The 204,161-nt window shown below is 61.1% G+C and carries 201 protein-coding genes, 4 tRNA genes and 3 pseudogenes; 101 read left to right on the top strand and 107 right to left on the bottom strand.

Annotation, left to right across the window (positions count from 1 at the left end; all coding sequences use genetic code 11):
• The 3 genes and pseudogenes from BLQ09_RS31700 to BLQ09_RS22390 form a co-directional block, all read left to right on the top strand.
• Positions 1-219, top strand: a pseudogene (locus BLQ09_RS31700) (hypothetical protein); the annotation flags it as partial.
• A 387-nt stretch (positions 220-606) separates the two neighbouring features.
• Positions 607-1,494 carry a threonine/homoserine exporter RhtA gene (rhtA, locus tag BLQ09_RS22395; RefSeq protein ID WP_027607139.1) on the top strand — a complete coding sequence of 296 codons (888 nt, stop codon included), beginning with the start codon at positions 607-609 and terminating at the stop codon, positions 1,492-1,494.
• Between the two features lie 165 nt (positions 1,495-1,659).
• Positions 1,660-1,941 carry a hypothetical protein gene (locus tag BLQ09_RS22390; RefSeq protein ID WP_027607138.1) on the top strand — a complete coding sequence of 94 codons (282 nt, stop codon included), beginning with the start codon at positions 1,660-1,662 and terminating at the stop codon, positions 1,939-1,941.
• Between the two features lie 107 nt (positions 1,942-2,048).
• Here the strand turns inward: BLQ09_RS22390 and BLQ09_RS22385 are convergent, their stop codons facing one another.
• From BLQ09_RS22385 to BLQ09_RS22375, 3 genes are all read right to left on the bottom strand, one after another.
• Entirely contained in the window at positions 2,049-3,857 is a 1,809-nt protein-coding gene (locus tag BLQ09_RS22385; protein WP_027607137.1) for an aminopeptidase P family protein, read from the bottom strand.
• A 39-nt stretch (positions 3,858-3,896) separates the two neighbouring features.
• Entirely contained in the window at positions 3,897-5,057 is a 1,161-nt protein-coding gene (locus BLQ09_RS22380; protein ID WP_027607136.1) for a cysteine desulfurase family protein, read from the bottom strand.
• 234 nt (positions 5,058-5,291) lie between these two features.
• Positions 5,292-5,561 carry a hypothetical protein gene (locus tag BLQ09_RS22375; protein WP_065924558.1) on the bottom strand — a complete coding sequence of 90 codons (270 nt, stop codon included), beginning with the start codon at positions 5,559-5,561 and terminating at the stop codon, positions 5,292-5,294.
• Between the two features lie 399 nt (positions 5,562-5,960).
• Here BLQ09_RS22375 and msuE point away from each other — a divergent pair, with 399 nt between their 5' ends.
• From msuE to BLQ09_RS22355, 4 genes are read left to right on the top strand one after another with little or no spacing between them, the layout of a single operon-like run.
• Positions 5,961-6,524, top strand: a complete 564-nt coding sequence (gene msuE, locus BLQ09_RS22370) for an FMN reductase (RefSeq protein WP_027607134.1) — start codon at positions 5,961-5,963, stop codon at positions 6,522-6,524.
• A 9-nt stretch (positions 6,525-6,533) separates the two neighbouring features.
• Positions 6,534-7,673 (top strand): FMNH2-dependent alkanesulfonate monooxygenase, encoded by a 1,140-nt coding sequence (gene ssuD / locus BLQ09_RS22365; protein ID WP_027607133.1) that lies wholly within the window; start codon positions 6,534-6,536, stop codon positions 7,671-7,673.
• A gap of 55 nt (positions 7,674-7,728) precedes the next feature.
• Entirely contained in the window at positions 7,729-8,916 is a 1,188-nt protein-coding gene (locus tag BLQ09_RS22360; protein ID WP_027607132.1) for an acyl-CoA dehydrogenase family protein, read from the top strand.
• 12 nt (positions 8,917-8,928) lie between these two features.
• The gene (locus BLQ09_RS22355; protein WP_092358583.1) at positions 8,929-10,032 is read left to right on the top strand and encodes a sigma-54 interaction domain-containing protein; all 1,104 of its coding nucleotides are present in this window, start codon (positions 8,929-8,931) and stop codon (positions 10,030-10,032) included.
• Here BLQ09_RS22355 and BLQ09_RS22350 read toward each other — a convergent pair.
• The gene (locus tag BLQ09_RS22350) at positions 10,021-10,386 is read right to left on the bottom strand and encodes an antibiotic biosynthesis monooxygenase (protein WP_027607130.1); all 366 of its coding nucleotides are present in this window, start codon (positions 10,384-10,386) and stop codon (positions 10,021-10,023) included. The genes BLQ09_RS22355 and BLQ09_RS22350 overlap by 12 nt on opposite strands.
• A gap of 99 nt (positions 10,387-10,485) precedes the next feature.
• On the opposite strand from BLQ09_RS22350, the gene soxR reads away from it, so the two are divergent.
• The 10 genes from soxR (at position 10,486) to BLQ09_RS22300 (ending at position 17,810) form a co-directional block, all read left to right on the top strand.
• Entirely contained in the window at positions 10,486-10,974 is a 489-nt protein-coding gene (gene soxR / locus BLQ09_RS22345; RefSeq protein ID WP_092358581.1) for a redox-sensitive transcriptional activator SoxR, read from the top strand.
• A gap of 42 nt (positions 10,975-11,016) precedes the next feature.
• A complete protein-coding gene (locus tag BLQ09_RS22340; protein ID WP_092358579.1) occupies positions 11,017-11,475 on the top strand; it encodes a VOC family protein in 459 nt (152 codons plus the stop codon).
• 220 nt (positions 11,476-11,695) lie between these two features.
• A complete protein-coding gene (locus tag BLQ09_RS22335) occupies positions 11,696-12,898 on the top strand; it encodes a PepSY-associated TM helix domain-containing protein (RefSeq protein ID WP_027607127.1) in 1,203 nt (400 codons plus the stop codon).
• A complete protein-coding gene (locus BLQ09_RS22330) occupies positions 12,895-13,434 on the top strand; it encodes a hypothetical protein (RefSeq protein WP_027607126.1) in 540 nt (179 codons plus the stop codon). Before BLQ09_RS22335 ends, BLQ09_RS22330 begins: the two co-directional genes overlap by 4 nt.
• Positions 13,431-13,754, top strand: a complete 324-nt coding sequence (locus BLQ09_RS22325; protein ID WP_027607125.1) for a hypothetical protein — start codon at positions 13,431-13,433, stop codon at positions 13,752-13,754. The genes BLQ09_RS22330 and BLQ09_RS22325 overlap by 4 nt, the downstream gene beginning before the upstream one ends.
• Positions 13,751-14,311: a DUF6162 family protein gene (locus BLQ09_RS22320; RefSeq protein ID WP_092358577.1), complete on the top strand. Its 561-nt coding sequence runs from the start codon at positions 13,751-13,753 to the stop codon at positions 14,309-14,311. The genes BLQ09_RS22325 and BLQ09_RS22320 overlap by 4 nt, the downstream gene beginning before the upstream one ends.
• A gap of 19 nt (positions 14,312-14,330) precedes the next feature.
• A complete protein-coding gene (locus BLQ09_RS22315; RefSeq protein WP_027607123.1) occupies positions 14,331-15,251 on the top strand; it encodes a metal ABC transporter substrate-binding protein in 921 nt (306 codons plus the stop codon).
• Positions 15,248-15,994, top strand: coding sequence for a metal ABC transporter ATP-binding protein (locus BLQ09_RS22310; RefSeq protein WP_027607122.1), 747 nt, complete (start codon positions 15,248-15,250; stop codon positions 15,992-15,994). The genes BLQ09_RS22315 and BLQ09_RS22310 overlap by 4 nt, the downstream gene beginning before the upstream one ends.
• On the top strand, positions 15,991-16,890 hold the full coding sequence (locus tag BLQ09_RS22305; protein WP_092358575.1) for a metal ABC transporter permease: 900 nt from the start codon (positions 15,991-15,993) through the stop codon (positions 16,888-16,890). The genes BLQ09_RS22310 and BLQ09_RS22305 overlap by 4 nt, the downstream gene beginning before the upstream one ends.
• The gene (locus tag BLQ09_RS22300) at positions 16,890-17,810 is read left to right on the top strand and encodes a metal ABC transporter solute-binding protein, Zn/Mn family (protein ID WP_092358573.1); all 921 of its coding nucleotides are present in this window, start codon (positions 16,890-16,892) and stop codon (positions 17,808-17,810) included. The genes BLQ09_RS22305 and BLQ09_RS22300 overlap by 1 nt, the downstream gene beginning before the upstream one ends.
• Positions 17,811-17,829: 19 nt before the next feature.
• Here BLQ09_RS22300 and BLQ09_RS22295 read toward each other — a convergent pair whose 3' ends face one another.
• A complete protein-coding gene (locus BLQ09_RS22295; RefSeq protein ID WP_092358571.1) occupies positions 17,830-18,543 on the bottom strand; it encodes a UTRA domain-containing protein in 714 nt (237 codons plus the stop codon).
• A gap of 347 nt (positions 18,544-18,890) precedes the next feature.
• Here BLQ09_RS22295 and BLQ09_RS22290 point away from each other — a divergent pair, with 347 nt between their 5' ends.
• From BLQ09_RS22290 to BLQ09_RS22265, 6 genes are all read left to right on the top strand, one after another.
• Positions 18,891-19,967 (top strand): ABC transporter substrate-binding protein, encoded by a 1,077-nt coding sequence (locus BLQ09_RS22290; RefSeq protein WP_027607118.1) that lies wholly within the window; start codon positions 18,891-18,893, stop codon positions 19,965-19,967.
• Between the two features lie 189 nt (positions 19,968-20,156).
• A complete protein-coding gene (locus BLQ09_RS22285; RefSeq protein ID WP_027607117.1) occupies positions 20,157-20,963 on the top strand; it encodes an alkaline phosphatase family protein in 807 nt (268 codons plus the stop codon).
• Positions 20,960-21,805: an ABC transporter permease gene (locus tag BLQ09_RS22280; RefSeq protein WP_027607116.1), complete on the top strand. Its 846-nt coding sequence runs from the start codon at positions 20,960-20,962 to the stop codon at positions 21,803-21,805. The genes BLQ09_RS22285 and BLQ09_RS22280 overlap by 4 nt, the downstream gene beginning before the upstream one ends.
• Complete coding sequence (locus BLQ09_RS22275; protein WP_027607115.1) at positions 21,792-22,592, top strand: ABC transporter permease; 801 nt, start codon at positions 21,792-21,794, stop codon at positions 22,590-22,592. The genes BLQ09_RS22280 and BLQ09_RS22275 overlap by 14 nt, the downstream gene beginning before the upstream one ends.
• Complete coding sequence (locus tag BLQ09_RS22270; RefSeq protein ID WP_092358569.1) at positions 22,589-23,578, top strand: ABC transporter ATP-binding protein; 990 nt, start codon at positions 22,589-22,591, stop codon at positions 23,576-23,578. Before BLQ09_RS22275 ends, BLQ09_RS22270 begins: the two co-directional genes overlap by 4 nt.
• 30 nt (positions 23,579-23,608) lie before the next feature.
• Complete coding sequence (locus BLQ09_RS22265) at positions 23,609-24,262, top strand: HAD family hydrolase (RefSeq protein WP_092358567.1); 654 nt, start codon at positions 23,609-23,611, stop codon at positions 24,260-24,262.
• Positions 24,263-24,340: 78 nt separating this feature from the next.
• On the opposite strand, the gene BLQ09_RS22260 is transcribed toward BLQ09_RS22265, so the two are convergent.
• Positions 24,341-25,303, bottom strand: coding sequence for a zinc-binding dehydrogenase (locus BLQ09_RS22260; protein ID WP_092358565.1), 963 nt, complete (start codon positions 25,301-25,303; stop codon positions 24,341-24,343).
• Between the two features lie 138 nt (positions 25,304-25,441).
• On the opposite strand from BLQ09_RS22260, the gene BLQ09_RS22255 reads away from it, so the two are divergent.
• Both BLQ09_RS22255 and BLQ09_RS22250 read left to right on the top strand, forming a co-directional pair.
• Entirely contained in the window at positions 25,442-27,523 is a 2,082-nt protein-coding gene (locus tag BLQ09_RS22255) for a carboxy terminal-processing peptidase (RefSeq protein ID WP_169898467.1), read from the top strand.
• Positions 27,524-27,641: 118 nt separating this feature from the next.
• Positions 27,642-29,411, top strand: coding sequence for a bifunctional diguanylate cyclase/phosphodiesterase (locus BLQ09_RS22250; protein WP_043293707.1), 1,770 nt, complete (start codon positions 27,642-27,644; stop codon positions 29,409-29,411).
• On the opposite strand, the gene BLQ09_RS22245 is transcribed toward BLQ09_RS22250, so the two are convergent.
• The 4 genes from BLQ09_RS22245 to BLQ09_RS22230 all read right to left on the bottom strand — a co-directional run bounded on the left by BLQ09_RS22245 (position 29,408) and on the right by BLQ09_RS22230 (position 31,710).
• The gene (locus BLQ09_RS22245) at positions 29,408-29,779 is read right to left on the bottom strand and encodes a hypothetical protein (RefSeq protein ID WP_005786715.1); all 372 of its coding nucleotides are present in this window, start codon (positions 29,777-29,779) and stop codon (positions 29,408-29,410) included. The genes BLQ09_RS22250 and BLQ09_RS22245 overlap by 4 nt on opposite strands.
• Positions 29,776-30,114, bottom strand: coding sequence for a helix-turn-helix domain-containing protein (locus BLQ09_RS22240; protein WP_027607109.1), 339 nt, complete (start codon positions 30,112-30,114; stop codon positions 29,776-29,778). Before BLQ09_RS22240 ends, BLQ09_RS22245 begins: the two co-directional genes overlap by 4 nt.
• A 93-nt stretch (positions 30,115-30,207) precedes the next feature.
• Positions 30,208-30,666: a YkvA family protein gene (locus tag BLQ09_RS22235; protein WP_027607108.1), complete on the bottom strand. Its 459-nt coding sequence runs from the start codon at positions 30,664-30,666 to the stop codon at positions 30,208-30,210.
• A 312-nt stretch (positions 30,667-30,978) separates the two neighbouring features.
• Positions 30,979-31,710 (bottom strand): BamJ family beta-barrel-assembly machinery protein, encoded by a 732-nt coding sequence (locus BLQ09_RS22230; protein WP_012723274.1) that lies wholly within the window; start codon positions 31,708-31,710, stop codon positions 30,979-30,981.
• A 258-nt stretch (positions 31,711-31,968) separates the two neighbouring features.
• Between BLQ09_RS22230 and BLQ09_RS22225 the strand changes: the two genes are divergently transcribed.
• The gene (locus BLQ09_RS22225) at positions 31,969-33,777 is read left to right on the top strand and encodes a di-heme-cytochrome C peroxidase (RefSeq protein WP_092358563.1); all 1,809 of its coding nucleotides are present in this window, start codon (positions 31,969-31,971) and stop codon (positions 33,775-33,777) included.
• The gene (locus tag BLQ09_RS22220) at positions 33,774-34,940 is read left to right on the top strand and encodes a catalase family protein (protein WP_092358561.1); all 1,167 of its coding nucleotides are present in this window, start codon (positions 33,774-33,776) and stop codon (positions 34,938-34,940) included. The genes BLQ09_RS22225 and BLQ09_RS22220 overlap by 4 nt, the downstream gene beginning before the upstream one ends.
• 338 nt (positions 34,941-35,278) lie before the next feature.
• Here the strand turns inward: BLQ09_RS22220 and BLQ09_RS22215 are convergent.
• Positions 35,279-35,355 (bottom strand) — tRNA-Asp (locus BLQ09_RS22215).
• Positions 35,356-35,374: 19 nt separating this feature from the next.
• Positions 35,375-35,450, bottom strand: a tRNA-Val gene (locus BLQ09_RS22210).
• A gap of 159 nt (positions 35,451-35,609) precedes the next feature.
• Here BLQ09_RS22210 and rdgC point away from each other — a divergent pair.
• From rdgC to sugE, 3 genes are all read left to right on the top strand, one after another.
• Positions 35,610-36,530, top strand: a complete 921-nt coding sequence (gene rdgC / locus BLQ09_RS22205) for a recombination-associated protein RdgC (protein WP_027607105.1) — start codon at positions 35,610-35,612, stop codon at positions 36,528-36,530.
• A gap of 86 nt (positions 36,531-36,616) precedes the next feature.
• Positions 36,617-37,582: a bile acid:sodium symporter family protein gene (locus tag BLQ09_RS22200; protein WP_092358559.1), complete on the top strand. Its 966-nt coding sequence runs from the start codon at positions 36,617-36,619 to the stop codon at positions 37,580-37,582.
• 107 nt (positions 37,583-37,689) lie between these two features.
• Positions 37,690-38,004 carry a quaternary ammonium compound efflux SMR transporter SugE gene (gene sugE / locus BLQ09_RS22195; protein ID WP_027607103.1) on the top strand — a complete coding sequence of 105 codons (315 nt, stop codon included), beginning with the start codon at positions 37,690-37,692 and terminating at the stop codon, positions 38,002-38,004.
• Between the two features lie 56 nt (positions 38,005-38,060).
• On the opposite strand, the gene BLQ09_RS22190 is transcribed toward sugE, so the two are convergent.
• The 3 genes from BLQ09_RS22190 to BLQ09_RS22180 all read right to left on the bottom strand — a co-directional run bounded on the left by BLQ09_RS22190 (position 38,061) and on the right by BLQ09_RS22180 (position 42,429).
• Positions 38,061-39,935 carry an MFS transporter gene (locus tag BLQ09_RS22190; RefSeq protein WP_092358557.1) on the bottom strand — a complete coding sequence of 625 codons (1,875 nt, stop codon included), beginning with the start codon at positions 39,933-39,935 and terminating at the stop codon, positions 38,061-38,063.
• A 57-nt stretch (positions 39,936-39,992) separates the two neighbouring features.
• Complete coding sequence (locus BLQ09_RS22185; protein ID WP_027607101.1) at positions 39,993-41,141, bottom strand: TDT family transporter; 1,149 nt, start codon at positions 41,139-41,141, stop codon at positions 39,993-39,995.
• Between the two features lie 88 nt (positions 41,142-41,229).
• Positions 41,230-42,429: an MFS transporter gene (locus BLQ09_RS22180; RefSeq protein WP_027607100.1), complete on the bottom strand. Its 1,200-nt coding sequence runs from the start codon at positions 42,427-42,429 to the stop codon at positions 41,230-41,232.
• A 91-nt stretch (positions 42,430-42,520) separates the two neighbouring features.
• Here BLQ09_RS22180 and BLQ09_RS22175 point away from each other — a divergent pair, with 91 nt between their 5' ends.
• On the top strand, positions 42,521-43,060 hold the full coding sequence (locus BLQ09_RS22175) for a TetR/AcrR family transcriptional regulator (RefSeq protein WP_027607099.1): 540 nt from the start codon (positions 42,521-42,523) through the stop codon (positions 43,058-43,060).
• 66 nt (positions 43,061-43,126) lie between these two features.
• Here BLQ09_RS22175 and BLQ09_RS22170 read toward each other — a convergent pair whose 3' ends face one another.
• The 4 genes from BLQ09_RS22170 to BLQ09_RS22155 form a co-directional block, all read right to left on the bottom strand.
• Positions 43,127-43,906, bottom strand: a complete 780-nt coding sequence (locus tag BLQ09_RS22170) for an ABC transporter permease (protein WP_012723134.1) — start codon at positions 43,904-43,906, stop codon at positions 43,127-43,129.
• The gene (locus BLQ09_RS22165; protein WP_027607098.1) at positions 43,903-44,835 is read right to left on the bottom strand and encodes an ABC transporter ATP-binding protein; all 933 of its coding nucleotides are present in this window, start codon (positions 44,833-44,835) and stop codon (positions 43,903-43,905) included. The genes BLQ09_RS22170 and BLQ09_RS22165 overlap by 4 nt, the downstream gene beginning before the upstream one ends.
• A gap of 134 nt (positions 44,836-44,969) precedes the next feature.
• Positions 44,970-45,587 carry a glutathione S-transferase family protein gene (locus BLQ09_RS22160; protein WP_027607097.1) on the bottom strand — a complete coding sequence of 206 codons (618 nt, stop codon included), beginning with the start codon at positions 45,585-45,587 and terminating at the stop codon, positions 44,970-44,972.
• A 56-nt stretch (positions 45,588-45,643) separates the two neighbouring features.
• On the bottom strand, positions 45,644-46,303 hold the full coding sequence (locus tag BLQ09_RS22155) for a transglutaminase-like domain-containing protein (protein ID WP_092358555.1): 660 nt from the start codon (positions 46,301-46,303) through the stop codon (positions 45,644-45,646).
• Positions 46,304-46,494: 191 nt separating this feature from the next.
• Here BLQ09_RS22155 and BLQ09_RS22150 point away from each other — a divergent pair, with 191 nt between their 5' ends.
• Positions 46,495-48,942 carry an acyl-CoA dehydrogenase gene (locus BLQ09_RS22150; protein WP_092358553.1) on the top strand — a complete coding sequence of 816 codons (2,448 nt, stop codon included), beginning with the start codon at positions 46,495-46,497 and terminating at the stop codon, positions 48,940-48,942.
• A 75-nt stretch (positions 48,943-49,017) separates the two neighbouring features.
• The gene (locus tag BLQ09_RS22145) at positions 49,018-49,425 is read left to right on the top strand and encodes a PA2817 family protein (RefSeq protein WP_010567536.1); all 408 of its coding nucleotides are present in this window, start codon (positions 49,018-49,020) and stop codon (positions 49,423-49,425) included.
• A gap of 67 nt (positions 49,426-49,492) precedes the next feature.
• On the opposite strand, the gene BLQ09_RS22140 is transcribed toward BLQ09_RS22145, so the two are convergent.
• Positions 49,493-50,425 (bottom strand): LysR family transcriptional regulator, encoded by a 933-nt coding sequence (locus BLQ09_RS22140; RefSeq protein ID WP_092358551.1) that lies wholly within the window; start codon positions 50,423-50,425, stop codon positions 49,493-49,495.
• A gap of 89 nt (positions 50,426-50,514) precedes the next feature.
• Here BLQ09_RS22140 and BLQ09_RS22135 point away from each other — a divergent pair, with 89 nt between their 5' ends.
• The 3 genes from BLQ09_RS22135 (at position 50,515) to BLQ09_RS22125 (ending at position 54,976) form a co-directional block, all read left to right on the top strand.
• Positions 50,515-51,141 carry a serine-tRNA(Ala) deacylase AlaX gene (locus BLQ09_RS22135; RefSeq protein WP_027607093.1) on the top strand — a complete coding sequence of 209 codons (627 nt, stop codon included), beginning with the start codon at positions 50,515-50,517 and terminating at the stop codon, positions 51,139-51,141.
• Positions 51,142-51,288: 147 nt separating this feature from the next.
• Positions 51,289-53,028, top strand: a complete 1,740-nt coding sequence (locus BLQ09_RS22130) for a dipeptidase (RefSeq protein ID WP_092358587.1) — start codon at positions 51,289-51,291, stop codon at positions 53,026-53,028.
• 208 nt (positions 53,029-53,236) lie between these two features.
• Positions 53,237-54,976 carry a dipeptidase gene (locus BLQ09_RS22125; RefSeq protein WP_092358549.1) on the top strand — a complete coding sequence of 580 codons (1,740 nt, stop codon included), beginning with the start codon at positions 53,237-53,239 and terminating at the stop codon, positions 54,974-54,976.
• 70 nt (positions 54,977-55,046) lie between these two features.
• Here the strand turns inward: BLQ09_RS22125 and BLQ09_RS22120 are convergent.
• Together BLQ09_RS22120 and BLQ09_RS22115 are read right to left on the bottom strand one after the other, a co-directional pair.
• A tRNA-Gly gene (locus BLQ09_RS22120) sits at positions 55,047-55,122 on the bottom strand.
• 3 nt (positions 55,123-55,125) lie between these two features.
• Positions 55,126-55,201: transfer RNA gene (locus BLQ09_RS22115), tRNA-Glu, on the bottom strand.
• Between the two features lie 359 nt (positions 55,202-55,560).
• Here BLQ09_RS22115 and BLQ09_RS22110 point away from each other — a divergent pair.
• Both BLQ09_RS22110 and BLQ09_RS22105 read left to right on the top strand, forming a co-directional pair.
• Positions 55,561-56,331: a hypothetical protein gene (locus tag BLQ09_RS22110; RefSeq protein ID WP_027607090.1), complete on the top strand. Its 771-nt coding sequence runs from the start codon at positions 55,561-55,563 to the stop codon at positions 56,329-56,331.
• Between the two features lie 126 nt (positions 56,332-56,457).
• Complete coding sequence (locus tag BLQ09_RS22105; RefSeq protein WP_092358547.1) at positions 56,458-57,270, top strand: alpha/beta fold hydrolase; 813 nt, start codon at positions 56,458-56,460, stop codon at positions 57,268-57,270.
• A 34-nt stretch (positions 57,271-57,304) separates the two neighbouring features.
• Here the strand turns inward: BLQ09_RS22105 and BLQ09_RS31995 are convergent, their stop codons facing one another.
• From BLQ09_RS31995 to BLQ09_RS22090, 4 genes and pseudogenes are all read right to left on the bottom strand, one after another.
• On the bottom strand, positions 57,305-58,147 hold the full coding sequence (locus BLQ09_RS31995; RefSeq protein WP_370671245.1) for a methyl-accepting chemotaxis protein: 843 nt from the start codon (positions 58,145-58,147) through the stop codon (positions 57,305-57,307).
• Positions 58,148-58,165: 18 nt separating this feature from the next.
• Positions 58,166-58,363 (bottom strand): annotated as a pseudogene (locus BLQ09_RS31990) (HAMP domain-containing protein); the annotation flags it as partial.
• 1,024 nt (positions 58,364-59,387) lie between these two features.
• The gene (locus BLQ09_RS22095) at positions 59,388-60,800 is read right to left on the bottom strand and encodes an aminotransferase-like domain-containing protein (protein ID WP_027607087.1); all 1,413 of its coding nucleotides are present in this window, start codon (positions 60,798-60,800) and stop codon (positions 59,388-59,390) included.
• A gap of 202 nt (positions 60,801-61,002) precedes the next feature.
• Positions 61,003-61,764, bottom strand: coding sequence for an SDR family oxidoreductase (locus tag BLQ09_RS22090; protein WP_027607086.1), 762 nt, complete (start codon positions 61,762-61,764; stop codon positions 61,003-61,005).
• A 228-nt stretch (positions 61,765-61,992) separates the two neighbouring features.
• Between BLQ09_RS22090 and BLQ09_RS22085 the strand changes: the two genes are divergently transcribed.
• Positions 61,993-63,000 carry an NADP-dependent oxidoreductase gene (locus BLQ09_RS22085; protein WP_027607085.1) on the top strand — a complete coding sequence of 336 codons (1,008 nt, stop codon included), beginning with the start codon at positions 61,993-61,995 and terminating at the stop codon, positions 62,998-63,000.
• A gap of 49 nt (positions 63,001-63,049) precedes the next feature.
• Here the strand turns inward: BLQ09_RS22085 and pyrF are convergent, their stop codons facing one another.
• On the bottom strand, positions 63,050-63,748 hold the full coding sequence (gene pyrF, locus BLQ09_RS22080) for an orotidine-5'-phosphate decarboxylase (protein ID WP_027607084.1): 699 nt from the start codon (positions 63,746-63,748) through the stop codon (positions 63,050-63,052).
• A 259-nt stretch (positions 63,749-64,007) separates the two neighbouring features.
• Between pyrF and BLQ09_RS22075 the strand changes: the two genes are divergently transcribed.
• Together BLQ09_RS22075 and BLQ09_RS22070 are read left to right on the top strand one after the other, a co-directional pair.
• The gene (locus tag BLQ09_RS22075; RefSeq protein ID WP_027607083.1) at positions 64,008-64,772 is read left to right on the top strand and encodes a response regulator; all 765 of its coding nucleotides are present in this window, start codon (positions 64,008-64,010) and stop codon (positions 64,770-64,772) included.
• On the top strand, positions 64,772-65,809 hold the full coding sequence (locus tag BLQ09_RS22070) for a sensor histidine kinase (protein WP_027607082.1): 1,038 nt from the start codon (positions 64,772-64,774) through the stop codon (positions 65,807-65,809). Before BLQ09_RS22075 ends, BLQ09_RS22070 begins: the two co-directional genes overlap by 1 nt.
• On the opposite strand, the gene BLQ09_RS22065 is transcribed toward BLQ09_RS22070, so the two are convergent.
• The 8 genes from BLQ09_RS22065 to BLQ09_RS22030 all read right to left on the bottom strand — a co-directional run bounded on the left by BLQ09_RS22065 (position 65,806) and on the right by BLQ09_RS22030 (position 72,003).
• A complete protein-coding gene (locus BLQ09_RS22065; protein ID WP_027607081.1) occupies positions 65,806-66,867 on the bottom strand; it encodes an AI-2E family transporter in 1,062 nt (353 codons plus the stop codon). The genes BLQ09_RS22070 and BLQ09_RS22065 overlap by 4 nt on opposite strands.
• Before the next feature lie 71 nt (positions 66,868-66,938).
• Positions 66,939-67,757 (bottom strand): DUF4892 domain-containing protein, encoded by an 819-nt coding sequence (locus BLQ09_RS22060; protein WP_027607080.1) that lies wholly within the window; start codon positions 67,755-67,757, stop codon positions 66,939-66,941.
• Positions 67,758-67,859: 102 nt separating this feature from the next.
• Complete coding sequence (locus BLQ09_RS22055; RefSeq protein ID WP_027607079.1) at positions 67,860-68,714, bottom strand: alpha/beta hydrolase; 855 nt, start codon at positions 68,712-68,714, stop codon at positions 67,860-67,862.
• The gene (locus BLQ09_RS22050; protein ID WP_027607078.1) at positions 68,711-69,514 is read right to left on the bottom strand and encodes an alpha/beta fold hydrolase; all 804 of its coding nucleotides are present in this window, start codon (positions 69,512-69,514) and stop codon (positions 68,711-68,713) included. Before BLQ09_RS22050 ends, BLQ09_RS22055 begins: the two co-directional genes overlap by 4 nt.
• 97 nt (positions 69,515-69,611) lie before the next feature.
• Positions 69,612-70,055, bottom strand: a complete 444-nt coding sequence (locus tag BLQ09_RS22045) for a hotdog fold thioesterase (RefSeq protein WP_027607077.1) — start codon at positions 70,053-70,055, stop codon at positions 69,612-69,614.
• A 118-nt stretch (positions 70,056-70,173) separates the two neighbouring features.
• The gene (sixA, locus tag BLQ09_RS22040; protein WP_027607076.1) at positions 70,174-70,623 is read right to left on the bottom strand and encodes a phosphohistidine phosphatase SixA; all 450 of its coding nucleotides are present in this window, start codon (positions 70,621-70,623) and stop codon (positions 70,174-70,176) included.
• Positions 70,620-70,967: a DUF4389 domain-containing protein gene (locus BLQ09_RS22035; protein WP_027607075.1), complete on the bottom strand. Its 348-nt coding sequence runs from the start codon at positions 70,965-70,967 to the stop codon at positions 70,620-70,622. Before BLQ09_RS22035 ends, sixA begins: the two co-directional genes overlap by 4 nt.
• A gap of 10 nt (positions 70,968-70,977) precedes the next feature.
• Positions 70,978-72,003: an NAD(P)H-dependent glycerol-3-phosphate dehydrogenase gene (locus BLQ09_RS22030; RefSeq protein ID WP_092358543.1), complete on the bottom strand. Its 1,026-nt coding sequence runs from the start codon at positions 72,001-72,003 to the stop codon at positions 70,978-70,980.
• Between the two features lie 195 nt (positions 72,004-72,198).
• Between BLQ09_RS22030 and BLQ09_RS22025 the strand changes: the two genes are divergently transcribed.
• The 5 genes from BLQ09_RS22025 (at position 72,199) to fabB (ending at position 79,145) form a co-directional block, all read left to right on the top strand.
• A complete protein-coding gene (locus BLQ09_RS22025) occupies positions 72,199-74,319 on the top strand; it encodes a TonB-dependent receptor plug domain-containing protein (protein WP_371914540.1) in 2,121 nt (706 codons plus the stop codon).
• Between the two features lies 1 nt (position 74,320).
• Positions 74,321-75,250 (top strand): ABC transporter substrate-binding protein, encoded by a 930-nt coding sequence (locus BLQ09_RS22020; RefSeq protein WP_092358539.1) that lies wholly within the window; start codon positions 74,321-74,323, stop codon positions 75,248-75,250.
• Entirely contained in the window at positions 75,247-77,148 is a 1,902-nt protein-coding gene (locus tag BLQ09_RS22015) for an ATP-binding protein (protein WP_027607071.1), read from the top strand. The genes BLQ09_RS22020 and BLQ09_RS22015 overlap by 4 nt, the downstream gene beginning before the upstream one ends.
• Positions 77,149-77,397: 249 nt before the next feature.
• On the top strand, positions 77,398-77,913 hold the full coding sequence (gene fabA, locus BLQ09_RS22010) for a 3-hydroxyacyl-[acyl-carrier-protein] dehydratase FabA (RefSeq protein ID WP_003210552.1): 516 nt from the start codon (positions 77,398-77,400) through the stop codon (positions 77,911-77,913).
• An 11-nt stretch (positions 77,914-77,924) separates the two neighbouring features.
• A complete protein-coding gene (gene fabB, locus BLQ09_RS22005; protein ID WP_027607070.1) occupies positions 77,925-79,145 on the top strand; it encodes a beta-ketoacyl-ACP synthase I in 1,221 nt (406 codons plus the stop codon).
• A 106-nt stretch (positions 79,146-79,251) separates the two neighbouring features.
• Here the strand turns inward: fabB and BLQ09_RS22000 are convergent, their stop codons facing one another.
• On the bottom strand, positions 79,252-80,274 hold the full coding sequence (locus BLQ09_RS22000; protein ID WP_092358537.1) for an amidohydrolase family protein: 1,023 nt from the start codon (positions 80,272-80,274) through the stop codon (positions 79,252-79,254).
• 140 nt (positions 80,275-80,414) lie between these two features.
• Between BLQ09_RS22000 and BLQ09_RS21995 the strand changes: the two genes are divergently transcribed.
• Both BLQ09_RS21995 and BLQ09_RS21990 read left to right on the top strand, forming a co-directional pair.
• Entirely contained in the window at positions 80,415-80,831 is a 417-nt protein-coding gene (locus BLQ09_RS21995) for an OsmC family protein (protein WP_092358535.1), read from the top strand.
• A 64-nt stretch (positions 80,832-80,895) separates the two neighbouring features.
• Entirely contained in the window at positions 80,896-81,762 is an 867-nt protein-coding gene (locus tag BLQ09_RS21990; RefSeq protein ID WP_092358533.1) for a pirin family protein, read from the top strand.
• A 46-nt stretch (positions 81,763-81,808) separates the two neighbouring features.
• On the opposite strand, the gene BLQ09_RS21985 is transcribed toward BLQ09_RS21990, so the two are convergent.
• From BLQ09_RS21985 to BLQ09_RS21970, 4 genes are all read right to left on the bottom strand, one after another.
• Positions 81,809-82,537: a dienelactone hydrolase family protein gene (locus BLQ09_RS21985; protein ID WP_027607066.1), complete on the bottom strand. Its 729-nt coding sequence runs from the start codon at positions 82,535-82,537 to the stop codon at positions 81,809-81,811.
• Between the two features lie 66 nt (positions 82,538-82,603).
• A complete protein-coding gene (gene htpG / locus BLQ09_RS21980; protein WP_027607065.1) occupies positions 82,604-84,508 on the bottom strand; it encodes a molecular chaperone HtpG in 1,905 nt (634 codons plus the stop codon).
• Positions 84,509-84,597: 89 nt separating this feature from the next.
• Entirely contained in the window at positions 84,598-85,050 is a 453-nt protein-coding gene (locus BLQ09_RS21975; protein ID WP_065939925.1) for a PaaI family thioesterase, read from the bottom strand.
• Positions 85,047-85,523 carry a PaaI family thioesterase gene (locus tag BLQ09_RS21970; RefSeq protein ID WP_027607063.1) on the bottom strand — a complete coding sequence of 159 codons (477 nt, stop codon included), beginning with the start codon at positions 85,521-85,523 and terminating at the stop codon, positions 85,047-85,049. The genes BLQ09_RS21975 and BLQ09_RS21970 overlap by 4 nt, the downstream gene beginning before the upstream one ends.
• Before the next feature lie 158 nt (positions 85,524-85,681).
• On the opposite strand from BLQ09_RS21970, the gene BLQ09_RS21965 reads away from it, so the two are divergent.
• Positions 85,682-85,933, top strand: coding sequence for a hypothetical protein (locus BLQ09_RS21965; protein ID WP_010211724.1), 252 nt, complete (start codon positions 85,682-85,684; stop codon positions 85,931-85,933).
• Between the two features lie 94 nt (positions 85,934-86,027).
• Here BLQ09_RS21965 and BLQ09_RS21960 read toward each other — a convergent pair whose 3' ends face one another.
• The 11 genes from BLQ09_RS21960 to sdhC form a co-directional block, all read right to left on the bottom strand.
• Positions 86,028-86,765: a DUF599 domain-containing protein gene (locus BLQ09_RS21960; protein ID WP_027607062.1), complete on the bottom strand. Its 738-nt coding sequence runs from the start codon at positions 86,763-86,765 to the stop codon at positions 86,028-86,030.
• A gap of 143 nt (positions 86,766-86,908) precedes the next feature.
• Positions 86,909-88,222: a branched-chain amino acid transport system II carrier protein gene (gene brnQ, locus BLQ09_RS21955; protein WP_027607061.1), complete on the bottom strand. Its 1,314-nt coding sequence runs from the start codon at positions 88,220-88,222 to the stop codon at positions 86,909-86,911.
• Positions 88,223-88,638: 416 nt separating this feature from the next.
• On the bottom strand, positions 88,639-89,520 hold the full coding sequence (sucD, locus tag BLQ09_RS21950) for a succinate--CoA ligase subunit alpha (RefSeq protein ID WP_003172813.1): 882 nt from the start codon (positions 89,518-89,520) through the stop codon (positions 88,639-88,641).
• Positions 89,520-90,686 (bottom strand): ADP-forming succinate--CoA ligase subunit beta, encoded by a 1,167-nt coding sequence (gene sucC / locus BLQ09_RS21945; protein ID WP_003233235.1) that lies wholly within the window; start codon positions 90,684-90,686, stop codon positions 89,520-89,522. The genes sucD and sucC overlap by 1 nt, the downstream gene beginning before the upstream one ends.
• A gap of 204 nt (positions 90,687-90,890) precedes the next feature.
• Positions 90,891-92,327 (bottom strand): dihydrolipoyl dehydrogenase, encoded by a 1,437-nt coding sequence (lpdA, locus tag BLQ09_RS21940; protein ID WP_027607060.1) that lies wholly within the window; start codon positions 92,325-92,327, stop codon positions 90,891-90,893.
• Between the two features lie 101 nt (positions 92,328-92,428).
• Complete coding sequence (odhB, locus tag BLQ09_RS21935) at positions 92,429-93,652, bottom strand: 2-oxoglutarate dehydrogenase complex dihydrolipoyllysine-residue succinyltransferase (protein WP_065924489.1); 1,224 nt, start codon at positions 93,650-93,652, stop codon at positions 92,429-92,431.
• A gap of 44 nt (positions 93,653-93,696) precedes the next feature.
• Positions 93,697-96,528, bottom strand: a complete 2,832-nt coding sequence (locus BLQ09_RS21930; protein WP_092358531.1) for a 2-oxoglutarate dehydrogenase E1 component — start codon at positions 96,526-96,528, stop codon at positions 93,697-93,699.
• Between the two features lie 261 nt (positions 96,529-96,789).
• Positions 96,790-97,494 carry a succinate dehydrogenase iron-sulfur subunit gene (locus tag BLQ09_RS21925; RefSeq protein WP_003172807.1) on the bottom strand — a complete coding sequence of 235 codons (705 nt, stop codon included), beginning with the start codon at positions 97,492-97,494 and terminating at the stop codon, positions 96,790-96,792.
• An 11-nt stretch (positions 97,495-97,505) separates the two neighbouring features.
• A complete protein-coding gene (sdhA, locus tag BLQ09_RS21920; RefSeq protein WP_027607057.1) occupies positions 97,506-99,278 on the bottom strand; it encodes a succinate dehydrogenase flavoprotein subunit in 1,773 nt (590 codons plus the stop codon).
• A 3-nt stretch (positions 99,279-99,281) separates the two neighbouring features.
• Entirely contained in the window at positions 99,282-99,650 is a 369-nt protein-coding gene (gene sdhD, locus BLQ09_RS21915) for a succinate dehydrogenase, hydrophobic membrane anchor protein (protein WP_003172805.1), read from the bottom strand.
• Positions 99,644-100,018, bottom strand: a complete 375-nt coding sequence (gene sdhC / locus BLQ09_RS21910; RefSeq protein WP_003172804.1) for a succinate dehydrogenase, cytochrome b556 subunit — start codon at positions 100,016-100,018, stop codon at positions 99,644-99,646. The genes sdhD and sdhC overlap by 7 nt, the downstream gene beginning before the upstream one ends.
• A 365-nt stretch (positions 100,019-100,383) precedes the next feature.
• Between sdhC and gltA the strand changes: the two genes are divergently transcribed.
• Positions 100,384-101,673 carry a citrate synthase gene (gene gltA / locus BLQ09_RS21905; RefSeq protein WP_003222994.1) on the top strand — a complete coding sequence of 430 codons (1,290 nt, stop codon included), beginning with the start codon at positions 100,384-100,386 and terminating at the stop codon, positions 101,671-101,673.
• Between the two features lie 230 nt (positions 101,674-101,903).
• Here gltA and BLQ09_RS21900 read toward each other — a convergent pair whose 3' ends face one another.
• The 3 genes from BLQ09_RS21900 to BLQ09_RS21890 all read right to left on the bottom strand — a co-directional run bounded on the left by BLQ09_RS21900 (position 101,904) and on the right by BLQ09_RS21890 (position 104,985).
• Complete coding sequence (locus tag BLQ09_RS21900) at positions 101,904-103,562, bottom strand: cation acetate symporter (protein WP_027607055.1); 1,659 nt, start codon at positions 103,560-103,562, stop codon at positions 101,904-101,906.
• Positions 103,559-103,870: a DUF485 domain-containing protein gene (locus tag BLQ09_RS21895; protein WP_027607054.1), complete on the bottom strand. Its 312-nt coding sequence runs from the start codon at positions 103,868-103,870 to the stop codon at positions 103,559-103,561. The genes BLQ09_RS21900 and BLQ09_RS21895 overlap by 4 nt, the downstream gene beginning before the upstream one ends.
• A 263-nt stretch (positions 103,871-104,133) precedes the next feature.
• Positions 104,134-104,985: a glycine betaine ABC transporter substrate-binding protein gene (locus BLQ09_RS21890; RefSeq protein WP_027607053.1), complete on the bottom strand. Its 852-nt coding sequence runs from the start codon at positions 104,983-104,985 to the stop codon at positions 104,134-104,136.
• Between the two features lie 332 nt (positions 104,986-105,317).
• Between BLQ09_RS21890 and BLQ09_RS21880 the strand changes: the two genes are divergently transcribed.
• Positions 105,318-106,871 carry a glycoside hydrolase family 17 protein gene (locus tag BLQ09_RS21880; protein ID WP_092358529.1) on the top strand — a complete coding sequence of 518 codons (1,554 nt, stop codon included), beginning with the start codon at positions 105,318-105,320 and terminating at the stop codon, positions 106,869-106,871.
• An 80-nt stretch (positions 106,872-106,951) separates the two neighbouring features.
• Here BLQ09_RS21880 and BLQ09_RS21875 read toward each other — a convergent pair whose 3' ends face one another.
• Positions 106,952-107,320, bottom strand: a complete 369-nt coding sequence (locus BLQ09_RS21875; protein ID WP_092358527.1) for a hypothetical protein — start codon at positions 107,318-107,320, stop codon at positions 106,952-106,954.
• Positions 107,321-107,556: 236 nt separating this feature from the next.
• Between BLQ09_RS21875 and BLQ09_RS21870 the strand changes: the two genes are divergently transcribed.
• Positions 107,557-108,855, top strand: coding sequence for a serine/threonine protein kinase (locus tag BLQ09_RS21870; RefSeq protein ID WP_065939932.1), 1,299 nt, complete (start codon positions 107,557-107,559; stop codon positions 108,853-108,855).
• The gene (locus BLQ09_RS21865) at positions 108,848-109,636 is read left to right on the top strand and encodes an MlaA family lipoprotein (protein WP_027607049.1); all 789 of its coding nucleotides are present in this window, start codon (positions 108,848-108,850) and stop codon (positions 109,634-109,636) included. Before BLQ09_RS21870 ends, BLQ09_RS21865 begins: the two co-directional genes overlap by 8 nt.
• Before the next feature lie 54 nt (positions 109,637-109,690).
• Here BLQ09_RS21865 and BLQ09_RS21860 read toward each other — a convergent pair whose 3' ends face one another.
• On the bottom strand, positions 109,691-110,605 hold the full coding sequence (locus BLQ09_RS21860; protein ID WP_027607048.1) for a DUF808 domain-containing protein: 915 nt from the start codon (positions 110,603-110,605) through the stop codon (positions 109,691-109,693).
• 291 nt (positions 110,606-110,896) lie between these two features.
• On the opposite strand from BLQ09_RS21860, the gene BLQ09_RS21855 reads away from it, so the two are divergent.
• Positions 110,897-111,502 carry a TetR/AcrR family transcriptional regulator gene (locus BLQ09_RS21855; RefSeq protein WP_027607047.1) on the top strand — a complete coding sequence of 202 codons (606 nt, stop codon included), beginning with the start codon at positions 110,897-110,899 and terminating at the stop codon, positions 111,500-111,502.
• Between the two features lie 118 nt (positions 111,503-111,620).
• Here the strand turns inward: BLQ09_RS21855 and BLQ09_RS21850 are convergent, their stop codons facing one another.
• Positions 111,621-112,061 (bottom strand): GlcG/HbpS family heme-binding protein, encoded by a 441-nt coding sequence (locus tag BLQ09_RS21850; protein ID WP_027607046.1) that lies wholly within the window; start codon positions 112,059-112,061, stop codon positions 111,621-111,623.
• Positions 112,062-112,317: 256 nt separating this feature from the next.
• Here BLQ09_RS21850 and gcl point away from each other — a divergent pair, with 256 nt between their 5' ends.
• The 8 genes from gcl (at position 112,318) to BLQ09_RS21810 (ending at position 121,678) form a co-directional block, all read left to right on the top strand.
• Complete coding sequence (gene gcl / locus BLQ09_RS21845; RefSeq protein ID WP_092358525.1) at positions 112,318-114,093, top strand: glyoxylate carboligase; 1,776 nt, start codon at positions 112,318-112,320, stop codon at positions 114,091-114,093.
• A gap of 10 nt (positions 114,094-114,103) precedes the next feature.
• Positions 114,104-114,886, top strand: coding sequence for a hydroxypyruvate isomerase (hyi, locus tag BLQ09_RS21840; protein WP_027607044.1), 783 nt, complete (start codon positions 114,104-114,106; stop codon positions 114,884-114,886).
• Positions 114,887-115,076: 190 nt separating this feature from the next.
• Complete coding sequence (locus BLQ09_RS21835; protein ID WP_092358523.1) at positions 115,077-115,967, top strand: 2-hydroxy-3-oxopropionate reductase; 891 nt, start codon at positions 115,077-115,079, stop codon at positions 115,965-115,967.
• Between the two features lie 54 nt (positions 115,968-116,021).
• Positions 116,022-117,302 carry a glycerate kinase type-2 family protein gene (locus BLQ09_RS21830; RefSeq protein ID WP_092358521.1) on the top strand — a complete coding sequence of 427 codons (1,281 nt, stop codon included), beginning with the start codon at positions 116,022-116,024 and terminating at the stop codon, positions 117,300-117,302.
• Complete coding sequence (gene pyk, locus BLQ09_RS21825) at positions 117,292-118,707, top strand: pyruvate kinase (protein ID WP_092358519.1); 1,416 nt, start codon at positions 117,292-117,294, stop codon at positions 118,705-118,707. Before BLQ09_RS21830 ends, pyk begins: the two co-directional genes overlap by 11 nt.
• Before the next feature lie 138 nt (positions 118,708-118,845).
• Positions 118,846-119,721 carry an urea transporter gene (locus BLQ09_RS21820; RefSeq protein ID WP_092358517.1) on the top strand — a complete coding sequence of 292 codons (876 nt, stop codon included), beginning with the start codon at positions 118,846-118,848 and terminating at the stop codon, positions 119,719-119,721.
• A 31-nt stretch (positions 119,722-119,752) separates the two neighbouring features.
• Complete coding sequence (locus tag BLQ09_RS21815; RefSeq protein ID WP_027607039.1) at positions 119,753-120,577, top strand: ion transporter; 825 nt, start codon at positions 119,753-119,755, stop codon at positions 120,575-120,577.
• A gap of 96 nt (positions 120,578-120,673) precedes the next feature.
• Positions 120,674-121,678, top strand: a complete 1,005-nt coding sequence (locus BLQ09_RS21810) for a sulfate ABC transporter substrate-binding protein (RefSeq protein ID WP_027607038.1) — start codon at positions 120,674-120,676, stop codon at positions 121,676-121,678.
• A gap of 56 nt (positions 121,679-121,734) precedes the next feature.
• Here the strand turns inward: BLQ09_RS21810 and BLQ09_RS21805 are convergent, their stop codons facing one another.
• Positions 121,735-122,349 carry a DUF5666 domain-containing protein gene (locus BLQ09_RS21805; protein WP_027607037.1) on the bottom strand — a complete coding sequence of 205 codons (615 nt, stop codon included), beginning with the start codon at positions 122,347-122,349 and terminating at the stop codon, positions 121,735-121,737.
• A gap of 141 nt (positions 122,350-122,490) precedes the next feature.
• On the opposite strand from BLQ09_RS21805, the gene BLQ09_RS21800 reads away from it, so the two are divergent.
• A complete protein-coding gene (locus tag BLQ09_RS21800) occupies positions 122,491-123,687 on the top strand; it encodes an MFS transporter (protein WP_081744462.1) in 1,197 nt (398 codons plus the stop codon).
• Here BLQ09_RS21800 and BLQ09_RS21795 read toward each other — a convergent pair.
• The 6 genes and pseudogenes from BLQ09_RS21795 to BLQ09_RS21775 all read right to left on the bottom strand — a co-directional run bounded on the left by BLQ09_RS21795 (position 123,684) and on the right by BLQ09_RS21775 (position 127,763).
• Positions 123,684-124,088, bottom strand: a complete 405-nt coding sequence (locus BLQ09_RS21795) for a type II toxin-antitoxin system HicB family antitoxin (RefSeq protein WP_027607035.1) — start codon at positions 124,086-124,088, stop codon at positions 123,684-123,686. The two genes, BLQ09_RS21800 and BLQ09_RS21795, sit on opposite strands and share 4 nt — an antisense overlap.
• An 11-nt stretch (positions 124,089-124,099) precedes the next feature.
• Positions 124,100-124,288 (bottom strand): type II toxin-antitoxin system HicA family toxin, encoded by a 189-nt coding sequence (locus BLQ09_RS21790; RefSeq protein WP_092358515.1) that lies wholly within the window; start codon positions 124,286-124,288, stop codon positions 124,100-124,102.
• Between the two features lie 202 nt (positions 124,289-124,490).
• Positions 124,491-125,987 carry a M10 family metallopeptidase C-terminal domain-containing protein gene (locus BLQ09_RS21785; protein ID WP_092358513.1) on the bottom strand — a complete coding sequence of 499 codons (1,497 nt, stop codon included), beginning with the start codon at positions 125,985-125,987 and terminating at the stop codon, positions 124,491-124,493.
• A 366-nt stretch (positions 125,988-126,353) separates the two neighbouring features.
• Entirely contained in the window at positions 126,354-126,926 is a 573-nt protein-coding gene (gene phnN / locus BLQ09_RS21780; protein WP_027607033.1) for a phosphonate metabolism protein/1,5-bisphosphokinase (PRPP-forming) PhnN, read from the bottom strand.
• A pseudogene (locus tag BLQ09_RS31985) lies at positions 126,926-127,030 on the bottom strand (PhnM protein); the annotation flags it as partial. The gene phnN and the pseudogene BLQ09_RS31985, both read right to left, overlap by 1 nt.
• A 142-nt stretch (positions 127,031-127,172) precedes the next feature.
• A complete protein-coding gene (locus tag BLQ09_RS21775; RefSeq protein ID WP_043293701.1) occupies positions 127,173-127,763 on the bottom strand; it encodes a histidine phosphatase family protein in 591 nt (196 codons plus the stop codon).
• Between the two features lie 396 nt (positions 127,764-128,159).
• On the opposite strand from BLQ09_RS21775, the gene BLQ09_RS21770 reads away from it, so the two are divergent.
• The gene (locus BLQ09_RS21770) at positions 128,160-128,435 is read left to right on the top strand and encodes a DUF6124 family protein (protein WP_027607032.1); all 276 of its coding nucleotides are present in this window, start codon (positions 128,160-128,162) and stop codon (positions 128,433-128,435) included.
• Positions 128,436-128,610: 175 nt separating this feature from the next.
• Here BLQ09_RS21770 and BLQ09_RS21765 read toward each other — a convergent pair whose 3' ends face one another.
• The 10 genes from BLQ09_RS21765 to ccmA form a co-directional block, all read right to left on the bottom strand.
• Positions 128,611-129,006 carry a hypothetical protein gene (locus BLQ09_RS21765; RefSeq protein ID WP_065939950.1) on the bottom strand — a complete coding sequence of 132 codons (396 nt, stop codon included), beginning with the start codon at positions 129,004-129,006 and terminating at the stop codon, positions 128,611-128,613.
• Positions 129,007-129,022: 16 nt separating this feature from the next.
• Complete coding sequence (gene ccmI, locus BLQ09_RS21760; RefSeq protein WP_092358511.1) at positions 129,023-130,207, bottom strand: c-type cytochrome biogenesis protein CcmI; 1,185 nt, start codon at positions 130,205-130,207, stop codon at positions 129,023-129,025.
• On the bottom strand, positions 130,200-130,673 hold the full coding sequence (locus tag BLQ09_RS21755; RefSeq protein ID WP_092358509.1) for a cytochrome c-type biogenesis protein: 474 nt from the start codon (positions 130,671-130,673) through the stop codon (positions 130,200-130,202). The genes ccmI and BLQ09_RS21755 overlap by 8 nt, the downstream gene beginning before the upstream one ends.
• Positions 130,670-131,206 (bottom strand): DsbE family thiol:disulfide interchange protein, encoded by a 537-nt coding sequence (locus tag BLQ09_RS21750; protein ID WP_092358507.1) that lies wholly within the window; start codon positions 131,204-131,206, stop codon positions 130,670-130,672. Before BLQ09_RS21750 ends, BLQ09_RS21755 begins: the two co-directional genes overlap by 4 nt.
• Entirely contained in the window at positions 131,203-133,191 is a 1,989-nt protein-coding gene (locus BLQ09_RS21745) for a heme lyase CcmF/NrfE family subunit (protein WP_027607027.1), read from the bottom strand. Before BLQ09_RS21745 ends, BLQ09_RS21750 begins: the two co-directional genes overlap by 4 nt.
• A 3-nt stretch (positions 133,192-133,194) precedes the next feature.
• A complete protein-coding gene (gene ccmE / locus BLQ09_RS21740) occupies positions 133,195-133,650 on the bottom strand; it encodes a cytochrome c maturation protein CcmE (RefSeq protein WP_027607026.1) in 456 nt (151 codons plus the stop codon).
• Positions 133,647-133,823, bottom strand: a complete 177-nt coding sequence (ccmD, locus tag BLQ09_RS21735) for a heme exporter protein CcmD (RefSeq protein WP_003172771.1) — start codon at positions 133,821-133,823, stop codon at positions 133,647-133,649. The genes ccmE and ccmD overlap by 4 nt, the downstream gene beginning before the upstream one ends.
• The gene (locus BLQ09_RS21730; protein WP_027607025.1) at positions 133,820-134,575 is read right to left on the bottom strand and encodes a heme ABC transporter permease; all 756 of its coding nucleotides are present in this window, start codon (positions 134,573-134,575) and stop codon (positions 133,820-133,822) included. The genes ccmD and BLQ09_RS21730 overlap by 4 nt, the downstream gene beginning before the upstream one ends.
• Positions 134,576-134,661: 86 nt before the next feature.
• Positions 134,662-135,330 carry a heme exporter protein CcmB gene (ccmB, locus tag BLQ09_RS21725; protein ID WP_027607024.1) on the bottom strand — a complete coding sequence of 223 codons (669 nt, stop codon included), beginning with the start codon at positions 135,328-135,330 and terminating at the stop codon, positions 134,662-134,664.
• Positions 135,327-135,962: a cytochrome c biogenesis heme-transporting ATPase CcmA gene (gene ccmA, locus BLQ09_RS21720; protein ID WP_027607023.1), complete on the bottom strand. Its 636-nt coding sequence runs from the start codon at positions 135,960-135,962 to the stop codon at positions 135,327-135,329. Before ccmA ends, ccmB begins: the two co-directional genes overlap by 4 nt.
• 200 nt (positions 135,963-136,162) lie before the next feature.
• Between ccmA and BLQ09_RS21715 the strand changes: the two genes are divergently transcribed.
• Together BLQ09_RS21715 and BLQ09_RS21710 are read left to right on the top strand one after the other, a co-directional pair.
• On the top strand, positions 136,163-137,740 hold the full coding sequence (locus BLQ09_RS21715) for a flagellar hook-length control protein FliK (RefSeq protein WP_027607022.1): 1,578 nt from the start codon (positions 136,163-136,165) through the stop codon (positions 137,738-137,740).
• A complete protein-coding gene (locus BLQ09_RS21710; RefSeq protein WP_027607021.1) occupies positions 137,737-138,066 on the top strand; it encodes an EscU/YscU/HrcU family type III secretion system export apparatus switch protein in 330 nt (109 codons plus the stop codon). Before BLQ09_RS21715 ends, BLQ09_RS21710 begins: the two co-directional genes overlap by 4 nt.
• 36 nt (positions 138,067-138,102) lie before the next feature.
• Here the strand turns inward: BLQ09_RS21710 and glp are convergent, their stop codons facing one another.
• Together glp and moaB are read right to left on the bottom strand one after the other, a co-directional pair.
• Positions 138,103-139,329: a molybdopterin molybdotransferase MoeA gene (gene glp / locus BLQ09_RS21705; RefSeq protein ID WP_027607020.1), complete on the bottom strand. Its 1,227-nt coding sequence runs from the start codon at positions 139,327-139,329 to the stop codon at positions 138,103-138,105.
• The gene (gene moaB / locus BLQ09_RS21700) at positions 139,313-139,852 is read right to left on the bottom strand and encodes a molybdenum cofactor biosynthesis protein B (protein WP_027607019.1); all 540 of its coding nucleotides are present in this window, start codon (positions 139,850-139,852) and stop codon (positions 139,313-139,315) included. The genes glp and moaB overlap by 17 nt, the downstream gene beginning before the upstream one ends.
• Before the next feature lie 76 nt (positions 139,853-139,928).
• Between moaB and mobA the strand changes: the two genes are divergently transcribed.
• Positions 139,929-140,531 (top strand): molybdenum cofactor guanylyltransferase MobA, encoded by a 603-nt coding sequence (gene mobA, locus BLQ09_RS21695; RefSeq protein WP_027607018.1) that lies wholly within the window; start codon positions 139,929-139,931, stop codon positions 140,529-140,531.
• An 81-nt stretch (positions 140,532-140,612) separates the two neighbouring features.
• Positions 140,613-140,834: a YgdI/YgdR family lipoprotein gene (locus BLQ09_RS21690; RefSeq protein WP_010211805.1), complete on the top strand. Its 222-nt coding sequence runs from the start codon at positions 140,613-140,615 to the stop codon at positions 140,832-140,834.
• 55 nt (positions 140,835-140,889) lie between these two features.
• On the opposite strand, the gene BLQ09_RS21685 is transcribed toward BLQ09_RS21690, so the two are convergent.
• From BLQ09_RS21685 to BLQ09_RS21675, 3 genes are all read right to left on the bottom strand, one after another.
• On the bottom strand, positions 140,890-141,780 hold the full coding sequence (locus BLQ09_RS21685) for a pseudouridine synthase (protein WP_027607017.1): 891 nt from the start codon (positions 141,778-141,780) through the stop codon (positions 140,890-140,892).
• Positions 141,781-141,847: 67 nt separating this feature from the next.
• Positions 141,848-142,183 (bottom strand): hypothetical protein, encoded by a 336-nt coding sequence (locus BLQ09_RS21680; protein ID WP_010565034.1) that lies wholly within the window; start codon positions 142,181-142,183, stop codon positions 141,848-141,850.
• Positions 142,184-142,257: 74 nt separating this feature from the next.
• Positions 142,258-142,494 (bottom strand): glutaredoxin family protein, encoded by a 237-nt coding sequence (locus BLQ09_RS21675; RefSeq protein WP_027607016.1) that lies wholly within the window; start codon positions 142,492-142,494, stop codon positions 142,258-142,260.
• 194 nt (positions 142,495-142,688) lie between these two features.
• On the opposite strand from BLQ09_RS21675, the gene BLQ09_RS21670 reads away from it, so the two are divergent.
• Positions 142,689-144,425, top strand: coding sequence for a cation:proton antiporter (locus BLQ09_RS21670; RefSeq protein WP_092358505.1), 1,737 nt, complete (start codon positions 142,689-142,691; stop codon positions 144,423-144,425).
• On the opposite strand, the gene BLQ09_RS21665 is transcribed toward BLQ09_RS21670, so the two are convergent.
• Complete coding sequence (locus BLQ09_RS21665; RefSeq protein WP_027607014.1) at positions 144,412-145,620, bottom strand: ammonium transporter; 1,209 nt, start codon at positions 145,618-145,620, stop codon at positions 144,412-144,414. The two genes, BLQ09_RS21670 and BLQ09_RS21665, sit on opposite strands and share 14 nt — an antisense overlap.
• 346 nt (positions 145,621-145,966) lie before the next feature.
• Between BLQ09_RS21665 and BLQ09_RS21660 the strand changes: the two genes are divergently transcribed.
• The 8 genes from BLQ09_RS21660 to BLQ09_RS21625 all read left to right on the top strand — a co-directional run bounded on the left by BLQ09_RS21660 (position 145,967) and on the right by BLQ09_RS21625 (position 154,747).
• Positions 145,967-146,281: an ElaB/YgaM/YqjD family protein gene (locus BLQ09_RS21660; RefSeq protein ID WP_012723021.1), complete on the top strand. Its 315-nt coding sequence runs from the start codon at positions 145,967-145,969 to the stop codon at positions 146,279-146,281.
• A 2-nt stretch (positions 146,282-146,283) separates the two neighbouring features.
• On the top strand, positions 146,284-146,667 hold the full coding sequence (locus tag BLQ09_RS21655; RefSeq protein ID WP_012723020.1) for a phage holin family protein: 384 nt from the start codon (positions 146,284-146,286) through the stop codon (positions 146,665-146,667).
• Positions 146,664-147,002 carry a hypothetical protein gene (locus tag BLQ09_RS21650; protein WP_027607013.1) on the top strand — a complete coding sequence of 113 codons (339 nt, stop codon included), beginning with the start codon at positions 146,664-146,666 and terminating at the stop codon, positions 147,000-147,002. Before BLQ09_RS21655 ends, BLQ09_RS21650 begins: the two co-directional genes overlap by 4 nt.
• A gap of 90 nt (positions 147,003-147,092) precedes the next feature.
• The gene (locus BLQ09_RS21645) at positions 147,093-148,256 is read left to right on the top strand and encodes an EAL domain-containing protein (protein ID WP_027607012.1); all 1,164 of its coding nucleotides are present in this window, start codon (positions 147,093-147,095) and stop codon (positions 148,254-148,256) included.
• 71 nt (positions 148,257-148,327) lie between these two features.
• Positions 148,328-149,659, top strand: coding sequence for a deoxyguanosinetriphosphate triphosphohydrolase (locus BLQ09_RS21640; RefSeq protein WP_027607011.1), 1,332 nt, complete (start codon positions 148,328-148,330; stop codon positions 149,657-149,659).
• A 171-nt stretch (positions 149,660-149,830) separates the two neighbouring features.
• Positions 149,831-150,226, top strand: a complete 396-nt coding sequence (locus tag BLQ09_RS21635; protein ID WP_027607010.1) for a response regulator — start codon at positions 149,831-149,833, stop codon at positions 150,224-150,226.
• 256 nt (positions 150,227-150,482) lie between these two features.
• Positions 150,483-151,103 carry a response regulator transcription factor gene (locus BLQ09_RS21630; RefSeq protein WP_027607009.1) on the top strand — a complete coding sequence of 207 codons (621 nt, stop codon included), beginning with the start codon at positions 150,483-150,485 and terminating at the stop codon, positions 151,101-151,103.
• Between the two features lie 8 nt (positions 151,104-151,111).
• Positions 151,112-154,747: a transporter substrate-binding domain-containing protein gene (locus BLQ09_RS21625; RefSeq protein WP_092358503.1), complete on the top strand. Its 3,636-nt coding sequence runs from the start codon at positions 151,112-151,114 to the stop codon at positions 154,745-154,747.
• A gap of 27 nt (positions 154,748-154,774) precedes the next feature.
• Here the strand turns inward: BLQ09_RS21625 and BLQ09_RS21620 are convergent, their stop codons facing one another.
• The gene (locus tag BLQ09_RS21620; protein ID WP_092358501.1) at positions 154,775-155,257 is read right to left on the bottom strand and encodes a GAF domain-containing protein; all 483 of its coding nucleotides are present in this window, start codon (positions 155,255-155,257) and stop codon (positions 154,775-154,777) included.
• The gene (locus BLQ09_RS21615; RefSeq protein ID WP_027607006.1) at positions 155,254-156,144 is read right to left on the bottom strand and encodes an ATP-binding protein; all 891 of its coding nucleotides are present in this window, start codon (positions 156,142-156,144) and stop codon (positions 155,254-155,256) included. Before BLQ09_RS21615 ends, BLQ09_RS21620 begins: the two co-directional genes overlap by 4 nt.
• Before the next feature lie 162 nt (positions 156,145-156,306).
• On the opposite strand from BLQ09_RS21615, the gene BLQ09_RS21610 reads away from it, so the two are divergent.
• Positions 156,307-158,616: a hybrid sensor histidine kinase/response regulator gene (locus tag BLQ09_RS21610; RefSeq protein WP_092358499.1), complete on the top strand. Its 2,310-nt coding sequence runs from the start codon at positions 156,307-156,309 to the stop codon at positions 158,614-158,616.
• On the opposite strand, the gene BLQ09_RS21605 is transcribed toward BLQ09_RS21610, so the two are convergent.
• The 3 genes from BLQ09_RS21605 to msrB form a co-directional block, all read right to left on the bottom strand.
• Positions 158,570-159,061: a MarR family winged helix-turn-helix transcriptional regulator gene (locus tag BLQ09_RS21605; protein WP_027607004.1), complete on the bottom strand. Its 492-nt coding sequence runs from the start codon at positions 159,059-159,061 to the stop codon at positions 158,570-158,572. The two genes, BLQ09_RS21610 and BLQ09_RS21605, sit on opposite strands and share 47 nt — an antisense overlap.
• Positions 159,058-159,543, bottom strand: coding sequence for a glutathione peroxidase (locus BLQ09_RS21600; RefSeq protein WP_027607003.1), 486 nt, complete (start codon positions 159,541-159,543; stop codon positions 159,058-159,060). The genes BLQ09_RS21605 and BLQ09_RS21600 overlap by 4 nt, the downstream gene beginning before the upstream one ends.
• A 218-nt stretch (positions 159,544-159,761) precedes the next feature.
• Complete coding sequence (gene msrB / locus BLQ09_RS21595; RefSeq protein WP_092358497.1) at positions 159,762-160,154, bottom strand: peptide-methionine (R)-S-oxide reductase MsrB; 393 nt, start codon at positions 160,152-160,154, stop codon at positions 159,762-159,764.
• A 202-nt stretch (positions 160,155-160,356) separates the two neighbouring features.
• Here msrB and BLQ09_RS21590 point away from each other — a divergent pair, with 202 nt between their 5' ends.
• The gene (locus BLQ09_RS21590; RefSeq protein ID WP_065924445.1) at positions 160,357-161,568 is read left to right on the top strand and encodes a pyridoxal phosphate-dependent aminotransferase; all 1,212 of its coding nucleotides are present in this window, start codon (positions 160,357-160,359) and stop codon (positions 161,566-161,568) included.
• A gap of 303 nt (positions 161,569-161,871) precedes the next feature.
• A complete protein-coding gene (htpX, locus tag BLQ09_RS21585; RefSeq protein ID WP_027607000.1) occupies positions 161,872-162,759 on the top strand; it encodes a protease HtpX in 888 nt (295 codons plus the stop codon).
• Positions 162,760-162,812: 53 nt separating this feature from the next.
• Here htpX and BLQ09_RS21580 read toward each other — a convergent pair whose 3' ends face one another.
• Positions 162,813-163,469 carry a thiopurine S-methyltransferase gene (locus BLQ09_RS21580; RefSeq protein WP_027606999.1) on the bottom strand — a complete coding sequence of 219 codons (657 nt, stop codon included), beginning with the start codon at positions 163,467-163,469 and terminating at the stop codon, positions 162,813-162,815.
• Between the two features lie 105 nt (positions 163,470-163,574).
• Here BLQ09_RS21580 and BLQ09_RS21575 point away from each other — a divergent pair, with 105 nt between their 5' ends.
• The gene (locus tag BLQ09_RS21575; protein ID WP_092358495.1) at positions 163,575-164,342 is read left to right on the top strand and encodes a DODA-type extradiol aromatic ring-opening family dioxygenase; all 768 of its coding nucleotides are present in this window, start codon (positions 163,575-163,577) and stop codon (positions 164,340-164,342) included.
• Between the two features lie 69 nt (positions 164,343-164,411).
• Here the strand turns inward: BLQ09_RS21575 and BLQ09_RS21570 are convergent, their stop codons facing one another.
• Positions 164,412-166,085, bottom strand: a complete 1,674-nt coding sequence (locus BLQ09_RS21570) for a DEAD/DEAH box helicase (protein ID WP_027606997.1) — start codon at positions 166,083-166,085, stop codon at positions 164,412-164,414.
• Between the two features lie 422 nt (positions 166,086-166,507).
• Between BLQ09_RS21570 and BLQ09_RS21560 the strand changes: the two genes are divergently transcribed.
• On the top strand, positions 166,508-167,299 hold the full coding sequence (locus BLQ09_RS21560) for a crotonase/enoyl-CoA hydratase family protein (protein ID WP_065924442.1): 792 nt from the start codon (positions 166,508-166,510) through the stop codon (positions 167,297-167,299).
• Position 167,300: 1 nt separating this feature from the next.
• Here the strand turns inward: BLQ09_RS21560 and BLQ09_RS21555 are convergent, their stop codons facing one another.
• Positions 167,301-168,056: a spermidine synthase gene (locus tag BLQ09_RS21555; protein ID WP_092358493.1), complete on the bottom strand. Its 756-nt coding sequence runs from the start codon at positions 168,054-168,056 to the stop codon at positions 167,301-167,303.
• A gap of 124 nt (positions 168,057-168,180) precedes the next feature.
• On the opposite strand from BLQ09_RS21555, the gene BLQ09_RS21550 reads away from it, so the two are divergent.
• Complete coding sequence (locus BLQ09_RS21550; protein ID WP_027606994.1) at positions 168,181-169,527, top strand: class II 3-deoxy-7-phosphoheptulonate synthase; 1,347 nt, start codon at positions 168,181-168,183, stop codon at positions 169,525-169,527.
• Positions 169,528-169,588: 61 nt separating this feature from the next.
• Here the strand turns inward: BLQ09_RS21550 and BLQ09_RS21545 are convergent, their stop codons facing one another.
• Together BLQ09_RS21545 and BLQ09_RS21540 are read right to left on the bottom strand one after the other, a co-directional pair.
• On the bottom strand, positions 169,589-170,809 hold the full coding sequence (locus BLQ09_RS21545) for a winged helix-turn-helix domain-containing protein (protein ID WP_092358491.1): 1,221 nt from the start codon (positions 170,807-170,809) through the stop codon (positions 169,589-169,591).
• A 45-nt stretch (positions 170,810-170,854) separates the two neighbouring features.
• On the bottom strand, positions 170,855-171,061 hold the full coding sequence (locus tag BLQ09_RS21540; RefSeq protein WP_186511919.1) for a DUF1127 domain-containing protein: 207 nt from the start codon (positions 171,059-171,061) through the stop codon (positions 170,855-170,857).
• Between the two features lie 70 nt (positions 171,062-171,131).
• On the opposite strand from BLQ09_RS21540, the gene BLQ09_RS21535 reads away from it, so the two are divergent.
• Complete coding sequence (locus tag BLQ09_RS21535) at positions 171,132-172,013, top strand: LysR family transcriptional regulator (protein ID WP_065924438.1); 882 nt, start codon at positions 171,132-171,134, stop codon at positions 172,011-172,013.
• Here BLQ09_RS21535 and BLQ09_RS21530 read toward each other — a convergent pair.
• The gene (locus BLQ09_RS21530; RefSeq protein WP_027606990.1) at positions 172,003-172,752 is read right to left on the bottom strand and encodes a sulfite exporter TauE/SafE family protein; all 750 of its coding nucleotides are present in this window, start codon (positions 172,750-172,752) and stop codon (positions 172,003-172,005) included. The genes BLQ09_RS21535 and BLQ09_RS21530 overlap by 11 nt on opposite strands.
• A 108-nt stretch (positions 172,753-172,860) precedes the next feature.
• Between BLQ09_RS21530 and BLQ09_RS21525 the strand changes: the two genes are divergently transcribed.
• The 4 genes from BLQ09_RS21525 to BLQ09_RS21510 all read left to right on the top strand — a co-directional run bounded on the left by BLQ09_RS21525 (position 172,861) and on the right by BLQ09_RS21510 (position 176,045).
• Positions 172,861-173,811: a LysR family transcriptional regulator gene (locus BLQ09_RS21525; protein WP_092358489.1), complete on the top strand. Its 951-nt coding sequence runs from the start codon at positions 172,861-172,863 to the stop codon at positions 173,809-173,811.
• A gap of 80 nt (positions 173,812-173,891) precedes the next feature.
• Positions 173,892-174,344, top strand: a complete 453-nt coding sequence (locus BLQ09_RS21520) for a MarR family winged helix-turn-helix transcriptional regulator (RefSeq protein WP_027606988.1) — start codon at positions 173,892-173,894, stop codon at positions 174,342-174,344.
• Between the two features lie 237 nt (positions 174,345-174,581).
• Positions 174,582-175,001, top strand: coding sequence for an organic hydroperoxide resistance protein (locus BLQ09_RS21515; protein ID WP_027606987.1), 420 nt, complete (start codon positions 174,582-174,584; stop codon positions 174,999-175,001).
• A 27-nt stretch (positions 175,002-175,028) separates the two neighbouring features.
• Positions 175,029-176,045 (top strand): alpha/beta hydrolase, encoded by a 1,017-nt coding sequence (locus BLQ09_RS21510; RefSeq protein WP_092358487.1) that lies wholly within the window; start codon positions 175,029-175,031, stop codon positions 176,043-176,045.
• Positions 176,046-176,110: 65 nt separating this feature from the next.
• Here BLQ09_RS21510 and BLQ09_RS21505 read toward each other — a convergent pair whose 3' ends face one another.
• Together BLQ09_RS21505 and earP are read right to left on the bottom strand one after the other, a co-directional pair.
• The gene (locus BLQ09_RS21505) at positions 176,111-176,683 is read right to left on the bottom strand and encodes an elongation factor P (protein ID WP_003172723.1); all 573 of its coding nucleotides are present in this window, start codon (positions 176,681-176,683) and stop codon (positions 176,111-176,113) included.
• Positions 176,684-176,731: 48 nt separating this feature from the next.
• A complete protein-coding gene (gene earP / locus BLQ09_RS21500; protein WP_092358485.1) occupies positions 176,732-177,865 on the bottom strand; it encodes an elongation factor P maturation arginine rhamnosyltransferase EarP in 1,134 nt (377 codons plus the stop codon).
• A 132-nt stretch (positions 177,866-177,997) separates the two neighbouring features.
• On the opposite strand from earP, the gene BLQ09_RS21495 reads away from it, so the two are divergent.
• On the top strand, positions 177,998-178,366 hold the full coding sequence (locus BLQ09_RS21495) for a hypothetical protein (protein ID WP_092358483.1): 369 nt from the start codon (positions 177,998-178,000) through the stop codon (positions 178,364-178,366).
• Positions 178,367-178,371: 5 nt separating this feature from the next.
• Positions 178,372-178,854, top strand: a complete 483-nt coding sequence (locus tag BLQ09_RS21490) for a GreA/GreB family elongation factor (RefSeq protein ID WP_027606983.1) — start codon at positions 178,372-178,374, stop codon at positions 178,852-178,854.
• 5 nt (positions 178,855-178,859) lie between these two features.
• Here BLQ09_RS21490 and cysB read toward each other — a convergent pair whose 3' ends face one another.
• The 5 genes from cysB to BLQ09_RS21465 all read right to left on the bottom strand — a co-directional run bounded on the left by cysB (position 178,860) and on the right by BLQ09_RS21465 (position 182,762).
• Positions 178,860-179,834: an HTH-type transcriptional regulator CysB gene (cysB, locus tag BLQ09_RS21485; protein WP_003189876.1), complete on the bottom strand. Its 975-nt coding sequence runs from the start codon at positions 179,832-179,834 to the stop codon at positions 178,860-178,862.
• A gap of 104 nt (positions 179,835-179,938) precedes the next feature.
• Positions 179,939-180,439, bottom strand: coding sequence for a universal stress protein (locus tag BLQ09_RS21480; protein WP_027606982.1), 501 nt, complete (start codon positions 180,437-180,439; stop codon positions 179,939-179,941).
• Positions 180,440-180,492: 53 nt separating this feature from the next.
• Positions 180,493-181,410: a 5'-nucleotidase gene (locus tag BLQ09_RS21475; protein WP_027606981.1), complete on the bottom strand. Its 918-nt coding sequence runs from the start codon at positions 181,408-181,410 to the stop codon at positions 180,493-180,495.
• Between the two features lie 15 nt (positions 181,411-181,425).
• A complete protein-coding gene (locus BLQ09_RS21470; protein ID WP_092358481.1) occupies positions 181,426-182,379 on the bottom strand; it encodes a putative 2-dehydropantoate 2-reductase in 954 nt (317 codons plus the stop codon).
• Entirely contained in the window at positions 182,376-182,762 is a 387-nt protein-coding gene (locus BLQ09_RS21465; RefSeq protein ID WP_027606979.1) for a thioredoxin family protein, read from the bottom strand. Before BLQ09_RS21465 ends, BLQ09_RS21470 begins: the two co-directional genes overlap by 4 nt.
• Here BLQ09_RS21465 and BLQ09_RS21460 point away from each other — a divergent pair.
• Complete coding sequence (locus BLQ09_RS21460) at positions 182,761-183,195, top strand: PilZ domain-containing protein (RefSeq protein ID WP_027606978.1); 435 nt, start codon at positions 182,761-182,763, stop codon at positions 183,193-183,195. The two genes, BLQ09_RS21465 and BLQ09_RS21460, sit on opposite strands and share 2 nt — an antisense overlap.
• Positions 183,196-183,325: 130 nt before the next feature.
• Positions 183,326-184,402, top strand: a complete 1,077-nt coding sequence (locus BLQ09_RS21455; protein WP_027606977.1) for a 3-deoxy-7-phosphoheptulonate synthase — start codon at positions 183,326-183,328, stop codon at positions 184,400-184,402.
• Between the two features lie 77 nt (positions 184,403-184,479).
• Here BLQ09_RS21455 and BLQ09_RS21450 read toward each other — a convergent pair whose 3' ends face one another.
• Entirely contained in the window at positions 184,480-184,761 is a 282-nt protein-coding gene (locus BLQ09_RS21450) for a GNAT family N-acetyltransferase (protein WP_027606976.1), read from the bottom strand.
• Between the two features lie 611 nt (positions 184,762-185,372).
• On the opposite strand from BLQ09_RS21450, the gene oprI reads away from it, so the two are divergent.
• Positions 185,373-185,624 (top strand): outer membrane lipoprotei OprI, encoded by a 252-nt coding sequence (oprI, locus tag BLQ09_RS21445; RefSeq protein ID WP_003172710.1) that lies wholly within the window; start codon positions 185,373-185,375, stop codon positions 185,622-185,624.
• A 137-nt stretch (positions 185,625-185,761) separates the two neighbouring features.
• Here oprI and BLQ09_RS21440 read toward each other — a convergent pair whose 3' ends face one another.
• The 3 genes from BLQ09_RS21440 to BLQ09_RS21430 all read right to left on the bottom strand — a co-directional run bounded on the left by BLQ09_RS21440 (position 185,762) and on the right by BLQ09_RS21430 (position 187,761).
• Entirely contained in the window at positions 185,762-186,730 is a 969-nt protein-coding gene (locus tag BLQ09_RS21440; protein WP_027606975.1) for a L,D-transpeptidase family protein, read from the bottom strand.
• A gap of 73 nt (positions 186,731-186,803) precedes the next feature.
• Complete coding sequence (locus BLQ09_RS21435; protein ID WP_003172705.1) at positions 186,804-187,097, bottom strand: hypothetical protein; 294 nt, start codon at positions 187,095-187,097, stop codon at positions 186,804-186,806.
• A gap of 58 nt (positions 187,098-187,155) precedes the next feature.
• The gene (locus BLQ09_RS21430; RefSeq protein ID WP_027606974.1) at positions 187,156-187,761 is read right to left on the bottom strand and encodes an arylesterase; all 606 of its coding nucleotides are present in this window, start codon (positions 187,759-187,761) and stop codon (positions 187,156-187,158) included.
• Positions 187,762-187,771: 10 nt separating this feature from the next.
• Here BLQ09_RS21430 and BLQ09_RS21425 point away from each other — a divergent pair, with 10 nt between their 5' ends.
• Together BLQ09_RS21425 and BLQ09_RS21420 are read left to right on the top strand one after the other, a co-directional pair.
• Positions 187,772-188,455 carry an ABC transporter ATP-binding protein gene (locus BLQ09_RS21425; RefSeq protein ID WP_005786391.1) on the top strand — a complete coding sequence of 228 codons (684 nt, stop codon included), beginning with the start codon at positions 187,772-187,774 and terminating at the stop codon, positions 188,453-188,455.
• On the top strand, positions 188,455-190,965 hold the full coding sequence (locus tag BLQ09_RS21420) for an ABC transporter permease (protein ID WP_092358479.1): 2,511 nt from the start codon (positions 188,455-188,457) through the stop codon (positions 190,963-190,965). Before BLQ09_RS21425 ends, BLQ09_RS21420 begins: the two co-directional genes overlap by 1 nt.
• Positions 190,966-191,010: 45 nt before the next feature.
• Here BLQ09_RS21420 and greB read toward each other — a convergent pair whose 3' ends face one another.
• Positions 191,011-191,484, bottom strand: coding sequence for a transcription elongation factor GreB (gene greB / locus BLQ09_RS21415; protein ID WP_027606972.1), 474 nt, complete (start codon positions 191,482-191,484; stop codon positions 191,011-191,013).
• A gap of 113 nt (positions 191,485-191,597) precedes the next feature.
• The gene (locus tag BLQ09_RS21410) at positions 191,598-192,581 is read right to left on the bottom strand and encodes a hypothetical protein (protein ID WP_074844642.1); all 984 of its coding nucleotides are present in this window, start codon (positions 192,579-192,581) and stop codon (positions 191,598-191,600) included.
• A gap of 210 nt (positions 192,582-192,791) precedes the next feature.
• Between BLQ09_RS21410 and BLQ09_RS21405 the strand changes: the two genes are divergently transcribed.
• Genes BLQ09_RS21405 through BLQ09_RS21395 form a run of 3 tightly spaced genes read left to right on the top strand, consistent with a single transcriptional unit; the run spans position 192,792 to position 196,201 of the window.
• The gene (locus BLQ09_RS21405; RefSeq protein ID WP_027606970.1) at positions 192,792-193,718 is read left to right on the top strand and encodes an ABC transporter ATP-binding protein; all 927 of its coding nucleotides are present in this window, start codon (positions 192,792-192,794) and stop codon (positions 193,716-193,718) included.
• Positions 193,715-194,440, top strand: a complete 726-nt coding sequence (locus BLQ09_RS21400) for an ABC-2 transporter permease (protein ID WP_027606969.1) — start codon at positions 193,715-193,717, stop codon at positions 194,438-194,440. Before BLQ09_RS21405 ends, BLQ09_RS21400 begins: the two co-directional genes overlap by 4 nt.
• A 15-nt stretch (positions 194,441-194,455) precedes the next feature.
• Entirely contained in the window at positions 194,456-196,201 is a 1,746-nt protein-coding gene (locus tag BLQ09_RS21395) for a Gldg family protein (RefSeq protein ID WP_027606968.1), read from the top strand.
• Positions 196,202-196,203: 2 nt separating this feature from the next.
• On the opposite strand, the gene BLQ09_RS21390 is transcribed toward BLQ09_RS21395, so the two are convergent.
• From BLQ09_RS21390 to BLQ09_RS21380, 3 genes are all read right to left on the bottom strand, one after another.
• Entirely contained in the window at positions 196,204-196,512 is a 309-nt protein-coding gene (locus BLQ09_RS21390; RefSeq protein WP_065924423.1) for a hypothetical protein, read from the bottom strand.
• Positions 196,513-196,773: 261 nt separating this feature from the next.
• Entirely contained in the window at positions 196,774-197,208 is a 435-nt protein-coding gene (locus BLQ09_RS21385; protein ID WP_027606966.1) for a DoxX family protein, read from the bottom strand.
• Between the two features lie 103 nt (positions 197,209-197,311).
• On the bottom strand, positions 197,312-198,733 hold the full coding sequence (locus BLQ09_RS21380; protein ID WP_027606965.1) for an MltF family protein: 1,422 nt from the start codon (positions 198,731-198,733) through the stop codon (positions 197,312-197,314).
• Between the two features lie 236 nt (positions 198,734-198,969).
• Here BLQ09_RS21380 and BLQ09_RS21375 point away from each other — a divergent pair, with 236 nt between their 5' ends.
• The 3 genes from BLQ09_RS21375 to BLQ09_RS21365 all read left to right on the top strand — a co-directional run.
• A complete protein-coding gene (locus BLQ09_RS21375; protein WP_092358477.1) occupies positions 198,970-199,776 on the top strand; it encodes a TatD family hydrolase in 807 nt (268 codons plus the stop codon).
• 96 nt (positions 199,777-199,872) lie between these two features.
• Positions 199,873-201,354: a methyl-accepting chemotaxis protein gene (locus BLQ09_RS21370; protein WP_092358475.1), complete on the top strand. Its 1,482-nt coding sequence runs from the start codon at positions 199,873-199,875 to the stop codon at positions 201,352-201,354.
• A gap of 198 nt (positions 201,355-201,552) precedes the next feature.
• Positions 201,553-204,161 (top strand): DUF6531 domain-containing protein (locus tag BLQ09_RS21365; RefSeq protein WP_256568972.1); only part of this gene is annotated, 2,609 nt, incomplete at its 3' end.

Below are 204,161 nucleotides of genomic sequence, written 5' to 3'. Positions count from 1 at the left end.
AATCTTGTTGACTATCAGTCTGACTCCACAAGCACCCACACGAATTGCTTGATTCAGTTGTTAAAGAGCGGTTGGTTAAGAGCTTTCGTCTCAACCGAGGCGCGCATTCTACAGCAGCCTCATTTGCTGTCAAGTGATTATTTTCAGAAGCTTTCGAAGATTTCTTCAACAACTTCAACCACTTGCGCTTCCGATCTCTCGTCAGCGGGAGGCGAATAATACAGCGTTACACGCTGCTGTCAACACCTCTTTTTCTCCGCTTTCGACCGAGAAGATCGAATCGTTAATAGCGTCAAACAACACGACCCTACCAACGCCTTCTGGGCTTCGATGAACTGAAGCAATCCGCTGTCTTATTCTGCATAACTCGTTGTTTACCAAGGAGTTTTACGTTTCGACTGCGCCGGAAGTGGGGCGAATTATAGACTTCCAGGATCTGCCGTCAACACTTAATTTGGTTTTTCTATCAAAGTGCCTGCCAACCTTCAAATCCCTCTATATAGAGAAGGTCTCGCTGTCGAATTGAGCAATATATTGCTCAAAGCCGAACGATTAAGCATCATAGCAGCCCCTGATTCTCGAATATGACCTCGGACGAACGCCCCAATGACCACCTCCCCCCGCAGCTTGGCCTCGGCATTGTTTCCTGTCGGCCTGCTGTTGATCGCCATGGCCTCCATCCAGTCCGGAGCCTCACTGGCCAAGAGCATGTTCCCGATTGTCGGCGCCCAGGGCACCACAACCCTGCGCCTGATCTTCGCCAGCGTAATCATGTTGCTCATCCTGCGACCATGGCGCGCCAGGCTGACCGCAAAATCCCTGCGTACAGTGGTTGTTTACGGCATGGCCTTGGGCGGCATGAATTTCCTCTTCTATATGTCCTTGCGCAGCGTTCCCTTGGGCATTGCCGTAGCCCTTGAATTCACCGGACCACTCGCCGTCGCGATCTACGCGTCGCGCCGAGCGGTAGACTTCCTGTGGATAGCACTCGCGATCATCGGCCTGCTCCTATTGATTCCCATGGGGGAAGCCAGCAGCGGAATCGACCTGGTCGGCGCGACCTATGCTTTGGGGGCGGGGGCTTGCTGGGCACTCTACATTCTGTTCGGACAGAAAGCAGGCAACGACAACGGCGTCCAGACCGCCGCCCTCGGCGTAATGATCGCAGCCCTTTTTGTGGCGCCCATCGGTATCGTCCATGCCGGCACCGCATTACTGACCCCGGCATTGATTCCGGTCGCCATCGGTGTCGCGATCCTGTCAACGGCACTTCCCTACACCCTGGAGATGGTAGCGCTGACACGCCTCCCCGCCCGCACCTTCGGAACACTGATGAGCATCGAGCCTGCTTTCGGTGCACTCTCAGGACTTTTCTTCCTGCAGGAGCACCTATCCCTACCGCAATGGCTGGCCATAAGTTGCATTATCATGGCCTCGGTAGGCGCGACACTGACGATGCGCAATGACTCCAAGCCGCTGGTTCCGGCGGATTGAATCATCAGTGAAAGTTGCTCTGGTATTTGCTGCGTATTTAGGCCATGTTTAAACTGCAAACGAATGTCATTCATGGAGTTTTTCGACAAGGACAGCACGAACGCTACACTCGAGAGCGAGTAGAGCCGACTTCGAGCATTGTGAAGTGGCTATATAAGGATGGGAATGAAGCGAATTTTGATACTGTTAATGGTCGTGGCTATTGCTGGCTGTGCCGCGACTACCAAGACAGAAGTAAAACGCGGCAAAAAAGGGCTGCATATCAACTGTTCCGGCCTGTCTTCTTCCTGGGACCAGTGCTACACCAGTGCAACCAACTCTTGTGGCGCCAAAGGCTACCGGGTTATCGCCAAGTCCGGTGACAATTCCGAGGAACCAGGGGACTATCCCTTCGGCCTAAACCCTGCCGGCTATACCAGCCGCAGCATGATCGTCATCTGCAAGTGATCTCCTCCGAGCAGTCACCAGCGACTGCTCATACACATGCCTGATATAACGCCGTCCCTTCGCGGCGCTGCAACTGAATTATTGCAGCTCCTGATTTTTGCACCCGGTCAAATAGCCGTCGTGCGCACCTGCAACCACTCCAACGCAGCACCGCTGAGCAGCGGGCTCAGGCGTTCACGCACCTCGGCATGGTACGCATTGAACCACTCGCGCTCATCCGCGGTGAGCAGCGACGGCTCCAGGCAACGGGTGTCGATCGGGCACAAGGTCAGGGTTTCAAACGAGAGGAACTCACCAAACTCGGTCTTGCCTGCCTCGCGGTTCAATACCAGGTTCTCGATACGCACACCCCAGCGGCCAGGGCGGTAGGTGCCCGGCTCGATGGAGGTGATCATCCCTGGCTGCATCGCGGTTTGCGGCGCAGTGGCGGCCTGGTAGGCGATCACTTGTGGGCCTTCATGCACATTGAGGAAATACCCTACGCCGTGCCCGGTACCGTGGCCGTAGTCCACGCCTTCGGCCCAGATCGGCGCACGGGCAATGGAATCCAGCAGCGGCGATAGAATGCCTTTGGGGAAATGCGCACGTGACAGTGCAATCACGCCCTTCAGCACACGGGTGCAGTCACGTTTCTGTTCGTCGCTCGGCGTACCGATAGGCACCATCCGCGTGATATCCGTAGTGCCGCCCAAATACTGGCCACCCGAGTCGATCAGCAGCAAGCCATCGCCTTCGATCACCGCATGCTCTTCTTCGGTGGCGTGGTAATGCGGCATGGCCCCATTGGCATTGAACGCTGCGATGGTATTGAAACTCAGCGACACATAATCGGGGCGACGGGTGCGCGCAGCCGTCAGGTGTTCATCGATGGTCAATTCAGTGATGCGTTCACGTCCGAGTGCACTGTCCAGCCAGGCGAAGAATTCGCACAGCGCCGCGCCGTCCTGTTCCATGGCGCGGCGGATGTGCTCCGCGTCCGCCAGGCTTTTGCGGGATTTGGCCAGCGTGGTCGGGTTCAGCCCTTCGATCAGCTTGACGCCGGCATTCAGGTTTTCCAGCAGACCGGCAGTAACGCGGGCCGGGTCAACCTGCATGCTGGCGCCCGATGGCACCGCATGCAGTGCATCCGCCACGTCGCTGTAGTCGCGCAACGTCACACCATCCTGCGCAAGCACCGCGCGCAGGTCCGCGTCGACTTTACTCAGCGCCACAAACAACGTGGCCTGTTGTTGATTGATCAACGCAAACGACACAAACACCGGATTAAACGAAACATCGCCGCCACGCAGGTTGAACAGCCAGGCGATGTCATCCAGGGTGGCGATGAAGTGCCAGTCGGCGCCCTTCTCCTTCAAACTGGCGCGCAGCGCAGCAAGTTTATCGCCACGGCTCACGGTCGCTTGCGGTGGCAGATGCTGATAGATCGGCTGGCTCGGCAGGCTCGGACGGTCTTTCCAAACCACATCGAGTACGTCGATATCAGTCCGCAGGCGCGCGCCGCGCTCTGCCAGCCTCGCGCCCAAGGTGCGCGACGACGCGACAGCCATCACCGCACCGTCCACCGCCACCACACCGCCTTCCGGCGTCTGCTCAGCCAGCCACTCCAGCGGCCCGGGTTGGCCCGGTTGCAGCTTGACCAATTCAATGCCACTGCCCTTGAGCTCCTTGGTCGCCTGTTCCCAGTAACGGCTGTCGGCCCAGACACCGGCGAAATCCGCAGTGACAATCAGCGTGCCTACCGAACCATGGAACCCCGACAACCATTGGCGCCCCTGCCAGTAACCCGGCAGGTATTCGGACAAATGCGGATCAGCCGACGGCACCAGCAGGGCGTGAATGCCCTCGCGGCGCATCAGTTCGCGGGTGTGCGCCAGGCGCTGGGGAACCGTTCCATGGGTCAAGGGCTGCGTACTCATTGTGTCTCCTGCTAACCACTAATAATTGTTATGTGAAAATCAGACGGCCCAGAACGCCGGTGCACTGGCCAGTGCGGCCTTGATCAATTGCACGGCCTGGTCGATGTCCTGCTCGGTGGTAAACCGGCCCAGGCTCAAACGTATGGTGCGGCCGGCAGAACGTGCGTCAAGGCCCAACGCAAGCAGCACGTGGGAAGGCGCGTTGCTGGCGGAGTTGCATGCCGAGGTCGCCGAAAAGGCGATGCCCGCGCTCAACGCAGCAGCGTCGAATTCACCTTCGCTGAACGTAAGGCTGAGGGTGTGAGGAATGCGCTGCGCAGGGCTGCCATTGAGGCGCACGCCACCGAGCGTATCCAACTGCTCCAGCAGGCGCTGACGCAAGGTCATAATGACAGCCTTCTCCTGCGCAAAAGACGCCGCCGCCAGAGCGAACGCCGCGCCCATGCCCGCAATCTGATGGGTAGCCAGGGTACCGGAGCGCAAGCCCCCCTCGTGGCCGCCACCATGAATCTGTGCCGACACTTTCTGTTGCGCCCGAGGGCCGACATACAGCGCGCCAATCCCCTTGGGGCCATACAGCTTGTGCGCGGAAAACGACATCAAATCCACCGGCCACTGCGCCAGGTCGATCGCCACCTTGCCCGCGCCCTGCGCCGCGTCGACATGCAACAACGCGCCATGCTCACGCACACGTGCGCCGATGGCGGGGATGTCATTGAGGGTGCCCAGTTCGTTATTCACCAGCATCAGCGATACCAGAAAGGTATCTTCACGCAATGCTTCGCTGACGGCCTCGGCGCTGATCAATCCGTCGGCGTCCGGCACCAGGTAAGTCACGGCCACACCGGCTTCCTGAAGCTGTCGCGCGGTGTCCAGCGTGGCCTTGTGTTCAATCTGGCTGGTGATGATATGCCCGCCCGCCACGCCACGCGCCTGGGCAACGCCCTTGATCGCGAGGTTATTGGACTCAGTAGCGCCGGAGGTCCAGACGATCTGTTCAGGCTCTGCGCCGACCAGTTCGGCCACCTGGCGACGCGCCTGCTCAACCGTTTGCCGGGCCGCCTGGCCGAACGCATGGGAACTGGACGCGGGGTTACCGAAATTGGCATTGAAGCCCAGACACTCGACCATCACCTGGATGACGCGTTCGTCCACCGGGGTGGTAGCGGCGTAGTCGAAATACAGCGGACGTTTATTCATGACAGTCAAGACTCGCAGAGCAGGTTCCCGAGAGCAGCGTCTCAGGGGCATCGGCCGGAACAGAGGTCGTCAGGTTTACCGGATCGAATACCATTAAAGAAGGACAACTTTAAGTAAATGTGCGTAGGAACGCTCCTGAAATTCAGCTTAACAGGCTGAAGTCGTGCCATGGCAAACAAAAAGCCCGAGGTTCCTTCAAGGGAAGCCTCGGGCTTTTTGCTGCGCAGTGCCAATTCAACTGGGACGACCATGCAAAACCACGTTGCGCTCGGCGTTCATTTCGCCCTGGCGATCAAATCCGAACGGCTTCTGTGGCTGGCCGGTCAGTGCGGCGCGCTGCTGTTGATATTCATCAAACGACAAGCCACGACGGCTCAGCGCTTCCAGCGCCAGTTGCTTGCTCTCTTCGGCCGTGTAGGGACGCAATTCCGGCGATGGATGGCTCGCACACCCGGCGAGTACGGCGCTGACAATCACTAAGCAAACAGCAAGAAATCGGTTCATGGAGGTAGCCCTGGAAAGAAGGTTTCGAGTCAATGAACACAGGCTACTCCCGAGCTCACAGAGGGAAAAATCACCGTCCGTGATAGTCGCTATCAACCGCCAACGCCCCCTCGATAGCCACCCCCTTATATTTCTTTATGATCTATAAATATGGAAATACGTTCATTTACGGAATAAATGCAACGTTCTATAAAGGGCTTGCACCGCAACTGCACTGTTCGCCACGCAACTGTCTGCCAGGCAACAGCCATTCAACAAATCACCAGTCAGACAACAGCAGCATTTTTCAGCAGTGAACCTGCAACCCACGCCAATCAAGGCCTGCACCCGTTGGTACAGCTCTTGCTCAACAGGTTGCACTCCACCTGCTATGAACCACTGTTGATAAAGGAACTGTTCATGACCCGTCCCCTGAATGTCGTTGCCCTCTCCGGCGGAACCTGGCGCCCGTCCCGTACCCTCGTGCTGACCCAAGCCGTACTGGCTGAATTGGCGACCTTGCTGCCGATCCAGACCACCCTGATCGAACTGGGCGACATTGCCCGGCCACTCGGTGGTGCGCTGTCACGGGATGAGTTGCCCGCCGAGGTCGAAGCCCAACTGGTGGCCATCGAACAGGCCGACCTGCTGATCGTCGCCGCACCGGTCTATCGCGGTTCCTACCCTGGCCTGCTCAAGCATCTGTTTGACCTGGTTGGCCTCAACGCCCTGATCGACACACCGGTATTACTCGCAGCCACCGGCGGCAGCGAGCGCCACGCGCTGGTTCTCGATCACCAACTGCGGCCGCTGTTCAGCTTCTTCCAGGCCCTGACCCTGCCGATCGGGGTGTACGCCACCGAGGCCGACTTCACCGATTACCAAATAACCAGTGAGCCCTTGAAGGGCCGTATACGCCTTGCGGCAGAACGCGCAGCGCCGTTGTTTGCAGCGCACTCCCCCTCTCTGCTGAAAATCGCTTAAGGATTGGTCATGGATGTTTTCTGGTTTCTGCCAACACATGGCGACGGTCATTACCTGGGCACCACCCAAGGTGCACGGCCGGTCACCCTCAATTATCTGAAGCAAGTCGCGCAGGCGGCTGACAGCCTGGGTTACCACGGCGTGTTGATTCCTACCGGCCGCTCGTGCGAAGACTCCTGGGTCATCGCCTCGGCACTGGTGCCGCTGACCGAGCGCCTGCGTTACCTGGTGGCGATTCGCCCGGGCATCATCTCGCCGACCGTTTCTGCGCGCATGGCGGCGACCCTGGATCGCCTGTCCAACGGTCGCTTGCTGATCAATGTGGTCACCGGCGGTGATCCCGACGAGAACCGCGGCGACGGCAGCTTCCTCGACCACAGCGAACGCTACGAAGTCTCCGACGAATTCCTGCAAATTTGGCGCCGCGTATTGCAGGGCGAATCAGTGGACTTCGAAGGCAAACACCTGCGCGTACAGAACGCCAAGGCGCTTTACCCACCGGTGCAAAAGCCTTATCCACCGTTGTATTTCGGCGGTTCCTCGGATGCCGCCCACGACCTCGCCGCCGAACAGGTGGATGTGTACCTGACCTGGGGCGAACCGCCCGCCGCCGTCGCCGAAAAACTCGCGGATGTGCGTGAACGCGCTGCCCGCCACGGGCGTACGGTGAAGTTCGGCATTCGTCTGCACGTGATCGTGCGCGAGACCGAAGAGGACGCGTGGAAAGCCGCCGACAAGCTGATCGAGCACATCAGCGACGAAACCATTGCCGCCGCACAAAAATCCTTCTCGCGCTTCGACTCCGAAGGCCAGCGCCGCATGGCCGCCCTGCATGACGGGCGCCGCGACAACCTGGAAATCGCCCCCAACCTGTGGGCCGGTGTCGGCCTGGTACGCGGCGGTGCCGGTACCGCGCTGGTGGGCAACCCCCGGCAAGTGGCCGAGCGCATCAAGGAATACGCCGACCTGGGCATCGAAAGCTTCATATTCTCCGGCTACCCGCACCTGGAAGAAGCCTATCGCTTTGCCGAGCTGGTGTTCCCGCTGCTGCCGGAACCCTATGCCAGCCTGGCCGGACGCGGCATCACCAACCTCACTGGCCCGTTCGGCGAAATGATTGCCAACGATGTTCTGCCAGCCAAGGCCTGATCGGCGCAGCGGCGGGAGCGGCATTGGTCGTTCCCGCTTATAAAGAGGAAACCCTGTGACAGCCAAACCCCATAGCGTCCTGCCATCACCGTTGCAGACCGCCAGACTGCTGGCCGCCGAATTCGCCCTCACTGCCGTCGAGCGCGACGAGCGCGGTGGCACCCCCAAGACCGAACGTGACGCCCTGCGCCAAAGCGGCCTGCTGGCCCTGAGCATTCCCACCCAATACGGCGGCCTCGGCGCCCGCTGGAGTGACACCCTGGCCATCGTGCGCGAGTTCGCCAAGGTCGACAGCTCCATTGCCCACGTCTTCGGCTTCCACCACCTGATGCTGGCCACCGTGCGCCTGTTCTCGCGGCCGGACCAATGGCAACCCTGGTTCGAACAGACCGCGCGCAAAAACTGGTTCTGGGGCAACGCCCTCAACCCATTGGACACACGCACCGTGGTCAAGGACTTCGGCGGCTGGCGCGAGTTCTCCGGCAAGAAGAGCTTCTGCTCCGGCGCCAGCGACTCGGAAATGCTGATTGCCTCGGCGGTGGATGAAAGCGCCGGCGGCAAGCTGCTGATCGCCGCCATCCCCAGCGGGCGCAGTGGCATCACCCTGCACAACGACTGGAACAATATCGGCCAGCGCCAGACCGACAGCGGCAGCGCCAGCTTCGAACGGGTGCGCGTCGAGGAGTCGGAATTGCTGCTCGACCCGGGCCCGCTGAGCACGCCTTTTGCCTGCCTGCGCCCGCTGATCGCCCAGTTGACCTTCACCCATATGTTCCTCGGCATCGCCGAAGGCGCCTTCGAAGAAGCGCGCAACTACACGCTCACCGAAACCCGTTCCTGGCACAAGTCCTCGGCCGAAGACGTGCGCCAGGACCCTTACGTGCTGCATCACTACGGCGAATTCTGGGTGGCCCTGGAGGGTGTGCGCCTGTTGGTGGAACGCGCTGCCGAGCTGCTCGACCAGGCGTGGGCAAAAGGCCCCAACCTCAGCGAAAACGAACGCGGTCAACTGGCGATTGCCATTGCGACCGCCAAGGTCGCCGCCACCCGCCAAGGCCTGGACCTGTGCAGCCGCCTGTTTGAAGTCACCGGTGCACGCTCCACCCACGCGTCACTGCGCCTGGACCGCCATTGGCGCAACCTGCGCACGCAAACCCTGCACGACCCGGTCGACTACAAACTCCACGAGCTGGGGGACTGGGCGTTGAACCAATCCCTGCCGATTCCGACGTTCTACTCATAAAAAGAGGTGCCCATGCAGCTTCTAACCTTACCGCCCTCGCCCGCCCTTGCGACGTCGATCCGCGCCACGGCCCAGGTCTTCGAAGACCCGAAATCCAAGGCGCTGCTCGACCATATCCAGCAAGTGGCGCCCAGCGAAGCCAGCGTGCTGATCATCGGCGAGACCGGAACCGGTAAAGAGCTGGTGGCGCGCCACATCCACAACCTCAGCGCGCGGCGCAACCGGCCGTTCGTGGCGGTGAACTGCGGGGCGTTCTCCGAATCCCTGGTGGAAGCCGAGTTGTTCGGCCATGAAAAAGGCGCGTTTACCGGCGCCCTCAGCGCCAAGGCCGGCTGGTTCGAAGAGGCCGATGGTGGCACCTTGTTCCTCGATGAAATCGGCGATTTGCCGATGCCCATCCAGGTCAAGCTGCTGCGCGTCCTACAGGAGCGCGAAGTGGTGCGCCTGGGCTCGCGCAAGAGCATTCCGATCGATGTGCGGGTACTGGCTGCGACCAACGTGCAACTGGAAAAGGCCATCAACGCCGGGCATTTCCGCGAAGACCTCTACTACCGCCTCGACGTCGTCAGCCTCGAGCTCAGCCCGCTGCGCGAGCGCCCCGGCGATATCCTGCCGCTGACCCGGCATTTTATCGAAGCCTACAGCCAGCGCCTGGGCTACGGCCCGATCACCATCAGCCGCGAGGCCGAACACAAGCTGAAGAGCTACAGCTGGCCGGGCAACATCCGCGAATTGGAAAACGTGATTCACCACACCCTGCTGATCTGCCGTAACGGCGTGATCGAACGCGACGACCTGCGCCTGTCGAACATGCGCATCGAGCGCCAGGACGACAGCCAGCACGGCACCGACAACAGCGCCGAAGCCTTGCTGGAGCGCGCGTTTCAAAAGCTCTTCGAAGAACAGGCCGGTGCCCTGCACGAAAAGGTTGAAGACGCGCTATTGCGCGCCGCCTACCGCTTCAGCCATTACAACCAGGTGCACACCGCCAACTTGCTGGGCCTGAGCCGCAACGTCACGCGCACGCGCCTGATCAAGATCGGCGAGTTGGCGGTGAACAAGCGTCGCCCTGGAGAAAACGTGCAGGGCGAGCGCATGCTGCACCTATCCATTTAGGCGACAGTGCAACGCGTTGTCATGGCTGCGTTCGAAACTGCGCAGTACCTGGAACGAACCAAAGGTCACGGCCGTGGCCTGATGGGCGCGAATCAGCGTCCAGAAATCTTCCTCGCCGTGCTCAAAGCATTGGAACGCCGCTTCGCCGTCCTCGCGGGAGCGCCATTGCAGGTAATTGAGCACCCGCCGCCCGTCTTCGCTGACCTGCACACTCGCGTTGATAAAGCCGCCATGGCCCTGTGCCAGGCGTTCACTTTGGGTGGACAAGGCCGCCACCAGCGCCACTTGTTGCTGGGGCTCGATGTGAAACTCGATCAGTTGAGTGAAACTGCGATTCTTCTCTGATACCGGCATGAACACTCTCCTTTCTCTGTAGGCAGAATCTTGTGATTCGATACCACGCAGGGTAAAACCTCTAGTTAAGTCAAGGTCAAGCGCTTAATTGGAGTATTCATGGTTACCAAAGAGCTCACCGTCGGCCAACTGGCAGCCCGTAGCGGTGTAGCTGTTACGGCCCTGCACTTCTACGAAACCAAGGGGCTGATCAAGAGTCATCGCAATGCCGGCAATCAACGACGCTATCCACGGGATGTACTGCGCCGGGTGGTGGTGATCAAGATCGCCCAACGCCTGGGAATTCCACTGGCAACGATTGGCGAGGCGTTGCAGACGTTGCCGGAAGGACGCACGCCCAACGCTCAGGATTGGGAGCGGTTGTCCGCGCTGTGGCGGGAAGACCTCGATGAGCGCATCCGTAAGCTGATGCTGCTGCGGGACAAACTCACCGGCTGTATTGGGTGTGGATGCTTGTCGCTGGACGCGTGCCCGTTGCGCAACCCGGATGACCAGCTCGGTGGGCGCGGGCCGGGGGCTCAATTGCTGGAGCCCGGCTGCCCCCCCCTCGTCGGGGCCCTCGGAGCCCTTGATGGGCGTGGCCTATAGTGAAGAGGCCGTGCCTCCACAACCACAATCAAGGAGAACGAAATGAGCGTTAAACCCATTCCCAAGGGTTATCACAGTGTCACGCCCTATATGGGCATCGACAAAGCCTCAGAGGCTATCGAGTTTTACAAAAAGGCCTTCGGCGCCACCCAGATCATGCGCCTGGACATGCCCGATGGCAGGGTCGGCCATGCCGAGCTGCGCATTGGTGACTCGGCGATCATGCTGGGCACGCCCTGCGATCAGATGTCCCTGAGCAATCCGGCTGAAAGCACCAGTGTCGCCTTGCATCTGTACGTGAACGACGTAGACGCACAGTTCAAACAAGCCGTCGCAGCGGGCGCCAGCGTGGTGTCCGAACCGGAGGACCGATTCTATGGCGACCGTTCGGGCAGCGTGAAGGATCCATACGGTCACCTTTGGTACCTCGCCACCCGCAAGGAAGACCTCAGCGAAGAACAGATCCGTCAGCGCGCCATGGAAATGTTCAAGCAAGGCTGAGCACCGGGGCCGGTTCTCCGGCTCCTACCCCACTTCATGAATACCCCCACGCCGTAAAAACCCGCTGGATATGAACCTGAAACATTTTCTTTCATATCCACCTTGGGGATTTCTCATTCTCATCCGTCTTAACTTAGATACAGCCGGTCGCGTCAGCAAAAGCTACGACTGGCCTTTTCCGGGCCTCCCTCGCCCTCTCCTGATCAAGACCCTCTTTCACATGTCGAAGAAGTCACGCTCAAAACTCTGGTTTCTCGTCCATAGCTGGCTGGCCTTGCCCATCTGGTTCTTTGTACTGATTGTCTGCGTCACCGGCACCCTGGCGGTGGTCAGCCAGGAAATCGTGTGGCTGGCCAATCCGGACATCCGTGCGAGCAAGCCGTCGGATGATGCCGAGCCGCTGAGCTACGACCAGGTGATCAGCGCCATCAAGCGGGCCGAACCCCAGGTCATCGTGCAGTCTCTCAGTCGTCCGGATGAATCGCACTTTGCCCTGAGTGTCGACCTCAGCTACCCGGACGGGCGCTCGGTAGAGGTCTACGTCAATCCGTACACCGGGGCGATCCAAGGCATCAGCCCGTCGTTCAACTTCCGTCAGTTCACCCGCGCCCTGCACGGCTGGTGGCTGGTGCCGTTTACCAATGGCTTCAGCTGGGGCTGGTACCTGGTGTCGCTGCTCGGCTTGCCGTTGCTGGCCTCACTGGTCACCGGCCTGGTGGTGTACAAGCGCTTCTGGAAAGGCTTTTTCAAGCCGACCCTGCGTATCCGCCACGGCGCGCGGATTTTCTGGGGCGACTTCCACCGCCTGAGCGGTATCTGGTCGATCTGGTTTATTGCGGTGATTTCCATCACTGGCACTTGGTTCCTGATCCAGGCAATCCTGGGTGACAACCAGATCTCCATCTCCAGCGAGCCCATCGTCCCGGTGATCGCCCGCGAAAAAGTCCCAACCTCAGCCCCCGGCGTGCCTGCGCCGATGATTCCGGTGGATGAGGCGATCGCGATCGCCACCCAACGTATCCCGGGGCTGGAGGCGAGTTTCGTGAGCCTGCCGCTCAATGCCTACAGCCACCTGCAAATCGGCGGGCGGGGTTGGTACCCGCTGATGTTCCAGACAGCTCAGATCAACCCGTATGACGGCGAAATCGCCTCGTCGCACCTGCTGTCCGACCGCACCAAGCTGGAGTTCGTCACCGAATCCATGCGCCCCCTGCATACCGGCGACTTCGGTGGCCTCTGGATCAAGCTGATCTGGGCGTTCTTCGGCCTGGTGCTGAGCATGATGGTCTTGAGCGGCCTGTTGATCTGGACCAAGCGCACGGCCCTGGCCACCCTCAACGCTCTCAAGCGCGAAGCCAAGACACAACGTGCGCCGGCACCCACTCCGGCCATGCAGGCTGAAACCTCGGAGGCCAACCCATGAGCAAGTCCGCCAACGCTACCCCGCCTTCACCGTTGCGGGCCTTCTGGCTGAAATGGCGTTTCCACATCAATGTCCTGCTGTTGCTGGTACCGCTGGGCTTCATGCCCAAGTACTTCGCCGATGCCGCGCTGTTTCGCGGCGACACCGGCATCGGCGAGCGGGTGGCCGGCGACGTACAGGTCGGACCCTGGAGCCTCACGCTGGCCGAATTCCGCAACGAAGGCCCACGCCCCGACCCGGCCGGCCCGATGAAGTTCTTCAACGCCGCCCTCTGCGCCACCTGCGCCGACCAGGTCAAGGCCACCTACCTGCGCATCGGCAAGCCGCGCAGCCTGCGCGCCGCCGGGGTGATCTTCTTCGGCACCCCGTACCGCATGGGTGCCGGCCTGCCCGTGCCGGAACGTACCCCCGTCGATGCCGAACTGTGGGTCACCATGGAAGGCTGGGACGGCACCATGCACCAGGGTTCCATCCCGCTGAGCCAGGCCTCGCCTGCCACCATTGCCTGGCTGAACAAGCAAGGAGTCAAACCATGACGTTCAAGCGCCTGTCCCGCGCCGCGCTGTTGCTGTGCGCCGCTTTCAGTACCACCGTCCTTGCCCACAACCCGATGTGCGAATGCAAGGAAATCCCCGGCGAGCAGATCCAGTGCAAAGGCGGTTTCTCCGACGGCAGCGGTGCCCCCGGCGTGACACTGGATGTGATCGGCTATGACGAAACCATCCTGGTGCCCGGCAAGCTCGGCCAGGACTCCACCCTGACCTTCAAGAAGCCGTCCGCCGAGTTCTACGTGCTGTTTGATGCAGGCCCCGGTCACGTGGTGGAAATCGACCAAGCGGATATCCAGCCTCAATGAGTACGACACAGGTTGTTCGCCCCGCCGGTGCCGGCCACGAAACCCTCTACGTCCTGCTGCTGTGCCTGATCATCCTCGCGGTGGCGGGAACCGTGGTGGCGCTGCACGGTGAAACCCAAGCAGTCGCGGCGCTGCCCCGCCATCAACTGGATGCCCGTCGCGACCTGAGCGCCGCCGAACAAGGCATCTACGCCGACCTGCGGGTCACGCTGGATGAAATCCACTTGCTGCAGCAGGAGCAAAGCGCCCTGCCCACCCCCGAGCAACTGGCCGAAGAAGGCTTCGCGCCGTTTGCCCAGGACGCCAGTTCGGTCAGCCGCGGCGACCATCGCTGGCAGTTGTTGGCGAATTCGGCCTACTTGGGACTGAGCCAGACCCCGACCACCAGCGGTTCACTGCTGATGCGCGTGCAGGGCAGCGAGCCGGATATCTGGCTCAACCGCAGCACACACCTGGCCGCCCCCTCCGACCTCACTGACCAGGCGCTGATCGCAGCCGGCTGGCAGCAGGTGGTCGCGCAATTCGATGCCGGCGTCACCCGCCAGCACCGTCACTGAACGAGAAGACCGATTGCCCATGTCTATTTCATCGCCCTTGTTGCGCGTGTTTCTGGTTGGCCTGTTCAGCCTGATACTCGCTCCCCTCGCGAATGCCGAAGCGGCCAAACGCCTGCGTATCGGCATCACCCTGCACCCTTATTACAGCTACGTGGCCAATATCGTCGGCGACAAGGCCGACGTCGTGCCGCTGATCCCGGCCGGCTTCAATCCCCACGCCTACGAGCCACGTGCCGAAGACATCAAGCGCATCGGCACCCTGGATGTGATCGTGCTCAACGGCGTCGGCCATGACGATTTCGCCGACCGCATGATCGCCACCAGCGAGCGCCCGGACATCCCGGTGATCGAAGCCAACGCCAACGTGCCGCTGCTGGCGGCCACCGGCAACGCCGCGCGCGGTGCCGGCAAGGTGGTCAACCCGCACACCTTCCTGTCGATCAGTGCGTCGATTGCCCAGGTCAACAACATCGCCCGCGAACTGGGCAAGCTCGACCCGGACAACGCCAAGACCTACACCCAGAACGCCCGCGCCTACGGCAAACGCCTGCGGCAGATGCGTGCCGATGCCCTGGCCAAGTTGACCGGCGCCCCCAACCCGGACCTGCGTGTCGCCACCGTGCACGCGGCCTACGATTACCTGCTGCGCGAGTTCGGCCTGGAAGTCACGGCCGTGGTCGAGCCGGCCCACGGGATCGAGCCGAGCCCCAGCCAGCTGAAGAAGACCATCGACGAACTGCGCGCCCTGGACGTCAAGGTGATCTTCTCGGAGATGGATTTCCCGTCCACTTACGTCGACACCATCCAGCGTGAATCCGGGGTCAAGCTGTACCCGCTGTCGCATATTTCCTACGGCGAATACAGCGCTGAAAAATACGAAGTGGAAATGACCGGCAACCTCAACACCGTGGTACGGGCGATTCAGGAGTCGGGGGCATGACCGCAGCGCAGCAACTTAAGGTCGCGAGCGTCGGCCCGACCCTCGACTTCGACCAGGTGTCCCTCACCCTGGGCCGCACCGTGATCCTCGACGGCGTGAGCTTCCAGGTGCAGCCGGGCAGCATCCATGCGCTGGTGGGGCCGAATGGCGGCGGCAAAAGCTCGCTGATCAAGACCCTGCTGGGGCAAACACCGCACCAGGGGCAACTGAGCCTGCAGTGGCCGGGCACGCCCGGCACCATCGGTTATGTGCCCCAGGCGCTGGAGTTCGACCGGGGCCTGCCGATGACGGTCGACGATTTCATGGCCGCCATGTGCCAGCGGCGCCCGGCGTTCCTGGGGTTGTCCAAACATTACGCCGCCGCGATTGGCGAGGCGCTGGAACGGGTCGGCATGCAGGACAAGCGCAAGCGGCGAATGGGCGCGCTGTCCGGCGGTGAGCGCCAGCGGGTGTTGTTGGCCCAGGGACTGATCCCGGCGCCGCAGTTGCTGGTACTGGATGAACCGATGTCGGCCCTCGATGAAGCGGGTATCCAGGTGTTCGAACGCCTGCTCAATGACTGGCGCCTGGCCGGGATCACCGTGCTGTGGATCGAGCACGACCTGGAAGCCGTGGGCCGCCTGGCCGACCGCGTCACCGGCCTGAACCGCCGCCTGCTGTTTGACGCCACGCCGAAAGAGGCGCTGACCCCGGAGCGCCTGCTGACCCTGTTCTCTACCCACCCTCGGAGCCCGGCGCCATGAGTTATGAAGCGTTTCGCCTGATGGTCCAGGGCTGGGCCTCATCCGGTTACCTGCCGGAGGCACTGGCCTATGGTTTTGTGGTCAACGCCCTGCTCGCCGGTCTGCTGATCGGCCCGGTACTGGGCGGGCTGGGCACGCTGGTGGTGGTCAAGCGCTTTGCGTTTTTCTCCGAAGCGGTCGGCCATGCCGCACTGACCGGCGTGGCCGTGGGCATCCTGCTGGGTGAGCCCTACACCGGGCCCTATGGCAGCCTGTTCGGTTACTGCCTGTTGTTCGGCATCCTGCTCAACTACCTGCGCAACAGTACGGGCCTGGCGCCGGATACCTTGATCGGCGTGTTCCTGTCGGTGTCCCTGGCATTGGGCGCCAGCCTGCTGCTGATCCTGGCGGGCAAGATCAACGTGCACATCCTCGAAAACGTGCTGTTCGGTTCGGTGCTCACGGTCAACGGCAACGACCTGCTGGTACTGGCGATTGTCGGCGCCCTGGTGATGGCCCTGGCGCTGCCGCTGTACAACCGCATCATGCTCGCCAGCTTCAACCCGCAATTGGCGGCAGTGCGTGGTGTGGCGGTGAAGACCCTGGACTACCTGTTCGTGATCCTGGTGACGCTGATCACCGTGGCGGCAGTCAAGGTCATCGGCGCCATCCTGGTGGGCGCGCTGCTGGTGATTCCGGCGGCGGCGGCACGCTTGCTGAGCCAGTCGCTCAAAGGCTTCTTCTGGATCTCGGTGGTGATCGCCACCGTCAGCACCCTGTGCGGGATCCTGTTGCCGATCATCTTCGACCTGCCCATCCCCTCCGGTGCCGCGATCATCCTGATGGCCGGTATCGCTTTCGCCCTTGCCGCCGTCGCGCGGGGCACCGTGCCCAGCCTTAAAGGGAACCTTGGATAATGCGCTCCGTTCTTCAACCTCTGGCCCTGGCCATCGCTTGCCTGATCACCACGCCGCTGATGGCGGCCGACGTGGGCAAACCTGCTGCTCACGCGGCCAAACCGGTGAAAGTCCTGGCCTCGCTGCCGATCACCTATGGCCTGGCGCAGGTGCTGCTCAAGGGCACCGATGTGCAGCTCGAGCGCGCGGCGCCGGCCAACCTGCCGGGCTCGCGGCAGGTGTCGTACTTCACCGGCCGTGGCGCGCCGGCACTGAACACCCTGGCCCAGGACGCCGACGCCGCCATCGGCGTGCGCTCGCTGTGGGCCGATGACCCGCTCTACCCCGTGGCACGGCGCAGCAATATCCGCATCGTCGAAATCGATGCGGCACGCCCGGTGGATGGCGGCCTGCCGGGCATCGCCGTGCAACCTGGCGTCGCCGATGGCTTGAACAGCCAGCCGTGGCAATCGAGCAACAACCTGGGGCGCATGGCCGATGTCCTGGCCGCCGACCTGAGCCGCCTGGCACCGGGCGCCAAGGCGAAGATCGACGCCAACCTGGCCGCCCTCAAGCAACGCCTGCTCAAGCTCAGCGCCGACAGCGAGGCGCGACTGGCCAAGGCGGACAACCTGAGTGTGGTCAGTTTGAGCGATCACTTTGCCTATCTGATCAGCAGTTTGAATCTGGAACTGCTCAGCACCGATGCCCGGCCCGACGCCGATTGGACACCTGAGGCGTTACAGAAGCTCAGTGCCGAGCTGAAGGACAACGACGTGGCCGTGGTGCTGCATCATCGCCAGCCGAGTGACGCAGTGAAAGCCGCCATCACGGCAGGCGGTTCAACGCTGCTGGTGTTGAACGTCGACGGCGCGGACCCGGTATCGGAGCTGGAGAGTAATGTGGACCAGGTGATCAAGGCACTCACGCCGGATAGCTGAGTGACAGAGCCTTGGTGGGTTAAACCACATCCACGCCGACATGAATCGCATCATGCCGCCAGAATTCCAGGTCGCAGTCGATCAAGCGCTGGTGCTGGTCATAATTGACCCGGGCGATCCGCAAGCCCGGGCTGCCCACCGACACGCGCAATGCCGCCGCCGCTTCCACCGGCAATGAGGTCGGCACGATCTCGAAGCGCACCCGCCCGTAGTGCAAGTCGTACTTGCGCGCATACAACTCGGTCATCGACTGATTCAGGTCGCACTCGAGAATCCCCGGGAAATACTGCGGGTTCAGGTAGTGCTCCACATACAACACCAGCCGCCCGTCAATCCGCCGCCCCCGACAGATCTGGATCACCCTGGACAACGCCGGCAGCTGCAACCACGCACACACTGCAGCCGAAGCCGGCTGCAGCCGCGCACTGATCACTTCGGTGGATGCCACCCGCCCCTGGTCGTTGACCATCGCGTGAAAGTGGCTGCGCTGCATCAGGTTGTAGGCCAGCCGAGGCGGCGAGACAAACCAGCCACGACGCTCCTCGCGATAAATCTGCCCTTGGGCCTCCAGTTGTAACAAGGCTTCCCGCACGGTAATTCGAGTGGTACCAAACAACTCGCTGAGCTTGCGCTCGGCGGGCAGCTTGCTTGCAGGCGCCAACAGGCCGTGGTCGATCTGCTCTTGCAGCGCCAGGCCGATGGATGTCACCGCCTTGATTGCCTCATCACGCATCAACGTTACCTATCTGGACTAGACCAGCACTGTTCAGGTGCACAAACCGCTGCATAAATGGGCTTGCACGACTGCTTGCCAGCCTAGGCACTCCTGATGACCGACAGATGACAGTCCCTGCCGCGTCCCTGCACCACACCCTGCAATACATCGGCCAAGTCCAGTCTCTGCGGGCACTTGAGCATGGTCTACGCTAAGTCTGCGCCGAGCGACATCAAGGCTATGAAAACGACATCGACATGAAACTGTCATCCATCGCGCCTAGATTGGCTCAGGTATTGCTCTGACCTAGACCAACAACACCGTAGAAAACACCGCCGCGTTGAAAACGCCCAAAGGAGCTTCGGATGAAACAGCTTTTCCTGGCATCACTGTTAGGCTCGACCATTGCCATGTGCACCGCCGCCATGGCCGCTGATACCGATCTAAAAACCTTGGAGGCCGCCGCGAAGGCGGAAGGTGCCGTCAACAGCGTCGGCATGCCCGATGACTGGGCCAACTGGAAAGGCACCTGGGAAGACCTGGCCAAGACCTACGGCCTCAAGCACATCGACACCGACATGAGCTCGGCCCAGGAAATCGCCAAGTTCAAGGCCGAAAAAGACAACGCCAGCGCCGACATCGGCGACGTAGGCGCCGCCTTCGGCCCGATCGCGGTGAAGCAGGAAGTCACCCAGCCGTACAAGCCGTCCAACTGGGCTTCGGTGCCGGATTGGGCGAAAGACAAGGACGGTCACTGGGCCCTGGCCTACACCGGCACCATCGCGTTCATCGTCAACAAGAAGCTGCTGCACGGCTCCGAAGTCCCTACCAGTTGGGCTGACCTGCAAACCGGCAAATACAAAGTCTCGGTGGGTGACGTGAGCACTGCGGCCCAGGCCTCCAACGCCGTACTCGCCGCCGCCATCGCCAATAAAGGCGATGAAAAGAACATCGCCCCGGGCCTGCAATTCTTCACCAAGATCGCCCAGCAAGGTCGCCTCGGCCTGTCCAACCCGACCATCGCCACCATGGAAAAAGGCGAAGTCGAAGTGGGTATCGTCTGGGATTTCAACGGCCTGAGCTACAAAGCCAAGATGGCCAACCCGGATGACTACGTGGTGCTGATCCCATCGGACGGTTCGGTGAAATCCGGCTACACCACCATCATCAACAAATACGCCAAGCACCCGAACGCCGCCAAGCTGACCCGCGAATACATCTTCAGCGACGCCGGCCAACTCAACCTGGCGCGTGGCAACGCACGTCCGATCCGTGCCGAAACCGACCTGAAGCTGCCGGCCGACATCGCCAAGAACCTGATCCCGGGCGAGCAATACACCAAGGCCAACCCGCAGCCGATCAAGGATGCCGATGCCTGGGAAGCGACTTCCAAGAAGCTGCCGCAACTGTGGAACGAGCAGGTCATCGTAGAGATGAAGTAAGGGTTTATCCCACATTGGAGCTCCAGTGGAGATCCAATGTGGGAGGGGGCTTGCCCCCGATGACGGTGGATCAGCTAACAAATTCGTTGAATGACACACCGCTATCGGGGGCAAGCCCCTTCCCACATTTTTGACCCCGTTCCTCCAGAGGAATTGAGCCAAGTCAATCATTGCGGAGCGTCGCCCCCCATGAAGCACCCCGTCATCCTTGTCGTGCTCGACGGCCTTAACTTCGAGGTTGCCCGGCACGCCATGGGACACTTGCAGGCCTATGTCGGCGCAGGACGCGCAGCCCTCTACAAGCTGGAATGTGAACTGCCCGCCCTGTCCCGCCCGCTGTACGAATGCATCCTTACCGGTGTGCCACCGATCCACAGCGGCATTGTCCACAACAACGTCTCGCGCCTGTCCAACCAGCGCAGCATTTTCCATTACGCCACCGACGCCGGCCTTACCACCGCAGCGGCGGCTTACCATTGGGTCAGCGAGTTGTATAACCGCACGCCCTTTCTCGCCGCACGGGATCGTCATACCGACGACAAGACGCTGGCGATCCAGCACGGGCATTTCTACTGGAATGACCACTACCCCGATTCCCACCTGTTCGCCGACGCCGACAGCCTGCGGCTCAAGCACGCGCCGGACTTTATGGTGGTGCACCCGATGAACATCGACGACGCCGGCCACAAGCACGGCCTCGACACACCGCAGTACCGCAACAGTGCACGCTCGGCCGACATCATCCTGGCCGACTACCTGCAAGCCTGGCTGGATGCGGGTTACCAGGTGCTGGTGACCGCCGACCACGGCATGAACAACGACCGCTCCCATAACGGTCTGCTGCCGGAAGAACGGGAAGTGCCGCTGTTCGTCCTCGGCGATGCCTTCAGCCTGGACACCCACGCCGCACCGAAACAGACCGAGCTGTGCGGCACCGTCTGCGAACTGCTGGGCGTACCCCACGACAAACCTGTGTGCCGGGAGTTACTGAAGTGAGTTCAATATCCCGCGGAAAATGGCTGGCCCTCCTGTGCCTGGTGCCTTTCGCGCTGTTCTTTATCGTGTTCGAAATCGCCCCGCTGGTATGGGTGCTGATCAATAGCCTGCAGACCGAAGACACCGGCTGGGGGCTGGACAACTTCACGCGCATCTTCAGTTCGAAGTTCTACCTGCAGGCCATCCAGTTCAGCCTGGAGATCAGCTTCTACTCGAGCATCTTCGGCATCATTATCGCCACGCTGGGCAGTTACTCCCTGCGCCGGGTGGATTCGCCGCTGCGCAACTTCGTCACCGCCTTCGCCAACATGACCAGCAACTTTGCCGGCGTGCCCCTGGCCTTCGCGTTCATCATCCTGCTGGGGTTCAACGGCAGCATCACCATCATGCTCAAGCAAGCCGGGATCATTCAGGACTTCAACCTGTACTCCAAGACCGGCCTGATCATCCTCTATACCTACTTCCAGATCCCCCTCGGCGTGCTGCTGCTCTACCCAGCCTTCGACGCACTGCGTGAAGACTGGCGTGAGTCGGCGGCCCTGCTCGGCGCCAATGGCTGGCAGTTCTGGCGGCACATCGGCCTGCCGGTGCTCACGCCGGCGCTGCTGGGCACGTTCGTGATCCTGCTGGCCAATGCCCTGGGTGCCTACGCGACGGTCTACGCCCTGACCACCGGGAACTTCAACGTGCTGCCGATTCGTATCGCCGGCCTGGTGTCGGGGGATGTGTCCCTCGATCCAAACATGGCCAGCGCCCTGGCCGTGGTGCTGGTGGCGCTGATGACCGTGGTCACCGTGGTCCATCAACTGCTGCTCAAGAGGAGCTACCATGTCTCGCGCTGAAGCCGGCCCGGCCTCCCTCTACCACCGCGTGGTGGTGTACCTGTTGTTCGCGATCCTGGTGCTGCCGCTGATTGGCACCTTCGTATACTCCATTGCCAGCAGTTGGTCGGCAACCATTCTGCCGGCGGGCTTCACGGTGAAGTGGTATGTGCAGCTGTGGAGCGACCCACGCTTCCTGATGGCCTTCGGGCAATCCTTGCTGGTGTGCGTGGGTGCGTTGATCCTGTCGGTGGTGTTGATTCTGCCGCTGTTGTTCGTGGTGCATTACCACTTTCCCAGGCTCGACGCCTTGATGAACATCCTGATCCTGCTGCCCTTCGCGGTACCGCCGGTGGTGTCGTCGGTGGGCCTGCTGCAACTGTACGGCTCCGGGCCGTTGGCGATGGTGGGCACGCCGTGGATCCTGATCGGCTGCTATTTCACCGTGGCGCTGCCATTCATGTACCGGGCGATCACCAACAACCTGCAAGCCATCAACCTGCGCGACTTGATGGACGCCTCGCAACTGCTTGGCGCCAGCACCTGGCAGGCCGCGATCTTCGTGGTGCTGCCCAACCTGCGCAAAGGCCTGATGGTGGCGCTGCTGCTGTCGTTCTCGTTCCTGTTCGGTGAGTTCGTGTTCGCCAATATCCTCGTGGGCACCCGCTACGAAACCCTGCAGGTGTACCTGAACAACATGCGCAACAGCAGCGGCCACTTCACCAGCGCCGTCGTGATTTCCTATTTCTTCTTTGTGCTGGTGCTGACCTGGGCCGCCAATATCTTGAACAAGGACAAAAGCCAATGAGCTTCGTCAGCGTCCAACACCTGCAAAAAGGCTACGCCGGCACCCCGGTGTTCAGTGATATCAACTGCGAAATCGCCAAGGGTGAGTTCGTCACCCTGCTCGGCCCATCCGGTTGCGGCAAGTCCACCCTGCTGCGCTGCATCGCCGGCCTGACCGCGGTGGACAGTGGGAAAATCCTGCTGGACGGCCAGGACATCGTTCCGCTGAGCCCACAGAAACGCAACATCGGCATGGTGTTCCAGAGCTATGCGCTGTTCCCCAACATGACCGTGGAACAGAACGTCGCCTTCGGCCTGCGCATGCAAAAGGTCAACGCCGATGACAGCCACAAGCGCGTGCAGGAAGTGCTGCAACTGGTGGAACTCAAGGACCTGGCCGGCCGCTACCCGCACCAGATGTCCGGCGGCCAGTGCCAACGTGTAGCCCTGGCCCGCTCCCTGGTCACCCGCCCGCGCCTGTTGCTGCTGGATGAGCCGCTGTCGGCGCTGGATGCACGGATTCGCAAGCACCTGCGCGAACAGATTCGCCAGATCCAGCGCGAACTGGGGTTGACCACGATTTTCGTAACCCATGACCAGGAAGAAGCCCTGACCATGTCGGACCGGATCTTCCTGATGAACCAGGGCAAGATCGTGCAAAGCGGCGATGCCGAGACCCTCTACACCGCACCGGTGGATGTATTCGCTGCCGGTTTCATCGGCAACTACAACCTGCTGGACGCCGACAAGGCCAGCCAACTGCTGCAACGTCCGATCAGCGGGCGCATCGCGATTCGCCCGGAGGCCATCGAGCTGAGCCGCCACGGCGAACTCGACGCGCTGGTGCGCAGCCACAGCCTGCTGGGCAACGTGATTCGCTACCGCATCGAAGCCCGTGGCGTGGAATTGATGGTGGACGTGCTCAACCGCTCGGCGGACGATCTGCACCCGGACGGCCAGCGCCTGGCACTTTCCATCGACCCCAGTGCGCTGTGTGAAGTAGCCTGAGCAGCAGTGAATCTTGAGAGAGCGTAACGGATGGCATTGGTAATTTTTGATTTGGACGACACCCTGATCCATGGCGACTGCGCCACCCTCTGGAGTGAGCAGATGGGGCGCCTGGGCTGGGTCGACCCGGCGTCGTTCATGGGCAGGAACAACGAGCTGATGGACGCCTACAGCCGGGGCGAGCTGGCCATGGAAGACTTCATGGACTTCAGCCTGGAACCGATGATCGGCCGCACCCCGGAGGAAATCGAGCATTTGGTGGAGCCCTGGGTCGAGGATGTGATTGAGCCGCTGATCTACAGCGACGCCACCAAGACCATCGCCCGCCATCGGGCGAATGGCGACCGGATACTGGTGATCTCCGCCTCGGGGACTCATCTGGTGAAACCGATTGCGGCGCGTATCGGCATTGATGAGGTGCTGGGGATTGAACTGGAAGTGAGTCATGGCGTGTACAGCGGCCGTACCGTCGGTGTACTGACCTACCGCGAAGGCAAGATCACGCGTTTGCTGGAATGGTTGGAGCAGGAAGGTGAGACGCTGGACGGCGCGTATTTCTATTCGGATTCGCGCAATGACTTGCCGTTGTTGCTGAAGGTGGAGCACCCGCAGGTGGTGAACCCGGATCCGGTATTGCGCGAGCATGCCGAGAAGGCCGGCTGGCCAATCCACCACTGGGTCTGACACCGCCTATCCCGACTTGAAATCCAATCAAATGTGGGAGCAAGCCCCCTCCCACATTGAACCTATTCCAATCCGGGATCAGGTCAGGCTTTCGTCAATCACCAACACCAGCTTCCCGGCAATCTGGTTAGTCGCCAACTCGGCAAACGCCGCCTCGGCATCCTTGATCGGGAACGTCCTGGCCAATTGCGGGCTCAGGCGACCTTCGGCAAACAACGGCCATACATGCTGGCTCAGCTCGCTGAACAGGTCGGCCTTGAACTGATCGTCACGGCTGCGCAGGGTCGAACCCAGCAGTTGCACACGCTTAGCCAGCACCTGGGCCAGGTCCAGTTGCGCCTCGCGGCCGCCCATCAAGCCGATCAACACCCAGCGACCGTCCAGCGCCAGCAGCTTGAGGTCCAGCGCGACGTAGTTGCCGCCGACCGGATCGAGGATCACATCGAATGGCCCGAAATCCCGCAGCCCTTCGATACCGTCAGTGCGTACTACGCCGCCCTGGGCGCCCAGGTCTTCACAGTAGGCCAGGCGCTGCGCCGAGCCGACGCTGACCCAGCACGGGCTGCCAAATGCCTTGCACAGCTGGATGGCCGCCGAGCCCACGCCACTGGCGCCGGCGTGCAGCAACACTTTCTCACCGGGCTTGAGGCCCGCCAGTTGGAACAGATTGAGCCACGCGGTGCTGTACACCTCCGGCAGCGCCGCCGCTTCGACCAGCGACAGACCTTCCGGTACCGGCAGCACATGACGTGCATCCACCACCACTTCTTCGGCCATGCCGCCACCGGCCAGCAGTGCACAGACGCGATCGCCCACCTGCCAGGACGAACCCGGGCCCACTTCGCTGATCACCCCGGAACACTCCAGGCCCAGCACAGCACTGGCGCCAGGCGGTGGCGGATAGAGCCCTGCACGCTGCAATAAATCGGCGCGATTAAGGCCCGCAGCCGCCACGCGAATGCGAACTTGGCCTACATCACATGTAGGACTGGGTTCGTCCAACCACGCCACATGACCTTCAACGCCTTGCAATGCTTTCACAGTGCCTCCATAGTGAGTCTGGACTGAGCCCGTAGCAGTAGCGCCGGGCTTTTTGCATTATGCGACCGGCCCCTATGGAACCGGCAACTTCAAAGACGGCCTAATATGCGTTATCAATTGCCCCCGCGTCGAATCAGCATGAAGCATCTGTTCCCCAGCACCGCCCTCGCTCTTTTCATTGGTATCGGCTTCGCGTCGATGTCGACCAATACGCTCGCAGCCAACAGCTGGGACAACCTTCAGCCGGACCGCGATGAGGTGATTGCCAGCCTTAACGTCGTCGAGTTGCTCAAGCGTCATCACTACAGCAAGCCGCCGCTGGACGACGCGCGCTCGGTGATCATCTACGACAGCTACCTCAAGCTGCTGGATCCGTCGCGCAGCTACTTCCTGGCCAGCGATATCGCTGAGTTCGACAAGTGGAAGACGCAGTTCGACGACTTCCTCAAGAGCGGCGACCTGCAGCCCGGCTTCACCATCTACAAGCGCTATCTGGATCGCGTGAAAGCGCGTCTGGACTTCGCCTTGGGTGAGTTGGACAAGGGTGTCGACAAGCTCGACTTCACCCAGAAGGAAACCCTTCTGGTGGACCGCAAGGACGCGCCTTGGCTGACCAGCACCGCCGCCCTCGACGACCTCTGGCGCAAACGCGTCAAGGACGAAGTGCTGCGCCTGAAGATCGCCGGCAAAGAGCCCAAGGCCATCCAGGAGCTGTTGACCAAGCGCTACAAGAATCAACTGGCGCGCCTGGACCAGACCCGTGCCGAAGATATCTTCCAGGCCTACATCAACACCTTTGCGATGTCCTACGATCCGCACACCAATTATCTGTCTCCAGATAACGCGGAAAATTTCGATATCAACATGAGTCTGTCCCTGGAAGGCATCGGTGCCGTCCTGCAAAGCGACAATGACCAGGTGAAGATCGTGCGTCTGGTGCCGGCCGGTCCGGCAGACAAGACCAAGCAGGTGGCGCCTGCCGACAAGATCATCGGTGTGGCCCAGGCCGACAAAGAGATGGTCGATGTGGTCGGCTGGCGCCTGGACGAAGTGGTCAAGCTGATCCGCGGGCCGAAAGGCAGCGTGGTGCGCCTGGAAGTGATTCCGCACACCAATGCACCGAACGACCAGACCAGCAAGATCGTGTCCATCACCCGTGAAGCGGTGAAGCTCGAAGACCAGGCCGTGCAGAAGAAAGTCCTCAACCTCAAGCAGGATGGCAAGGACTACAAGCTGGGCGTGATTGAAATCCCGGCCTTCTACCTGGACTTCAAGGCCTTCCGTGCCGGTGACCCGGACTACAAGTCCACCACCCGCGACGTGAAGAAAATCCTTACCGAGCTGCAGAAGGAAAAAGTCGACGGCGTGGTCATCGACCTGCGCAACAACGGCGGCGGTTCCCTGCAGGAAGCCACCGAGCTGACCAGCCTGTTTATCGACAAGGGCCCGACCGTGTTGGTACGCAACGCTGACGGCCGTGTCGACGTGCTCGAAGACGAGAACCCGGGTGCCTTCTACAAAGGCCCGATGGCGTTGCTGGTCAACCGCCTGTCGGCTTCGGCTTCGGAGATTTTCGCCGGCGCCATGCAGGACTATCACCGTGCATTGATCATCGGCGGCCAGACCTTCGGCAAAGGCACCGTGCAGACCATCCAGCCGCTGAACCATGGCGAGCTCAAGCTGACGCTGGCCAAGTTCTACCGGGTGTCCGGGCAAAGCACCCAGCATCAGGGCGTACTGCCGGACATCGATTTCCCGTCGATCATCGACACCAAGGAAATCGGCGAAAGCGCCCTGCCGGAAGCCATGCCGTGGGACACCATCCGTCCTGCAATCAAGCCGGCCTCGGACCCGTTCAAGCCATTCCTCGCGCAGTTGAAGGCTGACCACGATACCCGCTCCGCCAAGGATGCCGAGTTTGTGTTCATCCGCGACAAGCTGGCCCTGGCCAAGAAGTTGATGGAAGAAAAAACCGTCAGCCTCAATGAAGTGGACCGTCGTGCACAGCACTCCGACATCGAAAACAAGCAACTCGCCTTGGAAAACATCCGCCGCAAGGCCAAGGGCGAAGAACCCCTCAAGGAGCTGAAGAAAGAAGACGAGGATGCGCTGCCGACCGAAGCGGATAAAACCAAGCCGGAAGACGACGCTTACCTGGCCGAGAGCGGCCGGATCCTGCTGGACTACCTGAAAATCACCAAACAGGTGGCCAAGCAGTAAATGATGGCGATTTAATGTGATCGCTCCCTGGAGTGTCATCATATAGACATCATTCTGTCGTGAAATGAAGGACCGTCGGCGTAACGCCCACGGTCCTTTTTTTTCGATCGAGATCGCCATGACCATGACCGAACAGCTGAGTGCATTGGGCTCTATCCTGGCTCAAGGCAGTTTGCACAGCCTGTTCCAACCGATCATCTGTCTGTCGGAACGGCGCATCCTCGGCTACGAGGCCCTCAGCCGCGGCCCGTCGAACAGCCCGCTGCACTCCCCCATCGCGCTGTTCTCGGTGGCGCGCCATGCCGGACGCCTCAGCGAACTGGAAATGGCCTGCCGCGAAAGCGCATGCCGCCGCTTCAGCGAGCAAAAGCTGCCGGGCAAGCTGTTCCTGAATGTCTCGCCCGAATCCTTGATGGAGACCGCTCATCAACCGGGCCGCACCCTGCAATTGCTGCGCGACTTCGGCATTCCGCCGAGCCAGGTGGTGATCGAACTCACCGAGCAGACCCCCACCGACGATTTCGACCTGCTGCAAACCGCCCTGCACCATTACCGCAACATGGGCTTTTCGATTGCCTTGGATGACTTGGGTGCCGGCTATTCCAGCCTGCGCTTGTGGTCGGAGCTGCGCCCGGATTACGTGAAGATCGACCGGCACTTTATCGACGGTATCCATCAGGATGCGCTCAAGCGTGAGTTTGTCGGCTCTATCCTGCAGATCGCCAGGGCCTCACGGGCCCAGGTGATCGCCGAGGGCATCGAATTGCCGGAAGAGCTGGCGGTATTGACCGAGATGGGCGTCGACCTGGTCCAGGGTTACCTGCTCTGCCGTCCACAGGAGCAGCCGCCACAGGAAGCGCGCCAGATGCTGCCCAAGCCCGACCAGGCCAATGTGGCCCTCAGCGAAGAAGCCGGCGACCTCAGCGCCCTGCTCAGCGAACAACCGGCGGTCGATCAGGACACCGCCACCGCCCAGGTGTTGGAGGCGTTCCGCCGCCAGGCTAACCTTAACTCCCTGGCGGTGCTGGATGGACGCGGCCACCCGGTAGGGATCGTGCACCGGCATTCACTCTCCGATGCGCTGCTCAAGCCGTTTGCCACCGACCTGTTTGCGCGCAAGCCCATCAGCCGGCTGATGAGTACGGATTTTCTGGCGGTGGAGTTGAGCCAGTCGCTGCAACAGGTCAGCCGCCTGCTGACCAGCCGCGCACGGCAACGTATCGAAGAAGATTTCATTATCACCCTCAATGGCGATTACCTCGGCCTGGGCCGGGTAATCGATGTACTCAAGCTGATCACCGAACTGAAAATCCAGCAGGCGCGCTATGCCAACCCGCTGACCCTGCTGCCCGGCAACGTGCCGATCCAGCAGTGCCTGACGCGACTGTTGCAGCAACAGCGGGAATCGGTGATCTGCTACGTGGATATCGACAGCTTCAAGCCGTTCAACGACATCTACGGCTACGGACGTGGGGATGAGGTGTTGCTGTGCCTGGCGCAGTGCCTGAACGACCGGGTCGACCCCAGCCGCGACTTTGTCGGGCACATCGGTGGCGATGACTTTCTGCTGGTATTGGGGCCACAGGATTGGCGCAAGCGGCTCAACCAGCTGCTGGACGATTTCCATACCCAGTGCCGGCGCTTCTACCGCGCCGAGCACCTCGACGCCGGCTGCTTCGTGGCGCTGAACCGCCAGGGCGTACGCCAGGAGTTTGCGTTGCTGTCATTGTCGATCGGGGTGGTGCATTTGTATCCACAGGCCTGTGGACAACTCGATGCCAGCCAGTTGGCGGAACTGGCCTCGCAGGCCAAGCACCATGCCAAGGATATGACCGGCTACAGTATCCACGTGATCGACAGCATGGACATGTTGCCCCAGGCACTTTAAGCCTCGGCAGACTCCGGATACTCGTATTCGAACACCCGCACCACTTCCGAGGCATGCCAGGAGGCGGCGGCCACACCATCGGACGGCCCGCTGAAACGCCCCAGGCGCTCCACACATTCAAAGAACCCGGTACGCGGCAGGCGACTGGCGCCCTGACTGATCACCAGGGAGCTGCGCAACGGTTGCTCGGCCTTGGCGTCCAGCGCCGCCAGGTGCTCCAGGGCAGCGGCCAGGGTTTGCATCGCCGGCGTCGGAAACTGCAGGCGCTCCAACAGTGCCCGGTAGGTCAGCAGATGGCGCTGGCGGCGCGCCTGGTCCAGTTCGTTAAGTAACCCATCCCAATGTTGACGACTGATACGTAGGCTCAAGATTCATCCCTCCACCCTGTAACGCCCAATTCCCAGGCCAGGCTGCGGCGGATTGCGGCATCCGGCTGACGTTCACCACTTTCGATCAATCCGAGATACGAGGGGCTGATGCCCACGGTGCGGGCCAACGCTTCAATCGCCAGGCCCTTGGCTTCACGCAAGCCGCGCAGGTCTGCGAGCGGGCGCAAATCCTGGTCAGGTGCGGCGTGTGCAGTAGGAGAAGGCGTCGGTGAAGGCTGTTGCTGACCGGCGGCTTTTAGCAGCGCCTGGTACTGATCCCATGGCAACACCGCGTACTCGGGTTCGCCATTGCGTGAAATTATCTGAATATCCATGACCGCCCCGTAGGATAACTGCACTTACTGAGTAAGCTCTTTCCTTAGGAGTGTAATCCTAACAGCCACAAAGGTCGCAGGGGGATAGCCACGTCATCCGTTTTTTTGCGGGTTTTCCTTGGCCAGCAAGGCCGGGGTGGCAGGCAAACGCTCAACCACCGCGAGTTTTTCCGGGCGCTGTGCGTCACGCCAGGCGCGAAACGCGCTCAGTTCGCCTTCCAGGGTCTTCATGACCCACGCCAGTACCGCGATGTCGTCGAGCATGCCGAACATGGGGATAAAGTCCGGGATCGCATCAATCGGGCTGAGGAAATACATCAACCCCGCCACCACAGAGATCAGTGCCTTGGGGCTGATGGCCCGGTACTCGCCACGCCAGTAGGCCAGGCACAGGGATTGAAGCAACTTGAGATCATCCTTGAGCTTACCCAGGCGGTTGCCCTGGCTGGAGCCTTTGGCGGCGACAGCGAACAGCAGGGTCGGCAAACGTCCACGGCCCAGCAAGCGTGCAGCCATGGGCAGGAAACGGGTGAAATTGAAGGGTGGTTTCATCTGTCACTCCAGTTCCATCAAACAGAAAGGTTATCCACACAAATTGTGGATAACCTTGTGAACAGAGCCTGTTTTACCGGCTGAAAGCCACGTCCTACAAGGCTTCCAGTCAGATCGGGCGTTTTTTGCGCACATCAAAAAAACCCAAGAATTCATTGACTTGGCGCAGATGTGCCGATACCCGTACTCGAGTCTTACATCAGACTGCTACAGCGTACGGGCGTTCGATCGGATGTCTACAGGTACTGATTTTGAAAACCCCGAAAACAACAACGCCCCGTCAAGACGGGGCGTTGTGTGTTCAAGCGCCGATTACTTCTTGGCGGCAGGTGCAGCAGGGGCTTCAGCCTTGGCTGGGTCCTTGATGGCCAGCAGTTCCAGGTCGAATACCAGCACGGAGTTGGCCGGGATTGCCGGGCTCGGGCTCTGGGCGCCGTAGGCCAGGTCGGACGGGATGTACAACTCGACCTTCTCGCCAACGTGCATCAGTTGCAGGCCTTCGACCCAACCAGGAATCACGCCGCTGACCGGCAGGTCAATCGGGCTGCCGCGATCCACGGAGCTGTCAAAGGTGGTGCCGTTGGTGAGCTTGCCGGTGTAGTGAACAGTCACCACGTCAGTCGGCTTAGGCTGTGGGCCGTCGGCTTTCTTGGTGATCTTGTACTGCAGGCCGGAAGCCGTGGTGACTACGCCGTCTTTCTTGGCGTTGTCTTCGAGGAATTTCTTGCCGGCGGCTGCCGACTCTTCGCTCATTTTGGTCATGCGTTCTTCAGCACGCTTCTGCAGTGCGGCAAACGCTTCAACCAGTTCGTCGTCTTTGAGCTTCTGCTCTTTCTTGCCGACGGCATCTTCGATGCCCTGGGCTACCGCTTTGGAATCCAGGTCATCCATGCCTTCCTGAGCAAGGCTTTTGCCCATGTTCAGGCCGATGCCGTAGGAAGCTTTCTGCGCCGGGGTTTTCAGCTCTACGCTGGTCTGCGAATCACAACCCGCAAGTACCAGGCTAACCAGGGCCACCGCCGCCGCCAACCGATGCTGTTTCATGCTATTTCCTTGTTCATGCGCCAAAAGGGCATTCGAATAAAGTCGCGAGCTTATCAGGCGGCCACGACCAATGGCTACCGGCATGTGAGCAGGAAACTTCCGATAAGTTCACGTGTTTAAAAGCATTTTCATTCATTATGGGAGCCCGCGACGGATCGCGGGACCGCCTCTCATCTGACTCATGGCCACTTGCCGCACCCGTGGCGTAGTGGGATAACAACGCGACCACTCGACAAGGCCGAGACAAGGATAGCCATCTTGCGCATTTTTTCCCGTGTTTTACTGCTGATACTCATCGCGCTGGGCCTGATCCTGGCCGTGGTGCTGTACTACACCGTCAACCCCAGGCTGCCCGACTACGTGCCGGTGGAACAGGTGCACTACCAGGACCAATGGAGCGCCGCCGACCGCCAGACCTATTACTTCACGCCCCAGGGCACCCAAGTAAAAGGCCTGCACTACAACTGGTTCACCGCCCTGGAACTGCCGTTCTCCGAGCGGCGTTTTGCCACGCCGGAGTACCTGGCGCGCTTCGGTTTCCTGGTGGACCCCAAGCAGGTGCCCACTACGCAAAACCCCGGCAACCTGCCCGTGGGCTTCGCCCGGCACAAAAACGCCGACAGCAACGTCGAGTACCTGGATATTACCTGTGCCGCCTGCCATACCGGCGAATTGCACTTCAAGGGCCAGGCCCTGCGTATCGACGGCGGCTCGGCCCAACACGTACTGCCTTCCAGCGTACCCACCTTGCGTGGTGGCAGTTTCGGCCAGGCCCTGGTCGCCAGCCTCGCCGCCACCTACTACAACCCCTGGAAATTCGAGCGGTTTGCCCGCCAGGTGCTGGGGGATCGCTACGACGCAGAGCACAGCCAGTTGCGCGAGGACTTCAAACAGTCGCTGAACCAGTTCCTCAAGGTCGCCTGGAACGACACCCACCGCGGCCTCTACCCCACCGAAGAAGGCCCGGGCCGCACCGACGCCTTTGGCCGGATCGCCAATGCCAGCTTTGGCGATGCCATTTCGCCAGACAACTACCGCGTCGCCAATGCGCCGGTGGACTACCCGCAGCTGTGGGACATCTGGACCTTCGACTGGGTGCAATGGAACGGCTCGGCCCAGCAACCCATGGCGCGTAATATCGGTGAAGCCCTCGGTGTAGGCGCGACGTTGAGCTTTTTCGACGCCGCCGGCCAACCGCTTCAGGGCGATGCGCGCTACCCGTCGAGCGTCAGGGTGCGTGACCTCAACCGGATCGAAGAAACCCTGCAACGCCTCAAACCACCGACCTGGCCCGAGGACTTGTTCGGCCCCGTCGACAAGCCCCTCGCCGCCCAGGGCCGCGCGCTGTTCGCCGAGAACTGCGCCGGCTGCCATGTGCCGGCCGTCACCGAGGAACATGGCCGCCCGGTGCAGCAGCTGAAAATGCTGCCGGTGGCGTACATCGGCACCGACCCCGGTACCGCCAGCAACATTGCCGACCAGCGCTATGACCTCAGCGCCCTGCAGTGGGACCCGGCGGAACTGGCCAAGCTCAATGTCGAACTGCACCCCACCCCCACCGAGCCGCTGGACCTGAAGAAAATCTCCGTGGCCAAGGGCCTGGCCTACGTCACCGCCTTCGTCGAAGACCACGCCTACCGCGCCGCCGGCGTCACCCCGGCCGAGCGCACGGGCCTGGATGGCTACGGCCTGCCCATTGGCGTGCGCGAGTTGCGTGCCTACAAGGCCCGCCCGCTGGCCGGTGTGTGGGCGACCCCGCCGTTCCTGCACAACGGCTCGGTGCCGACGATCTACCAGTTGCTCTCGCCTCAGGATGAACGCAGCACCACCTTCTATAAAGGCACCTTCAACTACGACCCGCGTCACCTGGGCTTTGAGACCGCAGCGTTCAAGAATGCCTTCCTGTTCGATACCAAACTCACCGGCAACCACAACAGCGGCCACGAATTCCGTGCAGGCAAGCGTGGCAATGGCGTTATCGGCCGCAGCTTGCTGCCGCAGGAACGCTGGGCACTGCTGGAATACCTCAAAGTGCTGGGCGGCCCGCTGGAGCAACAACTGCCATGATGATCCGATCTCGATACGACCAACCTTCCCTGCTCGCCCGCCTGTGGCTGCGCCTTGGCCGGTTTCTCGGCAAGACCCTGTTGTGGCTGGTGGGCCTGGGCCTGCTCGGCTGGCTGGCGAGCACGGCGTGGTTTGCCTGGCAGCACAGCGGACCGGTGTCGCCGGACGAGCAGATCCCTGCGGGTGAAGCGGCAATGACCCAGGGCATTATCCAGACCGCCGTGCGCATCGTTGACCAGCATCGCGAAGGCACGCGCTACCTGCGCGATGCCCACGCCAAGGCCCATGGTTGCGTGAAAGCCGAAGTCAGTGTGCTGGCCGATCTCGACCCGGCGTTGCGCCAGGGTGTATTTGCCGAACCAGGCAAGACCTGGCAGGCCATGATGCGCTTGTCCAACGGCAACGCCTACCCGCAGTTCGACAGCATCCGCGATGCCCGGGGCATGGCGCTCAAGTTGCTGGACGTGCCGGGCAAACAATTGCTCGCCGACCAGCAGGCCCGCACGGAACAGGACTTCGTGATGTTCAGCCACCCGAATTTCTTTGTCAGCGATGTGGCGGAGTACGCTCAGAACATCGGCGCCCAGGCGGATGGCAAGAAAGTCCTGGCGTTCTTCCCCAAGGCCGACCCGCGCAGCTGGCAGGTGCGTCACCTGTTTATCGCCCTGGCAACCCTGGCACCCGCACCGGCCAGCCCGACGCAGACCACCTATTTTTCGGTATCGCCCTACAAGTTCGGCGCGGCCAATGCCAAGTTCCGTGTGGCGCCCGACCCACAGAGCTGCCCGGAATACGCCTTGCCCAAGCAGAACCAGGACCTGCCGAACTTCCTGCGCAGCGCCTTGAGCCAGCAGCTGTCCACCGACCGCGTGCCGGCATGTTTCGTGTTGCAGATCCAGCGGCAGAACCCGCAGAAATTCATGCCGATCGAAGACACCAGCATCGAGTGGAAGGAGAGCGATGCGCCCTACGAGAGCGTAGCCAAGGTGCGGATCCCGGCCCAGGATTTCGATACGCCCGAGCAGAACCTGGCGTGCGACAACCAGTCGTTCAACCCATGGTTTGGCGTAGCCGAGCATCGGCCCATCGGTGGCATCAATCGCTTGCGCAAGGCGGTGTATGAAGCGGTCAGCGATTACCGCCACAGCCGCAACGCCCCGTAAAGACTGCGTAACAATGGGCCCGGCGTCGTAAGGATTGCGTCGGGTCTATTGAGGCGCTTTCGTCGTAACTCTACCGTGGACGCCTACTCCATCACGTAGGAAGCCCATCGTGGAAAGCTCAACCCTAGGCATGATCGTCCTGACCATAATCGCCGTGTTCGGCACTGCGTCTTTTTGCTTCGAGCACTTGGCCACGCGCCAGCCACGCAAGAAAAAGGTCAGGTAGCGTCAGCGCAAAGGCAAGGCGTAGAAAGATCAAATCGCAGGCCAAAAAAAGCCCGCTCAATGAGCGGGCTTTCTGTGGTGACCTGGCGTTCAGCGTTCCAGGCTACCGAATATGGCGCAGCGGACGGGACTCGAACCCGCGACCCCCGGCGTGACAGGCCGGTATTCTAACCGACTGAACTACCGCTGCGCGTAACACATGAAGCGAATGGTGGGTGATGACGGGATCGAACCGCCGACCCTCTGCTTGTAAGGCAGATGCTCTCCCAGCTGAGCTAATCACCCTTCGTCTCGGTGTGGCGCGCATTCTACGGAGCGACCTTATGTCTGGCAAGCACTTTCTTAAATCTTTTTTTTGAGGCCTTCCAATGGCTTAGGCAGGGTTGGCCTGGGGCGCTATCAAGAGAATAATGCCCCCCTTTGTATAAAGGAGAGACTCACCCCATGTGGTTCAAGAACCTGCTTATCTATCGCCTGACCCAAGATCTGCCTGTTGATGCCGAGGCGTTGGAAGCGGCCATGGCCACCAAACTGGCGCGCCCTTGTGCCAGCCAGGAGTTGACCACCTACGGTTTCGTCGCACCGTTCGGTAAAGGTGAAGACGCTCCCCTGGTTCACGTCAGCGGTGACTTCCTGCTGATCGCCGCCCGCAAGGAAGAACGCATCCTGCCGGGCAGCGTGGTGCGTGACGCACTGAAAGAGAAAGTCGAAGAGATCGAGGCCGAGCAAATGCGCAAGGTCTATAAAAAGGAACGCGACCAGATCAAGGATGAAATCATCCAGGCCTTCCTGCCCCGCGCTTTTATTCGCCGCTCGTCGACCTTTGCCGCCATCGCGCCGAAGCAAGGCCTGATCCTGGTGAACTCGGCCAGCCCGAAACGCGCCGAAGACCTGCTCTCCACCCTGCGTGAAGTGATCGGCACCCTGCCGGTGCGCCCACTCACCGTGAAAACCGCGCCCACCGCCATCATGACCGACTGGGTCACCACCCAGAAACCGGCCGATGACTTCTTCGTCCTCGACGAATGCGAACTGCGCGACACCCACGAAGACGGCGGCATCGTACGTTGCAAGCGTCAGGACCTGACCGGCGAAGAAATCCAGCTGCACCTGACCACCGGCAAAGTCGTGACCCAACTGTCCCTGGCCTGGCAGGACAAGCTGTCCTTCATGCTTGACGACAAGATGACCGTCAAGCGCCTGAAGTTCGAAGACCTGCTGCAAGACCAGGCGGAACAGGACGGTGGCGAAGAGGCCCTGGGTCAGCTGGACGCCAGCTTCACGCTGATGATGCTGACCTTCGGCGACTTCCTGCCGGCGTTGATCGAAGCCCTCGGCGGCGAAGAAACCCCGCAAGGTATCTAAGCCGTTTGAAGATCAAATTGTGGGAGGGGCCCCTCCCACAGTTGATCGCAGTTGCACTTCAAGCATCTAACAACAAGGACACCCCCATGCGCGCACTCGCCGCCTTGAGCCGCTTCGTCGGCAATACCTTCGCCTACTGGGTGCTGATCTTCGCCGTTGTCGCGTTCCTCGAGCCCAGCTGGTTCATCGGCCTGAAAAGCGCCATCGTCCCGCTGCTGGGCCTGGTGATGTTCGGCATGGGGCTGACCCTCAAACTTGAAGACTTCGCCGAAGTCGCTCGCCACCCGTGGCGCGTGGCCCTGGGCGTGGTCGCGCATTTCGTGATCATGCCGGGGGTGGCGTGGCTGCTGTGCCAGGCCTTTCACCTGCCGCCGGAAATTGCCGTCGGCGTGATCCTGGTCGGTTGCTGCCCAAGCGGCACCTCGTCCAACGTGATGACCTGGCTGGCCCGTGGCGACCTGGCGCTGTCGGTGGCCATCGCTGCCGTCACCACCCTCCTCGCCCCGCTGCTCACCCCGGCGCTGATCTGGCTGTTGGCCTCGGCCTGGTTGCCGGTGTCGTTCATGGAGTTGTTCTGGTCGATCCTGCAAGTGGTGCTGCTGCCGATCGTGCTCGGCGTGGTCGCGCAACGCGTGCTCGGCGAGCGGGTCCGCCATGCAGTGGACGTGCTGCCCCTGGTGTCGGTGGTCAGCATTGTGATCATCGTCGCCGCGGTAGTGGCTGCCAGCCAGGCGAAAATTGCCGAATCGGGCCTGCTGATCATGGCTGTGGTGATGCTGCACAACAGCTTCGGCTACGTGCTGGGCTACTTCACCGGCCGTGTGTTCAAACTACCATTGGCCCAACGCAAGTCGTTGGCACTGGAAGTGGGCATGCAGAACTCAGGGCTGGGCGCCGCCTTGGCCAGCGCGCACTTTTCGCCGTTGGCGGCAGTGCCCAGTGCGTTGTTCAGTGTCTGGCACAATATTTCCGGGGCATTGCTGTCGACGTATTTCCGCCGCATGAGCGAGAAGGAAGACCGCCGCGTACTGGAGAACACGCCGCAAACTTGATCGCATGATCAATTTTCGGCACTCTACCGGGCTTCGCGGGGACGACCTCGCGACGCTGTCGAGGCGCACAATCCGGGGACGACCCCGCCTATGGAAGCGAGGTCATCATGTCCTGGATCATTCTGTTTTTTGCCGGTCTGTTCGAAGTCGGCTGGGCCGTCGGCCTGAAGTACACCGACGGTTTCAGCAAGCCACTGCCCACCGCCCTGACGATTGCCGCCATGGCCATCAGCCTCGGCCTGCTGGGGCTGGCCATGAAAGAACTGCCCCTGGGCACCGCCTATGCCATCTGGACCGGTGTGGGCGCGGTGGGCACCGTGATTGCCGGGATTGTCCTGTTCGGGGAGTCCATGGCGTTGTTTCGATTGGCCAGTGTGGCGTTGATCATTTGCGGGCTTGTTGGGCTTAAGATCAGCGCTTAGGCCGCTACCGCCATCGGGGGCAAGCCCCCGATGAGTCCGGTACATCCAGCACAGAACTACCTGACACTCCCCCGCAAAACACCCACCACCGCCTGCAACTGCGCAGGCGTAGCCGCCTCCACGGCAACAGGCTCACCCGCCACCAATACCACCCGCGACCAGATCCGATGAAAGAAGCCCTTGTGCGGATCGCGGCTGAAGAAACTCCCCCACAGCCCCTGCAACGCCATCGGAATCACTGGCACCGGTGTCTCTTCCAGGATGCGCGTCACCCCACCACGGAACTCATTCATCTCGCCATCCGCCGTCAATTTGCCTTCCGGGAAGATACACACCAACTCCCCGTCCTTCAGGTACTGGGCAATGCGCGTAAAGGCCTTTTCGTAGATCTGGATGTCTTCATTGCGCCCGGCAATCGGAATCGCCCCGGCGGTGCGGAAGATAAAGTTCAGCACCGGCAAACGGTAGATCTTGTAGTACATGACAAAGCGAATCGGCCGACGCACCGCGCCACCGATCAACAACGCATCGACAAACGACACGTGATTGCACACCAGCAACGCCGCGCCTTCGTCCGGGATCAGGTCGAGGTTGCGATGCTCCACGCGGTACATGGAGTGGCTGAGCAGCCAGATCATGAAGCGCATGGTGAACTCGGGGACGATCTTGAAGATGTAGGCATTGACCGCGATGTTGAGCAGCGACACCACCAGGAACAACTCCGGGATCGACAGCTTGGCCACGCTCAGCAGCAGGATCGACACGATCGCCGAGACCACCATGAACAGCGCATTGAGAATGTTGTTGGCGGCGATCACCCGCGCCCGCTCGTTCTCGGCGGTACGCGACTGGATCAGCGCGTACAGCGGCACGATATAGAAGCCGCCGAACACACCCAGGCCAAGGATATCGAACAACACCCACCAGGCCTGGCCGTAGCTGAGCACCGCGAGCCAATCGTTGGCCTGGACGTTCTGCGGGAAACCGCCGGAATGCCACCAGAGCAGCAGGCCGAACACCGTCAGGCCGAACGAGCCAAACGGCACCAGGCCGATTTCCACCTTACGCCCGGAGAGTTTTTCGCAGAGCATCGAGCCCAGGGCGATGCCCACCGAGAACACCGTGAGGATCAGGGTGACCACGGTTTCATCGCCGTACAACCATTCCTTGGCGTAGGCCGGGATCTGCGTCAGGTAGATCGCGCCGACAAACCAGAACCACGAGTTACCGACAATCGAGCGCGACACCGCGGGCGTCTGCCCCAGGCCCATGCGCAGCGTGGCCCAGGACTGGGTGAAGATATTCCAGTCCAGGCGCAGTTGCGGCGTGGATGCGGCCGCCCGTGGAATGCTGCGGCTGGCCAGGTAACCCAGCACCGCCACGCCGACAATCGCCACCGCCACGATCGGCGCGTAATGGGTGGACGACATCATGATCCCGGCGCCAATGGTGCCGGCCAGGATGGCCAGGAACGTGCCCATCTCCACCAGGCCGTTGCCACCTACCAGCTCATCTTCGTGCAGGGCCTGGGGCATGATCGAGTACTTCACCGGACCGAACAGCGCCGAGTGGGTACCCATGGCAAACAACGCCAGCAGCATCAATTCCAAATGGTTGAACAGGAAGCCTGTGGCACCGACGGCCATGATCACGATCTCGCCGATCTTGATCGCACGGATCAACGCATCCTTGTTGAATTTCTCGCCAAACTGCCCGGCCAGCGCCGAAAACAGGAAGAACGGCAGGATAAACAGCAAGGCGCACAGGTTGACCCAAATGCTGCGGTCACCGTCGATGGTGAGCTTGTAGAGAATCGCCAGGATCAGCGATTGCTTGAAGATGTTGTCGTTGAAAGCGCCCAGCAACTGGGTGATGAAAAACGGCAGGAAGCGCCGTGTGCGCAGCAAGGTGAATTGTGAGGGGTGGCTCATCGTCCGTGTTCCTGCGTGGCCTAATAGTTATCAGGCCACGACTTTACCTAACTCCGCTTACTTATTCCCTAGTCCTGCAATGCACGGCGAAACAAAAAGCTCGCCTTTGTAGGCGCCCTGCACAGTGCGCTTGGCCACGATCAGCCACATCAGCGCCAACGCCGCCACCAGCAGGCTACCGAAGGCGCTGAAGAAGCCCAGGTGCAGCAGGTTCGCCAGCTTCAGCGTGGCCAGGGCGTACACCCCCAACGGGAAGGTGAAGCCCCACCAACCGAGGTTGAATGGGATACCGCCGCGCAGGTAACGCAGGGTGATCAATACTGCGATCAGCATCCACCACAAGCCGAAGCCCCACAGGGTGATGCCTGCGACCAGGCCGAGCCCATTGGCTATTTCACCCACGCCGGGCAAGCCATTGGCGGCAAAGATCGCCGGAGCATCGCCGCCCAGCAACAACATGCCCAGGGCACCGGTACCGATCGGGCCCAACGCCAGCCAGCTCGACGCCGCCATGTTGGCGTGGGGCAGTTTGTGCAGGGCCATGCGCAACATCAGGATGGTCAGGATGCTGAACGCCACCGGCAGGGAAAACGCCCACAACACGTAGCTGGTCACCAGCATCACCAGTTGCGAATGAGCGTCCGCCAGGTGCGGCGCGAGCAAGCCGCCGCTGGCTGCGGCGACTTCGGCCGCCACCACCGGCAGCAGCCAGACCGCAGTCATCTGGTCGATGCTGTGTTCCTGGCGGGTGAACATCATGAAGGGAATCAGCACACCGCAGGCCAGGGCCATCGCCACATCCAGCCACCACAGGGCTTCGGCCAGCGGGATCACATCGGCGCCCCAACGCGGCAGGCCAAACAGCAGCAAGCCATTGAGAATGGTCGCCAGGCCCATGGGGATGGTGCCGAAGAACATCGAGACCGTGGAGTGCCCGAAAATCCGCCGCGCCTCGTGGAAAAACATCACCCAGCGCGCGGTATACAAGGCACTGAACAGAATGAACAGGCCAATGGTGAACCACCACAGTGCTTCGGCAATGGCCTGCACACCTGGCAGGTTGACCGGCCATTGCGCCAGGGCCAGCGCCAGCACCCCGGTGCCCATGGTCGCGGCGAACCAGTTGGGGGTGAATTGGCGAATCACTTCCCGAGGCCGGGTCAGGTGACTGAAGGGTTTGTAGCTGATGGTCGTCGAGCAGTTCATGATGGCAATCCTCTTCCTCGCATGAGGTTGAGGCCATGGTAGAACCTGATCGAATATCTATATAACGGGTAATATCTCTAACTGTTATCTACTTTACAGATATGCAGGCCGCCTTGGATTTTGCCGAATCCTGCAGCAGCAAGGCGACCAACGCCCCGAGGGCCAGCAGGATCAGTACGGCGCCGTAACCGTCGGTGGTGACGATCAGGCCAAAGCGGCGAATCAGGTTGCCCGCCAGCAGCGAAGGCAAGCAAAACGCCAAATAACTCAGCACATAGAATGCCGACATCAAGCCTGCCCGTTCATGGGGCAAAGCCAGCGGCACCACACTGCGCAATGCGCCGAGAAAGCCGGCGCCAAAGCCGCTGCCGGCGATCAATGTGGCGATAAAAAACAGCAGCAGGCTGGCGCTGTGCACCGCCGTAAGGATCAGCGCCACCCCCACCGCCAGCAGCGTCGCGCCCAGGCGCAGCACCTTGCTGGCCGGGCGATTGCGCAGGGTGAAGATCATCAGCGCCCCGCTCAACGTCAGCACCGCCACCAGGCCGCCACCGATAAGGTTCGATGTAGAGCCTGTCGCCGCCCGTACCAGCGACGGCGCCAGGGACAGGTAAAAGCCCCCCATCGCCCACACCGCCACGTCCACCGGCAATGACAGCCACAACGCGCGACGCGCCTGGGGCGGCACATGCAGCGTGGGGCGCAGCGAGGCCAGTGCACCGGGAATACGATCAACGGTTTCCGGCAGGCGCCACACATACAGCGCCTGCATCAGCATCAGCGCCAGCAGCGTCCAGTAGATCAACTGCGTCGGCAGTGGCGCGAACTCCGCCAGCACACTGCTGCCCATCGCACCGCACGCCATGCCCAGCAGAGGTGCCACGCTGTTGACCAGCGGGCCCTGCTGGCGGTCGGTGTCGAGCAAGGCCGCGCCCAGCACCGCCGTGGCCATGCCGGTGGCAAACCCCTGTACGGTACGCGCTGCGATCAGCCAGGCCACGCTGTCTTCATTGATAAACAGCAGCATCGCCAACATATTCAGGACCAATGCCGTAAAAATCACGGGCCTGCGTCCCAGGTGGTCCGACAGCGAGCCCACGGTCAACAGCGCCGCCAACAGGCTCAAGGCGTACACGCCAAAGATCAGCGTGAGCGTGCCCGCCGAAAAATGCAGGCCCTCCTGATACAGGTGGTACAACGGTGTCGGCGCACTGGAAGCGGCGAGAAACGTCAGCAACGTGACCGCGAGGAACACCAGGCTGGAACGATGAGAAGTGAGGCTGGACATGGGCACGCTCCGCTAAAGCTAATTTTTTGCTTTTGCGGAGTGTGCTACTCGCCGGCGCTTAAAGCAAATTCTTTGTGTTAAGGTCACAAGCATGGCGATAAAAGAAGGCCTCCGCCCGGGGGGCCGCAGTGCCCGGGTACAGGAATCGGTCCACTCGGCCGTGCGTGAATTGCTCGAAACCCATGAGCGCTCCAGTGTCACGGTGCCGATGATTGCCGCGCGCGCAGGCGTAACGCCCTCGACTATCTACCGGCGCTGGGGCGACCTCTCGGTGCTGCTCGCGGATGTGGCCCTGGCGCGCATGCGCCCCGACAGCGAGCCCGCCAACACCGGCAGCCTGCGTGGCGACTTGCGGGCGTGGGCCGAGCAATACCTGGATGAGATGAGTTCAGAGCCGGGCCGCAACATGATGCGCGACCTGCAATGCAGGGGGACGCCGGGCTACTGCGTGAGCATCTTGAGTGGGCAGCTTCAGGCGATTGTCGACCGTTATCCGCACCAGTCGCCACCAAGCGTGGACCACTTGATCAATCTGCTGGCAGCGCCGACGGTGTTCCGTATTCTGTTCTCAAGCGCGCCGCTGACGGTTGAAGAGCTGCACGCGCTGATCGAGCTGGCTCTGCAGGCCTGAAGACCTGAAACAAAACCAAATGTGGGAGGGGGCAAGCCCCCTCCCACATTTTTTGACCGCGCTTTATCAGGTACGCATCCCGCGCCCGCTCACCAGCAGCTTCGCGCAACCGATATACAACACCACCGTCGCCACCAGCATGAAGGTGATCGCCACGCTGATCTTGATATCCGACACGCCCAGGATGCCGTAGCGGAAGGCGTTGACCATGTGCAGCACCGGGTTGGCCAGCGACACGGTCTGCCAGAACGGCGGTAGCAAGGTGATGGAGTAGAACACCCCGCCCAGGTAGGTCAGCGGCGTCAGCACGAAGGTCGGGATGATCGAGATGTCATCGAAATTGCGTGCAAATACGGCGTTGATAAACCCCAGCAGCGAGAAGATCGTCGCCGTCAACACCACCACCAGAATGGTGACGCCGAGGTGATGCACCTGCAGGTGGGTGAAGAACAGCGACAGCAGCGTCACGATCACACCCACCATCAAGCCGCGCAGTACGCCACCCAAGGTGTAGCCGATCAGGATGGTGTGGGGCGACACCGGCGAGACCATCAGCTCTTCGATGGAGCGCTGGAACTTGCTGCCGAAGAAACTGGAGACCACGTTGCCATAGGAGTTGGTGATCACCGACATCATGATCAGGCCCGGCACGATGTACTCCATATAGGTGAAACCACCCATGTCGCCGATCTGCCGACCGATCAGGTTACCGAAGATCACAAAGTACAACACCATGGTGATCGCCGGCGGCAGCAGGGTCTGCGGCCAGATCCGGGTAAAGCGCTTCACTTCGCGGTAGACGATGGTCTGCAGTGCGACAAGGTTGGGCTGCAGCTCAGAACTCATACCGCCACCTTCGTCAGATTTTTCTCCACCAAGGACACGAACAACTCCTCAAGGCGATTGGTTTTATTACGCAGGCTCAGCACGTCGATGTTCTGCGCCGCCAACTGGGTGAACAACGCAGTGATGCCCATGGCTTTATCCACCTGGACTTCCAGGGTATGGCTGTCCACCAGGCGGCTGGGGTAGCCGAGCAGTTGCGGTGGTGCCGACAGGTTGTTCTTCAGGTCGAGCAGGAAGGTTTCCACATGCAGTTGGCCCAGCAGGTTACGCATGCTGGTGTTCTCGACGATGGTGCCGTGGTCGATGATGCCGATGTTGCGGCACAGCTGCTCAGCCTCTTCCAGGTAATGGGTGGTGAGGATGATGGTGATGCCCTTCTCGTTCAGCTCGGTGAGGAAGGTCCACATCGAGCGACGCAGTTCGATATCCACGCCGGCGGTGGGCTCATCGAGGATCAACAGGCGCGGTTCATGCACCAGTGCGCGGGCAATCATCAGGCGACGCTTCATGCCGCCGGACAGCGACCGGGACGGCACGTCGCGCTTGTCCCACAGGCCCAACTGGGTCAGGTATTGCTCGGCGCGCTCCTTGGCAACTTTCGCCGGGATGCCGTAGTAACCAGCCTGGGTCACGACAATGTCGAAAGTCTTTTCAAACTGGTTGAAGTTGAATTCCTGGGGCACCACGCCGATGGAACGCTTGAGAGCCGCCGGGGATTTGTCCAGGTCGTGGCCGAAGATATTCACCGTGCCGCTGGTCTTGTTGACCAGAGTGGAGAGGATACCGATGGTGGTGGATTTGCCGGCGCCGTTGGGGCCGAGCAAGGCGAAGAAGTCACCTTCAGCAACGTCCAGATCGATACCACTCAGGGCCTGGAAACCGTTGCCGTAGGTTTTGGTTAGCTGCCGGATGGACAGAGCGGAACTCATATCGGAATACGCACCAAAGAAGGGAATAGAAAGAGTAGATGAGGGCGCAGCGCACGTAGTTCAACGGCGGCGCATGACAGGCATGGTGCTTGCCCGAGCCGCACAAGTACAGTCACCTGTATTAATAGTCAGTATTAAGTCAACGCGGTCATGACCGCCTTGCGGTAGGCCGGGCGCTGTTGCAGGCGCTGGTACCAGGCCTCCAGATGGGGCATCGCAGGGCGCTCGATGGGCATCTCGAACCAGGCGTAGATAAAGCAGCCGAGGGGAATATCACCCATGCCGAAGGTCTCGCCCGACAGGTAAGGCTGCTCGGCCAATGCATCGTCAACGGTACTCAGTGCATCGATACAGGCCTGACGCCCGGCGTTGATACTGCCCCAGTCCTGCTTCTCCGCCGGGGTGCGCACAACGCCCCAGAACACGGCCTTGAACGGCTCGGCGAGGGTCGAGGTGGTCCAGTCCATCCATTTCTCGGCGCTGGCACGCGCCTGCAGGTCGCTCGGGTATAACCCCGACGCGTGTTTGGCGCAGAGGTAGCGCACGATGGTGTTGGACTCCCACAGCACAAAGTCGCCATCCTCGATCATCGGCACCCGGCCATTCGGGTTCAATGCCCGGTATTGCGGCGTGTCCACCACGCCAAAAGCCCCGCCCGCATCAATTGCCTCATAGTCCAGGCCGAGCTCCTCGGCGCACCACAGTGCTTTCCTGACGTTTGATGAATTTTTACGACCCCAGATCTTCAGCATGACCGCGCCTTTTTGTTGATGAACATGGCTGGATGAACGCAGCAGCATACGCCGGTTCACTCGCGGCTCAAATCGCTCTGCATGTCGCCCAGCAAGGTCGGCATCTGTTCGGCAAACAGGTGTGGGTAACATTTCTCCAGATGAGCGAAGAAGAAATCCTCGGGCACATCGGGAAACTGCCCATGGTCCACCACGTACTCCAACGAGCGCTGCCCCTGGCGGTTGAATGCATGGAACACGCTGTCGTTGATCCCGTCGAAGTCCAGCGGTGGTACGTCGAACACCTCACACAGTTGTCGGTTGAACGCCGGCGTCGCCTTGACCCAACGGCCGTCCAGGTAAAACTCGGTGTAGCCATGCATGGCGAACACATCGCTTTTGAGCAACGCGATCAGGCGCGGTGTCGACAGATGATTGCGCACATCCGCAAGACCGATGCGCGCCGGGATGCCGCAGTGGCGAGCGCAGGCGGCGAGCAAGGTGGCCTTGGGCACGCAATAGCTTTCGCCGGCGGCCAGGGCAAAGCTGGCGCTGAGGCTGCCGGGGTCGCGGCTGAAGGTGTAGGGGTTGTAGCGAATCGCCTCACGCACGGCGTAATAGAGACTGACCGCCTGGTCACGTAAATTCGCGCTGGAGCCGCGGTGTTTTTCGGCGAACTCCACCACCGCAGGGTGGTCACTATCGATGAAGCGGCTGGGGCTCAGGTACGTATCCATGAGTTTGATCTCCGAAGGAAGCCTGGAGTTTAACGACAGGTCCGCCACGGAGATAACGACGATCCGGCCAAATGTCGGCGCCTGATGCCAGGTGTTCCCAGTACAACTTGTAACACCCTGATCACCCCGCTTGTTCGGATGCCGACTAAGCTCCCTGGTGGTTTCGCCCCTGGTTTCACGGAGGATTGAATATGCTGTTGTTGTGGATACTGGTTCTGGTGGTCGGCATTGCCTACCTGGCACATCGCCGCGTCGCCCCCCTGCCCGCCCTGGGCGTGATCGCCGTTTACCTGCTGGCGATGGGCGCCTGGAGCCATGCACCGGGTTGGCTGCTGCTGATTTTCTGGGTATTGATCGCTGTGGTGGCCGCGCCCTTGCTGCTGCCGGACCTGCGCCGCCAATACTTCACCAAGCCGCTGTTCAGCTGGTTCCAGAAAGTCCTGCCGCCGATGTCCGAGACCGAGCGCGACGCCATCGACGCCGGCACCGTGTGGTGGGACGGCGAACTGTTCAGCGGTCGTCCCGACTGGGACAAATTGCTGGCCTACCCCAAGGTGCAACTGACCGAGGAAGAACAGGCCTTTATCGACGGCCCCACCGAAGAACTCTGCGCCATGGTCAGCGACTGGGAAATCGGCCAGGCCATGGACCTGCCGCCGGCCGCGTGGGAGCACATCAAGACCCACGGTTTCTTCGCCCTGATCATTCCCAAGGAATATGGCGGCAAGGGCTTCTCCGCTTATGCCCACTCCCAGGTCGCGATGAAACTCGCCACCCGCAGCGGCGACCTGGCCTCCACCGTGATGGTGCCCAACTCCCTCGGCCCGGCCGAATTGCTGTTGCATTACGGCACCGACGAACAACGCAACCACTACCTGCCGCGCCTGGCGCGTGGCGATGACATCCCCTGCTTCGCCCTCACCGGCCCGCTGGCCGGTTCCGATGCCGGCGCCATGCCTGACACGGGGGTGATCTGCAAAGGCGAATGGGAAGGCAAGGAAACCCTCGGCCTGCGCCTGAACTGGGAAAAACGCTACATCACCCTTGGCCCGGTCGCGACCCTGCTGGGCCTGGCCTTCAAGGCCCACGATCCAGACCACCTGCTGGGTGAAGAAGAAGACCTGGGTATCAGCCTGGCGCTGATCCCTACCGACACCCCCGGCGTGGAAATCGGCCGTCGCCACCTGCCCCTCGGCGCCGCGTTCATGAACGGCCCCAACTCCGGCAAGGACGTGTTCATCCCCTTGGAATACCTCATCGGCGGCCAGGAAATGCTCGGCAAAGGCTGGATGATGCTGATGAACTGCCTGTCGGTCGGCCGTTCGATCTCCCTGCCCGCCGTGGGCACCGGCGCCGCCAAGTTCACCAGCCTGGTCACCGGCCAGTACGCCCAGGTGCGCGAGCAGTTCAACGTACCGCTGTCAGCCTTCGAAGGTATCCAGGAAGCCCTGGCGCGCATCGGCGGCAACGCCTGGCTGATGGACAGCGCACGCATGCTCACCGCCAATGCCGTGGACCTTGGGGAAAAACCCTCGGTGCTGTCGGCGATCCTCAAGTACCACCTGACCGAACGCGGCCGCGAGTGCATCAGCCACGCCATGGACGTACACGGCGGCAAGGGCATCATCATGGGCCCGAACAACTATCTGGGCCGCAGCTGGCAGGGCGCGCCGATCTTCATCACCGTGGAAGGCGCGAATATCCTCTCGCGCAACCTGATGATCTTCGGCCAGGGTGCCATCCGCTGCCACCCGTTCGTGCTCAAGGAAATGGCGTTGGCCGGTCGTGAGGACCACGATCAGGCGCTGAAGGAGTTCGACGGGCTGCTGATGCAACACATTGGCTTTGCCGTGAGCAATGCCGCCAGCACCCTGGTGCTGAACCTCGGCGTGGGGTACTTCGAGAAAGCCCCGGGCAACCGTTTGAGCCAGGGTTATTTCCGCGCATTGAACCGCCAGGCTGCCGCGTTCGCGCTGCTGGCAGACCTGAGCATGATGCTGCTGGGTGGCGAGTTGAAACGCCGCGAACGCCTGTCGGCACGCCTCGGTGACGTGCTGAGCCATATGTACCTGGCGTCGGCGGCACTCAAGCGTTACCACGACCTGGATTCGCCGGATCACCTGGAACCGCTGTTCGCCTGGGCCATGGAAGAAAGCCTCGGCGAGTCCGAGCGTGCGTTGGATGAGCTGCTGAGCAACTTCCCGAATAAAGTGCTGGGCTGCCTGCTGCGGGTGATTGTGTTCCCGTTCGGGCGTCGCCATACCGGTCCGTCCGATGCGCTGGATGCGGAAGTGGCCGCGGTGATTGGCCGCGCCAAAGGCGATCCGACCCTGGAAGAATTGCTGGCCGGCTGCTACCGCCCGCAATCGGCAGACGATCCGGTGGGCGCGCTGCAACACGCCTACGACCTGCTGGGTGCCAGCCACCCGCTGCAGAAAAAACTGCATGCCGCGCTCAAAAGCGGCCAGGTCAAACCGACTGCCGGCGAGCATGCCATCGATGCCGCGCTGCACGCCGGTGTGCTGCAACCGGCGGAAGCGCAGAGCTTGCGCGACGCCGAAGCGGCACGGCGCAAGGTGATCGACGTGGATGATTTCAGCAAGGAAGAGCTGGTACACGCTGAAGGTAAAGTCCGCTGAGTCCGGCGGTCATATAAAAACGGGCGCGAGAGGCATATACTCTCGCGCCCGTTTTTGCTTTAGAGGACTTATCTCGTGTCCAACGTCGTTGCCGATCATCTCGTCTTGCTCGACCACCTGCGCAGCATCCTGGTTGCCGTCGGCGAAGCCGAACAGGTGCCCGAGGAAAGCCACACCCTGTTCCTGGAGCGCTTCGACGAACTGCGCGCACTGCTGCCGATCGACCCGATCGAAAGCCAGTACCTGGGCCAGGACCTGATGAGCCAGGTCATCCTGCGCTACCCGCAGATCGCCCACCTGGTCCCGCGCGACCTGCTGTGGTTCTTCGGCGGCGATTGCCTGCACTTCATGCCCGACGAAGAACTGGACCTGTACCAGGCCCTGGAAGAGCGTCGCTTTGAAGCCGAACAAAACGACGAACCGTTCGACTGGAACCAGGAAAAGCAACTGCTGGCCATGCCGCAGGACCAAAGCAAACACTGATTGTTCAAGACACTGCACAACTGAATGCGGGAGGGAGCAAGCCCTCCTCCCACATTTTCGACCGCGCCTATCGCCGGCGCAATGTCGGCTCCCTCGCCATGCACTCCACCAGATAATCGATAAACACCCGCAGCTTCGGCGGCAGGTAACGCGTGGGCGAATGCAACAACCACGCCTCGCCATGGTAGGACGCAATAAAGTCCCACCCGGGCAGCACCTGTACCAAACGCCCCTCCTCCAACGCATGACGCGCGGTGAAATACGGCAAGCTGCCAATTCCCACGTGCTGCAACACCGCATCCAGCCGAACGCCGGTGTGGTTCGCCGCATAACGTCCACGCACGCCAACCGTCACCGCCTTGCCGCCCTGGCGGAATTTCCAGCGCGAGTCACCCGGTGTTTCCCCCAGGTAGATACAACTGTGCTCCAGCAAATCATGGGGATGACTCGGCGTGCCATGCTCGGCCAGGTACTGCGGTGTCGCGCACAGCAAGTGCTCGATGGGCAATAGTTGTCGCCCGACCAGCCCCGGTGGCGGACTGTCGGTGATGCGAATGCTCAGGTCGACATTGTCGTCGATCAGGTCTACATGCCGGTCTTCAAGGATCAGTTGCACATCCACCTTGGGATAACGCCGCAGGAACTCCGGCATATGCGGGTGCACCACAAACCGCCCGACCGCCTTCGGCACACTGACCCGCACCAGGCCCTCGGCCTCGTGGGCGAACTGGCCGCTGATTTCCATCACTGAGCGCGCCGCGCTGACCATCTCCTGGCAGCGTTTGAAGACCTCCTCACCGGCTTCACTCAGGCGCAATTTGCGCGTGGTGCGTTGCAACAAGCGGGTTGCCAGGGCCTTCTCCAGACGCGAGATGCTACGGCTCACTGCCGACGGCGAAACACTCAACTGCCGCGCCGCTTCGGAGAAGCTGCCGGTCTCCACTACCTTGACGAAAATCGCCATTTCGCCCAGCAGCGGCAAAGGAAGATTGATGCTCATGACGCACAGGTCCATTGATAATTGAGTGGATTATCACCTATCCACGCACTATTTATACTCCCCGCAGAACCCTGATGCGGATGTAGAAAATGACCGAGCGCCTGTTTTTCACCCATGACCACCTGACCGCCGAGCTTGAAGTACTCAGTTGCACCCCCTGCGAGGGCCAGTTTGCGGTCGTTTTGCAATCGACGATTTTTCATCCCCAAGGCGGTGGCCAGCCGTTCGATACCGGCTGGCTGGGCGACAGCCAGGTGCTGCGAGTCACCCAGGAAACCGATCGCGTGGTGCACTATGTCAACCAACCGGTGGAACCGGGCCCCATCACCGCGCGAGTCGACGAACCGCGCCGAACCCTGCACACCCGCCTGCACTCCGCCGGGCATTTGATCGGCAACGCCGGCGAAACCCTGGGTTGGATGCCGATCAAGGCGCACCACTGGCCAGGTGAAGGCAAGATCACTTTTATCCGTGGCGAAACCGCGCAAGCCATGGACGCCGAGATCATTCAACAGCAGATCAACCAATGGATCGCCGCCGACTATCCGCGCCATATGGCCCTGGACGACGGCACCCGCGAAGTGGGCTTCGGTGATCTGCCCACCTACGCTTGCGGCGGTACCCATGTGCAAACGCTGGGCGAGTTGGGTCAGGTAACGATCCTGGCGCTTTCGGAGAAAAAGGGCGCGTTGTCGGTGCGTTACAGCCTGGACTAAAGCACGGAGTCGAGGGTGATATCGAGTTTTTAGATAAGCCTCCCAGTGGCCTCCCGGGCACACCTTGGCAGTGGTAGTGTGTCGAAATATTTCTGACACGTTGATCAGGAATCCCCTATTTCCCTTTGCAAAGGAATGCCCCTGACCATGCACTTTCGACTCAAGCAATTGGCGGCTGCCACCCTGTTCGCGACCGGCCTTTCGGTGATGACCACGCCTGCCTTTGCCAACATCACCCCAGAGCAAAGCACGGCGATCCTGAAGAGCTTCAGCGAAACGTCGGTCACGGATTTCCGTGGTTTCCTCGGCACCCTGGCCAAAGGCGACCTGGGCAAGGCCGACGACGTAGGCCCGGCGATCGGTGCCTTCCTCGATAACAAAACCCTGAGTGCCGACCAGCAGAACGAGATCCACCGCCTGCTGGGTATTTACACCCGAGTGAAATACGGCAAGGCCGCCTTAGATACCCTGCGCGAACTGGTAGAAATCCCGACCTTCAACGTGGACGGCGTGCCGCAGTACAAAAATCCGGAATTCATCCGGATTGCCGACAAGATCCAGGCCCTGGCCAAGACCTTCAACCTGAACTTCCGTAACATCGACAACCGCGTGTACGAGATTTCCCTGGCAGGCAGCGGCGACGAAGTGGTGGGTATCCACGCCCACGCCGACGTGGTGCCGGTGACGCCGGAGAACTGGGTCTTGAAAGACGGCACCAGGCTCGACCCGTTCAAGGTCACGCTGATCGGCGACCGCATGTATGGGCGTGGCACCGAGGATGACAAAAACGGCATCGTGGTGGCGATGTACGCCATGAAGGTGATCAAGGAAGAAAAGTTGCCGCTGGCACGAAACTTCAAGCTGCTGGTGGACACCACCGAAGAAACCTCCGGCGACGCGATCCCCTATTACTTTGAACGCAACCCGACGCCGCAGTACAACCTGGCGCTGGATGGCGGCTACCCGGTGGTGATTGCCGAAAAAGGTTATGGCACTGTCATGGCCACCTTCCCGCGCCGCAAAGGGGAAGGCAAAGGCGCGGAAATCATTGCGATGACCGGCGGCATGGCCACCAACCAGATTCCCTCGGCCTCGGTTGCCACGTTGATCAGCGACACGCCGGCCGAACTGGCCGCCAGCCTGCAAAAAGCCGGTACGGAGTATGCCAAACGCAACGGCGGTGACTTCGAAGTGACAGCCAAGGTGGTTGGCAAAGAGGTCAAGCTGACAGTGACCGGGGTTTCCGCGCACTCCTCCGAGCCCGAATCCGGCATCAACCCGGTGTCGCGCATGCTGGAGCTGATCCACAGCATCGACGGCACGATCGCCCTCAAGCACAACCACATCACCGACGCGGCCCGTTATGCCTCGGACAACTGGGGCCTGGATTATCTGGGCGGCAAATTGGGCGTGGGTTTCTCCGATGATTTCATGGGGCCGCTGACCACCTCGCTGACCTTTGTCGGCCTGGATGACAAAGCCTTCAAGCTGGCGGTGAACCTGCGTGTACCAAAGGGCAAATCGCCGGATAAACTGAAAGCCGAGATTTCGGACAAGTTGAGCGCCTGGGACAAGCAAACCAAGGTCAATGTGGACTTCACTTACTCGGTCGCCGAACCGATGTACCGCAACCCGGAAGGTGAGTGGGTGAAGGCCTTGTTGGCCGTGGCCAGCGAAAACCTGGGCATGGAGCACAAATTCGGCACCTCGGCCGGCGCGACGTCCGTGCATGAACTGCCCAATGGCGTGCAATTCGGCCTGGCGCGGCCGGAAGTGAAATACACCGGGCACACCGACAATGAGTTCAAGACGGTCGACCAGTTTTTGCTGGATCTGCAGATCGTCACCGAAATGATGGGGCGTGTCGGGCAGTTGCCGAAACTCTGAAACCTCTGCTCTCACCCATATGAAAACGCCGCTCCCCCTCAGAGCGGCGTTCTTGTCTGGGCAGAACATGCGTAGGAAACCTCCTGTTTTGCTCGACCTCAGCCCCTATGAGTCTTTCAGGCTGCTGTTCGACACCACTTTCCATGGCATTGGGTGCTAGTTTCGACAGGCCTCTCCAACTACCTACGCAGATAGGAGTGCCATAATAATGAACAACCCACTCAAAGCACTGCTCGCCGCCACCGCGCTCACCGGCAGCCTTTCAACATTCTCCCTGCCCACATACGCCAACATTACCCAGCAGCAGAGTTCAGTCATTCTCTCGACTTTCAGTGAGGCATCGTTCACCGATTTTCGTGAGTTCCTGAGACGCCTGGGCACCAGCAGCCTCGCCGTCAGCCAAACACTCGCACCGGCAATCAATGCCTTCCTCGATGCCAAGGACCTTACCAACGAGCAGCAAAACCAGCTTCATCGACTGCTTGGCTTGTATGCACGACTCAAATACCGTGATGCAGCCATCGATACCCTGGGTGAACTGGTGGCCATCCCAACCTTCCGCGTGGAGGGCGTCGCTCAGCATGAAAATCCCGAGTTCCTTCGGTTCGCCTACACCCTCGAACGCATCGCCCGATCGTTCAACCTGACATTTCGCAACGTCGACAACCGCGTATATGAAATATCCCTGGGCGATAGCGGCAACGAGGTCGTGGGAATCCATGCGCATGCCGACGTGGTACCAGCCAATCCAGAGGACTGGGTGCTTGAAGACGGCACACGCCTCGATCCATTCCAGGTTACTCAGGTAGGTAACCGCCTGTATGGCCGAGGCACGGAGGATGACAAAAACGGGATCGTCGTGGCGCTATATGCAATGAAAGTCATCAAGGAAGAACAACTGCCGCAGGTACGCAGTTTCAAACTACTGGTGGATACCACCGAGGAGATCGCCGGCGACGCGATCGCCTACTACTTTTCACGCAACCCAACCCCCGACTACAACATCGCACTCGATGGCGGCTATCCCGTGGTGATCGCCGAGAAGGGCTACGGCACGCTAGTTACCCATTTCTCCCGGCGCGACGCACAGGGCAAGGGCGCCGAAGTCACCTCCGTGACGGGAGGACTTGCCGCGAACCAGATCCCGCGGACGGCCGTCGCGACTTTTGCCGATGACAATCCGGCACAATTGGCGGCCGTCCTGCAAAAGACTGGAGCCGACTATGCCAAGGGCAATGGCGGCGACTTCGAGGTGACCGCCGAGGTCGTCGGCAAGGACGTCAAGCTAACGGTTACGGGGGTTGCGGCCCATTCCTCGGAGCCCGAGTCAGGTGTAAACCCCGTCGCCAGGATATTGGGCCTGATCCACGAGCTGGCGGGGAAAATCGCTCTCAAGCGCAACCACATCACTGACGCAGCGCGCTACGCCACTGACAACTGGGGCCTGGATTATCTGGGCAACAAACTGGGGATTGGCTTTACCGATACATTCATGGGGCCACTGACCACCTCCTTGACCTATATCGGTATGGACGAAAGAGCTTTCACCGTGACGGTCAATCTGCGAGTGCCGAAGGGCAGGGCCACAGAAGTACTCAAAACCGATATCGATGAAAAGCTGCGAGCTTGGAGCCAACAGACCGGGGTGGCGATGACCATCGATTGCTCGATTGCCGAGCCGATGCACCGCAACCCCGAGGGTGAATGGGTCAAAGCATTGCTGGCCGTGGCCACCGAGAACCTTGGCATGGAGCCCAAGTTCGGCGCGTCCGCAGCCGCTACATCGGTCCATGACCTGCCCAACGGCGTGCAATTCGGCCTTGCCAGACTCGATACCAAATATACCGGCCACACCAACGGTGAATTCAAGACAGTCGACCAGTTCCTCCTGGATTTGCAGAACGTGACCGAGATGATGGGGCGAATCGGGCAAATGCCCAAGCTCTGACGACGAGGTCTTTATAAATCAAGCACAAACAAAAACGCCGATCATCACTGATCGGCGTTTTTGTTGAATATGGAGCGGGAAACGAGACTCGAACTCGCGACCCCGACCTTGGCAAGGTCGTGCTCTACCAACTGAGCTATTCCCGCATATGGCGTCCCCTAGGGGACTCGAACCCCTGTTACCGCCGTGAAAGGGCGGTGTCCTAGGCCACTAGACGAAGGGGACACACGTACAACATTCACTCCCTACCGCGTTTCGCTGTGTGCTTTACGCTGTAAGTGGCGCGCATTCTATGGATGGATTGAAAGGTCGTCAACCCCCAAGGATAAATTTATTTAAATCAATGACTTCGCCCGCGTTTACCGGCCCGCGCAGGGCATTCTGCCCGTCCAGGCCTTGACGCCTATATTCTGGCGTCCGACAAGGCGCTATAGTTCGTTCCAGCAAGTGATGGCAATGTGCATCTACGCAGGGAGCGGCTACTTATATAGAAGAACTACCTGGGTAACTGGTCGATCAGTCCTATCCGTCGACAAGCCCAGTCACTACACTCCACTGTAAACCCTATCAAAGAGGTCACACCGGTGACACCACTCATGATCACCCTGCTGGTAATAGCCGGGATCGTAATACTGATCGCCATTGGCTACATGAACCACGTGGTGGAAAACAACAAGCTGGAAAAGAAGCGCACGGAGATCGAGCTTAATGATCGCCTGCGCCGTTGCGGTGAGATCACCGAGACCTTCCCTGGCCAACTGATGACCCCGGCGCTCAAGCTGTTACTGGCCCGCCTGGAGCTCAACGTCAATCAGCGCCTGTTGAACCTCAACAAGACCAGTGCACCGCTCAAGGCCCGTATCACCGAGCTGAACACGCTGGTGGCCCAGGGCGAGTCCATCCCGGTGAACAACCCGCCGGCGCCGATCCAGACCGAAGCCAAGGCCAAGGACGTGCGCTTCCTGCTGGAAGCCCTGCATGGCCAGGTCACCCGCGCAGCCCAGGACGGGTTCCTGCCGACCAACGAAGCCAAGCACTGGATCAAGGAAATCCGCCATATCCTGGTGCTGTTGCACATCGAGTTCTTCAACAACCTCGGCCAGCACGCCTTGCAGCAGGGCCAACCGGGCCAGGCGCGCCTGGCCTTCGAGCGTGGCGTGCAGTACCTGCGTAAACAGCCGGAGCCGGTGCTCTACAGTGCACAGCTGCAATTGCTGGAAGGTCAACTGGCCCGCGCCAACTCGACCGTGCTGGCTAACAGCAAACAGGCGGCGGAGGAAGTCAACGAATTGACCGAAGGCATGAAAGAGGTCGACGCCGATGCCGAGTGGAAAAAGAAAGTCATCTACGACTGATCTGCCCACTCCCCTGGGGTGAGCGGGCTGCCCGCTCGCCCCAACATGCCATCAATTTGCATCTATCGCCCCGCCCCCGACTAGCGTAAAAAAGTGCCCCTCACTCCGTGAAGTCAGAGGCCCGCTATGCCTATCGCCGTCATTGATGGACAACCGCTGCATTACGTCGACCAGGGCACCGGCCCTGTCGTCCTGCTCGGTTCAAGCTACCTGTGGGACCGCGACATGTGGGCCCCGCAGATCGAAGCCCTGTCGCAACAGTACCGGGTCATCGTGCCCGAACTGTGGGACCACGGCGAATCGGGCCAACTCCCCACCCCCACCCACACCCTCGACGACCTTGCGCGCCAGGCCCTGGCCCTGCTTGACCATTTGGAGATCGCACAGATCAACCTGGCAGGCCTGTCGGTGGGCGGCATGTGGGGCGCACGCCTGGCGTTGCAGGCCCCCGAGCGGATCAACAGCCTGGTGCTGATGGACACCTACCTCGGTGCCGAGCCAGAGGCCACGCGCCAGTATTACTTCTCGTTGTTCAAGATGATTGAAGACGCCGGCGCCATTCCTGAGCCGTTGCTGGATGTGATCGCGCCGATCTTCTTTCGCCCCGACATCGACCGCGAATCGGCGCTCTACCAGGATTTTCGCAAGTCACTGCAGGACTTTCCCCGGGAACGCCTGCTGCACAGCATCGTCCCCCTGGGTCGATTGATCTTCAGCCGCGAAGATGTGTTGGAACAACTACCGCAGCTGGACGCCGATACCACCTTGGTGATGTGTGGCGAACAGGACAAGCCTCGGCCACCCGCCGAATCCGAGGAAATGGCCGAGCTGATTGGCTGTGCCCTGATCCTGATTCCAGACGCCGGGCATATCTCCAGCCGGGAGAACCCGGATTTCGTCAACGAAGCGCTGCTGACCTTCCTCGCCAACCACGCCTGATCGCCCCCCTTCGATCGCCGCCTCGGGGCGGCGATCAAAGGCGGAAGTGCCCCACCATCCCCTTGAGCTCCGCCCCCAACTGCGCCAGTTGGATGCTCGACGCCGCATTGCCCTGCATGCTCAACGCCGATTGATCGGCACTCGCACGAATACTGGTGACGCTACGGTTGATCTCTTCGGCCACCGAGCTCTGCTCCTCAGCCGCAGCGGCAATCTGCTGATTCATCTGCTGGATCAACGACACCGCTACCGCAATGCTGCCCAGGGCACTTTCAGTTTCCAACGCATCGCTGACCGCCAGCTTGACCAGTTCGCCACTTTGCTGGATCTGCTGCACCGATGATTGCGCCGCGCTGCGCAAGGTACTGACGAGCCGCTCGATTTCTTCGGTCGATTGCTGGGTGCGCTTGGCCAGTGCCCGTACTTCATCGGCCACCACCGCAAAACCCCGGCCCTGTTCGCCCGCGCGAGCGGCTTCGATGGCCGCGTTCAGGGCCAGCAGGTTGGTCTGTTCGGCGACGCTTTTGATCACGCTCAGCACGGTGCCGATATTCTGGATTTCAGCACTGAGGCTCTCGATGCTGGTGCTCGCACGGGTACTGGACGTGGCCAGCAACTCGATGCGCTGCAAACTCTGGCGCACCACCTGCTGGCCGCTGTCGACTTTTTCATCCGCCGTCTGCGCAGCTTGCGCGGCCTGTTCGGCGTTGCGCGCCACATCGTGCACGGTGGCAGTCATCTGGTTCATCGCGGTAGCGACCTGCTCGGTTTCTTCCTTCTGGCTGCTGACCTCGACGTTGGTCTGTTCGGTCACGCTGGACAGCGACTGCGCCGAGCTGGCCAATTGTTCGATACCGGCCTGCAGGCCGCTGACCATCTGGCTAAGGCCGCCGCCCATCTGTTGCATCGCCTGCATCAACTGGCCGATTTCATCACGACGACTGACCTCCATGCGCCCGCTCAGATCCCCGGCGGCAATCTGTCGGGCTACCGCGATCACACTGCGCAGCGGCGCGACGATCAAGCGGGTAATCACCCAGGCCGCAATCAACCCCACCAGCAAGGCCAGGGCCGACGAGCCAATGATCAACATCGCGCTTTTCTTCAGTTGCGCCTGCATCGACAGGTCTTCAGCGTCATAGGCCTGGTTGACCCGGCTGACGACCTGGTCAGCTCGATCATGCAGTTGTTTGTAGACGACTTTTTCCTGGGCCAGCAGGCCGGTGTATTCCCCCAGCTTTTCGCTGAAGGCGGCGATATGCCCGGAAACTTCGTTGAGCACCGTCTGATAACCAGGGTCCTTGACCGACGTTTTCAGTTGCTCGACCTGGGCCAGGGCCTGGTCGGCCTGCTCGATCTTGCCTTGCTCGGCGTCGTCTGCATCCGCCTTGCGGCTCTGGTCCAGGCGCACATGGGCTTCGTTCATGGCCTGCAACATCAAGCGGGAAACCTGACTGATCTGGCCTGCCTGCTCGATAAACTCGGCGCCCTCCTTACCTTGGCTTTCCTTGAGGCCATAGGCGCCGTCGTCCGCCAGCCCGGCCTGCAATACATCCAGGTTATTCGCCACGCTGGACACCGACCAACTGGCCATTTCCAGCGCCAGGTCCTTGGTCTGCGTCAGCTCGACAAACTCATCGAACGCCTTCCGGTAGGCTGCCAGAGCCTGCTCGACCTCGGTCATCACCGGCACATTCGCCGCAGACTGGGCCTTGAGGCCGGCCGCCTGGGCCGCCAGGGCATCAAGACTTTCATGCAAGGCGTCGACGGCCTTGGGGTCGGCGTGCAGCGCGTAGTCCTGCTCGATCAGGCGCACCTTGAGCAAGCCGCTGTTAAGCGACGACATGGCCTTGAGGCCTTCAAAACGCTGGCCAACGGTTTGCAGGGACCACACGCCGATAGCCGCGACCAACGCCGTCAGCAGCAGCACCAGGGTGAAGCCCAAGCCCAGTTTTTTCGCCATACCCAGGTTGGCGAAACGTCGTTGCACGCCTGAAATCATTGCACTTGAATCCTCTTGCAATGGCGGACGCCATCAAGTCCGATGGACAAGCAACGAGATTCGCAACCAAAAGGCACTGAGCACAAGGCACTGGCGCCACAATAATGGCAAAAAGCTACACGCTCGTCGTTTTCAGAATGGTCGAGGTCGATCTGGCGGGCCCCATCGCACGGAACAACGCCAAGGCACGTTGATCAGTAGCATAGGCGACATTAAGGCGTAGCCACTCACTGTGCCCGCCGGTGGGACTGAACAACGCCCCGGGCGACAACAACACCCCCAACTGCCGGGCGCACGCCTGCAACCGCGAAGGCTGCGCCGTCCCCGGGCGTGCCCACAGGAACATACCGCCGGTGGGTACGGCGAACACCTCCCACTCTTCGTCCTCCAGCACTTGCAGGGTCACGGCCATTTCACTGCTCAACCGCTTGCGCAGGCGCTGCACCCACTTGCGATACGTGCCATTGGCCAGCAACGTCGCGACCACCGCTTCAGCAAACCGGGAGGTGCCGAAACCGGTCAAAGTCTTAAGGCTGGCCAGTTGCGCGATGATTGCACTGCTGGCGCAGAGGTAGCCCACACGCAAGGCGCTGCTCAGGGTCTTGGAAAAACTCGCGACGTAGATCACCCGATCATCATGGGGCAATGCCGAAAGCCGCGTGCAACTGGCCTGTTGCAGGTCGCCGTAGACATCTTCCTCGATGATCAGGAAGTTCTTGCGGTGTGCCAGTTCCAGCAAGCGCTCGGCCACCAGCCGGCACAGGCTGGTGCCCGTGGGGTTGTGATAAAGGCTGTGGATGAACAGGCACTTGGGATGATGGTGCTGCAGCAGCGCTTCAAGTGCCGGGAGGTCGGGGCCGCCTCGGGTACGCGGTACTTCCAGCAGTTTCACGCCCTGGAACGCCAGCTGCCGGTAGAGATTGGCATACCCGGGGGTTTCGACCACCACGCTGTCGCCGGCCTTGAGCAGCGTACGTATCAGCAGGTCCTGGGCATGGCTGGCACCTGCGGTGGTCAGGATGCGCTCCAGGCTGGTGGCGATGTGAATCTGGGTCAGGCGCTTGAGCAGTTGCTCGCGCAGCGCAGGCAGACCCAGAGGGGTGCTGTAGTTGAACAGGCCGGCCGTGTCGGTGCGGGTGACTTCGCGAATCGCGTAACTGATGTCATCGCTTTCGCGCCAGGCATCGGGCAACCAGCCGCAGCCCAGTTTCAACTCGCCCAACGGATTGTCGGCAAAGGCGCCCCACTCGCGCTCCGCCCCCTCATACCAGTTGCCTTCGTGGCAGGCAGCCGGCTGGGCCACCACAAATCCCGAGCCCTGCCGGGGCGCCAGCACCCCTTGGGCGACCATCCGTTCGAATGCTTCGATCACACTGGATTGGCTGAGCAGGTTGTCCAGGGCCAACTGGCGGACGGATGGCAAGCGTGTTCCGGGACTCACGCCGTCCTTGCGAATCCATTGCACCACGGCACTGACGATTTGCTGCACTACCGGTACAAGGGCCTGTCGATCGATCCCTAAATCCATGAGCCACTCACTTCAACTGTCTGTTATCAACCCGGAGAGTTAAGCACAGAAGCAGCAGGTTGCCGGCCGCATAAATTTATTAAATTATTGATTTTATTGACTTATTTACCTACTGACACATATTCGGTCACAGCGTTTTGCCAGCTTTGGAAAAGCCCCACGCGCCCCCAGACGTTTTCGAACAAGGGGCCGGCGCCAGGTCCTAGATAGCCGTCGCGCCACCGTCCACGGCCAAGGCGTGGCCGGTGGTGAACGCCGCTCCGTCGCTGCACAGGTACAGCACTGCGCTGGCAATTTCCTCCACCTTGCCGATACGCCCGACCGGGTGCATGGCGGCGGCGAATTCGGCCTTGCGCGGGTCGGCTTCATAGGCGCGCCGGAACATATCGGTATCGATCACCGCCGGGCAGACGGCATTGACGCGGATTTTCTTCTTCGCGTACTCGATCGCCGCCGATTTGGTCAGGCCGATCACCGCATGTTTGGAGGCTGCATAGATACTCATCTTCGGCGCCGCGCCCAACCCCGCCACCGACGCGGTGTTGACGATCGCCCCGCCGCCCTGAGCCAGCAGCAGCGGCAACTGGTACTTCATGCACAACCACACACCCTTGACGTTGACGCCCATGATCGCGTCGAACTCATCCAGGCTGCCGTCCGCCAGCTTGCCCTTCTCGATCTCGATGCCGGCGTTATTGAACGCATAGTCCAGGCGACCATAGGCGCCGATGGTCTGTGCCATCAACTGCTGCACATCCGCCTCCTGGGTGACGTTGCAGCGCACGAACAGCGCCTCGCCCCCGGCCTGGTGGATCAGCGCGACCGTACCCTCGCCGCCCGCTACGTCCAGGTCGGCGACCACGACCTTCAAGCCTTCGGCGGCGAACGCCAGCGCAGTGGCGCGACCAATACCGGCGGCGGCGCCAGTCACCAGGGCGACCTGGCCGGAAAACGTCATGCTCATGGAGGATGTCCTATTGGGATTAATGGCAGTGGCACGAGTCTAGCCAACGCCGAGACGCACACGTCAGCACTATCAGAAGGCCGGTTAGCGCCGTATGAGTCATGGTGATAAAGCAACCGGGCTCACTATCAATGGCACCTATCAATGAGCATTCGCACCCTCGGCTGACCTTGCCCCCAGGCCGTCCAAGGTCTATCAATCATGCTTCACTTCTAAAGAGTCCTTGCCATGACCGCCCAGACCAACCGCCAATTCCTGCTCGCCAAACGCCCGGTCGGCGCGGCCACGCGGGAAACCTTCACTTACCAGGTCGTGCCGGTGGGCACCCCCGGGGACGGGCAGGTGCTGGTGCGCAACGAATACCTGTCCCTCGACCCGGCCATGCGTGGCTGGATGAATGAAGGCAAGTCCTACATTCCGCCCGTAGGCCTCGGCGAGGTCATGCGCGCGCTGGGTGTGGGCAAGGTGATTGCCTCGAATAACCCGAAATTCGCCGTCGGCGACTACGTGAATGGCGCCCTGGGCGTGCAGGATTACTTCCTGGGCGAGCCGCGCGGCTTCTACAAGGTCGACCCCAAGCTGGCGCCCCTGCCCCGTTACCTGTCTGCGCTGGGCATGACCGGCATGACCGCCTACTTCGCGCTGTTGGACACCGGCGCGCCCAAGGCCGGTGAAACCGTGGTGATCTCCGGCGCGGCCGGTGCCGTGGGCAGCATTGCCGGGCAGATCGCCAAGCTCAAAGGCTGCCGCGTGGTCGGCATTGCCGGCGGTGCCGACAAGTGCAAGTTCCTGGTGGATGAACTGGGCTTCGACGCCGCCATCGACTACAAGAACGAAGACGTGCCCGCCGCCCTCAAGCGCGAGTGCCCTAAAGGTGTGGATGTGTATTTCGATAACGTCGGCGGCGACATTCTTGACGCGGTGCTCAGCCGGCTGGCGTTGAAAGCCCGCGTGGTGATTTGCGGGGCCATCAGCCAGTACAACAACAAGGAAGCGGTGAAAGGCCCGGCCAACTACCTCTCACTGCTGGTCAACCGCGCACGGATGGAAGGCTTTGTGGTGATGGATCACGCGGCGAACTTTGCCGCCGCCGGGCAGGAAATGGCCGGCTGGATGGCCCAGGGCAAGCTCAAGAGCAAGGAGGATATCGTCGAGGGGTTGGAGACGTTCCCGGAGACGCTGATGAAGCTGTTCAACGGCGAAAACTTTGGCAAATTGGTGCTCAAGGTCAGCTGATACACGGCAGATCCGCGCGTCCCCACGCGAACGTGGGAACGCGCATCGATCAGGCGATCTCGGCGACTACCGCCGCCAACGCCTTGGCCGGATCCGCCGCCTGGCTGATCGGACGGCCGATCACCAGGTAGTCGGAACCCGCGTCCAGTGCCTGGCGCGGGGTCAGGATGCGGCGCTGGTCGTCCTGGGCACTGCCCGCCGGACGAATCCCCGGGGTCACCAGTTGCAACGACGGATGGGCAGTCTTCAAGGCCTGGGCTTCCAGCGCCGAGCACACCAGGCCATCAAGGCCGGCTTTCTGCGCCAGGGCGGCCAGGCGCAGTACCTGCTCCTGAGGCTCGATGTCCAGGCCGATGCCAGCCAGGTCCTCGCGCTCCATGCTGGTCAGCACGGTCACGCCGATCAGCAACGGCTTGGGGCCGTTGCGCTGTTCCAGCACTTCGCGGCAGGCGGTCATCATGCGCAGGCCGCCGGAGCAGTGTACGTTGACCATCCACACGCCCATCTCGGCCGCAGCCTTGACCGCCATGGCGGTGGTGTTGGGGATGTCGTGGAATTTCAGGTCGAGGAACACCTCGAAGCCTTTGTCACGCAGGGTGCCGACGATTTCCGCGGCGCAGCTGGTGAACAGTTCCTTGCCGACCTTGACCCGGCAAAGCCTGGGGTCCAACTGGTCAGCCAGCTTCAGTGCGGCGTCACGGGTGGGGTAATCCAGGGCGACGATGATAGGAGTCTGGCAGACGGACATTGGAATGGGCTCTCAGGCAAGTCGAAATCGGCGCGGATTGTAGCGCAAGCAGCGCCGTTGCGGGATCCGATGATCGGTAAATACTGACCAACCGCCATCAGCCGGGCATTCCAGATGATTATTTCAAAGCTGATACATTCATGACATGCCCACAACACGCCCTGCCGCTAGCCTCGCCCGCACGACCCACCGACCAGCACTACCAGCCATGGGGCTGGGCGCCTATGCTGAGCGCAACAACCAGGCAGATGATCGCACTATGCATACCCCTTCCGTCCCCTTGAACGACGAGCCCAAAGGCGCGGTGGTCGCCGATGACAAGCGCTGGAACACCCGTGCGCTGATCGTCGACGACGATGTGCCGATCCGCGAATTGCTGATCGACTACCTGGCACGCTTCAATATCCTCGCCACCGGCGTGACCGACGGCGCCGCGATGCGCCTGGCCATGCAAGCCGAAACCTATGATGTGGTGGTACTCGACCTGATGCTGCCGGGGGAAGACGGCCTGACCCTGTGCCGCTGGCTGCGCGCCGAGTCGGATATCCCGATCCTGATGCTCACGGCCCGCTGCGAGCCCACCGACCGCATCATCGGCCTGGAACTGGGGGCCGATGACTATATGTCCAAGCCCTTCGAACCCCGTGAACTGGTAGCGCGGATCCAGACCATCCTGCGCCGCGTGCGCGATGACCGCACCGAACAGCGCGCGAATATCCGCTTCGACAACTGGCGCCTCAACAGCGTGTTACGTCAATTGGTGGCCGACGATGGCCTGGTGGTGCCGCTGTCCAACGCGGAATTCCGTCTGTTATGGGTGTTTATCGAACGCCCGCGCCGGGTGCTGAGCCGTGAGCAGTTGCTTGATGCCGCCCGTGGCCGCTCGATAGAGGCCTTTGATCGCAGTATCGACTTGCTGGTGTCACGCCTGCGGCAAAAACTCGGGGATGACCCCAAGGCACCGCAGTTGATCAAGACCGTGCGCGGCGAAGGCTACCTGTTCGACGCCCGGGATATTGGCTGATGCGCGCGCCCTTCAACACGCTGTTCGGTCGGCTGTTCGGCGTGTTGCTGGTGGCGATTGTGCTGGCCCATGGGCTGGCGTTCTTCTGGTTTCACCACTACGGCCAACCGCCGCCGCCCCCTCCTGAGCGTTTTATCGAGCAGCCGGACGGGACCCTGGCGCCGATGCGCGACAAGCACCCACGCCCCTGGTTTGGCGGCCCGGTGGTGCCCCTGACCTTTCAATTCGTCTCGTTGATTATCGCGGCCTGGTACGGTGCCAAACTGCTGAGCCGGCCGATACAGCGCCTGAGTGAAGCGGCGGAACGCTTGAGCCTGGACCTCGACAGCCCACCCCTCGATGAATCCGGCCCGAGGGAAGCACGGCAGGCCGCCTCGACCTTCAACCTGATGCAAAGGCGCATTCGCGAGCAGGTCAGCCAACGCGCGCGCATGCTCGGCGCCGTCTCCCATGACCTGCGCACCCCGCTGTCACGCCTCAAGCTGCGCCTGGAGCAGATCGAGGACACCCGGCTGCAGGGCCAGATGCGCCAGGACCTGAACGACATGATCGGCATGCTCGACGCCACCCTGAGCTACCTGCACGAACAGCGCACCAGTGAAACCCGGCATTGGCTGGATGTGCAGGCGCTGGTGGAGTCCATGAGTGAAAACGCCCAGGACCAGGGCTCCGATGTGCAATGTGCGGGCAGCTGCCTGCCCTTGCAGGTGCAACCGATGGCCCTGCGCTCATGCCTCAACAACCTGATCGACAACGCCTTGCGTTATGCCGGCACAGCCCGCGTGGAGCTGGAGGACAGCCGCGAAGCGCTGGTCATCCGTGTGATCGACCACGGGCCGGGGATCGCGGTCGATAAGCGTGAGGCGGTGTTCGAACCGTTCTACCGGCTGGAAGGCTCGCGTAACCGCAATTCCGGCGGCGTCGGCCTGGGCATGACCATCTCTAAGGAAGCGGCAGAACGCCTGGGCGGCCGCCTGAGCCTGGAAGAGACCCCAGGCGGCGGCTTGACCGCCGTGATGTGGTTGCCCAGGGCTTAAAGGGGCTTGTCTTCACGTCGAACCTGGGCCTGGGTTGCGCTCCAATCCATCAACAGGCTGTAGGCCACGGCCAGCAGGGTCGGGCCGATAAACAGGCCGATAAAGCCAAAGGCAATCAAGCCGCCGAAGACCCCGAGCAACACGATCACCAGCGGCAGGTTGCCGCCACGGCTGATCAGGTACGGCTTGAGCACGTTGTCCACGCCGCTGATGATGAACGTCCCCCACACGCCAAGGAACACCGCATAGGTGTAGTCGCCTTTCCACGCCAGCCAGGCCGTGGCCGGGATCCATACCAGCGGCGGGCCCATCGGGATCAGGCTGAGCAGGAACGTCACGATCCCCAGCACCAACGCACCCGGCACGCCGGCGATCAGGAAGCCGATCAGTGCCAGCAGGGCCTGGGCGGCGGCAGTGCCGATCACACCGTTGACCACACGCTGCACCGTACCGGCCACCAGTTCGATGTAGTAACCGGCACGGTCACCGATCAGGCGTTCCAGCAAACGATGCACGAACATCGCCAGACGCGGCCCGTCACGATAAAAAAAGAACACGAACACCAGGCTCAGGGTCAGCTCAAGGATGCCCCCGCCGATCTGCGCACTGCGCGCCAATAGCCAGTTACCCACCTGCCCCAGGTACGGCTTGAGGCTGACCATCAGCGCCGCGCCCTGCTCGTCGATGCTGTTCCACATGCCGACCAGGCGTTCCCCCACAAAGGGAATCGCGGCCAACCAGGTTGGCGCCTCGGGCAGCCCATCGACCTGAATATCCTTGATCAACGCCACGGCATCGCGCACATGGTCCGCGAGATTGAACCCCAGCCATACCAGCGGCACCGCCACCAGCAACATCCAGCCCAAGGTCAGGATGCCGGCGGCCAGGGATTCACGGCCACCCAGCCAACGGGTCAGCAGCACCATCAACGGCCAACTGGCAAACGCCAGCACCGCGCCCCAGAACAGCGCCGACCAGAACGGCGCCATCACCCAGAAGCTGGCACCAAACAGCACCAGCAGCAGGATTTGCACCAGCAGGCGATCGTTATTGAGCATGGGGTATCTCTAGAAAAGGCTGTAGGAAGAGAGCTTAGGCGAACGGCACGGGTCCGTTCGCCCTGTTGCGGTCAGCGTATCAGATGCAGGTGCAGGCCTTGGGTTTCAGTGCTGCCGGTTTCCAGGCGCGCGGCGCGCACGCCTTTATCGACCAAAGCCTGGCGCCAGGCTTCGGCTTTCGGGCCGGTCAGGCTGACGCGCAAGGTCGTATCGAGGTTCAAGCCCCGGGAAATCAGGGTCAGCCAGGTGTCGTCGGGGTCGCCGCCAAGCGCGGGGAAATCCAGCTCACCGGTGCTTTTGAGCTCGCGCAACAAGGTGGCCGAGGTCGGCAGCAGGTCGCCCAGCGGTGCGCCGGCATCCAACTGCTCCACATGCAGGTAGGCACGGCGGTTGCCTCGGGTGATGCCGTACATGGCCACCAGGGAGTTTTCCTGCGGGGCAGCCAGACGCAGCAGCAGGTATTCCTGCTGGCCGTCGGCCCCTACCAGCTTGGCATTACCGAACACTTCGTTGGCCCACAGGCTGCTTTCACCGCAATCGCGGGCCTGGCACCAGAACAACAACTGCGCGCCGTTGGCCTGCAACGCTTCGCGCGTCGACGTGAATGCAGCACTGGAGGTGTGTTCGGCAGGCAGTTCGTAGGTAATCGCTGTGGCTCGCCCACGGGCGGTGGCCTGGCCCTCGTAACGCAACTGGCCACTGATCTTGCGGATCGCCCCCATGGGGTAGATGCGTTCCTTTTCTTCAGCGGGACGGTAATCGACGATCTGTGCGTCGACCTGACGGGCCACGGCAGGCAGGTCCTGGCTTCCCGGCACATCGGCGGCGAACACCAAGGGGCTGAAACAGCACAGTCCGAGGGCACGTATACATCCTTTACGCAGGCTCATCGGATCGGTGAGCCCTGGCCATCGGAGGTCGCAGCAGTGTTGAGTTGGTTCATGGTTGACTCCCTTTCAATCCGCCCAGCCTCGGCAGTTGACCGCCCCAAGTCAAGGCGCGGAGAAGAACCGATTGAAACAGTCTGCAACAAGGACCGCACCGGGCTCATCATTCAGGTGTAAATGATGGCCACCCGGCAACGTGGTTACCGTAAAGGGTAGCTGGGAAAGCAATTCGGGATGTTTCGCCAACATGCCATCGGCGGCGACCACCAACTGCGCAGGGCAACCCACGCGGCGCACGAAAGCCATCGCCTGCTCATCGGTCAGGCGCATCGGCGAAGCCAGGGTCAGGCGACTGTCCGAGCGCCAGGTATAACCGCCCGGCACCGGCATCAAACCGCGCTGGGCCAGCAGCTCTGCGGCTTCACGGCTCACGGCGACCAGACCTTTCATGCGCGCCTCAACCGCCCGATCCAGGGTGGTGTAGACCGGCTTGCGCTTATCCTGCAGGTTCAATTGCGCCTGCAAGGCCATGCCCAGGCGCTCGGCCGCGTTCTCACCGCTGGCCGTGGGCGGGATCACGCCGTCAATCAAACCCAGGTGCGTCACCCGTTCCGGCAAGGCACCGGCCAGCACCAGGGACACGATGGCGCCGAGGGAGTGGCCGAGTAATGCAAAACGTTTCCAGCCCAGTTGCTCGGCAACGTGCAGCACGTCGTGGACGTAATCCCACAAGGCATAACCGGCACCTGTAGGACGATGCGCCGAATGCCCATGGCCGGCCATGTCCAGCGCCACGATACGCAAACCCGCAAGCTTCGGCGCCAGGCGTGCAAAGCTGTTGGCATTGTCCAGCCAGCCATGCAGGGCGATCACCGGCAAACCGTCCTCGGGGCCAAACAGATGGGCCGCCAACTCAATGTGCGGCAGGCTCAGGCGAACCTCTTCGACGGGTGTGCTCATGCGCAGCTGCGCTCCCGGGCTTCCCAGCGCGCGAACAGGGTCTTGATCAAGGTCGCGGTGTCCTGGGGGCGTTCGAGGGGAAACATATGGCCGCCGGGCATGGTGAGCATTTCGCCCATGGGCAGACGGTCGACACCGCTGGCGTGGTGACGCATCACCACACGGCTCTGGCGACCGCGCACCACCGCCAGCGGCACTTTCAATTGGCGCACCTGGCCGGGACTGGTGTGAGGCACGCCCCGGTAGATGCTGATTTCGGTGGCCGGGTCGAAACGCAGCCGCAGGCGATCACCCGCCTGGTACAGGCCGTGTTGCAAGTAGGCGTCGAAGCATTCCGGGTCGAAGCCTCGGAACAGGGTCTTGCCGGCGAAGTAGCTGCGCGCGGCGTCCAGGTCGCTGAATTCTTCACGACGGCCCAAGGTACGGCCGGCCGGCGTGAGTCGATCGATAAAACCGAAACGCTTGGCGGCGCGGATCACCCAGCGGTCGGCGCGGGTCAATACGGGCGAGTCGAGCATCACCACCCCGCGATACAGCTGCGGGCAGCGCAGGGCCGCGTGCAAATGCAGCACGCCACCCAGGGAATGGCCCACGCCCCAGACGGGCTGCGGTTGCTGCTCCAGATGATGGATCAACTCGTCCACCAGGTTCTGCCAGTTATCGTCCACTGGGAACCTGGGGTCGTGACCGTGCTGCGGCAAGTGAGCCACCGCATATTCCGGGGCCAGGGCGGCAAACAGCTTGCCGTAGGTGGCCGAGGGGAAGCCATTGGCGTGGGCAAAAAACACGTGCTGCGACATAGCGGACCCATCTGCAAAAACCGAGATTGATTGTCACCAGCCCCAAGCCCCACAGCAATGACTGTAACTGCCAGGAATGATGACACTCACGCCACACCTATCGCGCCGGAGGGGTTTCGCCCAAAGGCACCACGGCCATGGTCAGCCGTGAGACACAGTTGCACTTGCCGTCATCGGTGGTCAGGCGGATGTCCCAGACCTGGGTGGTGCGGCCGATATGGATCGCCTTGGCCACCGCCGTCACCCGCCCGCTGCGCACACCGCGCAGGTGATTGGCGTTGACCTCCAGGCCCACGCAATAGAACTTGCTCGGGTCGATGCACAAATAAGCCGCCACGGAGCCGACACTCTCGGCCAGTACCACCGACGCACCGCCATGCAGCAGGCCGTAGGGCTGGTGAGTGCGGTGGTCGACCACCATGCTGGCGGTGAGGGATTCGTCGTCGAAGCTTTCAAAACGGATGTCCAGCAGCTCACCGATGGTGTTTTTCTGGCCGGCATTGAGTTGTTCGATATTCGGTTGGGTGCGCCACAAGCTCATGGAATTGTCCTTATTGGTTTTATTACGGACCTAATCCTGCCACACAACTGCCTCGCTGCGCTCGGGCCAACGAAAAGCGACGGACATGGGACCCGCGCCTTTGTGGCCCGACGATAGCCTACGGATTCTTCACGCTGACCAGGCTCATCAACCCCGCCAGCGGGAAGTCGCCCTCAAGCTCCGCCAGGCTGGCGGTGGACATCGGCTGCGGCTGGCGCTGATGGCCATGCTGCAGAAAACTGATCAAGCTGCCGACCAGGGGCTGATGACTGACCAGCAGCACGTTGTCATCACTGTCGAGCTTGCTCAGGACCTCCAGCGGATTGCCCTCCGGCGTGAGCCAAGGCACCGTGCGGATATCCGGTTCAAAACCCAACGCGTCCCGCACCAGCTGTGCAGTCTGCTGCGCCCGCACGTACGGGCTGGTAATGATCGCGCTGAGCGGCTGGCCGATCAGGTGCGCCGCACTACGCAACACCTCGGCGCGGCCATGTTCGGTGAGGTTGCGCTCGGCATCCGTGCGGGCATGCGCCTCGGCCTCACCGTGACGCAAGACCCACACCTTCATAGCTTCGGCTCCTCATCCCGCACCGGGTGCGGCGCCGGCGGCACGCTGTGGGCGGCTTCGCCCTCGGGAGCGCGAGGGGTTGGCCAGTCGGCGAACGGCCAGGGCTTCTGTTCGGTGTGGAAGCTGCCAAAGCGGCCGATCTGGGCAAGAAACTGGCTGAGGCTGTCGCCGAAGTTCATCAGGCCCAGGTTCGGCGCGCTGTAGACCAGGCGGTAGATCAACTGCACCACCACCAATGCGCCGAGCAGGAACTGCGCCACCTGCCACACCAGGGCAAACACCAGCATCCACAGGATGCGCAGGATAATGGACTCGTACTTGGGGGCTGCTTTCGGATCGTTCATGGCGCGTTCCTCAGTTGAAACCACTGGTGGAAATAAAGTCGACGTCGGTTTTGGGCTCGGCCCGCATCAGCAACTCGATGACCTGGGTCAAGGTGCGCCCTTCAAACAGGATCGCGTGCAACCCGGCGACCAGCGGCATGTACACGCCGACTTCCTGGGCCTTGGCCTTGAGCACCTTGAGGGTGTTGACCCCTTCGGCCACTTCGCCCAGGCGCGTCACCGCGTCTTCCAGGCTCAGGCCCTGGCCCAGGGCGAAACCCACCTGGTAGTTGCGGCTTTTCGGCGACGAGCAGGTGACGATCAAGTCGCCCACGCCGGCCAGGCCCAGGAAGGTCATGGGGTTGGCGCCCTGGTTCACCGCGAAGCGGGTCATTTCCGCCAGGGCACGGGTAATCAGCATGCTCTTGGTGTTTTCGCCCATGCCCAGCGCCACCGCCATGCCGGCGATGATCGCGTAGACGTTTTTCAGCGCCCCGCCCAGTTCCACGCCAAAGCGGTCGCCACTGGCGTATACGCGGAAGGTCCGGCCATGCAGCACCGCCTGGACGCGCTCGCACAACGCCTCATCCTCGCTGGCGATCACCGTGGCGGTCAGCGCGTGCTCGGCGACTTCCCGCGCCAGGTTCGGCCCGGACAGCACGCCAATGCGCGCCCGGGGGGCGATCTCGGCGAGGATTTCGCTCATCAGCTTGAAGGTCTGCGCCTCGATGCCCTTGGTCAGGCTGACCAGCAGCTTGCCCGCCAGGCGCTCGGCATGGGGCGCCAGCACCGCGCGCAAGGCGCTGGAAGGCAGCGCGACAAAGCACAGGTCGCAGTCCGTCAGGGTGGCCAACAGGTCGGTGACCGGCTCGACCGCCGGATGAATCTTGATGCCTTTAAGGTAACGAGGATTTTCGCGGTGTACGCGAATGGCCTCGGCCTGCTCGGGATCGCGCATCCACTGGCGCACCGCATGGCCGTTCTCGGCCAGCAGGTTAGCCACGGCGGTACCAAAACTTCCGCCTCCCAGGACCGCAATAGGGCGCTGTTCAGTCATATGCAATCCGTTAATCCATACCAGTGGCGATGGCGGCATTATACGGGGCGACCCGCTTGCGGCCAGCCCCCGTATCAAATCGTGGGCCTGTCGAAAACTGCCATGTCCGTGTGACGGAATTGCAAGGGCGACGACTGGCAAATAGCCTCACCTCGGTTAACATGGGCGGCTATCCGTCATTATCAAGGCCATGTCGTGTATTTGGGCCCTCCTTCCCGTTCATCTCTACTGCTTATGCTGTTGTGCAGTGCACCTGCGCTGGCTGACGACCTGTTCCTCGACAGCCAGCCGCTGCCGCAGGTCTTGACCGCCACGCGCCTCAAGCAATCGGCCGCCGCCGTGCCGGGCAGCATGACCGTGATCGACAGCGAGTTGATCAAGGCCAGCGGCGCAAGGGACATCAGCGAGCTGCTGCGCCTGGTGCCGGGGATGATGGTCGGCTACACCACCGGCAACCAGGCGGCGGTGAACTACCACGGCACCAGCGCCAGCGATGCGCGCCGCATGCAGGTATTGATCGACGGGCGTTCGGTGTACCGCGCCGGCCTGGCCACGGTGGACTGGAGCGACATTCCGGTAGCAATGGAAGACATCGAGCGCATCGAGGTCTTCCGCGGCCCCAACACCGTCAGCTACGGGGCGAATGCCTTGATGGCGGTGGTCAATATCCTCACGCGCTCACCGGCCAACAGCCATGGCTCACGGGTGAAGGTGATTCGCGGTGAGCGCGGTATCAATGACTTTTATGCCAGCCAGGGCGTGGGCTGGGAAACCGGCGATCTGCGCCTGTCGCTGTCCGGGCAACAGGACGATGGCTTTGACAGCGATGCCGCTGGCGCCGACCGCCGGGACGGCCGTCGCCTCAACCGCTTCAGCCTGGCAGTGAGCCAGACCTTGAACGCGCAACAGAGTATCGATTGGCAACTGAATGCCAAGGAAGGCACCAACCAGCGCCCTTACACCTACACCCCGGTATTCGCCGGGATTACCGAAGGCGGCGACAATTCCGATGTCACGGCCAAGGACTACGCCGGCTCCCTGCGCTGGAACTTTGATTTCAACCCCGATCACAGCCTCTATATCCAAGGCTCGGCCCAGCAGTGGGACCGCCGGCAAATCTGGAAGGCCTGTGACGCCAAGGTCTCGTTCAGCCCCGAGCTGACCCAGTTGTGGCAGCTCAACCCCAACTATGCCGAACGGCTGGCCCGGCATATGGACACCTACAGCCAGGGCACCGCGCCACCGGGCAGCGCCGCCGAACAAGCCTTGGCCAACCAGGTACTGGACCAGTGGCGCAACGGCGCCAACCAGAGCGTCTGCGGCGACATCGACCAGAGCACCCGCGAAAGCCGCTACGATGTGGAAATCCAGGACACCCTCAGCCTGTCCGACAGCCTGCGCCTGGTCAGCGGCATGAATTACCGCTACGACCGCGCCGACTCCGATACCTACTTCAACGGCACCCTGGACGACACCACCTGGCGCCTGTTCGGCCAGTTGGAATGGCGCGCCAGTGAACATTGGCTGCTGCAAGGCGGCGCCATGTTCGAAGACACGCACCTGAGCGGCCATTCGCTGACGCCCAGGGTGGCGGTCAACTATTTGATCAACCCGCGCCACGGCTTGCGCGCGGTGTACTCGGAAGCCATCCGTTCGCCGGACATGTTCGAGAACAATGTCAACTGGAGCTACCGCGTCACCAACCTCAGCTCACCGACCTATGGGCAGAGTTCCGGACAGTACTTCGTGAAGACGCGGGGCCCGGGCAACCTCGACAAAGAACTGATGCGCTCGCGGGAACTGGGCTACAACGGCTTCTTTGCCGACATCGGGCTGAACATGGACGTGAAGGTGTTCTACGACGAAATCACCGACATGATCAGCTCGCCGCTGCGCAATAACCAGTACATTGCCAGCAACGCCAACAGCTCACGCTTCACCGGCGCCGAGTCCCAGTTCGACTGGCGCGTGAGCAACGCCGACCGCCTGCGGCTGACTTACGCGTATGTCGACGCCACCACCAGCAACCCACTGGACAAAGCGCAGACCGCGCGTAACAGTGGCTCGGCCGGCTGGTTGCGCGAATGGGGCCAAGGTTGGTCCAGCGCGCTGTTCTACTATGGCGACGACGCACTCAACCAATATCGTTTCGAACGGGTCGACCTGCGGGTGGCCAAGCGCATTGCCCTGGGCAAAGCCAACGTGGAGCTGGCCGGCATGTTGCAACAACGCCTCGATAACCAGCCCACCACCTGGGCCGACAACACTTACGACCATCGTCACGTACTCTACTTCAGCGCGGAGTTAGAGTTCTGACATGGGCGACTCGTCACGGATGACCTTCTTCTTTATCTATAGGCTGCGGCAACTTGCCGGGCTGCTGGCCGGCCTGTTGCTGTGCGCACCGGCGTGGAGCGCCGAGATCCTGCTGACCGCCGCCGAAGACGGCGCCGGGGTGCAGGCCTTTACCCAGGCGCTGGCCCGGCAACGCCCCGAAGACCGCGTCACCTTCACGTCCCTTGCGGCCTTGCCGGCACCCAGCCACCTGCCCGCCGGCACGCGCCTGATCCTGCTCGACCTGCCCGGCCTCGACTGGCGCCTGCGGGATACTCAAGGGCCGCCGACGCTGGTGCTGCGTATCAGTCGGCTCCAAGCCCATCAGCGCCCGGAGGCATCACGGCACGCGCGGGTCAGCCTGTTGTGGAGCGACCCGCCGCTGGAGCGGCAGCTGCGCCTGATCAGCAGCGTCCTGCCCCAGGCACGGCGCATCGGCGTGCTCTACGGCACCGACAGCGAATTCCTGCTGCCCGAATTGCGCCAGCATGCGGCGGCCCTGGAGCTGGAGATCGTGCCGCAGCGCTGGGACAACACTAACGACAGTCGTCCGCTGCAAACCCTGTTCAGGAACAGCGACGTGCTGCTCGGCCTCGATGACCCGCAGCTGTACAACCCGAAGACCGCTAAAAACCTGCTGCTGAGCAGCTACGCCCAGCAATTGCCGCTGTTCGGGCCCAATGCAGGGTTTGTGCGCGCCGGCAGCCTCGCCAGCACCTACAGCGACCAGGAAGATTGGCTGGCGGTACTCGATCGTTTGCTCGACCAGCCGCCGGCCGCTTGGCCACGCGCGCTGTACCCCGAACGCTTCAAAGTCGTGGGCAACGCGCAGGTCGCACGCTCACTGGGCATCGAACAGGTGGACGAAGCCAGCGTCGCCGCCCGAATGGCCGAAGGAGAAAAACGCCCATGACCTTGCGTCGTCGTTGGGACATCAATACCCGCACCCAGCTCATCACCCTGGGCCCGGCGCTGTTGCTGACGTTGCTGTTGATCAGCTTCTTCACCTTCGTGCGTATCCAGGACCTGCGCCAGGAACTGGACCACACCGGCCAATTGATCGCCAACCAACTGGCACCGGCCACCGAATATGGGGTGATCTCGGGCAACAACGATGTGCTCGACAGCCTGCTTCGCGCCACGCTGGCGACGCCCCATGTGCGTTTCCTGGAGATTCAGGACAGCAGCGAAAATATCCTGGTGTACGTCGAGCAACCCGCGGAGAAACACGACCGCGCGCTGTCGGTCAAAGTGTTCCAGGCACCGATCCGCCTGCAGCATATCCAGTTGGGCAACGACTTTTTCCAGGACAACCTCAACGAACCCAAGGCCCCCCGCGCGGACTACCTGGGCCGGGTGATCGTCGGCATGTCCAATGACGCCTTCAGCCAGCGCCAGCAGGAGATCCTGTTCAAGGCCGGTATCCTCGCGCTGTTCGCCCTGCTGTTTACGTTCCTGCTCGCCCGGCGCCTGGCGGCGAGCCTGTCGCAACCGATCAGCGCCATGGGCAATGCGGTCAAGGCCATCCAGCAGGGCGACTACAAGACGCCGCTGCCGATTGTGGATGACTCGGAGCTGGGCGACCTGTCGCGGCATATCAACAACCTCGCCGAAGGCCTCAACCAGGCCAGCCGCGAACAACAGCAGGCCATGGCCCAGTTGATCCAGACCCGCGAAGAGGCCGAACGGGCCAACAACGCCAAGTCAGACTTCCTGGCCATGATGAGCCACGAACTGCGCACGCCGATGAACGGCGTACTGGGCATGCTGCAACTGCTGGAAACCACCGAAATGACCGAGGAACAGACCGAATACGCGGCGCTGGCCTCCGAATCCACCGAGCATTTGCTCAAGGTGATCAACGACATTCTCGACTTCTCGCGCATCGAACGCGCGGCCCTGGAGCTGGAACATATCCCCTTCAACCTGGCCGACCTGATCAACAGTTGCGCCCAGGCCTTCCAGCACAGCGCCCAGCAGCGCGGGCTGGCGCTCAAGCTGCCGATCCCGCCCGGCATGGACGCACTGCGGGTACAGGGCGATCCGACGCGGATCCGCCAGATCCTGGTGAACCTGATCGGCAATGCCTTGAAGTTCACCGAACACGGCACCGTCAGCGTCGAGCCCCACTGGCAGGTGCTCGACCATGAGTTGGTGTGGTTCACCTGCACCGTGCGTGACAGCGGCATCGGGATTTCCGCCGAGCGCCTGGAATTGATGTTCGATGCGTTCCAGCAGGCCGACAGTTCCATTTCAAGACGTTACGGCGGTACCGGTCTCGGGCTGCCCATCGCCCGTACCCTGGCCGAACGCATGGGAGGCACGCTGCGCGCGCAGAGCGAAGAAGGCCGTGGCTCGGTGTTTACCCTGGAGATCCCGCTGGCCATCGACCCCCACAGCCAGCCGTCGATCGCCCTGGATGCCGAGGGCAAGCACAGCGCCGGCGAGGGTCGCCATGTGTTGCTGGTGGAGGACAATCCGGTCAACCGCACCGTGGTCGAAGCCATGCTGCGCAGCCTGGGCTTTGAAGTCAGCCTGGCCACCGATGGCGCCGAGGCGATCCGCAGTGCCGAGAGCCTGATCTTCACCGCGATCCTGATGGATTGTCGCCTGCCCCTGATCGACGGTTATGAAGCCACCCGGCAGATTCGCCAACTGCCCGGCTGCGCCGACCTGCCGATCATCGCCCTGACGGCCAACGCCTTGCAGGGCGACCGGGAAGCCTGCCTTGCGGCCGGAATGAACGATTACCTGGCCAAGCCGTTCAAACGCACGGATCTGCAGCAAATCCTGCAGCGCTGGGTGCAATAGCGGCGCGCCATCAGCCAACTCCGACTGGCGTGAAAGACGAAAGTGCGGCAGTCTTAGGCACCCGAACGGGCCCATAAACAGGCTCGGTTTAAAATTTCAGTGAACAAGTGTACATTCAGTACCTTGCCGCTGTGACTTTCACTACAACGCAATAGTCTATGTGTAGGCTGCCGACATGAGGCATGAACGCTTCATTCGGTTCGGGAAGATTTGCCCTACCCTGCCGCATGGGATTATTGAGGAGCTCGCATGACCAAACAAAACGCCTTTACTCGGGAAGACCTGCTGCGCTGCAGTCGCGGTGAGCTGTTCGGCCCAGGTAACGCGCAACTGCCCGCCCCGAACATGCTGATGGTGGATCGCATCACCCATATCAGCGAAGAGGGTGGCAAGTACGGCAAAGGTGAATTGGTCGCCGAGCTGGATATCACCCCGGACCTGTGGTTCTTCGCCTGTCACTTCGAAGGTGACCCTGTCATGCCGGGCTGCCTGGGCCTCGACGCCATGTGGCAACTGGTCGGCTTCTACCTGGGCTGGCAAGGCCTGCCAGGCCGTGGCCGCGCCCTGGGTTCGGGCGAAGTGAAGTTCTTTGGCCAGGTCCTGCCGACCGCCAAGAAAGTCACCTACAACATTCAAATCAAGCGCGTCCTCAAGGGCAAGCTGAACCTGGCCATCGCCGACGGTTCGGTGACTGTCGACGGTCGCGAGATCTATACTGCCGAAGGCCTTCGGGTCGGCGTATTTACTTCCACTGACAACTTTTAAGGGTTATCCGCATGCGCCGCGTCGTTATCACTGGTCTGGGCATTGTTTCTTGCCTGGGCAATGACAAAGAGACCGTCACCGCTAACCTGCGTGCAAGTCGCCCTGGCATCCGCTTCAACCCGGAATATGCCGAAATGGGTCTGCGTAGCCAGGTTTCCGGCTCCATCGACCTGCCCCTCGAAGAACTGATCGATCGCAAGATCTATCGCTTCGTGGGCCACGCTGCCGCCTACGCCTACCTGGCCATGAAAGACGCAATCGCCGACTCCGGCCTGAGCGAAGACCAGGTATCGAACGTACGCACCGGCCTGATCGCCGGCTCCGGCGGCGCATCGACCCTCAACCAGATGGAAGCGCTGGACATCCTGCGCGAAAAAGGCGTGAAGCGCGTTGGCCCGTACCGTGTCACACGGACCATGGGCAGCACCGTTTCGGCCTGCCTGGCCACGCCATTCCAGATCAAGGGCGTGAACTACTCGATCTCCTCCGCATGCGCCACCAGTGCACACTGCATCGGCACCGCCGTCGAGCAGATCCAACTGGGCAAGCAGGACATCGTGTTCGCCGGCGGCGGCGAAGAAGAACATTGGAGCCAGTCGTTCCTGTTCGACGCCATGGGTGCCCTGTCCACCCAGTACAACGAAACCCCGGAAAAAGCCTCCCGCGCCTACGATGCCAAGCGTGACGGTTTCGTCATCGCCGGCGGTGGCGGCATGGTGGTGGTCGAGGAGCTGGAGCACGCCCTGGCCCGTGGCGCCAAGATCTACGCGGAAATCGTTGGCTACGGCGCTACTTCCGATGGCTACGACATGGTTGCGCCAAGCGGTGAAGGCGCCATCCGTTGCATGCAGATGGCCATGTCCACCGTGGACACCCCGATCGACTACCTGAACACCCACGGCACCTCGACTCCGGTCGGCGACGCCAAGGAAATGGAAGGTGTACGCGCGGTGTTCGGCGACAAGGCACCGGCCATCAGCTCCACCAAGAGCCTGTCGGGTCACTCCCTGGGCGCCGCCGGCGTTCACGAAGCGATCTACTGCCTGCTGATGATGGAAGGCAACTTCATGGCCGGTTCGGCCAACATCGACGAGATCGACCCGGTCGTCGCCGATATGCCGATCCTGACCAAGACGGTTGAAAACGTCAAAGTCGACACCGTGATGAGCAACAGCTTCGGCTTCGGTGGCACTAACGCCACCCTGGTGCTGAAACGCTGGCAGGGTAAGTAAGCCCCGCAGGTTGATCACCTGAAAAAGCCCCGACTGGTTCGGGGCTTTTTTATGGGCGACTGGATTTGAGACCGCAACCGCATTTGCGTGAGACGAAAACGCAATATCAACGCGCACCCTCATCGCCGCGAGGTTTAGGCAGGATGGCCAGGAAGTTGTCCCTCGCCACTTTGTGGGCAACGTCTTCAGGCAATGCATCAAGGAAGACATCAAAGCGGTGCATTTCCTCACCCAGCTTGTTGAAACGCCCGACGACATCCGAACCCAGCATAAAGCGCTCCGGGAAGCGCTCCACCAGCGTTACCCACTCCGGCCGAGGCTTGCCCCCATCATCCAGCAAGTACGGCGTGAGCATGCTCCAGGACAGGTCGATATACAGGTTGGGGTAAGCCTCGAGCATACGGCTCAAGGTGGGCAGCAAAAAGTCCATTTGCACCTGGTGGCGGTGAATTTCCTTGCTGGTGCCGGCGTGAGCCCAGATAAAGCGAGTGTGCGGGTGGTTGCGCAGCGGCTCTTCGATTTCGGCCAAATACAGCGGGTTACGCTCGCGCTTGGAGGTGATGTTGGAGTGCAGCATCACCGGCAAGTCGTTTTCCGCCGCCAGGTGATAGATGCGCGTCATGGCCTCGTTGTTGGCGCGCGGGGTATCCCCCGATGTGAGGGCGGTAAGGTCGTCGTGGCGGGTAAACACTTCACCGATGCCTTGCCACAGCCCCGGGTTGAGGTCGAGCATGCGCTGGATATGGGCATCCGAGTTCTTGTCATTGGGGTTGAAGCCGGACAGAAACGGATGAAAGTGCTGGCGCTGTTCAGGCGTCAGTTTATTTACCGCTGCGGCGACAATCACGTCCGTGGCGCTGTACCAATAGGCATCTGCGTCATCACCGGCGTAGTAGCGCGGGCGCTTGGGTTCGTCTTCGTGCCATTTCTTTGCGACGGGAATGCCGGAAATCATGACATGCTCGATGCGATTTTCTGCCATTGCCTTGAGCAACTTATCCATCCCCGCCGTTTCCTGGAAGAAATCCACGTAATGCAGATGGGCATCGCTGTAGGCATAGTCGCGAGCCTGTGTCGCAAGGCTGTTGGCGGCGAGCAACAGGGCGAGACTCAAGCGGGTCCAGGGCACGGTATAACCTCGATAAGGGCGAGTACCGGTAGACCTTGCGTGCCATACCGTGGTTCAGCCGGCAAAAAATGTGGAACACCCCCGTGCCAGCATGCTCTATAACTGCATGACCTTCCTTCTGCCACCCCGTGAGGTTTGCCATGCCTGTTACCGTCAATACGCTGAACACCGACAACTTCCGCCACAGCGTCAATATCAATAATCACGAGCTGTTTACCGACCTGCCCAAGAGCCTGGGTGGTGACGACTCGGCGCCCTCCCCCCACGATTACTTCGACGCCGCGCTGGCATCGTGCAAGGCGCTGACCGTCAAGCTCTACGCCCAGAAAAAAGACATCCCCCTGACCGGCGTGACCGTGGAAGTCACCCACGACGCCACCGAAGAACAAAAGGGCAAATACAGGCTCAACGTCAAGCTGACGCTCAAGGGCGTACTCACCGACGAACAGCGCGACGAGCTGCACCGCGTGGCCGATCGCTGCCCGGTACACAAGCTGATGACCACCGCCGAGGTCACCATCGAAACCCGCCTCTCTGAAGGCGCGTTCAGCCAATAGCGGCAACCTCCCGTCGAGCGGGTTATGCTCATTACCCTACAACCCGCTCAGACTGGGACGCACCATGACCACCCTCACCGTGATCCGCCCACGCCCCGAAGATGTCGAAGGCCAGCCGATCCTGCGCCCGCTGCCCTCGCGGGAATGTCGCAGCGTCGGGCCCTTTGTGTTTTTCGATCATATGTTGCCGACCCGCTATGCACCGGGCAGCGGCATGAACATCCGCCAGCACCCCCATATCGGCCTGTCCACCCTCACCTATCTGTTCGAAGGCGCACTGCAGCACAAGGACAGCCTGGGGTCGGATCAGGTGGTAGAGGCCGGCGATGTCAGCTGGATGACCGCAGGCAGTGCAATCGCCCATGTCGAGCGCACACCCGAGGCACTCAAGGCCCGTGGTTTCAGCATGCATGGCCTGCAAGTATGGCTGGCATCGCCCAAGGACCACGAAGAGGGGCCTGGACACTACAGCCATCACCCTGCGGCGAGCCTGCCGGTGAGTGACAACCTGGGCGTGCGGATTCGCCTGATCGCCGGCAGTGGCTTCTGCCTCAAGTCACCGGTGCCGGTGCTGTCGCCTACGTTGTATGCAGATGTACACATGCAAACGGCCACGACCCTGCTGATTCCTGACGAGCACGAGGAACGCGCGGTGTATGTGCTGGAGGGTGAAGCCCAGTTGGAGGATGAGCAGCTTGAGGTGCACAGCCTGGTGGTATTGCCGGCCGGGCAGGTAATGACCCTGTTCGCCGAAAGCGATTGCCAGTTGGTGGTGTTGGGCGGAGCACCGCTGGATGGGCCACGGCGGATCAATTGGAATTTTGTCGCGAGCGATCCGCTGAAGATCGAGCAGGCCAGGCAGCGCTGGGCGGCGGGGGATTGGCCGACGGTGCCGGGTGAAACCGAAAGAATTGAGTTGCCGGTGAGATAGCTATCGGGGGCAAGCCCCCGATGACGCTGGAACAGGCGCTGAAGATTCAGCCCTTGAACACTTCATCCAGCAAGTTATGCATCGACCGGAACGCCCGTGCAGCGGTCTTGGCGTCATACATCATCTTGCCCGGCACATTGGCGTGCGGGTCGGTGAAGGAATGCACCGCACCGCCGTAGCTCAGCAATTGCCAGTCCACGCCGGCCGCGTTCATTTCATCTTCGAACGCCGGCAGTTGCTCTTTCGGCACCAACGGGTCGGAAGCACCGTGCAGCACCAGCACTGAACCCTTGATGTTTTTCGCATCTGCCGGGTTCGGCGTGTCGAGGGTGCCGTGGAACGATACGGCAGCCTTCAATGGCGCACCGGTCCGTGCCAGCTCCAGGGAGCAGCAACCGCCGAAGCAGAAACCAAAGGTGGCCAGCTTAGAGGTGTCCACTGCCGCTTCGGTCTGGCCCTGCAGCTGCTCAAGGGCAGCCTGCATGCGTTTGTTCAGCAACGGGCGATCATTCTTCAACGGCATCATTGCGGCGCCGGCTTCATCGCCATTCGACGGGCGCACGGTTTGCCCATAGAGGTCGGCGATCAGCACCACGTAGCCCTTGGCGGCAACGCTCTTGGCGATCTCTTCGGCCCCCGCACTTACCCCCATCCAGTTCGGCGCCATCAGCAGGCCGGGCAGCGGGTTCTTTTGGCTGGCATCGAACGCCAGGCGACTTTCATAAGACTGGCCATCAATCTGATAGACCACGGAACGCACGGTGACTTGGCTCATCATTTTCTCCAGTTAGGGTGCACTAGAACGAAAAAACCCGCCGAAGCGGGTTTTTCTACAACGGTATCAAACCGACAGTTCAACCAACAGCTTGTTCAGTCGGCGCACATAGGCGGCCGGGTCCTTGAGGCTGTCGCCGGCGGCCAGGGCCGCCTGGTCGAAAAGGATGTGGGACAGGTCGCCAAAGCGCTCTTCGCTCTGCTCGCCGTCGAGTTTCTCGATCAACGGGTGAGCCGGGTTGAATTCGAAGATCGGCTTGGAGTCCGGGACCTTCTGGCCGCTGGCTTCGAGGATCTGGCGCATCTGCATGCCCAGGTCCTGCTCGCCGATGGCGAGGATCGCCGGGGAATCGGTCAGACGGTGGGAAACCCGCACTTCGCTGACGGCATCGCCCAGGGACGCCTTGATCCGCTCAACCAGGCCTTCTTTGGCCTTGGCGACTTCCTCGGCTTCTTTCTTCTCTTCCTCGGAGTCCAGGTTACCCAGGTCCAGGTCGCCACGGGCCACGTCGACAAAGGATTTGCCGTCGAACTCGTTGAGGTAGCTCATCAGCCACTCATCGATACGGTCGGTAAGCAGCAGCACTTCGATGCCTTTCTTGCGGAAGACTTCCAGGTGCGGGCTGTTCTTGACCTGTGCGTAGGTTTCGCCGGTCAGGTAGTAAATCTTGTCCTGGCCTTCCTTGGCACGTGCCAGGTACTCGGCCAGGGACACCACCTGCTCGCCCTCTTCACCCTGGGTGGAAGCAAAGCGCAACAGACCGGCGATTTTTTCCTTGTTGGCAAAATCTTCCGCCGGGCCTTCTTTCATGACCTGGCCGAAGTTTTTCCAGAAGCCCTTGTATTGCTCTGGCTCGTTCTTCGCCAGTTTTTCCAGCATGTCGAGCACGCGCTTGGTCAGCGCCGACTTCATGGAATCGATGATCGGGTCTTTTTGCAGGATTTCCCGCGACACGTTCAGCGACAGGTCATTGGAGTCGACCACGCCCTTGATAAAGCGCAGGTACAGCGGCAGGAACGACTCCGCCTGGTCCATCACGAACACGCGCTGCACGTACAGCTTCAGGCCCTTCGGCGCTTCACGCTGGTACAGGTCGAACGGCGCACGGGCCGGCACGTAGAGCAGCGAGCTGTATTCCAGCTTGCCTTCGACCTTGTTATGGCTCCAGCTCAGCGGGTTTTCGTAGTCGTGACCGATGTGCTTGTAGAACTCCTGGTATTCCTCGTCCTTGATCTCGGTACGCGGACGGGTCCACAGGGCACTGGCGCGATTGACGGTTTCCCATTCCTGGGCAGGCTTCTCTTCACCTTCGGCAGCCGTTTGTTCTTTCGGCAGCTCGATCGGCAAGGCGATATGGTCGGAGTACTTCTTGATGATATTGCGCAGGCGCCAGCCATCGGCAAACTCGTCTTCACCGGATTTGAGGTGCAGGACGATGCGGGTACCACGGTCAGCCTTGTCGACGGTGGCGATTTCAAATTCGCCCTCGCCCTTGGAAGCCCAGTGCACGCCTTCGCTGGCGTCAAGGCCGGCACGACGGCTGAACACTTCAACCTTGTCGGCCACGATGAAGGCCGAGTAGAAGCCCACACCGAACTGGCCGATCAGGTGCGAATCTTTCTTCTGGTCGCCGGACAGGTTTTTCATGAAGTCGGCGGTACCGGATTTGGCGATGGTCCCCAGGTGGGTAATCGCATCTTCACGGCTCATGCCGATACCGTTGTCTTCGAGGGTGACGGTATTGGCGTCTTTGTCGAAGCTCACACGGATTTTCAGTTCCGCGCCGCCTTCCAGCAGTTCAGGCTTGGACAGGGCTTCGAAACGTAATTTGTCGACAGCGTCAGAGGCGTTCGAGATCAATTCGCGAAGGAAGATTTCCTTGTTGGAATACAGCGAATGGATCATGAGGTGCAGCAGTTGCTTCACCTCGGTCTGGAAGCCCAGGGTTTCCTTTTGAGTTTCCACACTCATGGTCATCAAACTCCAATTGGATGGCAGTGGCCGCGCCCTGAAGGGTTGGCGGCGGGTTGTCATCAAAGTTGGGGGCTAAGAGCAGGATTTCAAGGGCGGACCACGTCCTCGATCTTGAAATGCGCACGGGCGGTGGCGATGGGCTCGGCGGCGGTGGTTTGCCAGGCGGTGATCGCCACATTCGCCACACGTCGGCCCTGGCGCCACACCTGGCATTTGGCGTAAGTGTCGCGAAACTGGCCGGCGCGCAGGTAATCGAGGGAGAAATCGATGATTTTCGGGAGGCCCGGCGCTCCGGTAAACACCAGCAGGTGCAACGCCGCTGCCAGCTCCATGAAGCCGGCAATCACCCCGCCGTGAAGCGCCGGCAATATGGGGTTACCAATATTGTCCTTGTGGGCCGGCAGGCGAAACAGCAATTCATCCCCCAGCCGGGTGCATTCGATACCGATCAGTTTGGCGTAGGGGATCAGGTCCAGCAGCGCCTCGTAGCTGCCGCGCTGATGGGCCTGTTCCAGGCGGGTCTTGAATCGATGGGTCATGCCTGCTCTCCCTTGATGGCGCGCCCCAACCCTTGGGTGCCCTTGAGACGCTTGCCCATGCGCATGAAGGTGCCCACCACATGGGCGATGGGTTGTTGCGGGTCGTCCTGATAGGCAAAACCACGGGTGAAGATCACGTCGGTGGTCACCCGGTAGCACTGGGCGAAACCATATACCGGCTTATGCGGCTCGGCGGGATGCATATAGTCGACACGCAGGTCCAGGGTCGGGCACACCTCGAACTCCGGCAGGACACACAGGGTGGCCATGCCGCAGGCGGTATCCATCAAGGATGTCAACGCGCCACCGTGGATCACGCCGGTCTGGGGATCACCCACCAACTGCGGCGCGTAAGGCATGACCAACGTGATGCCCTCCTCGCTGGCATGATGAACGCTGATACCCAGCACCTGACAATGGCGCAAGGCCGAGACAAAGCGCGTCGCGCGCTCTAACAAGGGATTTTCGGTCATTCGTTGCAGACTCTTATTAGTGTTGATGGGCGAAATAGACGGTGCGGGCGAAAGTTCCTTTGAGGTCGTTGTTTATATATCTGTGGAATAAAAGGAACTAATGCTGAACGGCCATGCTCGAAAGGCCAGTAGATATCTTCACTAAGGAGAAACACCCCATGCGTAAGACTTTAGCTATTTCCATGATGTTGGCCGCTGCCCTCGGTCTCGCTGCTTGCGACAAGAAATCCGAAGACAAAGCCCAAGATGCCGCAGCGCATTCTGAGCAAGCTCAAAAAGACATGGCGAAAGCTCAGGATAAAGTGAACGACGCTGCGAAAGAAAACGCCGATGCTGCCAAAGCTCAGGCTGAATCGAACGAAGCCGCCGCAAAAGAAGCAGCACCAGCTACTCCTGCCACCGGTTCCTGATACCGCGGCATGAAATAGCTTTGCTGCAAAAAGAAAGCCCGCTTATATAGCGGGCTTTACTTTGCCTGTTGTTTTTAACTCAGCGCGTCACGCATTAAATCTCCTCTTTGGCGGGCTCAGGCATCGGTGTATCCGTCTGCGTATACACCATCACTTGCAGTACGTCGGAATGAAACTCCCGGCGATACAACACGAACACCACCCCGGCACTCATCAACATGAACAACCAGGGGCTGACGAACCACGCCAGCATGGTCATGCCGAAGTAATAAGAACGCAGGCCAAAGTTGAACTGGTTGGCGGCCATGGAAATCACTCGCGCCGCACGCAGGGCAAACGCCTTGCGCTCCTGCTCCGACACATGCCGCTCACCGATCATCGGTGCCGACCCGACCAGCACCGCGGCAAAGTTGTACTGGCGCATGCACCAACTGAAGGTGAAGAAGGCATAGACAAAGACCAGCGCCAGGCAGAGCAACTTGATCTCCGACATGCCCTGGGAAGCCTGCTGCACCATGGGTATGTCGGCCAGCAATGACACCGCCCGCTCGGAAGCCCCCAGCACCGTGAGAATGCCGGCGAGGATGATCAAGGTGCTGGAGGCGAAGAATGAGGCATTACGCTCCAGGTTGCCGATCACACTGGCGTCGGCGATGCGGTTGTCACGCAGCAGCATGCGACGCATCCAGTCTTCGCGATACAAATGCAGCACGCTGGCCAGGCACGCGGTGTCTCGGGCTTTCCAGGTGGCATAACGGGTGTAGCCGCCCCAGCACAGGATGAACCAGAGGGCAGCAAGCAGGTGGATCTGATTGGCTTCGACGAACGACATGCGGGTCCTTGCAGAAAGAAGATTGAGAAACTTTTTGCGTCTGTTCGACGTTAGCGCAGAGAAAAAGACACTGCCTTGCGCTCAAAAAAAATGCCCCGTATCAATCGATACGGGGCATTTCAGTGCAAGCCGAAGCCCGCGAGTTAAGCGATAGCTTCACTACGCTTGCCGAGCACTCGGTCGACCACCACAGCCACGACCAGCGTCATCACCGAGGGCACCAGCCACGCCAGGCCTTGCTCACTCAGCGGCAGGTTCGCCAACTGCGAAGGCATCCAACCCGCCAGACCCGCGCCCTTGAGCGCGTCGATGCAGCCAAAGATGAACGACACCAGCATCACCGGACCGACGATACGGCCCTGCTCCTGCCAGAAGTCTTTGCAGAAACTCAACGCCACCAGCACGATGCACGGCGGGTAGATCGCAGTGAGTACCGGGATCGAGAACGCAATCAGCTTGGTCAGGCCCAGGTTCGACACGAACAGCGAGAACAGCGCCAGAATGACGACCAGCGCCTTGTAGGACAGCGGCAGGATTTTGCTGAAGTACTCGGCACACGCGCAGGTCAGGCCGACGGCTGTGACCAGGCATGCCAGGGAGATCAATACAGCCAGGAACCCACTGCCCAGGGAACCGAAGGTGTGCTGAACATAAGCGTGCAGCACTGCGGCGCCATTGGCCGCGCCGGCAGCGACTTCATGGCTGCCCGACCCGAGGCGGAACAGGCTGACATACACCAGCGCCAAACCGACGCCGGCAATCAACCCGGCAATGATCGCGTAGCGGGTGATCAGCTTGGGCGATTCGACACCACGGGAACGGATCGCATTGACGATCACAATGCCAAACACCAGCGCACCCAGGGTATCCATGGTCAAGTAGCCATTGATAAAGCCCTGGGAAAACGGTGCGGCGACGTATTCCGGGGTGGCGACACCCACCTCACCAGCCGGCAGGGCAAACGCGGCAATGCCGAGGATGGCCAGGGCGATGATCTTCAGCGGCGCCAGGAAGCGACCCACGGTGTCCAGCAGTCGGCCTGGGTACAGGGAGACAAAGAACACCACCAGGAAATACACCGAGCTGTAGAGGAACAACGCCAGCGGGCTTTCGCCGGTCAGCGGCGCCAGGCCCACTTCAAACGACACGGTCGCGGTACGCGGGGTGGCGAACAGCGGCCCTACCGCCAGATACGCCGCCGCCGCGAGCAGGCCACCGGCGATCTTGCCGATCGGGCTGCTCAGCGCGTCCATGCCGCCTCCGACCTTGGCCAGGGCGATCACGGTGACCACCGGCAGGCCAACGGCGGTGATCAGGAAGCCCAGCGCCGCCATCCAGACATGAGGCCCGGACTGCAAACCAACGATAGGCGGGAAGATGATGTTGCCGGCGCCCACGAACAGGGCGAAGGTCATGAAGCCCAACGCCAGGATGTCCTGGCTTTTCAACACTTTCATTTGAGGAAATACCACACTACTGAATCGGAATTTAGAGAGGGATTCCCTATGGATGAGGGAAATGCTGCCGGCCCTTATGGGCACCGGCCGGTCTAGCGCGCAGCTTCCTTTTGGGAGGCGGACGCATAAAGAGGCGGCTAGGGTACAGAATTAGCCTGACAAACGCACTGTTGCGGGGCGGACTGTCCGATAAGCGACATCTCGATGTCGCGTTTTCATACTTAATTTGGCAATACAAACAAAATTGTGGGAGGGGGCTTGCCCCCGATAGCGGTGCGTCAGTCCCACATTAGCTGGCTGATGCACTGCAATCGGGGAAAGCCCCCTCCCACATTTGAATCGTCAACAATCTGCAGAATGCACAAAGGCCACCCGAAGGTGGCCTTTGCTGGTAAAGCGTCAGCTAAGCGCGAGGCTTACTTGACAGCCCAACCGGTCAGCTCGGCCAAGGCCTTGCCGATGTCTGCCAGCGAACGCACGGTTTTAACGCCTGCGTCTTGCAGTGCAGCGAATTTCTCGTCTGCAGTGCCTTTGCCGCCAGAGATGATTGCGCCCGCATGGCCCATGCGCTTGCCCGCAGGGGCAGTCACACCAGCGATGTAGGAAACAACCGGCTTGGTCACGTGTGCCTTGATATAGGCAGCCGCTTCTTCTTCAGCCGAACCGCCGATCTCACCGATCATCACGATCGCTTCGGTCTTCGGGTCTTCCTGGAACAGCTTCAGGATATCGATGAAGTTGGAGCCCGGGATCGGGTCACCGCCGATGCCGACGCAAGTCGACTGACCGAAACCGGCGTCAGTGGTCTGCTTCACAGCTTCGTAGGTCAGGGTGCCGGAACGGGAAACGATACCGACTTTACCTGGCAAGTGAATGTGACCTGGCATGATGCCGATCTTGCATTCGCCTGGAGTGATCACGCCTGGGCAGTTAGGGCCGATCAGGACTACGCCCAGCTCGTCGCACTTAACTTTAGCGTCCAGCATGTCCAGGGTAGGAATGCCTTCGGTGATGCACACGATCAGCTTGATGCCGCCGAATGCCGCTTCCAGGATCGAGTCCTTGCAGAAAGGAGCTGGAACGTAGATCACGCTGGCGGTGGCGCCAGTGGCAGCTACAGCGTCTTTCACGGTGTTGAACACTGGCAGGCCCAGGTGCTCGGTGCCGCCTTTGCCCGGGGTTACGCCGCCAACCATCTTGGTGCCGTATTCGATGGCTTGCTGGGTGTGGAAACTACCTTGCGAACCGGTAATACCCTGGCAGATAACTTTGGTGTCTTTATTGATCAGGACGCTCATTATTTGCCCTCCGCAGCTTTGACAACTTGTTGAGCAGCGTCGGTCAGGCTGGTAGCCGCGATGATGTTCAAACCGCTTTCTGCCAGTACTTTAGCGCCCAGTTCAGCATTGTTGCCTTCAAGGCGAACAACAACCGGGATTTTAACGCCGACTTCTTTCACTGCACCGATGATGCCTTCGGCAATCATGTCGCAACGAACGATGCCGCCGAAGATGTTGACCAGTACTGCAGCGACGTTGGAGTCGGACAGGATGATCTTGAAGGCTTCGGTTACGCGTTCTTTGGTAGCACCACCGCCCACGTCGAGGAAGTTGGCTGGTTTGCCGCCATGCAGGTTGACGATGTCCATGGTACCCATGGCCAGGCCGGCACCGTTGACCATGCAACCGATGTTACCTTCCAGGGCTACGTAGTTCAGTTCGAACTTGGCAGCGTGCGCTTCGCGCGGATCGTCCTGGGACGGATCGTGGAAAGTCTTCAGCTTAGGCTGACGGTACATGGCGTTGGCGTCGATGTTGATCTTGGCGTCGAGGCAGTGCAGATCGCCATCAGCCTTGATCACCAGCGGGTTCACTTCCAGCAGGGCCAGATCGTGATCCTGGAACAGCTTGGCCAGACCTACGAAGATCTTGGCGAACTGGGCAACTTGCTTGCCTTCCAGGCCCAGCTGGAAAGCCAGCTCGCGACCCTGGAATGGCTGGGCGCCAACCAGTGGATCGATAGTGGCTTTCAGGATTTTTTCTGGGGTTTCGTGAGCGATCTTCTCGATGTCCACGCCACCTTCGGTGGAAGCCATGAACACGATGCGACGGCTCGAACGGTCAACGACAGCGCCCAGGTACAGCTCTTTAGCGATATCAGTGCACGATTCAACCAGGATCTTGGTGACTGGCTGGCCATTGGCATCAGTCTGGTAAGTCACCAGACGCTTGCCCAGCCACTGCTGTGCGAAGGCCTTGGCGTCTTCTTTGCTGCGAACCAGCTTAACGCCGCCCGCTTTACCGCGACCACCAGCGTGGACCTGGGCTTTGACAACCCACTCGGTGCCGCCGATTTTGTCGCAAGCTTCTGCTGCTGCTTCCGGGGTGTCTACTGCGTAGCCCTTGGAAACTGGCAGGCCGTATTCAGCGAACAGCTGCTTACCCTGATACTCGTGAAGATTCATGCTTTTTACCGTCTTCGTTAGGTACTGCGCATTCGGCGCTGCGCTCATTATGAGTGCCGCGCCACCTGTGACTGCTGCTTGCGCAACTTGCGGGGCTCAAGGCCCGTAAAGCTGCGCAAGACTGCGTCCAGCGGATATTCCGCGGTGAGTCTTGCGCGCAAGGCTCACGACGGGCAACTCCGCCGTGGTTTCTTATTATCTCGCTTAGCGCTTCTTCTTGTTGGCGATGTGGATGGCATGGCCATTCACTGCCAACGCGGCTTCGTGCAGCGCTTCGGACAGGGTCGGATGGGAGAAGACCATCATGCCGATGTCCTCGGCACTGGTGCCGAATTCCATACCGATCGCGCCCTGCTGAACCAGTTCTGCTGCGCCTGGGCCAATCACGTGGACGCCCAATACGCGGTCAGTCTTGGCATCAGCGATGACTTTGACAAAACCACCGGTGTCGTTGGCTGCCATGGCACGGCCAGAAGCGGCAAACGGGAAGGTGCCGACGTTAACTTCAACGCCTTCAGCTTTCAACTGCTGTTCGTTCTTGCCGACCCATGCAATTTCCGGGTGGGTGTAGATAACCGATGGGATCAGGTCGTAGTTCATCTGGGTCTTGTGGCCCTTGATGCGCTCGACCACCATGATGCCTTCTTCGGAAGCCTTGTGCGCGAGCATCATGCCGCGAACCACGTCGCCAATGGCGTAGACGCCCGGAACGGTGGTAGCGCAGTGATCGTCAACGTGGATGAAGCCACGCTCGTCGATGTTCACGCCGCTGTCGGAAGCCAGCAGGTCGGTGGTCACTGGACGGCGACCAACGGCCACGATCAGCTTGTCGAACGTGATGGTCTGTTCGCCATCCTTGTCGGTGTAGGTCACGACGACTTCTTCGCCGTTGACCTTAGAGCCGGTCACGCGAGCGCCCAGCTTGATGTCCAGACCTTGTTTGGTCAGGGTTTTCAGCGCTTCCTTCGACACTGCGGTGTCAGCAGCCAGCAGGAACGTGTCCAGGGCTTCCAGCACGGTCACTTCGGAACCGAGGCGGGACCAGACCGAACCCAGTTCCAGGCCGATGACGCCGGCGCCGATCACGCCCAGGCGCTTAGGCACAGCCTGGAATTCCAGGGCGCCGGTCGAATCAACGATCACGTTCTGGTCAACCGGAGCTGGTGGAATATCGATTGGACGCGAACCTGGGGCCAGGATCACGTTCTCGGCTTCGATGACTTCTACCGAGCCGTCCGGCTTGGTGATTTCAACTTTCTTGCCGGCCAGCAGCTTGCCGTGGCCTTGCAGGGAAGTCACGCCGTTGGCCTTGAACAAGGTGGCAACGCCGGAAGTCAGGCCTTTGACGATGTTGGCTTTACGGCCGACCATTGCTGGCACGTCCATGGTCACGCCGGCATGGTTGATGCCGTGGATCGCGAAACCGTCCTGGGCTTCGTGGAATTTCCAGGAGCTGTCCAGCAGCGCCTTGGACGGAATGCAACCGACGTTCAGGCAAGTACCGCCCAATGCCAGTTTGCCTTCCTTGTCGGTGTATTTTTCGATGCAAGCAGTCGAGAGGCCCAGTTGTGCGGCCTTGATGGCGGCAACGTAGCCGCCAGGACCCGCACCAATCACTACAACGTCAAATTTCTGCGACATGAAAATAGTTCCTCTATTTAGCAGCAAGCTTTCAAGCCGCAAGCCCCAAGCCCAACTGCCTTATCCGGCAATCTGTCACTTGAGACCTGCAGCTGCTTCTATCAGATATCCAGCAGCAGACGAGCCGGGTCTTCCAGCAGGTTCTTGATGGTCACCAGGAAAGTCACGGCTTCTTTACCATCGATCAGGCGGTGATCGTAAGACAGCGCCAGGTACATCATTGGGCGGATCACGACTTGGCCGTTGATGGCCATCGGACGCTGGATGATGTTGTGCATGCCCAGGATCGCGGCTTGTGGCGGGTTAACGATCGGCGTCGACATCATCGAACCGAAGGTACCACCGTTGGTGATGGTGAAGGTACCACCGGTCATCTCGTCGATGGTCAGCTTGCCGTCACGGGCTTTCTTGCCGAAGCCGGCGATGCCGCCTTCGATTTCAGCCAGGCTCATCAGTTCGGCGTTACGCAGGACCGGGACCACCAGGCCACGGTCGCTGGACACGGCAACGCCGACGTCTGCATAACCGTGGTAAACGATGTCGCCGCCGTCGATGGAAGCGTTGACTGCCGGGAAGCGTTTCAGCGCTTCGGTGGCCGCTTTCACGAAGAACGACATGAAGCCCAGGCGCACGCCGTTGTGGGACTTCTCGAACAGATCCTTGTACTTCGAACGCAGAGCCATGACTTCGGTCATGTCGACTTCGTTGAAAGTGGTCAGCATCGCCATGTTCGACTGTGCTTCAACCAGGCGCTTGGCCACGGTGGCACGCACGCGGGTCATCGGCACACGCTTCTCGGTGCGGTCGCCGGCAGCGAACACAGGCGCAGCGGCAGCCGGGGCAGCAGCCTTGGCAGGCGCGGCAGCCGGAGCGTTTTTCTTGGCTTCAACAGCAGCGACCACGTCTTCCTTGGTCACACGGCCGTCTTTGCCGGTGCCTTTGATGGAAGCCAGGTTGATGCCGTTTTCTTCAGCCAACTGGCGAGCAGCCGGTGCGGCGATTGGATCTTCGCCACCCGCAGCCGGAGCGGCAGCAGGTGCCGAGGCAGCGGCCGGTGCAGCAGCGGCAGCAGGAGCAGCGGCAGCGCTGCCCTCTTCGATCGAGCCGAGTACCTGGTTCGACAGAACGGTAGCGCCCTCTTCGGCAACGATTGCGCCCAGCACGCCGTCAGCTTCGGCCAACACTTCCAGCACGACTTTGTCGGTCTCGATGTCGACGATCAGGTCGTCACGCTTGACGGCCTCACCTGGTTTCTTGTGCCAGGTGGCAACGGTGCCATCGGCAACCGATTCCGGGAATGACGGGGCTTTGATTTCGATAGCCATTATCTGTGGGTCCTTAAAATTCGGTTTCAGTCAGCGCGAAGGCGTTAAACAGTGAAAGCATCTTGCAGCAGTTTTTCCTGCTGCTCGGCGTGCATCGACGCATAACCACACGCAGGTGCAGCGGAAGCATCACGGCCGGCGTACTCCAGGCCCAGGGCCTTGTTGTGGTTACCGATGCTGCGACGCAGGTGATGCTGGCTGCTGTACCACGCGCCCTGGTTCATCGGCTCTTCCTGACACCACACCACGTTAGTGAGGTTGGTGTAAGGCGCGATGGCCTCCATCAGGTCGTCTTCCGGGAACGGATAAAGCTGCTCGATACGCACGATGGCGATGTCTTCGCGGCCTTCGGCACGGCGTTTTTCCAGCAGGTCGTAGTAGACCTTGCCGCTGCACAGCACCAGGCGAGTCACCTTGGCCGGGTCCAGCGTGTCGATTTCTGGAATAACGGTCTGGAACGAGCCATCCGCCAGATCTTCCAGGGTCGAGATGGCCAGTTTGTGACGCAGCAGCGACTTCGGCGTCAGCACGACCAGCGGCTTGCGCAGCGGGCGGATTACCTGGCGACGCAGCAAGTGGTAGATCTGTGCCGGGGTGGTCGGCACGCACACCTGGATGTTGTGCTCGGCGCACAGTTGCAGGTAACGCTCCAGACGGGCCGAGGAGTGCTCAGGGCCCTGACCTTCATAGCCATGTGGCAGCAGCATGGTCAGACCGCACAGGCGACCCCACTTGTGCTCGCCGCTGGTGATGAACTGGTCGATAACCACTTGGGCGCCGTTGGCGAAGTCGCCGAACTGGGCTTCCCAGATCACCAGCGCATTCGGCGTGGTGGTCGAGTAACCGTATTCGAACGCCAGTACCGCTTCTTCGGACAGGAACGAATCGTACAGGTCGAAACGTGGCTGGCCTTCGTAGAGGTGCTTCAGCGGAACGTAGGTGCTTGCGTCTTTCTGGTTGTGCAGAACCGCGTGACGGTGCGAGAACGTACCACGGCCGATGTCCTGGCCAGTCATGCGGATCGGGTGACCTTCGAACGCCAGGGTCGCGTACGCCATGGTTTCGGCGTAACCCCAGTTGATCGGCAGGCCGCCGGCTTGCATCTTCTGACGGTCTTCGTAGATCTTCGCAACCTGGCGCTGCACCACGAAGCCTTCCGGAATTTCCAGCAGCTTGGCGGACAGTTCCTGCAGGGTCTTCAGATCGAACGAGGTGTCGTGACGCGCCGTCCAGGTGTGACCCAGGTACGGACGCCAGTCAACGAACAGCTCTTTGTTCGGCTCCTTGACCAGGCTTTTTACGACATGCAGACCATTGTCCAGCGCGTTGCGGTATTCATCGATCTTCGCCTGAACACGTTCATCGTCAACGATACCGGCCTTGGTCAGGCTTTCGGCATACAGCTCACGGGTGGTGCGCTGCTTGGTGATCTGCTGGTACATCAACGGCTGGGTGCCGCTTGGTTCGTCGGCTTCGTTGTGACCGCGGCGGCGGTAGCAAACCAGGTCGATCACCACGTCACGCTTGAACTGCATGCGGTAGTCGACAGCCAGTTGGGTCACGAACAGCACGGCCTCCGGATCATCGCCATTCACATGGAGGATCGGCGCCTGGATCATCTTGGCAACGTCGGTGGCGTACTCGGTGGAACGCGCGTCCAACGGGTTGCTGATGGTGAAGCCAACCTGGTTGTTGATGACGATGTGAACGGTACCGCCGGTCTTGAAGCCGCGGGTCTGCGACATCTGGAACGTTTCCAGGACCACGCCTTGACCGGCGAATGCCGCGTCACCGTGGATGGAAATCGGCAGGACCTTTTCACCGGTGGTGTCGTTACGACGATCCTGGCGAGCACGGACCGAACCCTCGACCACTGGAGAAACGATTTCCAGGTGGGATGGGTTGAACGCCATGGCCAGGTGAACTTCACCGCCGTTGGTCATCACGTTGGACGAGAAGCCCTGGTGGTATTTAACGTCACCGGAACCCAGCTCGACCTTCTTCTTGCCTTCGAACTCGTCGAACAGCTCACGCGGGTTCTTGCCGAAGGTGTTGACCAACACGTTCAAGCGACCACGGTGGGCCATGCCGATCACGATTTCCTTGGTGCCGTAGGAACCGGAACGCTGGATCAGCTCGTCGAGCATCGGAATCAGGCTCTCGCCGCCTTCCAGGCCGAAACGCTTGGTGCCCGGGTATTTGGTACCCAGGTATTTTTCCAGGCCCTCGGCTGCGGTCACGCGCTCAAGCAGGTGGCTGCGCACGTCGGCGGACAATACCGGACGGCCACGCACGCCTTCCAGGCGATGCTGGAACCAGTGGCGTTGCTCCGAATCGGTGATGTGCGTGAACTCAGCGCCGATGGTGCGGCAATATGTCTGCTGCAACGCTTCGTGAATTTCGCGTAGGCTCGCTTCCTCTTTGCCGATGAACAGGTCGCCGGCACGGAAGGTCGTATCAAGATCGGCATTGGTCAAGCCGTAATGATTGATCGACAGGTCAGCAGGTGCAGGACGCTGCCAGAGCCCCAGCGGGTCAAGCTGGGCCGCCTGGTGGCCACGCATCCGGTAGGCCTGGATCAGTCGCAGTACTTCAACTTGCTTCTTCTCGTGCTCACTGCTCACGCTGCCGGCGGAAACCGGTTGGGCGCGGCGCTGGTTCTTTGCCAGCAGCACGAACTGATCGCGAATTGTTGCGTGCGATACATCGGTGGCAGCGTTGCCGTCTGAAGACAACGTCTGAAATTTGGTGCGCCATTCTTCTGGCACAGCGTTAGGGTCGTGCAGGTAGAGCTCATAAAGCTCTTCCACATAGGCAGCGTTACCACCTGAAAGATAGCCGCTGTTCCACATGCGCTGCATCACGCTTTCTTGCATGCTTGGTCACCCTCGATTTGGGGACACCACCGGCGAAAACACCGAGTTTGCTTGCAAAAGGCCAAGTGCAGCGACCAAAACAAGCCACTTAGGATCACGCTGATAGTTCGGGTACCAACCCGAATGCCCCTGCTTGTCTCATTTCTTCAAAATAAGAGCTGCGGCTTTGTAAGTCGCTGCTCAAGTTAAAACTACGGCGCCGGTTGAAGCCTGCGCCGTAGCATTTACGGGCACAACGGTCCTGCTTTGTTACAACGTCAGTTACACACCGCTTTGCAGCAGCATGTTACGGATGTGACCAATGGCCTTAGTCGGGTTCAGGCCTTTGGGACATACGTTGACGCAGTTCATGATCCCGCGGCAGCGGAATACGCTGAACGGGTCATCCAGCGAAGCCAGGCGCTCGGACGTCTTGGTGTCGCGGCTGTCTGCCAGGAAGCGGTACGCTTGCAGCAGGGCAGCTGGACCCAGGAACTTGTCCGGGTTCCACCAGAAGGACGGGCACGACGTCGAGCAGCAGGCGCACAGGATGCACTCGTACAGGCCATCGAGCTTTTCACGCTCTTCTGGGGACTGCAGACGCTCGATGGCCGGAGCCGGCGTGTCGTTCTGCAGGAACGGCTTAACTTTCTCGTATTGCTTGTAGAAGATGCTCATATCGACGACCAGGTCACGGATAACCGGCAAACCTGGCAGAGGACGAACGATCAGCTTGTTGCCTTTGACAACGGCGGACAGCGGCGTGATGCACGCCAGGCCGTTTTTGCCGTTGATGTTCATGCCGTCGGAACCGCACACACCTTCACGGCAAGAGCGACGATAGGAGAAACCTTCGTCCTGCTCTTTGATCAGTGCCAATACATCCAGCACCATCAGGTCTTTACCACCGGTATCGACCTGGAACTCCTGCATGAACGGCGCAGCGTCCTGATCAGGGTTGTAGCGATAAACACTGACTTTCAACATGGCAGCCACCCTTAGTAAGTCCGAATCTTCGGTTCAAACGTCGGAACCGTCTTCGGCGAGAAGTTCACGGCACGCTTGGTTACGCGCTTGTCACCCGGGAAGTACAGGGTGTGGCACAACCAGTTTTCGTCATCGCGATCTTCAAAGTCTTCACGAGCGTGGGCACCACGGGATTCCTTACGAACCTCGGCGGCGATCGCAGTCGCTTCAGCCACTTCCAGCAGGTTTTGCAGTTCAAGGGCTTCGATACGAGCGGTGTTGAACGCCTGGCTCTTATCGTTGATCTTGACGTTGGCGATGCGCTTGCGCAGATCGGCCAGCTGGGCAATACCCTTCTGCATGTATTCGCCGGTACGGAATACACCGAAGTAGTTCTGCATGCAGCTTTGCAGCTCGCGACGCAGGGTTGCCACGTCTTCGCCATCAGTGCGCTCGTTCAGAGCGTTCAGGCGCGCCAGGGCGGCCTCGATGTTGGCGTCGGTGGCGTCATCGTATTCGATGCCGTCGGTCAGGGCTTTTTCCAGGTGCAGGCCAGCCGCGCGGCCGAATACCACCAGGTCGAGCAGCGAGTTGCCGCCCAGGCGGTTGGCACCGTGTACCGATACGCAGGCCACTTCGCCTACCGCGAACAGACCGTGGATGATCTCGTCCACGCCTTCGGCGTTCTGGGTGATCGCCTGGCCATGAATGTTGGTCGGAACACCGCCCATCATGTAGTGGCAGGTTGGAACAACCGGAACCGGAGCAACCACCGGGTCCACGTGGGCAAAGGTCTTGGACAGCTCACAGATACCCGGCAGGCGGCTGTGCAGCACTTCTTCACCCAGGTGATCGAGCTTCAGCAGTACGTGGTCGCCATTCGGGCCACAGCCGTTACCGGCGATGATTTCCTTGACCATCGAACGGGCAACGACGTCACGACCCGCCAGGTCTTTCGCGTTCGGAGCATAACGCTCCATGAAACGCTCGCCGTGCTTGTTGATCAGGTAACCACCTTCACCACGGCAACCTTCGGTGACCAGTACACCGGCGCCGGCGATGCCGGTCGGGTGGAACTGCCACATTTCGATGTCCTGCACCGGCACGCCGGCACGCAGTGCCATGCCGACGCCGTCACCGGTGTTGATCAGGGCATTGGTGGTGGAAGCGTAGATACGACCTGCACCGCCGGTCGCCAGAACGGTAGCCTTGGCGCGGATGTAGGTGGTTTCACCGGTTTCGATGCAGATGGCGATCACGCCAACGAATGCACCGTCGGCGTTCTTCACCAGATCCACTGCGTAGTATTCGTTCAGGAACGTGGTGCCGGCCTTCAGGTTGCCCTGATAAAGCGTGTGCAGCAGCGCGTGACCGGTACGGTCGGACGCGGCGCAGGTACGGGCAGCCTGGCCGCCTTTACCGTAGTCCTTCGACTGGCCGCCGAATGGACGCTGGTAGATGCGACCTTGCTCGGTACGGGAGAACGGCAGCCCCATGTGGTCCAGCTCGAACACCGCGGCCGGGCCTTCCTGGCACATGTATTCGATAGCGTCCTGGTCACCGATGTAGTCGGAACCCTTGACGGTATCGTACATGTGCCAGCGCCAGTCATCGTTCGGGTCGGCGGACGCGATGGCGCAGGTGATGCCACCCTGGGCCGACACGGTGTGGGAGCGCGTCGGGAATACCTTGGTGATCACGGCAGTCTTGTGACCGCCCTGGGCCAGCTGCAGCGCTGCGCGCATGCCGGCACCGCCGCCACCAATGATGATGGCGTCGAAGGAAATAGTTGGAATGTTAGCCATGAATCAGATACCCCAAAGAATCTGCACACCCCAGACGAAGTAAGCGAACATCGCGACGCCGCATACTGCCTGGAAGAGGAAACGGACTGCGGTCGCGGACTTGCCCAGCGCCATCGGCGTCAGGTAGTCGGTCGCGATGGTCCACATGCCGACCCAGGCGTGAGCGCCCAGGGCTACAAGGGCCAGCAGGCTGAAGATTCGCATCGCATTGTGGGAAAACAGCCCGTGCCATTGCTCGTAGCCGATGCCCGGGTTTGCGACGAGGTATCCGATCAGGAAAATGAAATAAGCCGCGAGAACGACCGCAGACACACGCTGCGCCATCCAGTCATAGAGGCCCGAACGCGATAGGTTCGTAACGCTGGTTACCATATCCAAACTCCTGCCAGAACGATCAGCACCACGGAAATGGCGATGATGATTTTCGAGCCCAGGCGGCCGCCTTCCAGCGTCTCACCGATGCCCATGTCCATGATCAAGTGGCGCACACCGGCTACCAGGTGATACAGCAGAGCGGACAGGAGGCCCCATGCTACGAACTTGGCCAGCGGGCTGGTCAAGCATGCCTTCACCTCGGCGTATCCTTCCTCGGAACCCAGGGATTTGCTCAATGCATAAAGCATGATGCCCAAGCCCAGGAACAGGATGATGCCGGAAACACGGTGCAGGAACGACGTAACGCCGGTGATGGGGAGTTTGATGGTCCTTAGGTCTAGGTTTACAGGTCGTTGGCTATTCACGGCTTTTTTTCACACTGAAGAGCCCCTAACAATCAGGGCAAAGTTGTTGGGGAGTGCGACTGGTCAGGTAAGCACCACCCAGGGAGTGCGACCCCCAATGAAAGCAAGCCCAAAAGCCCTTGGCGGTCGGTGGCCGAGTATAGACAGTTAGGTTACTAATGACAACGCGCGCACCTCACCCTAATAGCGGATTGCGCTGGCGGGATAAAAGGCGTAAATGGCAGGCAATTTCGAGGAAAAAGTCCGGTTAAAGCCTTCTGGGGCAAGACTTTAGGCAAATTGACATCTGAATTTATCTCACTATAGTGGTGCGGGCCCTGCGTGGGGGGTCTGTCTGATGATTTGAAGCATAAATAGGAGGCCACATGGCTGACAAAAAAGCGCAGTTGATCATCGAGGGCGCAGCCCCCGTCGAGCTGCCCATTTTAACCGGCACCGTTGGTCCCGATGTTATCGACGTACGGGGCCTGACGGCCACGGGCCGTTTCACTTTCGACCCAGGCTTCATGTCGACCGCCTCTTGCGAGTCGAAGATCACCTATATCGACGGCGACAATGGCATCCTGCTGCACCGGGGCTACCCGATCGAGCAACTGGCGGAAAAATCGGACTATCTGGAAACCTGCTACCTGCTGCTAAATGGCGAATTGCCAACAGCCGAGCAAAAAGCCCAGTTTGTCAGCACCGTGAAGAACCACACCATGGTTCACGAGCAGTTGAAGACCTTCTTCAACGGCTTCCGTCGCGACGCCCACCCGATGGCGGTCATGTGCGGCGTGGTCGGCGCCCTGTCGGCCTTCTATCACGACTCCCTCGACATCAATAACCCGCAGCATCGCGAAATTTCCGCGATCCGCCTGGTTGCCAAGATGCCGACCCTGGCCGCAATGGTTTACAAGTACTCCATGGGCCAACCCATGATGTACCCGCGCAACGACCTGACGTACGCGGAAAACTTCCTGCACATGATGTTCAACACCCCGTGCGAGATCAAACCGATCAGCCCGGTGCTGGCCAAGGCAATGGACCGGATCTTCATCCTCCACGCCGACCACGAGCAAAACGCCTCCACCTCCACCGTGCGCCTGGCAGGCTCTTCGGGTGCCAACCCGTTCGCCTGTATCGCCGCCGGCATCGCCGCGCTGTGGGGCCCTGCCCACGGCGGTGCGAACGAAGCCGTATTGACCATGCTCGATGAAATCGGCGATGTGTCCAACATCGACAAGTTCATCGCCAAGGCCAAGGACAAGAACGATCCGTTCAAGTTGATGGGCTTCGGTCACCGGGTCTACAAGAACCGCGACCCACGCGCCACCGTCATGAAGCAGACCTGCGACGAAGTGCTGAAGGAACTGGGCATCAACAACGATCCGCAACTCGAACTGGCCATGCGCCTGGAAGAGATCGCCCTGACCGACCCGTACTTCATCGAACGCTCGCTGTACCCGAACGTCGACTTCTACTCGGGGATCATCCTCAAGGCGATCGGCATTCCAACCAGCATGTTCACCGTGATCTTCGCCCTGGCGCGGACCGTGGGCTGGATCTCCCACTGGAAAGAAATGCTCTCCAGCCCGTACAAGATTGGCCGCCCGCGCCAGCTGTACACAGGCTACGAGTCGCGTGACATTACCAAGCTGGAAGATCGCAAGTAAGCACCTTTCAGCAGCACCGAAAACGGCCTCCCTCAGTGGAGGCCGTTTTTATTTGTGGCGCCTGATCTACCGCCATCGGGGGCAAGCCCCCTCACACATTTGAACGTATTCATAGATCAAGTGTGGGAGGGGGCTTGCCCCCGATGAGGCCAGTAGCAGCCCCCCATAAACCCCAGGCAAAAAAATACCCCGGCCTTTCGACCGGGGCATTTCTTTATCCAGCTACAACCTTAGTGATTAACCGCCCCACTCGCCCCCAGGCCAGTCTGCGAACGCACAAACTGCGGGAAGTACAGCGCACGCTCTTTCTCTGCCGCCGCCGACTTGTCGGTGATGGAGAAGAACCAGATACCGATGAACGCAATGATCATCGAGAACAGCGCCGGGTATTCGTACGGGAAGATGGCTTTTTCGTGATGCAGGATCGAGACCCAGATGGTCGGACCCAGGATCATCAGGCCAACGGCACTGATCAGGCCCAGCCAACCGCCAATCATCGCGCCACGGGTGGTGAGGTTTTTCCAGTACATGGAAAGCAGCAACACCGGGAAGTTACAGCTGGCGGCAATCGAGAACGCCAGGCCGACCATGAACGCGATGTTCTGGCTTTCGAACAGGATGCCCAGGCCAATCGCCAACACTGCGAGGGCGATGGTGGTGATCTTCGATACGCGAATCTCATCCTTTTCGTTGGCCTTGCCTTTCTTGATCACGCTGGCGTACAGGTCATGGGACACCGCCGAAGCACCGGCCAGGGTCAAGCCGGCAACCACGGCGAGGATGGTGGCGAAGGCCACCGCCGAGATGAAGCCCAGGAAGATACTGCCACCCACCGCGTTGGCCAGGTGCACCGCCGCCATGTTGTTACCGCCCAGCAAGGCGCCTGCAGCATCCTTGAACGCCGGGTTGGTGCTGACCAGCAGGATCGCGCCGAAGCCGATGATAAAGGTCAGGATATAGAAGTAGCCGATGAAGCCCGTGGCATACAGCACGCTCTTACGCGCTTCCTTGGCGTCGCTTACGGTGAAGAAGCGCATCAGGATATGCGGCAGGCCGGCGGTACCGAACATCAGTGCCAGGCCCAGGGAGAACGCGGAGATCGGGTCTTTCACCAGGCCGCCGGGGCTCATGATCGCTTCACCTTTAGGGTGAACCTTGATCGCCTCGGAGAACAGCGTGTTGAAGTCGAAGTTGACGTGCTTCATCACCATCAGCGCCATGAACGAGGCACCGGACAGCAACAGCACCGCCTTGATGATCTGCACCCAGGTGGTCGCCAGCATGCCGCCGAACAGCACATACAGGCACATCAGGATCCCGACCAGGATCACCGCCACATGGTAGTCGAGGCCGAACAGCAGTTGGATCAGCTTGCCCGCCCCCACCATTTGCGCGATCAGGTAGAACGCCACCACCACCAGGGAACCACAGGCCGACAGGCTGCGGATCTGGGTTTGCCCGAGGCGATAGGACGCCACGTCGGCAAAGGTGTACTTGCCCAGGTTACGCAGGCGCTCGGCGATCAGGAACAGAATGATCGGCCAGCCCACCAGGAAGCCGATCGAGTAGATCAGGCCGTCGTAGCCGGAGGTGAACACCAGTGCGGAAATACCCAGGAAGGACGCGGCCGACATGTAGTCGCCGGCAATCGCCAGGCCGTTCTGGAAACCGGTGATCTTGCCGCCGGCCGCATAGTAGTCGGCCGCCGACTTGTTGCGCTTGGACGCCCAGTAGGTGATGCACAACGTCGCGCCGACAAAGGCCACGAACATCAGGATCGCTGCGATATTCAGCGGTTGTTTGTGCACTTCACCGGTCAATGCATCCGCCGCCCACACCGCAGGAGCGAAGACCGAAGCGCCGAATACTGCCAATAGACGACGGATCATTGCGCAGCCTCCTTGAGAATCGCATTGTTCAGGTCGTCGAATTCGCCGTTGGCGCGTCGCACATAGATGCCGGTGAGGACAAAGGCCGACACAATCAGCCCGACCCCGATGGGGATGCCCCAGGTGATGGATGAGCCGGGGCTGAGTTTAGCCCCCAGTACTTGTGGCCCGTAGGCGATCAACAGGATGAATCCGGAGTACAGCCCTAGCATGATCGCCGAGAGAATCCAGGCGAACCTTTCCCTTTTTCTTACCAGCTCCTTGAAACGCGGGCTGTTTTGAATCGAGAGGTAAATGCTGTCGTTCATTGTTTTTATCCTCGCAGCACAGCTTTTTTATTATTGGTACGTATCCACTGTATGCGGCTACGGAACAGGTTCCAGACGACCTTAGTATTAGACGGAGTGTAGCGAGGGATTGAGAGGGCGCAGAAACATTTGCGGGTGACGAAAATAATGTGGGAGGGGGCTTGCTCCCGATAGTGGTGAGCCAGTCAGATCATTGACGACTGACACACCGCAATCGGGGGCAAGCCCCCTCCCACAGGGGGTTGTATCAAGGCATTGGGGGGTTATTTACCGGTCCACTCGGCTACGCGCTCAGGGTGCTTGGCCACCCAGTCCTTGGCCGCTGCATCAGGCTTGGCGCCTTCCTGGATAGCGAGCATGACTTCGCCGATCTCATCCTTGGAGGCCCACTGGAATTTCTTCAGGAACGCCGCGACTTCCGGCGCTTTCTTCTCCAGGCCCTTGCTGCCGATGCTGTTGACGGTTTCAGCAGCACCATAAATCCCTTTTGGATCGTCCAGGAAACGCAGTTTCCACTTGGCGAACATCCAGTGTGGCACCCAGCCGGTGACCGCAATGGATTCCTGTTTGTCTTCGGCACGGGTCAGCTCGGCGATCATCGCCGCACCCGAACTGGCTTGCAGTTTGTAGTCGAGGCCGTACTGCTTGATGGCTTCGTCGGTCTTGAGCATCACGCCTGAACCGGCGTCGATGCCGACGATCTTGTTCTTGAAGGTGGTGTCGGTCTTGAGGTCTTCGATGGACTTGGCCTTGACGTACTCCGGCACGATCAAGCCGATCTTCGCATCCTTGAAGTTGGGGCCGTAGTCGACCACCTTGTCCTTGTTCTTGGTCCAATACTCGCCGTGGGTCACCGGCAGCCAGGCGGAGAGCATGGCATCGAGCTTGCCGGTGGCCACGCCCTGCCACATGATCCCGGTGGCGACCGCTTGCAGTTTGACGTCATAACCGAGCTTTTCCCTGATCACCTCTGCCGCCACATGCGTGGTGGCAACGCTGTCGGACCAGCCATCTACATAACCGATGCTCAGGGTTTTGCTGTCGGCGCTGGCCAGTGTGGAGCTCATCGCAACTACCAGAGTGGCAGCTGCGCCCAAGAGTCGTCGCATCTTCATCGTACTTCCCCGAAAGTGCTGCGCCCGACGGATGTCGAGCGACGTCAACCTGTTGTTATGTGGTGCGCCGCGCCCCCTTCACGCGCATCGATCCGGCTGCTGCGACATCAGTGGAGTGCTGACACGTCGATCATCAACCTGCCGCAGCCTTCGACCTGCTCTGTCAGCGACCTCATGCAAGCAAGAAACGACATCACATCGCCAGTAGGACTTTTTGTAGGACTTAACCCCACGATCCCGCCTGAACTTTGCATGTCAAAATTATGCAGCCCCACTGGGATAGCGCAAATCCGGGTAAGATGCGCGCCTTTGCTCCCCCAGATAAGCCGACCATGCCCGCGACTGCCCGCTTCCCTGCCCTGCCCTATTGCTTCGCTTTGATCCTCGGCCTGCTGGCCCTTGTCGGCTACTGGTATGGCCTCGGCCGGCCGGTGGTGCTGCCGGATGTGGCCAGTGCCAGTCACAAGCTGCAATGCGCGTCGTACACACCGTTCGACAAGGACCAATCGCCCTTCGACCAACCGTTCACACTGCGCCCCGCGCGCATGGACGCCGACCTGGCCCTGCTGGCCACCCGCTTCGAGTGCATCCGCACTTACTCCATGACCGGCCTGGAAGCCTTGCCGGACCTGGCGCGCAAGCATGGGTTAAAGGTGATGGCGGGCGCCTGGGTCAGCAGCGACCCGGTCGCGACCGAAAAAGAAGTCGACCAACTGATCGCCTCGGCTAACGCCAACCCCGATGTGGTCACCTCGGTGATCGTCGGCAACGAAGCGCTGCTGCGCAAGGAAGTCACCGCCAAACAGCTGGTGGCGCTGATCCATAAGGTCAAAAGCCAGATCAAGCAGCCGGTCACCTACGCCGACGTCTGGGAGTTCTGGCTGCAGCACCCGGAAATCGCGCCGGCGGTGGACTTCCTGACCATCCACCTGCTGCCCTACTGGGAAGATGACCCCTCCGGCATCGACCAAGCCCTCAAGCATGTGGGCGATGTACGCCAGACCTTTGGCAACAAATTCGCGCCCAAGGACATATTGATCGGCGAGACGGGCTGGCCCAGCGAAGGCCGCCAACGCGAAACCGCGGTGCCGAGCCGGGTCAATGAGGCCAAGTTCATGCGTGGCTTCGTGGCCATGGCCGAGGCCAATGGCTGGCACTACAACCTGATCGAAGCGTTTGACCAACCGTGGAAGCGCGCCAGTGAAGGTGCCGTGGGCGGCTACTGGGGCCTGTTCGATGCCGACCGCCAGGACAAGGGCATCCTCGCCGGGCCGGTGACCAATGTGCCGCACTGGCCGCTGTGGCTGGGGGTCGGCGGGATTATCCTGCTGGGCACGCTGGTGCTCGGTGGTCGCGTCCGCAGCTCGCGCGCCGCGATCGCCCTGCCCCTGCTGGGTGCAGTGGCTGCCTGCGCCATCGGCACCTGGGCCGAACTGACCCGCGTGACTGCGCGCTTCAACGATGAGTGGGCATGGGCCGGTTTACTCGTAGCGCTGAACCTGCTGGTGCTGGCCCACGCCGCACTGGCCCTGAGTGCCCGTGAAGGCTGGCGCGAACGGCTGTTCAACTGGCTGGAACACCGTGCCGGCTGGCTGGTGGCAATCGCAGGGTTCGCGGGCGCCGTGATGATGCTGGCACTGGTGTTTGACCCACGCTACCGCAGCTTCCCGAGTGCGGCGCTGCTGCTGCCGGCGTTGGTGTACCTGGTTCGTCCAGTGACCGGGCCACGCCGGGAGATTGCCTTGCTGACCTTTATCATCGGGGCCGGCATTGCGCCACAGCTGTACCGTGAAGGCTTGCTGAACCAGCAGGCGTGGGGTTGGGCGGTGGTCAGTGGGTTGATGGTTGTGGCTTTGTGGCGGTGCTTGCGGATGCGCAAGGCTTAAGAGCGCCATCGGGGGCAAGCCCCCTCCCACCTTTGGACTGCGTTCTCATGTGGGAGGGGGGTTGCTCCCGATTGGTCTTGTCAGGCGCGCCGCGACTGCCTGACCAACCGCAACCCCGCAATCACCACCGCAAACACCGCAAACGAGGTGTTGTACAACGCCAGGGCCGGCAGCCCGAACGCCAGCCCCAGTACCGCCAAGCCCCATCCCGCACGGCCCGGCACGAAAAACGCCAGCACCGAGGTCACCAGCGCGGCCCAGCCCAGCACCTTGAAGTGAATCATCAAGCCCAGGTTCGAACGCACCTGGCATTCCCAGCGGCTGGCCTCGTCGGCACAGATGCCGACCCACTGGCCATCTTCCATAAAGCCGTAACGCGCGCCATAACTGGCAGCCAGCCATAACGGCAGGGCAATAAGCAGCAAAATCAACGGCAAGCGGCGGGACATGGAGCACTCCGATAGGCAAAAACGGCGCTCAGCTTAATGCGCCGGCGGCCGTTAGCAAGGTGCGTACACACAATTAGTGTTCACTAATGCATGGCAAAGTGTATCGTCTCGCTACTATTACCCCGAATCCGACGTTATTTTCCGACTTTTCGTGCCGAGGGCTGGCACTTCGGTGGCAACGCGGTGGTCATAGCCTGCGAACTTCATTAAGCACGTTTCCTCTTAGGGATTAAGTCATGCTCCGTTCCTTGCGCTGTGCTGCTCTGCTGGGCAGCCTTTTTTTGAGTGCGTCAGCACTGGCCGTCGATATCGACCAAGCCAGCTATGGCTACCCTTTGACCAACCCGTTCGAAGCGACCATCGCCACCACCCCGCCCGACCTTCGGCCGACATTGCCGACCGACGACCAGATCAACCAGTCCGACTACACCCTGAACATGCGCCCCGAGCGCGAGTTCAGCCTGCCGGACAACTTCTGGGCGGTGAAGAAACTCACTTACCGCATCGCCAAGCAGGACCGGGCCGCGCCGCTGATCTTCCTGATCGCAGGCACCGGTGCGCGGTTTGACAGCAGCATCAACGAATACCTGAAAAAACTGTATTACCAGGCCGGCTACCACGTGGTGCAACTGTCGTCGCCCACCAGCTTCGACTTCATCGCCTCTGCGTCGCGCTTCGCCACCCCCGGCATCAGCCAGGAAGATGCCGAAGACATGTACCGCGTGATGCAGGCCGTGCGCGCCCAGAACGCTTCGCTGCCGGTGACCGACTTCTACCTCACCGGCTACAGCCTCGGCGCGCTGGATGCGGCATTTGTCAGCAAGCTCGACGAGACCCGCCGCAGCTTCAACTTCAAGAAAGTGCTGCTGCTCAACCCGCCGGTCAACCTCTACACCTCGATCACCAACCTCGACAAGCTGGTACAGACCGAGGTCAAGGGCATCAACAACACCACCACCTTCTATGAACTGGTGTTGAACAAGCTGACCCGTTACTTCCAGCAAAAGGGCTACATCGACCTCAACGACGCCCTGCTCTACGACTTCCAGCAATCCAAGCAGCACCTGACCAACGAACAGATGGCCATGCTGATCGGCACCTCGTTCCGCTTCTCGGCGGCCGACATCGCCTTTACTTCGGACCTGATCAACCGCCGTGGCCTGATCATCCCGCCGAAGTACCCGATCAGCGAAGGCACCAGCCTCACGCCGTTCCTCAAGCGCGCACTGCAATGCGACTTCGATTGCTACCTCACCGAACAGGTGATCCCAATGTGGCGCGCCCGCTCCGACGGCGGCAGCCTGTTGCAACTGGTTGACCAGGTCAGCCTGTACGCCCTCAAGGACTACCTGCACGCCAGCCCGAAAATCGCCGTCATGCACAACGCCGATGACGTGATCCTCGGCCCGGGCGACCTTGGTTTCCTGCGCAAGACCTTCGGCGATCGCTTGACCGTCTACCCCCTGGGCGGCCACTGCGGCAACCTCAATTACCGCGTCAACGCCGACGCCATGCTGGAGTTCTTCCGTGGCTAAATATCTTCTGCTGCTTGCCGCCCTGATGTGCGCAGGCGTTGCCAATGCCGACAACAGCAAGGCTCACGCGCCTGTGGTGATGGACTCCGACGGATTCAAGGAGCCGTTGAGCAAACTCAAGTTCAACCCGGGTCTGGACCAACGCGAATTCGAACGCTCGTCGGTCAACGCCCTCAACGTGTATGACCCGCTCGAATCGTGGAACCGCCGCGTGTACCACTTCAACTACCGCTTTGACCAATGGGTGTTCCTGCCGGTGGTCGACGGTTACCGCTACGTCACGCCAAGCTTCCTGCGCACCGGCGTGAGCAACTTCTTCAACAACCTGGGCGACGTGCCCAACCTGTTGAACAGCCTGCTGCAACTCAAGGGCCACCGTTCCCTGGAAACCACCGGGCGCCTGCTGCTCAACACCACCGTCGGCATCGCCGGCCTGTGGGACCCGGCGACCGCCATGGGCCTGCCGCGCCAGAGCGAAGACTTCGGCCAGACCCTGGGCTTCTACGGCGTGCCCGGCGGTGCCTACCTGGTGCTGCCGATCTTCGGCCCGTCGAACCTGCGCGACACCGGCGGCCTGCTGGTGGACTACACCGCCGAGTCCCAGATCAACTTCCTCAACGTCTCCGAAGTCAGCTCCAACCACCCGGAAATCTGGGCCCTGCGCGCGGTGGACAAGCGCTACCAGACCAGCTTCCGCTACGGTCAGATGAACTCGCCGTTCGAGTATGAGAAGGTGCGGTATATCTACACGGAATCGCGCAAGTTGCAGATTGCCGAGTAAATAACGCCCGTAAAAAAGGCCATTCGATTGAATGGCCTTTTTTGTGTCGGCGATTTATGCCCTGAGCGCTTTCCAGCTCTTGCCCACCACACTGACCACTGCCACTACCACCGCCCCGGCAACAATCCCCGCCACCGCATTCAGTAACGTCGGCATCAACCACGCCAATCCACCTGTGCTCTGGCTCACACCCTCGATCCAGTGATGCACCACCGGCACGCCATGGGTAAGGATGCCACCGCCGACCATGAACATCGCCGCCGTGCCGATCACCGACAGGCTCTTCATCATGTACGGTGCCGCCCGCAGGATGCCGCCACCGATACGGCGAGCCATCTGGCCAGGCTTCTGGGTAAGCCACAGGCCCAGGTCATCCAGCTTGACGATGCCAGCCACAAGCCCGTAGACGCCGATGGTCATGACGATGGCGATGCCCGACAACACGATCACCTGCTGCATCAGCTGCGCATCAGCCACGATACCGAGGGTGATCGCGATGATTTCCGCCGAGAGGATGAAGTCGGTGCGGATAGCGCCTTTGATCTTGTCCTTTTCGAAAGCCACCAGATCGGTCGCCGGGTCGGCCACGGCTTCGACCAATTGGGTGTGTTCGGCCTGGTCTTCAGCCTGGCTGTGCAGAAATTTATGCGCGAGTTTTTCGAAGCCTTCGAAACACAGGTACGCACCGCCGAGCATCAACAAGGGCGTCACCGCCCAGGGTGCAAAGGCGCTGATCAACAGCGCCGTCGGCACCAGGATCAGCTTATTGACGAATGACCCCTTGGCCACCGCCCACACCACGGGAATTTCCCGCTCGGCGCGCACACCGGAAACCTGCTGGGCGTTAAGCGCCAGGTCGTCACCCAGCACGCCGGAGGTCTTCTTCGCGGCCACCTTTGTCATCAAGGCAACGTCATCGAGTACCGCGGCGATATCATCAATCAACACCAACAAGCTGCTTCCTGCCATGAATCGGGCTTCCTTAAGAGAGGGATGGGCGGAGCATAACGCGGCGCAGGGCTTTGCGGGCACATTGTTGAGGCCCGCGGATAGCCGGTGCTACCATGCGCAACCGCCTGTCCTGGCAAGGAAACTCCCCGTGCTCAGTTTCATAGATACGTTTCTCTTTTGGCGAGTGGCTGTTGTCGTCAGGCAAGGAGCCGCGACGACTCATAGCTCGCTATGGGGAGGAGCGGCGACGCAGAATGGCGGCAACAGACGCCGTCAAACAGAAACAGTATCTGTGAGACTGAGCACTTTATGAGCACCATTCGCGAGCGCAACAAAGAAAAGATCCTGCGGGCGGCGAGCGAGGAGTTTGCCGACAAGGGCTTCGCCGCGACCAAAACCAGCGACATCGCCGCCAAGGCCGGGCTGCCCAAGCCCAACGTCTATTACTACTTCAAGTCCAAGGACAACCTCTACCGCGAGGTGCTCGAAAGCATTATCGAGCCGATCCTGGCGGCGTCCACGCCGTTCAACCCCGAGGGCGAGCCTTCAGCGGTGCTGAGCAACTACATCCGCTCGAAAATCCGCATCTCCCGCGACCTGCCCTTCGCCTCCAAGGTGTTCGCCAGCGAAATCATGCATGGCGCACCGCACCTGAGTGCCGAGCAGGTCCAACAACTCAATGCCCAGGCCAAGCACAATATCGACTGCATCCAGAGTTGGGTGGATCGCGGGGTGATCGCGGCTATCGACCCTCATCACCTGATGTTCAGCATCTGGGCGGCGACGCAGACCTATGCGGATTTCGACTGGCAGATTTCCGCGGTGACCGGCAAGGCCAAGCTGGATGAGGCCGATTATGAAGCGGCGGCGCAGACGATTATTCGGTTGGTGCTCAAAGGCTGCGCGCCGGACTGATGCACCGAGGTGCCTGTGCCAATCGGGGGCAAGCCCCCTCCTACCTATTGAACCGTGAATACGCTCAAGACTGTGGGAGGGGCTTGCTCCCGGTGAGGCCCTTACAGTCACACACCACTCAAGCTGATACCCCCGCATCCGCCCTCAACCCCAGCCCTTCGATCGCCGTGATCGCACACTGCTCATCAATATCCGACGTATCCCCGCTGATCCCGATCGCCCCCAGTACCGCCCCCGCCTGATCCCGAATCAACACCCCACCCGGCGCCGGCACCACGCTGCCTTGCCCCAGGCTGTTCAACGCCGCGATAAACGCCGGCCGTTGCTGTGCGTCCAGCGCCAGCAAGCGCGAGCCCTTGCCCAGCGCAATCGCGCCCCAGGCCTTGCCGATGGCGATGTGCGGGCGCAGCAGGCTGGCGCCGTCTTCGCGCTGCACGGTGATCAAGTGGCCACCGCTGTCGAGCACCGCAACGGTCAGCGGTGCGGCTGAGATCGTGCGCCCTGCGCTGAGGGCCTGGCTGGCCAGTTGGGTGGCAATCTTCAAGGTTAAAGCGCTCATGGTGCCGTCCTTCTTTTGTTATTGGGAAAGCGGTGGAGGTCTGTTTGATCAGATGCTCGATCAAACAAATAGAACACAATGACATTTATTTTTGTATACAATATTTTCAAACAAAGGCTCCACACGTCGAAAAAAGCGGTTCCGACGAACGCAAAGACCAACCAATAAAATGGATTGACCTGTGCCTCCCGCCGTGAATACACTTTGGACAGACACCACTTGTATACAACTACAAAACGCAAGAGGCACCAAAATCATGAGCAAAATGAGAGCAATCGAAGCCGCCGTCCTCGTCATGCGCCGCGAGGGCGTGGACACCGCCTTCGGTATCCCAGGCGCTGCGATCAACCCGCTGTACTCAGCCTTGCAGAAGGTGGGTGGCATCGATCACGTCCTTGCTCGCCACGTTGAAGGCGCCTCGCACATGGCCGAGGGTTACACCCGCACCAAGGCCGGCAATATCGGCGTATGCATCGGCACCTCGGGCCCGGCGGGCACCGACATGGTCACCGGCCTCTACAGCGCCTCGGCCGACTCGATCCCGATCCTGTGCATCACCGGCCAGGCACCGCGGGCCCGCATGCACAAGGAAGATTTCCAGGCCGTGGACATCACCAGCATCGTCAAGCCGGTGACCAAGTGGGCGACCACCGTCCTCGAGCCGGGCCAAGTGCCGTACGCGTTCCAGAAAGCCTTCTATGAAATGCGCTCCGGGCGACCTGGCCCGGTGCTGATCGACCTGCCGTTCGATGTGCAGATGGCCGAGATCGAATTCGACATCGACGCCTACCAGCCGCTGCCACTGGCCAAGCCCTTGGCCACCCGCATCCAGGTCGAAAAGGCCCTGGCCCTGCTGGACCAGGCGGAACGCCCGTTGCTGGTGAGCGGTGGCGGTGTGATCAACGCCGACGCCAGCGAGCTGCTGGTGGAGTTCGCCGAGCTGACCGGCATCCCAGTGATCCCGACGCTGATGGGCTGGGGCACCATTCCCGACGATCACCCGCAGATGGTGGGCATGGTCGGCCTGCAAACCTCCCACCGCTACGGTAACGCGACGCTGCTCAAATCGGACGTGGTACTGGGTATCGGTAACCGTTGGGCCAACCGCCACACCGGTTCGGTCGAGGTCTACACCGAAGGGCGTAAATTCATTCACGTCGACATCGAGCCGACGCAGATTGGTCGCGTATTCACCCCGGACCTGGGCATCGTGTCCGACGCCGGCTCCGCGCTGACGATGTTCATTGAAGTGGCCCGTGAGTGGAAAGCCGCCGGCAAGCTCAAGGACCGCAGTGCCTGGCTGCATGACTGCCAGCAGCGCAAGTCGACCCTGCAGCGCAAGACCCACTTCGACAACGTGCCGGTCAAGCCGCAACGGGTGTACGAAGAGATGAACCAGGTGTTCGGCAAAGACACCTGCTACGTCAGCACCATCGGCCTGTCGCAGATTGCCGGCGCGCAGTTCCTGCATGTGTACAAGCCCCGCCACTGGATCAACTGCGGCCAGGCCGGCCCGTTGGGCTGGACCATTCCGGCGGCGCTGGGCGTGGTCAAGGCCGACCCGGGCCGCAAGGTGGTGGCGCTGTCCGGCGACTATGACTTCCAGTTCATGATCGAAGAGCTGGCCGTGGGCGCGCAGTTCAAGCTGCCGTACATCCACGTGGTGGTGAACAACTCTTACCTGGGGCTGATCCGCCAGGCCCAGCGCGGGTTTGAAATGGACTACTGCGTGCAATTGTCTTTCGACAACCTCAACGCACCGGAGCTGAACGGTTATGGCGTCGACCACGTCGCAGTTGCCGAAGGCCTGGGTTGCAAGGCCCTGCGCGTATTCGAGCCGGGGCAAATCCAGCCGGCATTGCGCCGCGCCGAGGAAATGATCGAAGAGTTCAAAGTGCCGGTGATCGTCGAGATCATTCTGGAGCGCGTGACCAATATTTCCATGGGCACCGAGATCAACGCCGTCAACGAATTCGAAGACCTGGCCCTGGTCGGCAACGATGCTCCGACCGCCATTTCCCTGCTCGATTAAGGAGAACCCTATGCCACGCTTTGCCGCCAACCTGTCCATGCTGTTTACCGAACAGGACTTTCTCGCGCGCTTCAAGGCCGCTGCCGAGGCCGGTTTCCAGGGTGTCGAGTACCTGTTCCCCTATGAATTCAGCTCGGCTGACATCAAGGCCCAGCTCGACACCCATGGCCTGACCCAGGTGCTGTTCAACCTGCCGGCCGGTGACTGGGCCAAGGGCGAACGCGGCCTGGCTTGCCACCCGGACCGGGTCGAGGAGTTCCGCGCCGGGGTCACCCTGGCCATCGCCTACGCCCAGGTGCTGGGCAATACCCAGATCAACTGCCTGGCGGGGATTCGGCCGCAGGGTGTGGATGATGAAACCGTGGAAAAGACCTTTGTCGCCAACCTCAAGTACGCCGCCGACAAGCTGCAAGCAGTAGGCATCAAGCTGGTCATGGAAATGATCAACACCCGCGACATTCCGGGCTTCTACCTCAACAACACCGCCCAGGCCCTGTCGATTCGCGAACAGGTGGGCAGTGACAACCTGTTCCTGCAGTACGACATCTACCACATGCAAATCATGGAAGGCGATCTGGCCCGGACCATGGCCGCGCACCTGGAGGAGATCAATCACATCCAGCTGGCGGACAACCCTGGGCGCAATGAGCCGGGAACCGGGGAGATCAACTACCGCTTCCTGTTCGAACATCTGGACCGCATCGGGTACGCGGGCTGGGTCGGCTGTGAATACAAGCCGCTGACCACCACCGAAGCGGGTTTGGGCTGGCTTAAAACCCACAACGCCGTCTAACCGACACCACACAAAACCTTGTGGGAGGGGGTTTGCTGTGGTGATGGGGGGCTTTACCACTGCCCCCCATGGGGCTGCTACGCAGCCAGCGCGGGACAAGCCCGCTCACCACAACAAGCCCCCTCACCACAGCAAGCCCGCTCACCACCGCAAGCCCAGCGCCCACAGAGCATAAAAAGAGGATTTCATCATGGCTAAAATCGGATTTATCGGCACCGGCATCATGGGCCAACCCATGGCCGCAAACCTGCAGAAAGCCGGTCATCAACTGTTGCTTTCCGAACACCACGGCAAGGCGCCGGCCGAGCTGATCAGCGCCGGCGCAGTGGCCCTGGCCACCCCGCAGCAAGTGGCCCAGGAAGCCGAGTTCATTATCGTCATGGTCCCCGACACCCCGCAGGTCGACGACGTGCTGTTCCGCGCCGACGGTGTGGCGGCGGGCCTGTCGCCGAACAAGGTGGTGATCGATATGAGTTCGATCTCTCCCACAGCCACCAAGGCGTTTGCGGCAAAGATCAACGAGCACGGCGCGCAGTACCTCGACGCCCCGGTGTCCGGCGGTGAAGTCGGCGCCAAGGCCGGTACCTTGAGCATCATGGTCGGTGGCGAACCACAGACCTTCGAACGTGCCCTGCCGCTGTTCCAGAGCATGGGCAAGAACATCACCCTGGTGGGCGGCAATGGCGATGGCCAGACCGCCAAAGTGGCCAACCAGATCATCGTCGCGCTGAATATCCAGGCGGTGGCCGAAGCGCTGCTGTTCGCCTCCAGGAACGGCGCCGACCCGGCCAAGGTACGTGAAGCGCTGATGGGCGGCTTTGCCTCATCAAAGATCCTCGAAGTGCACGGCGAACGCATGATCAAGGGCACCTTCGATCCGGGTTTCCGCATCAACCTGCACCAGAAGGACCTGAACCTGGCCCTGGCCGGTGCCAGGGAACTGGGGATCAACCTGCCGAACACCGCCGGCACCCAGCAGGTGTTCAGCACCTGCGCGGCGCTTGGCGGCGGTAACTGGGACCACTCGGCGCTGATCAAGGGGTTGGAGCATATGGCGAACTTTTCGATTCGCGATAAGTAACCCCCCTTTGAAAGGGCTGTACCTCTAATAACAAAAATACCCGGGAGCCCGCTTATGTCGGTCGATCCGCAACACCTGCTTCGCGAGCTGTTTGCCACAGCCATCGATGCCGCCCACCCCCGGCACGTCCTCGAACCCTGCCTGCCCGCCGACCGCAGCGGCCGCGTGATCGTGATCGGCGCCGGCAAGGCGGCGGCCGCCATGGCGCTGGTCGTCGAGAATTGCTGGCAAGGCGACGTCTCAGGCCTGGTGGTGACCCGCTACGGCCACGACGCCCCTTGCCAGAAAATCGAAGTGGTCGAAGCCGCCCACCCGGTGCCCGATGCCGCCGGCCTGGCGGTGGCCAAGCGCGTGCTGGAATTGATCAGCAACCTGAGCGAAGACGACCGGGTGATCTTCCTGCTCTCCGGCGGTGGTTCGGCACTCCTGGCACTGCCTGCCGAAGGCATCAGCCTGGCCGACAAGCAGGCCATCAACAAAGCCCTGCTCAAATCCGGCGCCACCATTGGCGAGATGAATTGCGTACGCAAGCACCTCTCGGCAATCAAGGGCGGTCGGCTGGCAAAGGCGGCCTGGCCGGCCACGGTCTACACCTACGCGATTTCCGATGTGCCGGGCGACCAGGCCACGGTCATCGCTTCCGGCCCCACGGTCGGCGACCCCAGCACCTCGCAACAGGCCCTGGCGATCCTCAAGCGCTACGGCATCGACGCACCGGCCGCCGTGCGCAGTTGGTTGCAGAATCCGGCCTCGGAAACCGTCAAACCCGGTGACCCGGTGCTCGCCCGCAGCCACTTCCAGCTGATCGCACGCCCGCAACAATCCCTGGAAGCGGTGGCGGTGAAAGCGCGCCAGGCCGGTTTCAGCGCGCTGATCCTCGGCGACCTGGAAGGCGAAGCGCGGGAGGTGGCCAAAGTGCACGCCGGCATCGCGCGGCAAATCGTGCAGCACGGCCAGCCGTTGGCGGCGCCGTGCGTGATCCTCTCCGGTGGGGAAACCACCGTCACCGTGCGCGGCAATGGCCGTGGCGGGCGCAACGCCGAATTCCTGTTGAGCCTGACCGACAGCCTCAAAGGCCTGCCGGGCGTGTACGCCCTGGCCGGCGACACCGACGGCATCGACGGCTCGGAAGACAACGCCGGCGCAATCATGACCCCGTGCAGCCATGCGCGCGCCGAAGCCCTGGGCCTGTCGGCCAGCGACGAGTTGGATAACAACAACGGTTATGGCTACTTCGCCGCCCTCGACGGCTTGATCGTTACCGAGCCGACCCGCACCAATGTCAATGACGTGCGCGCCATCCTGATCCTTGAGACTGCCCGCCATGACGCCTGACAAGAAGGTCAAGATCCTCGCCACCCTGGGCCCGGCCACCGACGGTATCGACGACATCCGCGAGCTGGTGCAAGCCGGGGTGAATATCTTCCGCCTCAACTTCAGCCACGGTGAGCATGCCGATCACGCCCGGCGCTACCACTTGATTCGCCAGGTGGAGCGCCAGCTCAACTACCCGCTGGGCATCCTCATGGACCTGCAAGGGCCGAAGCTGCGCGTCGGGACGTTTGCCGAGGGCAAGGTGCAACTGGTGCGTGGCCAGGCCCTGCGCCTGGACCTGGACCCGACGCCGGGTGACCAACGCCGGGTCAACCTGCCCCACCCGGAAATCATCGCCGCCCTGGAACCGGGCATGGACCTGTTGCTCGACGACGGCAAGCTGCGCCTGCGCGTGATCACCCGGCACGCCGATGCCATCGACACCACCGTACTGAATGGCGGCGAGTTGTCCGACCGTAAAGGCGTCAACGTCCCACAAGCCTTGCTGGAACTCAGCCCGCTCACCGCCAAGGACCGTCGCGACCTGAGCTTCGGCCTGGAGCTGGGCGTGGACTGGGTGGCGCTGTCGTTTGTGCAGCGCCCGGAAGACATCCGCGAGGCTCGCGAGCTGATCGGCGACAAGGCCTTCCTGATGGCCAAGATCGAGAAGCCCTCAGCCGTACAACGCCTGCGGGAAATCGCCGAGCTGAGCGACGCGATCATGGTGGCCCGGGGCGACCTGGGCGTGGAAGTGCCGGCGGAGAGCGTGCCGCAAATCCAGAAAGACATCATCCGCACCTGCCGCCAGTTGGGCAAACCGGTGGTGGTGGCGACGCAGATGCTGGAGTCCATGCGCTTCTCGCCGGCGCCAACCCGCGCGGAAGTGACGGATGTCGCCAATGCAGTGGCCGAAGGCGCGGATGCGGTGATGCTGTCGGCGGAAACCGCGTCGGGCGAGTACCCGTTGGAAGCCGTGCAGATGATGAGCAAGATCATCCGCCAGGTGGAAAACGGCCCGGACTACCAGACCCAACTCGACGTCAGCCGGCCCAAGGCCGATGCCACGGTGTCGGACGCCATCAGCTGCGCGATCCGGCGCATCAGCAGCATCCTGCCGGTGGCGGTGCTGGTGAACTACAGCGAGTCGGGCAGCTCCAGCCTGCGCGCGGCGCGGGAACGGCCGGTGGCGCCGATTCTCAACCTCACGCCGAACCTGTCCACCGCACGCCGCTTGAGTGTGGCGTGGGGCGTGCATTCGGTGGTCAATGATCGACTGAGGCAGGTGGATGAGGTGTGTTCCACCGCGCTGGAGATTGCCCAGGCCCAGGGCATGGCGCAGCGCGGGGATACCTTGGTGATTACTGCCGGGGTGCCGTTCGGGCAGCTGGGGTCGACCAACTCCTTGCGCATAGAGACGCTGATCTAGCGCCTGTAGAGGCCCCATCGGGGGCAAGCCCCCTCCCACATTGGACTGCATTCACACATCTAACTATGTGAACCCGATCAAGTGTGGGAGGGGGCTTGCCCCCGATGGAGACAACTCGGTCCCACTGACTCACTAAACATGCACAACCCAACCTGCCCCGACTGGGCCGAAGCCCTGCTCAACGGCTTCAGCCAGATCTTCCTGCAACGCCATCCGCTGTGCGGCCTGCTGTGCCTGTTGGCGATCCTGGTCAGCGCCCCTGCCTTGCTTGGCGGGGCGCTGCTGGGGGGTGTCGCCGGGTTGCTCACGGCCCAGCGTCGCGACTATCCCAAGGCCGAGCGCCAGGCTGGACTCTATAGCTACAACGGCGTGCTGCTTGGTTTGCTGATCAGCCAGCATTTCACCTGGTCGGCCTTGTTGCCACCGCTGATCCTGGCGTGCGGCGGCCTGAGCGCGATCCTCACGCGGCAGTGGCTGAAACACGCCAGCTGGCCACATGACCTGCCCGCCTACACCGCGCCCTTTGTCGGCCTGGGCTGGCTGCTGCTGGGCAGCGTCCCACACAGTGCCTTGGCCCTGGGCGAGCCCGATACCCTGGCGGTGCTCGGCGCGCCGTTCACCGGCCTCGCGCAAATCATGCTGCTGGACCAGCCGCTGGCGGGCGTGCTGATTGCCCTCGGCCTGTGGCTGGCGAACCGGCGTGCCGCGGTCTGGGCCGTGATCGGCGCCAGCAGCGGCGTACTGATCGGATGGCTGCTGGACGACACCAGCGCCGCCCTCCTCGGCCTGCACAGCTACAACCCCGCTCTCGCGGCCCTGGCGCTGAGCCAGGCACGGCGCCAACCCTGGCTGCCGCTGCTCGGCATCCTGCTGGCGATCCTTCTCACACCGGGCTTTGCCGCCGTGCACCTGCCCGCACTCACCGCGCCGTTTATCCTCGCCTGCTGGCTGGTACGCGCCGGCGCCCGAATACTCAGGAAACCCCGCATGGACAGCCCCTTCGAATCCCCCTAGGCTTGCTCGATATTCGATTCAGGCGGGCTTTATGGACAGCAACAACGACTGGCGTCAGCGGCTCTACATCATGGTTTTTCAGAGCGACACCGTCGCCGGGCGGCGCTTTGACGGCATCCTGCTGTTGATCATCCTCGCCAGCCTGGTGATCGTGATGCTCGACAGCATCGACCAGGTCCACCAGAACTACGCCGATGTGCTGGCCTACATTGAATGGGGCTTCACCCTGATCTTCCTGATCGAGTACGGGTTGCGCCTGTACTGTTCGCCCAAGCCGTTGCGCTACGCCTTCAGCTTTTACGGGCTGGTGGATCTGCTCGCCATCGTGCCCGGCATCCTTGCGCTGTACTACAGCGACGCGCAGTACCTGCTGATCATCCGCATCATCCGGATGCTGCGGATTTTCCGCGTGCTCAAGCTCAGCCCGTACCTCAAGCAGGCCAACTACCTGATGGCGGCGCTGCGCGGCAGCAAGCAGAAGATCGTGGTGTTCCTGGTGAGCGTATGCACCCTGGTCACGGTGTTCGGCACCTTGATGTATGTGATCGAAGGGCCGGAGCACGGCTTCACCAGTATCCCCAAAGGCATCTATTGGGCGATCGTGACGCTGACCACTGTGGGCTTTGGCGATATCGTGCCCAAGACGCCGTTGGGCCAGGTGATTTCGTCACTGGTGATGATCACCGGTTACTCGATCATCGCCGTGCCCACGGGTATTTTTACGGCCGAACTGGCCAGTGCCATGCGCGGTGAACAACTGCAACACGACTGCCCGGTGTGCAGGAAAAACAGCCACGAGCCCAACGCGGCGTTCTGTTCGCGCTGTGGCAGCGCTCTTTTTAAGAAAGTGGAATAAGCAAAGTTCTTTTTAATCTTTAAGCGACTAAGTGCCCCCGGCTATAGTCGCTGGCAATGTGCCTCCCCTCTTCTCCCGAACAACAAGGAATGAGCAGTGAAAAAACTCGTAAGCGCCTCTCTCCTGGCCGCCGGCCTTGCCCTCGCGGGCGCCGTCCAGGCCGCACCGGTCACCCTGCTCAACGTCTCCTACGACGTGATGCGCGATTTCTACAAGGACTACAACGCCGCCTTCCAGAAGCACTGGGAAGCCGAGCACCCGAACGACAAGCTGACCCTGCAGATGTCCTTCGGCGGTTCCAGCAAACAAGCGCGCTCGGTGATCGACGGCCTGCCGGCTGACGTGATTACCATGAACATGGCCACCGACATCAACGCCCTGGTCGACAACGGCAAACTGGTGCCGGACAACTGGGTCACCCGCCTGCCGAACAACAGCGCGCCGTTTACCTCGGCCACCGTGTTCATCGTGCGCAAGGGCAACCCGAAAGCACTGAAAGACTGGCCGGACCTGCTCAAGGATGGCGTGCAGGTGATCGTGCCCAACCCGAAAACCTCGGGTAACGGCCGCTACACCTACCTGTCGGCCTGGGGTTATGTGCTCAAGAACGGCGGCGACGAAGACAAGGCCAAGGCCTTTGTCGGCAAGCTGTTCAAACAGGCGCCCGTGCTGGACACCGGTGGCCGCGCCGCCACCACCACGTTCATGACCAACCAGATCGGCGACGTGCTGGTGACCTTCGAGAACGAAGCGGAAATGATCGCCCGTGAATTCGGTCGCGATCAGTTCGAAGTGATCTACCCAAGCGTCTCCGCCGAAGCCGAGCCGCCGGTGTCGGTGGTGGATAAAGTGGTCGAGAAGAAAGGCACCCGCGTGGCGGCTGAAGACTACCTGAAGTACCTGTGGTCGCCGCAAGGCCAGGAAATCGCTGCCAACAACTACCTGCGCCCGCGTGACCCGAAGGTGCTGGCCAAGTACACCGACCGCTTCCCGAAAGTCGACTTCCTGTCGGTGGAGAAGACCTTTGGTGACTGGCGCACCGTGCAGAAAACCCACTTCAATGATGGTGGGGTTTTCGACCAGATCTACTCCGGTCAGTAACTGACAAATGTGGGAGGGGGCTTGAACCCTCCCACATTTAGATCCGGGTTTTGCAGTTACATCGGCGGTGTCACGCCATCCTTGCCGGCTGAAATGGCTTGGGCAGTGATTTTCCCATCCGCCCCCTGCGCGGCAAACAACACCACCTTCACCCCCGGCTTGAGCAAGCTGCGGTCCCCCGGTTCCAGGTTGACGATCGGCACATCCTCCGGCACCACGATCTTCTGTTCGCCGCCTTTGTATTTCACGGTCAACGTCCGCCCTTTGCTGACCACCAGGTCGCCGACGGTGCCGTTGGTCATGCTGCTGCCTTCCTTCAGGTCAAACGCCCGATGCCCGTCCCCCGTGCCGGCCATGGCCGGTGGGAACACATGCACTTCCAGCGCCGTCAGGGTGCCGTCGGCGTTGGGCATGGCGGCCGAGCCGATGTAGCTGCCGGGTTTTATTTCGTCGATCCTGGCCAGGGTAACGGCGCGCACCTGGGTATCCTTGGTCAGGTGCACGGTGACGTCTTCACCGCTGTTGACCTTGACCTGCATCGCATCACCGTCCATCGCGGTGATTGCCCCGCGTACGCCTACGCGCGGTGCATCGGCGGCATTGGCCAGGCCGAGGGCCATCGCAACAGCGAGGCTTGAAGCCAGGAGTATCTTGTTGAGCGTGATTTTCATGGCGCTGGATTTCCTGTTTCGGCAGTTGTTTCTGAATGTATCATCACCCGGCATAAGTGATATCACCACAAACGGCCTACTCGCCGTTGAGCCTTGTCTTTACTCTCGCTCGCCATCTACCTTCGCTTTTATGAGAACACCATGAATGCTACCCCCCATGCTACGAGCACCATGACCCGCGCAATGGTGATGCTGTTTGCGTTTTGCTGCGGCGCCATCGTCGCCAACATCTACTACGCCCAGCCGATCATCGAACTGATCGCACCGGACATCGGCCTCACCCCGGCGATGGCCAGCCTAATTGTGTCCCTGACGCAGATCGGCTATGCCCTCGGCCTGTTCTTCCTGGTCCCCCTGGGCGACCTGCTGGAAAACCGCAAGCTGATGATCATCACGACCCTGGTGGCGATTGCCAGCCTGCTGGGTGCGGCCTTTACCGAACAACCGAACCTGTTCCTGCTGGTGTCGTTGCTGATCGGCTTCAGTTCGGTGTCGGTACAGATCCTGATCCCCCTGGCCGCACACCTGGCGCCCGCCGAGTCTCGGGGTCGGGTGGTCGGCAGCATCATGGGTGGGCTGCTGTTGGGCATCCTGCTGGCGCGGCCAGTGTCCAGCGTCGTGGCTGACCATTTTGGCTGGCGCGCGATGTTCATGGCCGCCGCCGCGTTGATGGTATTTATCAGCGTGGTGCTGATGCTGACCATCCCCAAGCGCCAGCCGGACCACAGCGCCAGCTATGGCCAATTGCTGCGCTCCCTGGGCACCCTGTTGCGAGAACAACCGCTGCTGCGTCAACGCGCGTTTTACCAAGGTTGCATGTTCGCCACGTTCAGCCTGTTCTGGACCGCCGCCCCGCTGGAGCTGGTGCGCAACCACGGCCTGAGCCAGACCCAGATCGCGATCTTCGCCCTGGTCGGTGCTATCGGCGCCATTGCCGCCCCCATCGCCGGACGCCTGGCCGATGCCGGTCACACCCACCGCGCATCGCTGCTGGCCATGGTCTTTGCGGTATTGAGCTTCCTGCCGGCCTTCGTGCACCCGCTGTACAGCGTCATCGGCCTGGCGGTGACCGGCGTGGTTCTGGACTTCTGCGTGCAGATGAACATGGTCCTCGGCCAACGCGCCATCTATGCACTCGACGCCAACAGCCGCAGCCGCTTGAACGCGCTGTACATGACCAGCATCTTCATCGGTGGTGCCTTCGGCTCGGCGATTGCCAGCAGCGTGTACGAACACGGCGGCTGGCTGGGTGTGATGCTGGTGGGCAGCGCGTTCCCGCTGGTGGCGTTGTTGCGGTTCCTCAGTGCGTCGCGGCAAACGGCTGTCGCCACCGCCTAGGAACGCACCAACTTCTCCAAAGCCGCATCCGCCAGAAATGACGAGCGGCTTTTGACCTTGTGCTCGCGCACATACCGGTCAATTCGCTGGATGACATAGCCGGGCAAGGTCACATTGACCTTCTCGGTCTTGCCCAGATACGGCGAGATGTCCAGTTCCAGCATGCCCCAGCCCATCCCGGCATAGTCTTCATGGGTGTGATGAGTGCCCACCGACCTTGGCATCGGAATCACCCCGCCCTCGGCGGCGATCTCCTGCAGCAGGATGTGCGCGACTTCCACCGCGGCGTTGTAGGCCTCTTCGAAACTGTCCCCGGCGGTAACTGCGCCTGGAATATCGGGGATCTGGATACCGGTGGCGGTGAAGTCATCGCCCCATTCGATACAGATTGGGTATTGCATGAATGCTCTCCTTAAAACTGAAACAGCCCGGCACGTTTCCTGATGCTTCTGATGGTGCCCAGCGGCAGATCCTTCTTCGGATGCGGCACCGGGATCGTGTACGGGTTATAGCGGTGGGTAAAAATAGGATAACTGCCCGTGACCCGATCCAGCACCCAACCCGCCTCTTGCAGCGCCTTGATCAATAGCCTGCCTTGCACACCAGCCTCCTTGGCTCGGCCTAAATAAAAGCAACCCTAGAGTTATCTTTACTCAAGCGTTGAAAACCGCCAACCGAATGACATGCCATGGGTATTCCCCACAGGCTTGTCTGTGCATGGCAAGGGCCAGGGCGCCGGCGTTTGCCGACCATGGCAGGCGCTGATCAAGGCCTGAGCCTGTCAGCGCCTCGTCATGGCAGTGTTATCTGCGGGCATCCGACGGCTGGACGATGTTTTGTATCCACTGCAACAAGGCTGAGAACGCCTTGATCATTACCTCGCGTAACGCTGCAAGCGGGTCCGCGCTGCTATCCAGCGGGGGCGCCGGCGGCGGCGCAGGGGCCGGTGTGGGGACAACCTTCGGTGCGGGTTTAACCTCCGGCTTTTGCCCCTGCCACTGCACATCGCCGGGTTTGATCTGGCCAATGCTCTTGACCACCAGGTCGGCGCTGCCGCTCCCCTTCAGATCTATCTCCAGGCTTGAACGCCCGGTGGCCGCGTCGTGCCTGAGCAATGCCTCGCCGGCGCGACCAGAGAATCGATCAGTGAACGTCAGGGCACCGACGCGCGCCTCTTTCAATGCACCCGAGACGTCAATCTTGTCCGTCCCGCTGGTAAAGTCCTCGATCAGGTCAGGCTGCTGCGGTGTGGAGTCGCTGGCCTTGTCGTAGTCAAAAATATCCGCCCCGCCGCCGCCCCGCAGCCTGTCTGCACCCAAGCCGCCCTTGAGCCGATTGTCCGCTTCATTCCCCGTCAAGACATCACGTCCGGCCCCTCCGATGGCGTTTTCAACCACGCAGCCCTTGGCGATGGAAACATTGCCCTTCAAGCCGCCCACATCAGAAAACGACTCGGCTTTCAAATTGATGTTCTGGTTCTGGGAAAACCCGGAACAATCCAGGGTGTCGTTACCGCCCCCATCCCATATGCAAAAGATAGCTTTATCCCTCGCACTGGTGAGGGTCATGGCGTCGCGGCCGGTATTGGAATTGAAGCCGTAGGTGGTGTCGGTGTTGCGGGTTTTGTGATTGGCCCCATAGAGCCGCTGAGCGGCTGCGATGTCATCCATCATCGGGGCAGAGGGATTCGAATACCGAAAATTATGGCCGGCCTGGTTCGTCTCCGACCAGTAGCTCATCACACTGCGTGCCTTGGTATCGCCGGCATACCTGGCACCATTGTTGTAATCAGCGCCGCCGCCATTGTAGTCACCCGGATGCTGCAGGCCGATGGCGTGGCCGATTTCATGCACGGTAGTGACTGAAAAGTGACTGCCCTGCGCCGGCGAACTACTTTCTCGCAGTGTGCCGACCGTGGCCGTGGTGGTGGTAATGCCGCGCGAGGGTGAGCTGGCGACGCCACGGTCACCGTGCGGGTTGTTTTTGATGTGAACCGTGCCGTCGGCGCCGGCTGCCCGCTCCTTGAAACTGATGTTGGCCACGTCCTCCCAATATTGCACCGCCTGGCGCACTCGGCGCTGCTGCGCGGCGCTGAACGTCGGGTCCACCGTATAGGAGAGATCGATCCGCTTGTCGCCATTACGGTCGTGGAAGTGCAGGTTGTCGCGGGTGATGTACTTTCCGGCCTGTTCCGTCGTGAAGGTTGGTTTGCGACCGGCGCCCACACCATAGGGGCCAGGATCGGAAGGCGGCAGGTTTTCAAGTGAGAAGTTGAGCCGAGAACGTTCAGAGCAAATCATGGGACAGTGCGCTCCCTATAGTAAGTTGATGAGTCGAGTCAATCAGAATCGACGCAATAAACTCCCATGCAGAAAACGCTCAGGACAGCGCTGATTTAGTTCGTACTGAAACACCTTAAGGCGGCGCAACATGCGCTAAGACAGGCACTAAACCACTTGCAATTTAAACAACTGAACACACACTTTCGCGCAAAAAAACCTATTGGATTCTCAGGAAAAAAACATAATCCTACAAAACCGTGCTGCTTCGACTACACCAAATCCGCCTTCACCCAGATACATGCACTTAACTTTTTCCGCCGAGTTCGCTGCATGTCAGGATCTCGCCGCTTGACATGCCCCGCACCTCACCGGTGCAGAGCAGGGTCAGGTCAATACGCAATGCCTCTGGTTCAGGCAACACAGCAGGCGCTCGACCGTGTGCTCCAGTGGCCCGGAGTTATCCAGCACAAACAACCCCGAGCCATTGCCGGCGATCAGGTCGGCGGTGAACCGTGCATTGCGCGCCAGGCGCTCCTCGATATCCGCCAGGGCCTCACGCCCCCGCGCCACCAGGCGCTGGCGCAATACGGCTTGATCCACCGCCAGCAACAGCACCCACACATCCGGGTAGCGCTCGCGGGTCTGCGCCAGGTGCGCGCGAGAACCATTGACCAGCACGTCCTCCCCCGCCGCCAGCCATTCGTCGATGACCTTGGGAATGCCGTAGGACAACCCGTTGGCGTGCCAACTGAGGGCAAACGCGCCCTCGGCCTGCATCACGGCGAATTGCTCCGGGCTGACACCCTGGGCCGCCTCACCCACCGCTTCCGCCGAGCGTGTGATCACGCGGCGCACAATCCGGCAACCGCGTTCGGCCAATCGTGGGCGTGCAGCCTCCAACAGGCTGTCCTTGCCCGAACCCGATGGCCCGATGAGATAGATCAACCTGCCCGCCATCAAAACACCCTCTTCGCTTGTCGCCAGACGTGTTGCACCACGGGAAGCCCTGCGCGACTCCTGGCTTGGGCCAGGTCGGCGCGCAGGCCAATGGCGATTTGGCCCCACACTGGAAAGTATATCCAGCAATCCCTCGGCAGCGGCCACATTACCGAAGTGCGCGCCGCCTCAATATTTTCTGGGCGTAGTGCTTACTCAACCCTGACGGGTTGGTGAGGTTTTTTGAAAGTCGCGTGTTGCGGTGATTCAGTCCGTTTCAAAGGGCGAGATAGCCGGAAGTATCTTCAATTCAAAATCTTCCAGAGCCAACATCGCCCCATTTGAAAGCTGCCAGGTGTAGAAATCCGAGAAGTCCCCTCTGGCCAATGCACGAATCACCTTTGCCACAAAACCATGTGCCACCAGCAAAACAACCTGTGTTGGATAAAGCGACGTTAACTGGACCAAGCCTTGGTGTACTCGCGTGACCACATCAGCTATCGACTCACCACCGTCAGGCCCTGCCGCCCATTGGCGCGTGATGTCCTGTGCCCAAAGCGCTGGATGCATGGCCTTGGCCTCCGCCTGAGTCAACCCTTCGAACACACCCACATCGCGCTCGCGGAAGCTGTCAATCGTCACAGGTTCAAGGTTTAACACACGGTTAAGAATCTGCGCCGTTTGCCGCGCCCGCAAGCGTGGAGAAACGATCAACACCTCAATACCGCCGGGTAGTTTTTCGCTGAGCAAAACAGCCTGTTCCCGGCCCCGCTCGGTCAGTTCCGGGTCGAGTGCGCCGAGGTAGCGATGCTCCGCGTTGGCCCACGTTTCGCCGTGGCGTATGACGTAGAGGTTCATGAGGGTCCGTCTCGTTGAAGGGTGGGGAGTTAATCTGGTCCTGATGATAGTGCCGCCTATCGCCTAATGATCGCTCCCATGCTCCGGGTGATCAATCAAATCAGCGAAACGCTAACAGGACGTTTCCTACGATCTCTGTGGCTTGCAGTAGCTATAACGCACCGTTAGCCTCTCGCAGTCGCTGCTCATCAGCGATCAGGCTTGGTCGCCTGGATTAGAATGGCGCACAGTGCCGCGCAAGCGGCATTATTGTGTTCGCGTTATGGCGAGCTGTGCGTGGGAGGGCTTAGGGCCCTGCCGGGTTTCCATTCCCTGGTCGACCAACCTGCGTACAGCTCGCCGCCTTTCCGCTTGGTCGCGGATGTGGTGAGCTCCAACTGAATGGAGATTTACTGCATGAAAAAAGTCACGCCAAATCCCCCGCCATCCTCCATGGATGACACCCCGCAAACCCCACCCAACCTCATCTTCAGCGTCCACCCCGGCCTCAGCACCGAAGCTGCCTTGAGCAATGCCAGCGAGATGCTGGAGTCGGCGACTGTGTGTGCCTACGACTGTGCCGAGCACTTGGATGGTTCAAGCCGCAGGCAGGTGCTGGCGGTGGTACAGATGGTTGAGATTGCGCAGTTGTTAGTGGGGGCGGCGCTGGAGCGGGAGTGTCCCGTGGCTTGATGGCTGAGGAGATCTCCTGTGGGAGGGGGCTTGCTCCCGATAGCGGTAGGTCAGTCAGACATTAATCAACTGAAACACCGCTATCGGGGGCAAGCCCCCTCCCACATTTGCCCTCCAGTGTTTGGAAGAATGGGTTTCACAGGCATGAAGAAGGCGACCCGAAGGTCGCCTTTTGTCATTGCGCGTACTGCTTGCTCAAGCCCGGCGGCACGCCCTGCACGTCGGTGTCTTCCCAGGGTCCGTTGGGGCTGATGGAGCGGCTCCAGCCGTTGCTCCAGCGGTAGTAGGTGCGCTGGCGGTAGAAGGTGTCGGGCTGGTCGTCGAGCACGTACACCTGCATCTTGCCATCCCAGTGGCTGGCGGCGCCCGGTGGTGGGGCGAAGGTGGGCGATTTGGTCGGCAGTGGCTTCGGCGGCGGGGTCACCGGGCCAGAGGGCCTGGTGCTCGGCTGGGTCGAAGGGCCTGACGGCGGGATGGTCGGGCCGGTCGGCGCAGGCGGTGGGCGGTGGACCGCACAGGCGCTCAGGCCCACTACCAGGCTGAGCAGGGTGATGCGTGCAAATGCGGTCATGGGCGTTTCCTCGAAATTACTTGTCCGGACTGTCGATGGTCAGCTGCTGCAGCGCAGTGGTGGTGCTGGCCAGGGGTTGGCTGCGGCCGATCCACTCGCCGGTGGTCGGTTGACCGGCCCGGGATATGCGCGCAACCAGTTGGACTTCGGGGAAGTTGGACAGTTTCAACTGCGGCATCATCGCGTCGGCATCGCCGAGTTCGACGGTGACGGGCAACTCGGCAACGGTGACGCGTTTGGCCGCCAGGGGTGCCGGCGGGCCTTTTACCGCGCGGGCGAAGATGAATACGCTGTCGCTGGGCAAGGCCTTGGCCTTGACCTCGGCGGACAGGTCCACGCGGACGTTCATCACCGCTTTCTGCGCCACGCTACCGCCGCCTTCCTTGAGTTTTTCCGCAGCACGGTCAATGCCGCCTTGCAGCGCCACGCGGGAATTGTCTTGCGGTGGCAGTTGCGCCAGCAGGCGGCTCCAGTAGTCGATGGCCTCTTGATAACGCTGGCCTTCGAAGGCGGCGATACCGAGCAGGCCGAGGCTGGTGACTTCCTTCGGGTCAAGCTTCAAGGCTTCGTCGGTCAGCGCCTGGACCTTGGGCGACCACTGTTTGTGGTCGGCAAAGTACTGCGCCTGGGCCCACTGGCCGAGCAGTTCCGGCTGGCGCCCGGCCAGCGCCACGGTACGCTCGAAGACCTTGGCGGCATCGGCGGAACGGTCCTGGGCCATATAGGCGCGACCGAGGAAGTACAGGCCTTCCGCCGAGTCCGGTTGGGCGGCGGCGGCGCGTTCCAGGCGCCGGGTCATGTCTTCCATGGACACCGGCGGCTGGGAAAATTCGCGGGTCAGTTCAACCTTGTCGCTGGCACCGAAATGCATATACAGGCCCAGGCCAAGCACCGGCACAAGGACGGCGGCGAGCAACGGCAGCGGCTTGCCCAGGCGCGATTCGCGGGGCTTTTCCACGCCTTCGGTGTCGGCCAGCAGCTCGCGGGCGGCTTCGGCGCGGCCGCTGTCGAGCTGCGCGGCGTTGAGCACACCTTCGTCCTGCTGCACTTGCAGCTCGGCCACACGTTCTTGGTAAAGCGCCACGTTCAGCGCGGTGCGATCCTCTTCACGCTGGGCGCGGCGGCCGCGCAACACAGGGATCAACAGGAAACTCAGGGCAATCAGAAGCAGCAAGCCGGCTGCGAGCCAGAAATCAATCATCAGTCTTGGTGTCCAGCAATTGGTCGAGGCGTTTACGCTCTTCGGGGGATAGCGCGTCGGAACCATCGGTAGTCGCGGCGCGGCGACGGCGGACGATCACGGCCATCACCACCACGCCGGCCAGCAGCAGCCCGGCGGGGCCGAACCAGAGCAGCGCGGTCTTGCCGGTGAGGGCCGGTTTGTAGCGCACGAAATCACCGTAGCGGTCGACCATGAAGTCGATGATCTGCTGGTTGTCCTTGCCCTCCCCCAGCATGCGGAAGATTTCCTTGCGCAGGTCGGCGGCGATGGGTGCGTTGGAGTCGGCGATGTCCTGGTTCTGGCACTTGGGGCAGCGCAGCTCCTTGGTCAATTCGCGGAAACGCTCGCGGTCACCGTCCTTGGCGAATTCGTAAGTGTCGATGGCAGCGTGGGCCACACCGGCCAAGCCCAGCGCCAGCACGGCAGCGGCTAACAGGCGCTTCATGGCTTGGCCTCGTCGACCAGCGCCTGGTACTTGGCGGCCAGTTGCTCGCGCCACACCACTTCGTCGATCACGCCGACGTATTTGTCGCGGATCACGCCCTTGGCGTCGATAAAGAAGGTTTCCGGGGCGCCGTACACGCCGAGGTTCAAACCGAGGTTGCCGTCTTCATCACGGATATCCAGCTGGTAGGGATTATGGAATTCCGCCAGCCACTTCAAGGCCGCCGCGTTGTCGTCCTTGTAGTTGATGCCGTAGATCACCACGCCCTTCTCGGCCAGCTTGTTCAGCACCGGGTGCTCGACGCGGCAGGAGATGCACCAGGTGCCCCACACGTTGACCAGCGCCGGTTTGCCGAGCAGGTCGGCCTGGGTCAGGGTCTTGTCACCCTGCACGTTCGGCAGGCTGAACGCGGGGAACGGCTTGCCGATCATCGCCGAGGGCAGCTCGGCCGGGTCCAGGTACAAGCCGCGATACAGGAATACCGCCACTACCAGAAACAGGGCCAGCGGCACGACCATCAACCAACGCTTCATACCGCCGCTCCTTGCAGGCCCAGCGCTTCACGCACCCGGCTCTTGACCTTGACCCGGTACCGGCGGTCCAGCGCCGCGAGCAAACCACCAAAGCCGGTGAGCAAGCCACCGAACCAGATCCAGCGCACAAACGGTTTCACATGCACGCGCACGGCCCAGGCGCCATCGCCCAAGGGTTCACCCAGGGCCACGTAGAGGTCACGGGTGAAACCGGCGTCGATACCGGCTTCGGTCATCATCGAACTCTGCACGGTGTACAGGCGTTTTTCCGGGTGCAGCACGGCGATCTCTTTACCGTTACGCACGACCCGCACGGTGCCTTTGTCTGACGTAAAGTTCGGCCCTTCGAAGTGCCTGGCGCCTTCGAAGATGAACTGGTAACCGGCCAGGTCCATGGACTCGCCCGGCGCCAGGCGCAGGTCGCGCTCGGCACTGTTCTGGCTGGACAGCACCACACCGAGGGCGCACACGGCGATGCCGATGTGGGCGATCTGCATGCCCCAGTAGCTGCGGGTCAGGGTCGGCAGGCCTTTGACCAGGCCTTTGTGGCGGGTCTTGTCGACGATGTCACGCACACCGGCCAGCAGTACCCAGGCGGCGAGCAGGAAGGTGGCGAGCACCGCCCAGTTGAAGTCGCCATAGGCGATACCGGCGACCACGGCCAGGGCCACGCTGCCGAGCAGCACCGGCATCAGCATACCGGCCAGCCATTTGACCGGGGTGTCCTTCCAGCGCACCAGCACACCGACCGCCATCACCACCATCAACAGCCCCATCAACGGAATAAACAACGCGTTGAAGTACGGCGGGCCGACGGACAGCTTGGCGCCGCTCAGGGCATCCAGCACCAAGGGGTACAAGGTGCCGAGCAGGATCATCGACGCGGCCACCACCAGCACCAGGTTATTGCCCAGCAGCAGGGTTTCCCGCGACCACAGGTTGAAGCCGACCTGGCTCTTGACCACCGGTGCGCGCAGGGCGAACAAAGTGAGGGAGCCGCCGACCACAAACAGCAGGAAGATCAGGATGAACACACCGCGCTCTGGGTCGGACGCAAACGCGTGCACCGAGGTCAACACGCCCGAACGCACGAGGAAGGTGCCGAGCAGGCTGAGGGAAAAGGCCGCGATGGCCAGCAACACGGTCCAGCTCTTGAACACGCCACGTTTTTCGGTGACGGCCAGGGAGTGAATCAGTGCCGTGCCGACCAGCCATGGCATGAACGAGGCGTTTTCCACCGGGTCCCAGAACCACCAGCCACCCCAGCCGAGTTCGTAGTAGGCCCACCACGAACCGAGGGTGATGCCGATGCCGAGGAACGCCCAGGCGACGATGGTCCACGGCCGCGACCAGCGCGCCCAGGCCGCATCAAGGCGCCCGCCGAGCAAGGCGGCGATGGCGAAGGCAAAGGCCACGGAGAAACCCACGTAGCCCATGTAGAGCATCGGCGGGTGCACGATCAGGCCGATGTCCTGCAGCAGCGGGTTGAGGTCGTGACCGTCCGCCGGGATCTGCGGCAGGATGCGGGTAAACGGGTTGGAGGTCATGATCAGGAACAGCAGGAAGCCGATGCTGATCATGCCCATCACCGCCAGCACCCGCGCGAGCATGACTTGCGGCAACTGCCGCGAGAACACCGACACCGCGAAGGTCCAGCCGCCGAGGATCAACGCCCACAGCAGCAGCGAGCCTTCGTGGGCGCCCCACACCGCGCTGAACTTGTAGTACCAGGGCAAGGCGCTGTTGGAGTTATTCGCTACATAGGCGACGGAAAAGTCGTCGGTCATAAAGGCGTAGGTCAGGCAGCCGAACGCGAACACCAGGAACGCGCACTGGCCCCAGGCGGCCGGCTGCGCCAGGCTCATCCACAGGCGGTCACCACGCCAGGCGCCGAGCAACGGCACCACCGCCTGGACGATGGCAAAGCACAGGGCGAGGATCATCGCCAACTGGCCCAGTTCCGGAATAAACAATGCAGACGTCATCACTTAGCCCTCCTTGGCGGGGGTGGGTGCGGACTGGCCGCTGTCTTTCAAGGCCTTGGTGACTTCCGGCGGCATGTATTTCTCATCGTGCTTGGCCAGCACTTCATCGGCCACCACCACGCCGTCGGCGTTGAGCTTGCCCAGGGCGACGATGCCCTGGCCTTCGCGGAACAGGTCCGGGAGGATGCCACGATAAGTGATGGTCACGGCCTTGTTGAAATCGGTGACCACGAAGGTGACGTCGAGGGAGTCGCCGGAACGCTTCAGCGAGCCCTTCTCCACCATGCCGCCGGCGCGGATGCGCGTGTCCAGCGGCGCTTCGCCGTTGGCGATCTGGGTCGGGGTGTAGAACAGGTTGATGTTCTCCCGCAGGGCGCTCATCGCCAGGCCCACGGCAATACTGACGCCGGCCAGGATGGCAAGGATGATCAACAGACGCTTTCTACGCAGCGGATTCACTTTTCGGTCTCCCGGCGCAGACGACGCGCCTCTTGTTGCAGGTAACGCTTGCGGGCCAGGATCGGCGCGGCGACGTTGAGGGCCAGCACGGCCAGGCAGATGCCATAGGCCGTCCAGACATACAGGCCGTGGTGGCCCATGGCGAGAAAATCACTGAAAGAAGCAAAACTCATCCACGCGCTCCCAGGCAGCTTTGCACTTCGGCCTTGACCCAGCTGGCGCGGGCTTCACGCTTGAGCACTTCGAGGCGCATGCGCATCAGCAGCACGGCGCCAAAGAAGCAGTAGAACCCCAGCACCATCAGCAGCAACGGCGCCCACATTTCCACGGGCATCGCCGGTTTTTCGGTGAGGGTGAAGGTGGCGCCCTGGTGCAGGGTGTTCCACCACTCCACCGAGTACTTGATGATCGGGATGTTGATCACGCCGACAATCGCCAGCACCGCGCAGGCCTTGGCGGCGCTGTCACGATTGCTGATCGCGTTGCCCAGGGCAATAAGACCGAAGTACAGGAACAGCAGGATCAGCATCGACGTTAGTCGCGCATCCCACACCCACCACGAACCCCAGGTGGGTTTGCCCCAGATCGCGCCGGTGACCAGCGCCACGGCGGTCATCCACGCACCGATGGGCGCGGCGCATTGCAGGGCGACGTCCGCGAGTTTCATCTTCCACACCAGGCCGACGACGCCGCACACCGCCAGCATCACGTAGCAGGACTGGGCCAGCATCGCGGCAGGCACGTGGATGTAGATGATGCGAAAGCTGTTGCCTTGCTGGTAGTCCGGCGGTGCAAAGGCCAGGCCCCAGACCAGGCCGATGCCGATCAGCAACACGGCGGCGAGGCTGAACCAAGGCAGCAGTCTGCCACTGATGCCGTAGAACCATTTGGGCGAGCCGAGCTTGTGAAACCAGGTCCAGTTCATTGCTGTTTCCATCACGGTTGCTTCTTGTCTTGGCAAGAAGCGTAGGGTCTTTACTGACTATGCGTATACCGCCCAGTCAGACCTCATTATTCACCGACGCTGATCTTCAGGCCGGCGGCTATAGCAAAGGGTGTCAGGGTTACCGCCAAGGCGGTCAGGCTGCCAAGCCACAGGAGGTAACCGGTCGCCGGCATGCCCATGAGCGCGGCTTGCAACGCGCCGCTGCCCAGGATCAGTACCGGGATGTACAAAGGCAGAATCAACAGGGCCAGTAACAGGCCACCCCGTTTCAAGCCGACGGTCAACGCGGCACCCACCGCCCCCAACAGGCTGAGTACCGGGGTGCCGAGCAGCAGGCTCAGCAACAGGATCGGCAGGCATTCGCCGGGCAATCCCAGCATCATCGCCAGCAGTGGCGAGAGCAAGACTAGCGCCAGGCCGGAAAAAGCCCAGTGTGCCAGTACCTTGGCCAGGACCAGAAGTGGCAGGGGGTGCGACGAAAGGACCCACTGTTCGAGGGAACCGTCTTCGAAATCACTGCGAAACAGCCCGTCCAGCGAGAGCAGGACGGACAAAAGGGCCGCGACCCACACCAGTCCCGGAGACAAGGTTTGCAACAGTTTAGTCTCCGGGCCGACCGCCAACGGGAACAACGCAATCACGATGGCAAAGAACACCAGCGGGTTGGCCAGTTCGGCCGGGCGGCGGCACAGCAAGCGGGCTTCGCGGGCGATCAACAGGGCAAACACACTCATACCGACCACCGCCCCAGGTCGAGGTCGCGGTAACCGCCGGGCATGCGCGCCAGGGTGTGGTGGGTGGTGAGCACCACCTGGCCGCCCTGCTCGCAGTGCTGCGCCAGGTGCTGTTCCAATTGGGTGACGCCTTGTTTGTCGAGGGCGGTGAAGGGTTCGTCGAGAATCCACAGCGGCGGGCCAGGCAGGTACAGGCGCGCCAGGGCCACGCGGCGCTGCTGGCCGGCGGACAGGGTGTGGCAGGGAACGTCTTCGAACCCCTTGAGGCCGACGGCGGCCAGGGCTTGCCAGATGGCGTCGCGGGTCGCGGGATGATGCAGGGCGCTGAGCCAACTGAGGTTTTCTTCGGCGGTGAGCACATCCTTGATCCCGGCGGCGTGGCCGATCCAGATCAGGTTGCGTGCCAGTTCGGTGCGTTGTTCGTCGAGGGGCCTGCCGTTGAGTCGCACTTCACCGGCCGTGGGTTGCATCAGGCCGGCCAGCAGGCGCAGCAAACTGGTCTTGCCGCTGCCGTTGGGGCCGCTGATCTGCACCATGTCGCCGCCCGCCACACGCAGGTCGAGGTGCTCGAACAGCAGGCGCAGGTCGCGTTCACAGGAGAGCGCTACGGCTTCAAGAAGAGGGCTGGTCAAGAGATCACGGGCCTTTACGGTTCAAGTCGGCGGTGCAGCGGCCGTTATAGAAAGAAGCACAATAACGGCTTTGGCGACCGATTTTAGAGAGCTGGATCAAATAGTTGTGAGGTTTTTACCGCTCTCTTTGCAGACGGGCGGCATTATACATGCGATGCCCTACGCTAAAGAGGGCTATTTCCCCAGAGACGATGCGCACGATGACCGGCGAGATCAACCTTCCTACGCTTCCTCCCACCCCGGCAACCGGGCAAAGCCCTGCGCCTGCGCCCGGGGCGCTGCTGAAACTGCTGGAGCCGCAGATCGGGCTGATCGACCCGGGCAAAACCGTGAATGCCGAGGTGCTCGCCCTGAAACAAGGCGGTGAGGCGTTTCAGCTGTTGCTCAAGCTGACCCTTGAAGGCGGCCGCCAGACGCTGGTGCAAGCCAGCAGCCCACAACCCTTGCCGTTGGGCAGCAATGTGGCCGTGAGCCAGACGCCCGCAGGCAACCTGGCCATCAGCCTGCAACAAGCCCTGAGCGCCAATGTTGCCGCCCTCACCCGTATCGATACGGCCAGGATGCCGGAAGGCACACTGCTGCAGGCCAAGGTGCTGACCACCCAGGCCCTGCCCCAAGGCAGCGCGCAGCCGGCGATCTACCGTTCGTTGGTGACCGTACTCAATAGCGCCCTGGCCGGCGCGACCCTGACACTGGAAAGCCCGCAACCGTTGCGCGTGGGCAGCTTGCTCAGCGCCGTGGTGCAGAACGCGCAAACCCTGAATTTTGTGCCGTTGAGCGGGCTCAAGGATCAACTGGCCGTCACCCAGCAACTGGCGACCCAGCAAAGTCGCCAGGGCTCCCTGGATGCGGTGTTCACGGCGTTGCAAAATCTGCCCCGCGGCGACAGCACCTCCGCCGACCTTCGCGCTGCCGCCGACCGTTTGCTGGCGGCCTTGCCCGACCTGGCACAGGTGAGCAACCCCAAGGTGCTGGCCCAGGTGATCCAGAACAGCGGCGCCTTTCTTGAAGCCAAGTTACTCGCCGGGCAAAACCCGCAGGTGCCACCGCTGGATATGAAGGGCGCGCTGCTGCGCCTGGTCGCCGACCTGCTGCCCGCCCTGCCCGCGAGCACCAACCTGAATGCCATTCTTGCCGCCAACACCCTGGCCCAGGTGCTGCCCAACTTTGTGCGCAGCCCATTGGGCACCCTCGGCCAGGTCGGCGCGCGGCAGGCGCCGGTCAGCTTCCCACTGCCGGAGCGGCTGATGGCGAAACTGGAGGGCGAAGGCGACCTGGAAAACCTGCTGCGCCTGGCCGCCGGGGCCATTTCCCGCCTGCAGAGCCACCAGCTGTCGAGCCTGGAGCAAACCGGCACCACCGCCGATGGCCGCCTGCAAACCACCTGGCAGTTGGAGATCCCCATGCGCACCCTGCAGGACATCGTGCCGTTGCAGGTCAAGTTCCAGCGCGAAGAGCCGGCGCCGGACAAGGACCAGCCCGAACGCAAGGATTCCAAGGAGCCCAAACAGATGCTCTGGCGCGTCGAACTGGCCTTCGACATGGAGCCCCTGGGGCCGTTGCAGGTCCAGGCGCAACTGACCCAGGGCAAGCTGTCCAGCCAACTGTGGGCAACCCGCGCTTTCACCGCCAGCCTGATCGAAAGCCATTTGGGCAGCCTGCGCGAGCGCCTGGTGTCGTCGGGGCTGAATGTCGGCGACCTGGACTGCCACCTGGGCACCCCGCCACGCGGGCCGAAAACCGGACTGGAACAACGCTGGGTGGATGAAACCGCATGAACAACGCCAACCCGCCACGCCAGGCGATTGCCCTCAAGTACGACGGCCAGCAGGCGCCGACCCTGACCGCCAAGGGCGACGATGCCCTGGCCGAAGCCATCCTCAAGTTGGCGCGGGAAAATGAAGTGCCGATCTATGAAAATGCCGAGCTGGTGAAACTGCTGGCACGCATGGAACTGGGCGACAGTATTCCGGAGGAGTTGTACCGCACCATCGCCGAGATCATTGCATTTGCCTGGACGTTGAAGGGCAAGTTCCCGGTGGGCTATGACCCGGATGCGCGGCCGGTGGAGCGGGATGTGACCGAGCGTGGCGACGATTACTGAATCGTCGCACCGCCCCTCCCACATTTGGATCCGCGGTCAGTTGAGCAATTCGCTTAGCGGAATGAAACTGACCCGATCACCCACCTCCAGCGTCGTCCCTTCCAACACCTCCACAACCCCCTCCGCCCACGCCGCGCTGCGCAGCACGCCGGAGCTCTGGTTGCGGTAGATGATCGCCTTGCCCTGTTCGATGCGCCCGCGCAGATACTCGCGGCGGTTGCCCGGCTTGGGCCAGGTGAACCCCACCGGCACGTCGAAACGCAGCGGCTCCACGTCTGCCACACCCTGGCGGCGCAGCAAGTAGGGGCGCGCCAACAGCGCAAAGGTCACCAGGGTCGAGGCCGGGTTGCCCGGCAGGCCGATCACCGGCACGCCACGGAAATGACCAAAGGTCAGGGGTTTGCCCGGCTTGATCGCCAGCTTCCATAACGCCAGCTCACCCTCCTCGCGCAGGGCGATACCGAGGAAATCCGCCTCGCCCACCGACACACCGCCCGTGGACAAAATCAGATCAACCGCGCTCAAGCCTGCCAGGCGCGAACGGGTCTGCTCCAGGTCGTCCGGCAGGATGCCTGCGTCGATGACTTCGCACCCCATGCGCTCAAGCCAGGAACACAACACGCGGCGATTGCTGTTGTAGATCTGGCCCGGACCGAGGGGCAAACCGGGCTCGATCAGCTCATCGCCGGTGGACAACACCGCGACACGCGGGCGGCGGATCACGTCCAGCCGATCACGGCCAAGGGAAGCCGCCAGGCCCAGCTCGATCGGGCCCAGGCGCGTACCGGCCGCGAGCACCAACTCACCGACGGTGGTTTCCTGGCCTTGGGGGCGGATGTTCTGGTTGGGCTGCAACGGTTCGCTGAAGCTCACGCGCTCATCGGCGTGGACCACGGCGTTTTCCTGCATTTCCACGCAGTCCGCGCCTTCCGGTACCGGCGCACCGGTGAAGATGCGTGCACAGGTGCCGGCCGCCAGCGGCTGCGGCGCCTGGCCGGCAAAGATGCGCTGGCTGACGGGCAAGGGTTCACCGGTCCAATCCGCCAGGCGCACGGCGTAACCGTCCATGGCGCTGTTGGGCCAGGGCGGCAGGTCGAGGGTGGAGACCAGGTCCTGGGCCAATACACGGCCGTCGCACTCGGCCAGGGGCAGCACGTGCTGATCGCGGATCGGCGCGGCTTCGGCCATCGCCAGCAGCTGTTGCAAGGCTTGTTCTACCGGCATCAGGGCGCCGGTCTTGCCGGGCTTACCCACGGGATTCACAGGGTTCGGCCAACTTCAGGTGCGGCACGAAGTTGCACGGCCGATGACGGTTATCCAGTTGCTCGGCGAGGATGCCATCCCAACCGGTGCGCACCGCATTGGTGGAGCCCGGCAGGCAGCACACCAGGGTGCCGTTGGCCAGGCCGGCCAGGGCACGGGATTGCACGGTGGAGGTGCCGATGTCGGCCACGGAGATCTGGCGGAACAGTTCGCCAAAGCCGTCGACTTGTTTGTCGAGCAGGCAGCCGACCGCTTCGGGGGTGCTGTCGCGGCCGGTGAAGCCGGTGCCGCCGGTGATCAACACCACTTGCACCACGTCTTCAGCGATCCAGTGGGCGACCTGGGCGCGGATCTTGTAGAGGTCGTCCTTGAGCAGCACGCGCTCGGCCAGGTGGTGGCCGGCGGCGGTGAGGCGGTCGACGAAGACCTGGCCCGAGGTGTCGGTGTCCAGGGTGCGGGTGTCGCTGACGGTCAATACCGCGATATTCAGGGGTACGAAGGGTGCATCGGCCTTGGCTTTCATGGCACGGTCCGGTTGTCGAAGGAACGGCCCGATGTTATATCACAGGCCCCTGTTCAGCTGCCTGCGCGGAACCCACATGCCACTCGATTCAATCCCCCTGCCCTGTTCGATCCTGCTGCTGGCCGGTGGCCGCGGCCAGCGCATGGGCGGCCAGGACAAAGGCCTGCTGGACTGGCACGGCCTGCCCTTGATCGCACACGTGCAGCGCCTGGTACGGCCACTGACCGATGACCTGATCATCTCGTGCAACCGCAACCAGGCGCAGTACGCCGCCTATGCCGACCAGCTGGTAAGCGACGACAGCCCGGATTTTCCCGGGCCATTGGCCGGTATCCGCGCGGGACTCGCCGCCGCGCGCCATGGGCACTTGCTGATCCTGCCGTGCGATGTGCCCCATATCGACGCTCGACTCCTCGCCGACCTGCGTGAAACCGCACAACGCCATCCCTTGTTGCCGGTGATGGTGCGCCACGGTGAATTCTGGGAACCCTTGATCTGCATCATCCCCATCGGCCTGCGAACCGAGGTAGAACAGGCCTGGCATGCCGGTGAACGCAGCCCGCGAAAGATCCTCCTGCAATTGGGCGGCGTGGGCCTGGAATGCCCAACCGATGACCCGCGCCTGGCCAACCTGAATACACCAGAGCTGTTGCGCCCAAGGTCTGACGTGTCAGAATGAACCTTCGCACAAGGAACTTTGGCGACGTCTCACACGTCTCAAGGTCAGCAATCAAAAAGTATTCTCTTGGAGACAACACCCATGACTCAACGGACCATCGCCGCTCTCATGCTTGCACTGGGCCTGGCTACCCTCGCCGGTTGCGCCTCGCCGACAGTGATCACCCTGAATGACGGTCGCGAAATCCAGGCCGTCGACACCCCGAAATACAACGAAGATTCGGGTTTCTACGAATTCGAACAGCTTGATGGCAAGCGTACCCGCATCAACAAAGATCAGGTTCGCACCGTTAAAGACCTGTAAGCCTCAGCGCTTGCACACAAGGCCCGCCTCGCGCGGGCCTTGTCGTTTCCGGGGGTTACCAGTCGAGGGTGATCTGGCTGCAGAAATGGCGTTCCTCACCGGTGACGGGGTCGATAAACCGCACGCCCTGGGCCAGCAGCTTGAGGGGATTGGCGTAATCGTCCACGGCATCCTTGATCACGTCCGGGTAGAACGGATCGTTGCAGATGCTCGCCCCCAGCGCGGTCATGTGCACGCGCAGCTGGTGCTTCTTGCCGGTCACGGGAAACAGGCCGTAGCGCCATAAGTCGCCGTTCTTTTCCCGCACCTCCACGGCTGTTTCGGTGTTGCTGGCGCCAGGGCCTTCCTGCATGCGGAAGAACGGTTCGCCATCCACCAGGCGGCTTTTGTGTAGCAACGGGAATGTCAGTCCCGGTAAGGCCGGGGCAATGGCTTCGTAGAATTTATCGATCCGGCGCGTGGGAAACAGCTGCTGATAGGCCGAGCGGCTGGCCGGGTTGGCCGAGAACAACACCAGCCCGGCGGTGTGTCGATCGATGCGGTGCAGGGGCACCAGCGCCGGGTTGTCCAGGCGGCGAATCAGGCGGCGCAGCAGGGTTTGCTCGACGTACTCGCCGGCCGGGGTCACGGGCAGGAAGTGCGGTTTGTCCGCCACCACCAGGTGCTCGTCGGCGTAGAGGATGGTTTCCTGCACCGGGATGACTTTTTCGTTGGGGACTTCACGGAAGTAATAGATGCACAGGCCTTCCCTGTAGGCCAGGTCCAGGGGGATCGGGCTGCCAGTGACATCCAGCACCCGCCCACGGGCGATGCGGTCCAGCCAGTGTTCGCGACTGATCGCCGCAAAGTGCTCGCACAGGCACTCCAGCACCGTCGCCCAGGGGCCAGGTGGCAGGTACAGGGTGCTGGCCTGGTGCTGGGACGCGGAAAAAGCGGATGTGGACATGCTCGAAGCCTTGAAAAAACAGGCGGGCATTATCCCGCATCAAGCGGGATGAAACCTAGGGCGGATCTCAGGCCTTGGCCAATTCCGCGCGCAGGATCGGCGAAGCACTCGCCGCCTCGGTGAACTCCTTGAGCCAGCGCAGCACGTCTACCGCTTCCCAGCGGCCGGGATCGTAAAGCGCGTACAACAGACCCTGGTAACCCACCACATCGAGCTGCTTGTGATAACCGGCGCGCTGGAACAACGCCTCGATCTCGGCAAAGCAGGTATTGAAATGCACTTTGTTAAACGGCGTCTTGCCTTCCGTGACCAGGCCGTCGAGGCGCAGCTCGTTCACCGCGTCGCGCACGACATCGGCAGACATGCGATTGACGCTGCTTTTCAGTTGTTCAACATTCACCACGGGCGTTCCCTCTATTCAATCGCTGTACAAACATACAGTAACGTAATATTCGGAAACCCGCCATCGCATAAACGTCAGCGCAGGAAGGCGACAACCTGATCCGCATCGAAGGGCCAATCCAGTTCAGCCCCGGTGTCCACCCGCCGAAGCACCGGAATCCTTAGGCCGTAGGCGTCGGTCAGGTCGTCGGGGTCGGTGATATCAACCAACTCGACCAGCAACCCGCGTTCGACGAGCGGCATGATTTCGGCTTCGGCAATTTCACAAAGATGGCAACCCAGGGTGCCGAACAACTGGCATTCAGGAAGCATGACGAATGGCCCTGATCAGTAAGTAGACAAGCATTCTAAGCCTGACAAAAACCTGTGGCGAGCGGGCTTGCCACAGGTACAGCGTTCGCTCTCCGGAAATCCGCCGGCCACAATAAACCCTGACCCAGATCACCATGGCCTATAACTGATTCAGCGATTCTCGCGGCTTTTTGCCCGCTCCCCCTGCAACGGAGATGCTTGTGTTCGCCAACCTGCTGATCATTCTGGCCTCATCCCTGGTGGTGATTGCGCTGTTTCGCCGGCTGCAACTGCCACCCGTGCTGGGCTACCTGTGCGTGGGCCTGGCCGTGGGGCCGACGGCCCTGGACTGGGTGAATGACAGCGAAGAACTGCCCGACCTCGCCGAACTGGGCGTGGTGTTCCTGCTGTTCTCACTGGGCCTGGAGTTTTCCCTGACCAGGATGCTCGCCCTGCGCCGCGTGGTGTTTGGCCTGGGCAGCTTGCAGGTGCTGGGGTGCAGCGTGCTGCTGGGGGGCCTGTTGATGGCCTTCGGTGTGGCGCCGGGCATCGCCTTGTTGCTGGGTGCGGGGCTGGCGCTGTCGTCCACGGCGATCGTCAGCAAGGAACTGACCAGCCTCGGCGAAATCTTCAGCAGCCATGGCCAGAATGCGATCGGCGTGTTGCTGTTCCAGGATGTGGTGGCGGTGTTGCTGCTGACGCTGGTGCCGGTGTTCGCCGGCAGCAGCGAACAGGCCTGGTACTGGGCGTTGCCGCTGACGCTGGGCAAAACCGTGGTGTTGTTCGTGGGCCTGTTGCTCGCCAGCCGCTGGTTACTGCCGCGCTTGTTTCATGAGGTCGCCGCTTCCCATTCGGCAGAGCTGTTTGTGCTGCTGGCGCTGGTGATCGTCTTGCTGACCGCCTGGCTCACCCACTTGCTGGGCCTCTCCCCTGCCCTCGGTGCCTTCCTGGCCGGCATGCTGCTGGGCGAAAGCCATTACCGCCATCAGATCGAAGCGGATATCCGGCCCTTTCGTGACATCCTGCTGGGGCTGTTTTTCGTCAGCATCGGCATGCTTATCGACCTGCAGTTGTTCGTCAGCCACAGTCTGTTGATCCTCGGCATGACCCTCGCGCTGATGCTGATCAAAGGCAATGTGGTGGCCGCGCTGGTCAAGCTGCGCGGCAGCGACAGTGAAACCGCCTGGCGCAGCGGCCTGGCCCTGGCCCAGGGCGGTGAGTTCTGTTTCGCCCTGATGGCGCAGATGCAACAGAGCCGGCTGATACCCGATGAGTTCAACGGTTTGCTGCTCGCCGCGACGTTCTGTTCAATGCTGTTGACCCCACTGCTGCTGCGCGCCGCACCGGCGATGGCCCTGCGCCTGCACCGCAAGCCCAACCAACAGGTACAACTTGAAGAAATTACCGCCCTCAATGCGCAATTACACGGGCATGCGGTCATCTGCGGCTATGGCCGGGTCGGGCAATCCATCGGGCGCTTTCTGCGCAATGAGCAACAGGCGTTCATCGCCCTGGATGACGACCCGGAACGGGTCCAGGAAGCCGCCACCGAAGACAGCAGCGTGCATTACGGTGACTGTCGCCGTGGCGCCTTGCTCAGTGCCGTGGGCCTGGAACGCGCGCGCCTGGTGGTGATTGCCGTGGACAACAGTGATGTGGCCCTGGCGGTGCTCAAGGAAGCCCGCCATATCAACCCCGACGTGCCGATCCTGGTGCGCACCCGCGATGACAGCCAGTGGGCTGAATTGAAAGCCGCGGGCGCCAGCGAAGTGGTGCCCGAGCTGCTGGAGTCAAGCCTGATGCTCGCCTCCCACGCCTTGATCCTGCTGGGCCTGCCGGACCAACAGGTGCAGGCGCGGGTCGATGAAGTCCGGCATAACCGCTATCGCCTGCTGCACGGTTTCTACACGCACCCGAGCACCGACGAAGAGGCGCCGATCAATCCTGACTGACCGCACCGATCTTGTGGATCGACAGATCTGCGCCGTAATACTCCTCTTCCTGGCTCAGGCGCAGCCCGTGCACGCGCTTGATCACGCCGTACACCAGCAGGCCGCCGCCAAACGCGACGACCACACCGAGCCCCGTACCGATCAATTGGCTGATCAGGCTCACACCGCCCAGTCCACCCAGCGCGGTCTGACCAAAGATGCCGCAGGCAATCCCGCCCCATACACCGCACAGGCCATGCAGTGGCCACACCCCCAGCACATCGTCGATCTTCCAGCGGTCCTGGGCGGCGATAAAGCACCACACAAACAACCCGCCCGCGACCACGCCGGTGACCAGCGCGCCCACCGGATGCATCAGGTCGGAACCCGCGCAAATCGCTACCAGCCCGGCCAACGGACCGTTATGCAGGAAGCCGGGGTCGTTGCGGCCGATCACCAGGGCGGCGACGGTGCCGCCGACCATGGCCATCAGCGAGTTCACCGCCACCAGGCCGCTGACGCCGTCCAGGGTTTGCGCGCTCATCACGTTAAAGCCGAACCAGCCGACAATCAGGATCCACGAGCCCAACGCCAGGAACGGAATGCTCGACGGCGCGAATGCCACCAGGCGCCCTTCGCGGTAGCGCCCATTGCGCGGGCCCAGCAGCAGCACCGCCGCCAGCGCCAGCCAGCCGCCCATGGCATGCACCACCACAGAGCCGGCAAAGTCATGGAAGCTGGCGCCGAACGCCTTGAGCAACCAGGCCTGCAAACCGAAATTGCCGTTCCATACCATGCCTTCGAAAAACGGGTAGATAAACGCCACGATCAACGCGGTGGCGCACAACTGCGGAGCGAACTTTGCGCGCTCCGCAATACCGCCGGAGATGATCGCCGGGATCGCTGCCGCAAACGTCAGCAGGAAGAAGAACTTCACCAGGCCATAACCATGGTCGGCGCTGATCACGGCCGCCGGTTGCATGAAGCTCACCCCGTAGGAGATCCAATAGCCTATAAAGAAATAGGCCAGGGTGGAGATGGCGAAGTCGCTGAGGATCTTCGACAGGGCGTTGACCTGGTTTTTCTGGCGCACCGTCCCGACTTCCAGAAACGCGAAGCCGGCGTGCATGGCCAGGACCATGACCGCACCGATCAGGATAAACAGGGTATTGGAGCTGTGGACCAGAGTGTCCACCGCACTTTGCAGATTTTCCATGGAGGTTGGCAGGCCTGTGTAAAGGCAAAAAGCACCAAAGCGGTTCAAGCCAGGGGTTGCGCGCACTAAATTGGCACCACCGGCACCGCCCCTCTTCAGAGGGCGTGAACCGCTTTAGCGCAGCGTTCAACACAACCGGCCGTTGCCGACAGGGTTTTTCCGCGAGTTTGAGTTATTTAGGGTAAGGTTTTTCGAGACCTGCGCCCCGACCGCCCGGATTCAGCGCAAGCCACGGGGCGTGCGCACCAAGGCAAAGCAAAAGCTGTACCAGACAATTGCACTGAACCTTCACCGATACCGGTGACTCGAAACCACACGTACCGATCAGCCAATCACGGAGATAACCATGGCCAGAAGAACTGCAAAGACTGCTCAAGAAATACTGATGGCGGATTTTCAAACCCTGGTGACTGACACCGAAAGGTTGCTGGACGACACCAAGGTGCTTGCGGGCGACCAGGCCGATGAGCTGCGCGCCAAGATTCATGACACGCTGTTGCAGGCCCGCGAAACCCTCAAGCAAACCGAAGACTCCCTGCGCGAACGCGGCCAGGCGGCGGTCACTGCGACCGAAGATTACGTGCAGGCCAACCCTTGGCAGTCGGTAGGCATTGCCGCCGGCGTGGGCTTTCTGATCGGCCTGCTGGCCACAAGGCGCTAATCATGTCTATCGGCGAAACTGGCTCGTCCACGGGTACCACCTCACGACGCCTGGGCGCGGCCGTTCTTGGCTTGCTGCACAGCCACGTCGAACTGTTTGGCATCGAATTGCAGGAGCAGAAGGCCCGTACCGTCAGCCTGCTGCTGTTTGCCGGCCTGGCGCTGGTGTTTGCCCTGTTGTTGCTGGTGGGGTTATCGACTCTGGTGATGATCCTGGTATGGGACACCGGCTACCGCCTGACCGGGATCATCTGCCTCTGCGTGTTCTACAGCCTGGCCGCTGCCTTCTGCGGGGTGCGCTTGAAAGCGGCGGTGTTCGATGAGTCCACGCCGTTCCACGCCACCCTCGAAGAGCTGGCCAATGATCGGGAGCGCCTGCTGCCATGAGCTCGAATGAAATCCAGCAAACCTCCCGCCGGGAAATGCGCAAGGCTTTGATCCGCCTGCGCATGGAGATGCACCGCCAGGAGATACGCCACGAATCCCAGCAATTGATGGCGCCGCTGAACAAGGTGCGCAACCTGGGCCAAAACTTTCAGGGCGGCCTGGGCATCAAGCACGCGCCGCTGTGGGGCGTGGCCGCTGTAACCCTGATCGGTTTCTTCACCGGCAAGGGCGCCAAGGGCGGCGGTATCAGCAGTGTGACGCGCCTGGTGCGCCTCGGTGCCGGCCTGATCCCGCTGATCAAACTGGCCATGCAGGGCAATTCACGCAAAGGTTGAGCCTGCTGGCTGCATTCTTGCTAACAGAATGGCCCGGTCCTCGTTTTCGAGGGCCGGGTCTTTTTTCGCCAGTGTTTTTAAGGAGGCCCCGTGATCGACGGGCAACCGCTCGCCTGCTTCCAACCGTTTATCGATACCGCCACCGGGCGCATTGCCGGCGTCGAGGCCTTGGGGCGTCTACGCCAGGCTGATGGCCGCCTGCAGTCCGTTGGCCCGCTGTTCGCCGACCCACGCACGCCAGGCGCGAGCTTGCGCCGTCTCGACCGGCAGATTCGCGACAACGCGTTAAGCCGCCTGCATGAAGCCCCCGAAGACTGGTTCCTCAGCCTGAATATCTCGCCGCGCTGGATCAACCAACTGCGCCCGGGCCAGGCGCTGCCGAGCCTCAAACAGATCCACAGCCATGGCGTCGACCCGCAGCGCATCGTGTTCGAGATCACCGAACTGGGCGGCGACATCCAGCGCCTGGCCGAGGTGGTGGCACGTTATCGCGAGGCCGGTGCGCGCATCGCCATCGATGATTTCGGCGCCGGCTATTCCCAGCTTGACCGGGTATTGGCGCTGCAGCCGGACATCCTCAAGCTGGACATGCGCCTGTTCCAGCAAGCCGCCAGGGGCGGACCGAGCAGTGACGTCGTGCGGGCGCTGGCGCAGATGGCGGAAAAGACCGGCTGCTGGATCATTGCCGAAGGCGTGGAAACCGAGGCGCAGCTGAGCTTCGCCCTGGAATGCGGTTCGCGCTACGTGCAGGGCTATCTGTTTGCCCAGGCGCAATTGGACTGGTTCGCCACCGACGCCTTCGTGCCGCGCTTTGACCAACTGCGCGCGGCGTATGTCCAGCAGAAGCTGGCCGAACGCGGGCGCATCATGCAACTGCGCCAGCAATTGACCGAACTGATGAAGATCCTGCAATCCTGGGCACAGGCCCAAGCCCCGCTGGATCACTTGCCCCAACTGCCGGCCTTCCCCTGGCTGCTGCGCTTTTACCAATGCGACCGGCATGGCACCCAGTTGACCCCCAACTTCGAATGGCGCCAGGACGCCTGGCAGGCCGACAGCCGCTACCTGGGCCACAACTGGTCATGGCGCCCGTACTTCTATCACCTGCTGGCCGAAGGTTGGGAAGAGCGTCGCCTGACGCTGTCCTCGACTTACCGCGACGCCACCACCAACCAGTACTGCCTCACCGCCGGACAATTCTTCGATAACGGTCAGCGCTTGCTGTTAATCGATATCGACGCGGCCGGCCTGTAGATTTTCGCTTGCCCCGCCAAGGCGGAACCGGGAAGCTGGGCGGGTCATTCACCGTACGGAGAGTACCCGCCTTGGATTGGCCCACCCTGCTTACCCGCGAACGCCTTGGAAAACCCCTGCACAGCCCGGAAGAACTCGGCCGCAGCCCGTTTCACAAAGACCATGACCGCATTATCTTCTCCGGCGCGTTTCGCCGCCTGGGCCGCAAGACCCAAGTGCACCCGGTGTCCAGCAACGACCATATCCATACACGCCTGACCCACTCCCTGGAAGTCAGTTGCGTAGGCCGCTCCCTCGGCATGCGCGTGGGCGAAACCCTGCGCAGCGCCCTGCCCGACTGGTGCGACCCGAGCGACCTGGGCATGGTGGTGCAATCGGCCTGCCTGGCCCATGACATCGGCAACCCGCCGTTCGGGCATTCCGGCGAAGACGCCATCCGCCACTGGTTCCAGCAGGCAGCGGGGCGCGGCTGGCTGGACGACATGAGCAGCGCCGAGCGCAATGACTTCCTCAACTTCGAAGGCAATGCCCAAGGCTTCCGGGTACTGACCCAACTGGAATACCACCAGTTCGACGGCGGCACGCGCCTGACCTACGCGACCTTGGGCACGTACCTCAAGTACCCCTGGACCGCCCGCCACGCCGACTCCCTGGGTTACAAGAAACACAAGTTCGGCTGCTACCAGAGCGAACTGCCGATCCTCGAACAGATCGCCGGCAAGCTCGGCCTGCCGCAACTCGAGGAACAACGCTGGGCTCGCCATCCACTGGTCTATCTGATGGAGGCGGCAGACGACATCTGCTACGCCTTGATCGACCTGGAGGACGGCCTGGAAATGGACCTGCTGGAGTACACCGAAGTCGAGTCACTGCTGCTCGACCTGGTGGGCGACGACCTGCCGCAGACCTACCGGCAACTGGGCGCCCAGGACTCGCGCCGACGCAAGCTGGCGATCCTGCGCGGCAAGGCCATCGAGCACTTGACCAACGCCGCGGCGCGCGCCTTCGTCGAACAACAGGAGGCCTTGCTTGCCGGCACCCTGCCCGGCGACCTGGTGGAGCACATGCACGGCCCCGCCAAACGCTGCGTGCTGGATGCCAAGGACATGGCGCGCAAGAAAATCTTCCAGGACAAGCGCAAGACCCTCCACGAGATCGGCGCCTACACCACCCTGGAAATCCTGTTGAACGCCTTCTGCGGCGCGGCCCTGGAGCAGCACGGCGGACGCACGCCGTCGTTCAAGAACCGGCGCATTCTCGACCTGCTGGGCAACAACGCGCCGGACCCTGCGTGGCCGCTGCACAGGTCGTTCCTGCGCATGATCGACTTCATCGCCGGCATGACCGACAGCTATGCCACCGAGATGGCACGGGAGATGACCGGGCGCTCCAGCCCTCAATAACCTGGCTGATCACGCCGCCTGTCCACTGAACAGAATCTGCCTACGATGGGAACAGAGCGGCCTGATCGAATTCGCACAAGCGCCCGAAGAATAATCGCGCACGCTCCGGGCAGGTCTGGCGAACAGTTCCTACGTGCCCCCTATCGACGCTTGACTCACCGTGTGCCTTCTATGCCCCACTACCCCTTTCGGATCCTGTTGGTGGAGGACCATCCCTTTCAGCTCCTCGCCACCCAATGCCTGCTGAGAAGCTTCGGCTTCGAGCACCTGGCCCCGGCCGAAAACGCCGAGCAGGCGATCCGTTTGATGACCCAGGCCGAGGCGCCCTTCGACATCATCCTCTGTGACCAGTGCCTGCCCGACCTGCCCGGGCTTGAATTGATTGAAATCGCCAGTCGCCAATGCTTTATCAAGGCCGCCATCCTGCTCAGCGGACTTCCCGAGGCAGAACTTTCAGCGTTGCAAACCCAAGCCCTCAAACGTGGCCTGCCCTTGCTCGGCTACTTGCCAAAGCCGTTGAATAAAGATGAGCTTGAACATTTGACCCATACATTACTCACGTTATAAATGTAGGACTTTAAACAGATCGACCGGTCGGAAAAATCGCGCATAACCACCGTAAAGTCCTTGCCATGTTCCTTCGGCCCATGCCCCTGCGGAACCTTGGCCTCTTGCGTTACAGCTCCTTAGAGACAGGTAGGCTTTTACCTTTTTTAATGTAGGAACTTTCCTGTTTTATACCTGCCACCCCCCAAGTTCATGCTTACCCATCGGCTTCTGAGCTAATGTGCCCGCTTTATTTGTACTTGCATGGAATATGATCATGAATACAGTTTTTATTATTGACGACCATCCGGTGATAAGACTTGCCATACGAATGTTGTTGGAACATGAAGAAAACTTCAAAGTAGTCGGCGAAACGGATAACGGATGCGACGCCATACAAATGGTCCGCGAATGCATGCCGGACCTGATCATCCTCGACATCAGCATTCCAAAACTCGACGGACTGGAAGTGCTTTGCCGATTCAACGCCATGAACGCGTCGATGAAAACCCTGGTGCTGACGGCTCAATCCCCCACCCTGTTTGCCACGCGTTGCATGCGTTCGGGAGCCGATGGCTACGTGTGCAAGGAAGGTGACCTGAGCGAACTGATGAGCGCCATCCGCGCTGTACTGTCCGGTTATAACTACTTCCCCAGCCAAGCCTTGAACCCCAACGATGAGGCCTGCAAGGAACTTGAACTGTTCAAGGCGGTTAACGACCGGGAGTTGATGGTACTGCAACTTTTTGCACAAGGCCGCACCAACAAGGAAATAGCCAAAGGTATGTTCCTGAGCAATAAAACAGTAAGTACTTATAAAAAGAGACTGATGCAGAAACTTCAAGCCAAGTCCTTGGTAGAACTTATCGAGATGGCAAAACGGAACGCGCTAGTGTGAGAAACCGGATGCCCAGGCGTATAAAGGACTATTTGATTATATTGAGTGCCGGTTTGTGCTTCAGCACCGCCGTGCCTGCCACCCCTCCAGCAAGCCCGGAGCATTTCAACCTTTTGAGTCGTGCGAGCTCCGTGCAGCTGGAACCCTACCTGAACAAGGCCCAGCGCCAATGGCTCCAGAACAAACGCGAACTGGTACTGGGCGCGGCGTTTCCTGACTACCCGCCTTTTGACCTCACCTCCAGCGGGCGTGACTATGAGGGACTCACCGCCGACTACGCCGGCTTGCTGGCAATGGCGCTGGACGTACCGGTAAAAGTGTTGCGCTACCCCTCCCGAGAGGCCGCCATTCATGCCCTCGAAGCGGGTGAAATCGATTTACTGGGTTCCTCCAACAGCTTTGAAGCGGCAAATCCCAACCTGACCCTGTCGGAGCCGTACGCCGTGGACCGGCCAGTGCTGGTGACCCGCGAAGGCGAAACCCGCAGCCTGGCTGATGGGCTGGCCGGCATGCGCCTGGCACTGGTCTATCACTATCTGCCACTGCACGAAGTGGAAAGGCTCTACCCCAAGGCAATCATCCGTGCCTATCCTTCTTATCAAAACGCCTTGAATGCAGTGGCCTTCGACCAGGCAGACGTCTTTCTCGGCGATACCATTTCCACCCACTACATGATCAACAAGGGTTACCTGAAAAACATTCGCATGGCGAACTTCGGCAAACATGAAGCCTATGGATTCAGCTTTGCCATGCCCCAGGAACAGCAGACGCTGTTGAGCATCGTCGACGCCGTCCTGAGGGCCGTGCCCGCTGCCGAACGGGAAACCATTGCCAAACGCTGGAGTGCTGGCAGCGACATCCTCCTGACCGACCAAAAGCTGCAACTGACCCTTCGCGAAGAACGTTGGCTGAGGGAAAACCCGGTCGTCAAAGTGATCGTGAACCCTACCTTTGCGCCGCTGACCTTCTTCGACGCCGATGGCAATTTTCGCGGCATTACCGCCGACCTGCTGGAACTGATTCGCCTGCGCACCGGGCTGCGCTTCGAGATCCAGCGCGGGCGTGATGTGAACACCATGATCGAGCATGTAGAGAGCGGCAAAGCGGACATCGTCGGCGCAATCATCCCCAGCGTCGAGCGAGAAGCCCAACTGAACTTCAGTCGCCCCTACCTGGAAAACTCCTACGTGATGCTGACACGCAAGGACGGCCAGGCCCCCACAGGCCTTGAGGAAATGGAGGGCAAGCGCCTGGCGATCACGCAGGGCAGTCCGCTGAAAAAATTCCTGCGTGAGCACTTCCCAAAGATTCAGCTGGTAGATACCGGCGACACGTTCAAGTCAGCCGAACTGCTGGTACAAGGCCATGTAGAGGGCGCGGTGAATACCCTGGTGGTCGCCAATTACTTCCTGTCCTCGCAGATACTCCAGGACAAGATCCAAATCAGCTTCAGCATCGGCACGATGCCGGCCACCTTCGGGCTGGCGACGTCCCGCAGCGCCACCGAGCTCAGCTCGATTCTCGACAAGGCGTTGCTCAGCATCGCCCCGGACGAACTCGGCGTGATCAACAGTCGTTGGCGCGGTTATACCGCGGCCTCGGACAGTTACTGGCGCGACTATCACCAACTGATTGCGCGCATCGTCATCGGGACCGGCCTGCTGCTGCTGATTTCCCTGAGCTGGAACGCGTACATGCGCCGCCAGATCAAGCACCGGAAAATGGCCGAGCGCGCCCTCAATGATCAGTTCGAGTTCATGCGCGCCCTGGTCAATGAAACCCCGCACCCGATCTACGTGCGTGACAACAAGGGGCTGCTGCAGACCTGCAACGACAGTTACCTGCAGGCGTTCGACGTCAAGCGCGAGGACGTGATAGGTAAAAGCGCGGTCCAGATCAGTACAGCCCTTGCAGTCGAGGCGGCGCAATACCATGCCGACTATCAGCGCGTGGTGGCCGAGGGCAACCCGCTGATCCTGGACCGCACCCTGCATATTCGCGGAAAAAAACTGACGATCTACCACTGGATCCTGCCGTACCGCGACTCCGTCGGTGAAGTCCAGGGCATCATCGGTGGCTGGATCGATATCAGTGAACGACGCCAGTTGTTCGACGAACTCCGCACCGCCAAGGAGCGAGCCGACGAAGCCAATCGGGCCAAGAGCACGTTCCTCGCCACCATGAGCCACGAAATCCGCACGCCGATGAACGCGGTGATCGGCATGCTCGAGCTGACCCTCAAGCGGGCGGACCAGGGCCACCTCGACCGCCCGGCCATCGAAGTCGCCTACAACTCGGCCAAGGATCTGCTGGAGCTTATCGGCGACATCCTGGACATCGCGCGGATTGAATCCGGGCGCCTCAGCCTGGCACCGGAACGCGTCAACCTGAGGGAGGTGATCGAGTCGGTGGTGCGTGTCTTCGACGGCCTGGCACGCCAGAAGACCCTTAGCCTGTTGCTGGAGTTCACGCCTGATCTGGAGCACACCGAAGTGCTGATCGACCCGCTGCGCTTCAAGCAGGTGCTGTCCAACCTGATCAGCAACGCCATCAAGTTCACCGAACGTGGCCAGGTAAAGATCAAGGTGGAAGTATCGGCCACCGAACTGCCGCAGCAGGTCGAGATGAAACTGGTGGTGGAGGACACCGGCATCGGTATCAGCCGGGACGACCAGATGCGCCTGTTCGAACCCTTTGCCCAGGCGGACAACTCAGGACAGCTGGCCAGGAGCGGTGCGGGCCTCGGGCTGGTGATCTGTCGCAGCCTGTGCGCGATGATGGGCGGGCAACTGAGCCTGAGCAGCGTGCCCATGGTGGGCACCCAGGTGCATGTGAGCCTGAAGATGAATCGCCTGCAGGCGCTGCAGGTGGCCGAAGAACTCAAGCCCGCCGAGACCTCGAACGTGCCGGTGCTCAATGTGCTGGTGGTGGACGATCATCCGGCGAATCGCCTGTTGATGTGCCAGCAGCTCGGCTACCTGGGCCATCAGTACACCGCCGCCCAGAACGGCGCCTCCGGCTTCCAGGCCTGGCGCCAGGAGCACTTTGACCTGGTGATCGCCGATTGCAACATGCCGATCATGAATGGCTACGAACTGAGTCGTTCGATCCGCGAATACGAGGAGCGCGAACAACTGACGCCTTGCGTGGTACTGGGTTTTACCGCCAATGCCCAGCCCGAAGAGAAACAACGCTGTGCGCAGGCGGGCATGAATGACTGCCTGTTCAAACCCATCAACCTTACGGCGCTGGAGCTGCAACTGGCGAAGATCAGTCCTCAACCCAGCGGCATGACCCTGGACATCGGCAACTTCGAGGCCCTTACCGGTGGCGATCCACACATGAGCCGCCTGTTGCTGGAGGAGTTGCTGAGCAGCAGTCGCCAGGATCGCCAGGAGTTGGTTGCACTGATCGCTGCGCAGGCCTTGCCCGAAGAGATCATCGAACAGGCTCACAAGATCAAGGGGGCCGCGCGCATCGTTCAAGCCTCTGCGCTGGCCTCGCAATGCGAAGCCGTCGAACAGGCCTGTGCCCGGGGCGATGATCGGCCCCTGATCGAAGCGGGTGTGAAATCCCTGGAGAAGCTGATGCTGGAGTTGGAGAGGATGCTGCAAGTGCGGCTTGACGAACTGGATGGCCGATAAGGGGCGGGGCTGCGCCCCCTATTTCGATCAGCAGTCGGTCAAACGCAGGAAAATCGCCGCCAGCTGTTCGATACCGGCCTGATCCTGGGGGGTAAAGCGGGCCAACGACGGGCTATCGAGGTCAAGGACACCAATCAATGCGCCGTCCTTGACCAGTGGCACCACCAGTTCGCTGTTGGACGCGCTGTCACAGGCGATATGCCCGGGGAACGCGTGCACATCGTCTACGCGCTGGGTTTGCCGCGAGGCCGCGGCCGCGCCGCACACCCCACGGCCGAACGGAATACGCACACAGGCGATCTGCCCCTGGAACGGGCCAAGCACCAGCTCTTCATTGCGGTTGAGGTAAAAGCCCGCCCAGTTCAGGTCATCCAGCTGGCTGAACAGGAAAGCCGAAAACTGGGCGCTGTTGGCGATGAAATCACGCTCATCGGCCAGCAGCGACTCCAGCTGGGCACTCAGCAGGGCATAGCCACCGAGGCCGGCGCCGGCTTGTTGTAAATCGATCATGGTTGACGCTCCAGCAATTTAAGACCCACCCAGTAACGGGCGAATTGATACGCGCAACGACCGTTGCGGTTGCCGCGCCCGGTGGCCCAGCGCACGGCAAGAATGTCGAGGTCCTCATCGCGCTGCCACTGCAAACCCGCCTTGTTCGCCAGCTCACCGATCCAGTGCTCGACCACGTCCAGGAAATGTTCCTGGGTGAACGGGTAGAACGACAGCCACAAGCCAAAGCGGTCGGACAAGGCAATCTTGTCTTCCACCGCCTCGCTTGGGTGCAACTCACCGTCCACGCGCTTCCAGTTATCGTTGTCGCTCTGGTTTTCCGGCACCAGGTGGCGGCGGTTGGACGTGGCATACAGCAGCACGTTTTCAGGGGCCTGTTCCAGGGAGCCATCCAGCACGCTCTTGAGTACCCGATAGTCGCCTTCGCCGGCTTCGAACGACAAGTCGTCGCAGAACAGGATGAAACGTTGCGGCAACTTGAGCAATTGTTCAACCACCCGCGGCAGGTCGGCCAAGTGGTCACGCTCGATTTCGATCAGGCGCAGACCGGCCTTGGCGTGTTGAGCGAGCAAAGCGCGCACCATGGACGATTTACCGGTGCCCCGCGAACCCCACAGCAACGCATGGTTGGCAGGCAGGCCATCCAGGAACTGCTGGGTGTTGCGCGCCAGGGTTTCACGTTGCTTGTCCACACCGATCAGGTCGGACAAGCGCATGTCCAGGCTCACGTCCAGCGGCAACAGGAAGCCACTGCGGCCCTCGCGCTGCCAACGGGCGGCCAGGCACTGGTTCCAGTCGATGGTTTGGCGCGGCGCGGGCAACAAGGGTTCCAGGCGGGCGAGCACGGCATCGGCTCGCTCCAGAAAGGCACTCAATCGAGAATCCACGATTATTCCTCTGGCAAGTTCTTGCAAAAGATGGCGTATTGGCAACCCTGCGACAGACCGCTTGGGGCTGCGTAAAAACGATTCATGCCGGGCAGGCCTGGGCGTGTGGATGTTCAGCTATGCTTGCCGGGCGAAGGGAAACGTGAAGTGGTTCAACACTCAATGGATATCAAGTTCGCCCACCGCTTGTCTTATAAACAAGCCAGATTGACGGTGCTGGTCGGTTTCGTCTTGGGAACCTTGCTCAGCCTGATCCAAATCGGCATTGATTATGCCAGCGAAGACGCATCCATCAACCGCGAAATACGTTCGCTGATCGAAATCAGCCATAACCCCGCGTCACGTATCGCCTACAACATCGATGCCGAACTGGCCCAGGAACTGACCCTGGGCCTGCTGCACTCCCCCGCCATCATTCGCGCACAGTTGATCGACAACAATGGCGTGGTGCTGGCCGATGTCGACCGGCCACGCAAGGAAAGCACCTACCGCCCTATCAGTGATTTCATGTTTGGCGCCAACCGCCAGTTCGAAGACCAACTGTTCCTGAGCCACATGCCCAACGAGTCACTTGGCGTACTGCGCCTGGACGTCGACACCTACGCCTTTGGCAGCCGGTTCCTGCGCCGCGCCGAGATCACCCTGCTCAACGGGTTCGCACGCAGCCTGTTGCTGACCGGGATTCTGCTGGGCCTGTTCTACGTCATGCTGACCCAACCGCTGGTGCGCATTATTCGTGAGCTGAGCACCCGCAAGCAGGCACGCCTGGACTGCCCGCCGGGGCATGAGCACGATGAAATCGGGGTGCTGGTGGACGTCGCCAACCAGCAATTCGAAAACATGGAAACCGAAATCCAGCAGCGCCGCCACGCCGAGGATCGGCTGACCGAATACCTGGGGCAACTGGAACATATCGTGTCCGCGCGCACCCTTGAACTCAAGGCCAGCAACCAGCGGCTGACCCAGTCCAACGATGAGCTGGAAGCCGCCAAGATGCATGCATTGGGCATGGCCCAGGCCCGGGCGGCCTTCCTGGCGAACATGAGCCACGAAATCCGCACCCCGCTCAACGGCCTGCTGGGCATGATCGCACTGTCGCTGGACAGCCCGTTGAACGCCGAACAACGCCAGCAACTGTCTATCGCCCATGACTCCGGCAAAGTGCTGGTGGAACTGCTCAACGATATTCTCGACCTGTCCAAGTTCGACGCCGGCCAGTTGGAGCTGGAGCGCATCCCCTTCGACCTCGGCGCGCTGGTGGAAGACACCGCCAACCTGTTATCGCAGAACGCCGCACCGAGCGTGGAGCTGAGCTGCCTGATCGACCCGCAGTTCCCGGCCCAGGTGCTCGGTGACCCGACCCGTGTGCGGCAGATTGTCAGCAACTTGCTCTCCAACGCCTTGAAGTTCACCCGCTTTGGTCGGGTTGATGTGCGCCTGCGTACCCACGACGGCGGCGTACGCATTGAAGTCTGCGATACCGGCATCGGCATTGCGCAGGAAGCGCAGGTGAAAATCTTCCAACCGTTCACCCAGGCCGGCGCCGGCATCACTCGCCAGTATGGCGGGACGGGCCTGGGCCTGGCACTGACGCACAACCTGTGCGAAGCGATGAAGGGGCGCTTGAGTATCAGCTCGGAAGTGGGCTTTGGCAGCCAGTTCTGCGCAGACCTGCCACTGCCGGCCCATTTGCCCGCGGTGCAGCCAGCGCCTCTCAAAGGCGAGGTCATCGCCATCACCAACGCCGGCAGCGGCCTGACAGAGTTGCTCACGGCCCTGCTGCCCTGCTGGGGACTGTCCCTGCGTTGTTTCACCATGGATGACGATTTGAGCGGGCAAACCCCCGACCTGCTGATTACCGACTGCCCGGAATGCCTGTTCCGCATACGGCCGGGCATCACCGCGCCCATCCTGCTGGTGACCGCCTATGGCAACTTCATGCCCAGCGAAGAAGTGGCGGCACTGGCGCCGTTGCACCAACAGGCACGCCCCTTGAGCCGCAACGCGCTGTACCAGATCCTGCAACGCAACTTGCGCACCGACGCGCACCTGGTGCTTGACCCCGTCCAACTGGATGCCGCACCGCTCGCACATCGGGCGCGCATCCTGCTGGTGGAGGACAACCCGGTCAACCAACTGGTGGCCAAGGGCATGCTCAGCAAACTGGGCTGCGAAGTGATCGTGGCTGCCCACGGTGGCGAAGCGCTCACGTTTCTTGAAGAACAACGCTTCGATATGGTGCTGATGGACTGCAACATGCCGGTGATGGATGGCTATGAGGCCAGCCGGCAGATTCGGCGCAGCGGACGCTGGCCGGACCTGCCGATTGTCGCGTTGACCGCCAATGCCCTGTCCGAAGAGCGCGAGCGCTGCCGTGCGGCGGGGATGAATGATTACCTGGCCAAGCCGTTCCGCCGCGAAGAACTCAATGCCCTGCTGGACTTGTGGGTGCCTGGGACGACAAGTCTTTAAGCTGCGCAAGCAACTGGTCGAGACCATCGCGCAAGGCATCGGCCTGATTCAGGTCGATGCCGCGATCACACAACAGGCGGGTCTTCAGGCCATGGGCCTGGTCCCGCAGTTGCACACCGGCCTCGGTCAGGCTCAAGTGCACTTCACGCTCATCCCTGGCACTGCGCCGACGCGTCACTAACTCAAGCTGTTCAAGGCGCTTGAGCAGCGGCGTCAGCGTGCCCGAGTCGAGCATCAGGCGCTCCCCCAGGGCCTTGACCGTCGGCTGCAGCGCAGGCGTGGCGTGCCACTCCCACAACACCAGCATCACCACATATTGCGGGTAGGTCAGACCCAACTGGTCGAGCATCGGCTTATAGGCACGGGTGACAGCGCGTGACGCAGCGTAGAGCTTGAAACACAGCTGGTTGTCCAGGGCCAGGGACACGCTGGGCAGGTCGGTCATTTGAGCAAGGCTTCGATCTCTTGGGTCAAGTCCTGCGGCTTGGTGGCAGGACCGAAGCGCTTGACCACCTGGCCGTCGCGGCCGATGAGGAACTTGGTGAAGTTCCACTTGATGCCCTTGGACCCCAGCAGGCCCGGTGCCTGTTTTTTCAGTTGCACGAACAGTGGATGGGCATCGCTGCCATTGACGTCGATCTTCTTGAACAACGGGAAGCTGACACCGAAGTTCAGCTCGCAGAATTCGGAAATCGCCCCTTCGTCACCGGGCTCCTGCTTGCCGAACTGGTTGCAAGGAAAGCCCAATACCACCAGGCCCTGGTCCTTGTACTGCTGCCAGAGTTGCTCCAGGCCCTTGTACTGCGGGGTGAAGCCGCATTTGCTGGCGGTGTTGACCACGAGGACGGCCTTGCCGGCGAAATCGGCCAAGGTCTTTTGCTCACCCTTGATGGTGGTGCAAGGGATGCTCAGCAGGTTGTTGCTCATGGCAGTGCCTCGATAAGGGAGAAAGAGGATGAAACATAGTAGGCAATTCAATTGCGTGCAATTTAATTGACCGCACTGATGACACCTCATCAACACTCTGTAGGAGCGAGCTTGCTCGCGAAAAACTCAAGGACACCGGGCTGAACCAGAATGCCCGTGTAATCGTTGACGACTTTCGCGAGCAAGCTCGCTTCTACAGGGGCCCGACGCCAGTCGAGTTAACGGGGCACAAGATCCAGGCACACCGAGTTGATGCAATACCGCAGCCCCGTCGGCGGCGGACCGTCCGGGAACACATGGCCCAGATGCGCATCGCATTGGGCGCAGGTGACTTCGGTGCGGATCATGCCGTGGCTGACGTCACGGATCTCGATCATTGCGCTGTCGGCGATCGGCGCGTAGAAACTCGGCCAGCCGCAGCCGGAGTCAAACTTGGTGGTCGAATCGAACAGTGGCGCATTGCAGCAGATGCAGTGATACACGCCATCGGTCCGGGTCTCATTGTACTTGCCGCTGAAAGGACGCTCGGTGCCCTTGAGACGGCACACGTTGTACTGCTCCGGATCGAGCATTGCCTTCCATTCTTCAACGGTTTTCTGCAACTTTTCCATCGGTACACCTCGGCAACTGAAAAAGCCTGATCTGTATCTTTTCCATGGATCAGGCGGCACGTATGATTGCGCCTCTTCAAAACGCCAGTCTGGCACCCGCGCTACCGGCATTCAAACGTATTTATGGGTGCGGGCCTTGCAGCATTCACAGTACGGTAGTGCCCACACCGTCTGGATCGTTCATTTTCAGGATCACATCGCCATGCAGGTCAGCAAATCGAACAAGCTCGCCAACGTCTGCTACGACATTCGCGGCCCGGTGCTCAAGCACGCCAAGCGCCTGGAAGAGGAAGGCCATCGCATCCTCAAGCTGAACATCGGCAACCCGGCGCCCTTTGGTTTCGAAGCGCCGGATGAAATCCTCCAGGATGTGATCCGCAACCTGCCCACCGCCCAGGGCTACAGCGACTCCAAGGGCCTGTTCAGCGCGCGCAAGGCCGTGATGCAGTACTACCAGCAGAAGCAGGTCGAAGGCGTCGGCATCGAAGACATCTACCTGGGTAATGGCGTGTCCGAGCTGATCGTGATGTCCATGCAGGCCCTGCTCAACAACGGCGACGAAGTGCTGGTGCCAGCACCCGACTACCCACTGTGGACCGCCGCCGTGACCCTGGCCGGCGGCCACCCGGTGCATTACCTGTGCGACGAGGGCGCCGACTGGTTCCCGGACCTGGCCGACATCAAGGCCAAGATCACGCCGAACACCAAGGCCCTGGTGATCATCAACCCGAACAACCCCACCGGTGCGGTGTACTCCAGGGAAGTGCTGCTGGGCATGCTCGAGCTGGCACGCCAGCACAACCTGGTGGTGTTCTCCGACGAGATCTACGACAAGATCCTCTACGACGATGCGGTGCATATCTGCACCGGTTCCCTGGCGCCGGACCTGCTGTGCCTGACCTTCAACGGCCTCTCCAAGTCCTACCGCGTGGCGGGCTTCCGCTCCGGCTGGATCGCGATTTCCGGGCCCAAGCACAATGCCCAGAGCTACATCGAAGGCATCGACATGCTGGCCAACATGCGCCTGTGCGCCAACGTGCCGAGCCAGCACGCAATCCAGACCGCCCTCGGCGGCTACCAGAGCATCAATGACCTGATCCTGCCCCAGGGCCGCCTGCTGGAACAGCGCAACCGTACCTGGGAGCTGCTCAATGCAATCCCGGGCGTGAGCTGCGTCAAGCCCATGGGCGCGCTGTACGCCTTCCCGAGGATCGACCCGAAGGTCTGCCCGATCCTCAACGACGAGAAATTCGTGCTCGACCTGCTGCTCTCGGAAAAGCTGCTGGTGGTCCAGGGCACGGCGTTCAACTGGCCGTGGCCGGATCACTTCCGAGTGGTGACCCTGCCCCGCGTGGATGACCTGGACATGGCCATTGGCCGTATCGGCAATTTCCTCAAGTCCTATCGCCAGTAACCGACGTGGCGCTGTACGACCGGCATTCGGTCGTACAGCGATTATCTGGCAACACTTCTCTGGCTATGCACATTCCCCGTACTGCATTTGCGTTTCTACATCCACAAGCCCCTGTAGTTACGGGCCCGTAAGGCAAAAAATAGCTTTTCACGGGTAGTATTCATCATCGGAAAATCCCTTCAAGGCTCTACATTCAGGCTGTAGGACACAGTTTGAAATAGTCGCTCGGTTGAATCACCCCAAGCCGCACCTTATATACCCCGCAGTACGCGACATATTAAGCATGAGGAGAACTCTACAACCATGATGCGCATCCTGCTGTTCTTGGCTACCAACCTGGCGGTCGTGCTGATTGCCAGCATCACCCTGAGCCTTTTCGGCTTCAACGGGTTCATGGCGGCCAACGGGGTTGATCTGAACCTCAATCAGCTGCTGATTTTCTGTGCGGTCTTTGGTTTTGCCGGTTCGCTGTTCTCGCTGTTCATCTCCAAGTGGATGGCGAAGATGAGCACCAGCACCCAGATCATCACTCAACCACGCACCCGCCATGAACAATGGCTGATGCAGACCGTGGAGCAGTTGTCTCAGGAAGCAGGTATAAAAATGCCCGAGGTCGGGATTTTCCCTGCCTACGAGGCCAACGCCTTTGCGACGGGCTGGAACAAGAACGACGCCCTCGTGGCGGTCAGCCAAGGGCTGCTCGAGCGCTTTTCACCCGATGAGGTGAAGGCGGTCCTCGCGCACGAGATCGGCCACGTAGCCAACGGCGACATGATTACCCTTGCGCTGGTGCAGGGCGTGGTGAACACCTTCGTGATGTTCTTTGCGCGGATCATCGGCAACTTTGTCGACAAGGTGATCTTCAAGAACGAAGGCGGCCGCGGGATCGCCTACTTCGTAGCGACCATCTTTGCCGAAGTGGTGCTGGGTTTCCTGGCCAGCGCGATTGTGATGTGGTTCTCGCGCAAACGAGAGTTCCGTGCAGACGAAGCCGGCGCGCGCCTGGCTGGCACCAGTGCAATGATCAGTGCGCTGCAGCGCCTGCGCTCCGAACAGGGCCTGCCGGTGCATATGCCCGACAGCCTGACCGCCTTTGGCATCAACGGTGGTGTCAAGCAGGGCCTGGCTCGCATGTTCATGAGCCACCCGCCGCTGGAAGAGCGTATCGACGCGCTGCGTCGTCGGGGCTGATACCCGGTAATGCAAAAGGGGCGATTGGATCGCCCCTTTTTTGTGCGCGGGTTTTACCCCTTGGTGAGCCGATAAACGCGCTCTTCAAGACACGTGACACCGTCCTGCACGAACTTCCAGCTCTCACCCAGGATATCCTGGGCTTCGAGCACCTCCAGGCGCCACTGCAAACCCAGCAGCACCTTCACCTCATCATCCGGCACCGCAAAGGGCGGGCCGGCTTTTTGCGTCTGGTCGTAGTCCAGGGTGATCAGCAGTCCCTGGCAGCCTGGCCGCAACAGGCTGTTCAACTGCTCGGCGTACTGCGCGCGCATCAGCGGCGGCAGGGCGATCAGTGCGGCACGGTCGTAGAGCGCCGTGCAGTCAGCCAGTGCCCCGGCATCCAAGGCAAAGAAATCGCCGCACCATATTTCGATCAAATCAGCCTGGTACACCTTGAACACGCCGTGCCGAGTGATGCGCGGCGTCAGGTTCTGCTCGCTGAAAAAGGCTTCTACCGCCTGCTCCGACAGCTCAACGCCGAATACGTGATAGCCGTTGCTGGCCAGCCACATCAGGTCCAGGCTTTTACCACACAGCGGCACCAGCACCTTGGCGCCCTGGGCAAGGCCAAGCACAGGCCAATACCGCAGCAGGTAAGGATTGACCTCGGGCAGGTGAAAGCCAATCTGATTGCGCGCCCAGCGCTCCTGCCAAAATTTGGGCTCCATGGAATCACCTCCGAAAATTCGATCAAAAAGCGCTAAAACTTATATTAGATTTAGATCAATGATCTGATTGAAGATGGGCCCATGTTAAACCTCAGGACCTTCCTTATGTTGCCCAGCCTGTTTATCTCCCACGGATCGCCCATGCTTGCCCTGCAACCCGGCGCCAGCGGCCCCGCCCTGCAGCGCCTGGCCGCTGAACTGCCGCGGCCGAAGGCAATTGTGGTGGTGTCGGCACATTGGGAAAGCCAGGAACTGCTGGTCAGCGGCAGTGCCGCGCCCGAGACCTGGCACGACTTCGGCGGTTTCCCCCGGGAGCTGTTCGCCGTGCAGTACCCGGCACCGGGCGACCCGCAATTGGCCGGCGAAATTGTCGAACTGCTTCATGCCGACGGCTTGCAGGCGCGAATCGATGAGCGCCGCCCGTTTGACCATGGCACCTGGGTGCCGCTCTCGCTGATGTACCCGGCAGCGGATATTCCAGTGGTGCAAGTCTCCTTGCCCAGCCACATGGGCCCTGCCCTGCAAACCCGCATCGGGCATGCCTTGGCCGGCTTGCGCGAACGGGGCGTGCTGTTGATCGGCTCCGGCAGCATCACCCATAACCTGGGGGAGCTGAACTGGCAGGCCGGACCTGAGAGTATCGAGCCTTGGGCACGCGACTTCCGTGACTGGATGGTGGAGACACTCGCCGCCAACGACGAGGCGGCCTTGCATGATTACCGTCGCCAGGCGCCCCACGCCGTGCGCAGCCATCCCAGCGATGAACATTTGTTGCCGCTGTACTTTGCGCGCGGCGCCGGGGGTGACTTCAGCGTTGCACACCAGGGGTTCACCATGGGCGCGCTGGGTATGGACATCTACCGCTTCGGTTAACAGCGGACAAAAAAAATCCCCGAACCAGTCGGGGATTTTTTATGTGCGATCAATCAGCCCAAGGGCGGATCAATCTTCGCGGTAGCGACGCAGCTTCAATTGCTTGCCGGCAACGCGGGTGTCTTTCAGCTTGGTCAGCAGTTTTTCCAGACCGTCTTCCGGCAGCTCCACCAGGGAGAAGCTGTCACGGACCTGGATGCGACCGATGGCTTCACGTGCCAGGCCACCCTCGTTGAGGATAGCGCCCAGCAGGTTCTTGGCAGCGATACCATCACGTGCGCCCAGCGCGGTACGGCAACGGGCACGGCCTTCTGCCAATGGAACCGGAGCGCGACGCTCACGATCACCACGGTCCGGACGGTCGCCGGTACGCTCTGGACGATCACCGCGTGGCGCGTTGTTCGGCACCAGTGGGCGCTCTTTCTCGATGGCCGCCAGGGTCAGGGCCTGACCGTTGGTAGCCTTGCGCAGCAGGGCTGCAGCCAGGGCACGCGGGGTGCAACCGATATCGGCGGTCAGGCGGTCCAGCAGGTCGCCGTGGGTCGATTCAGCGTCAGCCACCAGCGGCGACAGGCTGTTGGTCAGTTTCTTGATGCGGGCATCGAGAACGGCCTGGGCATCCGGCAGGCGGACTTCGGCGACTTTCTGACCGGTTACACGCTCGATCACTTGCAGCATGCGGCGCTCACGTGGCGTCACCAGCAGCAGTGCACGACCTTCGCGACCGGCACGGCCGGTACGGCCGATACGGTGAACGTAGGATTCCGGATCGTAAGGCATGTCAACGTTGAACACGTGGGTGATACGCGGAACGTCGAGACCACGAGCCGCTACGTCGGTCGCCACAACGATGTCCAGACGGCCATCCTTGAGGGAGTCGATCACGCGCTCACGTTGGTTCTGGGCGATGTCACCGTTCAGCGCAGCGGCTTTGTAGCCTTTGGCTTCCAGGGCACTGGCCAGGTCCAGGGTCGCTTGCTTGGTACGCACGAACATGATCAGGGCGTCGAAGTCTTCGACTTCCAGCAGGCTCAATACAGCCGAGGTCTTCTGGTCAGCGTGAACCAACAGGTGAGCCTGTTCGATCGCGGTAACGGTCTGAGTCTTGGTCTGGATCTTCACGTGTTGCGGATCGCGCAGGTGGCGTTCGGCAATGGCACGGATCGACTGTGGCAGAGTGGCCGAGAACAGGACGGTCTGACGGGTCGGAGGCAGTGCCTTGAAGATGACTTCCAGGTCATCCATGAAGCCCAGCTTCAACATTTCGTCGGCTTCGTCCAGAACCAGGTGGTTCACGGTCGACAGGACTTTCTCGTCGCGACGCAGGTGGTCGCACAGACGGCCCGGGGTGGCCACGACGATCTGAGCGCCATTACGGATGGCCTTCAGTTGCGGGCCCATCGGCGCGCCGCCGTAGACGGCAACAACGGTAACGCCTGGCATTTGCTTGGCGTAGGTTTCAAAAGCGGTTGCTACTTGCAGCGCCAACTCACGCGTTGGCGCCAGGATCAGGGCTTGCGGCTCGCGCTTGGCAGGATCGATGCAGTGCAGGATAGGCAGGGCGAACGCGGCGGTTTTACCGGTACCGGTTTGCGCCTGGCCAATCATGTCCTGGCCGGCCATGATGATCGGGATCGATTGCTGCTGAATCGCCGAAGGTTCTTCGTAGCCGGTCGCGATGACGGCAGCGAGAATGTTCGGGTTAAGATTAAAAGCGGCGAAGCCGCCGGTTTCCTGGGTCATGGGTCTGCCTCTAAGTGCATCCGCAAAGACCCATGCTCCAAAGCTGCGCATGCCGTGTTGAGACTCAAGAGTCGCCCTGGCTGCTTTGTCGGCGGGGATTTGCGAAAACGAATGAATGAAAAAGATTCGTCAAGGGAGAGTCCGCTGTGCGGACGTGCAGCCGAAGCTGACTTCGGGGAATTGCGCTACCTAAACGCGGCCCGGTTAAAGGCCGGCGCGCACTATACCGGAAATACCTGAAAAAGGGAGCTTTTTTTATCGCCAGGCGCCGATAAAACGCGCTGCATCACAGTCTTTGCAGATAAGCGCGGCAGGGTCTATTTTTCAAAGGCCCGGCCCTGCTGGTCATAACGCTTAAACGGTTCACCTTGCATCGAGACCCTTTGGTCTGAAACCTTTCATTGCGCCCGAGGGCACACCCGATGAATCAAGCCAGCAGCAGCCGCGTCAGCCGTGAACTCCAGGGCCATGTCCTGCTGTTGGGACTGGATCGGGTCGCCAAGCGCAACGCCTTTGACCTGGACCTGCTCAATGAACTGAGCCTGGCTTATGGCGAATTTGATCGAAATGACGAAGCACGGGTGGCCGTAGTATTTGCCCACGGTGACCACTTCACCGCCGGCCTGGACCTGGCCAATGTCAGCGCCGTGATGGCTGGAGGCTGGCAACCGCCCCTGGGCGGTTGCGATCCCTGGGGCGTTTTCGCCGGCCCCAGGGTCAGCAAACCGGTGATCGTCGCGGCCCAGGGCTACTGCCTGACCATCGGTATCGAGTTGATGCTCGCGGCGGATATCAACCTGTGCGCGAGCAATACCCGCTTTGCGCAGATGGAAGTGCAACGTGGGATTTTTCCGTTTGGAGGCGCGACATTGCGCTTTCATCAGATCGCCGGCTGGGGCAACGCCATGCGCTGGCTGCTCACCGGCGATGAGTTCGACGCCCATGAAGCCCTGCGCCTGGGCCTGGTGCAGGAAGTCATGGCCAGTGAAGACCTGCTGCCCCGCGCCATCGAACTCGCCAGCCGCATCGCGCGCCAGGCGCCGCTTGGCGTCCAGGCCACCTTGATGTCGGCCCGCCTGGCACACATGGAAGGCGAAACCGTTGCCGCCGCCGCGCTGCCGCCGATGGTGGATAAATTGCTGAACAGCGAGGATGCCAAGGAAGGCGTGCGGGCGATGGTCGAGAAGCGGCCGGGGGTGTTCAAGGGCATCTAGCTTATGTAGCCGGACGAATCGCCTTGATCAACGCCTGCAACGAGTAACCCAGACTCGGCGCCAACAACTCAGCCCGAGCAGAAAGCGCCTCCATATCCAGCGCCTGGTCCAGCTCCGAAGGCACCAACAGGATCACATTGCCCTCCTTCACCGGCAGTTCCCAATAATGCCGGTGGTACAAACCACGCAGCAGCGCCGCGCCCAAGGGTTTGCCATCGTCGGTGGCCCACTGGTTGATCACCAGCCAACCGCCGGGGTTGAGTTTCTTCTGGCAGTTTTCCAGGAAGGTCCAGGCCAGGTGTCCGACGCCGGGACCGACATCCGTGTAGAGGTCGACGAAAATCAGGTCCGCCGATTCAGCGCTCTCCAACAGTTCCAAGGCGTCGCCGATGCGGATATACAGGCGCGGATCATCATCCAGCCCCAGGTATTCGATGGCCAGGCGCGGCACATCGGGGCGCAGCTCGATGGCTTCGACATCCTCCAGCGGCAGGAACTTGAGGCAGGCCTGGGTCAAGGTGCCAGCTCCCAGGCCGAGGAACAGTGCGCTCTCCGGCTGCTCATGGCACAACGCGCCGATCAGCATCGCGCGGGTGTAGTCGTACTCCAGCCAGCTCGGGTCAGCGGTGAACACGCAGCTTTGCTCGATGGCGTCGCCAAACTCGAGAAACCGGTAATCGGCCACCTCGAGCACACGAATCATGCCGAAATCATCATGGACTTCGGCCAGCAGGCGCTCGACACGCTCCTCGCTCATCACTACTCCTAAAGGGGTTACCCCACGGCAAAGGCGCGATTGTCGGCCAACCGGCGGCAACAGGTCACGCACTAATTGCTGATAACATTGGCGCCCGACCGTCAACCACCCAATCGAGTTCATGATGAGCCAACCCTGGAGCCCCGACAGCTGGCGCGCCCTGCCAATCCAGCAACAACCCCAGTACCCGGACGCTGCGCACTTGTTGCAAGTGGAGCAGAGCCTGGCCAGCTATCCGCCGCTGGTGTTTGCCGGGGAAGCCCGCGAGTTGCGCCGTCAGTTTGCCGAGGTGACCCAGGGTCGCGCGTTCCTGCTGCAAGGTGGCGACTGCGCCGAGAGCTTTGCCGAGTTCTCCGCCGCAAAAATCCGCGACACCTTCAAGGTGCTGCTGCAGATGGCCATCGTGATGACCTTCGCCGCCGGCTGCCCGGTGGTGAAAGTCGGGCGCATGGCCGGCCAGTTCGCCAAGCCGCGCTCGGCCAACGATGAGACCCTCGACGGCATCACCCTGCCCGCCTACCGTGGTGACATCGTCAACGGCATCGGCTTCGACGAAAAAAGCCGCGTGCCGGACCCGGACCGCCTGCTGCAGTCCTACCACCAGTCCACCGCCACCCTCAACCTGCTGCGCGCCTTTGCCCAGGGCGGTTTTGCCGACCTGCACCAGGTGCACAAGTGGAACCTGGACTTTATCGCCAACTCCGCCCTGGCGGAAAAATACAGCCAGTTGGCCGACCGCATCGACGAAACCCTGGCGTTCATGCGCGCCTGCGGCATGGACAGTTCGCCGCAGTTGCGCGAAACCAGCTTTTTCACAGCCCATGAAGCGCTGCTGCTCAACTACGAACAAGCCTTCGTGCGCCGCGACAGTCTGACCAACGACTACTACGACTGCTCGGCCCACATGCTGTGGATCGGCGACCGCACCCGTCAGTTGGATGGCGCCCATGTCGAATTCCTGCGCGGGGTGAACAACCCGATCGGCGTGAAGGTCGGCCCGAGCATGAACCCCGATGACCTGATCCGCCTGATCGACATCCTCAACCCCGACAACGACCCCGGCCGCCTCAACCTGATCGCGCGCATGGGTGCAGGCAAAGTCGGCGACCACCTGCCCAAGCTGATTCGCGCGGTGCAGCGCGAAGGCAAGCAGGTGCTGTGGAGCTCCGACCCGATGCACGGCAACACCATCAAGGCCAGCAGCGGCTACAAGACCCGCGACTTTGCGCAGATCCTCGGCGAGGTCAAGGAGTTCTTCCAGGTGCACCAGGCCGAGGGCACGTATGCCGGCGGGATTCATATCGAGATGACCGGGCAGAACGTCACCGAGTGCATCGGCGGCGCACGGCCGATCACCGAAGATGGCTTGTCGGACCGCTACCACACCCACTGCGACCCACGGATGAATGCCGATCAGTCGCTGGAGTTGGCGTTCCTGATTGCCGAGACCTTGAAGCAGGTCAAACGCTAGCAGACATTTGGAAAATAGGGCTTGTTGTGGCAAGCCCGCTCGCCACGAAAGTACCTTCCTCCTACACGTGCAGCATGGCAAACCGCAGCCGGTCGGCACTCGGCCGCTGGCAATTGAGCTGGACCTGTTCCAGCCCCAGCCAGTCGGCCATTTGCCGCAGGTTCAGGGCCAGCGCCTGCATTCCCTCATCATCCAGCCCCGGCTCCTCTTCGTGCACCCCATGCACGGCCAGGCGCCCGTTGGCGCGTTCGGCCCGCAGGTCGATACGTGCAGCGATCCGCTCGTTGTGCAAAAACGGCAGCACGAAGTAGCCGTACACCCGTTTGTGTTGCGGGGTGTAGATCTCCAGGCGGTAGCGGAAATCGAACAGGCGCTCGGTGCGGCTGCGCTCCCAGACCAGCGAGTCGAAGGGCGACAGCAGTGCGCTGGCCGACACCTTGCGTGGCACTTTTGGCCCGGGCAGGCAGTATGCTGCCTGCTTCCAGCCTTGCACCTGGCACACCTGCAATTGCCCGTCCTCAACCAATTCCGCCAGGCGACTGCGACTGTCGGCGGGGTCAAGGCGGAAGTAGTCGCGCAGGTCTTTTTCGGTGCCTACACCCAAGGCGGTGGCGCTGTGCAGCAACAGGCCACGCTGGGCCTCGGCCTCGGTCAATGGCGTCTGCTGGAGGATGTCAGCCGGGATGACGCGCTCGGGCAAGTCATACAGCCGCTCGAAACCACGCCTGCCGGCAACGGTCACCAGGCCGGCGGCGAACAGCCACTCAAGCGCGTGCTTTTCATCGCTCCAGTCCCACCAGGGTCCGGCTCGCTCTTCGCGGGTCGACAAACTGCCCGCGCCCAGCGCGCCCTGCTGTTCGACAGTCTGCAAAACGCGCTGGATCGTGGCCTGTTGCTCACGACCGAAGCGCGCCATCTGCGAATAGATGCCCCGTCCCTGCTGCGCCCGCTCCATACGCCAACGCATCAAGGGATACAACGCCATCGGCAGCAACGAGGCCTCGTGCCCCCAATACTCAAACAGCGAACGCCGCCGGCCCTGGCTCCAGGCCGCCTGTTCAAGCATCAACGGCGAGTAACCGCCCAAGCGGGAAAACAGCGGCAAGTAATGAGAGCGCACCAGCGCATTGACCGAGTCAATCTGCAACACGCCCAAGCGCTCGATCACGCGGTTGATGTGCGCAGCTTTTATCAGTACGGGCGCCTGGCGCCCGGAAAATCCCTGGGCCGCCAGCGCCATGCGCCGAGCTTGCTTGAGGGAAAAAGACAGGTCGGCGGCCATGAGGTTCTCCATGTGGGCTCGCCAACCACCCTACTGCATCCGGGGTCATTTTCGCAGCGGGTCTTGCCAGAAATGCAGATGGAGATCCTGCTCAACGTCGCCGCGATTGAGCCCGATGTCCTTGAGCGCATCATCGCTCAAGCTGGCCAGGACCTGGCGTTCCCCATGCAGCGCCTGCCAACGGGCAATCCTGTGAAACAGCCCGGAAAACGGACGTTTTGCCATCAACACAAAGCCTCTTTGACCTTTCATCTTCTCGCCCTCCAATGGGGATGACGCGAGTGTGTGCTTGGCCTTAAGATCAATCCAACGAATGTTTCTTATGCAATACATCTCGGAGATTGATCAATTGTCCGGCTACCCGAGCATCGACACTGAGGTACTGCGCACTTTCGTCGCCATCGCCGACCAAGGCGGTTTCACCCGCGCCGGTGAACGGGTCAACCGCACCCAATCGGCGGTGAGCATGCAGATGAAGCGCCTGGAAGAAGACGTGCTGCAGCGCAAACTGTTCGAGCGCGATGGCCGGCAAGTGCGGCTTACCCCCGAGGGCCAAGTGCTGCTGGGCTACGCGCGGCGCATCCTGAAATTGCACAGCGAAGTGTTCAACACCCTGCGCGAGCCGCATATGGTGGGGCTGGTACGCATCGGCACACCGGATGACTACGTGATGCGCTTCCTGCCGGGGATTCTCCAACGGTTTTCCAAGGCGTACCCGCTGATCCAGATTGAGATGCACTGCGAGGCGTCCACGGTGCTGATGCAGCGCCGGGACCTGGCCCTGACCGTGATCAGCCGAGAGCCCGGGAATGATGTCGGGGAACTGTTGCGTTCCGAACGCATGGTATGGGCCGCAGCACCGTGCTTTTGCGTAGACGAGCACGACGCCCTGCCCCTGGCGATTTCCGGTGCTGACTGCCTTTACACCCAGTGGGCCCTGGGGGCACTGGATTCGGTCGAGCGCAGTTATCGCCTCGCCTATCACAGCACCAATGGGGCGGCGATCCAGGCAGTCGTCAGCGCGGGCTTGGCGGCCATGGTCAGCATGGAAAGCCTGGTGACTGCAGACCTGCGCATACTCGGCAGCGAGGAAGGGCTACCGCCCTTGCCGTCAATGAACCTGCGTTTGCTGCGTAACCCCCTGATGGCCTCACCGATCACCGATTGCCTGGCGGAGTACATCCTCGAAGGCTTCAGACTTTAAAGGTCAGCATTACCGCACACAGCACCAGGAAGCCGCAGAACAGGCCGCGCAACAGCCTTTCCGGCAGGGCGTGGGCGACTTTCACGCCCCAACTGATACTGAGCAGGCCACCGACAGCCAGGGGGATGCCGATCAGCCAGTCCACTTCGTGGTGCCAGGCATAGGTGACCAGGGTCACCCCGGTACTGGGCAGGGCCAAGGCCAGGGACAAGCCCTGGGCGACCACCTGGGTGGTGCCGAACACACTGGTCAGTACCGGCGTGGCCACCACCGCGCCGCCCACCCCAAACAAACCGCCCATGGAACCGGACGCCGCGCCCAACACGCCAAGCCAGGGCCAGGAATAACGCATGTGTGCCGTCGGCGGTGCATTGCGCGTGAACATGCGCAGCAGGTTGTAAGCCGAAAGCGTCAGCAGGAACACGATAAAGCCGATGCGCATGGCGCCTGCATCCAGCCCCACAGCCCAGATCGAGCCGAGCCAGGCAAAGCTGAAGCCCATGATGCCCAACGGCAGGGCGTGGCGCAGTTCGATGCGATTGCGCTGGTGGTAACGCCACAGGGCCAGCATCACGTTCGGCACCACCATCACCAGCGCCGTGCCTTGGGCAAGTTGTTGGTCCAGGCCGAACCATACGCCGAGGACCGGGATCGCAATCAGCCCACCGCCGATACCAAACAGGCCACCGACCGTGCCGAGGGCCACGCCCAATACCAGATACACCGCTAAATCCAACACCGCTCGCTACTCCACATTCCCAGGCCCTGCATGCTACGCAGTCGACCCTGGCGCGGAAACGCACAGCAACGCACAATGGCTGTGCCAATCTCGCATAAGCGCGCATCGATGAATCCCAACACGCTGACCGATCAACTGAGCCTGTTTCTCGATGTACTGGAAACCGGCAGCTTTTCTGCCGCAGCCCGTCGCCATCCGCTGACCCCTTCGGCGGTGGCGCGGCGCATCGACAGCCTGGAAAGCTCCGTGGGCAGCCGCCTGTTCCAGCGCAGCACTCACGCGGTGGTGCCGACCCCGGCGGGCCTCGCCTTCGCCGAGCGGGCACGACGGATTGTCAGCGAGCTGCAACTGGCGCGGGCGGAAGCGGTCTCCTTGAGCCATGCGCCCGAGGGCTTGATCCGCGTGGACGCACCGGCAGCGTTTGGGCGACGGCATCTGGCGCCCGTGATCGCCGACTTTCTGAATGTGTACCCGGGGCTGGATGTGCACCTGCATCTGATCGACAGCTTTGTCGATATGCAGGGCGCGCACTTGGGCAAGGTCGACCTGGTGCTGCGCGCCGGGCATATCGTCGATACCCGGCTGATCGCCACGCCCCTGGCCAGTATCGTGCGCATCGCCTGCGCCAGTCCGGCCTACCTGAAAAGCCGTGGCACCCCGGCCGACCCTCGCGAATTGAGCGAGCATGACGGCCTGGACTGGGACGGCCTGGCGCCGATGTTCGCGTGGCGCTTCGAGTTGGACGGGCGACGTGCAACATATCGCCCGCGGCGCATCCGCATGAGCGCAAACAACGCTGAAGCGCTGTTATCGGGCGCTCTCGCCGGGCTGGGGATCGCCCACCTCCCCACCTGGCTGGCCAGTGAGTACCTGGTGCGCGGCGAGTTACTGCCGCTGTTTTGCCAAGACGGCCTACCCACCCCGGAGACCACCGGGATCTATGCACTGCGCCTGGAACAGCAGCCCAATGCGCGCAGCCGGTTGCTGCTGGAATACCTCAAGTCCCGATTCAGCCCCGTGCCGCCTTGGGATCTGGCACTGCAAAGCGGACTGGTCTGACCACCCGCACAGAATTATCTGGCGCATTAAAGATTTGCCCGCTAGATTCCAGGCAGACACGCTTTTTTTGAGGCACCACCATGAGCAAAAATCCCGCCCCGTGCGAATCCCTGTTGCTGGACAACCAACTGTGTTTCGCCCTGCACTCCACTTCGCTGCTGATGACCAAGGTCTACAAACCGCTGCTGCAAGCCCTCGGCCTGACCTACCCGCAGTATCTGGCCATGATGGTGCTGTGGGAAGAAGATGGTTTGACCGTCGGAGAAATCAGCAGCCGCCTGCTGACCGACCCGGGCTCCCTGACGCCCCTGCTCAAGCGCCTGGAAGCCGAAGGCCTGCTCAGCCGCACCCGCAGCCGTGAAGATGAGCGCGTGGTGGTGGTGGAACTGACCGGCGCCGGGCGTGCCTTGCAGGAAAAGGCCATGGGCATTCCACAGTGCATTCTCGGCGCCAGCGGTTTGGAGCTGGACCAATTGCGCAAGCTGCAGGCTGACTTGCTTGCGTTGCGGGGCAACCTGCAGAACGCGATCTGAACACGGCAAAACACTCAACCTGTGGGAGGGGGCTTGCTCCCGATGACGGTTTATCAGTCGACGAATCTTTTGACTGAAACACCGCTATCGGGAGCAAGCCTCCTCCCACACTGGTTTGCAGCGACTGAAAAAATATTTATACATTTATCTTGCACACTAAACATTAGCGCTATACATTTGCCTCACCAACTAATTAGCGCGCAAAACTTTAGCGCTAAAAACCAAGAGGACGACACCATGCAAACGCTCTATACCGCAGTAGCCACCGCCACCGGCGGCCGTGATGGTCGCGCTGTTTCCAGCGACAATATCCTCGACGTCAAACTCTCCACTCCCAAGGAGTTGGGCGGCGCCGGCGGCCAGGCCACCAATCCGGAACAACTGTTTGCCGCCGGTTACTCGGCCTGCTTTATCGGCGCCCTGAAATTCGTCGCCAGCCAGACCAAACGCAAAATCCCGGATGATGCCTCGATCACTGCCCACGTCGGCATCGGCCAGATCCCTGGCGGTTTCGGCCTGGATATCGACCTGCACGTCAGCCTGCCAGGCCTGGCCGAGGACGATGCGCAAAGCCTGGTCGACGCCGCGCACCAAGTCTGCCCGTACTCCAACGCCACCCGTGGCAACGTCGATGTGCGCCTGCACGTAACCGTCTAACCACTGCCGCTGTCACTGGAGAAGAACATGAACACATTTGCCAAAGTGCTGACCGGCAGCCTGCTCGCCCTGTCCGTCACTCACGCGTTTGCCGCCAATGGCGACGTTGAACACAGTACCCAGGCCTTCCTGGATGTGTTGAACGCCGGCACCGGCAAACCGATGGAACAACTGACACCCACGCAAGCCCGTGCCGTGCTGACGGGCGCCCAGGCCGGTGTGAAGTTGACCCTGCCCAAGGCGGACGTGAGCCAGAAGACCATTCAGGTCGATGGCCAGCCGCTGGACCTGACCATCGTGCGGCCAGCCGGGGTCAAGGGCACATTGCCGGTGTTCATGTTCTTCCACGGTGGCGGCTGGGTGTTGGGGGATTACCCGACCCACGAGCGCCTGGTGCGCGATCTGGTGGCGGGTTCGGGGGCCGTGGCGGTCTTCGTCAACTACACGCCTTCACCGGAAGCCCGCTATCCGGTGGCGATCAACCAGGCCTACGGCGCAACCAAGTGGGTCGCCGAGCATGGCAAGGACATCAACGTCGACGGCAAACGCCTGGCGGTCGCGGGCAATAGTGTCGGCGGCAATATGGCAGCCGTCGTCAGCCTGATGGCCAAGGACAAGGGCACACCTGCGATCAAGTTCCAGCTGCTGTTATGGCCGGTGACCGATGCCAACTTCGAGACGGCGTCCTACAACCAGTACGCCGAAGGGCACTTCCTCACCAGGAACATGATGAAGTGGTTCTGGGACAACTACACCACCGACGCCAATCAGCGCGCCGAGATCTACGCCTCGCCGCTGCGGGCGACCGCGGATCAGCTCAAGGGCTCGCCGCCCGCGCTGATTCAGACCGCCGGTGCCGACGTGTTGCGTGACGAAGGCGAAGCCTATGCGCGCAAGCTGGACCAGGCCGGGGTTCCAGTGACCGCCGTGCGCTATAACGGCATGATCCACGACTACGGCTTGCTCAACGTGGTCAGCCAGGTACCAGCGGTGCGTTCGGCCTTGCTGCAGGCATCCGACGAGCTCAAGCAACACCTGAAGTAAAAAAGCAGCGCCCACGAAAAAGCCCGACGCTAGGTCGGGCTTTTTTCGTATCGGCGGGGCCGGAATTACTTCTTGGCGCGACCTTTGTACGAACCACCTTCGCGGGTGTCGATCTCGATCAGGTCGTCGATTTCGATGAAATCGGCTACTTGCAGTTCGGTACCGTTGCTCAGCTTGGCAGGCTTCATTACTTTGCCCGAAGTGTCACCGCGAGCGGAACCTTCGGTGTAGGCAACCTTACGCACGATAGTGGTCGGCAGCTCTACGGAAACCAGGCGCTCTTCGAAGAAAATAGCTTCGCAGACGTCTTCCATGCCTTCTTCGATGAACGGCAGAACGGCTTCGATATCTTCAGCGTTCAGCTCGTACATGGTGTAGTCGGTGGTGTCCATGAACGTGTAGGTGTCGCCGCTGATGAAGGACAGGGTCGCTTCCTTGCGGTCGAGGATCACGTCGTCCAGTTTGTCATCGGCGCTGTAGACGATCTCGGTCTTGTAACCGGTCAGCAGGTTCTTCAGCTTGGTCTTCATGATTGCGCTGTTACGACCAGACTTGGTGAACTCAGCTTTCTGAACCAGCCAAGGGTCGTTTTCGAGACGGATCACTGTACCGGGTTTCAGTTCTTTACCAGTTTTCATTGCGTATATCCGAAATTTGGATGGGATTACAAAAATCAAGGTCGCGTATCATATCCAACTTTCATAAAACTGTACCAGCGCCGTCGCAAGATCGGCCTGCAAGCCTTGTTCCAGACACCACGTCTGCGCGTGCTGGCTTAACTCAGGCCAGTGCGCCAGCAGTATTTTCCACGCTTGTGCCATATCGCCATCAGTGTTCCAGGCTTGCCAGAGCTCGACCAGGGCAGCCTTTGCGGCCGGTGACAGGGCGGCGGTGTACAGGTCCAGGAAGGCGTCGAGCTTGTCCAGGTGGATGTCTTCGTCCTGGCGATAGATGTGCCACAGCAGCGGCCGCCCGGCCCATTGGGCGCGCACGAACGAGTCTTCGCCGCGCACGGCGTTGAAGTCACAACACCACAGCAGGCGGTCATATTGCTCCTGGCGCACAAACGGCAGCACCTGCACGGTCAGGGCGTTGCGTTGATGGACGTCCCCCACCGCCAGGCCTTCGACACCGAGCCAATGCTGTACATCACCGAGGATGCGCCCTTCCGGCACCAAGAGATGAGTGGTGTGCCCGTCGGTCGAAAGTGCATCCAGCCAACTGGCCAGCCCGGCGTTTTCGTAGGCGAACAACGAGATCAGCCGCGCACCCGGTGCCGGAAACACACCCAAGCCTTGCAGGAATTGCCGCTGTGCAGCGGCATCCTGCTGAAACGCCTGACGCTGTTCCAGCAACCCGGCCTCGCGTAACAACCCGCCCGTACCGGGTCGGAACCCTGGGAAAAAGAAGTACTTCTGCACGCCCTTGAACTTCACCGACGGCAACCGATGGCACCCCACTACCCAGTCTTCGGCACTGAGGTAATCCAGGTTCATCCACAACGGCGTGCGTTCACGCGCGGCCATGGCTTCCATGTAGTCAGGCGGCAACTGGCAGGCGAAGGCGGCGATCACCACATCGGCTGCCGGTGCGCTCGACCACACGGCCGGCCAATGGCGCACATCGACACCCTCTTGCCATTGCTGGTCCAGGCGCACATCAATCTCGGGGCACATACGCTCGAAGGCGCGCAGGTCGTCGACCCACAAGCGCACCTCGCAGCCCTGCTCCGCCACCAATTGCCGGGCCAGGCGCCAGGTCACGCCGATGTCGCCATAGTTATCGACGACGCTGCAAAAAATATCCCAGCGGGCTTTCATTCCGCGCTCCAACGCTCAAAGGCTCGATTGTCCGCATAAATGCGCCAATGCAGAAGGCTTGATCGCGATTATTCTGCACAGCGGCTGTGCGACAATCGCCGCCATGCCGTTAATGCCTGCCAGGAGGCCATCATGTCCGATCGCTCGTTGTCGCTGCCCAAGCTCACGCTCGCCATTGCCCTGGGGCTGTGGCTGGGATTTATCGCCATTGCGCTGACCACCTGGCTGGCGTCGCGCTACCTGTTCCCGCAAAGCCTGGCGCCTGTAGCCCAGGCCGTTGAGCAACTGGGTAAACCCGCACCGGTTGCACCGGAGCCGCCGAACCGTATGTTCGAGCAATACCAACAGAACCTGCAGAAGCATGAACAACAGCAGGCCCTGGACCAGGCCCGCAATAACGCACGCAACCTGTCCAACCCAAAATGCCAGTTCTGGCTGCAGCAGGACCAGAACGCACCGAATGAAAAGACCCGGACCAATGTCCTGCAATTCTGCGATTGATGACCATGAATAAACACGCCGTTCACCAGCTGATCCTGGAAAAACTCACCGTCGACCTCGACATCGCCCAGCGCGCCGCGCAGACCGCCTACGAAACCGCGACCCACGAAGAAAATATCGCCGAAAACAAATACGACACCCTCGGGCTGGAGGCGTCTTACCTGGCAGCCGGGCAAGCCAGGCGCGTCGAGGAAATCAAGCAGGCGCTGGCGCTATGCCAGAACCTGCCACTGCGTGCGTACGATGATCAACGTGGCATAGAAGTCGGCACATTGCTGGGCCTGGAAGACGAGAACGGCCGCCAGCAGTGGCTGTTCCTGGCACCGGATGCGGCGGGTTTGAAGGTGGACGTGGTCGGGCAACCGGTGACCGTCATCACCCCGCGTTCACCCTTGGGCAAAAGCCTGCTGGGCAAGTTCGAAGGTGATGAGGTGGAGATCCTGGTGGCAGGCGCCCGGCAACACTTTACGGTTACCGAGGCCAAATAACGCCCTTAATGGACGGGCAATTCCACGCCGTCGAACAGCTCTTCCAGTTCCTGCTTGTTGTGGCACTGGATTGCCTTGGCCATGACTTCGCGGGTCAGGTGCGGGGCGAACTTCTCGATGAAGTCGCACATGAAGCCCCGCAGGAAGGTGCCACGGCGGAAGCCGATCTTGGTCACACTGGACTCGAACAGCTCGCTGGCATCCAGCACCACCAGGTCTTTATCGAGGTTGGTATCGACGGCCATCTTGGCGACGATGCCCACGCCCAGGCCCAGGCGCACATAGGTCTTGATGACGTCGGCGTCGGCGGCGGTGAACACCACTTTCGGCGTCAGGCCACGATGGCTGAAGGCTTCGTCGAGCTTGGAGCGGCCGGTGAAACCGAAGACGTAGGTGACGATCGGGTATTCGGCCAGGGCTTCCAGGGTCAGCTTCGGCAACTTGGCCAATGGGTGGCCCTGGGGCACGACGACGCAACGGTTCCAGCGGTAGCACGGCATCATCACCAGGTCACCGAACAGTTCCAGGGCTTCGGTGGCGATGGCGAAATCGACGGTGCCGTCGGCGGCCATCTCAGCGATCTGCATCGGCGAGCCTTGATGCATGTGCAGCGCCACGTCCGGGTATTGCTTGATGAAATCGCGGATCACCGGCGGCAATGCGTAACGCGCCTGGGTGTGGGTCGTGGCAATCGACAAGGTGCCTTTCTTCTCGTTGGAGAATTCCTGGGCGATCTGCTTGATGCTCTCGACTTTGCGCAGGATCTCGCCGGCGGTGGTGATGATGCGTTCACCGGCCGGGGTGACACGGGTGAGGTGCTTGCCGCTGCGCGCGAACACTTCGACGCCCAGCTCGTCTTCGAGCAGGCGGATCTGCTTGCTGATACCGGGTTGGGAGGTGTAAAGGCTTTGAGCGGTAGCGGAAACGTTGAGGTCGTGGTGCGCCACTTCCCAGATGTAGCGCAGTTGTTGAAGCTTCATATGTGTCCCTCAAAGCAGATAGACGCCACGGGTATCAGCGACGGTATATAACTATATTAAAGGTTTGACGGATAAATCTAGAACTTTTTATCGTTTTTTACCCATCACACGTCATCACTGCGTCGACGCTGTAACGCAGGCACCAGGTAAACCGGCACGCTAGACAACTGCAGCACCCGTGCGGCGGTGCGCCCAAGCGGTGTGGCGGCCGCCGTGGCATGGCTGTGGCTGCCGACGATCAACAGGTCGACGGACAATTTGCGCAACTGCTCGAGTATCACTTCGCAGGGGTCGCCCTGAATCACCCGTACCGAGCGAATCAGTTCCAGGTCCTGGCCCTCGTCCCCCAATTCTTCGCGAAAACTGTCCAGCACCCGCTGCTCGATGGTCGCCATGACAGTGCTCAGCCCCTGGCTCTGCCATTCACTCAAGGCCTTCTCATCAAGGTAGCTCTGCAACACCGATTCGGCGAACAACCCGATGGGCTCGACCACATGAATCACATCCAGGTCAGCCTTGAACGTTCGTGCCAGCGCCAGTGCATGTTGCATCACATACGGCGCATACAGACCGAGGTCTGTGGCGTACAGCATCGAACGAATCATAAAACCTCCCGGACGGCCAGGATGGAGGAGATTGAATGAGCTTAGCAGCGCGCCTAGGTCTCGGCCTGAATCCTCACCTCGTTACTGATGCCATGGGGCACATGCCCGGTGGCCACCACCTCCCTGGCTTTCTCGCAGTGACCGGCCTGGTCATCGAAAAACACATCCGCGGCAAACGCCTCCAGGAAGGCGGACTTTTCCAGGCCGCCGAGAAACAGTGACTCATCCAGGCGGATGTCCCACTCACGCAAGGTCCGGATCACCCGCTCGTGGGAAGGCGCCGAACGGGCGGTGACCAAGGCTGTGCGGATCGGGCAGGCCTCGTCTGGAAACTCACGCTGCAACAAGTTGAGTGCCGCCAGGAAACCCTTGAAGGGGCCACCGTGCAAAGGCTGGCGTGCCGACTCGCGCTCGCTGGCCTGGAACGCCTCCAGCCCACCGGCCTGGTACACGCGCTCCGACTCATCGGAGAACAGCACCGCGTCACCGTCGAAGGCGATCCGCAGCTCTTCGCTGGACGCCCGGCGCGGACCGCCCGACAGAATCGTCGCGGCGGCAAAGCCGGCATCGAGGGCGCTGCGTACATCTTCAGCATGGGTGGAAAGAAACAGATGACAGCCAAACGCCGCCAAATAAGGATAAGGACTACGCCCACCGACAAAGGCTGCGCGGGAAATATCCAGGCCGTAATGCTGGATGGAATTGAACACGCGCAAGCCGGTGTCGGCACTGTTGCGCGACACCAGCACCACCTCGACCCGAGCACGCCCCAGGCTCGCATTGAGGCTCAGCAGCTTCTTGACCAGCGGAAAGGCGTCACCGGGCTCGAGGATCTCTTCCTCGTGTTCGATCTGGTATTTACGGTAGGCCTCCACCCCTTGGGCCAGGTAGACCTTATGGCTGTCGCTCAGGTCGAACAGGGCCCGCGAGGAAATCGCCAGCACCAGTTTGTCGCCCAATCCCTTTGCCATGGTACGTCCCCCGAATCAGCGGTTATGCCGATCAATAAAGCTCAAGGCCTGGTACAGCGCCTGCATTCGTGGCAATTCGCAACCCGCGGCCTTGGCGGCAGCGAGCGGTCGCCCATAGATCGCCGCCAGTTCCAGCGGGCGTTTATGTATATGGTCGTGGTACATGCTGGGCAGGTAATCGTCCATGGTTTCCGTCATGGCGAACATCTGCTCGGCGTAACTGGCGGGGATTTCATGGCCGCAGGCATGGGCGCCCTGCACCACTTCGGCCATCAGCGCCTGGATCAGCTCGCGGCTGGATTCGTCCGCCATCATTGCCGTGGTACCCGTTCCCAACAGTACGGAGAGGCCATTGTAAGGCACGTTCCACACCAGCTTGTGCCAGCGGGCCTGATGCACATTGGCCATGGCCTGGGACTCGATGCCGGCCTTATGAAACAACGCGGCACCGGCTTCGACAATAGCCTTCTGACGGGCCTCATCGTTGGCGGCCGTGCCGCTGTGGTAGCCCAGGTTGACCCGGCCCAACGCCTGATGCTCGACGACGCCAGGCGCGGAGCGGTGTACGCCGATGTAGCACAGCCCGCCCAGTAGATGCAGGGATGGCGGCAGGTGTTCACGCAGACTGTCTTCGACATCCAGGCCGTTTTGCAGCAACACCACCTTGGCGTCCGGCGCCGCGACCTGGGCGAGGGTCGGGGCCAGCTCGACATTGCCGGTGGACTTGGTGCCCACCAGCAACCAATCGCACGGCGGCATGTCGGCGGCATGGGCGTAGGCCTGCACCGGGCGCAGTTGCAGGTTGCCATGCACACGGCTATTGACGCGCAGGCCGTGCTCGCTGACCGCTGCATATTCGCTGCGCAGCAGGAAGTGCACGTCGAAGCCAGCACGTGCCAGCATCACTCCATAGAAGCCACCGATGGCGCCGGTGCCGATAATGCCGATACGTGGCGACTGTACTGTCATGGCAGTTCCTCCGGAGTGCGGCTAAGTGCTTGGTCAATGGTTTCGGTCAGGTCAGAAAGCGTAAGACGTGTCTGTATTTGCCCGAGGAACTGACCCTCGCACACCACGAACAACGCCGGCAAATGAAAGATCTGGTAGCGTTCGACCGCACCGCCATTGTGCCCGGCATCCACCCAGCACACGCGGTCCACCGGCAAACGCCAGCCCGGCAACTGCTGGCGTGCCCAACGGCAGCTGGAACACCCCACGCTGGTGAACACCACCAGCGAAATACCTGGCAATCCCAGCAATTGCTGGTCAATATCCAGGTCGGTCAATTCCAGTTCCTTCACTATACTGCTGCCACCGCCGTCAACTGGACGGTGCTCGGAGTCCGTGTACATGGGTCGTTTTTTACCTCACCCTGATGATGTCGCTGTCGAGTTAATCCAACGTCCCTCTCCCGCCATCCCCCGCCAACGCCTGCACACTATCGGACTGGGCGGCGTTGCCTGCAATTGGCCCCGCCCATGGCGCCAGGGCACGGCCGTTGACCTGCACATTCCCTCCCTGGGCGCCACGGCCCGCTATCCGGGGTATGTGGCGTGGTGTCGCAAGGTGGAAAACGGCTACCGCGTGGGCATTTCGTTTACCGATGAACATGCGTTGTTCGGTGCGCGAATGGGTGAACAAGCATGCCGGATAGAGCGCTACTGCCGCCAGCACGAAGATGCCGAGCCCACCCCGCAGCAACTCGAAGCCCTGGCCCGTGAGTGGGTGGCGCGCCATGCCGGCGAGTTCGCCCACGAGACGTTTGTGCGGCCAGCGCTGGATTAAAGCGGGCTTTGCCCATTGTCGCGGGCCCGTGTTACGCGCTAAGGTTCCTCCCCCCTGCATTCAAATCATGCTGTGCCCGCCGCACGGGGATGGCTGGCGGCCGGCACCCGTGACCCTGGCGAGTAACACGATGGCTGATTTACCGATCAATGACCTAAACGTCGAATCCAACGAGACCCTGATCACACCCGATCAGCTCAAGCGCGAAATCCCTCTGAGCGACGCTGCCCTGCAGACCGTCACCAAGGGCCGCGAAGTCATCCGTGACATTCTCGATGGCACCGACCACCGCCTCTTCGTCGTGATCGGGCCTTGCTCGATCCACGACCTCAAGGCTGCCCACGAATACGCCGAGCGCCTCAAAGTGCTGGCGGCGGAAGTGTCCGACACCTTGTACCTGGTGATGCGCGTGTATTTCGAGAAGCCGCGTACCACCGTGGGCTGGAAAGGCTTGATCAACGACCCGTACCTGGACGACTCGTTCAAGATCCAGGACGGTTTGCACATCGGTCGCAAATTGCTGCTGGACCTGGCCGAAATGGGCCTGCCCACCGCCACCGAAGCCCTCGACCCGATCTCCCCGCAGTACCTGCAGGACCTGATCAGCTGGTCGGCCATCGGCGCGCGCACCACCGAGTCGCAGACCCACCGCGAAATGGCATCCGGCCTGTCTTCGGCCGTAGGCTTCAAGAACGGCACCGACGGCGGCCTGACCGTGGCGATCAACGCGCTGCAATCGGTCTCCAGCCCTCACCGTTTCCTGGGTATCAACCAGGAAGGCGGCGTCTCCATCGTCACCACCAAGGGCAATGCCTACGGTCACGTGGTGTTGCGCGGCGGCAATGGCAAGCCCAACTATGACTCGGTCAGCGTGGCGCTCTGCGAGCAGGCGCTGAACAAGGCCAGGATCAAGCCGAACATCATGGTCGACTGCAGCCACGCCAACTCCAACAAGGACCCGGCGCTGCAGCCGCTGGTGATGGAAAACGTCGCCAACCAGATCCTCGAAGGCAACCAGTCGATTATCGGCCTGATGGTCGAGAGCCACCTGAACTGGGGCTGCCAGGCGATTCCAAAGGACCTGGCCGACTTGCAGTACGGCGTATCGATCACCGATGCCTGCATCGACTGGTCCGCCACCGAGAACACCCTGCGCAGCATGCACGCCAAGCTCAAGGACGTATTGCCGAAACGCAAACGCAGCTGAACCTGTATCTGAAGGGTGCGCACACAAAAACGCCGGGCTGAGCCCGGCGTTTTTCATGCTGCATTTTATGTTGTGCGTTATAGCTTCGCGGCATGGCGCTGGTGGCGCTCCATGTAGCGTTCGACATAGGAACACGACGGGATCACCGTGTAGCCTTGCTCTTCGGCAAACTTCAACGCTTCCTCGGTCAACGCGGCAGCAATGCCACGGCCGCGCAGTGCGTTGGGCACGAAGGTCCGATAGATGTCCAGGGTCTGCTTCCCGAGGTCCATATAGGTCAGATAGGCACGATGACCGTCCACATTGGTCTCGAACTGATGACCAGCCTGGTCATGGTGGATGGACAACGCCTCGCTCATCACTACTCCTCGCGGGTCTTGGATTCTGACCCCTACCTTACCGATGTTTTTCCGGCGAAGGAACATCTACGCCACCCCGTGCCGGTTTCGACAACGAGAAAACCTTGAGCGCTCACAACCAGCACGTAGGGAATAGTAGGCAGCAATCCTGTAATTGCTCAAGGCGTGCCCGTCATCCCTGCCGCTGGTGGATATAGAAAGGGCCTCGATCAACCGGTGACCGAAAGCCTGAACATTGCCGGCAGTTGAACCTTGAGACGAACAGGCGCTCTTAAAGTCACCTCTACATGCGTAAAAGATGCTCGGGCAAGCATCCTCAAGCCTAACCAAAGTGTCGGCGTGGATATATAAATTTTCATCTGGTTGCCAGGCCCGGCACATGCGGGCTGGCCCTTTCAGCCTGGATCCAATTTTCATCCGAATGAAAAAAACTGGACAGTTTTTATACAAACCTCAAAAAGGTTAGCCAAAATAGATTCGGTACAAGAATTTTTTTTGCTTCTTGCGCTACGTCAGTTTACTTACTACAAGTAATGGGTAGTATGTACGCCGGCTATTAGCTCACTCTGAGAAAGTAGCCATTTAATAGAAAGTCCTTGAAGGGGAACACGATGAACAACGTTCTGAAATTCTCTGCTCTGGCTCTGGCCGCAGTTCTGGCTACCGGTTGCAGCAGCGTCTCCAAAGAAACCGAAGCTCGTCTGACTGCAACTGAAGACGCAGCAGCTCGCTCCCAGGCCCGTGCAGACGAAGCCTACCGTAAAGCTGATGAAGCTCTGGCTGCTGCTCAAAAAGCACAACAGACTGCTGACGAAGCTAACGAGCGCGCTCTGCGTATGCTTGAAAAAGCTAGCCGCAAGTAATAATCCCTCGGGATTGTTATCAAGCCGATCCATTCTTGGATCGGCTTTTTATTGCCTGCGATTCGGACCAGAACCCCGCGCAATAAAAAGCCCGCCGCAGCGCAAGGCCGTGGCGGGCTCAGCAGCGGACCGGACGCTTATTGCTGCAGGTCGATCGGCGCGCTGGAAGCTATCGGTGCAGCACCTGGCACACCGATCTCGGTGGGCAGGCCATCTTCGGCCGCGACCACATCACGCACCTGATCCCAGTTCACCCGCAGGTTATTGGCCAGGTCTTCACGCTTGAGCAAGGCGTTGATCACTGCCGTGTGCTTGTCGACCACCGACGGCGTGCCATCGTCGTTCAAGGGCGTATGCGCCTCGAGGTAGACCTTGCCGCCGCTGCTGCCGAACTTGTAGGCATCGTTGATGATGCGCACCGACGTCCCCACCGGGACCATGCCGGCCATTTCCAGCACGTTGTTGTTGAACATGCGGAAGCAGCCGTGGCTGGTACGGGTGCCGATGCCGAACTTCATGTTGGAACCGTGGATGAGGTAACCCGGCGTTCCCAGGGTGAACTTGAACGGCCCCAGGGGGTTGTCCGGGCCGGCCGGCACCACATTGGGCAACGGGTCGCCGTTGGCGGCGTGCTCGGCCTTGATCGAGGCCGGCGGCGTCCAGGTCGGGTTCGGCGTCTTGGCGATGATGCTGGTGTGCGCAATGGGCGAGCCCCAGCCTTCACGGCCAATCCCAAGCGGGAAGGTGTAGACCACGTCCTGCCCCTTGGGGAAGTAGTAGAGCCGGTATTCCGCCAGGTTGATCACGATGCCCTCACGGGGGCCCGGCGGCAGGATGAAGCGCGTCGGCAGGACGATCTCGGTCCCCGCCCCCGGCAACCAGGCATCGACGCCCGGATTGGCCGCGACCATTTCCGAATAGCCCAGGTCGTAGGTGGTACCCAGGTCGGCAAAGGTGTCTTCGTACTTGGCCTTGATCACCTGGACCTGCCCGACGATGTCTTCGCCGGGTGGTGGCAGGGGCAACTGCAAGGCGGCGGCAGGACCGGCCGCACACAAGGCAGCAAGAGACAGGCAGCAGGTGACGACGGAAAGGCGCGACAACATCCGGAAAATCCTTCGCAGAACGACGGGTAGGTAAAAATCGATTGTATACGTGAAGCGGACTTCTAGCTGCCCCCTACAACTCGAAACGCAACTCGGGCCAGATTGGCGGCGTGCCACGCTTCTGCGACTCCAGGATCGCCCGGCACAAAGGGCACAGGCGCTGGTCCTGGAAAATCGAACGGTCGACCAGGGACCAACGCGGCTGCGCCGGCAATAACGTACCGCACAGGGTGCGGTCGATGGAGCCGCCCAGTTCCAATTGACGCGTCACCAGATGCACCCGCACTTCCTGGCAGGCGAACAGATCCAGCTGCTCGTCCGGCTCGATCAGTTGGTAGTTAAACAGGGACCAGGCAGGACGCGACATCGGGGGCTCCAGATCGGGGGGGCGCCACCTTAGCCGAAAGCCTGCCGGTAGAAAAGCGTCATAGCAGCGGTTTTAGCGTCGGCCAGACATTTTCCAGCAATTTGCCCTGGGCGCCGACAGCCGGGTGCAGTCCATCAGCCTGCATCAACGCCGGGTTGCCACCGATACCCTCCAGGAAAAATGGCACCAACGGCACCTTTTTGGCCGTTGCGACGTCATTGAATACCTTGGCGAATGCATCGACATAGCGCTTCCCGTAATTGGGCGGAATCTGCATGCCCAGCAACAGTACCTTCGCACCGCTGGCCTGGGACTGCTCGATCATCGACGCAAGATTTTGTTGCAATTGCGCCGGCGGCTGCCCGCGCAAGCCGTCGTTACCACCCAATTCGATTACCACCACGTCCGGCTTATGCGCTGCGAGCGCCGCCGGCAGGCGCGCGAGGCCTCCGGCACTGGTGTCGCCGCTGATGGAGGCATTGACCACTTTATCGTCGAAACCTTCCTTCTTGAGCCGTTGCTGCAGCAATGCGACCCACCCTTTGCTGGTATCCAGGCCGAAACCGGCACTGATACTATCGCCAACGATCAGGACTGTACCCGCCGCTGCGTTCTGGGCCATGCACATCAAGGCCAGGCCAGCACTCAAAAACCACATTCGCATCGGATTCTCCATGGGCGCAAGCATTCTCACCGCGCGGAACCTCAGCAAAGTGGTTCCCAGCGCGGAAGGTGAACTGACTATCCTGCACGAACTGAGCCTGGAACTGAACAAGGGCGATAGCCTGGCTATCGTCGGCAGCTCCGGCTCCGGTAAATCCACCCTCCTCGGCCTGCTCGCCGGCCTCGACCTGCCCAGCAGCGGTGAAGTCACCCTCGCCGGCCAGGCGCTCAGCACCCTCGACGAAGACCAGCGCGCACGCATCCGTGCCGAACACGTAGGCTTTGTGTTCCAGTCGTTTCAACTGCTCGACAGCCTCAATGCGCTGGAGAACGTCATGCTGCCGCTGGAGCTGGATGGCCGCAAGGACGCCCGCGAACGCGCCAGACACCTGCTGGAGCGCGTGGGCCTCGGCCAGCGCCTGACCCATTCCCCACGCCAGCTTTCCGGGGGCGAACAGCAACGGGTGGCGATTGCCCGCGCCTTTGCCGCCGAACCGGACGTGCTGTTTGCCGATGAGCCCACCGGCAACCTCGACAGCCACACCGGCGAGCGCATCAGCGACCTGCTGTTCGAGCTCAATAAAGAAAGCGGCACGACCCTGGTGCTGGTTACCCATGACGAGCGCCTGGCTCATCGTTGCCGACGCCTGATCCGCCTTGAAGCCGGCCTGATGGTCGCCCCCCTGGAGCCTTGATGGCACGTTTGCCGCTGTTGCGCCTGTTCAGTCTTGCCCTGCGCCAATTACTGCGCGATGCCCGCGCCGGCGAATTGCGTGTGTTGTTCTTCGCCCTGTTGGTGGCCGTGGCCGCCAGTACCGCCATCGGTTATTTCGGCGCCCGCCTCAACGGCGCCATGCTGTTGCGCGCCACTGAGTTCCTCGGCGCCGACCTGGTACTCGAAGGCAGCTCACCGGCCCGCCCCGAACAAATCAGATCCGGGACCGAACTGGGCCTGGATCACGCCCGTGTGGTTGAGTTTTCCAGCGTCATTGCCACCGATAATGGTATCCAGCTCTCCAGCATCAAGGCGGTCAACGAGCAGTATCCGCTACGCGGTCAACTCAAGAGCGCAGCAGCCCCCTTTGGGGACGAAACCCCGGGCGGCGGGCCGAAACCCGGTGAAGCCTGGGTCGAGTCGCGGCTGCTGACGGCACTGGACCTGAACGTCGGCGACACTATCGATGTGGGTATGAAGACCTTGCGCCTGGCACGCGTACTGACCTACGAGCCGGATCGCGCCGGCAACTTCTATAGCCTGACGCCCAGGGTGATGATCAACCTGGCGGACCTGGACGCCACCGGCGTAGTCCAGCCAGGCAGTCGCGTCAGCTACCGCGAGTTGTGGCGTGGCCCGCAGGCCAGCACCGCGCTGCAAACCTATCGTGACCTGATCAAGCCGGGGCTCGCTGCCAACCAGCGTCTTCAGGATTCACGGGACGGCAACCAGCAGATCGGCGGCGCCCTGGGCAAAGCCGAGCGCTACCTGAACATGGCCAGCCTGGTGGCCGTGCTGTTGGCCGGCGTCGCCGTGGCCCTGTCGGCCAACCGCTTTGCCACCCGCCGTTTCGACGCCAGTGCGTTGCTACGTTGCCTTGGGTTATCGCGACTCGAGGCCATGTTGCTGTTCAGCCTGCAATTGAGCGTACTGGGGTTGCTGGCGAGCCTGGCCGGCGCCCTGCTCGGTTGGCTGGCACAGTTTGGCCTGTTCTATTTCCTGCACGACCTGTTGCCGGCGGATGTTCCGCCTGGTGGACTGTTGCCGGCCATTGCCGGGATCGGCACCGGGCTGGTTGCTCTCGCGGGATTCGCGCTGCCACCGTTGGCCGCCCTCGGTCGCGTGCCGCCGCTGCGAGTGCTGAGGCGCGACCTGCTGCCTATCCCGTCCAGCACCTGGATGGTCTACGGCGCCGCGTTGTTCGCCCTGGGCCTGATCATGTGGCGCCTGAGCCTCGACCTGGTGCTGACCTTCGCCCTGCTGGGCGGCGGCGTGGTTGCCGCGCTGGTTCTGGGGGGCTTGCTTCTGCTGCTGTTGCAAAGCCTGCGACGCCTGTTGGCCCGGGCCTCCCTGCCGTGGCGCCTGGGCCTGGGCCAATTGCTGCGCCACCCGCTGGCGGCGGCGGGCCAGTCCCTGGCATTCGGCCTGATCCTGTTGTCCATGGGCTTGATCGCCCTGCTGCGTGGCGAATTGCTGGACACCTGGCAAAACCAGCTGCCCAAGGACGCCCCCAACTATTTCGCCTTGAATATCCTGCCGGCCGATAAGGACGCCTTTGGTGCCCGCCTGCTGGAAGTGCAGGCGCAATCCGCGCCGCTGTACCCGGTCGTGCCAGGTCGGTTGATCAGTATCAATGGCGAGCCGGTACAGGAAATAGTCAGCAAGGACTCCAGCGGTGACCGCGCCGTACAACGGGACTTGAGCCTGACCTGGGCCGCCGACCTGCCGCCGGGCAATACCCTGACCGAAGGCTCATGGTGGTCGCAACAACCCCCCGATGGAATGCCCGGAGTCTCGGTAGAAGCCAAGGTCGCGCAGAGCCTCAAGCTCAAGTTGAACGATCACCTGGTGTTCACCATCGCTGGGGAAAACCGTGAGGCGCGGGTTGCCAGCCTGCGAACCATCAACTGGGATAACTTCCAGCCGAACTTCTTCATGATTTTCCAACCGGGAACCTTGACGGACCTGCCGGCCACCTACCTGACCAGCTTCTACCTCGCGCCAGGGCATGATCAGCAGATCGTTGATCTGTCCCGCGCCTTCCCGGCGGTGACCATCCTGCAGGTCGAGGCGCTGCTGGAGCAGCTGCGCAGCATCCTCGCCCAAGTGACACTGGCGGTGGAGTACGTGTTGTTGTTTGTGCTGGCCGCTGGGATGGCGGTGCTGTTCTCCGGCCTGCAAGCCACCTTGGATGAGCGTATTCGCCAAGGTGCACTGCTCCGGGCACTGGGCGCGGAGCGCAAGCTGCTGGTCAAGGCGCGGCGCATCGAGTTCGGCTTGCTGGGCGCAGTCAGCGGCTTGCTGGCGGCGCTGGGTACCGAGTTGGTGACGTGGGTGCTGTACCGCTATGCCTTCGACCTGGCCTGGCAACCGCACCCCTGGCTGTTGCTGCTGCCTGTGATCGGCGCCGTATTGATCGGCGGTGCCGGGGTGTTCGGCACGCGCCGTGCGCTGAATGCCAGCCCGCTGACGGTTTTGCGCGAGGGCTGAGCGGTCAATGACCCGCCTGCCTTGCGGGGGGCGGGTCAACGTCGCTTACTTCACGTACTCGATAGCGGTGATCCACCAGCACACCTCGCCTCCCGGGGTCTGCACAATGGCCTCATCGTCGACTTCCTTGCGCAGCAGCGCACGGGCCATCGGTGAATCGATGGAGATATAGTCCATCCGATCATAAATCTCGTCATAGCCGACGATACGGAAACGCTTGGTCTCGCCCTGTTCGTTTTCAATCTCGACCCAGGCGCCGAAAAACACCTTCCCTTCCTGCTCGGGCATGTATTCCACCACACGCATGTCTTCCAGGCGCTTGCGCAAGTAACGCACCCGCCGGTCGATTTCGCGCAGCAGCTTCTTGTTGTACTGGTAGTCGGCATTCTCGCTGCGATCCCCCAGGGAAGCAGCCCATGTCACCTTGCGCGTGGTATCCGGGCGCTTTTCGCGCCACAGGTAATCCAACTCTTTCTTCAGCGCTTCATGACCTTCTTTGGTTATCAGCTTGGTACTCAAACGCATGCATCCCCAGGCAATGTCCATAGGTACCGATAAGGCAGGAAATCACATCCAGGCGTCGGTTCGCTGGCGCTGATGATAAATGAACCCAGGAAAGTAGCCAGGCCTGTCTAGCTATCCAACGTCTGATCCAATTCAAGCAGCACGCCCCGCAAGCTCTGGCGTAAGCTCGAGACTTGCGAGGTCATCACCTTCAGGGCTTCGGTCCGTTGACTGACGGCCAGGGACTGGTCATGCAGTTGAGCGGTGCGCTGCTCCAGATCCCGGCCCCTTTCATCCAACTGGGTTTGCTCCTGCTGCAAGCGGGCCTGCCATTGATCAAGCGCGGTTTCCCTCTCCGACGCAGCGAGTTTCTGTTGGGCCAGCTCCTGAGCAACACGAGCCAGGTTGGTCAGCGTACTGCCTACTTCAAACAAGTGGTCGTCGTCCGCGGGCGCCGAAAGCTTCGGCTGCGCCGGGGCGCTTGGCTCATTCAGGACAACAGGTACATCCTGGACGATGGCCACAGGCGCGTCGACCAACATCTGCCGGGGCTCTTCTACGACAGGTTCAGGTACGGGAAGCGGAGTAGGCTCGGGTGGATTCGCCCCCCTGACAGATGAACTCATTTTCGACGAGAAACGAATGGAAGGCACAATTAATGAAGCACTTTCGATTGCCGGCAGCACCGGCGCAGACATTCCCAGGGAGATCACTTTCATCACCAGGGCCTTCTTGATGATCACCGAATGATGCTCTTCGGGCCTCGCAGGCGGCAGCTTGCAGCCTTTTAAATCGATAAAATGATAAGGCACCTGAGTTTCGGTAACACCGGCTTTAGTGCCTGCCGCCGCCGAGGTAAGAATTTGCTTGAAAACATGCATTGCCACATGCAGGTCCTCCTTGGACTCCACTCCCCCCAGAAAATACCGATCAAGTTTTTTGCGCAAGGCTGCGACATACACCCTGGAACTCGCCGGCTCAACCTCTTCATCCAAGCTATAAACAAGAAAGTTGGAGGCAATCTGGCCTACAGCAAACCCACAGAGCAATGCACCGTTAACCGGAGCATCTTGACCGTCGCGTTCAAGAACAAGGGTACGTAGAAGCATCATGGTGATCGGGCCTCATTACAAAATTCGAAAAGTCTCTATAACCTTCAGACCATCACTCAATAATTAAAGGTTAAAAACACAAAACAATTGTTTCAGCGACTTGCCTAGCGCGCCCGTAGGATTTTTCCTATTAATGCTGAGCGGCGTTCCCAAAAACAGATATTGCTCGTACCCTTTTCAAACTCTCCCTCCACGACCACACCACGCTAAATGATCGAAATCATCAACCTGACAAAACATTTAAACAATAAGAAAATAATCAGCGATTTTTCATTCAGCGCAAACAAACAGGAATGCCTGGGACTATTCGGAGAAAATCCTACAGTTAAAACGGCCCTTCTCGACGTAATATCGGGCTCGACCACGCCTTCCAGCGGGCATATAAACATCCAAGGCTTCAATACTAAAGCCCATCCATTAAGAGCAAAAAAACTCATCGGCTACCAACTTCACAGATGCGTCAGTCATCCTACGATGTCGGTTAAAGAATTCCTTGACTACATCGCGGCCCTTCGCGGACTGCGCGGCACCGAAAAACGCGCACAGGTGGACTATGCCGCTACGCAACTGGAGTTGTTGCCGGTGCTCAACGCTCCCCTCGAGGCTCTCTCCATCGGTTTGAAGCGCAAAGTCACCATTGCCCAGGCCATCCTGCACGCCCCTGCCTTGCTATTACTGGATGAACCGACCGAGGGGCTGGCACCTGATCAGAAATACAAATTCAGGAGCCTCATCCAGTCATTGACGCAAGAAATGACCGTGATCGTCGCTTCCCGACACTGCGATGAATTATCCGAACTCTGTACACGCGCCCTGGTGATCGCAGGTGATCGCCTGGTGGCCGATACCCCCATGCCAGATCTGCAACGCGACTCTCGCCATTTCCAGGCGGTCACCCTCGCCGCAGATGCCCCCTTGGACCTGCTGGCTCTCGCCGTACTGCCGGGGGTGGCAGGCATCGAAGAACATCGGCACGCACCCGGCACGGTGACCGTCCTGGCCATGCCGGGGCACACCATCTACCCCCATATCAATACGCTCATTGCCAATCGTCGCTGGAAAATCAACTCACTGAGCCTGGAGCCTGGTCGCCTCAGCGACGTAGTTCATTATCTGAGCCGAGAGACTCCCCTTTGAAACTGCTGCCCGTCATATTCAAGCGTCAACTCGTCCACTATGCCGGTACACCCGGCACCTATCTGAGCATTGCCATTTTTTCAGTACTGTCCGTGGCATTGGGGTTGCACATGAGCGCCTGGCCAGAACAGGACAGCAGTCACTTGCAGGTTTTCTTCCAGCTACACCCCTGGCTCTATTTATTGCTGATTCCAGTACTGGCGGCACAACTCTGGTCGGACGAGTCCAATGCCGGTTTTCTCGACCTGATGAAAACATTACCCATCACCACGTTTGAATGGGTTATCGGCAAATTTCTAGCAGCCTGGGTCGTGGCGGCCACAGCCCTGATATTGACCTTCCCTCTCGTGATCATTGCCAACTACCTGGGAGTGGCGGACAACAGCGTTATTGCCTCGCAATTTATATCGAGCTGGCTACTGGCGGGCAGTTATCTAGCCGTCGGTTGTTTTATTTTCACACTGGTACGGCAACGCACTGCCCTTTTCATACTGACTGTAGGCTTTATGCTTATCGTCAGCGCACTCTCTTATTTGCTCGATGCACTTGAACATCAAGCCCCCATCTGGGCGGTGGACAGCCTGGTCTCCCTCAGCCCTTTTTCGAGGTACAGCGCTATCGACAATGGAAAGTTCACGCTTCGTGACATGCTTTACTTCATCAGCATGATCTTGGCCTTTCTCGCAGCGACGACCGTCACTCTCAACTATAGACACAGCTGAGAAGGAAAGCCCTCCATGCGACCTACTCTGCGCACCGGCATGACACTCACTGTTATCCTGTTACTATTCCTGGCGTTTAACTTAGTTTGGGTAGGAAAAATTCCAAATATCCGATGGGACTTCTCACAAGGAAAAACGCATACCCTATCGCCTCAAGTACGACAGTTACTCGCGTCATTGGAAAACCCTGTGGATTTGTATTATTTCAATGCCCATGACAGCCCTGGACGAAGCTACACCTTGAAACGCTATGGCAAGCGCATCGAAGACCGGTTGATGGAGTACGAAAAAGCAGCAAAAGGCATGATCAACCTGCACCTTATTGATCCCATGCCTTTTTCAGAGGACGCCTACAAAGCCAGGTTGTTTGGCCTCGACGACAATGCGGGATTCATGGGCCTGATCGGCACCCGAGCCGGCTATGGAGCGCAACGCATCGAATCATTCAGCCTGGATCGTGAGCCATTGCTCGAATATGAAATCAGTCATTTGATCTACAAGTTGCAGCATCCGGAGCGCCCCGCTATCGGACTGCTGTCAGGGCTCGCGATGGGAGAATCCGCGGGCCGATTGTTGAAGGAACTGCAGCGACATTTCAACCTGGTCAATCTGGGAGCAAGCACCGAGCGCGTGCCGGAACAGGTCAAGACGCTCATGGTCGTGCATCCACAGGCGCTGCCTGAACAATCGTTATATGCGGTTGAACAATTTGTATTGAAGGGCGGTAAATTGATGGCATTTATCGACCCGTTTAGCGAGCAAAGCTCGAACACCCCATCCGCCAATACCCGACTGACTGATTTGCTTGCCGCTTGGGGAATACAGATGCCGGCGAACAAGTTTCTGCTCGATCACCGCTACGCCGCGTCGCACACACCTGTGAAAGGGAAGTTCACAGTGCAGCATCCGGGCAGGTTGAACCTGCCCCGGCAGGCAATGAACACAGGCGATCCGAGCACCTGGAAATTGAATAACGTGACGGTATCAAGCAGCGGCGTGCTGTTTCGCCGCCAGAAAGGCCGCACGACGCTGACCCCTCTCCTGCAAAGCTCCCTGCAATCCGAGTTGCAGGAAACCGACCGGCTTGCCTCGGCAACCGAGCTCGATTCAACGGCCGATGAGGCCTCCAGCCAAACACAACGCCATGTGATTGCAGCCCGTATAGAGGGGCCTGCCTATTCAGCATTCCTCGATGACGTGGAAGGACAGCCGGCAGCAGTGCAAAAAGCGGCGCAGATCCATGTGGTGGTAGTCGCCGACACTGATTTGCTCACGGATCAAGTCAATAGCCCAGCGCCCGACAGCAACACACTGTTTATCTTGAATACGCTGGATAACTTGTCCGCCAGTGATGTACTGACCAATATTCGCCCGCACGCGTCGACGCAAAGATCGCCAAACAGGCTGGAACGGATGCGCGACAGCGCCGTACACGCCTACACGCAGAAGGCGACTGAATTGGAACAACGCCTGCTACGGACAGAACATGAATGGCAAATGCTGCGCACAACGGAGGTGCAGCTCGGCTCCCAGACCGTGGACACCACCACCCAATTGGTTGCACTCAACAAGGAGCGACTGCGCTTGCCAATGGAATTACATGCCTTGAAAGCCGAGGCATACGCGCAGGTACATCGCCTGGAGTTCGCCATAAAAATGCTCGTGGCACTGGCGATACCCCTGATGCTATGCCTGGTTGCCTGGGTGGTTTTCCTGTGCAATCGACGGCGTCGACTACAGGCGAGCGTCGCGCTCTACTGAGTTCAACGCCTGGCAATCAGCCCCTGCCGGGCAATGCGGGTCAATTGTCGGATGACTTCCTGCGCGTCGCTGGCGCTGGGGGCCTGGATAACCGCAAGATCGAAGCTGTTATTCGCAAACCGGGCAAGAGAATCGCCATCTTCCACAAACTGAATCAAGAATGCCGATGGCCGTCCGCTGCGACGTGGCCACCCGTCCAGATAACGCAAGAGCGTAGGCTGATGCTTGCCGCCCAGAAGGATTTTTGGATTGCGTTGGGTGAGGTCCGCGGTGATCGGGGCCAGGCGTATCAGGGGGCGTAGTGCATTCATCGTGTCGTGTCTCTGCCTCAAAAGTCTGCGGGCAGGTGAGAGGCAACACCGAACCAGCGCTTTAGCGGTATTTCGAAGTTGCCTCCCCAGGGGAGAACAAGCTTCTGTCGGGTTCTATCAAGACCCAGTGGCGCCCCGCAATTAGCTGTTTAAATCGGCGCATGGGCAGCATCCTAGAGAAGCCGGTGGGGCGGTGTCAAGAATCCCGAGCAACGAAAAGGCCCACACAGTGGTGGGCCTTTTCAGAGTTTTGTGCCGGTGTCAGTTGGCGATGGCGCGGTCGGCAGACAGTTTGCCAGCACCTTCCAGCAGCACCGCCAGGGAGCCGCCCAGCAGGGCCAGTGCGAACTCATAACCGTTGTTGGCCATGAACAAGCCGTTATGGATATGCACCGAGAAGATCGCCACCAGCGACAGAATGGTCAGGCCCAATGCCGCCGGGCGTACCAGCAAACCGATGATCAGTGCCAGGCCGGCAAAGAACTCGGTTCCGCCCGACAGCAGCGCCATCAGGGTACCCGGCGCCAGGCCAATGCTTTCCATCCACTGGGCGGTGCCCGCCAGGCCATAGCCGCCAAACCAACCGAAGAGTTTTTGCGAACCATGGGCGGCAAAGATGATGCCGACGACGATGCGCAGGATGGTCAGGCCGTAGCCGGCACGAGTGGACAGTACGCTTTTGATCATTGGGCTCATGGGGTGGATCCTTTTCGAAGTAGGGGTTGGTTGGCCGCTATATTAATCAGTTTAAGCAATGATAAAAGCGGAAAAACTGCCTGATTAACATCGAAAAAATAGATTATTTCCGTGAGGCGATTTTCGGCGCCTGCGGTTCCAGGGACTCTCGCTCCCGATCGAACGCCAAGTAGTACTTGTTGACGCTATTAACATAGCTGACGCCCCCCATCCCCACCTGCTCCATGGCGATGCGCTCCACCTGGAAGAACCATTGATTGGGGTTCAGTCCCCGACGCCTGGCCTCGGTGCGCATGCCCTGCACCCGCTCCGGCCCCATGTTGTACGCGGCCAATACGAAGGCCATGCGCTCGCGCTCGTTGAGCTTGGGGCTGGCGAAGAATTTGCGACGGATCAACGCCAGGTAACGCGCGCCGGCCTGCACATTGCTGTCGAGACTTTCGATGTTGTTGACGCCCACCCGCTGCGCTGCCGAAGGGGTGATCTGCATCAGGCCGGTAGGGCCGCCGCTGTTGCGCGCACCCGGGTCGAAAGCCGACTCCTTGAACGCCAGCGCCGCGAGGTTCAGCCAGTCCATGCCTTGCTCACGGGCGTGCTTTTGCAATACCGGGCGCAGTTTTTCCAGGCGCTGGCGGTCGACGCGGGCCAGCGGGTTGCGCACCTGGTAGAGGCGCCGATAGATGCGCTGGAATGCCACATCCTGGTCGGACGGCGTGCGATAGGTCTTGAGAAATCGATCAATACTGGCCCGCAGCATCGAGGCATCCTGGCGCACAAACCAGTACTCGTCGCCCGGTTCGCTGATTGCCACCTGCTTGTCGAAGCGCAACTTGGGCAGGATCTTCGACCAGCGCTCAGCAATCGGCTTCTCGACAATAGTCAGGTGAAAAATGCCCGCCTGGACCATCTCCAGCACATCCTCCACCGCCAGGGTCGGGTCCACCCATTCCACCTTGACCGGCGGCTGTTTGTGCAAGGCCAGTTTCTGGTTGACCTGGCTGATGGCATCCGCCGCCGCGCTGCCGGTGGTCAGCGCCAGGGTACGCCCGGACAGTTGCTCCAGCTTGGTAAACCGCCGCTCACCCTTCACCCCCACCAGCCATAACGGCACACCGCTGGCGATCGGATCGCTGGTGCTGATCTTGTGTGCGGCCTTCACATCCAGCAATTCACCGGGGGCCACCAGGTCGCCTTCGCCACGGGCGAGTGCGCCGAGCAGTTGGTCCTTGGCCTTGGGAATGATCTTGAGGTTGATTTCCTGGCCATCACGGGCGTGGCCATTGAGGTATTGCTCGAACGCACGCAAGCGATGGTATTCGACACCGATGGCCTGGCCCTGGACCTCGCCGGAACTGTTACGGCTCTGGTTCACCAGTACACGCAGGGTGCGACTCGAGCGAATCTCCGCCAGGTCGCGCACCTTGCCGGGCCTGGTCACTTCCAGCGGCCCGTCCAGACGCGCGAGCGCCGCCGCGGGCAGCAGCAGCGTCAGGCACAACATAAGCAACGCCGAGGGTCGGATCATCCGCTCTCCGGAAAGAATACTGGCCAACACCCTCGCGAAAAACGAGGCGTTGGGGGTCAGAAACAGAGCGCTTTAAGCGCTGGCAAGACGCGCAACGGTGGCACAGTGCAAGGCGTGCAGCCAATCACGATGTCACTTGCGACGTTCAAAGACAGCTATAACTCGTTGTAGTTCTTCGTTTTTCTTATAAATCTACAGCTCTGATATGCTTTCCGGCCGCAGGCGGAGATAGCACCATGCAACTCATTGATATCGGCGTCAACCTGACCAACCCCAGTTTCGACGAGAAGCACCAGGCCGTTCTCGACCGCGCCTATGCCGCCGGGGTGCAACAATTGGTGCTCACCGGCACCAGCGTCGACGGCAGCGAACAGGCCTTGGAACTGTGCGTCAACCTCGATGACAGCGGCCAGCGCCTGTTCAGCACGGCCGGCATCCACCCCCACTCCGCCAGCGATTGGAACGGCGATAGCGCCAGGCGCCTGCGTGGTTTGCTCAACGAAAGCCGCGTACGTGCGGTGGGCGAATGCGGGCTGGATTTCAATCGGGATTTCTCTCCGCGCCCGCAGCAGGAAAAAGTCCTCGAAGAGCACTTGGCTCTGGCGGTTGAGCTGAAACTGCCGGTGTTTCTCCACGAGCGCGACGCCAACCAGCGCCTGCTGGAGATCCTCAAGGACTACCGCGACCACCTGAGCGCCGCCGTGGTGCATTGCTTCACCGGCGAACAACCGGCGCTGTTCAGCTACCTCGATCTCGATTTGCACATCGGCATTACTGGCTGGATCTGTGATGAGCGCCGTGGGACGCACCTGCATCCGTTGGTCAGGGAAATTCCCCGTGGTCGTCTGATGCTGGAGAGCGATGCGCCCTACCTGCTGCCGCGCACCCTGCGTCCAAAGCCGAAAAACGGCCGTAACGAACCCGCCTACCTGCCGGAAGTGCTGCGCGAAGTCGCCCTGCACCGCAACGAAACGGCCGAGGACCTGGCTCAGCACAGCACCGCCTGTGCCCGCGCGTTTTTTGGGCTGCCTGCCGTGGATTGATGCGGTGCATTGACCCATGTCAAAACCGCTTTGCGGAGTAGCGGCACAATAATGGCACCTTGCCAATGCTGTTTCCGCTATCAGAGAAAACCTTCCATGGGTGCCTGGCTTAGCAATATCTCGCTGAAATACAAATTCTGGGCCGTCAACGCGGTCGCCTTTATCACGACCCTGCTCCTGGTGCTGTACGCCGTGCATCTCGAACAGCAATCGCGCAGCCATGCGTCCCAGGCCTCGGCACAGGCCCAGGCGCAATTGCTCGGAGCCTGGCCGGTCGACAAGGCCCTGCCCAAGAGCGAGCACTGGCTGACGTTTGCCCGCGGCCAAGTCCCACAGCTGGCCGATCAGGATCTGTCAGCCCTGAGCAGCAACACGGGTTGGGTCGAACTCAACCCCATGCCGCTGTTCGGCGAAAACACGCTGATGGGCGCCGAAGTGATCGCCCGCCCTGATGGGCAATACATCGCCGTGCTCGCCCACGCCCCCAGCCTGAGCCAGGTATTCAGTGAACGCTTCGCCAACTATGCCGTGGCGGTGCTGATCCTGATGCTGGCGATGCTCTGCGCCTCGCAATTGCTGATCCGCTTCCTGCTCAGCCAACTCAACACCCTCAAGGACGTGATGCTGCACGTGGAGAAAACCGGCGACCTGTCGGCCCGCGTGCCGTTGGCCTGCAAGGATGAAGTCGGCCAGATGGCCAGCGCCTTCAATGCCATGCAAGCCGGTTATCAGCGCGTGGTCAGCACCGTGGCGCGCACCGCCAGGCTTCTGGACGAGGGTGCCGCTCGATTGGCCAGCAGCATGAATGAGGTACAACACGGCATGCTTGGCCAGCAAAGCGAGACCGACCAGGCCGCCACCGCCATCAACGAAATGACCGCCACCGTCTACCATATCGCTCAACATGCCGGTGCCACCCGCGACTTGTCCCAGGCCGCCGACACCCTCGCTGGCAGCGGTCAGGACGTGGTCACCCGCGTACAGCATTCAATCGCCGGCCTGTCTTCCGGCGTGCAACAGACCGCCGAAATGATCCAGAAACTGGCCGAGGACAGCCAGAAAATCAACAGCGTGGTCAGTGTGATCCACAGCATCGCCGAACAGACCAACCTGCTCGCCCTCAACGCCGCCATCGAAGCTGCTCGCGCCGGGGAAATGGGCCGTGGGTTTGCCGTGGTCGCCGACGAAGTGCGCAACCTGGCCAAGCGCGTGCAAAGCTCCACCGACGAAATCACCCGCATGGTCTCGGCGCTGCAGGCCGGCACCCGCGACGCGGTGGACTTCATGCAGGAAAGCTCGTTCAAGGCCGACGACTGCGTACAACAAGCCCTGGAAGCCGGCACGGCGCTCGCCGAAATCACCAGCGCCGTGGCGCAAATGCGTGAAAGCAACACCCAGATCGCCGTCGCCGCCGAACAGCAAAGCCACGTGGCCGAAGAGATGAACCGCGCAGTGGTGAGCATTCGTGATGTGACCGAGAACACCGTGCAACAGACCGTGGATTCGGCGACCACCAGCAATGAGCTGGCGACGTTGGCTGGTGAGTTGAGCAAGGCGATTGGGCAACTGAAGCTGTAGGGCTTCTCCACCTGTAATCTGACTCCTACGATCGACTCTGCGTTTACCCGAAGTCTTGGCGAACCCTCCTAGCCGTCCTGGCGAATAGCGCCGACTTCTTTACCTGACGAAGCCCTCCAAAGTCTCTCGCCTGATCATTCAGTGCGAGGGACCGCCGATGCACCTACCCGTTAATGCCCTGGTTGTCGGGGCGGCCTCTTGAGTCCCGTGATTGCCAGCTTTGTCCTGGCCCCCATGGATGCCAAGGTACCGGACGTTGAGCGCGTCTTTCGTGACTTTCGCGGTTGCCTGAATACCTTTGATGAGTGGGCCGGGAGCTTCTGGAGCGCTTCGGCGCTGGAGGTCGAGCAGGTCTTCAAGGTCGGCGATGAGGCAGCGCTGGTCGCGCCGATCAATCGCTCAATCATCCCCAGCAGCACCGTCGCCACGTGCCCGGCCAACGGCACCCTGACCCTGGTGCATATGTTCGAAAGCACGCGCTTCGTGCCCATCGGCAACACGCCGGTGATGCTGCAGCGCGTCGATCCCAATGGCGGCCCGTTGGGCGAGCCGATCCACAAGACCATCGGCCCCAGCGGCCTCCTCGAAATCACCGAGTGTGATCGCAACCTGCCGTACCAAATCACCTTCTATCCCAACGTTTCCAAGGATCACGTCCAGGCGCTGTATGGGTCTTATCAGTCGGTGATCGCGGGGTTGGAAGTTCACCTGCGTGACGAATGGACCAGGACCTTCCAGCCCCAATGGGACGACTTCGCCAACGCCACGCCGCCCGAGCGTAGCGCGATGCAAGCTTTGGCGTTTTCAAGCGGGATGGCCAAGGCGCTCTACAACCTGTGGGACAACGTCAAGCAGCTGTATGACTTGTTGGCGGACCTCAAGGCCAACAGCCAGAAGTTGTTGGCCTACATCTCCCAGACTGAACTCGATGAACTGCTGAGGCTGGGCAACGACGCCATCGCAAGGGGGCTGTTGGTGCTCAGCGATGAGCCGCTGCTGTTTATCTACCTGTCGGCCATGGTCAGTTGGCTACGCCTGCTGCCGCCGCCCGAGCTGTATGAAGTGCTGGGCGAGATCAGCGGTGAGGTGTTGATCAATCTGTTCCTGATCTGGGCGACCCGTGGCATGGGCGTGCAGATTCGCCTGGGCGCTCAGGTGCTGGGACATATCAAATCCGGACGAGCGCGCAAGTGGCTGGAGAGGCTGGCTGATCAGTTGGTGGGGCCGACGTTGGACGCGCATGTCGAGGCGGTGAAGCCTTTGCTGCTCGGTGGCCCCGCGACAGCGATCAAGACCGTACCGGTGGCACCGTTGAAGGCGGGGGAGCATGTGGTTTCGAACCCCGTGCCGGCGGTTCGTAACAAGACACAGAAGACCGTGTTGGTCAGGCAGGAGCCTGTCGATGATGTGCCTGTTTCGGGGAAAAACCCGAACGGGGATGCGGCGGCTTCTTCGGATAAGACCGTCACCAACGGCTGCCCGGTGTCGATGGTTACCGGGGAGGAATTGCTCACCCTCACCGACGGCACGTTGGATGGGATCTTGCCGTTCGAGTGGACACGGTTGTACCGCACCAGTGCGGTGGAAGTGGATGGCGGGCTGGGGTTTGGCTGGAGTCATTCGCTGGCGCATCGGCTTGCGGTGTCGGGCGATTCCGTCGTTTGGACGGACCATGAGAACCGCTCGATTGAGTTTCCACTACCGACTGTTGCTCGACCCGCCATCACCAATAGCCTCGCGGAAGCAGCGATCTATTTAGGTACGTCGCCGGATGAGTTGGTGTTGGCCCAGGCGTCGCGGTTTTATCACTTTCGCGACGGTGTGCTGGTCTCGATCAGTGATGCGTACGACAACCGGCTGCGGATTTCTCGGGATTTTCTAGGGCGGATTGAGCGGCTGGATAACGGCGCGGGGTGTGCGCTGTTTTTGCGTTACTCGTCCGGCCACATCGTCGCGGTGGACTATCAGGTTCAGCGCGCCAAGGGGTATGAGCCTTACGAATGGGTGACGGAGCAGAACGTCGTTTCCTACGCCTATGACGACGCTGGCCGACTGGTCTCGGCGACCAATGCCGTCGGCGAAAGCGAGGTTTATCGCTACGACGATCAGCACGTGATTCTTGAGCGCGGACTGGCCGGTGGGGCGAGTTTCTTCTGGGAATGGGAACGGGCGGGCAAGGCCGCGCGATGTGTCCGGCATTGGGCCAGTTTTTCCCAGATGGACACGCGGTATGCCTGGGGGGACGACGGCCGGGTCACGCTGCATAACGCCGATGGCAGTCAGGAAGTGTACGTCCATGACGACCGGGCGCGGCTGGTGCAGCGGATTGATCCGGACGGTGCTTCGCATTTCAAATCCTACGATGCCAAAGGCCGGCTGACGGTTGAGCAGGATCCACTGGGGGCGGTGACGGCGTATCAGTACGACGAAGCCGGAAGGTTGGTGGCGTTATTTCCCGGGGATGATGAGCCGACGTACTACGAGCATGACAATGGCTTCGTACGGGTTGTAAGGCGGGGTCTGGCGGTCTGGAAGTACGAGCGCAATGACCAGGGCGATGTCATTCGTAAGACCGATCCCGACGGACATGTTACGGATTACAGCTACGACCAATACGGGCAACTGGTTGGGGTTTGGTCCCCGGATCACAGTTGCCATCGGCTGGTGTGGAATGAGCGGGGGCAACTGATTGAGGAGCAGTTGCCCAATGGCGGGATCAAGCGTTATCGCTATGACGATCTTGGCCGGCCGGTGGCCCGCGAGGATGAGCATGGCGCGCTGACCCAGTATCAGTGGGACAGCGTGGG

The sequence above is a fragment of the Pseudomonas sp. NFACC25 genome, from assembly GCF_900100935.1.
Taxonomy (GTDB): Bacteria; Pseudomonadota; Gammaproteobacteria; order Pseudomonadales; family Pseudomonadaceae; genus Aquipseudomonas; species Aquipseudomonas marginalis.
The sequence above is the reverse complement of the archived record's forward strand: the minus strand, read 5'-3'. Positions and strand labels throughout refer to the sequence as shown.

Coding starts and splice junctions, on each gene's coding strand:
- ccmI (WP_092358511.1), bottom strand. CDS start 130,207: ATGATTGATTTCTGGCTCGCAGCCGGCTTGCTGCTTCTGATTGCCCTG.
- BLQ09_RS22105 (WP_092358547.1), top strand. CDS start 56,458: ATGCCTATCGCCGTCATTGATGGACAACCGCTGCATTACGTCGACCAG.
- sixA (WP_027607076.1), bottom strand. CDS start 70,623: ATGAAGGTGTGGGTCTTGCGTCACGGTGAGGCCGAGGCGCATGCCCGC.
- BLQ09_RS22330 (WP_027607126.1), top strand. CDS start 12,895: ATGAGCAAGTCCGCCAACGCTACCCCGCCTTCACCGTTGCGGGCCTTC.
- BLQ09_RS21785 (WP_092358513.1), bottom strand. CDS start 125,987: ATGATTTGCTCTGAACGTTCTCGGCTCAACTTCTCACTTGAAAACCTG.
- BLQ09_RS22125 (WP_092358549.1), top strand. CDS start 53,237: ATGAACAACCCACTCAAAGCACTGCTCGCCGCCACCGCGCTCACCGGC.
- BLQ09_RS22250 (WP_043293707.1), top strand. CDS start 27,642: ATGACCATGACCGAACAGCTGAGTGCATTGGGCTCTATCCTGGCTCAA.
- BLQ09_RS22375 (WP_065924558.1), bottom strand. CDS start 5,561: ATGAACCGATTTCTTGCTGTTTGCTTAGTGATTGTCAGCGCCGTACTC.
- BLQ09_RS21900 (WP_027607055.1), bottom strand. CDS start 103,562: ATGATCCGTCGTCTATTGGCAGTATTCGGCGCTTCGGTCTTCGCTCCT.
- BLQ09_RS22310 (WP_027607122.1), top strand. CDS start 15,248: ATGACCGCAGCGCAGCAACTTAAGGTCGCGAGCGTCGGCCCGACCCTC.
- moaB (WP_027607019.1), bottom strand. CDS start 139,852: ATGAAAGCCAAGGCCGATGCACCCTTCGTACCCCTGAATATCGCGGTA.
- BLQ09_RS21505 (WP_003172723.1), bottom strand. CDS start 176,683: ATGAAAACTGGTAAAGAACTGAAACCCGGTACAGTGATCCGTCTCGAA.
- BLQ09_RS21490 (WP_027606983.1), top strand. CDS start 178,372: ATGAATAAACACGCCGTTCACCAGCTGATCCTGGAAAAACTCACCGTC.
- BLQ09_RS21960 (WP_027607062.1), bottom strand. CDS start 86,765: ATGTCGTTCGTCGAAGCCAATCAGATCCACCTGCTTGCTGCCCTCTGG.
- BLQ09_RS21550 (WP_027606994.1), top strand. CDS start 168,181: ATGAGCCAACCCTGGAGCCCCGACAGCTGGCGCGCCCTGCCAATCCAG.
- BLQ09_RS22185 (WP_027607101.1), bottom strand. CDS start 41,141: ATGAACTGCTCGACGACCATCAGCTACAAACCCTTCAGTCACCTGACC.
- phnN (WP_027607033.1), bottom strand. CDS start 126,926: ATGGCGGGCAGGTTGATCTATCTCATCGGGCCATCGGGTTCGGGCAAG.
- BLQ09_RS22335 (WP_027607127.1), top strand. CDS start 11,696: ATGTCGAAGAAGTCACGCTCAAAACTCTGGTTTCTCGTCCATAGCTGG.
- BLQ09_RS22200 (WP_092358559.1), top strand. CDS start 36,617: ATGCGCGCACTCGCCGCCTTGAGCCGCTTCGTCGGCAATACCTTCGCC.
- BLQ09_RS21455 (WP_027606977.1), top strand. CDS start 183,326: ATGGCTGATTTACCGATCAATGACCTAAACGTCGAATCCAACGAGACC.
- BLQ09_RS22305 (WP_092358575.1), top strand. CDS start 15,991: ATGAGTTATGAAGCGTTTCGCCTGATGGTCCAGGGCTGGGCCTCATCC.
- gcl (WP_092358525.1), top strand. CDS start 112,318: ATGAGCAAAATGAGAGCAATCGAAGCCGCCGTCCTCGTCATGCGCCGC.
- BLQ09_RS22320 (WP_092358577.1), top strand. CDS start 13,751: ATGAGTACGACACAGGTTGTTCGCCCCGCCGGTGCCGGCCACGAAACC.
- BLQ09_RS21625 (WP_092358503.1), top strand. CDS start 151,112: ATGCCCAGGCGTATAAAGGACTATTTGATTATATTGAGTGCCGGTTTG.
- BLQ09_RS21370 (WP_092358475.1), top strand. CDS start 199,873: ATGGGTGCCTGGCTTAGCAATATCTCGCTGAAATACAAATTCTGGGCC.
- BLQ09_RS22325 (WP_027607125.1), top strand. CDS start 13,431: ATGACGTTCAAGCGCCTGTCCCGCGCCGCGCTGTTGCTGTGCGCCGCT.
- BLQ09_RS21770 (WP_027607032.1), top strand. CDS start 128,160: ATGAAAAAAGTCACGCCAAATCCCCCGCCATCCTCCATGGATGACACC.
- BLQ09_RS22255 (WP_169898467.1), top strand. CDS start 25,442: ATGAAGCATCTGTTCCCCAGCACCGCCCTCGCTCTTTTCATTGGTATC.
- BLQ09_RS22340 (WP_092358579.1), top strand. CDS start 11,017: ATGAGCGTTAAACCCATTCCCAAGGGTTATCACAGTGTCACGCCCTAT.
- BLQ09_RS22095 (WP_027607087.1), bottom strand. CDS start 60,800: ATGGATTTAGGGATCGATCGACAGGCCCTTGTACCGGTAGTGCAGCAA.
- BLQ09_RS21495 (WP_092358483.1), top strand. CDS start 177,998: ATGTCCGATCGCTCGTTGTCGCTGCCCAAGCTCACGCTCGCCATTGCC.
- BLQ09_RS22380 (WP_027607136.1), bottom strand. CDS start 5,057: ATGAATAAACGTCCGCTGTATTTCGACTACGCCGCTACCACCCCGGTG.
- BLQ09_RS22030 (WP_092358543.1), bottom strand. CDS start 72,003: ATGACTGAACAGCGCCCTATTGCGGTCCTGGGAGGCGGAAGTTTTGGT.
- sugE (WP_027607103.1), top strand. CDS start 37,690: ATGTCCTGGATCATTCTGTTTTTTGCCGGTCTGTTCGAAGTCGGCTGG.
- BLQ09_RS21525 (WP_092358489.1), top strand. CDS start 172,861: ATGAATCCCAACACGCTGACCGATCAACTGAGCCTGTTTCTCGATGTA.
- BLQ09_RS21880 (WP_092358529.1), top strand. CDS start 105,318: ATGCCCGCGACTGCCCGCTTCCCTGCCCTGCCCTATTGCTTCGCTTTG.
- BLQ09_RS21815 (WP_027607039.1), top strand. CDS start 119,753: ATGGACAGCAACAACGACTGGCGTCAGCGGCTCTACATCATGGTTTTT.
- BLQ09_RS21410 (WP_074844642.1), bottom strand. CDS start 192,581: ATGATGCTTCTACGTACCCTTGTTCTTGAACGCGACGGTCAAGATGCT.
- BLQ09_RS21430 (WP_027606974.1), bottom strand. CDS start 187,761: ATGCGAATGTGGTTTTTGAGTGCTGGCCTGGCCTTGATGTGCATGGCC.
- BLQ09_RS21665 (WP_027607014.1), bottom strand. CDS start 145,620: ATGGAAAATCTGCAAAGTGCGGTGGACACTCTGGTCCACAGCTCCAAT.
- sdhA (WP_027607057.1), bottom strand. CDS start 99,278: ATGGCTAACATTCCAACTATTTCCTTCGACGCCATCATCATTGGTGGC.
- pyrF (WP_027607084.1), bottom strand. CDS start 63,748: ATGTCCGTCTGCCAGACTCCTATCATCGTCGCCCTGGATTACCCCACC.
- BLQ09_RS21870 (WP_065939932.1), top strand. CDS start 107,557: ATGCTCCGTTCCTTGCGCTGTGCTGCTCTGCTGGGCAGCCTTTTTTTG.
- BLQ09_RS22300 (WP_092358573.1), top strand. CDS start 16,890: ATGCGCTCCGTTCTTCAACCTCTGGCCCTGGCCATCGCTTGCCTGATC.
- BLQ09_RS22155 (WP_092358555.1), bottom strand. CDS start 46,303: ATGGATACGTACCTGAGCCCCAGCCGCTTCATCGATAGTGACCACCCT.
- sucC (WP_003233235.1), bottom strand. CDS start 90,686: ATGAATCTTCACGAGTATCAGGGTAAGCAGCTGTTCGCTGAATACGGC.
- BLQ09_RS22050 (WP_027607078.1), bottom strand. CDS start 69,514: ATGTCGCAGCACGTGTTTTTTGCCCACGCCAATGGCTTCCCCTCGGCC.
- BLQ09_RS21520 (WP_027606988.1), top strand. CDS start 173,892: ATGAGCAAAAATCCCGCCCCGTGCGAATCCCTGTTGCTGGACAACCAA.
- BLQ09_RS22220 (WP_092358561.1), top strand. CDS start 33,774: ATGATGATCCGATCTCGATACGACCAACCTTCCCTGCTCGCCCGCCTG.
- BLQ09_RS21755 (WP_092358509.1), bottom strand. CDS start 130,673: ATGAAGCGCCTGTTAGCCGCTGCCGTGCTGGCGCTGGGCTTGGCCGGT.
- BLQ09_RS22390 (WP_027607138.1), top strand. CDS start 1,660: ATGAAGCGAATTTTGATACTGTTAATGGTCGTGGCTATTGCTGGCTGT.
- BLQ09_RS21545 (WP_092358491.1), bottom strand. CDS start 170,809: ATGGCCGCCGACCTGTCTTTTTCCCTCAAGCAAGCTCGGCGCATGGCG.
- BLQ09_RS22015 (WP_027607071.1), top strand. CDS start 75,247: ATGACCTTGCGTCGTCGTTGGGACATCAATACCCGCACCCAGCTCATC.
- BLQ09_RS21555 (WP_092358493.1), bottom strand. CDS start 168,056: ATGAGCGAGGAGCGTGTCGAGCGCCTGCTGGCCGAAGTCCATGATGAT.
- sucD (WP_003172813.1), bottom strand. CDS start 89,520: ATGAGCGTCCTGATCAATAAAGACACCAAAGTTATCTGCCAGGGTATT.
- BLQ09_RS21990 (WP_092358533.1), top strand. CDS start 80,896: ATGACCACCCTCACCGTGATCCGCCCACGCCCCGAAGATGTCGAAGGC.
- BLQ09_RS21375 (WP_092358477.1), top strand. CDS start 198,970: ATGCAACTCATTGATATCGGCGTCAACCTGACCAACCCCAGTTTCGAC.
- BLQ09_RS22315 (WP_027607123.1), top strand. CDS start 14,331: ATGTCTATTTCATCGCCCTTGTTGCGCGTGTTTCTGGTTGGCCTGTTC.
- BLQ09_RS21930 (WP_092358531.1), bottom strand. CDS start 96,528: ATGCAAGAAAGCGTGATGCAGCGCATGTGGAACAGCGGCTATCTTTCA.
- BLQ09_RS21390 (WP_065924423.1), bottom strand. CDS start 196,512: ATGAATGCACTACGCCCCCTGATACGCCTGGCCCCGATCACCGCGGAC.
- BLQ09_RS21685 (WP_027607017.1), bottom strand. CDS start 141,780: ATGTCCACATCCGCTTTTTCCGCGTCCCAGCACCAGGCCAGCACCCTG.
- htpX (WP_027607000.1), top strand. CDS start 161,872: ATGATGCGCATCCTGCTGTTCTTGGCTACCAACCTGGCGGTCGTGCTG.
- BLQ09_RS21860 (WP_027607048.1), bottom strand. CDS start 110,605: ATGGCAGGAAGCAGCTTGTTGGTGTTGATTGATGATATCGCCGCGGTA.
- BLQ09_RS22020 (WP_092358539.1), top strand. CDS start 74,321: ATGGGCGACTCGTCACGGATGACCTTCTTCTTTATCTATAGGCTGCGG.
- BLQ09_RS21620 (WP_092358501.1), bottom strand. CDS start 155,257: ATGATCGATTTACAACAAGCCGGCGCCGGCCTCGGTGGCTATGCCCTG.
- BLQ09_RS21670 (WP_092358505.1), top strand. CDS start 142,689: ATGCTTGTGTTCGCCAACCTGCTGATCATTCTGGCCTCATCCCTGGTG.
- mobA (WP_027607018.1), top strand. CDS start 139,929: ATGCCACTCGATTCAATCCCCCTGCCCTGTTCGATCCTGCTGCTGGCC.
- msrB (WP_092358497.1), bottom strand. CDS start 160,154: ATGGAAAAGTTGCAGAAAACCGTTGAAGAATGGAAGGCAATGCTCGAT.
- BLQ09_RS21580 (WP_027606999.1), bottom strand. CDS start 163,469: ATGGAGCCCAAATTTTGGCAGGAGCGCTGGGCGCGCAATCAGATTGGC.
- BLQ09_RS21450 (WP_027606976.1), bottom strand. CDS start 184,761: ATGAGCGAGGCGTTGTCCATCCACCATGACCAGGCTGGTCATCAGTTC.
- BLQ09_RS21425 (WP_005786391.1), top strand. CDS start 187,772: ATGGGCGCAAGCATTCTCACCGCGCGGAACCTCAGCAAAGTGGTTCCC.
- BLQ09_RS22150 (WP_092358553.1), top strand. CDS start 46,495: ATGCTGTTGTTGTGGATACTGGTTCTGGTGGTCGGCATTGCCTACCTG.
- BLQ09_RS21925 (WP_003172807.1), bottom strand. CDS start 97,494: ATGTTGAAAGTCAGTGTTTATCGCTACAACCCTGATCAGGACGCTGCG.
- BLQ09_RS21830 (WP_092358521.1), top strand. CDS start 116,022: ATGTCGGTCGATCCGCAACACCTGCTTCGCGAGCTGTTTGCCACAGCC.
- BLQ09_RS22175 (WP_027607099.1), top strand. CDS start 42,521: ATGGCGATAAAAGAAGGCCTCCGCCCGGGGGGCCGCAGTGCCCGGGTA.
- BLQ09_RS22385 (WP_027607137.1), bottom strand. CDS start 3,857: ATGAGTACGCAGCCCTTGACCCATGGAACGGTTCCCCAGCGCCTGGCG.
- BLQ09_RS22065 (WP_027607081.1), bottom strand. CDS start 66,867: ATGCTCAATAACGATCGCCTGCTGGTGCAAATCCTGCTGCTGGTGCTG.
- BLQ09_RS21975 (WP_065939925.1), bottom strand. CDS start 85,050: ATGACCCATCGATTCAAGACCCGCCTGGAACAGGCCCATCAGCGCGGC.
- BLQ09_RS21605 (WP_027607004.1), bottom strand. CDS start 159,061: ATGACCGACCTGCCCAGCGTGTCCCTGGCCCTGGACAACCAGCTGTGT.
- BLQ09_RS22055 (WP_027607079.1), bottom strand. CDS start 68,714: ATGAGCACACCCGTCGAAGAGGTTCGCCTGAGCCTGCCGCACATTGAG.
- earP (WP_092358485.1), bottom strand. CDS start 177,865: ATGAAAGCCCGCTGGGATATTTTTTGCAGCGTCGTCGATAACTATGGC.
- BLQ09_RS21655 (WP_012723020.1), top strand. CDS start 146,284: ATGTCTATCGGCGAAACTGGCTCGTCCACGGGTACCACCTCACGACGC.
- ssuD (WP_027607133.1), top strand. CDS start 6,534: ATGGATGTTTTCTGGTTTCTGCCAACACATGGCGACGGTCATTACCTG.
- BLQ09_RS21660 (WP_012723021.1), top strand. CDS start 145,967: ATGGCCAGAAGAACTGCAAAGACTGCTCAAGAAATACTGATGGCGGAT.
- gltA (WP_003222994.1), top strand. CDS start 100,384: ATGGCTGACAAAAAAGCGCAGTTGATCATCGAGGGCGCAGCCCCCGTC.
- oprI (WP_003172710.1), top strand. CDS start 185,373: ATGAACAACGTTCTGAAATTCTCTGCTCTGGCTCTGGCCGCAGTTCTG.
- BLQ09_RS21820 (WP_092358517.1), top strand. CDS start 118,846: ATGCACAACCCAACCTGCCCCGACTGGGCCGAAGCCCTGCTCAACGGC.
- lpdA (WP_027607060.1), bottom strand. CDS start 92,327: ATGTCGCAGAAATTTGACGTTGTAGTGATTGGTGCGGGTCCTGGCGGC.
- BLQ09_RS21560 (WP_065924442.1), top strand. CDS start 166,508: ATGAATCAAGCCAGCAGCAGCCGCGTCAGCCGTGAACTCCAGGGCCAT.
- BLQ09_RS21835 (WP_092358523.1), top strand. CDS start 115,077: ATGGCTAAAATCGGATTTATCGGCACCGGCATCATGGGCCAACCCATG.
- fabA (WP_003210552.1), top strand. CDS start 77,398: ATGACCAAACAAAACGCCTTTACTCGGGAAGACCTGCTGCGCTGCAGT.
- BLQ09_RS21590 (WP_065924445.1), top strand. CDS start 160,357: ATGCAGGTCAGCAAATCGAACAAGCTCGCCAACGTCTGCTACGACATT.
- BLQ09_RS22275 (WP_027607115.1), top strand. CDS start 21,792: ATGTCTCGCGCTGAAGCCGGCCCGGCCTCCCTCTACCACCGCGTGGTG.
- BLQ09_RS21395 (WP_027606968.1), top strand. CDS start 194,456: ATGCGACCTACTCTGCGCACCGGCATGACACTCACTGTTATCCTGTTA.
- BLQ09_RS22265 (WP_092358567.1), top strand. CDS start 23,609: ATGGCATTGGTAATTTTTGATTTGGACGACACCCTGATCCATGGCGAC.
- BLQ09_RS21855 (WP_027607047.1), top strand. CDS start 110,897: ATGAGCACCATTCGCGAGCGCAACAAAGAAAAGATCCTGCGGGCGGCG.
- BLQ09_RS22290 (WP_027607118.1), top strand. CDS start 18,891: ATGAAACAGCTTTTCCTGGCATCACTGTTAGGCTCGACCATTGCCATG.
- BLQ09_RS22070 (WP_027607082.1), top strand. CDS start 64,772: ATGCGCGCGCCCTTCAACACGCTGTTCGGTCGGCTGTTCGGCGTGTTG.
- BLQ09_RS21970 (WP_027607063.1), bottom strand. CDS start 85,523: ATGACCGAAAATCCCTTGTTAGAGCGCGCGACGCGCTTTGTCTCGGCC.
- BLQ09_RS22060 (WP_027607080.1), bottom strand. CDS start 67,757: ATGAGCCTGCGTAAAGGATGTATACGTGCCCTCGGACTGTGCTGTTTC.
- BLQ09_RS22235 (WP_027607108.1), bottom strand. CDS start 30,666: ATGAAACCACCCTTCAATTTCACCCGTTTCCTGCCCATGGCTGCACGC.
- pyk (WP_092358519.1), top strand. CDS start 117,292: ATGACGCCTGACAAGAAGGTCAAGATCCTCGCCACCCTGGGCCCGGCC.
- BLQ09_RS21570 (WP_027606997.1), bottom strand. CDS start 166,085: ATGACCCAGGAAACCGGCGGCTTCGCCGCTTTTAATCTTAACCCGAAC.
- BLQ09_RS21715 (WP_027607022.1), top strand. CDS start 136,163: ATGACCGGCGAGATCAACCTTCCTACGCTTCCTCCCACCCCGGCAACC.
- fabB (WP_027607070.1), top strand. CDS start 77,925: ATGCGCCGCGTCGTTATCACTGGTCTGGGCATTGTTTCTTGCCTGGGC.
- BLQ09_RS22350 (WP_027607130.1), bottom strand. CDS start 10,386: ATGCCGGTATCAGAGAAGAATCGCAGTTTCACTCAACTGATCGAGTTT.
- BLQ09_RS21385 (WP_027606966.1), bottom strand. CDS start 197,208: ATGAGCCCAATGATCAAAAGCGTACTGTCCACTCGTGCCGGCTACGGC.
- BLQ09_RS21765 (WP_065939950.1), bottom strand. CDS start 129,006: ATGACCGCATTTGCACGCATCACCCTGCTCAGCCTGGTAGTGGGCCTG.
- BLQ09_RS21895 (WP_027607054.1), bottom strand. CDS start 103,870: ATGAACGACAGCATTTACCTCTCGATTCAAAACAGCCCGCGTTTCAAG.
- BLQ09_RS21745 (WP_027607027.1), bottom strand. CDS start 133,191: ATGACGTCTGCATTGTTTATTCCGGAACTGGGCCAGTTGGCGATGATC.
- BLQ09_RS22130 (WP_092358587.1), top strand. CDS start 51,289: ATGCACTTTCGACTCAAGCAATTGGCGGCTGCCACCCTGTTCGCGACC.
- sdhD (WP_003172805.1), bottom strand. CDS start 99,650: ATGGTAACCAGCGTTACGAACCTATCGCGTTCGGGCCTCTATGACTGG.
- BLQ09_RS21690 (WP_010211805.1), top strand. CDS start 140,613: ATGACTCAACGGACCATCGCCGCTCTCATGCTTGCACTGGGCCTGGCT.
- htpG (WP_027607065.1), bottom strand. CDS start 84,508: ATGAGTGTGGAAACTCAAAAGGAAACCCTGGGCTTCCAGACCGAGGTG.
- BLQ09_RS21730 (WP_027607025.1), bottom strand. CDS start 134,575: ATGAACTGGACCTGGTTTCACAAGCTCGGCTCGCCCAAATGGTTCTAC.
- BLQ09_RS21470 (WP_092358481.1), bottom strand. CDS start 182,379: ATGACAGTACAGTCGCCACGTATCGGCATTATCGGCACCGGCGCCATC.
- BLQ09_RS22160 (WP_027607097.1), bottom strand. CDS start 45,587: ATGCTGAAGATCTGGGGTCGTAAAAATTCATCAAACGTCAGGAAAGCA.
- BLQ09_RS21600 (WP_027607003.1), bottom strand. CDS start 159,543: ATGAGCAACAACCTGCTGAGCATCCCTTGCACCACCATCAAGGGTGAG.
- BLQ09_RS21480 (WP_027606982.1), bottom strand. CDS start 180,439: ATGATTCGTTCGATGCTGTACGCCACAGACCTCGGTCTGTATGCGCCG.
- BLQ09_RS21675 (WP_027607016.1), bottom strand. CDS start 142,494: ATGCTTCCTGAATGCCAGTTGTTCGGCACCCTGGGTTGCCATCTTTGT.
- BLQ09_RS31995 (WP_370671245.1), bottom strand. CDS start 58,147: ATGGTCAGCGGCCTGCAGGCCGGTATCGAACAATTGGCCAGCTCGGCG.
- BLQ09_RS21405 (WP_027606970.1), top strand. CDS start 192,792: ATGATCGAAATCATCAACCTGACAAAACATTTAAACAATAAGAAAATA.
- BLQ09_RS21610 (WP_092358499.1), top strand. CDS start 156,307: ATGGATATCAAGTTCGCCCACCGCTTGTCTTATAAACAAGCCAGATTG.
- BLQ09_RS21475 (WP_027606981.1), bottom strand. CDS start 181,410: ATGGCAAAGGGATTGGGCGACAAACTGGTGCTGGCGATTTCCTCGCGG.
- BLQ09_RS21890 (WP_027607053.1), bottom strand. CDS start 104,985: ATGAAGATGCGACGACTCTTGGGCGCAGCTGCCACTCTGGTAGTTGCG.
- BLQ09_RS21800 (WP_081744462.1), top strand. CDS start 122,491: ATGAATGCTACCCCCCATGCTACGAGCACCATGACCCGCGCAATGGTG.
- BLQ09_RS21510 (WP_092358487.1), top strand. CDS start 175,029: ATGAACACATTTGCCAAAGTGCTGACCGGCAGCCTGCTCGCCCTGTCC.
- BLQ09_RS21710 (WP_027607021.1), top strand. CDS start 137,737: ATGAACAACGCCAACCCGCCACGCCAGGCGATTGCCCTCAAGTACGAC.
- BLQ09_RS21650 (WP_027607013.1), top strand. CDS start 146,664: ATGAGCTCGAATGAAATCCAGCAAACCTCCCGCCGGGAAATGCGCAAG.
- BLQ09_RS22045 (WP_027607077.1), bottom strand. CDS start 70,055: ATGAGCTTGTGGCGCACCCAACCGAATATCGAACAACTCAATGCCGGC.
- BLQ09_RS22240 (WP_027607109.1), bottom strand. CDS start 30,114: ATGGATATTCAGATAATTTCACGCAATGGCGAACCCGAGTACGCGGTG.
- cysB (WP_003189876.1), bottom strand. CDS start 179,834: ATGAAGCTTCAACAACTGCGCTACATCTGGGAAGTGGCGCACCACGAC.
- BLQ09_RS21465 (WP_027606979.1), bottom strand. CDS start 182,762: ATGTACACGGACTCCGAGCACCGTCCAGTTGACGGCGGTGGCAGCAGT.
- BLQ09_RS21535 (WP_065924438.1), top strand. CDS start 171,132: ATGCAATACATCTCGGAGATTGATCAATTGTCCGGCTACCCGAGCATC.
- BLQ09_RS21540 (WP_186511919.1), bottom strand. CDS start 171,061: ATGAAAGGTCAAAGAGGCTTTGTGTTGATGGCAAAACGTCCGTTTTCC.
- BLQ09_RS21435 (WP_003172705.1), bottom strand. CDS start 187,097: ATGTCGCGTCCTGCCTGGTCCCTGTTTAACTACCAACTGATCGAGCCG.
- BLQ09_RS22035 (WP_027607075.1), bottom strand. CDS start 70,967: ATGAACGATCCGAAAGCAGCCCCCAAGTACGAGTCCATTATCCTGCGC.
- BLQ09_RS21575 (WP_092358495.1), top strand. CDS start 163,575: ATGTTGCCCAGCCTGTTTATCTCCCACGGATCGCCCATGCTTGCCCTG.
- BLQ09_RS22085 (WP_027607085.1), top strand. CDS start 61,993: ATGACCGCCCAGACCAACCGCCAATTCCTGCTCGCCAAACGCCCGGTC.
- soxR (WP_092358581.1), top strand. CDS start 10,486: ATGGTTACCAAAGAGCTCACCGTCGGCCAACTGGCAGCCCGTAGCGGT.
- BLQ09_RS21850 (WP_027607046.1), bottom strand. CDS start 112,061: ATGAGCGCTTTAACCTTGAAGATTGCCACCCAACTGGCCAGCCAGGCC.
- BLQ09_RS21995 (WP_092358535.1), top strand. CDS start 80,415: ATGCCTGTTACCGTCAATACGCTGAACACCGACAACTTCCGCCACAGC.
- BLQ09_RS21515 (WP_027606987.1), top strand. CDS start 174,582: ATGCAAACGCTCTATACCGCAGTAGCCACCGCCACCGGCGGCCGTGAT.
- BLQ09_RS22295 (WP_092358571.1), bottom strand. CDS start 18,543: ATGCGTGATGAGGCAATCAAGGCGGTGACATCCATCGGCCTGGCGCTG.
- BLQ09_RS22090 (WP_027607086.1), bottom strand. CDS start 61,764: ATGAGCATGACGTTTTCCGGCCAGGTCGCCCTGGTGACTGGCGCCGCC.
- BLQ09_RS21440 (WP_027606975.1), bottom strand. CDS start 186,730: ATGTTGTCGCGCCTTTCCGTCGTCACCTGCTGCCTGTCTCTTGCTGCC.
- rdgC (WP_027607105.1), top strand. CDS start 35,610: ATGTGGTTCAAGAACCTGCTTATCTATCGCCTGACCCAAGATCTGCCT.
- ccmD (WP_003172771.1), bottom strand. CDS start 133,823: ATGAGTTTTGCTTCTTTCAGTGATTTTCTCGCCATGGGCCACCACGGC.
- ccmB (WP_027607024.1), bottom strand. CDS start 135,330: ATGAGTGTGTTTGCCCTGTTGATCGCCCGCGAAGCCCGCTTGCTGTGC.
- hyi (WP_027607044.1), top strand. CDS start 114,104: ATGCCACGCTTTGCCGCCAACCTGTCCATGCTGTTTACCGAACAGGAC.
- BLQ09_RS21965 (WP_010211724.1), top strand. CDS start 85,682: ATGCGTAAGACTTTAGCTATTTCCATGATGTTGGCCGCTGCCCTCGGT.
- BLQ09_RS22230 (WP_012723274.1), bottom strand. CDS start 31,710: ATGAAACAGCATCGGTTGGCGGCGGCGGTGGCCCTGGTTAGCCTGGTA.
- BLQ09_RS22135 (WP_027607093.1), top strand. CDS start 50,515: ATGACCGAGCGCCTGTTTTTCACCCATGACCACCTGACCGCCGAGCTT.
- BLQ09_RS21420 (WP_092358479.1), top strand. CDS start 188,455: ATGGCACGTTTGCCGCTGTTGCGCCTGTTCAGTCTTGCCCTGCGCCAA.
- BLQ09_RS21380 (WP_027606965.1), bottom strand. CDS start 198,733: ATGATCCGACCCTCGGCGTTGCTTATGTTGTGCCTGACGCTGCTGCTG.
- BLQ09_RS22165 (WP_027607098.1), bottom strand. CDS start 44,835: ATGAGTTCCGCTCTGTCCATCCGGCAGCTAACCAAAACCTACGGCAAC.
- BLQ09_RS22355 (WP_092358583.1), top strand. CDS start 8,929: ATGCAGCTTCTAACCTTACCGCCCTCGCCCGCCCTTGCGACGTCGATC.
- BLQ09_RS22270 (WP_092358569.1), top strand. CDS start 22,589: ATGAGCTTCGTCAGCGTCCAACACCTGCAAAAAGGCTACGCCGGCACC.
- BLQ09_RS22180 (WP_027607100.1), bottom strand. CDS start 42,429: ATGTCCAGCCTCACTTCTCATCGTTCCAGCCTGGTGTTCCTCGCGGTC.
- BLQ09_RS21795 (WP_027607035.1), bottom strand. CDS start 124,088: ATGCAATACCCAATCTGTATCGAATGGGGCGATGACTTCACCGCCACC.
- BLQ09_RS21750 (WP_092358507.1), bottom strand. CDS start 131,206: ATGAAGCGTTGGTTGATGGTCGTGCCGCTGGCCCTGTTTCTGGTAGTG.
- BLQ09_RS22140 (WP_092358551.1), bottom strand. CDS start 50,425: ATGAGCATCAATCTTCCTTTGCCGCTGCTGGGCGAAATGGCGATTTTC.
- BLQ09_RS22285 (WP_027607117.1), top strand. CDS start 20,157: ATGAAGCACCCCGTCATCCTTGTCGTGCTCGACGGCCTTAACTTCGAG.
- odhB (WP_065924489.1), bottom strand. CDS start 93,652: ATGGCTATCGAAATCAAAGCCCCGTCATTCCCGGAATCGGTTGCCGAT.
- BLQ09_RS21875 (WP_092358527.1), bottom strand. CDS start 107,320: ATGTCCCGCCGCTTGCCGTTGATTTTGCTGCTTATTGCCCTGCCGTTA.
- BLQ09_RS22190 (WP_092358557.1), bottom strand. CDS start 39,935: ATGAGCCACCCCTCACAATTCACCTTGCTGCGCACACGGCGCTTCCTG.
- BLQ09_RS21635 (WP_027607010.1), top strand. CDS start 149,831: ATGCCCCACTACCCCTTTCGGATCCTGTTGGTGGAGGACCATCCCTTT.
- BLQ09_RS22075 (WP_027607083.1), top strand. CDS start 64,008: ATGCATACCCCTTCCGTCCCCTTGAACGACGAGCCCAAAGGCGCGGTG.
- BLQ09_RS21985 (WP_027607066.1), bottom strand. CDS start 82,537: ATGAGCCAAGTCACCGTGCGTTCCGTGGTCTATCAGATTGATGGCCAG.
- rhtA (WP_027607139.1), top strand. CDS start 607: ATGACCACCTCCCCCCGCAGCTTGGCCTCGGCATTGTTTCCTGTCGGC.
- BLQ09_RS22170 (WP_012723134.1), bottom strand. CDS start 43,906: ATGAGTTCTGAGCTGCAGCCCAACCTTGTCGCACTGCAGACCATCGTC.
- BLQ09_RS21460 (WP_027606978.1), top strand. CDS start 182,761: ATGGGTCGTTTTTTACCTCACCCTGATGATGTCGCTGTCGAGTTAATC.
- BLQ09_RS21775 (WP_043293701.1), bottom strand. CDS start 127,763: ATGAACCTCTACGTCATACGCCACGGCGAAACGTGGGCCAACGCGGAG.
- BLQ09_RS21630 (WP_027607009.1), top strand. CDS start 150,483: ATGAATACAGTTTTTATTATTGACGACCATCCGGTGATAAGACTTGCC.
- msuE (WP_027607134.1), top strand. CDS start 5,961: ATGACCCGTCCCCTGAATGTCGTTGCCCTCTCCGGCGGAACCTGGCGC.
- BLQ09_RS21805 (WP_027607037.1), bottom strand. CDS start 122,349: ATGAAAATCACGCTCAACAAGATACTCCTGGCTTCAAGCCTCGCTGTT.
- brnQ (WP_027607061.1), bottom strand. CDS start 88,222: ATGAAAGTGTTGAAAAGCCAGGACATCCTGGCGTTGGGCTTCATGACC.